The organism is Zoogloea sp., assembly GCF_030157465.1.
GTDB lineage: Bacteria > Pseudomonadota > Gammaproteobacteria > Burkholderiales > Rhodocyclaceae > Zoogloea.
In genome coordinates this window covers 1-162,703 of sequence record NZ_JAOAUU010000054.1, presented here as the reverse complement: position 1 = coordinate 162,703, position 162,703 = coordinate 1, and the positions used below count along the sequence as shown (strand labels likewise).

The 162,703-nt window shown below is 62.9% G+C and carries 118 protein-coding genes, 2 tRNA genes, 2 pseudogenes and 1 riboswitch; of the genes and pseudogenes, 57 read left to right on the top strand and 65 right to left on the bottom strand.

What is annotated here, in order from left to right:
* Window positions 1–374, top strand: a pseudogene (locus Q1W26_RS06275) (OsmC domain/YcaO domain-containing protein); the annotation flags it as partial.
* Window positions 375–602: 228 nt separating this feature from the next.
* On the opposite strand, the gene glmS reads toward Q1W26_RS06275, so the two are convergent.
* Complete coding sequence (gene glmS / locus Q1W26_RS06270) at window positions 603–2,441, bottom strand: glutamine--fructose-6-phosphate transaminase (isomerizing) (protein WP_300437300.1); 1,839 nt, start codon at window positions 2,439–2,441, stop codon at window positions 603–605.
* A gap of 90 nt (window positions 2,442–2,531) precedes the next feature.
* Entirely contained in the window at window positions 2,532–3,896 is a 1,365-nt protein-coding gene (gene glmU, locus Q1W26_RS06265) for a bifunctional UDP-N-acetylglucosamine diphosphorylase/glucosamine-1-phosphate N-acetyltransferase GlmU (protein WP_300437298.1), read from the bottom strand.
* A 193-nt stretch (window positions 3,897–4,089) separates the two neighbouring features.
* Here glmU and Q1W26_RS06260 point away from each other — a divergent pair, with 193 nt between their 5' ends.
* From Q1W26_RS06260 to Q1W26_RS06250, 3 genes are all read left to right on the top strand, one after another.
* On the top strand, window positions 4,090–5,502 hold the full coding sequence (locus tag Q1W26_RS06260) for a bifunctional enoyl-CoA hydratase/phosphate acetyltransferase (protein ID WP_300437295.1): 1,413 nt from the start codon (window positions 4,090–4,092) through the stop codon (window positions 5,500–5,502).
* Entirely contained in the window at window positions 5,499–6,698 is a 1,200-nt protein-coding gene (locus Q1W26_RS06255) for an acetate/propionate family kinase (protein WP_300437293.1), read from the top strand. Before Q1W26_RS06260 ends, Q1W26_RS06255 begins: the two co-directional genes overlap by 4 nt.
* 114 nt (window positions 6,699–6,812) lie before the next feature.
* A complete protein-coding gene (locus Q1W26_RS06250; protein WP_300437291.1) occupies window positions 6,813–7,925 on the top strand; it encodes a molecular chaperone DnaJ in 1,113 nt (370 codons plus the stop codon).
* Between the two features lie 146 nt (window positions 7,926–8,071).
* Here the strand turns inward: Q1W26_RS06250 and Q1W26_RS06245 are convergent, their stop codons facing one another.
* From Q1W26_RS06245 to Q1W26_RS06195, 11 genes are all read right to left on the bottom strand, one after another.
* Complete coding sequence (locus Q1W26_RS06245; protein WP_300437288.1) at window positions 8,072–9,535, bottom strand: glutamate synthase subunit beta; 1,464 nt, start codon at window positions 9,533–9,535, stop codon at window positions 8,072–8,074.
* 1 nt (window position 9,536) lies between these two features.
* A complete protein-coding gene (locus Q1W26_RS06240; protein WP_300437286.1) occupies window positions 9,537–14,213 on the bottom strand; it encodes a glutamate synthase-related protein in 4,677 nt (1,558 codons plus the stop codon).
* Between the two features lie 234 nt (window positions 14,214–14,447).
* Window positions 14,448–15,572, bottom strand: coding sequence for a deoxyguanosinetriphosphate triphosphohydrolase (locus Q1W26_RS06235; protein ID WP_300437284.1), 1,125 nt, complete (start codon window positions 15,570–15,572; stop codon window positions 14,448–14,450).
* A 4-nt stretch (window positions 15,573–15,576) separates the two neighbouring features.
* Window positions 15,577–16,656, bottom strand: a complete 1,080-nt coding sequence (gene aroB, locus Q1W26_RS06230; RefSeq protein WP_300437280.1) for a 3-dehydroquinate synthase — start codon at window positions 16,654–16,656, stop codon at window positions 15,577–15,579.
* Window positions 16,644–17,186: a shikimate kinase gene (locus Q1W26_RS06225; protein ID WP_300437312.1), complete on the bottom strand. Its 543-nt coding sequence runs from the start codon at window positions 17,184–17,186 to the stop codon at window positions 16,644–16,646. The genes aroB and Q1W26_RS06225 overlap by 13 nt, the downstream gene beginning before the upstream one ends.
* 59 nt (window positions 17,187–17,245) lie before the next feature.
* Window positions 17,246–19,228: an Ig-like domain-containing protein gene (locus Q1W26_RS06220; RefSeq protein ID WP_300437277.1), complete on the bottom strand. Its 1,983-nt coding sequence runs from the start codon at window positions 19,226–19,228 to the stop codon at window positions 17,246–17,248.
* 26 nt (window positions 19,229–19,254) lie between these two features.
* Complete coding sequence (pilQ, locus tag Q1W26_RS06215) at window positions 19,255–21,441, bottom strand: type IV pilus secretin PilQ (protein WP_300437274.1); 2,187 nt, start codon at window positions 21,439–21,441, stop codon at window positions 19,255–19,257.
* Window positions 21,438–21,959, bottom strand: coding sequence for a pilus assembly protein PilP (locus tag Q1W26_RS06210; RefSeq protein ID WP_300437271.1), 522 nt, complete (start codon window positions 21,957–21,959; stop codon window positions 21,438–21,440). The genes pilQ and Q1W26_RS06210 overlap by 4 nt, the downstream gene beginning before the upstream one ends.
* A 19-nt stretch (window positions 21,960–21,978) precedes the next feature.
* Window positions 21,979–22,653 carry a type 4a pilus biogenesis protein PilO gene (locus Q1W26_RS06205; RefSeq protein ID WP_300437268.1) on the bottom strand — a complete coding sequence of 225 codons (675 nt, stop codon included), beginning with the start codon at window positions 22,651–22,653 and terminating at the stop codon, window positions 21,979–21,981.
* The gene (locus Q1W26_RS06200; protein ID WP_300437266.1) at window positions 22,653–23,255 is read right to left on the bottom strand and encodes a PilN domain-containing protein; all 603 of its coding nucleotides are present in this window, start codon (window positions 23,253–23,255) and stop codon (window positions 22,653–22,655) included. The genes Q1W26_RS06205 and Q1W26_RS06200 overlap by 1 nt, the downstream gene beginning before the upstream one ends.
* Window positions 23,252–24,328: a pilus assembly protein PilM gene (locus tag Q1W26_RS06195; RefSeq protein WP_300437264.1), complete on the bottom strand. Its 1,077-nt coding sequence runs from the start codon at window positions 24,326–24,328 to the stop codon at window positions 23,252–23,254. The genes Q1W26_RS06200 and Q1W26_RS06195 overlap by 4 nt, the downstream gene beginning before the upstream one ends.
* A gap of 174 nt (window positions 24,329–24,502) precedes the next feature.
* Here Q1W26_RS06195 and Q1W26_RS06190 point away from each other — a divergent pair, with 174 nt between their 5' ends.
* Window positions 24,503–26,824, top strand: coding sequence for a penicillin-binding protein 1A (locus tag Q1W26_RS06190; RefSeq protein WP_300437309.1), 2,322 nt, complete (start codon window positions 24,503–24,505; stop codon window positions 26,822–26,824).
* A gap of 71 nt (window positions 26,825–26,895) precedes the next feature.
* Here the strand turns inward: Q1W26_RS06190 and cyaY are convergent, their stop codons facing one another.
* The gene (cyaY, locus tag Q1W26_RS06185; protein WP_300437261.1) at window positions 26,896–27,216 is read right to left on the bottom strand and encodes an iron donor protein CyaY; all 321 of its coding nucleotides are present in this window, start codon (window positions 27,214–27,216) and stop codon (window positions 26,896–26,898) included.
* A 241-nt stretch (window positions 27,217–27,457) separates the two neighbouring features.
* On the opposite strand from cyaY, the gene lysA reads away from it, so the two are divergent.
* From lysA to Q1W26_RS06170, 3 genes are read left to right on the top strand one after another with little or no spacing between them, the layout of a single operon-like run.
* Window positions 27,458–28,720 (top strand): diaminopimelate decarboxylase, encoded by a 1,263-nt coding sequence (gene lysA, locus Q1W26_RS06180; protein WP_300437259.1) that lies wholly within the window; start codon window positions 27,458–27,460, stop codon window positions 28,718–28,720.
* 34 nt (window positions 28,721–28,754) lie between these two features.
* Window positions 28,755–29,870 (top strand): efflux RND transporter periplasmic adaptor subunit, encoded by a 1,116-nt coding sequence (locus Q1W26_RS06175; RefSeq protein WP_300437256.1) that lies wholly within the window; start codon window positions 28,755–28,757, stop codon window positions 29,868–29,870.
* A complete protein-coding gene (locus Q1W26_RS06170) occupies window positions 29,867–32,920 on the top strand; it encodes an efflux RND transporter permease subunit (protein ID WP_300437253.1) in 3,054 nt (1,017 codons plus the stop codon). Before Q1W26_RS06175 ends, Q1W26_RS06170 begins: the two co-directional genes overlap by 4 nt.
* Window positions 32,921–33,014: 94 nt before the next feature.
* Here the strand turns inward: Q1W26_RS06170 and Q1W26_RS06165 are convergent, their stop codons facing one another.
* Genes Q1W26_RS06165 through Q1W26_RS06140 form a run of 6 tightly spaced genes read right to left on the bottom strand, consistent with a single transcriptional unit; the run spans window position 33,015 to window position 38,618 of the window.
* A complete protein-coding gene (locus Q1W26_RS06165) occupies window positions 33,015–34,415 on the bottom strand; it encodes an exonuclease domain-containing protein (RefSeq protein WP_300437250.1) in 1,401 nt (466 codons plus the stop codon).
* Between the two features lie 8 nt (window positions 34,416–34,423).
* On the bottom strand, window positions 34,424–34,612 hold the full coding sequence (locus Q1W26_RS06160; protein WP_300437247.1) for a DUF3460 family protein: 189 nt from the start codon (window positions 34,610–34,612) through the stop codon (window positions 34,424–34,426).
* Window positions 34,613–34,671: 59 nt separating this feature from the next.
* Window positions 34,672–36,882, bottom strand: coding sequence for a bifunctional (p)ppGpp synthetase/guanosine-3',5'-bis(diphosphate) 3'-pyrophosphohydrolase (locus Q1W26_RS06155; protein WP_300437245.1), 2,211 nt, complete (start codon window positions 36,880–36,882; stop codon window positions 34,672–34,674).
* A gap of 26 nt (window positions 36,883–36,908) precedes the next feature.
* A complete protein-coding gene (rpoZ, locus tag Q1W26_RS06150; RefSeq protein WP_300437243.1) occupies window positions 36,909–37,124 on the bottom strand; it encodes a DNA-directed RNA polymerase subunit omega in 216 nt (71 codons plus the stop codon).
* Window positions 37,125–37,127: 3 nt separating this feature from the next.
* Window positions 37,128–37,742, bottom strand: coding sequence for a guanylate kinase (gene gmk / locus Q1W26_RS06145; RefSeq protein ID WP_300437241.1), 615 nt, complete (start codon window positions 37,740–37,742; stop codon window positions 37,128–37,130).
* 9 nt (window positions 37,743–37,751) lie between these two features.
* Window positions 37,752–38,618 carry a YicC/YloC family endoribonuclease gene (locus Q1W26_RS06140; protein WP_300437238.1) on the bottom strand — a complete coding sequence of 289 codons (867 nt, stop codon included), beginning with the start codon at window positions 38,616–38,618 and terminating at the stop codon, window positions 37,752–37,754.
* Between the two features lie 87 nt (window positions 38,619–38,705).
* On the opposite strand from Q1W26_RS06140, the gene Q1W26_RS06135 reads away from it, so the two are divergent.
* Window positions 38,706–39,656 carry a serine/threonine-protein kinase gene (locus Q1W26_RS06135; RefSeq protein WP_300437235.1) on the top strand — a complete coding sequence of 317 codons (951 nt, stop codon included), beginning with the start codon at window positions 38,706–38,708 and terminating at the stop codon, window positions 39,654–39,656.
* Complete coding sequence (locus Q1W26_RS06130) at window positions 39,653–40,561, top strand: serine/threonine-protein phosphatase (RefSeq protein ID WP_300437232.1); 909 nt, start codon at window positions 39,653–39,655, stop codon at window positions 40,559–40,561. The genes Q1W26_RS06135 and Q1W26_RS06130 overlap by 4 nt, the downstream gene beginning before the upstream one ends.
* A gap of 81 nt (window positions 40,562–40,642) precedes the next feature.
* On the opposite strand, the gene Q1W26_RS06125 is transcribed toward Q1W26_RS06130, so the two are convergent.
* Window positions 40,643–42,682, bottom strand: coding sequence for a methyl-accepting chemotaxis protein (locus tag Q1W26_RS06125; protein WP_300437230.1), 2,040 nt, complete (start codon window positions 42,680–42,682; stop codon window positions 40,643–40,645).
* Between the two features lie 464 nt (window positions 42,683–43,146).
* On the opposite strand from Q1W26_RS06125, the gene rph reads away from it, so the two are divergent.
* Genes rph through hemW form a run of 3 tightly spaced genes read left to right on the top strand, consistent with a single transcriptional unit; the run spans window position 43,147 to window position 45,770 of the window.
* Window positions 43,147–43,896, top strand: a complete 750-nt coding sequence (gene rph / locus Q1W26_RS06120; protein ID WP_300437227.1) for a ribonuclease PH — start codon at window positions 43,147–43,149, stop codon at window positions 43,894–43,896.
* 20 nt (window positions 43,897–43,916) lie between these two features.
* Entirely contained in the window at window positions 43,917–44,510 is a 594-nt protein-coding gene (gene rdgB / locus Q1W26_RS06115) for an RdgB/HAM1 family non-canonical purine NTP pyrophosphatase (RefSeq protein WP_300437224.1), read from the top strand.
* A 33-nt stretch (window positions 44,511–44,543) separates the two neighbouring features.
* Window positions 44,544–45,770, top strand: a complete 1,227-nt coding sequence (hemW, locus tag Q1W26_RS06110) for a radical SAM family heme chaperone HemW (protein WP_300437221.1) — start codon at window positions 44,544–44,546, stop codon at window positions 45,768–45,770.
* Window positions 45,771–45,786: 16 nt separating this feature from the next.
* Here the strand turns inward: hemW and Q1W26_RS06105 are convergent, their stop codons facing one another.
* Entirely contained in the window at window positions 45,787–46,707 is a 921-nt protein-coding gene (locus tag Q1W26_RS06105) for a GNAT family N-acetyltransferase (protein WP_300437219.1), read from the bottom strand.
* A gap of 277 nt (window positions 46,708–46,984) precedes the next feature.
* On the opposite strand from Q1W26_RS06105, the gene Q1W26_RS06100 reads away from it, so the two are divergent.
* The 8 genes from Q1W26_RS06100 (at window position 46,985) to metW (ending at window position 54,684) form a co-directional block, all read left to right on the top strand.
* A complete protein-coding gene (locus tag Q1W26_RS06100) occupies window positions 46,985–48,238 on the top strand; it encodes a class I SAM-dependent methyltransferase (protein ID WP_300437216.1) in 1,254 nt (417 codons plus the stop codon).
* 14 nt (window positions 48,239–48,252) lie between these two features.
* Window positions 48,253–49,194, top strand: coding sequence for a glutathione synthase (gshB, locus tag Q1W26_RS06095; RefSeq protein ID WP_300437213.1), 942 nt, complete (start codon window positions 48,253–48,255; stop codon window positions 49,192–49,194).
* 32 nt (window positions 49,195–49,226) lie between these two features.
* The gene (locus tag Q1W26_RS06090; protein ID WP_300437306.1) at window positions 49,227–50,261 is read left to right on the top strand and encodes an FAD:protein FMN transferase; all 1,035 of its coding nucleotides are present in this window, start codon (window positions 49,227–49,229) and stop codon (window positions 50,259–50,261) included.
* 87 nt (window positions 50,262–50,348) lie between these two features.
* A complete protein-coding gene (locus tag Q1W26_RS06085; protein WP_300437211.1) occupies window positions 50,349–50,732 on the top strand; it encodes a PTS fructose transporter subunit IIA in 384 nt (127 codons plus the stop codon).
* Window positions 50,733–50,778: 46 nt separating this feature from the next.
* Window positions 50,779–51,048: an HPr family phosphocarrier protein gene (locus Q1W26_RS06080; protein ID WP_300437208.1), complete on the top strand. Its 270-nt coding sequence runs from the start codon at window positions 50,779–50,781 to the stop codon at window positions 51,046–51,048.
* Window positions 51,049–51,076: 28 nt separating this feature from the next.
* The gene (gene ptsP / locus Q1W26_RS06075) at window positions 51,077–52,798 is read left to right on the top strand and encodes a phosphoenolpyruvate--protein phosphotransferase (protein ID WP_300437206.1); all 1,722 of its coding nucleotides are present in this window, start codon (window positions 51,077–51,079) and stop codon (window positions 52,796–52,798) included.
* 36 nt (window positions 52,799–52,834) lie between these two features.
* Window positions 52,835–52,914, top strand: a riboswitch (SAM riboswitch).
* Between the two features lie 44 nt (window positions 52,915–52,958).
* Window positions 52,959–54,083 carry a homoserine O-acetyltransferase gene (locus Q1W26_RS06070; protein ID WP_300437204.1) on the top strand — a complete coding sequence of 375 codons (1,125 nt, stop codon included), beginning with the start codon at window positions 52,959–52,961 and terminating at the stop codon, window positions 54,081–54,083.
* A 10-nt stretch (window positions 54,084–54,093) separates the two neighbouring features.
* The gene (gene metW, locus Q1W26_RS06065; RefSeq protein WP_300437201.1) at window positions 54,094–54,684 is read left to right on the top strand and encodes a methionine biosynthesis protein MetW; all 591 of its coding nucleotides are present in this window, start codon (window positions 54,094–54,096) and stop codon (window positions 54,682–54,684) included.
* A gap of 567 nt (window positions 54,685–55,251) precedes the next feature.
* On the opposite strand, the gene Q1W26_RS06060 is transcribed toward metW, so the two are convergent.
* On the bottom strand, window positions 55,252–58,236 hold the full coding sequence (locus Q1W26_RS06060) for an SUMF1/EgtB/PvdO family nonheme iron enzyme (protein ID WP_300437199.1): 2,985 nt from the start codon (window positions 58,234–58,236) through the stop codon (window positions 55,252–55,254).
* A 147-nt stretch (window positions 58,237–58,383) separates the two neighbouring features.
* Between Q1W26_RS06060 and Q1W26_RS06055 the strand changes: the two genes are divergently transcribed.
* The 5 genes from Q1W26_RS06055 (at window position 58,384) to Q1W26_RS06035 (ending at window position 63,635) form a co-directional block, all read left to right on the top strand.
* Window positions 58,384–59,016: a toll/interleukin-1 receptor domain-containing protein gene (locus Q1W26_RS06055; protein ID WP_300437197.1), complete on the top strand. Its 633-nt coding sequence runs from the start codon at window positions 58,384–58,386 to the stop codon at window positions 59,014–59,016.
* Between the two features lie 176 nt (window positions 59,017–59,192).
* A complete protein-coding gene (locus Q1W26_RS06050; RefSeq protein WP_300437195.1) occupies window positions 59,193–59,636 on the top strand; it encodes a hypothetical protein in 444 nt (147 codons plus the stop codon).
* 104 nt (window positions 59,637–59,740) lie between these two features.
* A complete protein-coding gene (locus Q1W26_RS06045; protein ID WP_300437193.1) occupies window positions 59,741–61,279 on the top strand; it encodes a DUF2235 domain-containing protein in 1,539 nt (512 codons plus the stop codon).
* Between the two features lie 2 nt (window positions 61,280–61,281).
* A complete protein-coding gene (locus Q1W26_RS06040) occupies window positions 61,282–62,571 on the top strand; it encodes a toll/interleukin-1 receptor domain-containing protein (RefSeq protein ID WP_300437191.1) in 1,290 nt (429 codons plus the stop codon).
* On the top strand, window positions 62,568–63,635 hold the full coding sequence (locus tag Q1W26_RS06035) for a hypothetical protein (protein ID WP_300437188.1): 1,068 nt from the start codon (window positions 62,568–62,570) through the stop codon (window positions 63,633–63,635). Before Q1W26_RS06040 ends, Q1W26_RS06035 begins: the two co-directional genes overlap by 4 nt.
* 49 nt (window positions 63,636–63,684) lie before the next feature.
* Here the strand turns inward: Q1W26_RS06035 and Q1W26_RS06030 are convergent, their stop codons facing one another.
* Window positions 63,685–64,491, bottom strand: coding sequence for an alpha/beta hydrolase (locus Q1W26_RS06030; protein ID WP_300437185.1), 807 nt, complete (start codon window positions 64,489–64,491; stop codon window positions 63,685–63,687).
* 233 nt (window positions 64,492–64,724) lie between these two features.
* Here Q1W26_RS06030 and Q1W26_RS06025 point away from each other — a divergent pair, with 233 nt between their 5' ends.
* From Q1W26_RS06025 to Q1W26_RS06005, 6 genes are all read left to right on the top strand, one after another.
* Window positions 64,725–66,104, top strand: coding sequence for a toll/interleukin-1 receptor domain-containing protein (locus Q1W26_RS06025; protein ID WP_300437182.1), 1,380 nt, complete (start codon window positions 64,725–64,727; stop codon window positions 66,102–66,104).
* Window positions 66,105–66,201: 97 nt separating this feature from the next.
* Window positions 66,202–67,110: a MoxR family ATPase gene (locus Q1W26_RS06020; protein WP_300437179.1), complete on the top strand. Its 909-nt coding sequence runs from the start codon at window positions 66,202–66,204 to the stop codon at window positions 67,108–67,110.
* Between the two features lie 2 nt (window positions 67,111–67,112).
* The gene (locus tag Q1W26_RS06015) at window positions 67,113–70,172 is read left to right on the top strand and encodes a formylglycine-generating enzyme family protein (protein ID WP_300437177.1); all 3,060 of its coding nucleotides are present in this window, start codon (window positions 67,113–67,115) and stop codon (window positions 70,170–70,172) included.
* The gene (locus Q1W26_RS21490) at window positions 70,105–70,512 is read left to right on the top strand and encodes an SUMF1/EgtB/PvdO family nonheme iron enzyme (RefSeq protein ID WP_366143642.1); all 408 of its coding nucleotides are present in this window, start codon (window positions 70,105–70,107) and stop codon (window positions 70,510–70,512) included. Before Q1W26_RS06015 ends, Q1W26_RS21490 begins: the two co-directional genes overlap by 68 nt.
* Before the next feature lie 127 nt (window positions 70,513–70,639).
* Window positions 70,640–71,554 (top strand): formylglycine-generating enzyme family protein, encoded by a 915-nt coding sequence (locus Q1W26_RS06010; RefSeq protein ID WP_300437175.1) that lies wholly within the window; start codon window positions 70,640–70,642, stop codon window positions 71,552–71,554.
* Window positions 71,555–71,888: 334 nt separating this feature from the next.
* Window positions 71,889–73,259, top strand: a complete 1,371-nt coding sequence (locus tag Q1W26_RS06005) for a S8/S53 family peptidase (RefSeq protein WP_300437172.1) — start codon at window positions 71,889–71,891, stop codon at window positions 73,257–73,259.
* 96 nt (window positions 73,260–73,355) lie between these two features.
* On the opposite strand, the gene Q1W26_RS06000 is transcribed toward Q1W26_RS06005, so the two are convergent.
* Both Q1W26_RS06000 and Q1W26_RS05995 read right to left on the bottom strand, forming a co-directional pair.
* On the bottom strand, window positions 73,356–74,309 hold the full coding sequence (locus tag Q1W26_RS06000; RefSeq protein ID WP_300437169.1) for a hypothetical protein: 954 nt from the start codon (window positions 74,307–74,309) through the stop codon (window positions 73,356–73,358).
* Window positions 74,296–79,248, bottom strand: coding sequence for a hypothetical protein (locus tag Q1W26_RS05995; RefSeq protein ID WP_300437166.1), 4,953 nt, complete (start codon window positions 79,246–79,248; stop codon window positions 74,296–74,298). Before Q1W26_RS05995 ends, Q1W26_RS06000 begins: the two co-directional genes overlap by 14 nt.
* Before the next feature lie 258 nt (window positions 79,249–79,506).
* Here Q1W26_RS05995 and Q1W26_RS05990 point away from each other — a divergent pair, with 258 nt between their 5' ends.
* From Q1W26_RS05990 to istA (Q1W26_RS05975), 5 genes and pseudogenes are all read left to right on the top strand, one after another.
* Entirely contained in the window at window positions 79,507–79,701 is a 195-nt protein-coding gene (locus tag Q1W26_RS05990; protein ID WP_300437164.1) for a hypothetical protein, read from the top strand.
* A gap of 515 nt (window positions 79,702–80,216) precedes the next feature.
* Complete coding sequence (locus Q1W26_RS05985; RefSeq protein WP_300437161.1) at window positions 80,217–80,543, top strand: hypothetical protein; 327 nt, start codon at window positions 80,217–80,219, stop codon at window positions 80,541–80,543.
* Between the two features lie 482 nt (window positions 80,544–81,025).
* Window positions 81,026–81,877, top strand: coding sequence for a glycosyltransferase family A protein (locus tag Q1W26_RS05980; protein WP_300437158.1), 852 nt, complete (start codon window positions 81,026–81,028; stop codon window positions 81,875–81,877).
* A pseudogene (locus tag Q1W26_RS21485) lies at window positions 81,777–82,367 on the top strand (glycosyltransferase family A protein); the annotation flags it as partial. The gene Q1W26_RS05980 and the pseudogene Q1W26_RS21485, both read left to right, overlap by 101 nt.
* A gap of 280 nt (window positions 82,368–82,647) precedes the next feature.
* Window positions 82,648–83,637: an IS21 family transposase gene (gene istA, locus Q1W26_RS05975; protein ID WP_300437155.1), complete on the top strand. Its 990-nt coding sequence runs from the start codon at window positions 82,648–82,650 to the stop codon at window positions 83,635–83,637.
* Between the two features lie 17 nt (window positions 83,638–83,654).
* Here istA (Q1W26_RS05975) and istB (Q1W26_RS05970) read toward each other — a convergent pair whose 3' ends face one another.
* A complete protein-coding gene (gene istB, locus Q1W26_RS05970) occupies window positions 83,655–84,443 on the bottom strand; it encodes an IS21-like element helper ATPase IstB (RefSeq protein WP_300437152.1) in 789 nt (262 codons plus the stop codon).
* Window positions 84,444–84,491: 48 nt separating this feature from the next.
* Window positions 84,492–86,021, bottom strand: a complete 1,530-nt coding sequence (gene istA / locus Q1W26_RS05965) for an IS21 family transposase (protein ID WP_300437303.1) — start codon at window positions 86,019–86,021, stop codon at window positions 84,492–84,494.
* A gap of 238 nt (window positions 86,022–86,259) precedes the next feature.
* Between istA (Q1W26_RS05965) and Q1W26_RS05960 the strand changes: the two genes are divergently transcribed.
* From Q1W26_RS05960 to Q1W26_RS05950, 3 genes are read left to right on the top strand one after another with little or no spacing between them, the layout of a single operon-like run.
* A complete protein-coding gene (locus tag Q1W26_RS05960) occupies window positions 86,260–86,676 on the top strand; it encodes a hypothetical protein (RefSeq protein ID WP_300437145.1) in 417 nt (138 codons plus the stop codon).
* Complete coding sequence (istB, locus tag Q1W26_RS05955) at window positions 86,676–87,467, top strand: IS21-like element helper ATPase IstB (protein WP_300437142.1); 792 nt, start codon at window positions 86,676–86,678, stop codon at window positions 87,465–87,467. Before Q1W26_RS05960 ends, istB (Q1W26_RS05955) begins: the two co-directional genes overlap by 1 nt.
* 46 nt (window positions 87,468–87,513) lie before the next feature.
* Window positions 87,514–89,847 (top strand): glycosyltransferase, encoded by a 2,334-nt coding sequence (locus Q1W26_RS05950; protein ID WP_300437140.1) that lies wholly within the window; start codon window positions 87,514–87,516, stop codon window positions 89,845–89,847.
* On the opposite strand, the gene Q1W26_RS05945 is transcribed toward Q1W26_RS05950, so the two are convergent.
* The 16 genes from Q1W26_RS05945 to Q1W26_RS05870 form a co-directional block, all read right to left on the bottom strand.
* The gene (locus Q1W26_RS05945) at window positions 89,813–90,583 is read right to left on the bottom strand and encodes a hypothetical protein (RefSeq protein WP_300437137.1); all 771 of its coding nucleotides are present in this window, start codon (window positions 90,581–90,583) and stop codon (window positions 89,813–89,815) included. The two genes, Q1W26_RS05950 and Q1W26_RS05945, sit on opposite strands and share 35 nt — an antisense overlap.
* Before the next feature lie 72 nt (window positions 90,584–90,655).
* Window positions 90,656–91,801 (bottom strand): hypothetical protein, encoded by a 1,146-nt coding sequence (locus Q1W26_RS05940; RefSeq protein WP_300437134.1) that lies wholly within the window; start codon window positions 91,799–91,801, stop codon window positions 90,656–90,658.
* A 12-nt stretch (window positions 91,802–91,813) separates the two neighbouring features.
* The gene (gene brxL / locus Q1W26_RS05935; protein WP_300437132.1) at window positions 91,814–93,859 is read right to left on the bottom strand and encodes a protease Lon-related BREX system protein BrxL; all 2,046 of its coding nucleotides are present in this window, start codon (window positions 93,857–93,859) and stop codon (window positions 91,814–91,816) included.
* 93 nt (window positions 93,860–93,952) lie between these two features.
* Window positions 93,953–96,277: a BREX-1 system phosphatase PglZ type B gene (pglZ, locus tag Q1W26_RS05930; RefSeq protein WP_300437129.1), complete on the bottom strand. Its 2,325-nt coding sequence runs from the start codon at window positions 96,275–96,277 to the stop codon at window positions 93,953–93,955.
* A 12-nt stretch (window positions 96,278–96,289) separates the two neighbouring features.
* Window positions 96,290–97,777, bottom strand: coding sequence for a hypothetical protein (locus Q1W26_RS05925; protein WP_300437126.1), 1,488 nt, complete (start codon window positions 97,775–97,777; stop codon window positions 96,290–96,292).
* On the bottom strand, window positions 97,774–102,702 hold the full coding sequence (locus tag Q1W26_RS05920) for an AAA domain-containing protein (RefSeq protein WP_300437124.1): 4,929 nt from the start codon (window positions 102,700–102,702) through the stop codon (window positions 97,774–97,776). Before Q1W26_RS05920 ends, Q1W26_RS05925 begins: the two co-directional genes overlap by 4 nt.
* Before the next feature lie 16 nt (window positions 102,703–102,718).
* On the bottom strand, window positions 102,719–104,101 hold the full coding sequence (locus tag Q1W26_RS05915; protein ID WP_300437121.1) for a DNA-processing protein DprA: 1,383 nt from the start codon (window positions 104,099–104,101) through the stop codon (window positions 102,719–102,721).
* Between the two features lie 27 nt (window positions 104,102–104,128).
* Window positions 104,129–106,228: a RecQ family ATP-dependent DNA helicase gene (locus tag Q1W26_RS05910; RefSeq protein WP_300437118.1), complete on the bottom strand. Its 2,100-nt coding sequence runs from the start codon at window positions 106,226–106,228 to the stop codon at window positions 104,129–104,131.
* A 26-nt stretch (window positions 106,229–106,254) separates the two neighbouring features.
* The gene (locus tag Q1W26_RS05905; RefSeq protein ID WP_300437116.1) at window positions 106,255–109,125 is read right to left on the bottom strand and encodes a TrlF family AAA-like ATPase; all 2,871 of its coding nucleotides are present in this window, start codon (window positions 109,123–109,125) and stop codon (window positions 106,255–106,257) included.
* Complete coding sequence (locus Q1W26_RS05900) at window positions 109,118–112,480, bottom strand: DNA methyltransferase (protein ID WP_300437113.1); 3,363 nt, start codon at window positions 112,478–112,480, stop codon at window positions 109,118–109,120. Before Q1W26_RS05900 ends, Q1W26_RS05905 begins: the two co-directional genes overlap by 8 nt.
* Before the next feature lie 5 nt (window positions 112,481–112,485).
* Window positions 112,486–113,412 carry an Abi family protein gene (locus Q1W26_RS05895; protein WP_300437110.1) on the bottom strand — a complete coding sequence of 309 codons (927 nt, stop codon included), beginning with the start codon at window positions 113,410–113,412 and terminating at the stop codon, window positions 112,486–112,488.
* Between the two features lie 159 nt (window positions 113,413–113,571).
* The gene (brxC, locus tag Q1W26_RS05890) at window positions 113,572–117,033 is read right to left on the bottom strand and encodes a BREX system P-loop protein BrxC (protein ID WP_300437108.1); all 3,462 of its coding nucleotides are present in this window, start codon (window positions 117,031–117,033) and stop codon (window positions 113,572–113,574) included.
* 36 nt (window positions 117,034–117,069) lie between these two features.
* Window positions 117,070–117,633 (bottom strand): BREX protein BrxB domain-containing protein, encoded by a 564-nt coding sequence (locus tag Q1W26_RS05885; protein ID WP_276659966.1) that lies wholly within the window; start codon window positions 117,631–117,633, stop codon window positions 117,070–117,072.
* Window positions 117,623–118,417 carry a hypothetical protein gene (locus tag Q1W26_RS05880; RefSeq protein WP_300437106.1) on the bottom strand — a complete coding sequence of 265 codons (795 nt, stop codon included), beginning with the start codon at window positions 118,415–118,417 and terminating at the stop codon, window positions 117,623–117,625. Before Q1W26_RS05880 ends, Q1W26_RS05885 begins: the two co-directional genes overlap by 11 nt.
* 11 nt (window positions 118,418–118,428) lie before the next feature.
* Window positions 118,429–118,860, bottom strand: coding sequence for a type II toxin-antitoxin system VapC family toxin (locus tag Q1W26_RS05875; RefSeq protein ID WP_300437103.1), 432 nt, complete (start codon window positions 118,858–118,860; stop codon window positions 118,429–118,431).
* Between the two features lies 1 nt (window position 118,861).
* Window positions 118,862–119,116, bottom strand: a complete 255-nt coding sequence (locus Q1W26_RS05870; RefSeq protein WP_276659956.1) for a type II toxin-antitoxin system prevent-host-death family antitoxin — start codon at window positions 119,114–119,116, stop codon at window positions 118,862–118,864.
* 110 nt (window positions 119,117–119,226) lie between these two features.
* On the opposite strand from Q1W26_RS05870, the gene Q1W26_RS05865 reads away from it, so the two are divergent.
* A complete protein-coding gene (locus Q1W26_RS05865) occupies window positions 119,227–120,390 on the top strand; it encodes an IS4 family transposase (RefSeq protein ID WP_300437101.1) in 1,164 nt (387 codons plus the stop codon).
* Between the two features lie 72 nt (window positions 120,391–120,462).
* On the opposite strand, the gene Q1W26_RS05860 is transcribed toward Q1W26_RS05865, so the two are convergent.
* Genes Q1W26_RS05860 through Q1W26_RS05845 form a run of 4 tightly spaced genes read right to left on the bottom strand, consistent with a single transcriptional unit; the run spans window position 120,463 to window position 127,032 of the window.
* Window positions 120,463–121,473, bottom strand: a complete 1,011-nt coding sequence (locus Q1W26_RS05860; protein WP_300437099.1) for a hypothetical protein — start codon at window positions 121,471–121,473, stop codon at window positions 120,463–120,465.
* 1 nt (window position 121,474) lies between these two features.
* Complete coding sequence (locus Q1W26_RS05855) at window positions 121,475–121,960, bottom strand: hypothetical protein (protein ID WP_300437096.1); 486 nt, start codon at window positions 121,958–121,960, stop codon at window positions 121,475–121,477.
* Window positions 121,961–121,975: 15 nt separating this feature from the next.
* Complete coding sequence (locus Q1W26_RS05850) at window positions 121,976–124,657, bottom strand: hypothetical protein (RefSeq protein WP_300437094.1); 2,682 nt, start codon at window positions 124,655–124,657, stop codon at window positions 121,976–121,978.
* 2 nt (window positions 124,658–124,659) lie between these two features.
* The gene (locus Q1W26_RS05845; RefSeq protein WP_300437091.1) at window positions 124,660–127,032 is read right to left on the bottom strand and encodes an ATP-binding protein; all 2,373 of its coding nucleotides are present in this window, start codon (window positions 127,030–127,032) and stop codon (window positions 124,660–124,662) included.
* Window positions 127,033–127,388: 356 nt separating this feature from the next.
* Here Q1W26_RS05845 and Q1W26_RS05840 point away from each other — a divergent pair, with 356 nt between their 5' ends.
* Both Q1W26_RS05840 and Q1W26_RS05835 read left to right on the top strand, forming a co-directional pair.
* Window positions 127,389–128,000, top strand: a complete 612-nt coding sequence (locus Q1W26_RS05840) for a hypothetical protein (protein WP_300437087.1) — start codon at window positions 127,389–127,391, stop codon at window positions 127,998–128,000.
* 224 nt (window positions 128,001–128,224) lie between these two features.
* Window positions 128,225–128,374, top strand: coding sequence for a hypothetical protein (locus tag Q1W26_RS05835; RefSeq protein WP_300437085.1), 150 nt, complete (start codon window positions 128,225–128,227; stop codon window positions 128,372–128,374).
* Between the two features lie 471 nt (window positions 128,375–128,845).
* Here Q1W26_RS05835 and Q1W26_RS05830 read toward each other — a convergent pair whose 3' ends face one another.
* Window positions 128,846–129,208 (bottom strand): hypothetical protein, encoded by a 363-nt coding sequence (locus Q1W26_RS05830; RefSeq protein ID WP_300437082.1) that lies wholly within the window; start codon window positions 129,206–129,208, stop codon window positions 128,846–128,848.
* Between the two features lie 22 nt (window positions 129,209–129,230).
* Complete coding sequence (locus Q1W26_RS05825) at window positions 129,231–129,884, bottom strand: hypothetical protein (protein ID WP_300437080.1); 654 nt, start codon at window positions 129,882–129,884, stop codon at window positions 129,231–129,233.
* 165 nt (window positions 129,885–130,049) lie between these two features.
* On the opposite strand from Q1W26_RS05825, the gene Q1W26_RS05820 reads away from it, so the two are divergent.
* Entirely contained in the window at window positions 130,050–130,364 is a 315-nt protein-coding gene (locus tag Q1W26_RS05820) for a helix-turn-helix transcriptional regulator (protein WP_300437077.1), read from the top strand.
* A gap of 17 nt (window positions 130,365–130,381) precedes the next feature.
* Here the strand turns inward: Q1W26_RS05820 and Q1W26_RS05815 are convergent, their stop codons facing one another.
* The 4 genes from Q1W26_RS05815 to Q1W26_RS05800 all read right to left on the bottom strand — a co-directional run bounded on the left by Q1W26_RS05815 (window position 130,382) and on the right by Q1W26_RS05800 (window position 133,715).
* Window positions 130,382–130,960 (bottom strand): hypothetical protein, encoded by a 579-nt coding sequence (locus Q1W26_RS05815; protein WP_300437075.1) that lies wholly within the window; start codon window positions 130,958–130,960, stop codon window positions 130,382–130,384.
* 131 nt (window positions 130,961–131,091) lie between these two features.
* Window positions 131,092–132,066, bottom strand: a complete 975-nt coding sequence (locus tag Q1W26_RS05810) for an HD domain-containing protein (RefSeq protein WP_300437073.1) — start codon at window positions 132,064–132,066, stop codon at window positions 131,092–131,094.
* On the bottom strand, window positions 132,059–133,354 hold the full coding sequence (locus tag Q1W26_RS05805) for a site-specific integrase (protein ID WP_300437071.1): 1,296 nt from the start codon (window positions 133,352–133,354) through the stop codon (window positions 132,059–132,061). The genes Q1W26_RS05810 and Q1W26_RS05805 overlap by 8 nt, the downstream gene beginning before the upstream one ends.
* Window positions 133,347–133,715, bottom strand: coding sequence for a hypothetical protein (locus Q1W26_RS05800; RefSeq protein WP_300437068.1), 369 nt, complete (start codon window positions 133,713–133,715; stop codon window positions 133,347–133,349). Before Q1W26_RS05800 ends, Q1W26_RS05805 begins: the two co-directional genes overlap by 8 nt.
* A gap of 152 nt (window positions 133,716–133,867) precedes the next feature.
* Between Q1W26_RS05800 and Q1W26_RS05795 the strand changes: the two genes are divergently transcribed.
* Window positions 133,868–134,098, top strand: coding sequence for a helix-turn-helix transcriptional regulator (locus Q1W26_RS05795; RefSeq protein WP_141355181.1), 231 nt, complete (start codon window positions 133,868–133,870; stop codon window positions 134,096–134,098).
* A 221-nt stretch (window positions 134,099–134,319) separates the two neighbouring features.
* On the opposite strand, the gene Q1W26_RS05790 is transcribed toward Q1W26_RS05795, so the two are convergent.
* From Q1W26_RS05790 to Q1W26_RS05780, 3 genes are all read right to left on the bottom strand, one after another.
* Window positions 134,320–134,396: transfer RNA gene (locus Q1W26_RS05790), tRNA-Met, on the bottom strand.
* 176 nt (window positions 134,397–134,572) lie between these two features.
* Complete coding sequence (locus Q1W26_RS05785) at window positions 134,573–134,686, bottom strand: PEP-CTERM sorting domain-containing protein (protein WP_300437066.1); 114 nt, start codon at window positions 134,684–134,686, stop codon at window positions 134,573–134,575.
* A gap of 230 nt (window positions 134,687–134,916) precedes the next feature.
* Window positions 134,917–135,001: transfer RNA gene (locus tag Q1W26_RS05780), tRNA-Leu, on the bottom strand.
* Between the two features lie 243 nt (window positions 135,002–135,244).
* Between Q1W26_RS05780 and xdhA the strand changes: the two genes are divergently transcribed.
* The 4 genes from xdhA to guaD are packed head-to-tail and all read left to right on the top strand — an operon-like array spanning window position 135,245 to window position 141,358.
* A complete protein-coding gene (gene xdhA / locus Q1W26_RS05775; RefSeq protein ID WP_300437063.1) occupies window positions 135,245–136,702 on the top strand; it encodes a xanthine dehydrogenase small subunit in 1,458 nt (485 codons plus the stop codon).
* Window positions 136,699–138,996 carry a xanthine dehydrogenase molybdopterin binding subunit gene (gene xdhB, locus Q1W26_RS05770; protein ID WP_300437061.1) on the top strand — a complete coding sequence of 766 codons (2,298 nt, stop codon included), beginning with the start codon at window positions 136,699–136,701 and terminating at the stop codon, window positions 138,994–138,996. Before xdhA ends, xdhB begins: the two co-directional genes overlap by 4 nt.
* Window positions 138,993–140,006, top strand: coding sequence for a xanthine dehydrogenase accessory protein XdhC (gene xdhC / locus Q1W26_RS05765; RefSeq protein ID WP_300437058.1), 1,014 nt, complete (start codon window positions 138,993–138,995; stop codon window positions 140,004–140,006). Before xdhB ends, xdhC begins: the two co-directional genes overlap by 4 nt.
* On the top strand, window positions 140,003–141,358 hold the full coding sequence (gene guaD, locus Q1W26_RS05760) for a guanine deaminase (protein ID WP_300437055.1): 1,356 nt from the start codon (window positions 140,003–140,005) through the stop codon (window positions 141,356–141,358). The genes xdhC and guaD overlap by 4 nt, the downstream gene beginning before the upstream one ends.
* A 182-nt stretch (window positions 141,359–141,540) precedes the next feature.
* Here guaD and Q1W26_RS05755 read toward each other — a convergent pair whose 3' ends face one another.
* On the bottom strand, window positions 141,541–141,903 hold the full coding sequence (locus Q1W26_RS05755; protein ID WP_300437052.1) for a DUF805 domain-containing protein: 363 nt from the start codon (window positions 141,901–141,903) through the stop codon (window positions 141,541–141,543).
* A 191-nt stretch (window positions 141,904–142,094) separates the two neighbouring features.
* A complete protein-coding gene (locus Q1W26_RS05750; RefSeq protein ID WP_300437050.1) occupies window positions 142,095–143,318 on the bottom strand; it encodes a Fic family protein in 1,224 nt (407 codons plus the stop codon).
* A 132-nt stretch (window positions 143,319–143,450) separates the two neighbouring features.
* Here Q1W26_RS05750 and Q1W26_RS05745 point away from each other — a divergent pair, with 132 nt between their 5' ends.
* From Q1W26_RS05745 to Q1W26_RS05715, 7 genes are all read left to right on the top strand, one after another.
* Window positions 143,451–144,653: an MFS transporter gene (locus tag Q1W26_RS05745; RefSeq protein ID WP_300437047.1), complete on the top strand. Its 1,203-nt coding sequence runs from the start codon at window positions 143,451–143,453 to the stop codon at window positions 144,651–144,653.
* Window positions 144,654–144,701: 48 nt separating this feature from the next.
* Window positions 144,702–146,615 (top strand): radical SAM protein, encoded by a 1,914-nt coding sequence (locus Q1W26_RS05740; protein WP_300437044.1) that lies wholly within the window; start codon window positions 144,702–144,704, stop codon window positions 146,613–146,615.
* 18 nt (window positions 146,616–146,633) lie between these two features.
* On the top strand, window positions 146,634–146,942 hold the full coding sequence (locus Q1W26_RS05735) for a hypothetical protein (protein WP_300437041.1): 309 nt from the start codon (window positions 146,634–146,636) through the stop codon (window positions 146,940–146,942).
* A gap of 174 nt (window positions 146,943–147,116) precedes the next feature.
* Window positions 147,117–150,515 carry an ATP-binding protein gene (locus Q1W26_RS05730; RefSeq protein WP_300437038.1) on the top strand — a complete coding sequence of 1,133 codons (3,399 nt, stop codon included), beginning with the start codon at window positions 147,117–147,119 and terminating at the stop codon, window positions 150,513–150,515.
* Window positions 150,490–151,428 carry a response regulator transcription factor gene (locus tag Q1W26_RS05725; protein ID WP_300437036.1) on the top strand — a complete coding sequence of 313 codons (939 nt, stop codon included), beginning with the start codon at window positions 150,490–150,492 and terminating at the stop codon, window positions 151,426–151,428. The genes Q1W26_RS05730 and Q1W26_RS05725 overlap by 26 nt, the downstream gene beginning before the upstream one ends.
* 113 nt (window positions 151,429–151,541) lie before the next feature.
* A complete protein-coding gene (locus Q1W26_RS05720) occupies window positions 151,542–153,608 on the top strand; it encodes a carbon starvation CstA family protein (protein ID WP_300437034.1) in 2,067 nt (688 codons plus the stop codon).
* A gap of 10 nt (window positions 153,609–153,618) precedes the next feature.
* Complete coding sequence (locus tag Q1W26_RS05715; protein ID WP_300437032.1) at window positions 153,619–153,822, top strand: YbdD/YjiX family protein; 204 nt, start codon at window positions 153,619–153,621, stop codon at window positions 153,820–153,822.
* A gap of 697 nt (window positions 153,823–154,519) precedes the next feature.
* Here Q1W26_RS05715 and Q1W26_RS05710 read toward each other — a convergent pair.
* The 5 genes from Q1W26_RS05710 to Q1W26_RS05690 form a co-directional block, all read right to left on the bottom strand.
* Window positions 154,520–155,452 (bottom strand): DMT family transporter, encoded by a 933-nt coding sequence (locus Q1W26_RS05710; protein WP_300437030.1) that lies wholly within the window; start codon window positions 155,450–155,452, stop codon window positions 154,520–154,522.
* Between the two features lie 98 nt (window positions 155,453–155,550).
* The gene (locus tag Q1W26_RS05705; protein ID WP_300437028.1) at window positions 155,551–156,015 is read right to left on the bottom strand and encodes a DUF934 domain-containing protein; all 465 of its coding nucleotides are present in this window, start codon (window positions 156,013–156,015) and stop codon (window positions 155,551–155,553) included.
* Window positions 156,012–157,670 carry a nitrite/sulfite reductase gene (locus Q1W26_RS05700; RefSeq protein ID WP_300437026.1) on the bottom strand — a complete coding sequence of 553 codons (1,659 nt, stop codon included), beginning with the start codon at window positions 157,668–157,670 and terminating at the stop codon, window positions 156,012–156,014. Before Q1W26_RS05700 ends, Q1W26_RS05705 begins: the two co-directional genes overlap by 4 nt.
* A gap of 54 nt (window positions 157,671–157,724) precedes the next feature.
* Window positions 157,725–159,083, bottom strand: a complete 1,359-nt coding sequence (ccoG, locus tag Q1W26_RS05695; RefSeq protein WP_300437024.1) for a cytochrome c oxidase accessory protein CcoG — start codon at window positions 159,081–159,083, stop codon at window positions 157,725–157,727.
* A 176-nt stretch (window positions 159,084–159,259) separates the two neighbouring features.
* Entirely contained in the window at window positions 159,260–160,681 is a 1,422-nt protein-coding gene (locus Q1W26_RS05690) for a PLP-dependent aminotransferase family protein (protein WP_300437022.1), read from the bottom strand.
* A 101-nt stretch (window positions 160,682–160,782) separates the two neighbouring features.
* On the opposite strand from Q1W26_RS05690, the gene Q1W26_RS05685 reads away from it, so the two are divergent.
* A complete protein-coding gene (locus Q1W26_RS05685) occupies window positions 160,783–161,787 on the top strand; it encodes an MliC family protein (protein WP_300437020.1) in 1,005 nt (334 codons plus the stop codon).
* A 28-nt stretch (window positions 161,788–161,815) separates the two neighbouring features.
* On the opposite strand, the gene Q1W26_RS05680 is transcribed toward Q1W26_RS05685, so the two are convergent.
* Window positions 161,816–162,316, bottom strand: a complete 501-nt coding sequence (locus Q1W26_RS05680) for a hypothetical protein (RefSeq protein WP_300437018.1) — start codon at window positions 162,314–162,316, stop codon at window positions 161,816–161,818.
* Window positions 162,317–162,703 lie beyond the last annotated feature (387 nt).

The following is a 162,703-nucleotide window of genomic DNA, read 5'->3' as shown; positions in this document are numbered from 1 at the left end:
CGATTCTGGAATTGAAGCTGCTGATCAATCTCGCCTTGAAGCAATTTGAAGCGGCAAAGGAACAGGTGGAAGCCTTCCTGCAATACAACGAAAACACGGTCGAGCGCGGATTGTTTTATCAGGCCTTGAATGTGGTGCTGGAGGTGCTGCTGGACGACGAGCTGGAACTGGACAATTACGAGGCCAATTTCCGCCGCATGTTTGGCAACCCGCGGATGGACGCGGTGAGGGGGTCGGTGGACGGCAGCGTGCGCTTCTTCGGCCTGACGCCGACGAGCATGAAACTGGAAGGGCTCGACCGGCACCAGCGCCTGATCGATAGTTATAAAAAACTGCACGTGGCGCGGGCCAAGGTGGCGGCTTCATCCAGTTAGGCTGGATTAGCCCCAAGGGTGACCGGGTGGCTCCCAGCGCGCTTCGGCAACTGAACGGCGGCTAATCGGTGAATTGCAGGCCGAGCAGCCGACAGTCCATCCTGATTGATTTCAAGCACGTGCCAAGCCTGTAAAAACAAATGCGCCCGGGGATACCGGGCGCATCAAGGGGATTTGGAGTTTTCGACTTTAATTAATCAGAGCAAAAACCCCTGACCCCATACCCGCTTATTCCACAGTCACGGATTTTGCGAGGTTGCGGGGCTTGTCTACGTCGGTGCCCTTGACCAGCGCGGCGTGGTAGCTGAGCAGTTGCAGGGGGATGACGTGGAGGATGGGCGAGAGCATGCCGTAGTGCTCGGGCAGGTGCAGGATGTGCACGCCTTCGGATTCCGGCATTTCGCTGCCGGCGTCGGCAAAAACGTAGAGTTCGCCGCCGCGGGCCTTCACTTCCTGCAGGTTGGACTTGAGCTTTTCGAGCAGGGAGTCGGCCGGGGCCACGGCGATGACGGGCATCTCCTTGTCCACCAGCGCCAGCGGGCCGTGCTTGAGTTCGCCGGCTGGGTAGGCTTCGGCGTGGATGTAGGAGATTTCCTTGAGCTTGAGCGCGCCTTCGAGCGCGATCGGGTAGTGCTCGCCGCGGCCGAGGAAGAGGGCGTGGTGCTTGCCGGCGAAGCGCTGGGCCCAGCGTTCGATCTCGGGCTCGAGTTCGACGACCTTGGCGACGGCCACCGGCAGGTGGCGCAGGGCGGTGAGGTGGGCGGCTTCTTCGGCTTCGCTGAGGTGGCCGTTGATCTTGGCGAGGGTCAGCGTGAGCAGGGCCAGCGCGGCGAGCTGGGTGGTGAAGGCCTTGGTGGAGGCGACACCGATCTCGGGACCGGCGCGGGTTACGAAACGCAGCGCGGTTTCGCGCACGATGGCGGACTCGGGCACGTTGCAGATTGCCAGGGTCTTGGTCATGCCCAGGCTCTTGGCAAACTTGAGCGCGGCCAGGGTGTCGGCGGTTTCACCGGACTGGGAGATCACGACGACCAGGGTTTCGGGGTCGGGCACCGATTCGCGGTAGCGGTATTCGCTGGCGATTTCGACCGAGCACGGCAGCTTGGCGACGGCTTCGATCCAGTAGCGGGCGACGAGGCCGGCGTGGTAGCTGGTGCCGCAGGCGAGAATCAGCACGCGACGGGTGGCGCCAAAGACTTCCAGCGCCGGCGCGCCGAACAGCTGCGGGGAAATGCCGCCGCCGCCGGCGATCATTTCGAGGGTGTTGGCAAGGGCCTGGGGCTGCTCGAAGATTTCCTTCTGCATGTAGTGGCGATACTTGCCCAGCTCGACGGCATCGGCCGACAGGCTGGAGATGTTCACCGGGCGCTCGACCGGGGTGCCGTCCAGCAGCGTGACGCGGTAGCCGTCGAGGGTGAGTTCGGCCACGTCGCCGTCTTCGAGATAGACCACCTTGCGGGTCACCTGCAGCAGCGCCGCGGTGTCGGAAGCGGCGTAGTGGCCGTCTTCGCCGATGCCGAGGAGCAGCGGCGAGCCCTTGCGGGCAACGATGGCGCGGTTCGGGTCGGTTTCGCTGAGCACGCCGATGGCGTAGGCGCCGATCAGTTCGGCGATGGTGGCACGCACCGCGTCGAAGAGGTCGGGGATGGTCTTGAGCTTGTCGTGAAGCAGGTGGGCAATGGCTTCGGTGTCGGTTTCGGACGTAAACACGTAGCCCTTGGCCTGCAGGCTGCTGCGCAGCTCTTCGAAGTTTTCGATGATGCCGTTGTGCACCACTGCCAGACCGTCGGAGATGTGCGGGTGGGCGTTGCGCTCGGAGGGCACCCCGTGGGTGGCCCAGCGGGTGTGGGCGATGCCGATGCTGGCGGTGAGGCCGGTTGCATCGGCTTGGGCAGCCAGCGCGTCGACGCGGCCTACGGCGCGCAGGCGCTGCAGCTGCGGGGCGCCTTCGGTCTTGAGAACGGCGAGACCGGCGGAGTCGTAGCCGCGGTATTCAAGCTTGCGCAGCCCTTCAATAAGCACAGGAACGATGTTGCGACGGGCAATGGCGGTGACGATGCCACACATGATGGGGAGCCTTTCAGGAGAATCCGGCCGTCAGGCCGGATCGAAAACTGGAAATCGGAATGGGCGACGAAGTGGGCGGCGAAATGGAGATCAGGCCTTTTTGGCCTTGACCGGGCGCTTCCAGCCCGCCACGGAAACCTGTTTGGCACGGGACACGGTGAGCTGGTCGGCCGGCGCATCCTTGGAGAGGGTGGTGCCGGCACCCAGCGTGGCACCGCGGCCGACCCGCACCGGAGCGACAAGCTGCGTATCGGAGCCGATGAACACGTCGTCCTCGATGATGGTGCGGAACTTGTTGGCGCCATCGTAATTGCAGGTGATGGTACCGGCGCCAACGTTGACCCGCTGGCCGATGTCGGCGTCGCCCACGTAGGCCAGGTGATTGGCCTTGGAGTGATCGGCGATCACGCTGTTCTTCACCTCGACGAAGTTGCCCAGGTGCACATCCTTGCCCAGCACGGTGCCCGGGCGGGTACGGGCGTAGGGGCCGATGACGCAGACTTCGCCCATCACCGTGTCCTCGATCTGCGAGAAGGCGGCGATTTTGCTGCCGGCGCCGATGCGGGAGTTTTTCACCACGCAGTTGGCGCCGATGCGCACGCCGTCGCCGAGTTCGACACAGCCTTCGAAGATGCAGTTGATGTCGATTTCCACGTCGCGACCGCAGATGAGCGAACCGCGCACGTCGATGCGGGCCGGGTCGATGACGGTGACGCCGGCGTCGGTGAGGCCACGGGCGATGTTGCGCTGGTAGATGCGCTCCAGCTCGGCGAGCTGGGTCTTGTTATTGACGCCGAGGGTTTCCTCGAAGGCGTCGGGCTGGGTGGTGATCACCTCCAGCCCGTCGGCCACGGCCATCGCGATGATGTCGGTGAGGTAATACTCGCCCTGGGCGTTGTCGTTTTTAAGCTTGGCCAGCCAGTGGCGCAGGCGCTCGACGGGCGCGGCGAGGATGCCGGTGTTCACTTCGCACACCCGGCGCTCTTCAGGCGTGGCGTCCTTCTCTTCGACGATGCGCGTCACCTTGCCGGCGGCATCACGGAGGATGCGGCCGTAGCCGGTGGGATCGGTCATGTGGACCGTGAGCAGGGCCAGCCGCTTTTCGCCGGCGGCCGCCATCAGGCGCTGCAGGGTCGGCACGCCGATCAGCGGCACGTCGCCGTACAGGATCAGGGCCGTGTCGCCGTCCTCGACCAGCGGCATGGCCTGCTGCACTGCATGGCCGGTGCCCTGGGGCGGATCCTGGCGGGCCCAGGCGAGATCGGGTGCATCAAGGGCTTCGCGCACCACTTCGCCCCCGTGGCCATAAACTACGACGATGCGCCGGGCCTCCAGCGTACGGGCCGTATCGAGTACATGGCCCAGCATTGGCTTGGCAGCCAGCGGCTGGAGAACCTTGGGCAGCACCGAGCGCATGCGTTTGCCTTGGCCGGCGGCGAGAACGATCACTTCCATGGACATCCCTTAATGCGGTTTGAATGTATTTTCGCGGATTTTAGCACGTCGATATTTCAGGCCTTTGCGACACAGTTCTCGCTTTGAGGCCAGGCCACTGATGCAATGCAACACTCTTTTGATCTAGTGCTAAAGTTCCCTGCACGCCTTTCCGTAGAATCGTCATGCTGCATCGCAAAATCCAGGAAATGTCATGAACCATCAAAACCGCGACTTCATCCAGAACCGGACTTTCGACGAGATCGCAGTCGGCGACTCCGCCCAACTCGTCCGCACCCTTCTGCCCGAGGACATCCACCTCTTCGCCGTGATGTCGGGCGACGTGAACCCGACCCACGTGGACCCTGAATTCGCCCGCTCCAGCCAGTTCCGCGAAGTGGTTGGCCACTCGATGTGGGGCAGCGTGCTGATTTCGTCCATCCTCGGCACCGAATTTCCCGGCCCCGGCACCGTTTATGTCGGCCAGACCCTGAAATTCTGGCGTCCGATCACCATCGGCGACACCCTTACCGTCACGATCACCTGTATCCAGCGCTTCGAGCACAACCATCATCTGCTGCTCGAATGCCAGTGCGTCAACCAGGATGGCCTGAAAGTCATCGACGGCACCGCCGAGGTGATGGCGCCCACCGAAAAGATCAAGCGGCCGCGCATGGCCATGCCGGAAATCACCATTTCCGACCGCCAGCAACGCTATCTCCATGTGCTGGAAATGACCAAGGGCATGGAGCCGATCCCGATGGCGGTCGCCCATCCCTGCGACACGGAATCCCTGCGCGGCCCGATCCAGGCCCGCGACGCCGGCCTGATCATTCCGGTGCTGGTCGGCCCCGAGAGCAAGATCCGCGAAGTGGCCGAGCGCGAAGGGCTGGATCTGCACGGCGTGCGCATCATCGACGTGGCCCACAGCCACGCCTCGGCCGAAACCGCCGTGCGACTCGCCCGCACAGGCGAAGTCGAAGCCCTGATGAAGGGCTCGCTGCACACCGACGAGCTGATGAGCGAAGTCGTCAACAAGGAAACCGGCCTGCGCACCGCGCGCCGCATTTCCCACGTCTTCATGGCCGACGTGCCGACCTACCCGCATCCGCTCCTGATCACCGACGCGGCCATCAACATTGCGCCAAGCCTCGAAGACAAGATGCACATCGTCCAGAACGCCATCGAGCTGGCCATCATGATGGGCGTGCCCGAACCCAAGGTGGCGATCCTGTCGGCGGTCGAAACGGTCAACGTCAAGATCCGCTCCACGCTCGACGCCGCCGCGCTGTGCAAGATGGCCGACCGCGGCCAGATCCGGGGCGGCCTCCTCGACGGCCCGCTCGCGTTCGACAACGCGGTGTCCCTCGTTGCCGCCAAGACCAAGGGCATCCGCTCCGCCGTCGCCGGCCAGGCCGACATCCTCGTCGTGCCCGACCTCGAATCCGGCAACATGGTCGCCAAGCAGCTCGAATACCTGGCCGATGCGCTGATGGCTGGCGTGGTGCTGGGCACCCGCGTCCCCATCGTGCTCACCAGCCGTGCCGATACCGCCGAAACCCGCACTGCATCCTGCGCCATTGCGCAGCTGATGGCCCACAAACGTCGCCAGGGAGTCCGCCTGTGAAAGCTGTTCTCATCCTCAACGCTGGTTCGTCCAGCCTCAAGTTCGCGCTTTTCCCGATGACCCCGAAGCTGGCCGACATGCCGCGCCTGTCGGGTCAGGTGGAAGGCATCGGTGCCGAACCGCTGATGCACGCCAAGGACAACAGCTCCGGCGAGCGCTTTACCGAAGCCCTCGCGGTTCCGCCCGACACCGACCAGAACGGCCAACACCGCCTGGCACTGGAATTCATCTTCAACTGGATCAACCGCCATAGCCCCGGCGTCGAAATCGTCGCTGCCGGCCACCGCATCGTGCACGGCGGCGACCACTACGGCGCGCCCGTGGTCCTGACGCCGGAAGTCGTGGCCGAGCTCGAAACCCTGATTCCGCTCGCCCCGCTCCACCAGCCCCACAACCTGCGAGCCATCAAGTCGCTGTTCTCGCTGATGCCGGACGTCAGGCAGGTCGGCTGTTTCGACACCGCCTTCCACCGCACCCGCCTGCCCGTGGCCGAGCGTTTCCCGGTGCCCCGCGCCCTCTTCAACGAAGGCGTCAAGCGCTACGGCTTCCATGGCCTGTCCTACGAATTCGTGGCACGTCAGCTGCCGGATCTGCTCGGCGAGGAAAAGGCCCGCGGCGCCATCGTCATCGCCCACCTGGGCAACGGCGCCAGCATGTGCGCGCTGCGCGACGGCCTCTCCCGCGACACCAGCATGGGCTTCACCGCGGTAGACGGCCTGATGATGGGCACCCGCACCGGCAGCCTCGACCCCGGCGTGATCCTGCACCTGGTTGAACAAAAGGGCATGGACGCCAAGGCGCTTTCAAACCTCATCTACAAGCAATCCGGCCTGCTCGGCGTGTCCGGCATCAGCCAGGACATGCGCGTGCTGCTCGAATCCGACGAGGATTCGGCCAGGGAAGCGGTCGAGCTTTTCTGCTACCGCGCCGCCTGCATGGTCGGCCAGCTGTCGATGGCCTCCGGCGGCCTTGAGGCGCTGGTGTTCACCGGCGGCATCGGCGAGCACGCCGCCCCGATCCGCGCCCGCATCGCCGAATGGCTGGCCTGGACCGGCCTGCACCTCTACCCGGCCGCCAACCAGCGCCACGCCACCCGCATCCATACCAAGGACAGCAAGGTCGAAGTGCTCGTCGTGCCGACCAACGAGGAATGGATGATCGGCCACCACGCGGTAAATCTTCTCGGACTTGGCTGAACCTCAGCCGCCCGACCCGAAACTCAACATACCGGCGGTAACTGGATTCGTCCTCCTTCAAAGACGGCGCCAGTTGCCGCACCACCTCGGCGATCCGCCCGAGCGCACCTGAACATGCCCCTTCTCTCTCGTAAAGCCCTCCTGCCCCCCAGTCTGGTCCTCACAAGCGCAGCACCGCTCAACAAGGACCAGAAAGCCTTCAATACCCTGATCAAGAAAATCGACGCCCGGCGCGCCGAGCTGGCCGCCTGGGGCGAAGCAATCCCCCTGTTCAAGCAGCGCTACGTCAGCGACCTGCTGCCGCTACAGGACAGGGAAACCGAGCTGCACATCCAGCTTGCCCGCAGCCTGGACCTGGCCCACGGGCAAAAAGGGGTGACAAAGGGCGAAAAACGCAAGCTGTCGGTCATGATCAGCGAGCTTGCCCAGAGCGTTCTTGCACGCCAGGACGATGACGAGATCAAGGCCTTGTACAACACGCACAGCCAATCCGATTTCGACGCCGAAGAGGCGGCCCGACAGGAGGACATGAAATCCATGCTGGAAGAGATGCTCGGCATGGATCTGGGCGACGATATTGACCTGAGCTCGCCCGAAGAGCTGATGCAGCGGGTGGAAAGCCAGTTCCAGGCCCAGCACGAAGCCGGACACACCCAAGCGGCGCCGCGCAAGAAAACCGCCAAGCAACTGGCCCGCGACGCCCAGCGCGAAGCGGAGGAAAAACAAATGAGCCAGTCGATCCGCGAGGTCTATCGCAAGCTGGCCAGTGCCCTGCACCCCGACCGGGAACCGGACCCCGCCGAGCGGCAGCGCAAGACCGAGCTGATGCAGCGCGTCAATGAAGCCTACGAAAAAGGCAATTTGTTGCAACTACTGGAGCTGCAACTGCAGCTCGAACACATTGATCAGGCCCACCTGGCATCGCTCGGCGGAGAGCGGCTCAAGCACTACATCAAGATTCTGAAAGGCCAGCTGGGAGAGCTGGATATGGAAATCCAGCACGTCGAGCACGGATTTGCCGCCGAGTTTGGCCTGTCGCCCTTCGAGAGACTCCGCCCCCACGACCTGATGCCCATGCTGCAGGCCGACATGGCCCACTGTGAGATCAATATTCAGCGCGTGCAGGCAGACCTGGAAAACGTCGCTGATCCGAAGCAACTCAAAGCCTGGCTGAAGACCATCAACTTGCGCCGCCAACGCTCCACTGACCTGGATTTCCCCTTCTGACCCATCTGACTCCACGCATCGCGCGTGCTCATGATGGCCTCCTGAAAAACAAAATCCCCACCCGGCGAAGTCCGCTGGGTGGGGATTGAATGAGCATCTGCTTGAAGCCCGGAAAATTCCGGGCTTTTTAGTTGAACGCTCAGCGATCAGCGCGGCAGAACCGACGATCCCATCAGGAAGGTGTCGACCTCGCGGGCAGCCTGACGGCCTTCGCGAATCGCCCACACCACCAGCGACTGACCGCGACGCACGTCGCCGGCGGCGAACACCTTGGCCACGTTGGTGGCGTAGCAGCCGTCGCCGTCGGTCGTGGCTCTGGCATTACCGCGACCGTCCTTGTCGACGCCGAAAGCTTCGAGCAGGGACGCCACCGGATTGGTAAAGCCCATCGCGAACAGCACCAGATCAGCCGGCAGCTCGCGCTCGGAACCCGGAACTTCGGACGGCTTGCCGTTCTTCCATTCGAGTTCCACGGTACGCAGGGCCTTGACCTTGCCGTTTTCGCCGATGAATTCCTTGGTCGACACGGCAAACTCGCGCTGGCAGCCTTCTTCGTGGGACGAAGACGTACGCAGCTTGATCGGCCAGTACGGCCAGGTCAGCGGACGGTTTTCTTCCTTCGGCGGCTCCGGCATCACCTCGAACTGGGTGACCGACGCAGCGCCGTGACGGTTGGAGGTGCCCACGCAGTCGGAACCCGTGTCGCCACCACCGATCACGATGACGTGCTTGCCGGCAGCCGAGATCGGGTTCTTGTCGTCGCCCGCCACTTCCTTGTTTTGCGGCACCAGCAGTTCCAACGCGAAATGCACGCCGGCCAGCTCACGGCCCGGCACCGGCAAATCGCGCGGCACTTCGGAACCGGCAGCCAGAATCACCGCATCGAACTCGGATTTGAGCTGCTCGGCGCTGATCACCTCGACGGCGTCATCGTTGATGCCGGTGGCCGCCGGCTTGGCGCCGATGCACACCTGGGTGCGGAAAGTCACGCCTTCCGCTTCCATCTGCGCAACGCGACGGTCGATGTGGGACTTCTCCATCTTGAAGTCGGGGATGCCGTAGCGCAGCAGACCGCCAAGGCGGTTGCTCTTTTCGAACACCGTGACGTCATGACCGACGCGGGCGAGCTGCTGGGCAGCAGCCAGGCCGGCCGGGCCGGAACCGACGACCGCAACCTTCTTGCCGGTCTTGGTCTTCGGCGGCTGGGGCAGAACCCAGCCGTTGGCCCATGCCGTGTCGATGATCGCGTGCTCGATCGACTTGATGCCCACGGCCTCGATGTTGATGTTCAGCGTGCAGGCCGCCTCGCACGGAGCGGGGCAGATCCGGCCGGTGAAATCGGGGAAGTTATTGGTCGAGTGCAGAACCTCGATCGCCTCCTTCCAGTTGCCACGGAAAACGAGATCATTCCAGTCGGGAATGATGTTGTTCACCGGGCAGCCGCTGTTGCAGAACGGAACGCCGCAGTCCATGCAGCGCGCGGCCTGCTTGGACGCATCGTCGCTGCTCAGCGTGACGACGAACTCCTTGTAATTCTTGAGGCGCTCATCGACGGGTGCATAGGCCTCGGAGAGGCGCTGAAACTCGAGGAATCCAGTTGGCTTGCCCATGTTACGCGGCCTCCAGTTCGTTCTGTTTTTGCGCGGCCATTTCGGCCAGCGCGCGACGGTATTCGTGCGGCATCACCTTGACGAACTTGCAGCGGTAGGCTGCCCAGTCAGCCAGGATGGTCTTGGCGGTTTCGCTACCGGTGTAGGTGGCATGACGTTCGATGAGCATCTTGAGCAGGGCTTCGTCAGCCATGCCCAGGTGGCGCACGTCGACACGGCCATGGCCTTCGAGATCGTCGCCGGCCTCGCTACCCTGGCGGGCAGCAAACTCTTCCTCGACCGGCTCCAGGGCCACCTGGGCCATGTTGCAGCGACCTTCGAAGGTGCCGTCTTCATCGAACACGTAGGCGACGCCGCCGGACATGCCCGCCGCAAAGTTGCGGCCGGTCATGCCGAGGACCACCACGGTGCCGCCCGTCATGTATTCGCAGCCGTGGTCGCCCACGCCTTCCACGACGGTGGTGGCACCGGAGTTGCGCACCGCGAAACGCTCGCCGCCAACACCGGCGAAATAGGCCTCACCTTCGGTGGCGCCGTAGAGCACGGTGTTGCCGATGATGATGTTGCGCGACGTATCGCACTTGAAGCCAGGCGCCGGGCGCACGACGATACGGCCGCCGGAGAGGCCCTTGCCGACGTAGTCGTTGCCTTCACCCACGAGTTCGAGGGTCAGACCGCGGGACAGGAAGGCGCCGAAGCTCTGGCCGGCCGTGCCGTTGAGCTTGATATGCACGGTGTCGTCGGGCAGACCGGCGTGGCCGTACTTGGCCGCAAACTTGCCGGACAGCATGGCGCCGACCGTACGGTTGATGTTGCGCACCGGGACTTCGAAGGAAACCTTCTCGCCCTTTTCGAGCGCCGGCCTGGCCAGCTCGATGAGCTGGTTGTCCAGCGCCTTGCCCAGGTTGTGGTCCTGGGTTTCAGTGTGGATGCGTGGCACGTCGGCAGGCACGTTGGGCAGGTGGAAAATGCGGCTGTAATCAAGGCCGCGGGCCTTCCAGTGCTCGATGCCGGCCTTCATGTCGAGCAGGTCAGCACGGCCGATCAGCTCGTCGAACTTGCGAACACCAAGCTGAGCCATCAGTTCACGCACTTCCTCGGCAACGAAGAAGAAGTAATTGACGACGTGCTCGGGCTGGCCGGAGAAGCGCTTGCGCAGGGCCGGATCCTGGGTGGCAACGCCAACCGGACAGGTGTTGAGGTGACACTTGCGCATCATGATGCAGCCTTCGACGACCAACGGCGCAGTGGCGAAACCGAATTCGTCGGCGCCCAGCAGCGCACCGATGACGACGTCGCGACCGGTCTTGATCTGGCCATCGACCTGCACGCGGATACGGCTGCGCAGGCGGTTGAGCACCAGGGTTTGCTGGGTTTCGGCCAGGCCGAGTTCCCACGGCGAACCGGCGTACTTGATCGACGACAGGGGCGAGGCGCCCGTGCCGCCGTCGTGACCGGCGATCACCACGTGGTCGGCCTTGGCCTTGGCCACGCCGGCCGCCACGGTACCGACACCCACCTCGGACACCAGCTTGACGGAGATATCCGCCACCGGGTTGGTGTTCTTCAGATCGTGGATAAGCTGGGCCAGATCCTCGATCGAGTAGATGTCGTGGTGCGGCGGGGGCGAAATCAGACCGACGCCCGGCACCGAGTGACGCAGGAAGCCGATGTATTCGGACACCTTGTGGCCGGGCAGCTGGCCGCCTTCGCCGGGCTTGGCGCCCTGGGCCATCTTGATCTGGATCTGGTCGGCGTTCACCAGGTATTCGGTGGTGACACCGAAGCGGCCGGAAGCCACCTGCTTGATCGACGAACGCAGGCTGTCGCCGGCCTGCAACTGCAGATCACGCTCGATGCGGCTGGCGCCGATGATCTCGGACAGCTTGGTCGGCTGGTTGATCGGGATGAATCGCTTCGGATCTTCGCCGCCTTCACCGGTGTTCGAACGACCGCCGATGCGGTTCATCGCCACGGCCAGCGTGGTGTGCGCCTCGGTGGAAATGGAGCCGAGGGACATGGCGCCGGTAGCGAAACGCTTGACGATTTCCTTCGCGGATTCGACCTCTTCCAGCGGCACAGGCGCGCCGACGGGCTTGAGTTCGAACAGGCCGCGCAAGGTCATGTGGCGCTTGCCCTGATCGTTGATGATCTTGGCGTATTCCTTGTAGGTGTCGAACTGGTTGGAACGGGTCGCGTGCTGCAGCTTGGCAATGGCGTCCGGAGTCCACATGTGCTCGTCACCACGGACGCGGTAGGCGTATTCACCGCCGGCATCCAGCATGTTGGCGAGCACCGGGTCGGCGCTGAAGGCCTGCTGGTGCAGACGGATGGTTTCTTCCATCACTTCAAACACGCTGATGCCTTCAACCTGCGACGAAGTACCGGTGAAGTACTTTTCGATCAGGGACTTCTGAAGACCGATGGCTTCGAAGATCTGCGCGCCGGTGTAGGACATGAAGGTCGAGATGCCCATCTTGGACATGACCTTCATAAGGCCCTTGCCGACGCCCTTGATGAAGTGCTTGATGTACTTGTCGGCGGTTGCGGCATCGCCCTTGGCCAGCTCGGTGAGGGTTTCGAGCGCCAGGTAGGGGTGCACCGCTTCGGCGCCGTAGCCGGCGAGCACCGCGAAATGGTGGGTTTCGCGGGCAGAACCGGTTTCGACAACCAGGCCGGTACGGGTGCGCAGCCCCTTGGTGACCAGGTGCTGGTGAACCGCCGAGGTGGCGAGCAGCGCCGGGATGGCCACGTTGAGCGCATCGACCTTGCGGTCGGAGACGATAAGGATGTTGGAGCCGTTGAGCACCGCATTTTCGGCTTCAGCACACAGCGAGGCCAGGCGGGCTTCGACGCCCTCCTTGCCCCAGGCGAGCGGATAGCAGATGTCGAGCTCGGCCGAGCGGAACTTGTTTTCGGTGTAGCGGGCGATCTCGCGCAGCTTCGCCATGTCGGCGAAGGTCAGCACCGGCTGGGTGACTTCCAGGCGGTACGGCGGATTGATCTCGTTGATGCCGAGCAGGTTGGGGCGCGGGCCGACGAAGGACACCAGCGACATGACCAGTTGTTCGCGGATCGGATCGATCGGCGGGTTGGTCACCTGGGCAAAAAGCTGGCGGAAGTAGTTGTAGATCGGCTTGTTCTTGGCCGACAGGACGGCCAGCGGGCTGTCGTTGCCCATCGAGCCGGTGGCTTCCTCGCCGCTCTTGGCCATCGGTTCAAGGATGAACTTGATGTCTTCCTGCGTGTAACCGAAAGCTTGCTGGCGATCGAGCACCGACGCAGCGCACTCGGGCGCGGCAACCGATGCAGGTTCGGTACAGGCGTCGAGCTTGATGTTGATGCGCGACAGCCAGTCCTGGTAGGGCTTTGCGGCAGCGAGGGACTCCTTGAGTTCCTTGTCGTCGATGATGCGGCCCTGCTCCATGTCGATCAGGAACATCTTGCCGGGCTGCAGGCGCCACTTCTTGACGATCTTGGCGTCGGGAATCGGCAGCACACCGGATTCGGAGGCCATGACCACACAATCGTCGTCGGTAACGAGGTAACGGGCCGGACGCAGGCCGTTACGGTCGAGGGTGGCGCCGATCTGGCGGCCGTCGGTGAAGGCCACCGCAGCGGGGCCGTCCCACGGCTCCATCATCGCCGCGTGGTATTCGTAGAAGGCGCGACGCTTCGGGTCCATCAGCGTGTGGGATTCCCAGGCTTCGGGAATCATCATCATCATCGCGTGGGCCAGCGAGTAGCCGCCCATGACGAGCAGCTCGAGGGCGTTGTCGAACGAAGCCGAATCGGACTGGCCCGGGTAGATCAGCGGCCACAGCTTTTGCAGATCGTCGCCGAGCAGCGGGGACGAGGTGCCCTTTTCGCGAGCGCGCATCCAGTTGTAATTGCCGCGAACGGTGTTGATTTCACCGTTGTGGGCAATGTAGCGGAACGGATGGGCGAGATGCCAGGTCGGGAAGGTGTTGGTCGAGAAGCGCTGGTGCACCAGCGACAGCGCGGACACGCAGCGCGGATCCAGCAGGTCGGTGTAGTACTGGCCGACCTGGTCGGCGAGCAGCAGACCCTTGTAGTTGATGGTCCGCGCCGACATCGACGGCGTGTAGAACTCCTTGCTGTGCTTGAGCTTGAGGCTGCCGATGGCATTGGCAGCCCGGCGGCGGATCACGTACAGCTTGCGCTCAAGGGCGTCGGTGACCATCACGTCAGGGCCGCGACCGATGAAGACCTGACGGATCACCGGCTCCTTGGCCTTGACGGTGGGCGACATCGGCATGGCCGGATCGGTGGGCACGTCGCGCCATCCGAGCACAACCTGGCCTTCGGCGCGCGCAGCACGCTCGATCTCTTCTTCACAGGCGAGGCGGGAGGCATGCTCCTTCGGCAGGAAAACCATGCCGACGCCGTAGTCGCCGGCAGGCGGCAGGCTGACGCCCTGCTTGGCCATTTCCTCGCGAAACAGGGTATCCGGAATCTGGATCAGGATGCCTGCGCCGTCGCCCTGCAGCGGGTCGGCACCAACGGCACCCCGGTGGTCCAGATTCTTCAGGATCTCGAGACCTTGCAGAACGATCTCGTGAGTTTTGTTGCCCTTGATATGTGCGATGAAGCCGACACCACAGGCGTCATGTTCGTTGGCGGGGTCGTAAAGACCCTGCTCCAGGGGAAGATCCATCTTGTTTTTCCTCGACACAACACACACCGGCGCTAACACTCCTGTAGCACCGGACCTTCAAACTGCGGGAGAGTCGCCCCGTCCGAACCGTTAAAAAGCCGGCAGAAACGGCCGGCCGGCTACGGGTGATCCCGACGAGGAGACCGTTCAAACACATTGGGCGAGGCTTGAATATACCGCCGCAAGCGTCCGTCCTTCAAGGATTTTTTGCGCTGCGGCATTGCTGGCGGCCGATCAGTAGATTTCACCGACAGCGTACAGACGCCGATGCTCCTTCATGGCGTATCGATCGGTCATTCCGGCGATATAGTCGGCAATGGCCCGCGGCTTGTCGCTTCTGGCCATCTGCTGGTACTGCGGCGGCAGCAGACGCGGGTCGTTCATGAAGGCGGCGAACAGATCCTGGATGATGCGCCGGGCCTTGTCGGTCATGCGCAGAACCTGATAGTGGTGATAGAGGCTTTCGCGCAGAAAGCCCTTGAGAACGCGCAACTCGGGCAAAAGCTCTGCGCTGTAGGCAACCAGTCGCGGCGCGCGCCGAACATCGTCGAGGGAGGCGACCTGCGCCTCCAGGATGTTCGCGCGGGTTCTGTCGATGAGATCAACCGCCATCAGGTTGATCATGCGCCGGATGGTTTCGTGGATCAGTCGGCGCCCGGCCAGCCCCGGATAGGCGCGCTCCACGATCTGCCGGTTGCGGGCAAAGATCGGCACGGCATCGAGCTGTTCGAGGGTAATCAGCCCCGAGCGTAGGCCGTCATCAATATCGTGATTGTTGTAGGCGATTTCGTCGGCCAGGTTGGCCAGCTGCGCTTCGAGAGAGGGCTGGCGGCCTTCGAGGAAACGGCGTCCGATTTCGCCGAGTCCTTCGGCGTTTTTGTGCGAGCAATGCTTGAGAATGCCCTCCCGCGTTTCGTGCAGGAGATTGAGTCCGTTGAACTCGGCATAGCTTTCTTCAAGAACGTCGACCGTGCGCAGCGACTGCAGATTGTGCTCGAAACCGCCGAAATCCTTCATGCAGGTATTGAGCGCCTCCTGCCCCGCGTGGCCAAAGGGCGTGTGACCGAGATCGTGGGAAAGGGCCACGGCTTCGGCGAGGTCTTCGTTGAGGTGCAGCGCGCGGGCGATCGAGCGAGTGATCTGGGCCACCTCGATGCTGTGGGTCAGCCGCGTACGAAACAGGTCGCCCTCGTGATTGACGAAAACCTGAGTCTTGTATTCAAGCCGCCGGAAGGCCGTGCAATGAACGATGCGGTCGCGGTCGCGCTGAAATTCGCAGCGTGCCAGCGGCGCTGGCTCGGCGATCTGCCGGCCTCGGGAGTTGGCTTCGCAGACCGCGTAGGGCGCCAGTTGGGTCATGGGGTCAGCAGCACGCTTCGATGCTGGCGCGGATGTCGGCGCTTGCGGCTTCGGAAGTGATCACCGCGCGTCCGATCTGGCGGAGCAGCACAAGACGCAGGGTACCGTCGGTCACCTTTTTATCGTGGGCCATCAGTTCGAGGTAGCGGTCGGCGCCCAGCGGCGCACCTTTTACCGGCAGCCCGGCACGCACGTGGATGGCCCGAACCCGCTCCACATCCGCATCGGACAACCATCCCAGTCGGCGCGACAGGTCGGCCGCCATCACAACTCCGGCCGCAACGGCCTCACCATGCAACCACTGGCCATAGCCCATGCCGGTTTCGATCGCGTGGCCAAAAGTGTGCCCGAGATTGAGCGTGGCCCGCTCACCCTGCTCGGTTTCGTCGGCCGCGACGACTTCGGCCTTGTTGCGGCAGGAGCGCTCGACGGCCTCGGCCAGTGCATCCGGATCGCGTGCCAGCAGGCGCGCGATATTGGCCTCGATCCAGTCGAGGAAAGGCAGGTCACGGATCAGGCCGTACTTGATGACTTCCGCAAGACCCGCCTTGAGTTCGCGGTCCGGCAGGGTATTGAGCACGCTCGTGTCGGCAAGGACGAGTTTCGGCTGGTAGAAGGCGCCGATCATGTTCTTGCCGAGGGGATGGTTGATGGCCGTCTTGCCGCCGACCGACGAATCCACCTGCGACAACAGCGTGGTCGGCACCTGGATGAAGGGCACGCCACGCTGGTAGGTGGCCGCCGCAAAGCCGACCATGTCACCGACCACTCCGCCGCCGAGGGCAATAAGGGTTGTGCTGCGGTCGCAGCGCTCGCCCAGCAAGCCATCGAAGATCAGGTTGAGGGTCGGCCAGTCCTTGTGAGACTCGCCGTCCGGCAGCACGATCTGGGTAACCTGCAGCCCTTTCGCCTCCAGGCCGGCAACAAAGGGGGCCAGATAAAGGGGCCCGACCACATCGTTGGTCACCACCGCGACGCGCCGGGTCTTCAGATGGGGAACGATAAGGCCGGGATCCGAGAGCACCCCCGCGCCAATATGGATTGGATAACTGCGTTCGTCGAGTTCGACGTTCAAAGTGCGCATATGGCCTGCAATTCCTTTTCGACCAGCCGGACCATTGCATGAGGCGTGCCGCGCCCGCCTTCGACGACGATGTGCGCCACATCGCGGTAAAACGCGTCGCGAGCAAGGTACAACTCCTGCAAGCGCCCTTTTGGATCCGGCACCTGCAGCAGCGGTCGGCTGCGGTCATGACGGGTTCGCTCCCACAAAATCTGGGGCGGAACATTCAGATAGACAACCACGCCCCGCTCGGAGAGCAGGGCACGGTTCTCGGGACGAATAACGGCCCCACCCCCGGTGGCAATCACAAGATCGGGCTCGAGGGTGAGCGCGTCCAGGGTCTGGGTTTCACGACGGCGAAAACCGTCTTCGCCCTCGATTTCGAAAATTATTGGAATCTTGACGCCGGTGCGTGCCTCGATTTCGTGGTCACTGTCGACAAAACGCCGGCCGAGGCGCTTTGCGAGCTCTCGGCCGACTGTGGTTTTTCCTGAGCCGGGCATGCCGACCAGGACGATGCAGCGAGTTTTTTCGCTGGAGACTATAGGCATGAAGAAAGTCAGGATGTCACATGGAACTGGCGGCCCTCCGGGACCGCCAGCCAACGAAGCTAATTTTTGTCAATACAAGAAGGCCGAGTGCCAAACGGCGAAAACTGGAAGGACGGAGAAACAGCCAAATCGCTCACCTCACTCGCTAGGTAGGGCAGATAAAAACTGCGGGTTGCCGTATTGTTCTGCCCCGCGACGGCGGCCGTAACCTTTAACTCTATCTTGGTCCAGGCAGCATACGCGGGCGGATAGACAACCCAGAACGCCGCAGCACCCGAATTATCGGTGGTCACCGTAACGCTGGTCGCAGCCGTTGCGCTAGTAACGGGCGGCATAACAAGCGCCGCGCCATTCGGCTCGAGAACACCGTCACCGTCTTGATCCCCCAATTCTCCACTCTGGAAGAAACCATCATTATTGGCATCTTCTGAGAAACAAGTCGCCTTGGAAGCTATCACCCACTTACCCGCATTAGTGCCCGTACCCTCTTCAAAGATGCCCTTTTGGAATTCAACACCTCTCAGCGCAATCGTCACAGCCTGATTGCGAACCGGATTGCCGGCAGTATCCGTCACGAAAACACCCCATACAGATGTGTAACGTGGAGGGCTATCCATTTTCTGAATGAGATTGTCGGTACCAATTACGATGTTCACCCCCTGCCCAGCAACAGTCAGCTGCGTCGCCCGAGTTACGGAGGTGCCAAGGACTGTTGCCACGACAGTCACTGCATCCTTGCCCGTCAGGTTGGGATCTGCCTTGAAGGTGGTCGAAGCGACGCCGGACGCGTCGGTGTCGGCAATCGACGGATTCGCCTGGCCACCACCGGAGGGCGCGGTAAAGATGACCTTGCTACCCGCAACAGGGTTGCCGCTGTCGTCCCGCACGATCGCGTAAATGTTGCCGGTACTATTCGGGGACAGAGTAGTGGGATCGGCCTGCACCACGATCTGGGTCGGCGTCAGGGAAACAAAGGAAATCTCACGCTTGGCCGTCGTACCAGAGCCCGAAGATGCTGCCAGAATCGCGGACACCGTTGCGGCTCCCGCACTCGGCGAAGTTACGTAGGCCTTTGCCGTAGTGCCACTGAAAGCAACGGTTGCCGCAGCACTCGTCCGCTTGCTGGGGTTAGACTGGTTGTAAAGTACGTCGGCATCACATGCGGCCAGCGTCGTGTAGGCGGAACCTCGCGAGGATGTAAAGGTCGCTGATGTTCCGCTCACGCCGCCTACAAGCTGGACCTCCACCTCTCGACAAGTGTTGATCGCAACCGTCGCATTACTTGCGGGGCTCGTGAAGGCAAAGTTAATAGCCGAGATCGGAAGATCCTTGACTGCACTGGCCCCCAAGGCACTAATGGTGATCACGTCGGCACCACTGATCGTCGGCTTAAAAGTCAGCGTCGCCAGCCCGCTGGCGTTGGTGGTAACAGTGGCCGGAACCGGGTTGCCGAGCGAGGACTTCACCGCAACACTCTGATTCGCAATTGCCTTGCCCGCACCGTCGAGCAAGGTCACGGTCATCGCGACATTTTCACCAATGACACCTGAGGAATCGCCACCGAAACCGAGCCTGGAGCCAAGCACGGTAATGGTCGTTTCCTTCACGAGAGACTGGTACGTTGCCTTTACCTTGACTTCCCGGTTCGCCTTGTTGTCATTCGAATCGAAGGTCACGGTTGCTACACCGGTCGTCTCGTCTGTTTTCACAGAACTCTCGGACAAGGAGCCGGAGTCGACCGAGAAATTGACCGTCTCACCCTTCACGATACCGTTCGATTTGTCCTTCAACGTTGCCTTGACCGTGACCACCGAAGCGCCGTCCGTCTGCAAAGTCGGCGAATCAACGGTGAGCGAAAGTTGAGTCACAATGGTCGAGGACGAATTGCTCGCGCAGGTCGGATCGGTGGTGTAGGGCAGGCAAGTAGAGGTAGCACTAGAGCCACCACCCCCACCTCCGCAACCAACCACTACCACCGCAGCAAGCATGGACAGGATCAAACCCGACCGGCGCAAGCAGTCGGCAATGTTGGAGTTATGCATTTTAAGTTCCATTCAGACCTGGGTTTTCAACGTAACCCAAGCTGATCGTTGATGATGCGGGGCGTGATGAAGACGAGCAGCTCGGTCTTGTTGTCCTTGCGCTCGTTGTTCCGGAACAGGTAGCCCAGAACCGGAATATCTCCGAGCAAAGGAACCTTGGTCGTGTTGTTGCCGACTTCCTGAATATAAATACCGCCGATGACGATCGTGCCGCCGTTCTCGACAACGACTTCGGTCTTGACGTGCTTGGTGTCGATCGGGACGTTGCCGCCGGCAACCGGCTGGTCGTAACGGGCCTGGTCCTTGTTCACCTCGATGGCCATCATGACCTTGCCGTCAGGCGTGATCTGCGGCTTCACCTTCAGCGCAAGATTGGCTTTCTTGAAGCTGACGGTGGAAGCCTGCAATCCGCTGGCCGTGGTTTGATAGGGGATTTCGGAGCCCTGCTCGATGATCGCCTCAGCCTTGTCCGCCGTCATGACGCGCGGGCGGGACACCACTTTGCCGCGGCCGTCGGCTTCGAGTGCAGAGACCTCGAGATCGATGTAGCGTGTTGCTGCGCTGTTCCATAGCGCAAAGGACAGGGCGCCCGCCTGCTTGGCATTTATATTGCTGGCCGGCAGGTTAAGGGCCAGCGCGTCCCTGAAAAAGTCTGGCTTGGTCTCGATCTGCCCGGCCTGATAGCCCGTGCCGGCCAGTCCACCGCCGAAGTTATTGCGGAAGACGGATACGCCGTCAGACGTTGTGCCGAGCTGCCCGCCCGTTTTGGCGCCAAAGCCCAGCCTCACACCGAGGTTGCGCGCAAAAGTGTCGGTTGCCTCAACAATCTGGGCCTCAATCAGCACCTGACGCTGCTCCACATCGACTTCGGCGATCAGGCGGCGCATTTCCTCGAGCCGCGAGGGAATGTCGTTGACGAAAATCTTGTTGCTACGCTCGTCGGGAACAACGCTGCCCCGTTTGGAGAGGACGGTCTGGTCCTTGTTCTTCAGGAACTCGGCGACGCTCTTGGCCTTGTGATAGTTGATCTGGAAGCTCTCGGTACGCAGGGGCTCCAGATCCCCGATCTGCGCCTTCGCCTCAAGATCGAGCTTTTCACGGGCGGCCAGCTCATCCCGCGGCGCGATCCAGATGACGTTGCCGTTCTTGCGCATGTCGAGGCCACGGGCCTGCAGGATGATGTCGAGAGCCTGATCCCAGGGCACATCCTTCAGGCGCAGGGTAAGGTTGCCCTGCACGGAGTCGCTGGTAATGATGTTGAAGTTGGTGAAATCCGCAATCACCTGCAGCACGGATCGCACGTCGATATTCTGGAAGTTCAATGAAAGCTTTTCACCACCGAAGCGGTTCTTGCCGATCCCCTGGGTGAGCTTGTTGGGATCTTCCTTGACCGGCTTCACCTCAAGAACAAACTGGTTGTCGCTCTGGTAGGCGTTGTGCTCCCACAAACCCTTTGGCGTGATCGTCATGCGAACGTTGCCACCCTGCGTCTGGGTCAGGACGCTCGAAACCGGAGTACCGAAATCGACCACGTCGAGCTTGCGACGGAATTGCTCGGGCGCATCGGTCTTCAGGAAATCCACGATCAGGCTGGAACCCTGCTGCCGGATGTCGATGCCGGCATTCGGGTCGGAAAGATCGACAACCAGCCGGCCTTCGCCATCTTTCCCGCGCCGGAAATTGACGTCGCGAATGGTATGTCGCTCGCCCTGCGACAGGGTCGGCGGTGCAGCGAACTGTGTGGACTGGGACACGCCCACTCCCGCGGCCTCCTTGAACTGGGCTGCGGACAGGGTGATCAGGAGATCCCGGTCCTCAATGCGGGCATCGTACGGAAATACGCGGGTCAGATTCAGCACGAGACGCGTACGGTCGCCAACCTGGACGATATTCACGCTACGCAGCTCTCCCGTGTTGAGCACCTGGCTGTTGCGACCGAGAGCGTTGGCGGTGTCTGGAAAATCGAAGGCGATTCGAGCCGGATTGGCAACGCTGAAACTGCCCGGAACAGCCGCGAGGGGCTGGGCCATGGTCAGCTTGAGAATGATATTGCCGCCTTGTTCCGCAGCAACGATCTTCTCGATACGGTTGCCGGTCTGCACGGTCGCAGCCGGCGGCGTTTGCGCCAGCACGGAAACGGTCGGGACAAGACTTCCGAAACTGGCAGCCAAAAGCAACGCGCCAAGCCTGACACCACAACTTCTTGTTTTCATTTCTTCCCCTCCTGGGGCGCCTGCTCCTGCAGTTGCAGCGTACTGATGCGTTCAGCCCATTCACCGCCGGAGTCTTCGACGAGCTCCTTCAAAGTGACCTCTGTCTCCGTGATAGCGGTGATCTGCCCGTAGTTCTGCCCGAGATAGTTTCCGACCTTGACCTGGTGCAGCGTCTTGTCAGCAGCGACGATGGCGTGGGACTGCCCCCGCTTGATCAGCACCCCGACCATTTTCAGCGACTCAAGTGGATAGGACTCAAGGGGCTCGCGCCGACGATTTGCGTCGGGCACAAACAAGCCGGATTTTTTGTCCGGCTCGAGCTTTGCCGGCTTGAACGGGTCAATGAGCGCAGCCCCCTGGTAACTCACCGGCACAACCTGCTGAATGGGTGGCAGCGGCTTGAGGTTCGGCTTCAGATCCCTGGAGGCTTCCTCCATCCACTTTCGCAGGTCGTCCTGCTGGTCGCTGCATCCGCAAAGCAGCAGCGCGGCAGCCAGCGGCAGCACAGTCAGTCGCATGATTCTCACTTGCCCGCCCTCACTTGCCGGCCTTTTCCTTGGCCTTTTCCTTGCGCAGCTTGGCCACCTCATCGTCGTCCAGATAGCGGTAAGTCACCGCTGTCGCGTCAAACTTGAGACCACCGTCCTTCTGCGCCTCGATTGCGATGTCATTCAGCGTCACAATTCGGGGCATCTGTGCGACATCGCCGACGAATTCACCGAGATCGTGGTAGCCACCGGTAACACGCACAGCAATCGGCAACTCGGCATAGAAATCCTTCATGGCTTCCGAACCCGGCTTGAACAATTCAAACTGCAGGCCACGCCCCAGGCCAGCCTGGTTGATGTCGGCAAGCAGCGACTCGATCTCTGAACGATTAGGCAACTGTTTAAGCAGAGCGCCGAACTGGCGGTCAATCTCGCTGAGCTGACGCTTGTATTCCGGCAGATTGACCGCCTGGCGTTTCTTGGCGACCCAGTCATCCTTGAGGGTGAGTTCTTCCTGCTGCTTGGTATCGAGTTGGGTCAGTTGATCGCTCCAGTCGAACCACCATCCGCCCACCACAATCAGCAGGAAAACCCCCACCAGAGCAGCCACTCGGGGCAGCAACGGCCATTGTCCGGGATCGTTGGGATCCAGCCCCCTGAAGTCACGCAGCAGGGTTTGCGCATCCAGGCTTCGAAGATTCTCGATCGACTCCTTGAAACCCATTACGGTTTACCCCCTGCACTCACGGGAAGTTTTCCCTTGCCTTTGTCGGCATCTTCAGTCTTCGGACGCTCAATGGCTACATTAAGGTTGAACTCACTGACCCGCCGGTTGTTGAGCGTTGCGGCCTTGACTTCGACCAGGTCGGCACGCTCGAGATAAGGAGATGCCTCGAGATTGCGCATCAGATTGGACACCCTGGCATTCGACTGGGCGTAGCCAGTCAAATTGATCTTCGAGCCGGACTGCTTGAGCGCCTTGAGATAAACGCCTTCCGGCATCTGTTTTGCCAGCTCGTTGAAAACCTGCACGGTTTCGGTACGGTTGGTCTGAAGCGACTCGATGACCTGCTTGCGCGACAACAGGGCTTCTGCCTGCTCACGCAGGCCCTTGATTTCGGAGATTTCCTTGTCGAGCACCGCGATAGCCTGTTTCAGGAAGGCGTTTTTCTCCTCCTGACCATCCACATAGCCGGCGATGATCGTGTGCCCGACAAACCAGACCGCCAGCCCGGCAAGCGCCACAACTGCAGCAAACAGAGCGAACTGCTGGCGCCTGGTTTTGCGCTTTTCCTCCCGGTGAGGGAGCAGGTTGATGCGAATCACGAATCGAACCTCCGCAGCGCCAGTCCGCAAGCCACCAACAGGGCCGGCGCATCCGCAGCCAGATTTTTCGGACGGATTTTTGAACTCAGGCTCATGTTCGCGAACGGGTTGGCGACCTGGGTCTCGACCTGGGTGCGGCCGGCAACCGTCTCGGCAAGGCCGGGAATCACGGCACAACCGCCAGCGAGCACGATGTGATCCACCTGGTTGAACTGGGTCGAGGTGAAGAAGAACTGCAGCGCCCGCGACACCTCCAGCGCCAGCGCATCCATGAAGGGGCGCAGCAGATCCGCTTCATAGCTTTCCGGCAGGGAACCGGTGCGCTTTGCGCCCTCGGCTTCTTCGAGGGACATGCCGAAATGCCGCATGATGTCCTGGGTGAGCAGAAACCCGCCAAAGGCCTGCTCACGAGCATAAACCTGCACGCCGTTACGCAGCACCGAGACGTTCATCACGTTGGCGCCGGCATCGACGAGGGCAATGATCTTGTCCTCGCCATGGCCGGGCAGTTGAGCCTGAACGAGTTCGAAGGCGGAGAGTGCGGCGTAGGATTCGACGTCCATGACCAGCGCCTTGAGTCCCGCCGCTTCCGCCGCGGCAACCCGGTCTTCAACCTTTTCCTTGCGTGACGCGGCGATCAGCACCTCGTCTTCGTCGGTACCCGAAGCAGCCGGGCCGATGACCTGGAAATCGAGGTTCACCTCGTCGAGAGCAAAGGGAATGTACTGGTTGGCTTCGGATTCGACCTGGACTTCCAGTTCCTGATCACGCAAACCGGCGGGCAGGATGATCTTCTTGGTGATCACCGCCGAGGCCGGCAGAGCCAGCGCGACGAAGCGGGTGCTGGTGTTGAGCCTGCGCCAGCCGCGCCGGATCGCTTCGGCGACCGCTTCGAGGTTGGCGATGTTGCCGTCCGTCACGGCCTCGCGGGGCAGCGCTTCGACCGCGTAACGCTCGACCCGATATCCCCCTCCGGAAACGGCGGACAACTCGACCATTTTGACCGACGACGACGAGATGTCGACGCCGATCAAAGGACGCGCCCTAGGGCTGAAAAAGGATAGGTCGATCACAAAAAATCCTGAAAATTCTTTATGTTAGGCGCAATAACAACAATCTACATGAAATCCTAACAACAACCATGACAGGTGTAAAGCAAGCGCCTGCAAAACACGGTTTCGCATTCCGGGCGCCAAACGGGGCGTCCTCGTATAATGCCGCACTTTACTATGCTTCCCGCTCCTGCCATGCGCTGGGTACTCTATCCCCTTGCCATTCTCCTCGGCCTGATCGCCATCGGCGCCGCGATTCTCGCTCTCGCCGTCGCCTTTGCGTGGCCGACGCTACCGTCGCTGGAGGCGCTGACCGACTACCACCCGAAGATCCCGCTGCGCGTTTACACCGCGGACGGCGCCCTTATCGGGGAGTACGGCGAAGAGCGCCGGGCCTTCATCCGCATCCAGGACGTTCCGCCGGTGCTCAAGCACGCGATCCTGGCGGCCGAGGACGATCGCTTCTACCAGCACTCGGGCGTCGACTTCCTCGGCATCCTCCGTGCGGCAAGCGCTAACCTGGCCACCGGCGGCAAACGCCAGGGCGCCTCGACGATCACGATGCAGGTGGCACGTAACTTCTTCCTGACCCGCGAGAAAACCATTTCCCGCAAGCTCTACGAAATCCTTCTGGCCTTCAAGATCGAGCAAAACCTCAGCAAGGACCAGATTCTCGAGGTCTACATCAACCAGATATTCCTCGGCCGGCGCGCCTACGGTTTCGCCGTTGCATCCCAGACCTACTTCGGCAAGTCGATCAAGGATCTGAACATTCCCGAGGCCGCCATGCTGGCCGGCCTGCCCAAGGCACCTTCCGCCTACAACCCGGTGGTCAACCCGAAACGCGCCACCCAGCGCCAGCAATACGTGCTGCGCCGCATGGCCGAACTCGGCTTCATCTCGGCCGCCGAACAGCAAGCCGCCATCGACGCTCCGCTGAAGGTTGTCAGCGGCACCTCCGACTTTGGCGGCAGCGCCGATTACGTCGCTGAAATGGCACGTCAGATCGCCTTCGAGCAATATAGGGAAGAGGCCTACACGCGCGGCATCAAGGTCATCACCACGATCGTCAAGGCCGAACAGGACGCCGCCTACCGGGCCCTGCGGCGCGGGATCATGGACTACGACCGCCGCCATGGCTACCGCGGCGCCGAGAGCTACGTGGACCCGGCCCGCATGAACACCGAACAAACCGAATCGATGGACGAGATCCTCGCCGAAACCCCGGACTACGACGATCTTCTGGCCGCCATCGTCACCAAGGCCGGCGGCGGCTCGGTCACGGCCTACCGTTATGGCGAGACAATAAAAATCAGCGGCGACGGCCTGCGTTTTGCATCCAGCATGGTCGGCGACAAGGCCCCCGCCAACAAGCGTATCCGCCCCGGCGCCGTGATCCGCATCACGCGCACTGAAAACAGCCACTGGGAAATCAGCCAGTTGCCCGAAGTCGAAGGCGCCCTCGCCGCAGCAGACCCACGCACGGGCGCCATCCGCGCGCTGGCCGGCGGCTTCGACTTCAACCGCAACAAGTTCAACCACGTAACCCAGGCCTGGCGGCAGCCGGGCTCCAGCTTCAAGCCGTTCATCTATTCGGCCGCCTTTGAAAAAGGCTATGGCCCGAACAGCGTGGTGGATGATTCCCCCCTGTCCTTCCCCGCCGGAGAAACCGGCAGCCAGGCCTGGGAACCAAGGAACTACGACGGCAAGTACGACGGCCCGATTTCCATCCGTACGGCCCTCGCCCGCTCCAAGAACATGGTTTCGATCCGCCTGCTCAAGTCGGTCGGCACGCGCTACGCACAGGACTACATCACCAAGTTCGGCTTCGATGCCGAGCGCCATCCGCCCTACCTGACCATGGCACTCGGCGCCGGCTCGGTCACCCCGTGGCAAATGCTCCGTGGCTACTCGGTATTTGCCAACGGCGGCTATCGCATCGAGCCTTACCTGGTGAAGGAAATCCGCGACGAGGCCGGCAACGTGCTGGCCCGCGTCGACCCGCCGGTTGCCGGCGAAACAGCCGAGCGCGCCATCGACGAGCGCAACGCCTACCTGATGGATTCGGTCATGAAGGACGTGGTCCGCCGCGGCACGGCCACCAAGGCCCTCGTGCTCAAGCGTGGCGACCTTGCAGGCAAGACCGGCACCACCAACGAATACGTGGACGCCTGGTTCTGCGGCTACCAGCCCACCGTGGTTGCGGTGGCGTGGATCGGGTTCGACCAGCCGAAGAAGCTCGGCAGCGGCGAAACCGGCGGCGCAGCGGCACTACCCATGTGGATCAACTACATGCGCAAGGCCCTGGACGGCGTCCCCGAAACCTATCCGACCGCACCGCCGGGCCTGATCCGCGTCCAGCCGGCCGGTGCCACCACCGAGGAAATGATCTACCAGGAAAATCTCCCGGCGGTGCCACCTGAAGCCCCCAACGAGCCCGCCAGCACCACCCCGGCGGACGAAGCCCCTGCACCGGCTCCGCCGGCGGCTGCGGCAATACCGACTTCGCCCCAGTAGCCACCGGCGGCAACGCGCAGTGCGCCCCCGAATCGCCAGACCGGGAAGCACTGCGCGTTTCCTGCAGGCAGTCAGTCCTTCAGGCTGACCGACTCTCCCGACTGCTCGGACATGCAGCGAGACAGCACAACATAAAAATCGGCCCCGTCCCGCGTGCCAAGCCAGCGCCCGCTCACCGGACGGAAATGAAAGCCGCCAGACTTGGCCGCCAGCCAGATCTCTCGGGCGGCCGTGTGGCGGTTGACGATGATCTTGGTGCCGTTGTCGAACTCCAGCTCCAGCACGCCGCCAGGCTTCACCTCGTAGTCAAAATCGGCCCCGCATTGCTCCAGCAGGTTTTCCAGGCGCTCCAGTTCGGCATCCGCCAATGCATTGAAATCCGCTTCATCCATCGCCTTACCCCTTGATCTGTTAACATTCCCGCTTTTGCGCGGAACTCATGCGAACCATCGCCATTGCCGCCGCGGCATGCGGCCTGATTGTGCTGGGCGGCTGCGGCATCAAGGGGCCGCTCTACATCGCGCAGCCACCCAAACCGGCAGCCCGACCCGCTCCCCAGCCGACACCCGTCCCGGCGCCCACCCGGACACCGGGCGCCGATCATAACAAACCCGTCCCTCAGGATTCCGCCCAATGACGACCGCCCTGCCCGTACCGACGCTCAAAGCCGGCCCCGCCGGCCTGACCCTCGAAGGGGTCGCCCTCGCCGACATCGCCGAACGCTTCGGCACCCCCACCTACGTTTACTCGCGCGCCGCACTCACCCAGGCCTACGAGGCCTACCAGCGCGCGCTCGGCCTGCGCAAGTCGCTCGTCTGCTACGCGGTGAAGGCTAACTCCAGCCTCGGCATCCTGTCAGTTTTCGCCAAGCTCGGCGCCGGCTTTGACATCGTCTCCCGCGGCGAACTGGCCCGCGTGCTGGCCGCTGGCGGCGACGCCGGCAAGGTGATCTTCTCGGGTGTCGGCAAGAGCGCCGACGAAATGCGCTACGCGCTGGAATCCGGCATTGGCTGCTTCAACGTCGAATCCGCCGCCGAACTCGACCGCCTTAACGAAGTGGCCGGCAGCATGGGCAAGCGCGCGCCGATCGCCTTCCGGGTCAACCCGGACGTCAACCCGAACACCCACCCCTACATTTCCACGGGCCTGCGCAGCAACAAGTTCGGCGTCGCCTTCACCGAGGCGCTCGACCTGTACCGCAAGGCCGCCACGCTTCCGAACATCGAGATCAGCGGCATCGACTGTCACATCGGCTCCCAGTTGCTCGATCCGGCGCCCATGGCCGAAGCCGCCGACAAGATCCTCGGCCTTGTGGACCAGCTCGCCCGCGAAGGGATCACGCTCGACCACATCGACCTGGGGGGCGGTCTCGGCATTCGCTACCGCGACGAAGAACCTCCCACGCCCACCGAATACCTCAAGCCGCTGCTCGAACGTTTCGCCGGCCGCGACGAAGCACTGTGCTTCGAGCCGGGCCGCTCGCTGGTCGGCAACGCCGGTCTGCTGCTCACGCGCATCGAATACCTCAAGCCCGGCGTTGAAAAAAGCTTCGCGATCATCGACGCCGCCATGAACGACCTGGCCCGCCCGGCGCTGTACGATGCCTACCACGAGATCGTCGCAGTGGCTCCGCGCGCGGTGCCCGCCACCCGCTACGAGGTGGTCGGCCCGATCTGCGAGAGCGGCGACTTCCTCGGCCACGACCGCGATCTGTCGGTTGAAACCGGCGATCTGTTGGCGATTCTTTCGGCCGGCGCCTACGGCATGACGATGAGCTCCAACTACAACACCCGCCCGCGCGCCGCCGAGGTGCTGGTGGATGGCGACACCGTTCACGTCATTCGCGACCGCGAAACCCTCGAACACCTGCTGAAGGGCGAACGCCCGCTTCCGTAACTCCTGCTCCGCCGCCAGCCCGAAGGCCTCGACCATGCGTTTCGCCACCTGCGCTTCACTGCTCATCGCCTTCGGGCTCGCCGGCTGCAACAACAAGCCCGACAACTCCGCCACCAAGCCTGGCGGCCCGCCGGCCACGCTGATCACCACCGCCAAAGCATCGGTTCTTGCACTGGATGTCACCGAGGACACCCTCGGCAGCCTCGAAGCGCTGATCGACCCGAAGATCGGTGCCGAAGTGGCCGGTCGCGTCATCGCCGTCTCGGCCCACAGCGGCGATCGCGTCAAGAAGGGCCAGCTCCTGGCCGAGCTGGATGCCAGCGATTTCCAGATCCAGGGCCAGTCCGACGCCGCCGAAATCAGCCGCCTCGAGGCCCTGTCCAGCCAGGCCGAACGCTTCGCCGAACGCCAGCAAAACCTCGTCGCCAAGGGCTTCATCTCGCAAAACGGTGCCGACGACAGCCTCGCCCAGCGCAACGCCTTGCGGGCCCAGCTGGCCACCGCCAGGGCCCGTAGCGGCGCCACCCGCAACAACCTCGGCCGCACCAAGGTGGTCGCGCCGGTGGATGGCATCATCGAAACCCAGATCGTCTCGCCAGGCGACTACGTCAAGGTCGGCGATCCGCTGTTCCGCCTGGTTTCCAACCGCGTGCTGCGCGCCCACCTGCCCTTCCCCGAATCCGCCGCCGCCCGCATCCGTGCCGGCCAGACCGTACGCCTCGGCCTGCCGCACCTGCCCGGCAAAGTCATCACCGGTCACGTCGAGGACGTGAAGCCGACCGTCAATGAAGCCAGCCGCGCCCTCGACGTGCTGGTGCGCGTCGACAACGACGGCAGCCTGCTCTCGGGCGGCACCGTCAATGCCTCCATCGTCACCGGCAGCAAGTCGGCCGCCGTGGTGGTGGCCGAACAAAGCGTCGTGCTGCGCCCCGCCGGCAAGGTGGTTTATGTCATCGCCGACGGCAAGGCCAGCCAGCGGATTGTCGAGGCCGGCGTCAAGCAAGGCGGCCGCATCGAGATCGTCAAGGGCCTCGCGGCCGGTGAAATCGTGGCCGAAGACGGTGCCGGGTTCCTCACCGACGGCGCCGCCGTCAATGTCAAGCCCGCCCAGCCTGCTGCACGCGCCATCCCGGCTGCCGCCAAGCCATGACGCTGCCCGAACTTTCCATCAAGCGCCACGTTCTGGCGTGGATGATGAGCGCCGTGCTGGTGCTGGTCGGCGTCATCGGCTACCAGCGGGTCGGCATGGACCGCTTTCCCCAGATCGAATTTCCGGTCATCTCGATCACCACCACGCTGAAGGGCGCCAACCCCGACATCGTCGATTCGAGCATCACCAACGTCATCGAATCGGCCGTCAACAGCGTGCCGGGCATCGAGCACGTGCAGTCCAGCTCGTCACCGGGCGTCTCGACGGTGAACATCACCTTCTCTCTAGAGAAGAAGGTGGACGTGGCCTTCAACGAGATCCAGTCCAAGGTCAACCAGGTCCTCCGCCGCCTGCCCAAGGACGTGGACCCGCCGGTCGTCGCAAAGGTCGAAACCAACGCCCAGCCCATCATGTGGCTGGCCCTGCAGGGCGACCGCACCCAGCAGCAGCTCAACCAGTACGCCATCAACGTCCTCAAGAAGCGCCTCGAAACCATCGACGGCGTCGGCGAGGTGCGCCTCGGCGGGCGCCGCGACCGCACCATCCGGGTCAATCTGCTGCCCGACCGCATGGCGGCCCACAAGATCACCGCCCAGGACATCTCCGACGCCTTCGCCAAGGAACACGTCCAGCTCGCCGGCGGCTTCGTGGTCGGCCAGACGACCGAAAGCCTGGTCAAGCTGGATCTCGAATTCCACCAGGTCGATGATCTGCGCGGCCTCATCGTGGCCTTCCGCGAAAAATCCCCGGTGCGTCTCAGCGACGTGGCCGAGATCGAGGACGGTCTCACCGACAACCGCCAGCTGGCCCGCTTCAACGGCAGAACCACAGTAGGCCTGGGCCTCGTCAAGATCGCCAACGCCAACACGGTGGCCATCACCGAACGCATCCTGGCCCGCGTGGACAACGAACTGCGCCCGGCGCTGCCGCCCGGCATGAGCCTGTCGGTGGTGTCCAACGATGCGGTGTTCATCCTCGAAATCGTCGACTCCCTCAAGGAGCACCTGATCGAGGGCACTTTGCTTGCCGCGCTGGTGGTGTGGTTCTTCCTGCGCTCGGTGCGCTCCACGCTGATCATCTCGCTGGCCATCCCGGTGTCGCTGATGGGCGCCATCGCGGTGATCTACTTCGCCGGCTTCACGCTCAATTCGCTCACCTTGCTGGCCCTTTTGCTGCTCATCGGCGTGGTGGTGGACGACGCCATCGTGGTGCTCGAAAACATCTTCCGCCACCGGGAAGAACTCGACCCCGACCCGGTTTCCGCCGCCATCAACGGCAGCAACGAAGTGGTTTTCGCGGTCATGGCGGCCACCCTGTCGCTGGTCTGCATCTTTGCGCCGGTGGCCTTCATCTCGGGAATCATCGGACAGTTCTTCCGCAGCTTCGCGCTGGTGGTGACCTTTGGCGTGGTGGTGTCGCTGTTCGTCTCGCTGACCCTCACGCCCATGCTGTGCGCCCGTTACCTCAAGGTCGAAAAGCAGCACGGCCCCATCTACCGGGCCTTCGACCGCCTGTTCGAGGGCATGGACGCACTTTACGTGCGCCTGCTCGAAGGCGCGCTCACCCACCGCCTGTGGGTGCTGCTGGCAACCGTCGCAGTCGTCGCGTCGAGCGCCTTCTTCTTCGCCAACGTCGGCAAGGCCTTCTCCCCGGAACAGGATGAAGGCCGCTTCCTGGTGTCGGTGCGCACGCCGCTCGGCTCCAGCATCGACTACACCGACGCACGGCTGCGCGAGGTCGAGGCCATTCTCGACCGCCATCCGGAAGTCCGCTCCGAATTCGTCCTGATCGGCCTCGGTGCCGCCGGGCAGGTAAACCAGGGCACCGTGGTGGTACGCATGGCGCCGCGGGAAGAGCGCACCGTCAAGCAGCAGGACATCATCGCGCTGCTCCGCAAGGAGTTTGCCCAGATTGCCGGCGCGCGGGTTTTTGCCGCGCCCTACCCGATGGTCCAGGGCCAGCGCGGCGAGCCACTGCAGTTCGTGCTCACCGGCGAAAACCTGCAGGAACTCGGTCGCCACGCCGTTGCGCTGCAGCGCAAGCTCGCCACCGTCAGCGGCCTCGGCCGCATCGACACCGACCTGCAGCTCGACCTGCCCCAGCTGATCTTCGCCCCCGACCGCCTGCGCATCGCCGATGCGGCCTTGTCCACCCAGGACGTGGCGCTGGCCATCAACATGCTGACCGGTGGCGTCGATATCGCCAAATACAACGACGAGCCTGGCGACGGCCAGCGCTACGACATCCGCGTCAAGGCGAAGGAAGGCACCTTCACCCAGCCGGCCGACCTGTCGAAGATCTTCCTGCGCAACAAGAGCGGCGAGCTGGTGCGCCTCGACAGCGTGGCGACTTTCCGCGAAGCGCTCGGCCCGGCCATCGTCGGGCGCTTCGACCTGCAGTACGCCGCCACGTATTTCGCCTCCCCGACAATGCCGCTGGGCGAGGCGGTCGAGATCGTCAAACAGACCGCCGCCGAAATGCTGCCCACCGGCTACCAGGTCAAGCTGATCGGCCAGGCCGAGGAGTTCGGCAAGACGCAGAAGTACATGACCTTCACCTTCGCGCTGGCCATGACCCTGCTCTACATGGTGCTGGCCAGCCAGTTCAACAGCTTCCTGCAACCCGCCATCGTCATGCTGGCCCAGCCGCTGGCGATCGTCGGCGGCGTGGCGGCCCTGTGGCTCACCGGGCAGACCCTCAACATCTACTCAATGATCGGCCTCGTGCTCTTGATCGGCCTGGTGGCGAAAAACTCCATCCTGCTGGTCGACCTCACCAACCAGCGCCGCGCCGAAGGCCTCCGGGTGGACGCGGCGCTGCGCAACGCCTGCCCGATCCGGATGCGCCCGGTGCTGATGACCTCGATGACGGTGATTCTGGCCCTTGCCCCGGCAGCGGCCGGCCTTGGCGCCGGCAACGAAACCAACCAGCCGCTGGCCATCGCGGTGATCGGCGGCATGGTCAGCTCGACCCTGCTGACGCTGGTGGTGGTGCCGGCGGTGTATTCGCTGCTGGAAGGCTGGCGCGAACGGCGCCGGGCGGCGATGTAACTGCCGATCCAAACCCTGCCAAACAAAAAGCCGATCGTTGCACATCAAGCAACAATCGGCTTTTATCCTTCGGGCAGCAGCCCGCCCAAAAAATCTACAGCGGCGTAACGACGCTGCGTCCGGCCGGCGTATCGAGCCAGCGCAACAGGATCCGGTAGGTGTCCAGCTCGAAAACCCGGGCAGGCGGCGCCTCGAGCAGGCCAGCCAGTTCGGACTCGTCCGTCACGCTGCCCAGCAGGCACCAGCGATCCACCAGATGCACCGCGCTGCGGCCGCTCTCGGCGTGATGTTCGCGGATCGCCACCGGGCCGGCCCACGGCCAGCGGCGGATGCGCAGGCTTTCGAGCACCTTCAGCAAACGCTCGTCGTGGGCGGCGTGATCTTCCTTGCCGGCACACACGCCGGCGCAGCGCTTCATCTGGTGGGCCAGGCACGCGCCATCACCCCACGGCTCGATGCCGATGCGGCGCGGGCACAGCTTGTAGAGAATAGCCAGTTCGCGCAGGGCGTTGTCGGCCTCCTTTTTGGTGCGAAAGGAACCGTAGACGACCTCCCAGCTACCCGGATCACTGCCGTTGAGCAACTCTCGGACAAGCACCGGGCCACGCTTCCTGGCCGGGTCGTAGCGCAGCCCGAAAACAGCGTCGGTTTCGCGCAACTGGCGGTTCTCGGTGGGCTTTTTCTCCTTGACGAGGCGCGCTTCCAGCAACAGTGCGCCAAGCTCGCCGGCAGTCTGCTGCCACTCGACGCGGCGCACCTGCTGGGCCAGCTTGGCCTCCTTGCCGCTGCGGTGATCGGACGCAAAATGGCCCATCACGCGCGAACGCAGGCTGACGCTCTTGCCGATGTAGATCGGCAGATCATTCTCGCCGTAGAACAGATAGACGCCCGGCCCTTCCGGCAGACCTTCGAGCACGCCTTCAGGCAGGCCGGCCGGGCGGCTTGGCGCCTTCATGGCCTTGACGATGGCGGTCTCGAGCACGTCACGCTCGAACTGGCCGGCAATCAGGCCTGCAAACTGGTGGAGCGCCTCGGTGTCGCCCATCGCGCGGTGGCGGGCAGTGCACACGAGGCCATGGCGTTCGATCAGCGCATCAAGCCCGTGACGGTGGTGCTGCGGAAACAGCGCCCGCGAGAGCTTGACGGTGCACAGCACCGGCGCGTCGAATTTCTCGCCGATGCGGCTGAATTCGTTCTTGATGAATCCGTAATCGAAGCGCGCGTTATGGGCGACGAAAACGCAATCGTCAAAAAGCGCCCGGATGCCGTCGGCCAGCTCGGAAAAAGCCGGCGCGTCGGCAACCATCGCGTCGGAAATGCCGACCAGGGACTGGATATTCGGTGGAATCGGCCGGCCCGGATTGACCAGGCTGGACCAGCGTTCGACAAGCTCACCGTCTTCGACCCGCAGGATCGCAATTTCGGTGATCCGATCGACCACCGGGTTGGCGCCGGTGGTTTCAACGTCGACAAAGGCGAGTTTCGGGGCTAGCAATCCGCGTGTCAGCTTTCAGTGGCGTACGGGTAGGCCTTGTTCGGCACCTTGCCGGCGGCAAACTCGCGCTGGGTTTCCTGCGTCTGGGGCCTGTCCCACCAGAGGGCGCGGCCTTTTTTCTGCTCTTCGAGCTCTTCAGGATGCTTGGCCATCCATTCGCGCATGAACTTGGTGTGCTCGGATTCGTAAATTGCCATCTGTGTTCTCCCTTTTTAGCGGCGTAAATTCTGGCAGCCCGGCGTTTCCCGGCTGTCTCTCAGCTTGCTTTCTGGTCACCCTTGACGCGGGTGATGCGCACCACTTCGGGAATGCTGCGCATGCCCCGGATAACCTTGGCCAGGTGCAGCCTGTGGGTGACCTGCACGGTGATGTACAGCGTTGAATATGTGCCCTGCTCACCGTCGGTGCTGACATTCTGAATGTTGCATTCCTCGCCGGCGATGGCGTTGGCCACCTTGCCCAGCACGCCCCGCACGTTTTGCGTGAGCAGGCGCAGGTTGACGTCGAACAGGCGATCGGTGGTCGTCTCCCATTCGACATCGATCCAGCGGTCGCGCTCGCTGCGCAGCTTGCGGGCCAGCGGGCAGTCATGCATGTGCACTTCGAGGCCCTGGCCCTTGCGGATGATGCCGACGATCGGATCACCGGGTATCGGCCGGCAGCAGCGCGCCAACTGGACGGCTACGCCTTCGGTACCACGGATCAGGATGGCGCCGGCGGGCTTGGGCTTGACCACGTCGGCACGTCCGGATTCCGTGTCCTGGATTTCGGCCAGCCGCCGCGCAACGATGGCCGGCAGGCGGCGCCCGAGGCCGATATCGGTCATCAGCTCCTTGCGGGTGGGCAGCGTGAATTCCCTCAGGAAGCGGTCCCACGCGAAGGTGCTGACCTGGCCGAGCGTAAGGCCATGGGGCCGCAGGGCCTGGTTGAGCAGGCGCTCGCCAAGGGTCGAGGCTTCTTCCTGCTGGGCATTCTTGAGGAAATGACGGATCTGCGCCCGCGCCTTGCCGGTGCGCACATAGCTCAGCCAGGCCGGATTGGGGCTGGCGTGGGCGGCGGTGATGATCTCGATCTGGTCGCCGTTGTGCAGCTCGGTGCGCAGCGGCATGAGCTCGCCGTTGATGCGTCCGGCCACGCAGCGGTTGCCCACATCGGTATGCACGGCGTAGGAGAAATCGACCACCGTGGCGCCCCGCGGCAGCGCGAAGATCTTGCCCTTGGGCGTAAAGGCATAGACCTCGCCGGGAAACAGATCGACCTTGACGTGCTCGAGGAATTCGCTGGAATCACCCGACGTGGATTGCAGTTCGAGCAGCGACTGCAGCCAGCTGTGAGTTTTGTGCTGCAGATCGGTGAGGGTTTTCTCGTCTTCCTTGTAGAGCCAGTGCGAAGCCACGCCGCTTTCGGCCACGTGGTTCATCTCAGAGGTGCGGATCTGCACCTCGACCGGCGTGCCGAAGGGGCCGATCAGCGTGGTGTGCAGCGACTGGTAGCCGTTGCCCTTGGGAATCGCGATGTAGTCCTTGAACTTGCCCGGCACCGGCTTGTAGAGGCCGTGCAGCGCACCGAGGGCGCGGTAGCAGGTCTGCACATCGGGCACGATGACGCGAAAACCGTAGATATCGAGCACCTGCGAGAAGGACAGACGCTTCTCGGCCATCTTGCGGTAGATGCTGTAGAGGTGCTTTTCGCGGCCCCGGACTTCGGCCTCGATGTTCCACTGGGGCAGGCGCTCCTCGATCGCGACGAGAATCTTGCCGACCACCTCGCGGCGGTTGCCCCGCGCGGCAAGGATGGCCCGCGACAGCACCCGGAAACGCATCGGGTAACGGTGCTTGAAAGCCAGTTCCTGCAACTCGCGGTACAGGCTGTTGAGGCCCAGCCGGTTGGCGATGGGAGCGTGGATTTCCTGGGTTTCGCGGGCGATCCGGCGCCGCTTGTCGGGGCGCATGTGGTCGAGCGTGCGCATGTTGTGCAGACGATCGGCCAGCTTGATCAGGATGACCCGCAGGTCGCTGGCCATGGCCAGCAGCATCTTGCGGAAATTTTCGGCCTGGGCTTCCTCGTGGGACTGGAACTCGATCTTGTCGAGCTTGGACACGCCATCGACCAGCTCTGCCGTGATGCGCCCGAAGCGTTCGGCGATCTCGGCCTTGGTGATGTGGGTGTCCTCCATCACATCATGGAGGAGTGCGGCACACAAAGCCTGCGCATCCAGGTGCCAGCCGGCGAGAATCTCGGCGACGGCTACCGGGTGCGAAATGTAGGGCTCGCCGCTTTGCCGCATCTGCCCCTGGTGGGCATCGGCGGAAAAGTGGTAGGCGGCCTCGACCCTGCCTACGTCCTCGGGACGGAGATAGGTAGCCACCTGCGTCCGCAGCCGGCCGAAATCAAGCGGCACGACACTGGACGCGGGGGGCTGGAAAACGCTGCCGCCACTGACTGAAACGGGGGTGGCGTTTTCCATGACACGGCTCTTCCTGCGACGGGCGCTCAGGCCTGACCGCGGTTGAGCACTTCGGCGCCGACCTTGCCGGCGGCGATTTCACGCAGGGCAACCACGGTGGGCTTGTCCTTGTCGTGGCGGTCGAGGTCTACCAGCGGGGTGGCGCCATTGGTCAGCTGACGGGCACGGTAGGTCGCGGCCAGGGTGAGCTGGAAGCGGTTGGGGATTCTTTTCAGACAGTCGTCAACGGTAATACGGGCCATGGATCAATCCTGTTCCAGATAATGGAAAAACTCCGGCTTGCGCGCCTCCTGGTTGGCGTAGCGCAGCCGTGATGCTCGCACCACAGCCACCAGATCTTCCAGGGCGGCGGGCAAGTCCTCATTGATTATAACGTAGTCGAACTCGGCCACATGGCGCATCTCGCCACGGGCGCCCAGCACCCGGCGGGCGATCACGTCCTCGCTGTCGGTGCCGCGGCCGCGCAGGCGGCGCTCCAGCTCCTCGAGCGAAGGCGGCATGATGAACACGCCCACCGCCTTCGGAAACACCTTGCGCACCTGCTGCGCGCCCTGCCAGTCGATCTCGAGGAGGATGTCCTTGCCCGAGCGCGTCTGCGCTTCGAGCCAGGCCTTCGACGTACCGTAATAATTGTTGTGGACCTCGGCCCACTCGAGGAATTCCCCCTTGTCACGCAGCGCGCGGAAGGTGGAAACATCGACGAAATGATAGTGCCGGCCATCCACCTCACCCTCCCGCGGGGCGCGGGTGGTGTAGGAAACGGACAACCGGACCATCGGATCGCGGTCGAGCAGGCCGCTGACCAGGGTGGTCTTGCCGGCGCCCGAAGGCGCAGTGACGATGAACAGGGTGCCGGGCATGGAGCCTCCTTATTCGATGTTCTGCACTTGCTCGCGCATCTGCTCGATGGCGAGTTTGAGTTCGACGGCAATGGCAGTCATGTCGGCAGCCATGGCCTTGGAGCCGAGGGTGTTGGCCTCCCGGTTGAGTTCCTGCATCAGGAAATCCAGCCGTTTGCCGGCGGCACCGCCCACCTTGAGGATGCGCTCCACCTCGTCGAGATGGGTGGACAGGCGCGACAGCTCCTCGGCCACATCGACACGCTGGGCAAACAACCCGACTTCCAGGCGGATGCGATCGTCGTCGAGGGTGGCGGCCGCGTCGCGCAGGCGGGTGGCGAGTTTTTCCTGGTATTCGGCGACGAGGGCCGGCACCCGCGGCTGAACGGTGGCGACCAGTTCGCGCATGCGCTGGATACGGCCGCGGATCATCTCGGCAAGCCGCTCGCCCTCGCGGCCACGGGTGGCGACGAGTTCATCGAGCGCAGCGGCCACAAGGCTGGCAATTTCCGGCTGCAGGGCATCGAAGGCGGGGCTGTCGTCGGCCAGCATTCCAGGCCAGCGCAGCACTTCGCCCACGCTGAGCGCCGCGGCCTGGGGCAACTGGGCGAGCACGGCGGCCTGGGCGGTTTTCAGCTGCCCCAACAGCATGTCGTTGATCGCCAGATCGCGAGGTGCGCTATCCTTCGCCTGCAGGTTGAAACGGCACTCGACCTTGCCCCGGCGCAGTTTGGCGGTGATGGCTTCGCGCAGCGCGGGTTCCGCCTGGCGCAGATCATCGTTGATGCGGAAGGCGAGATCGAGGTAGCGGGAGTTTACGCTCCGCAGTTCGAGGTGCAGAGCGACGCGGCCCAGGTCGCGAACCTGGACGGCGTAGCCGGTCATGCTGTGAATCATCCTGTTTTTCCCGAGATAGCGCGGCGATCCAAAGCTAAACTAGCAAGCCCGAACGCCACCAAAAGACGAAGTGTAGCGCCCCGCCCGATGGCCACTCAACAGAACTGCGCCCTGCCGTCTGGATTCCAGCTCGACCACTACCGGGTCGAACGTCAGCTTTCGCTGGGCGGGTTCTCGATCGTCTACCTCGCCTACGACCAGGACGGCACGCCCGTCGCCATCAAGGAATACCTGCCCAACTCGCTGGCGCTGCGTGCCGACGGCGAAGTGACGCCCCACGTCACCGAAGCCCACCAGGGCGCCTTTCGCTACGGCATGAAGTGTTTTTTCGAGGAAGGCCGGGCCCTCGCCAAGCTGGTGCACCCCAATGTCGTGCGCGTGCTCAACTTCTTCCGCGCCAACGGCACCGTGTACATGGTGATGCAGTTCGAACGAGGCCGGACGCTTCACGACTACGTCCAGAAAAACAAGGGCAACGTCCGCGAACGCTTCATCCGCGGCGTGTTTACCCGCATGCTCAACGGCCTGCGCGAAGTCCACGCCCACAAGCTGCTGCACCTGGACATCAAACCGTCCAACATTTACCTGCGCGCCGACGGCACCCCGGTGCTGCTCGATTTCGGCGCCGCACGCCAGACGCTGATGTCCGACACACCCATCCTCAAACCGATGTACACCCCCGGTTTCGCCTCGCCCGAGCAGTTCGCCAGCCGCGAGGCGCTGGGGCCCTGGAGCGACATCTACAGCGTGGGCGCCAGCATGTACGCCTGCCTGGCAGGCAACTCGCCACAGCGTTCCGACGAGCGGATCAAGCACGACACCGTCGTCCCGGCCACCAAGGCCTGGGCCGGCCAGTATTCGCCGCATTTTCTGGCCACCATCGACTGGTGCCTGCAACTTGATCCACTGAAACGCCCTCAGAGCTGTTTTGCGCTGCAAAAGGTGCTCGCCCAGCGTCATCGCGAAGCGCCACCACAGCAAAAAACCTGGCTCGAAGGGCTCGGCTCCCGACTAAAAACAATGATAGGCCGTTCATGAGATTCACCATTTTTCAGGAAAGCCGGATCGGCAAACGACGCACCAACCAGGATCGTGTTGCCTATTCCTACACCCGCGACGCCTTGTTGATGGTGCTCGCCGACGGCATGGGCGGCCACCTGTACGGCGAAATCGCCGCGCAGATTTCGGTGCAGTTCATCGCCCAGTCGTTCCAGCAGGAGGCACGTCCGAAAGTCTCCGACCCGGTGCTGTTCCTGTCGCGCGTGCTCAGCAACGCCCACCACGCAATCCTCGATTACGCCTTCGACAAGCATCTCACCGACATCCCCCGCACCACCGTCGTCGCCTGCCTGATCCAGGACGGCGTGGCCCACTGGGCCCACGCCGGGGACTCCCGCCTGTACATGATCAGGAAGGGCCGCCTGCTCTATCAAACCCGCGATCACTCGCGCGTGCAGCTGATGCTCGACCAGGGCCTGCTCGACGCCGAGGCTGCCGCGGTGCACCCCGGCCGCAACCGCATCTTCAGCTGCCTGGGCGGCAATCACCCGCCGCAGATCGAATTCTCCCGCGGCGTCTCGCTGGCCAATGGCGACGTCGTCGCGATCTGCTCCGACGGCGTGTGGGGCCCGCTCGAGCCGGGCAGCCTCGTCAACACCCTGTCCGACGGCCGCGTCATGGAAAGCGTGCCCCGCCTGATGAACGAGGCCGAAGAACTCGGCGGCCACCAGTGCGACAACATGACGCTGATCGCCATGACCTGGCACGACGACCACCAGGAAGACATCCCCGACACCGTATCCACCCGCACCATGCCCGCCGACGCCTACACCACCCAGATGGAAGGCTTCGGGCGCGGCAAGCGCGAACAGGAAGATCTCAGCGAAGACGAGATCGAAAAAGCCATCCGCGAAATCAACGCCGCCATCCACAAGTTCAAATGAATTCAGGCGACCCCATGCGGTCGCCTGAATTCATTGTTTTCAAGCATTTGCCCGACCCAAGTCGGGCAGCAGCCTGGATGATCAAGTCCTGAATCGGGAAATGCTCGTCCGGATCTGCCTCGTCAGCACCTCCATTTCACGCGCGGCGTCGGAGGTCGAGCGGGCCTGGGCGTGGTTCTGCACTGCTTGCTCGGCGATGGTTTCCACGTTTCTGGCGATCTCCCGGTTGGCGGCACTCTGTTCGCGCAGGGAGTTCGAAATCCCGATCACCGCATCGCTGACCTGCGTCGCACCAATCTTGATATCCGCAATGCGGCCGCCGGCCTCACCGGCAAGGGAAACGCCCTCCTGAACCTGCCCTTCGCCCATGGTCATGCTTTGAACGGCCTTCGCCGCGCCGGCCTGGATATCATCGACCATCCGCGTAATCTCTTTTGTCGACAAGCTGGTTCGCTCCGCGAGCTTGCGCACCTCGTCCGCCACGACGGCGAACCCGCGGCCTGCCTCACCCGCACGCGCAGCTTCGATAGCCGCATTCAAGGCCAGCAGGTTGGTCTGGTCAGCGATTTCCCGAATCACATTCACGATCTGTGAGATGGCCTTGGACTCGTCGCCCAGATGCAGCACCGCCTCGGCCGACTTCTTGACCGTGTCGGCGATCATGGACATGCTCGATATCGCCTGATTGATCACCTCGATCCCGGAATCCGAGACATCGCCCGAGCTTTCTGCAAGCCCCCTGCAGGATTGCGCGTGCTCAGCCACCTGCTGGATGCTCTCCGTCATCTGCTCCACCGCGCCAGCCATCACCACGGCCGACTGGCTTTGCGTCCCCGAGCTCGAGGCAACGGCGTCGGAGGCCAGCGATAGCGTGTGGGCGCTTTCCGCCAGGCCCTGGATGCCGGCATCGATTTCTCCGATCATGCTCCGGAGGTGCGTGCTCATGCCGTCGACGGACCGGAGCAATTCCCCGACCTCATCGGCGGAATCGGCCTGGATGTGCTGGGTCAGGTCACCGTCGGCCACGCGCTGAGTCACGGCAAGTGCCTGGCGCAGCGGGTGAGTGATCCAGTGTCTTGTCGCGATCACCATGGTTCCCACCAGGATCAGCGTCACAACGATTGCAGCAACCGCGATCTGGATCTGGAGGGCACGCACCTCGTGGACAAACTCGTCCGAGTCAGCACCGGCGGCCACCAGCCAGCCCCATTTCTCAAAGGGCTGAACCGCGACGAGCTTTTCCCGTGCCTCCTTCTCGCCGGCGTTCTGCCACCAGTAGCGCGTGACACCAGTGCCTTTCTCGATCAGGGTGCGCGCAACGGACACCCCTTGACTGTCCTTCACGTCCATCAGGTTCTGGCCTTCGGCAGCGGGGTGAATCACCGCCATGCCAGGCACAATCGAGGCATCCAGCACAAACACATAGCCGGTGTCGCCCACCTTCACGGACTTCACCTTGTCCTTCAGCGCCTTGATGCTCTCGGTAAGATCCAGGCCCACGAAGGCGATCCCGATCACCTTGTCCGCCTCGTCCTTGATGGGCAGGTAGCGGGTCATGTAGTCCTTGCCGAACAGCGTGGCCTTGCCCACGTAGGGCTTACCTTCGAGCAGCAGTCGGTAGGCTGGATGCTTTGCATCCAGAGCGGTGCCGGTTACGCGCGCACCGCCCTTGTTCTTTACCGACGTGGTGACACGGAAGAAGTTGTCTCCGTCCCGCACGAAGAGGGTCGCGACGCCCCCCGTGAGGCGGGAAAACTCATCCACCTGGGCAAAGTTGTTGTTGAAGACGACATCCCCCCCTTTAAGGGCCGGAAGGGTTTTCTCACCCGAGGCCACGGAGTGGGCCGGATCAACACTCATCCTCTTTGGCAGGCTGGCCGCAAACGTGGCGCCCAGCAAGCGTGCGCTCTCCTCCAGCGAACTGGAATAAGCGCCCATCATGTCCACAACCTGCTGGTTGGTGAGTTGCAGCTCTTTAACCGCGCGCCGCTCCAGGCTATCGCCGAGCCAGTAGGTCAGCAAGCTGCCCACCACAAGGAAAACGATGGAGATGATCACCGTGAGGGCAGCATTGAGCTTGCCCGCAATGCTGGATCCGAACCAGTGACGAAGTGCATTCATATTTTTCTTTCTGTTTTTGTAATGGGCAGACAGTTTCTAAACGGCGCCCCAGTGCCCGTCTTGAGTACAGGCTTGATGGCCATGGGCGGCAGCACGGCCTATGTTTGATCTCTGTCAGACGGAATCGCCATCACCGATCGCCGACAACCCGCGTTGGCGGCATCTGATGGACGCGCTGTTGTCGGCAGGAATTGCCTGGACTTGACGCAAGGGTTTGCTGCCGAGCACCTGGCGCGATCAAATATGGCATTTGTATTTTCAAGCCCGACAGGGGCCAGCCCGAAAGCCTGAGCCCTGACCGGGTGAACTATGCGCAGCCCACACATCAGCTGTGACCACTGGCTACAATGGAAGCTGACCACAGCAATCCGTGCAGCCAGACGCATAGCCCGCAAATGGCGAAACACCTGAAAGCCTTGCAGCAAAAGGATTTCAGCTACCCATAAAAATCCATGCAAATTCAAATGACCGCACCTTCCCTGCCCGAAAACTTTGCCCGTCCCAGCGGCCGCGCGCCCTCCGAGCTGCGGCCGATCCGCATCACCCGCGGCTTCACCCGCCACGCCGAAGGCTCGGTACTCATCGAATTTGGCGACACCCGTGTGCTGTGCACCGCCAGCGTCGAGGAATCGGTGCCGCCCTTCCTGCGCGGCAAGGGCCAGGGCTGGCTGACGGCCGAATACGGCATGCTGCCCCGAGCCACCCACACGCGCAGCCCGCGTGAAGCCGCCAAGGGCAAACAGAGCGGCCGTACCCAGGAAATCCAGCGCCTGATCGGCCGCAGCCTGCGCGCGGTGGTCGACATGAACGCCCTGGGCGAGCGCCAGATCACCATCGACTGCGACGTGCTGCAGGCCGACGGCGGCACCCGCACCGCCGCCATCACCGGCGCCTGCGTTGCAGTGCATGACGCCCTCCAGGGCCTCGTCAGCGCCGGCAAGCTGGCGGCCAACCCGATGCGCGATTTCGTCGCCGCCGTGTCGGTGGGCGTTTACAAGGGCGTGCCGGTGCTCGACCTGGACTACCCGGAAGACTCCGACTGCGAAACCGACATGAACGTCGTGATGACCGGCTCCGGCGGCTTTGTCGAAGTGCAGGGCACCGCCGAAGGCTCGCCGTTCTCCCGCACCGAACTCGACGCCCTGCTGGAACTTGCCGGTGACGGCATCGCCCGGCTCGTCAGCGAACAGAAAAAAGCGCTCGGCATCGCCTGAGCCCCAACCGGAGCCGCGCCATGAAACAGCTCGTCCTCGCCAGCGGTAACGCCGGCAAGCTCAAGGAACTCGCCGCCCTGCTCGCCCCGCTGGGCATCGAAGTGCTGCCCCAGTCGGCCTTCAATGTCTCCGAGGCCGAAGAGCCGCACCCCAGCTTCATTGAAAACGCCATCGCCAAGGCCCGCCACGCCGCGCGCGCCACCGGCCTGCCGGCGCTGGCCGACGATTCCGGGCTGTGCGTCGACGTGCTTGGCGGCGCCCCCGGCGTACTGTCGGCCCGCTTTGCCGGCGAGCCCAAGTCCGACCAGCGCAACAACGCCCTGCTCCTCGAACGCCTGGCCGGCGAAACCAACCGGCGCGCCCGCTTCTACTGCGCCCTCGCGCTGGTCCGCCACGCCGACGACCCGCAGCCGCTCATCGCCTGCGGCGAATGGCACGGCCAGATCCTCGACACCCCGCGCGGCCAGGAAGGCTTTGGCTACGACCCGCTGTTCCTCGTCACCGAGCTTGAGCAGACCGCCGCCGAAATCCCTTCCGAACTGAAGAACATGCTGTCCCACCGCGGCAACGCCTTCCGCCAGCTGCTCGACAAGCTGCGCGCCGAAGCCGCCTGACCTTCAGCCCCGTCTCACCGCTCAAATCCATTCATGGCCGAACCCAGGATCATTCCGATCACCCCAAAAGCTGCGCCGAAGCCTGCCGTCGGCGCCAGCCCCTGGGAAGCACAGCTCACCGCCTCACCGCCGCTGTCGCTTTACGTGCACTACCCGTGGTGCGTCAAGAAGTGCCCTTACTGCGACTTCAACTCCCACGCCGTGCGCGACGAAGGCATCCCCGAGGCGGCCTACATCGAAGCCCTGGTGGCTGATCTCGAAAGCGCCCTGCCGCAGATCTGGGGCAGGCGCGTGCACAGCATCTTCATCGGAGGCGGCACCCCCAGCCTGATCAGCCCCGACGGCCTGGATGAACTTCTCACCGCCATCCGCATGCGCGTGCAGCTGGATCCGCTGGCCGAAATCACCCTCGAAGCCAACCCCGGCACCGTTGATTCGGGGCGCTTCAGGGCCTTTCGCCAGGCCGGCGTCAATCGCCTGTCGGTGGGCATCCAGAGTTTCAACGAAGGCCACCTGCAGGCTCTCGGGCGCATCCACGGCCGTGCCGACGCGATCGCCGCCGCCGAAGCCGCGCTCACCCACTTCGAGGCGGTCAACCTCGACCTGATGTATGCGCTGCCCGGCCAGAGCCTCGCCGAGGCCGAGGCCGACCTGGCCACCGCACTGGCCCTCGGCCCCACGCACCTGTCGTGCTACCACCTCACGCTGGAACCCAACACCGCCTTCGCCGCCAATCCGCCGGTGGTGCCCGACCCGGACGCCTCGGCCGACATGCAGGACCACATCGAGGCGCGCCTCGGCGAAGCCGGCTACGGCCACTACGAAACCTCGGCATTCGCCAAGCCGAATCGCGAGTGCCGGCACAACCTCAACTACTGGACTTTCGGTGATTACCTGGGGATTGGCGCCGGCGCCCACGGCAAGCTCTCGTCCCACGCCGGCATCGTGCGCGAAACCCGCCCCAAGAGCCCGGCGGCCTACCTGGCCGCCCGACAAACGGGCGAATTCGTGCAGGAACGGCGCGACATCACCGCCGCCGAGTTGCCTTTCGAATTCATGATGAACGCCCTGCGCCTCAACCAGGGCTTTCCCCGGCGGCTGTTTGCCGAGCGCACCGGCCTGCCCTTCGAGGCCGCCGAGGAAGGGCTGCTCAAGGCCCGCCAGCAGGGCTTCATCACGGTCGATGGCGACACCGTCCGTCCGACAACCCGCGGCCGCCACTTTCTCAACGAACTGCTGATGCTGTTTCTCGCTGCCTGAAGCGCCCTGCCCGGAATCAGTCCAGCAACGCCAGCTGGGCGCGGATCAAATCCGACGCCGGGCTGGCGCCACCGGCACCCGACGAGCGCGAGGACAGGCCATAGGCCGCGAGCAACAGCCGGTTGCGCAAGGTGGGGCGGAGATTCAGCACCACCGCGCTGCGTAATGCGCCATTGGCAAACTGGCGCTTCAGTTCGCTCTCGCCGGGGCGAAAATCCACGTAGCGGTAGCGCGGATCGGCAAACAGGCGCTGAAAGGCCTGCAAGTGAGTGATGGTACCGGCCGACCACTGGCGAAAATCGTCCCGCTCGCCGGAGCAGACATACTGCAGCGTCTCGCCCGACGCCAGCAGGCACACGCAGGCCACCGGCATCGAATCGGCAAACAGCACAAAACCCTTCAACTCGCCCCGCTCGGCCGCCGGGCCGGGTTCGATGTCCGCCCCCGGAATGCCGGAGACGCCACCCGTGGCGCCAATCGCTGCGGCGTGCCGGCGAAACTCGGCGATCTCCCCGGGCCTGCTGTATTCCCGCAGGTCAAGCCGGCCGGCTCCCGCACCGTCACGGCCGAACTGGTCGATGAAGCGCGCCTCGTCCCGCTCGAAGGACTCGCGGGTCTTGGCCGAAAAACGGCCCTCCAGAAAGCGGTCGTAGCAGCCTGCCCAGGCCAGGTAATGCCACACGTCGCGAGTCAGCACGTAGGCGATGCGATTGTCGTGGACGGTGTGGGTACGCCACCCCGGATCGGCGACGCAGCGCTGAAGCATGCCATCGACACCTGACGGGAGGCTCTGCTCAGCCAGCTCGCGGGCGGCCCGTCCGCCAAGCACGTCGGGGAGCGACGCCTCACTCACGGCCAGGCGCAACGGAACGGAAAAAAGATGCTTGCCGCGAACAATGAAGGGAAGCGAAAAAATCCTGTGCGGAAGGTGAGTCATGCAGCACTTTCGATAAACATCGGGGTCACCGCCAGATCTGCCCAACGGGACACCCGGCACGCCTCGCTGAATAGTTATTTAACATTCCGGCGAATAGTACAGAGGCATCCATCGGCAAACCAAACCCGGAAACATATTTGCGCAAATTCGTTAATTACTTGGCGGCCCGCACGACAAACCTGTGAGTTTGTACCCACGACGGGCAACACTGGCCTGCCTGCCCCGCTTCCTGCACAATTCGCCAGCCCTCGCATTTGCCGCCCCGATGCAACCCCTGATGCAATCCTCCCCGTCACCCGCCCCGATTCCGGACATCTCGACCCTTGGCCAGGTGTTCACGCCCGAGCCGGTCGTCCGCTGCATGCTGCGCCTGCGCCAGAACGCCGGACGCGCGCTGGAGCCTTCCTGCGGCGACGGCGCCTTCCTGAAGCACCTGCACAACGCGGTCGGCATCGAACTCGATGCCCGCCAGGCTCCGCCGGGCGCCCTCACCATGGATTTCTTCGCCTACCCCGAAAGCGAAAAATTCGACTCGGTGATCGGCAACCCGCCCTATGTGCGCTACCAGGACATCTCGCCGGCCACCCGCGCCCTGCTGCGCCAGGACGGCTTCGACGGGCGCAGCAACCTGTACCTGTTCTTCATCGAAAAGTGCGTGCTCCACCTCGCGCCGGGCGGCGAGCTGATCTTCATCACCCCGCGGGATTTCCTCAAATCCACCAGCGCCCGCCAGCTCAATCGCTGGCTGCACGAACGCGGCACCATCACCCACGCCATCGAACTGGGCGACGCCCGCGTGTTTGCCGGAGCCCTGCCCAATTGCCTGATCTGGCGCTACGAACTGGGCAACCTCAGCCACAACACCGCCTGGGCACGCATCGGCCAGGGCGACGACCTCGCCGCCAGCCTCGAATCCCCGCCCTGGCAGTACCGGCATTTCTCCGAGTGCGCCGGCCACCTGCTGTTCTGCCACGGCGAATACAGCCTCAGCCTGGCCGACGTGGCCAGCGTGAGGGTTGGCGCGGTATCCGGCCTCGACGCCATCTACGCCAACGAAACCAGCGGCAACCGGGATTTCGTCACCTCATCCACCGCAGGCAGCGGTCAGACCCGCCGCATGATCTGGTGCGAACCAGGCGAACCCCCACCGGAAGTGCTGCTCCCCCACCACGACACCCTGATCGCCCGGCGTATCCGCGCCTTCGACGAGAACAACTGGTGGCAGTGGGGCCGCGGATACCCGCAAACCGACGCGCCGCGGGTTTACGTCAACACCAAAACCCGCCGGCCGAACCCCTTCTTCCTGCACGCCTGCCCCCACTTCGACGGCGCGGTGATGGGCGTCTTCCCCCATCGCCGGGATGTGAATCTCGATGCCTTCCGCGACGCCCTCAACGCCGTGGATTGGGCTGACCTGGGTTTCGTGTGCGACAAGCGCTACCTCTTCACCCAGCGCAGCCTCGAAAACGCGCCGCTGCCCGACAGCTTCCGCGCCTTCCTGCCCGCCATTACAGCCGAACCCACCGCCTGACCCCGGAGCTACCGATGAAATTTGCCTTCATCCTCGACCCCCTCGATCAACTCAAGGCCTACAAGGATTCGAGCATCGCCATGATGCGTGCCGCCGCCCGCCGCGGCCACGAAGTCTTCGCCATTCAGCGCGACGCCCTGGTGTGGGACGGCGGCACCGTGTCCGCCCAGGCCCTGGCCATCACGCCCACCGACGGGGACGACGCCTGGTACGTACCCGGCGCCATGTCCAACCCGCCGCTCACCGCCTTCGACGCCGTGCTGATGCGCCAGGATCCGCCCTTCGACTTCGAGTACATCACCGCCACCTGGCTGCTCGAGAGGGCCGCCCAGGCCGGTGCGCGCATCTTCAACCAGCCCCGCTCGATCCGCGATCACTCCGAAAAAATCGCCATCACCGAGTTTCCGCAGTTCATCCCGCCCACCCGGGTGGCACGCGCCGCGGACGACATCAACGCCTTCATCGACGCCCACGGCGACACCATCCTCAAGCCCCTCGACGGCATGGGCGGCAGCCAGATCTTCCGCGTGCGCGCCGACGACCCCAACCGCAACGTGATCATCGAAACCCTCACCCACGAGGGCAGCCGGACGATCATGGCCCAGGCCTACCTGCCCGCCATCTCGGGCGGCGACAAGCGGGTGCTGATCATCGGCGGGCAGGTCGTCCCCTACTCGCTGGCGCGCATTCCCAAGGCCGGCGAAACCCGCGGCAACCTCGCTGCCGGCGGCCGCGGCGTAGCCATGCCGCTCACCGAGGGCGAACGCGCCATCGCCGAATACCTCGCCCCCATCCTGTGGGCGCGGGGCCTGCTCATCGTCGGCCTCGACGTGATCGGCGACCGGCTCACCGAAATCAACGTCACCAGCCCCACCTGCATGGTCGAGATCACCGCGCAAACCGGCTTCGACGTACCCGGCGCAGTCATCGACGCCCTCGAGAAAGCGTGCGCCTGACCCTGCGTCCAAAGCTTCGCGCCGGCAGCAGGCTGGCCGCGCTCCTCTGCGCGGCCAGCCTGCTGGCCGGCCTGCTCGGCGGCTGCGCCCGCGAACGCCTCCAACAGCAGGAAGCCTACGTCTTCGGCACCCGGGTCGAAGTGCTCACCTGGGATGCATCCGAAGACACATCCCGGGCCGCCGTAGCCGAAGTGCTGCGCGAATTCGACCGCCTGCACCGGGCCTATCACGCCTGGGAGCCCTCCGAGCTTACCGCCCTCAACAGCGCTATCGCCGCCGGACAGACGAGCATTCCGGTGTCACCCGAGCTGGCCACCATGCTCACCGACGCCAAGGCCATCGCCGCCACCGGCGACGAACTCTTCAACCCGGCCCTCGGCCATCTCATCGCCCTGTGGGGCTTCCACTCCGACACCTTCAAGCCGCTCAGGCCCGACCCGGCCGAGCTTGCCGCGACCATTTCCGCCCACCCGCAAATGGCCGATCTCAGCATCGCCGACAACCGGGTCACCAGCCGCAACCCGGCGGTGCAGCTCGACCTCGGCGGCTACGGCAAGGGCTACGCGCTCGACCGCGCCGCCACCATTCTCAAGGCCCGCGGCGTGAGCAACGCCCTGATCAACATCGGCGGCAACGTGCTGGCGCTGGGCAGCAAGGGCGATACGCCCTGGCGGGTGGGTATCCAGCACCCCCGCGAACCACGCCCGCTGGCCACCCTGCCGCTGCGCGACGGCGAAGCGATCGGCACCTCGGGCGATTACCAGCGCTTCTTCGAGCTCGATGGCGAGCGCTACTGCCACCTCCTTGACCCGCGCACCGGCCACCCCGCGAAGGGAACCCAGGCCGTCACCCTGCTCATCACGCCGCGCGCCCTCGCCGGCACCCTGTCGGATGCCGCCAGCAAACCGGCCTACCTCGGCGGCGAACGCTGGCGCGACTACGCAAAACGCTTCGGCATCGACCACGCCCTGCGGGTCGACGCCACCGGCCGCATCGAAGTCACCCGCGCCCTCAACGACCGCCTGCAGTACGGCGAAGGCCTCAAGCCGGCCGCCATCCTCGACTGAACCCGGCGGCCCTTTCCGCTTGACGCACCGCAAGCGTCCGGGTTATTCCGACTTGCCGGCCGGGCCCCTTCGGATAGAATTGAGCGAATGATCGGGATCCTCCTCATAACCCACGGCGCCCTCGGCGAAGCGCTCATCCAGTGCGCCTGCCACGTGATGAACCGTCGCCCGCTGCAGCTGATGCAACTGGGCATGGCCGGGCAGGACGATCCCCTCGACGCACTCCCCCTCGCCCGTCGCCTGCTCGAAATCACCGACACCGGCGACGGCGTGCTGATCCTCACCGACATCCTCGGCGCCACCCCTGCCAACACCGCGGCCAAGCTCCTCGAGCCCGGCCGGATCGAAGGCGTGGCGGGCGTCAATCTGCCGATGCTGCTGCGCGTGATCACCTACCGGGAACGCAGCATGGACGTGCTGGTCAAGAAAGCAGTGGCCGGCGCCTGCGAAGGCGTCGCGCACATGAAGTAAAAACAAAAAACCCGATACCACATCGAGGACGACAGGAAAGACACCGATGCCACGCCAGGACGCAAACATCATCAACAAGCTGGGCCTTCACGCCCGCGCCTCCGCCAAGCTCACCCAGACCGCCAGCGCCTACGCCTGCGACGTGTGGCTGGAGCGCAATGGCCGGCGAGTCAACGCCAAGAGCATCATGGGCGTCATGATGCTGGCCGCCGCCAAGGGCAGCACCATCGTCATCGACACCGAGGGCAGCGACGCCGACCAGGCCATGGCCGCCCTCCAGGCCCTCATCGCCGACAAGTTCGGGGAAGGCGAATGAGCATCCGCCTGGCACAGGGGGCGCGCCGATGAGTTTCACCGTCCACGGCCTCGCCGTCTCCCAGGGCATCGCCATCGGCCATGCCCATCTGGTTTCGCACGCCCTGCTCGAAGTCGCCCACTTCACGGTGGCCCCCAAGCACGTCGAAGCAGAAGTCCTGCGCCTGCAAAAGGCCGTCGCCGCCGTCAAGACCGAGCTGGCCGGCCTCAAGGCCGCGTCGGGCGCCGGCTCGGCACCGTCCGAAGTGGATGCCTTTCTCGGCATGCACATCATGTTCCTCGAAGACCCGATGCTGGTCGACGCGGCCGAAGCCCTGATCCGCACCCGCCGCGCCAACGCCGAATGGGCGCTGGTGCAGCAGATGGAGCAACTGGTCGAACAGTTCGAGGCCATCGAGGACGCCTACCTGCGCGAGCGCAAGGCCGACGTGGTGCAGGTCGTCGAGCGCATCGTCAAGGTGCTGCTCGGCCACCCCGGCCACCTGCCGCCCAAGCGCAAGGACGGGCTGGGCACCATCGTCGTCGCCCACGACCTTTCGCCCACCGACACCATCGGCTTCAAGGAACACGCCGTCGCCGGCTTCATCACCGACGTCGGCGGCCCCACCGGGCACACCGCCATCGTCGCCCGCAGCCTGTCGATTCCGGCCGTGGTGGCGTTGCGCCACATCCGCCATGTGATCAAGGACGACGAGCTGATCATCATCGACGGCACCCGCGGCGTCGTCATCGTGGCCCCCGACGAACGGGTGCTCGAGGAATATCGCCTGCGCAAGGCCGCGGTCGAACTCGAACGCTCCAAGCTCAAGCGCCTCAAGTCGATGCGCGCCGCCACCCTCGACGGCGAAGAGGTGCAGATCCTCGCCAACATCGAACTCCCCCCCGACGCCGTGCAGGCCAAGGCGGTCGAGGCCGATGGCGTCGGCCTGTTCCGCACCGAGTTCCTGTTCATGAGCCGCGACACCTGGCCGGACGAAGACGAACAGTTCGAGGCCTACAAGTCCGTCGTCAAGACCATGGCCGGCAAGCCGGTTACCGTGCGCACCCTCGACGTGGGCGCCGACAAGGAACTCGAAGGCGCCACCCGCACCGAGGACAACCCGGCCCTCGGTCTCAGGGCCATCCGCTTCTGCCTGTCCGAGCCGAAGATGTTCCTGATCCAGCTGCGCGCGCTGCTCCGGGCCAGCCACTTCGGGAAGCTGAAAATCCTGATCCCGATGCTGGCAAGCAGCCACGAGATCGACCAGACCCTGATCCTGCTCGACAAGGCCAGGGCCCAGCTGCGCGAACGCAAGATCAAGTTCGACGAAGCCGTGCAGGTGGGCGGCATGATCGAGGTGCCCGCCGCGGCCCTGTGCCTGGGCGCGTTCACCCGCAAGCTCGACTTCCTGTCGATCGGCACCAACGACCTGATCCAATACACGCTGGCCATCGACCGGGGCAACGAGGCCGTCGCCCACATGTACAACCCGCTCCACCCGGCCGTGCTGCGGCTCATCCACATGACGATCCAGGCCGGCGCCAAAGCCGGCATCCCGGTGTCGGTGTGCGGCGAAATGGCCGGCGACCCCGACTGCGCGCGGCTCCTGATCGGCATGGGCCTGCGCCAGTTCTCGATGCATCCGGCACAAATCCTGGAAGTCAAACAGGAGATCCTGCGCGCCGATGCCGTCGATCTCACCCCCAAGGTGCAGCGCCTGCTCAAGCTTGACGAGCCCGACCGGGTGCGCGAAGCAGTCGAGAAATTGTAGGGCGGGTTTGACTCGGGGCTGCGCCGCGCGCTAATCTTCACCTCCAGCGCCGATTTGAACCCTCCAGCTTGCGGGCGCTTTAAAAATACGGCTAAAGCGACGGCAGCCCAGTCCGCGACCGTTCGCAGACTGGGTTTTCGTTTTTTGGGACGAAACAGGAATGCAAGCACAATCCGTCGGAAACGTCGTGCCCCAGCGGGCACATTTCAGCACCGCGCTCCCCCTTAAAAGCGGTGGCGTACTGCCTGAATACGACCTGGTTTATGAAACCTACGGCACCCTCAACGCCGCCCGCAGCAACGCGGTGCTGGTGTGCCACGCCCTCTCGGGCTCCCACCACGTGGCCGGCACCTACGCCGGCAAGCCCGGCTCCGAAGGCTGGTGGGACAACCTCGTCGGCCCCGGCAAACCCCTCGACACCGGCAAGTTCTTCGTCATCGGCGTGAACAACCTGGGCGGCTGCTACGGCAGCTCCGGCCCCAACGCCATCAACCCGGCCACCGGCAAGCCGTGGGGCGCCGACTTTCCCTTCGTCACCGTCGAAGACTGGGTCGACGCCCAAGCCAGGCTGGCCGACCGGCTCGGCATCGAACGCTTTGCCGCGGTGGTCGGCGGCAGCCTTGGCGGCATGCAGGCCCTGTCGTGGACGCTGCAATACCCCGACCGGGTTGCCCACGCACTGGTCATCGCCTCGGCGCCCAAGCTCACCGCCCAGAACATCGCCTTCAATGAAGTCGCCCGCCAGGCGATTCTCAAGGATCCGGAATTCCACGGCGGCCACTATTACGAGCACGGCGTGGTGCCCACCCGCGGCCTCGCGCTGGCGCGCATGATCGGCCACATCACCTACCTGTCGGACGACGCCATGGGCCAGAAATTCGGCCGCAACCTGCGCCACGACAAGCCGGTGTTCAGCTACGACGTGGAATTCGAGATCGAATCCTACCTGCGCTACCAGGGCGACAAGTTCGCCGGCTTCTTCGACGCCAACACCTACCTGCTCACCACCAAGGCCCTCGACTACTACGATCCGGCCTTCGACTACGAAGGCGACCTGGTGGCCGCGCTGGGCCGCGCCAAGGCCGACTACCTCGTGGTGTCATTCAGCACCGACTGGCGCTTCGCCCCGTCCCGCAGCCGCGAGATCGTCTATGCGCTGATGCACAGCGACCGCCGCGTCAGCTACGCCGAAATCGACTGCGCCGCCGGCCACGACTCCTTCCTGCTCGACGAGCCCCAGTACCACGCGGTGCTGCAGGCCTACATCGACAACATCCGGGTGTGAGGACCGCGCCATGAGTTTCCAACGCTACGACTACGACGTGATCGCCAACTGGATCGAACCCGGCGAACGGGTGCTCGACCTCGGCTGCGGCGACGGCAGCCTGCTGCGCTATCTCAGCGACGTGCGCCAGGTGCGCGGCTACGGCGTCGAGAACGACCCCGAGCGCCTGGTGGCCTGCGCCAAAAACGGCATCAACGTCATCCAGATCGACATGGAACAGGGCCTCGCCGGCTTCGACGACGGCTTCTTCGACCACGTCATCATGAGCCTCTCGCTGCAGGCCATGCGCAACACCCAGGGCATCCTCGCCGAAATGCTGCGCGTCGGCCGCGAAGCCGTCGTCAGCTTTCCCAACTTTGCCTACTGGCGCCATCGCCAGGCCATCCTCAACGGCCACATGCCGGTGTCGAAGAACCTGCCGTACCAGTGGTACAACACCCCCAACGTACGCTTTTTCACCATCGCCGATTTCGACGAGCTGTGCGCCACGGAAGGCATCATCATCCGCGAGCGGCTGGCCTTCGACGAAGGTAAGGTGATCGTCGAGGAACCCAACTTCCTCGCCAGCGTGGCCCTCTACCGCCTCGCCCGGCCAAGCTGAACAACCGGGCCGCCGCCGGCTCCAGCAATGGGCCGGCGCGCGCGGGTCAAACCCCCGAAGAAAATTCAGGGTTTTGCTGTCGGCACGCGCCCACTCCGCCGAGTAAACAGCAAAAAGACCCAATCACCTGAATGATTGAGCCTAGAAGCTTGAAACTGGTTGCGGGGGCAGGATTTGAACCTGCGACCTTCGGGTTATGAGGCTGATGATTAACATCAATGTTAATCGTAGCCAGGTGTCACAAGACCGGCCTTAAACGTCAATCAGATCATAATCTGTTGATTTATAAGAAATCTTTTAACGCCGCTCTTGTGACGGTCTTCCCCGATTTCGGGAGCAGCATCCACAAAAGTTGTCACAACTACCGTTTCAACCAACTGCAGAGGGCGCGACTATACCTTGACCGTCGGGTTAACGCAAATCACTCGTCGTGTTCTGCTTGGTGTGCGGCCCGGGAGGGCTGTACCCACCCCCGCGGCCTGTCTGCCAAGGCCTGCCGAATGCCCGGGTTGCGGCAGGACTCGGCTGAAAAACGGCCAGCGGCGGGCGCTACGCGCCGCCCAGTGGTCAGCGGCTCGGCGTTTCAGCGCCCAGCGAATCGGCGTCCCGCGGATCGATGGGGGAACCACGACACACCCGAAAGCCGAAGCTGTAGTAACGGTTGCCGGGCGAGTTGACGCCGCGGGAGGCAGCGCGGCAGTAATCCTGACCGCGGTTCCAGGCCCCGCCGCGCAGCACACGGAACAGCTGGTCTTCATTGCCACGTCTAACAGGGTCTGTCTGCGAGGCCGAATCGAAGGGCGCAGGAGCATCCTCAGCCCACTCCACCACATTGCCGAGCATGTTGTGCAGCCCAAACGGCGGCTCCCTGTCTTGCTTCTCTCCACGTTGGGTGACAGGCCATGGACCTTCTTTTCCATCACAATTGACATACCCTTCCTCGTAGCGTCCTCCCCACCAAAAGGCTGTGCGGGTGTCGCCACGCGCCGCGTACTCCCACTCGGCTTCCGTCGGCAGGCGCCATCTCTTCTCCGGATCGGGGTAGCGGGCATTGAGCCACTCGATGTAGGCATTCGCGTCACACCAACTGACTTCGATTGCCGGCAGCTTGAGATCCTCCAATGAAGTGATTGGCGGATATTCCGGGGCGGGGACAGTTCTGCATTCGGCCCGTTGGCTACCCTTTTCGCCCGAGTCCCGCAGGAAGAAGATGTACTCCAGCCGGGAGATTTCATACTTGCCGAGGCTGTAGGGCTTGGTCAGGGTCACGTCGTGAACCGCGTTCGACTGATCACATTTGAACCTGCTCAGTCCGGAATCCTCTTCCTCGCCATCGAGGACCTTATCTGCGTCCCGCTTCGGGTCGCACCCCATCTCAAACGTCACCGGACGGTCCGTGACGATATCCACGAGCTCGGGTGGGGGTGGAGTGTCTATGCCCAGGCTCCACTTGATATCCAGCCAGATCATCTCCTTCGGCAAGCGATGGCGGTCCGCCCAGCGTTCCACCTCCCGATAGTACAGCCCGAACACAACACCCAGCACGGCCAACACCCATAGCCCGGCATGCACTCGGCCCACCCGCCTGCTCCACCGCAGGAAACGCGCCTCCACGCAGTCCGGATCAACCACCACCAGCGGGCGATAGGCCAGCAAATCTGGCCAGCCGGCCAGATGCCACCAGCGCCCCAGCCACCGACTTTTGCTCCAGGCCAGTGCCTGCTTCTTCAGGCGGCGTAGCTGATCGCCACGGTCGGGATGAGCGGCGATGTAGTCAAAGAGCGTTGGCCAGTAGCCAACCGGCTTGCCTTTGTCGTCCTTGCCCCGGGCGCGGATCAGGGTTTCGTGAATCAGGTCCACATGCCCAAGTTGTCTGCCGTTCTCGTCTTTGACGGGCTTGCCGTCGGCACTCTGTTCGGCGGCCACCACGATCAGGCGGAGGCCTTGATGGACCATGGCGGGGGCGTTCTCATCGGGATGACCGGACAGGCGGCGCACGATGTGCTCGCCGACGTCGTCGCGCCCGGCACCCGCGGTGAGGATGGCATCGCGCCGGCTGATGCGCTGGCGGGTGTTGCGCCCGTCGTCATTGACGCAGGTGAGGCGCAACAGCAGCTCCAGGGCACCTTGACGCCCCCGACCTGCAGCACTGACCTTCAACTTGATCTCGGCATCGATGCGGGTGAGCAGGCGGTCGGCCTGGCTGGCCAGGATGCCGGCCAGTTTGCCCAGGCTGCGATACTTCTCGCCACTGAGGCGTTTGCCTTCGGGGCCCTCCCGTTTTTCCCACAGCACGCTCAGGGCGTTTTCCACCAGCGGCAGGGCGCCGGCCATCTCCTCGCGGGCGTCTTCGAGGATGGCGGTGCGCACCTCGCTCACATCCAGCCCGGCCAGGGTGGCGGGGCCGTCGATGACTTTACGCAAGCCCTGCTCGGAGATACTCGGCAGGAAGTATTGCCGACACGTGGTGTTGTACGGCCCACCCAGCCTGGGCAGTTGATCGAAGCGGTCGAGAAAGTCGGCACGAACGGTGGTGATCAGGAAAAATGGGCACCCCGGGTCTTGCAGGGCATGGGCCAGCAGGGCCTCGAAGGTGTTTCGCCCGGCCTCGTCGGCAAAGGTGAACAGCTCTTCAAACTGGTCGATGACCAGCAGGAAGGCCCGTCGCTGATCCGACCCGTAGGCGCGCAGGGCATAGGCCAGCTCGCGCTCGCCCCGCTCCAGTTGCGCCCGGCGCTTGCCGATGTCGCGTCGCTCCGGCGCGTCGATCAGGCCCCGCTCAAGTACTTCGGCGAGCATTTCAACCGGCTCCTGGCCGGGCACCATGGGGCCGAGAAGCGTCCACTGCTCAACGCCGGTGCGGGCCCACAGGGCGCCGCTGCGGATCATGGGCATGAGGCCGGCCTGCACCAGGGACGACTTGCCCGCGCCGCTGTTGCCCGTCACCTGCAGCCAGCGGGTGTACTGGGATCGGCCATATCCGGCGAGCTGGGTGGGGTCGGACTCGGTGGCGTCGCCCAGCAGGGCCAGGGCCGCCAGGGTCTCGCTGCGGCGGCCGAAGAACTGCTGCGTGTGGTCCTGGGTGAACACGCCCAGGCCGCGGAAGGGATTGCCCTGGAAGGTCGGCCGGGTGTCCTGAAGACTCTGGCGCTTACGCAGCGCCTCGATCAGTGATGAGGGGAGTTCGGAGATACCATCCCAGCGGGTTGCCTGAAATAGGGCAAGGAAGGACGGGAGGCTTTCGGGTGTAGCGTCGGGGAGCAGAATGGGGAAGATGGGCAGGCGCTTGGCGTCGTCATCGGGCTGATGATGTCGGATCAGCGCCACCTCGACCTCGGCGCCGATCCAGCGCTGCACACCATCCCGCCCTACCTGGACGACAAAGGCGTCGCAGCAACTAACGGCCGTCTGCAGGCGGCTGAGCCAGCGGTCACCTGAACGCAGGGAGGCGTCGTCCTTGAAGACCTGCAGGCCGGCCCGCTCAAGGGCTGCTCTCAGTGCGCTGGCCGCCGTGTTGTCGTTGCGACTGTAGCTGAGGAAAATCTCGCTCATGGGCATGTCCCGGTCGACGCTGGCAGCTGTGTTGAAAACTCATTTTTCCACAAAGTATGCCATCCACTATGCACCAGCGCCCGGCGGGCCGGAGCACAATCCAGGCAGGGGTGACCCCGTCAGAAACCCGAGAATGGAGCTTGCGCCATGGAGTACGACGTCTTTCTCTCCCATTCCAGCAAGGACAGGGCCGACGTGGACCGGGTTCGGGATGAACTCGAGGCACTGGGCTACCGTGTCTGCGTAGACTACGAGGTGCTCCCGACGATCACGCCAGATGAGGTGACACGAGACACCGCCGACGCACTGCTTGAAAAAATGCGGGAATGTTCGTCGCTGGTCTATGTGCTGTCGCCAGGGTCGGCTTCATCCCAGTGGATGCCCTGGGAGATGGGTTTCTTCGACGGCGCCAATGGAGCGGTCTTCATCTGGCCGGTAGACGAAGAGGCTGAGGCTTACGCGAAGGAGCGTCGCTATGTCGATCTGTATCAAAAGGTGCCGGCCACGGGGCGCAAGGCCTACCTCGAGAAGCACCTGCCTCGGGAGCCTCGCCCTAAAGTGATGGAGTGCCCGCCGGTGGCCCCGGTCGATTTCCACCCGCCTCCTCCACCCCTCTTCGGCCTTGGCCAGGAGAGGGCTACCGAAGGGTTCGGGCAGCGTCTTCCGGCAATGATGCTTGACCCCACGCAGGCCATGCAGGCTGCAACCGAGATCCTCTATGCCTGGTGGCGCCTGTGGGGGCTGATGCCGCCATCGCAAAGACCGAGGGACGAGGACTGAGGGTGAGACCTTCTTGCCCGCGTTGTGTGAGCGGTTCGATAACAAGCGAGCAGCCATGTGAGTTTGTAGCGACCTTTACCCAGAATCGGACTGGCGACCGATGGCAGCGATAGCTTCTGGGGGCGCAGGCCGCAGGCCGATCACCAGAGAAAGCTCATATCAAGAGGGATGACGACATGAAATGGAGAGATCTGCTAACGAACTGGGGGCTGACCAAGCTGCAGTTGAAAGCCGGCTTCGTGGAGGCGGAGTTCACGCCGCAGGATGCCGACCGCAATGCTGCGTGGGAGTTGTACATTGAACTCGCTACCCGCGTCAGCACCCAGCCGTTACCACCTGATGAGGGTGTGGAGAAAACTGCACTTGCCAGCCTGCATTCTCTGTTCGCGTCGACACGGGACATTCTGAAGCGGCATGGCCCCGGCGCCAGCAAGTTTGCGCCGGTGGCGATCGCGGTGCTCAACGACATCCTGAGGCCTTTCCTGACGCGCTGGCATGCCGATTTCGAGGCAGCCTGCTCGCTCGATAAAGCCGAACAGGATCTTTTTCGTAAGCAACTGGAGGCGCTACGACAGGACATGCTTGCATATGCTGAGCTTCTTGCGCGGATTGCAGAGTAGCGCGGGTTCTGTCTGCATCAAGAGCGGTGTCTTGCCTGTTTGTCATTGAAACCGATCGGTTCGTGTGCTTAGCTGAAAGCCCGACAACCTGAGAGGCATCCATCATGGCCAAGAATCTGATCGTCTGCTGCGACGGAACCTGGAATACGCCGGAGCAGCGGGAGGGCGGGCTGCCGTGCCCGACCAATGTGGTTAAGCTCCACAACCTCAGCGTTGAGGACGAAAGCCAGCGCCGGTATTACCACCCAGGTGTCGGGACGAACGGTGGGGTGTTCGACAAGGCGCTGGGTGGTGGTGTGGGCGTGGGGATCAGCCAAAACATCAAGAGTGCCTACGAGTGGCTGTGCCGCAACTACGCGACGGGGGATCGCATCTTCCTTTTCGGCTTTAGTCGTGGGGCGTTCACGGCGCGTAGTCTGGGAGGGTTTGTTGCCCGCTGTGGCCTGCTTGATCTGTCGTCACTCACCGACGCGGAGGCCTGGAGTCACGTCGCTTATGTGTACGACAAGGGTTACCGCCCCCCGAAGCCCCCGACTAAATGGCCGAAGGACTACAGTTTCATCCCCGGCCCGCTGGTTGGCGGCAAGGTGGATATCCACATGATCGGTGTCTGGGACACGGTGGGCGCCCTCGGGGTACCGGATGATCTGGTCTTGCTGGATCAGTTGTTCGATGATGCCCGGAAATACCGCTTTCACGACACGCGTCTCAGCCCGGTGGTACGCCATGCCCGCCACGCCGTGGCGATGGATGAGGTGCGAGCGAGCTTTGCCCCCACCTTGTGGGACGAGGGCACCGAACGGCCGGCGGACGGCAGTTTCAAGCAGCAATGGTTTGCCGGTGTCCATAGCGATGTGGGGGGCGGTTATGCCGAAACGGGGCTCTCCGATGGTGCGTTGAAATGGATGGTCGATGAGGCGATTGCCGTGGGGCTCAAGGTTAATCCGGCCCTGCTCGCGCAAGTGCAGCCCAACCCGCGTGGTGTGCTCCACGATTCAGCTTCGGGCGTCTGGGAGCTTCTGCGCACCCTGCCGCGGGCGACGCCGCCACTCTTGCCGTCTCTGGCAGGGTCGGTTCTCTCGGCTCAGGTCATCGAGCGACACACGGCTCCCCCTCTTAGCCAGGCGCCGTACTGGCCTACCCGCACGTTGTCGGTAGGCGACGAAGTGACGCTGGACGTTTTTGCCCGCCCGCACTGGAACCCTACAGGCATTTATCTTGAGGCCGGCGCGACCTACGGCTTTTCAGCAAGCGGCGAGTGGCTGGATGCAGACATCGCTTGTGGCCCCGATGGGCCGAAGAAGGGCGTTTTTCAGTTGGGGCGGATCGCCCAGGTGTTTGGCAATGTCCTTGGCGAACTGGAGGAAAAGTACAAGGACTTCACCGAAAAGGCCGGGTCGGACTGGTGGGGCACCAAGCGGGTCGAGTCGGCTGACTGGTTTCAGCTCGTAGGCATGGTCGCCAATCAGCCCAATGCGGACGCGAGCGGCACGCCGACCGAAGGCGAGTTCATCCTGATTGGACGTCAAGCCATCCACACACCTTCGGCCTCTGGTTATCTGTACGGATTTGCGAATGACGCCTGGAAGTTTTACGGCAATAATCGGGGCAAGGTGTCCCTGACCATAAAACGCGTGAAGTAAAGATGATCCACCAAGGCAATGAAGTGGTTCCCGAGGTCTATGTGCTCTGGCACCCCGGCTTTTCCGAGGGCGAAGCACTCGCCCGGACGATTTACGGATGGGTGAGACCCAACGGCCTCGGGCCACAGGTGTTTTACCGTAGCCTACCCGCGCCCGAAGCACCCAAGCCGCCGGAATCCCTCCCGCACGTGCTGCCACCCTGCATTCCGAGGGAACGGCGCAAAGAGTCCGGCGAGTTCCCGCGTTATCCGGAGTCCAGCGACAACAACCTTCAGGTGGTGATCCTGCTGATCGATGCGAATCTCATCGCTGACGCTACATGGCGGCACTGGATCAATGAACTGGCGGAGTCCGCTGTGGCCTCCAGGCGGGTGCTCTTGCCTGTTGCCCTCGACGGTACGGCGTATAACGTCCCGCCTGCCATGCATGCCTGCAACTTCCTCCGTCCAGCGGGCGTTGCGGCTACTGGGCCAGATGGCAGGTGGTCCCTCGAACAGCGGGAAGTGGTAATCCGCTCGTTGCTAAAGCAACTCACCGAAGCCCTTTGTGACCTGATGCTGCAATTCGACGAGTTCCGCGGTGGCGGTGCGCCGCTCGAAGTGAGCCGTTCAAAGGTGAAGATATTTCTGAGCCACGCCAAGGCCGACGGCACTGAGCCCGCCAAGCGCATTCGCGACTATATCTACAGCCAGACCCAGATCGCTGCTTTTTTTGACGAGAATGACATTCCGTTTGGTTCCCTGTTCGACAAGGTTCTGGATGGCAACGTCGCTGGCAGCGCTCGTGCGGCGGCTTTGATTGCGGTACGCAGTGCCGTCTATGCCGATCGCCCCTGGTGCCGTCGGGAACTCTCCCTGTTCCGGCAGCCTCGCCAGGAGAGGGTGCGAGGGCGTCGCAACCAGTTCTGGATGCTCAATCCAGTGCTTGTTGTGGATGCCCTGAGTGACGGTGATGAGACCGTATGTATCCCGGAGTTTGGCAATGTGCCTACGATCCGTTGGTCCTCGGCCATCCCCCTTCAGGAGGAAAAGATCGTGACGTCGGTGCTGCGCAATGTGCTGCTCGGTGCTCACAACCAGGCGCTGGGGCGGAGTATGCCCGACGAGTCAGACTGCATTGTGCTCAACTGGCGGCCTGACATCGCGACCTTGATGCAGATTCCGCGAGTCAGAAACAACACGAAATGCCGGGTCTTCTATCCGGGGCGCGATCTTTCGGGCCCGGAACTCCGCTATCTTGGGGACTTCTTTTCCAGGGTACGGTTCATCAGCTTCGACCGGATCGCCCCATGAGCTCGAATTCCATCTCCGCGCCCAACAGCACCCCCCCTCTTGTTGCCATCTCCGTCTCCTTTGAACGGGAGAACCTGCTGGCGCGTGGTTTGGGGCTCGACCACCTCAGGGAGCTGCTGATCCGTGTCTCCAGGCCCTTGCTGCGGGCCGGCGTAAGCCTTGCATACGGAGGCCACTGGGCAGATACAGAAGATAATTTCACATACGACTTACTCCGTCTCGTCAGCGCAGAAAAAGCTGTGGAGTCCGAACGGCGCACCGCCGAGCGTCCGCCTGGTGGCGTGGAGTCCGCTGCCGCGTCAGCGCAGACTGGTCGGCTGATCAATCACAGCGCATGGCCCTATTATCAAAAGATCACCCCTGCCATCGAGGCTCAATGGATCAACGTGTGTCGCATCGTGAGGGTGACACCCTCGATGGCTGGGCTGTCGGCTTTGCCGGAAGCGCTTCCGCAGGCTGCCTCGCCGGACGATGAGGCCCGCAAGCGACAGGATTTGTGGTGTGAGGCCGTCTGCCTCAGCACGATGCGTAGATTCGCGCTGGACGGGATTGAGCTTTTCATCCCCGATGTACCTCAGGCTGAAACCATACCGCCCATTGCGGCGCGTATCGTGCTTGGCGGCAAGGTTGAAGGGTATCGTGGTTTTGCGCCCGGGATCTTTGAGGAAGTGCTGCTCAATCTGGAGGTTAGGCGCCCGCTCTTCCTGCTCGGTGGCTTCGGCGGTGCTTCAGAGGTCCTCGCCAAGGCATTGCTGGGCGAACCCTCCGGCAGTATGCCGCATGAACTGACCGAGTCCGGGCAGAGGGAAAAGACGCCTGCGCTCGCCAACCTCGCTGATGTCGGCCACATTTTGCCTTTACCCGCAAGCGTCCGCGACACTTCTAGCTTGCTGTCAGACCTGCAGACGGCGATCATGAAGGCGCGGATTGATCTGCCGGCGGCGCTCAACTGCGGGCTTGACGACGCGGAGGTTCGACAACTCCTGACAACTCGCAACATGCGCGAGGCGCTCAAATTGGTTCAGCGAGGCCTCACGCACTTGGGTGTGATGCCAGCGGTTTGATTTGTGCGACTTCGCTGGCCACCCGCCGTGCGCGGCTCGCTCGCATTGCTCAATCCATCAGTCGCTGCACCCCAATTCCGTTCAAGTCCCCAGGCTTGGCTATCCCGGAAAAATCAACGGCCGAGCCGGTGACCAGTTGTCGATACAGGGTAGCCAGGCTGGCCTTCTTTTCCTGCCCCTGGGGCACGAAATAGCGGTGATTCACCCTGCACGCGCTCACGTCAACATAGCTCACGCGGGCAGACGTTGCGCCGGGTGCTCGGAGATCGCAGCCAAGCATGTTGGGGCGAAACGCAAAGCCGGCGGCGCTCAACACCAAGTCGTGCTCATTGATGCTCACGTAAATGCGTTCTGCGGCGCCGATGTTGTCCAGCCAGCGAGCATGTCGTTTTGTCTTGACCGCGGCCGAGGTGAGCACGAGATTGCTGAAGAGGAGGCCCGCATCCGCCGTCAGCAGGTCGTCTTTGGCTGACTCGGCAACGATGATGTTACCCATGCTGTGCGCCAGCAGTGCGGGGCGAGCCACGTTATGGGTGTCAAGATAGCCCCGCAGGGCGTTGAGCAGCTTGGCGAAGTCGTCGCAGGATGCGATCGGGCGGTTTTCATCGTATCCCCCGTCGTCGGCATCCCAGGTGAAGCCCAGCACGGCCACCCCGTAGGCAGCGAGCTCCCGGTAGATGCCGGATTCCACGCTTTTCTTCGGCTCTCCAACGCCCTTGGCCCGCCCGTGGAGGTAGATCAGCACCGGCATTTTAGTCTGGTAGCACTGGTCCAGCGCCTGGCTTGCCTGATCGATGCTCAGGCGTGCTTCCGGCGCGATGAAGAGCGGACGTGCTGCATCGTATTTGAGCGACATCTTCGCATTCCCCCCTGTTGAGGCCGAGACAGATTGCACCGGCACCATTCTGGTTTAGGTGATGATGCTGATGGCGTCAATGTGAGTCGTTCTCGATGTTTTTGTAGCTGTTGGATCGAGCTTGGCGGGCGACCATCCAGGCCCTCGGCGCACGATGGACAGCGGGCAGTCTCATGCCATATGCTGAGTCCGGAACAGCGTGCTCTTGGGTTTGCAGGGTTTGGGGAAAAGCAATGGCTCAGCAGGGCGATTTTCGGGGTGGGGTTTTCATCAGTTATCGGCGAGATCCGGCGCTCGAGGATGCCAGGAGATTGCATGGTTTTCTGGAGGCGCGTCTGGGAGAGAACCGGGTCTTCTTGGATCAGCGTGTCATCCCAGTCGGCGCAGCATTCCCCGAAGAGATCGACACGGCGTTGAGGCTGGCGCATCTGGTTCTGTTCGTCATCTCGCCGGGCTGGGCGGACGAGTTTCACAGGCGCGAAAAGCTTGAAGGCGTGGACTGGGTGCGGCGAGAGGCACAGATCACCAAAGAACGTCGTGGAGACGGCATGGCCAATCCACCGAATGTGCGCGTGGTGCTCGTAGGTGGGGGGAAAATGCCCGCAGCCCACGAGTTGCCCGATGAGCTTTGCTGGCTTGCAAGTATCAATGCGTACCCTGCCTGCAATGGCGACCACTGGCACTCAGACCAGCAGTGGCTTGACGATTTTCTGGCGGACGTCAATGCCGCGGTGCCACGCGCGACAGACCCACTCAATGACCACTGTCTTGAAAAGTTGGCAGCGGAATGCGCCCAAAGCATCTTCGAACGACTGGCCAAGTGGACCGAGCTGAAGACGCTGAAAGACCTCAAAGACGACTGGGACAGGAAGTTCAGCCCCACCAAAGCAATCGATTCGGCGAAGGCGCTGAACGAACTCCGATCTACTCTCGAGTCCCTCAACAAGAATGACCGGACAGCGCTGGCTAATCTTGGAGCCGAGAAGCGTAAAGAGCTGCGGAATGATTGCGTCGCAATCGTTGCGGAGCTATTGCGCTTGGGCGCGTGTCGGTTGGCTGCCCAGCTTCCGGCACTAGGAGACCATACGACTCCGATTGCAGCAAAGTGGCTGGCAACCCAAGCCTTCGCCGCGGCCCATAGCCAGGGTGGGCGCAAGGCGCGTATCTCGGTTGAGGCGGGAACGTTAGGAGCGCTGAACCAGTTTGGTCTGGAGCGGACGATGGACCAAGGAACAGTCACTGCCGGCATTCTGAAGGACCAAAGCTCAATAATTCTCGATCAACTCTGGAGCATGGTGCCAGAGTTCGAGGGCTATCAGCCCACCTTTCCGCCCAATCCCAGAAGCCCGGACGACATTGCCGATCTGACCGAGGCGCTCAATTCGATGAGTAGTGATGATCGCGAGGCCCGAGTGACGATTGCGTTGCTGGGCGACTCCCCCGAGGCCGCCGGAGCGCGCATTCTGCGACGCTGGCTCGTCGATATGGGGCTGGAGATCGACGTGCTGGTTCGAACCGGGAAAGAGGCCAATGATTTTGGCACCAAAGAACGGGAACTCATCGGCCCCTCATGGCGCTGTCTCATACAAATCGAGAAAATCTCAAATGACTAAGATCGCCCTTGGTAAAGCATCAGGTGAGTCATCCCTGCCCGACTATCCTGCGACTGAGCCTATCCCCATCCCCCCCGATGGCACTTGGCCCAAGTCCGTGCATGTCTTTGACGAAGACACCGTCGCCGCCCTGCATGCCGCCGAGGTCACTGGCCGGCCACTGCTGCTGCGGGGCGATCCGGGAACCGGCAAGAGCGAGACCGCGCGGGCTGCCGCGGCTGCGGCCAAGCGGCCGTTCGTGTCGGTGGTGATCGACGGTCGCACCGAGCCCACCGATCTCAAATGGCGTTTCGATGCGGTAGCGCGCCTTGCCGATGCACAGGTGGCCAAAGCGGATCAGCCCTTGAAGAACGAGCGCGCCTACCTTCTGCCCGGGGCATTGTGGTGGGCCTACAACTGGAAAAGTGCGCGTGAGCGGCTTGACGAGGTCAACAGCGACCGTAATCACAAGCTCGCCGCGCCAGGAACGCCGCCTGAAAAGTGGAGCCCTGAAACCGGCCGCGCCGTGCTGCTGATCGACGAAATCGACAAGGCCGATCCCGATCTCCCCAATGCGCTGCTCGAAGTTCTCGCCAACCTGGGTTTTCGGGAGCCCTATGGCGGAACAGAGGTCGCATGCACCGAAGCCACCCGGCCCCTTGTCATCATCACCACCAACGAGGAGCGGGAGCTGCCCCACGCCTTCCTGCGCCGCTGCCTGGTTCATCGGCTGGAACTGCCCGATGATCGGGAAGCTCTCATCGGCTGGCTTGTCAATGTGGGTTCCCGTCATCAGGCTGCCCTCAAGTGGCCGGCCAAGTGTTCGAAAAAGCTCATGCTACAGGCCGCCGCTTATGTAGCCGACGCCCGTGACAGCCTGGCCAAGACAGGGCGCTACCTGCCCGGCACTTCCGAGTTCCTCGACATGATCAAGGTGCTCGCCACGACACCGGCTGACATGCACGAACGGCGATTGGCGCAGCTCCAGAAACTGGCGCTTCACAAAGGCGGCGCCAGGCATCGCTGAACATGAACAAGCCCCGCGTCTTTGCCGCCGACATCCTCCGGATTCTCGACGCACTGCCCGAGTCTGAGCAGATTGCGGCCTGCCGCGCCGTGGGTTTCGAGCCGATTGAAACGGCGGCAGAAACGCCGCCCTCCAATAAGCTCGACCCCCAGCAGCGTCCGCCGGATGGGGGGGGCGATGCGCCCCAGCCCAAACTCCCGCCAGACACCGCCACCGGCTTCGGCCCGATCTTCTGGCGAGTCGCCCAGGATCTGCTCATTCCGGCGGCGCCCCGGCAGCAGCAGCCCCCCGCCTGGCTGACCAGCGAGCCAGCCAGCTTTGACACGACGCGCTATGTCTCGTCCAGGCCCGGCGCGGAACGTTTGCCCGCCGTGCCCCTCGTCAGCGCCGAGCACTTTGCCAGTTTTGTGAGCGCCTACCTGCGCCCCTACCAGGCAGGGCAGGCGCCCGATCTACCCCGCGCGGTCGATCGCATCGCCAGTGGGCGCAGCGTGCAGCCCTTGCCGCGCCTCGCCCGACGCAAATGGCCGGGGTGCGTGCAGGTGGTGCTGGACTGGAGCGGCGTGCTCACCCCGTTCCGCGACGATCTGCTCTCCCTGCTCAATCAGCTTCGCCGCCTGCTCGACCGGCGTATCGAAGTGCTGGTGACCAAGAACGGGGAGACCGGCGAGTGGCTTCAGGCATCTGGCCTGGCCAGCAGCCTGCGCTTCGATGGCAGCCCCGTCGTGGTGCTGGGCGATGCTGGCAGCTATCGCTCGGGCTCCGGGCTTCAGCGCCGCTGGGCAGCCCTCGCCCGTCAGCTCGGTGCGGTTGGCGTTCGTCCGCTGCTGCTGGCCCCGGTGCCATTGCGCCTGCTGCCAGATGAACTGCGGGAAGTGTTCGATGTGGCGCTGCTCGGCGAGGGCCGTGGCCTGAGCCTTCTCGGGGGGCACGCAACGGACGATCATCAAGGCGAACAGGCGCGGGGCCGCTACCAGCGAGGGCTGGATCATCTTCGTGCCGCGCTGTTCGGCAACAGCCACGTGTCGTGGCGCTTGGTGCGACAGCTGCGCCTTGCCTTGCAGGACTCGCCCGACGACCTCGCCGTCGACATCGGTACCGAAGCCGAGCTGTGGCAGGACGGCGACGTCTGTGCGGTGGCGACTGGCTGCGCGCTGGCGGTGGGCGCAGTGGAGCCCGCGCTTGGCGTGCTCAGGCAACTCCGCGCCAGCCAACCGGAGGTACTGTCGCGACTCGTCGCCCATCATCTGGCCGAACTCACGCACGCCTCCCCGCTGCTCCACGCAATCTTCATGAGCGAAGTGCGCCGCTCGGGGATCGTCGCGGACGACAACGATTTGCAGGCCCACGGCCAGGCCGCCGACGCCCTACTCACAGACCTCGCCCGCTGTCTCTACGCCCGTCCACCAGGGCGCGATGCGAGAGAGCTGGCGGGGGTGCTGGGCGATTTCATCGGCGGTCTCAGTATGCGGGCGCCCGGCGCCGTAGGGCGAGGCGGCGACGCATTGCAGACCGCCTGGGCGTTGGTGAGGGCTGAGGACATCCGGGAAGGGCGTGTCGGCTTGCCTGAAGGTTTGCGGCTGGATCAGCTGGACTGGCTGATTCCGCCCGATCGTATTTCGTCCGGCCCGCTCCATCTGGTCGCTGCAACGGAAGTCAGCCAGAACGGCGGGAAAGGCATGGGCCTGCGGCTGGAACTGGTGGAGGCGTCACCCTCGTCAACAGTGCCCTCGGCGCTCATCTGCAACCTGGAGGATGAACTGCCGGTGACCATCGCGCCGGTCGTTGCGCGTGATGTGGATGCTCGTCATGTGCTGGTGCCGGGTCGGGTGCTGAATCTGCCGGGTGGGCAGGCGTACCGGATCGTTACGCGGCGTAGGGACGTGGTGATCGAACCGTTTGAGCGGCCGGTGTGGGCGAAATCCGTTGGTTTCGTGGATGGGTACGTTCGTGCTGTTCGGCAAGCTGGAAGCGAGTTGGCTTGGGTGCCAAGGCAAAAGATGCATGTCCTGGCCCATGAGCCACTGCCGATTGAAGGAAATTCCTCAGCGCTGTCGGCCTCCGTCGCCGGAGAAATCACACTCCCTCAAGCGGGCTGGTGGGATATCGGTGGTCCAGAGAACCCGCTTGATGTCTTGCTGCGCCCGCCTGCGTGGGCTGTGCGCCACGGAGCCGATGAATTCGGCCTCTGGGCCGAATTCGACGTCCCCGGACGATCCACCACCGTCACCCAGCGCTGCCGCTGGATCGCCCCCGGCAGCTTCCCGATGGGCTCGCCGGAGGGCGAGGTGGGTCGGCGCGACAACGAAACCCAGCACGAAGTCACCCTCACCCGGGGCTACTGGCTGGCGGATACCGCGTGCACCCAGGCCCTGTGGCAGGCGGTGACGGGCGACAACCCGAGCGACTTCAAGGACGACCCGGCCAACCCGGTGGAGCAGGTGAGCTGGGACGACGTTCAGACCTTCATCGCCCGCCTCAACGAGCTGGTGCCCGGCCTGGCCGCCGGCCTGCCCACCGAGGCTCAGTGGGAAAATGCCTGCCGGGCGGGCACGACCACCCCCTTCTCCTTCGGCAAGAACATCACGCCGGAGCAGGTGAACTACGACGGCAACAACCCCTATGCCGACGGAAAGAAAGGCCTGTACCGGAAGCGCACCGTCCCGGTCAAATCCCTGCCGCCCAACCCGTGGGGGCTGTACGAGATGCACGGCAACGTCGACGAATGGTGCGCCGACTGGTACGGCGACTATCCGCAAGGCCCGCAGATCGACCCGTCCGGCCCGTCGGAGGGCGTCTTCCGCGTGCTGCGCGGCGGGTCGTGGTTCTACAACGGCCAGTTCTGCCGCGCTGCCTACCGCATCTGGGGCGAGCCAGGCAGCCGCCTCTACACCATTGGCTTCCGCCTTGCCCCAGGTCAAAGGCCAGGCCCGGTAGGGCAGGAGGCGACGCGGCGCGCGGACGGGCAGGCGCAAGCGGAGCGCGCCGGCCAGGCTGCGGGCAGCGACGCCGGCGGGCGAGGCTCAAAGACTCACAGCAGGAAGGGAAGCAAAAAACCATGAGATTCCGCTTCTTCACCATCCCCGCCTTCGACCCCGACGCCGCGCAAGACGCCCTCAACGCCTTCTGCGCCCAGCACCGCGTCGTGGCATCAAGCCAGCATTTCGTGGACCGGGGCGTCGACAGCTTCTGGGCGGTGTGCGTGGGTGGGTGGAGGGTTCCGTCTTCCCGCCCCAGAGCAAGCGGGAGTGGGTGGATTACCCCATGCTGCGCGGCGGGTCGTGGAACAACAACGGCCGCAACTGCCGCGCTGCCAACCGCAACAGGAACGAGCCAGGCAACCGCAACAACAACATTGGCTTCCGCCTTCCCCAGCTCAAAAGCAGGAGACTCCGCCTTTGACCAGACGATCATCCAGTCTGCGGCGCCCCCACGGGTCGTGGCAAAAACCCAAGGCCACCCGGCGCGTGAGTAGGCCGTGCAGCAGCACCGCCGAAAGCCCGTCGGGCCGGCGCTATCGGGAGGCGGCATGAGCTTCGTGCTACCCGATCCGTTCCCGCCGCCCTGGGCCAGCGAGTGGGAAGAAGACGCCGAGTGGGGGCTGGCGGCGACGCTGAACCTGAACGGGGTGAAGCAGACTTTCCGCTGGATTCAGCCGGGGACTTTCCTGATGGGCTCGCCGGAGGGCGAGGTGGATCGGTACGACGACGAAACCCCGCATCTAGTCACTCTCACCTGCGGCTACTGGCTGGCGGATACCGCCTGCACCCAGGCTCTGTGGCAGGCGGTGACGGGCGACAACCCGAGCGAGTTCAAGGACGACCCGGCCAACCCGGTGGAGCAGGTGAGCTGGGACGACGTTCAGACCTTCATCGCCCGCCTCAACGAGCTGGTGCCCGGCCTGGCCGCCGGCCTGCCCACCGAGGCTCAGTGGGAAAATGCCTGCCGGGCGGGCACGACCACCCCCTTCTCCTTCGGCAAGAACATCACGCCGGAGCAGGTGAACTACGACGGCAACAACCCCTATGCCGACGGAAAGAAAGGCCTGTACCGGAAGCGCACCGTCCCGGTCAAATCCCTGCCGCCCAACCCGTGGGGGCTGTACGAGATGCACGGCAACGTCGACGAATGGTGCGCCGACTGGTACGGCGACTATCCGCAAGGCCCGCAGATCGACCCGTCCGGCCCGTCGGAGGGCGTCTTCCGCGTGCTGCGCGGCGGGTCGTGGTTCTACAACGGCCAGTTCTGCCGCGCTGCCTACCGCATCTGGGGCGAGCCAGGCAGCCGCCTCTACACCATTGGCTTCCGCCTTGCCCCAGGTCAAAGGCCAGGCCCGGTAGGGCAGGAGGCGACGCGGCGCGCGGACGGGCAGGCGCAAGCGGAGCGCGCCGGCCAGGCTGCGGGCAGCGACGCCGGCGGGGGTGAAAAGTGGGGCAGAGAATGACTGTGCTGCTCGTGGGCGAAGAAAGGCCCCGTCGTACGTGCCGTCTCCCCCCGTCTTGACGTTTCAGGCCTTCAGCCTCTCCAGGCGCTGAGCGGCCACAGACAGACTCCCGCCCCCCCAGTGCCATCTTGAACTGGATGCGCCACTCGGAACGGAGCGGATCGCCCCGGTCGAACTCCGGATCAGGGATGCCGTAGCGCTCGCCGACGGTCTCGAGTTCGTGCAGATGACCATCGTGCCAACCCATCATGGACGACAAACCACACGCCATGTACTAAAAATCCCATAGAGATCAGCGCTCGCCTGATCCGGCACCCAACAGGAGGAGATCACCATGGCCCAGCCTTACTACCTCGTCACCGGAGACCCCAAGAAGCTGGCGAAGATCGCCAGATATGCCCGCAAGCTGACCGGCAAGCAGCAAGGCGACCCGGTGCTGGCTGTCGGCAGCCACCGGATCGTGCTGATGCCGGCGGCCGTGAGCCGGATGATAGAGAGTGCGCCGACGCAGCCCATCACCGGCTTTCCGCCCAGCTTCGCCGAGATCATGGAAGGCATGAAGGCCGAGGGTGCAACCCCGATCAACCAGGGCCGGCTGGCGGAGCTGCTCGCCACGCGGGAGCCAGCCGAGCTGGCGGGCATCCCGCGCGCCGAGCTGGATGAGTCGGACCTCGTGATCGATGGCTGGGACTGGCATCTGAAGCGTACCCGGCTGGTGGACGCCTGGGGCCTGGTGGGCTCGGCGGAGCGGATCGACTGGAAAGGCCTGCGGGTCGGTCAGATCGACACAGGGTTTCGGGAGATCCCCTGCCTGGGCTTCAAGGGCGGCCAGCCTTCCAGCTTCGTGCTGACCGACTTCGACCGCAATTTCTTCCCGGGCGACTTCACGCGGGACCCGTTCCAGTACGTGGGAAACCCCTTTGCCAGCGAATTCTCTGCCCTCGACCCGATGCTTGGCGGCGCCAATGACGGCCACGGCACCCGCACCGCCAGCGTACTGGCTGGCTTCGACCCGAGCGTCGACAGGCCCTATTTCGGTGCCGCGCCGCAGCTGCCGTTCATCCCCGTCCGCATCTGTGACAGCGTGATCATCAACCACGTGCAGGGAGCCCTGGCCCTCGCCATCGAACATCTGGTGCGGCATGGCTGCAGCGTCATCACCCTGAGCATGGGGATGGCGCTGACCCTCATCGACGACAGGCTCAGGAAGGCCATCGACTACGCTTATGAGAATGGCGTCATTTTGGTTGCCGCCGCAGGCAACGTGTGGGACCTGGTGGTGGCACCGGCCCGCCTCAACCGGACCCTCGCCGTCGGCGGCTGCACGCCGGCCCTGATCCCCTGGATCGGCAGCAGCTTCGGGCCCGAGGTGGATCTCTGCGCACCAGCCTGGCCGATCCGCCGCGCCTCGGCCGATCGCAAGGGGCGGCAAACTTACGGCTACGGCGACGGAACATCCTTCGCCACACCCCAGGTGGCTGCAACCGCAGCCCTGTGGCTGCTTTACCGCGGCGAGGAGATCCGCGCGCGCTACCCCCAGAAATGGCAACGGGTCGAAGCCTTCAAGACCCTCGTGAAAGACACGGCATCGGCTGGGGGCGACTGGAATCGCGAGCAGTATGGTGAAGGGATCCTGGACGCCTACGCTGCGCTGCGGGCCGACCTTCCCCCTGCCGACGCGCTTCGGGAGGACAAGCCAGCCTGACGGCACTGCCGCCACTCGAAAGATCGATTTCACCGCGCATCGTTGCTGTGCCTGGGGTTCGAGGGTATGGCTAGGACAAACGGGTGGTCGGAATGTTCAATCACCCTGCCAACTCTCGAACTGAATTTCAATTTGTTTACTGATCTCAGTGATAAATGGTTTGAGGGCGTCCTTGTTCAGAATCCGGATCAGGGTCAGCCTGTCGATAGCTCCCGTCAAAATGTTAAGAGTTAATGTCACCTCTGCTTTCAATTCATCGCAAAGTGATACCCCTGGATGCCGAATGAGAAGAGCGTCATGACTCGTTCCAATATATACCTTGAGTTTCTTGTTGCTTTTGAAAAAATCAGAATAAGGCTTGCGCATGCCTGAATTTACAGAAATCAATCGAGCAGAAACCGTGTGCTGATTAACATCTTCTATATTGTCCAGAGTTACTTCAAACCGCTCTGCTGACTCGAGCTGCTTAGGAAAATCGGTGTGACCTCCAGACGTCAAGGTAAAATCCGGAGCACTAACATCAAATTTGTATTTTTCCTGAGGAGAAAGGCAGCGCCGTGTCAAATTGGGGTCGGGGCTCGTCGAAAGAACCTTGAGGACATCCTCCATGTTTGCAACACCCCCGCTTTGATAAGATCTAATCAGCTCCTGAGCGATTTCAATCGCACGTTGGCTTCCTCTTTTTGTGGCCTCGCTACCCAGCGGCTTGCTGTTATCGAGAAAGTTTGACTCGGCATCACCTACATCCGAAGGCTCCTGTGATTCATCTGCGCCGCAGTCCTCAATCTCTTGTTGCGGGCCTTTAATACGGACTAGCGCAACCATTGTCATGTCACGGGAAATGACGACTTTTAAATTAGCCATCCCAGTCGGGCGAAGGTCAAAAAGTTGCTTTTTCGCGGCTTCGAGAAGCCGAATCAAATCGTCCATCTCCACCCAATCTCCGGGTGGGGATAGCCGGCTTCGTGCCTCTTTAAGAGAAATAATGGGCAGGGTCAGAACATACTGAATCGCAGCCTGATTGAAAAGGTTTTTATCACTTTTGGTCATTATTTTTCTCGTGTAAAAGAATTGAAATTTGCGAACGGAGAAGAGCTCTGAAAAGTCTTGTGTACCGGCCCTGCGGTCGAGGTCCTTGTCTGGACTTGTCGCGGGGAACAATCTGAATTCGATACCGCATAGTCTTGACCAGAGACTGTGGCTTAATCTCGATCGCGCTATCCATATTGTTTAGAGCCGATCGGAGTTGAGCCTGCTCTTGATCCATTTCTGGGAGAACTGTAAGTGTCAAGCGAGGCGGAATGAGACTGAGCAATATCCGTGCAGCCTCTATCACATGAGTGAGAGGCGACGCTGAGTTTCGTTTTTCCGAAGACGTTGCCAGAAAACCGAGTTTCAGTCGGTCGAGGTCAGTGCACCCCGCAATGGCTGCACTCATTTCCGGACATTCTTCCCTCGCGAATTTAATTGAAATGCCGCGCTGGCTTGAATCTTTTGAAAAGACATCTACATCAGGGATTGCCTGATCAAGCCATTTTGAGTCAGCAGCAGACAGTCCGAAGGTGTCAGCACTTAATTCACGTGACCATCCGTTAAAACGAAGTGCAAGGTAGCTGATCTTCAAGGCCTGCCTTGCAGGCTGCAGTTCCTCCGGCGCAACCTCGGTCCGTGACCTGGACGTGGGCTGCATAAGATCCTCAATTGATTTGATATCGCTGGAGAAGTGGGATCGACAGAGGAGCTCCTGCCAAACGTCCTTTCTTTCCAATTTGTCATAGTCACTATTTGAGACTTCAGCTCTCTTTAGTCTTACAGCTGAACGCGAAAGAACCTGGCGAATGTTTTCCTCCTTTATTCCGGGAAGGAATCGGGAGAAACCAGATCTTGGCCTAAAATCTAAGTTGCACTGGTAGTTAGCCGCATAGAAAAATATAGGCCACATTGAGAGGTAATACTTGATCGCGGAGAGTGGGTGGTGCCCGGCAGATACTGCGGCTAGCCCCACATCGTTCCAGCGTTTCTCCGGAGCACGATCCATTTTCGGAGGCGGATTACAGTTTTGCATCGACTGAATGGCTTGTTCAAATTCAGGCCATACCAGTCGGCACTCAGCAGAGCCACGCAGGGAGTGCTGTTTAACCAGTGCCTCTCCTGTAATGAATCGAAGGGCGTAGTGCATCGCGCTTCTAATGTCGGCGATATGCGTGTGATCCGACTCGGGGGCGGTCGAGAGAAAATACCCCCTCGATTTAGGGTGTGCAGAAAGGATTCTTTTTTTAAGTGAGGCAAGTACCTCACATATGGAACGTGGAACTGAAATACGACGCCGGCTTGATTTTGGATGTTTTAGATGGCTGTACCCAGAAGTTGTTACCTCTAACGCATCCAGATCGGGAAATGTATGCTGAAAATGAATAAGCCCGACTTCAGCTGGGCGAAATGCGATTGAGGTATTTAATTGTGCGTAGAGTGCGGCGCGTGCTTCATCGAGAGAACCCGCCTCGAACGATCTGGTCATTACCCCGACGATAGCTTCTGCCTCTCGCGTCGTCACATACGTGCTGGAGGCATTGTGGCAGCGGCCGATTCTTTCTTGGTTTTGAGGGTCCCAAAGAATGTCGTTAGATATTGCGATACATCCCCTGCTTCGCCAGAAGCGCGCAAAGTGTCGATAAATGGACGAGGCTTGCTTCTGGGAGTCGCCAGTGGAATCCCCCAAAACGAGTCGACGCCCTTCTTCCCATTGCGTACCGTCCAGGTCTTCCAGCTCTTCATTTAACTCGACCTTCTCAAGGAACGGACGCAGCCTCGATAAATAGGTCGACATCGAAGAGACCTCAAGATGTGATTTTTCACTTTTCTTTTTTTTGCATTCGGCGACAACCCAATCCGCTACATCGACGGCGATGCCAATGGAAATGCCGCAGTTTGCTTTCCATTTTCGAAGATTATCGGTAAGTGTAGTCTTGCGCGCACCATCTTCACCGTAGTGCTTGGTGTTGTCTCCCATGTGATTCACGATGCGGATTACTTGAGAAAGAAGATCGCGATCACTCCTATTAGGAGATTTTCGTGGAACTCTTCGTTCAGGTGCATCAAAGAGTCCCGGACGTCCATAGGCTATACGGGCAATAGATGAAATTGATATCGCGGCAGCCTCCATTTCGGTGCTTCCGGCCGTCACCAACCAAGGCGGAAGTCGAATCACATGGTACGCGCGAGCGATTTCTGAGTACTGATCAAGAAAGGAGTCTGGCTCGGATGCCCAGATGGTGTTCAGTGTAAGCGACGAGATCCAGCTGCGTGTCATTGTCACGCACTCTGGGTAGCTCGGGATTGGGCTCTGCCAAGCGGCATTGACCATCATCGTGGTGATGGGGTGGAGAGGCATGCTTACCGGCTGTTCGCTAGGCCGTTCAATTCTGAGGATCAGAGTATTACCTAATCTCCAGATGTCTTTTTTTGAAATGCTTTCCCATGCTGAAGCGATGCGCGACGGCTGCCAAAGCAACTCAACAAACATTAGTGAATTAAAAACGACCACCCAAGTAGATAGCTCGCTGGCGCCGGAAAGAAGCTCCTTCACAATCAAGTCCCCCAACGAGGAGTAGGCGAGCGTTTGGTTGTGAAATGGCTCTTTGAGACGGATGGGCGGCGGATCAAAATCATCGGCGACTTCCAACTCGGAAATGGCTCCGCGCCGCTTGGTTTTTGGCAGGATCGTTACCCGAGGAAGAACGCTGGAGGGTAGGAGTAGCGATGGCCAACTTGCCTGTGCGACATCCGCGTAGACGTCTTCTAGCAACGGGCGCAGATATTCGCACGCCTCGGCGGGTGACAATCCTCCTGCCGGATTAAATGTGGCAGCCGCCTCCCGGGCATGCCCAGTGATCACCCTTATCAACGGCGCGTAGACTTTCCTTCTCACCAATTCAGAAACAATGAAGTGGCGTCCGCCGTTTTTTGCCATTCCAGTTTCAGCTCCATCAATGGATTGCTGCTCCAGCCTTACTGGACGAAGGGCTGCGACAGTGTCAATTTCGACAGTAAAGAAAACGGGTGAGAATGGCCTTTCTAGATTCGAGATCTTATTTATTTTATCCGCTGTCGCCGGATGTTCCTTGGCGAGCCTTTTTGCCAGAGACCGGAGCGCAGCAAGATGGCCGTTAAGCAAACTCTTCACGGACGATATCTTTGGGATGATTCGAGTGGAGTTGTTCTGCGTTAGCTTGTCATTCAGTTGCAAGTACTCCGTCGACGAATAGAGCGAAGTGAAATTGCTTCTTTCAAGCTTGCTCCCACGGTGGGCACTAAGAATGACAAAAGCTTTGGCGCTCAACTCTGAAAGTCGATTGAACTCTTTTACAAACCGACTGATTGGCATGCGCGGAGTAACCCTACCAACGATACTGCTCATTTCGTCGCGGATCTGCTGGAGAGAGTTTCTAACGATTTCAGGCTTCGGGCAGAGGGGAGAGCCCACATACCGTGGATCGGGTGTTTCAACGCACTCACCAAAGCCGAGATAACTGAAAGCTCCGCTTACTGCGTTCGAGATTGCATCCTCACGAATACACAGATAGTCAAGCTCAGCAGGAGCGCTCAAGCGAAGATCAAGGCTGGCGAGCGCGGCTAGAACTTTATTTCCGCTCACCTGATGTACAACTGCGCCGAAACTATAGGCGATGCGTGCCGAATAGCTGGAAGGTGTGTCTGAAGTGGCGCCGCCGGAGCGCAGGAATCGTCCGTACTCGTGTAAGACGTCCTCCGTCTGTGCATCGTCTCCAAATAGAAACGCCAGCAAATTGCCGGAAGATTCTCGATTTATATATTTTTTATTTAATGCGACGGCGGCCAGCTTCGGCAGCGGCAGTCGGACGATTTGGCTGGGCTGATGGCCCCCCGCCCAGATTTCTTCCGATGTCGCTGTTCTGGCCACCAGTTGTGCCAGATTCCAGCACACATGCGCGTTACGGATGTCTACCCAGATGTCGTCGTTTTGTGTGACGGGAAGCGTCAATGCCAAGCGGGCTGGCAGTGCAGAGACCAGCGATACCGCTGACAAGATTGCATACGCAGATACATCGTTATTTGTGAAGCTTCCCGGGATGTGAGCCAAAACTGCTTTTAGCAATGGCGGAGATAAAATATCCCAATTTTCCAGCCCCAGAACTTGCGGCCAGGGTGCGCGGGTCGCGCGCGAAGCCTGCCAGCGAATGATGGGACTGCCTTCCTCCAGCACGTCCTCTTCTGGCTCATTCGTTTCAGATTGCGAATATCGATCTTCCGATCTTTCACCGCTGGTCTGCGTATCAGAACCGAGGTCTTCATCTGATTTTTCCTCGGGATACCGAACTGCGGGGCTCACGGGGATGACACATGTGACGCCGTAGCCAGCTAAAGTCCGGAGTAGCTTTACGATCGGATCATGACGCACCTCCTTGGAAAGACCCTCGAGTACAGTGCTCTCGGGTTTAATGAGAGGAATGATATCCTTCCAAAATTGCGAGTGATGTCCGCGACGAGCACTACAGTCGACCAAGATCTTAAGGGCGTCAGAAATACTTTCCCCGATTTCTTCACCTTTGCCCATGTGCCATAGAAGTGTCAGCCCGAGAGCTTGACGGACTCTTCTCGCATCTGAGTTGGAGCGAGCCTTGTCCACTGATGAATGCCAGAGCGAATAACTTTTCGGCAATGGTTTTAAGTCGGGGAGGCTTCGCACGACCGAAGAGAGTGTTGTCGAAGCGATCAGACACGCACGAGCGTTTTTGACGGCCTGCACAACATGTGAAATATCGGTCGAGTTCTGCACCCATGCCTGTGACAGCGCCTCAAGTGAGTCGATAGCCAAGCCAAATGCCACTAGAAAGCCCTGTCCGGCAGCGGGGCAATGGATAGTCGATGCGACGAGCCTGGTGTAGAAAAGCTCGTCGCCGTTCAGCTCACTATCCAGCCACGAGAAGCCTGCATTAACAGAACTGCTCACGGCTGGTAGCTCCGCGCTTGATTTGGCTGATTGTCCGAATGACTGAACACCCTCGACCACGAGGTCGATTTGCGCTGGCATGCGACCCGTCTAGGCGGGGGTGTGAAGAAGTGGGCGCTGCTCTTCATTTCAGGTAAGGCTCATCGAAATTGATTTTGTGGACGTTATCACCGCTGCGCGCACGAAATAGTTCTGGGCACGGTTAGTTCGTAGGTGGCAAGAAAAAAATCGTGCAACGGAAAGAAGGAGTTCAAAAAAATGAAAATTTTTGAATGTCTCGACGATCAAAGTGTATCCGAATCAATTCGTTTTCAAAGCGATTTCTCATTTTCGGAGAATGAAAACGAAAATGCTTTCGAAGCGATTAAAATAGATTTTGTTTTCCAAGTCGGAGTTTCAATGGTGAAACTCTCGGGCGCCTCGAAAACCTCGTTTTTCGGAAAACCGGCATAGCTAAATCAATAACTTACAGCGGCGATCTCGGAAAAATTAGGGAATTCTCGAGGCGCCCTCTGATTTGTTTTAGTAAACGGAATTCGGCGCGTAGGGTCGATGGCGGAATCGGTTGCGCGCGTGGAGTCGGCCTGGGTTCTCCGCTGTCGGAGAGCGCAAGCATGGATGTCCAACCTCGGGTGCCCATTTCAGGCTGTATCGCCGGGAGCGACAGAGCCGCGCCCGCTCCACGCTAAAGGTTCTCAAGCGGCCTCACCGGCGTCGCGCCGTGGACGCGCTGCTCGGCAACCTGCAAGATTCATACTCGCGCGCTTGGGCGTTGAGGCCCGCCAAGTCGCGGAAGCGCCGGGTGGTGGGCAGGAAGCTGCCCTTCATGTACCGGCGCGCGTCAAGCTAGTTGCCACCTGAGTCATGCAGCCAAAGGCTGTTTATTCGTGTTGCCCATTGGCATGGCGACGACGAATTCCCGCTCTGCGACGGCTGGGTCCAAGCCAGCCTTGCGTTTTGGCCGAGGTGTGAAAGCGAGCCATCTTGAGCGCCAGATGCTGTTCGAGGCGCTGGACGAACTCGATGCCGGCCGCGACCTGCTGGTGCTCGACCGCAGCTATGTCGGCAACACGATGGTGGCGTCCCTGGCGCAGCGGGGGCTGGGCTGCTGCTTGCGTGCCGACACCCAGGGCTGGCGCTGCGTTGCCGATTTTCTGCGCTCGGGCGTGCGCGAAGCAGGTGGTGCCGCTGGCTGCGCCGCGCGCTGCCGAGACTTCGATCTACGAGATACGGCCCACACCGACCCCGGTGCGCCTGATTCACGACGCCCCCCAGCGGCAACATCCGCGTGCTGATGACCAACCTGCTCGACGCCCGGCGTTATCCGGCCGAACAGTTCGGGGCACTCAATCACCGCCGCTGGCGAATCGAGGGGCCTTCAAGCGGATCAAGCATCGTCTGCGTCTGTAGGCGCCCAGCGGGCTCACCTATCCCGCCTTTCAGCAGGGCTTCGGGGCTGCTGGGCTCAATCCAGCCCTGGGCCAGCGTGCGGAAACGGGCCGCCTTGGCCCGTCCCATCAAACCAGAGCGGGCAATCTCGCGCTCCGAATCGCCCTAACGCAAACGCATCAGGGTCTGGCGGCACTCATACATCTCGATGCTCCTGCAGGCCCCCAGCTCTCTCCTGCCAAACCAGGCAGGGGTTGCGGTGGGCGCCGCTGACAACGTATCGGCGAGGAGTTGAGTCAAAGGCTGGATTGCATAAACTGAGCGACTGAACGCCGATTCCATGAAAATGAGATAATCATCTCCTCCTTAAGCAATACATCCTGTTCGCATGCTGACTGGCCTCACAAACAACAAGAACATTTGCCTGACCATTGTCGGGTTGATCGCAGCCCTCCCAACGAGAGACACCTTGCTCAGGGTAGCCATTCCATCGATTGCGAGCCAAGTAAGGCAATTGAACGCGCTAGTCATTGTCACCGATAACTTCTCCATGTCGGCACGCGTAGTGGAAGCACTCAGAAGACAGCTGCCACGCACGGACGTCCATGTTCTGAGCAGCGAGAAGGCGGGCGGAGCAGCCAATACCTGGAATACAGGGATCGAGTACATCGCAGTTCACTGGCCGGAAGCCTATGTTGCGATTCTTGATGATGATGATCAGTGGGATCCCGAGCACTTGAGTATCTGCGAGGACGCAACGCGAAGTGCGGGTTCGCCAGATGTTGTAGTCTCGGGGCTTCGGATGCTCATCGATGGTGCAGAGGTGCCGCGTGATCCGCCGCTGTCGTTTTCCGTTGAGGATTTTCTGACCGGCAACCCCGGCTGGCAGGGTTCGAACACGTTTATCCGCCTGACAACGCTGCTTGCGGCGGGCTGTTTTACAGAAGGGCTCAAGAGTTGCAACGACAGAGATCTGGCAATCCGGGTCCTGTCGCTTCCCGATCCAAAGCTTGTCTTCACTGGTAGCCATACGGCTAGCTGGAACCTGGACACCGACAGATCCAGTCTCTCCTCTCGAAAGAGCGAGGCGAAACGCATAGGGCTGGCGCAGTTCCTAGCGCTACATGGCCACCGGATGAATGAAGCCGTCAGGCACCGTTTCTTCGAGCGTGCAGAGAATCTGTTCGGCTGGTCCGAAGAGGAGATTCAGGCAGAGGTCGGAGTCGCTGCGCATGCGTGACTCAGCTCCGCGGCGCCCTTGTCCCGTGCTCTCGGCCCGTGCGCTACATGCTCGCGGTACGCTCACAGCCAAGATCCTTTCCGCCGAAATCGTCATCGGGATTACCGTTTGTAACCAGGCCCAGCGGCTGCCACGAGCATTGAGGTCAGCGCTATCACAAACGGTCGTCGATAACGGCCAAGCGGTCGTTGTTCTGCTCGATGATCAGTCCACGGACGGCTGGCGAGAAAGTTGCGGCAAGCTGCTAGAGCATCCGAGCGTGTTGGTGACCGAAGGTGTCTGTGGCTCTGCATCCCGAGCCCGCAATGCGCTGCTCGACTTTGTCGATCAACACCTTCCTGGCGCTCGTTGGGTCGCAAGGCTCGATGCGGACGACGTCCTGGCTTCCACTGTGTCGGTCGCCGAGTTGTGCCGCGAAGGCGATGAGTCTGGGGCTCAATATGTGCTCGGCAGCAATCACCTTGCAGGTGATGATGAGCTACTAGATCGTTCAAACATCGCGGACCCTGCAGTTTTACTGGATCGCCAACGGTTGGTCCACTTTGTCGAAGGGTTCTGCCTGCACGGAGCGCATCAGGAACTGCCTTCCTGCAACCTCGTGCTGCGCAGTAATTCCGGAATCCGCTATCCAGATGTCCGAAGCGCCGAAGATCACTGGCTTGTGGCATCACTCCTGTGCCTCCATTCCGACAAGGGTGTCAGACGACACATTAAATTGACCCCCTGGCGACAGGAAGAATTGACCCCCTGGACGCATACCAGGAGGAGTCATGAAGGAAGCAAGAGAGCAGCATTCGGGCCTGCGAGTGAGCAGGAGAGAGCGGATGCAGGAGCCAGAAGCAGTAGCGCAGATGTTGGCGTTGGCGCGGTTAGGGTGGGGCACAAAGCGCATTGCGCAGGAGTTGGGGGTTGCGCGCAATACGGTCAAGCGCTACGTGGCCGCGGGACGGTATGTGCCGTATCGGTCGCCCGCCCGGGAAGGGAAGTTGGCAGGCCTGGGCGCGTGGCTACAGGCGCAGTTTGCACAGCACCGCGGCAACTGCGACGTGGTGCGCCAGGAACTGCAACGGCAGCAGGGCGTCCTGGTGAGCCTGCGCACGGTGGAACGGGCCTGCCGGGGCTACCGGGCGGAATGGGCGGCACAGGCGCGGGCGACGGTACGCTTCGAGACGGCGCCGGGGCAGCAACTGCAGATTGATTTTGGCTCGGCCACGGTAGAGATCGATGGGGCCCGGCAGAAGGTGCATGTGTTCGTGGCGACACTGGGCTATTCGCGGCTCGGATATGTGGCGGCCTTTGGCCACGAGCGACAGGCGGCCTGGCTGGCGGGCCTGGAAGGCGCCTTTGCCCACTTCGGCGGCATCCCGCGCGAGGTGTTGCTGGATAACGCCCGGGCGCTGGTTCTCGCGCATGACGTGCAGACGCGTGAAGTGACGTTCAACGAACGCTTGCTGGCCTTTGCCCGGCATTGGGGTTTCACGCCCAAGGCCTGCGCGCCCTTCCGGCCCCAGACCAAGGGCAAGGACGAGAACGGCGTGGGCTATGTGAAGAAGAACGCGCTGGCCGGCCACGTCTTCGCCAGTTGGGAGGCCCTGTCGGCCCACCTTGTGCGCTGGCAGCGAGAGGTGTCCGACGTGCGCTGCCACGGGACGACGGCAGAGGCGCCGCGGCTGCGCTTTGAGCGCGACGAGCGTGTCACTGACCGCCACAATAGAGCCACCTCTGACCGGCATATAGGAGCCAGTTTGAATCGTCTCTGAGGGACGTCTTCGGGGGTTCAAGAGTGGTTGTTTTTCGGGGTGCTGGCAAGCGTCGTTTTGGCCTTGTTCGGGCCCTGTCGCGGCGCGCGGTAGGACGCCCCGTCGAGGGTCAGGCAATAGGCGTTGTGGCGCAGCCGATCGACGGTGGCGGAGGCCAGCAGGCGGTTGCCCGGGAAGGCCTGGTCCCACTCGGTGAAGTCGAGGTTGCTGGTGACGACGGTGGCCGCCTGCTCATAGCGCTCGGCGATCAGATCGTGCAGATCCTCGTCGGCCGGGGCGCGCAGCGGCTTCAGGCCAAAGTCGTCGATGATCAGCAGCGGCACGCGGGCCAGCTGCTGGAGCTTTCGCTCGTAGTTGCCGATGGCCCGGGCCGCGTTGAGGCTCGCCAGCAGCTGCGCACAGGACGCAAAGACCACGTCCTGCCCCTGGCGCACCGCGCAGTGCCCGAGCGCCTGCGCCAGGTGGCTCTTGCCCGTGCCGCAGGGCCCGACGATGAGCACCGGGGCCTTCTCGTGGATGTAGCGGCCGGTGGCGAGGTCATGGACCAGCGCCCGGTTGGTCGAGGGCAGCCGGTCGAACTCGAAGCCCTCCAGCGTCTTGGTGGCGCGGAAGGCCGCCCGGCGCAGCCGGGTGGCGAACTTCTTCTGCTCGCGCCGGGCCACCTCGTCCTGGATCAAGAGGGCGAGGAACTCGGTGTAGGCGAGCTTGGCGTCGATCGCCTGGCGGTTGCGCGCATCGAGCGAGTCGAGGATGCCCGAGAGGCGCAGCTGCTTGAGCTGCGGGGCCAGTTCGGTGGCGGGATTCATGGTGAAACTCCTTGGGGATGGAAAGACGCCGGGAGGGCGTCTTGGGGGTCAGTGAATCGAAGGGGGTTCGTCGGCGAAGAGATCGGCGGCGCCGCGGACGAAGCGGGCCCCGCCGGCGTAGGGCGCGCTGCTGACCGGCCCCGCCGCGGGCGCCAGGTCGTGCCCCCCGGCGAGGATGGTCTTGACGGTGCGGTAGTGCGGGCTGTCGTGCGCCAGGGCCCGCTCGCAGGCCACCTCGAGCCGCTCGGCACCGTACCTGGCCTTCAGGTGCAGCACCCCCTGGGCCGCCCGCAGGCGCTCGGAGACGCGGTCCGAGAGGAGCCGCTCGATCAGCCGGGCACAGGCCGGCCCGACCCCGGCGGCCTGCTGCAGACACCAGGCCCGGTCATGGGCGAAGAAGGTCCGGGCCTCTGGCGGCAGATGGTCGGTGACGGTGCGCCGCTCGCCGGGCCGGCGGCTACGGGCGTGGACAGCCACCGGCTGGAAGTCCTGATACACCGTCACCACGCTGTCGGTGGCGCGCAGCCAGAGCCGTTTGCCGACGAGCGCGAAAGGCACCGAGTAGAGCGCGCGCTCGAAGCTCACGTGGCAGTCCCGATGCACCGCGACCTGGTGCCAGGTGCCCAGATCCGGCGGCACCGCCGGCAAGGGCAGGAGCAACGCGCGCTCCACCGCGAAGCTCTCCAGCGGCCTCACCCGCGTCGTGCCGTGGACGCGCTGCCCGGCCACCTGCAAGACCCACGCGCGCACCTGGGCGTTGAGATCCGCCAGATCGCGAAAGCGCCGGGTGGGCAGGAAGTTGCCCTTCACGTACTTCACCCCCGCCTCGACGATGCCCTTCTTCTGCGGGTCCCGCGGCGGGCAGGCATCGATCCGGAAGCCGTAGCCCTCCGCGCACTCGGCGTAGGCCCGCTGCACCTCGGGGTCGCGGGCGCAGGCGCGGGTGATGGCGCACTTGGCGTTGTCGATGATCAGCCGCGCCGGCACCGCGCCGAACCACTCGAAGGCCCGCTGGTGGCAGCCGAGCCAGGTGCGCACGCTCTGGTCCCACACGAACTCCACGTACTGGTGACGCGAGAAGGCGAGGGTCATCACGAAGGCCCAGGTGCGGCGAAGCTGCCCGGTGGCGGCATCGACCAGCTCGGGGCCGGCGCCGAAGTCCACCTGCGCCGCCTCGCCCGGCTCGAAGGTGAGGCGCACCGTGGTGTCGGGCGGCAGCTCGCGCCCGATGGCGCCGATCAGGCGGCGGACGCTGGAGTAATGGCCGGTGAAGCCGTGCTCGCGCACCAGCGCGGCGTGGATCGCCACGCCGGAGACGCCCTGGCCGAGCCAGCGCTCGACGAGGGGGCGGTAGGCGGCGAGGGCCGACTGGGCCGAGGCCGGCAGGCGCGGGGGCGCCAGCGCGGCGGCGATCTCGGCGTCCGGCGGCAAGGGGCGGCTGGGCTCAAGCCAGCCCTGGGCCTGGGCCAGCGTACGGAAGCGGGCCGCCTTGGCGCGGCCCATCAAACCGGAGCGGGCAATCTCGCGCTCCGAATCGCCCTGACGCAAACGCATCAGGGCCTGGCGGTACTCGTGCATCTCGATGCTCCTGCGGGCCACCGGCTCTCTCCTGCCAAACCCGGCAGGGTAGCGGTGGGCCGCGAAAGGTCGAGACGTCCGTCAGAGTGAAACTGGCTCCATTACGCCGATCCGGCGCTGGCGCCAATGTGCCGATCCGTGGGTGGCTCCATTACGCCGATCACGGGGTGGCTCCAATGTGCCGATCACGCCCTGGCTCCATTGTGCCGATCATCAAGTGGCTCCTATGTGCCGGTCGGTGACAGAGCGCACGGCCCTGCAGCCGCTTGCCGGCAAGCCGCCGTTTGCCCTGGCGCGAGAACTGCAGCGGGTGGTGAGCAGCGAAGCCTGTGTCGAGGTGGATACGAACCGCTACAGCGTGCCGTGGCGCCTGATCGGCGAGTCGGTGAGCGTGCTGGTGGAGGCCGACAGCGTCGTGGTGCGGCATGGCGGTCAGGCGGTGGCGCACCACGCGGTGCTGAGCGGACAGCGGCAACGGGCCATTGAGCCGGCCCACTTCGACGGCCTGGTGGGGCGGGCCTTTCAACCCAGAACGGAGGGTGAGGCGGCGCCTGCCGTGCCAGCGCCCCCGTCTGTGGCGCCTGCGGCGCCCCTGTCGGGGGCGCTGGCACGGCCCCTCGCCGATTATGAGGCGGTCGCGGGCGGGCGCTTCTGATGATCGCCCACGAACACCTCATGACCATGCTGACGCGGCTGCACCTGACCGCCATCCGCGATCAACTGGACAGCCTGCTCGACGAAGCCGCCCGTCAGGAGCTGACGCTCCGGGAGACCCTGGCCTTCCTGTGCCAGCGTGAGATTGCACGCAAGGACGAACGGCGCATCCAGATGGGCACGCGCATTGCACACTTCCCCTGCATCGCCACGCTGGCCGGCTTCGACTACGCGGCCCAGCCCAGCGTGGATGAACGGCAGATCCGCGAATTGGCGGCCTGCCGCTGGGTGGCCCACGGCGAGAACCTGCTGCTGCTGGGGCCACCCGGTGTCGGCAAGACTCACTTGGCCATCGCCCTCGGGCGCGAGGCCATCCTGAGTGGCTACAGCGTGCTGTTCGTCACCGCGCCGGCGCTGGTGGCGAGCCTCGCCCAAGCGCATGCCGCAGGCCGCCTGGACGAGAAGCTGGCGCACTACGCCAAGCCGAAGCTGCTGATCATCGATGAGCTCGGCTACCTACCGTTCGAGCCCAAGGCTGCCCACCTGTTCTTCCAGCTGGTGTCGCGGCGCTATGAGCGCGGCAGCTTCCTCATCACCAGCAACCGCACCGTATCCGAATGGGGCGTGGTCTTTGGCGACGCGATCGCCGCCACCGCCATCCTCGACCGCATGCTGCACCACAGCCACGTCATCACCATCCGCGGTGATAGCTACCGCCTCAAAGACAAGCGTCGCGCCGGGGCAGTGTTCCACCAGCCCGTGGCCCCATCAACCAGTCATCAACCCGCGTAGGGGGGTCAGTTCCTGATGTCGCCAGGGGGTCAATTCCTGGTGTCGCTTGACAAAGGGCATCGTCGTCCCCTCGCCGATCTATGCGGTGTACTCGCTCGGGGGCGCCACCACGCAACACAATCGGCGCTCCGCTCAATGGGCACTTCAGCGGGAACGCCTGGCCGTGGCAGTCCGCTGCTGGGTGGAGGCTCTAGAGAGCCAAGGATCAATTCTGGGCGTCGGGCAGGAAGGCATCGTATGGCGGGAGGGCAACCGAGTTCGCAAACGGTTCTATCCATGGGCTATGGACGCGGAAGCCGTGGAGAGGTTGAAACCTCTGTGCAATTCAGTGGGCGAGGATGGGCCGACTCCGGTGGTGGAATGGACCGTCGAGGCGGGAGGTGAAGTCCGGTGCCACTACCCTTGGGCGGTCTCAAGCGCGTTTCCAGCGACCCTGCCGGAGCGCACTGTCATCCACTTCTTGCGCCAACTTCATCGACACGGGTTGGTCACTTCCAACATCAAGCGATCCAATTTCAGGGTTCTGGAGGATGGCAGGCTGATTTATATCGATGTTGGCAAGGACATCGTTCCTTTCACGCCTTCGCGCTTTCTCGACGCAGCCGCCCGACTCTACAGCATCGCCATACTGGGTAATTCCGACCAAGAGCTCGCACGCCGGACGTCGACGCTGCGTCAACATGAGGCTCTTGACCAGTTGGCTGGTTTTCCCCGCTTTTATCGCTCGCTCGTTGAGAGTCTGTTTCCTCATGTGTCCCCGATGCAAGCCAACGTGGAGCCCTCGGAAGCAGACCGGGCTTGCAATGTAACCCTCCTGATCAAGGTATGCCCGCAAGATGCCGCGCTGATGGAAGACCAGGTGCGGCACATCATCACCCAGCTTTCCTACCCGAAGAAGCTTGGGGCAATTGTGCTGGCGATCGACCGGTACGAGGGCCCGTATCTGCGACAGTTTGCAACAGGCGACCTGGGGCGGGTCAGCGCGGCGGCCGCGGAGCTCAGATCGGTGGGCATGGTGGATGAAGTCTGGTTCTCGCCGACTGACCCTGCAGAAGTCCATTCCACATACGCACGCTGGTTCGGCAACCACTGGGTCCGGGAGACCCACACCAAAAGCGGCGCCCCCCTGTTCTCACAGCTCTGGGCATTCGACCAAGTCCGTACCCGTTATGTTCTGCAATGCGATGTGGACGTACTGATCGGACGCAAAGACCCCTGCCACGATTTCATCACGGATATGCTTGTGGCGGCGCAACCAGAGGACGTTCTAGGGGTGGGCTTCAACATTCCTCAACTGATAGATGGCTTCAAGCCATATCAAGCAGAGCCCGGCAGCTTCGTCCCCGAGATCAGATTTGGCCTCTTCGACTTGGAGCGACTGAAGGCTTTGCAGCCTATGGCAAACCCGGTTCGGGAAGGACGATTCGAATGGATGTGGCACCGGGCCGTTCAACATCGACAGCAGCAAACGGGGATGCGCTGCGTGCGCGGTGGGGATAGCCGCTCTTTCTACGTCCATCCGAGAAACGAAGACAAGGCCAACGGGAGCCTGCCGATCTGGCGAGACCTCATTGCACAGGGCATTGTCCCGCACGAGCAAGGGGAAAAGTGGGACTTGGTGCCCACGGCGAAGTGGTCTTATCCCGCCAGGACGGAGCCCTTGGTATTCTTGATGAAGGGACGTGACACGGGGTACGCCCAACTCAAGCGGAGCATCGACTCCTTGCGGATCCAGGAGGATCAGCGTTTCGGCATCATCATTATTGACGACGCCAGTGATTTTGAAGCGACCTGGTTCATTCCAGATTTGCTCGGTCCCTTGCAGGAGCGAACGACGCTCATTCGCCGGCGGAGCCGGAACGGGTACATCAGGAATTTCATCGAGGCGGTTGAGGTGATCTGCCAGAGCGACGATACCCTAGTCGTTACGCTGGACCTCGACGACGCCTTGATGTCGTCGAAAGTTTCGGCACGATTGCTGAGCGCCATCGAGGACGGCGCCGACCTGGTTCACGGCGTGATGTTTCGTCCCGACAAGCCGCTTCATCTCTACGAGCCGGATTACGACAATTCCAGAGAAAAGGGTGGTGGCAATGTCTGGACTCATCTGCGAGGATTCCGGAAGTCTCTATTTCAACGGATACCAAAGGACCATCTGCGCACCGACGGCCATTGGGTCGATGATGTGACGGACTACGCCATCATGATTCCGGCGACGGAACTCGCTCAGAAACCCGTCTTCATCAATGACGATTTCTGCTATTACCACGAGCGCGCCCCGTACTCGACCGAGCGTAAGCACGAGCAGCAGGGAATTCTGCGTAAACTGCTTGCCTATCCGCCTCTCAACTTTCCATCAGGTCAAACTGACAAACCATGAGCCGCTGCAGGACAGCATCCAAAGGAGCGGATAACCTGTTGTTGAAGAGCCACCAATTGGTAGTTACCGGGTGATGGCGGCTCAGGAAGAAGTATTGCTCTAAGGTCGTCAGCCTGGTCTCCTCAGCATTGCGGGCCCAGGCTCGTCGTTCAATGCCCGCTAGCCAGTCCAGCGTTTCGGCAAGCTCATCTTCTTGATCGGACTGCGCTTGACAAAAGAGATTCTCCAGTATCGCCAGTGGGGCGGAGTCTGTTGGCGCTCCGCTATCGGTCAGCGCTTCAGGGGCGAGTGAGTTCCAAAGGAGACGCTTTGGACCATACTCGCGCAGGAGGTAAAGGCCGAGCCGTCGCTCTCCCAGCCAATTGTGAAAAGCACAGGGCAAGGGTTTTCGAGGTGACATGCCTGCGGGTCGAATGAGGCTGGGTTTGAGAGGCATGCGGTAAACCTGAACCTGCTCCGCGAGCTGCAATGCAGCATGGACAGCGACGAGGCCCGACGATGGAAAACAACCAAGGACGGCCTCCAGTGCTATGGCTGAATTCTTGAGCAGATCCTCAAGCCGCTGACACCAAGCAGGCTCTAAGCAGGGGGCCGCGACGACAAAGGGCCGGCAATCAGTTTGTAAGCCTGCATGCTTCCAGTTGGAGATTTGAATCTCATCTCGCACTGAGAAGGGGCGTTCAGCTGGTGGGTTGAACGTAACTGTCGGCTGATTCGTGACTGTATTCTCGGCCACCCCTGGTCCATTTCCACAGAGACGTAAGCTGCTGAAGTACATATGAAACGCGGTGGCTCTAGGTCATCAAACCTACTCGCCGGGCCACTCTTCAAGCTTGTCCAACACCTCAGGCTTCAGATATTCCAAGTTCGGGTCTTCTGCCAGCTCCTGTACCTTCTCGTAAGGCAGGTAGCTGCATAGTTTGGAGAGCGGTCCTTGCTCGAACACCGAAAATGCCGGGCGTCGCAGTTCCTGAAAGACCTTCTTGCGACGCTCCTCCGGGGCGACGATGTGCAAGCGGGTGTGGAAGTTGGGCTGCAACGCCAGCAGGTCGGCCATGCGCAGGATGCCGGAGTACACTGCCGTCGTGTGCTCTACCTCAAAGGCGCGGACAATCGTCTTCTTCGAGAGCCATAGAACATCTATCTGTTCGATGGTCTTGAGGGTTGGCTCTGCATTGGAGAACTGGGTGAAAGGTAAGCTCTCGAGGAGGCTGTCGGTAAGCATCTCCGACAATACAGGCTCTCGGTCCGCCTTAGGAATCCACACTTGAAATCCCATGGCAAGGCCGATATCTGCGAGATGCGCCTGCATCTTGTGAGAGGTTCGGACAAGCGCAGCCGAGGCATTGCTATCGCCTACCTGATTGCCAGAGGGTGCAGTATCGGTAGTCTGAGCCGATTCCTCGTCGGTGATATCGGGTTCGGGAATTTCAACAGACACGGACTTCCCGTGAATCTCCACCTTGAAGCCTCGAAGCTTCTCCCAATCGTCGTCGGCAATGCCGTCAGCCAGGCCTTGCTGCTGCTGAGACGCCAGTCGTTGCTCAAGGAACTCTCCGTCGCTGGATGGCAGTCGTACGCCACTGCTACGCACGATGGCATTCCACCCGCCGGCTCCCGGAGCGATGTTCTTCGTGAAGGAAAGCGCGGCCCAGACGTCCTCGCGCTTGATGGGTAGTAGCTGACCTTTGCCCAGCCAGACCAAAGGCTTCACCGGGAACTTGAGGGAAAATTCGTCTGCCTCGTCCTCGCTTCCGTTATCGACCATCGGGCCGGTGACTTCGAGTACGCCTATCCAGCAGGAAACGCCCTTGAGATAGCACAGCAGCTTGTCGCCCGGCTTGATTTTCGTGACCCAAGCGCGACGCTTGGGGTGAAACCCCGCCTGTGCCTTGTCGGTGCAGGAGAACTCCTCGTAGGTGGCGACAGAAAACACATCGACAAAGTAGGTCATTGGGTAGGCCTTTTACTCTGTCAGCGCCTTCAGGAGCGCATCGCGCGCATCCTGGTAGAACTCGATATCGAGCTTCGTGGCCATGTCATCCGAGAGGTCGAAGAGCTGGCGCCGACAGGCAACCGGCAGCAGCAAGGACTTCGCCCCTTTCTCAACGGCCTGCTCGGCCAGGGTGACCGCGTTGTGTATCGGCTCGATGGTTCCACCGAGCGTGACTTCGCCCACTACGATGAGGCCGCCACGCACCGACTTTCTGAGGAGCGCACTGGCCAGCGCGATGAGGCACGCTACCGAAGTCTTGGCGCCGCTCTTGGCCGCATCGAAGCCGCGCAACTGCACCGAGAACTCATGGGCCCTGGGGTCACGGTCGCCCACCAGTTGCGGGGCCCGTGCGTACAGATTTTGCTCGGCGCAGCGGATTGACTCTTTGAACGCCGGCGGGACGGGGTTGTTCAGTACGCGGACACCGCTGCCCGGGCCTTCGGTCACTTCCAGCCGGAACAACCCGGCATGCTCATCCTGGCCCCCGGGGCTGAGCGTCCAAATCTGCCCGCACTCCAGGGGCTCGTCACCGATACCCGCCTGGCTCTGCAGCTCAGGGGTGGACACGAACTTCTCGACCCCTTCGGCCCCCAGGGTATAGCTGAAGTGCGTGTTGCGGAACTCAGCGGCACCGATGCGTTTCTGCTGCTCCTTGACGCGCCGGCGCACCTCGAGGGCCAAACGTACTGCCCATTCCAGGTCCTCGTCGCTGACGGGCGTTTCCGCATTGGGGTAAAGCAGCTTCAGCAGCCCGCTTACGGTCTTGTTCACGCCGTTCAGGTCTCGACCTGACAGGGCGCCTCCCCAGAAGACCCGTCCCTGCAACACCGAGACCCTGCTCTGATTGCGGAGCTGGGTGAAGCACTCCGACAGGAAGTCGCTGACCAGGCCGAAGTGATTGGTGAAGAGGCTGGGGTTGAGCTTGGGCACGTCCCAGCCAGGCAAGTAGCAGTGGATGCGGTCCATGAAGGCCGTGTCATCCCTCATCTCGGGGGGCAGGGGGCCGAACAGGTGGCTGACACGCTGCTGATGCTCGACATCCACATCAAAGTTGCCCACCAGGACAATGGAGCCGTCCGCACGGATGCTTTCCTTGCCGCGGGAGAACTCACCGCTCTCCATGTAGCCCTTCATGATGTTCACGCCATCCTTCTGGTCGAAGGACACGCCGGACACTTCGTCGAAGCACACCACGTCATACTGGCAGACTAGGCCCCGCTGACCGTTCGCGTTGTTCACGAACATGCGGGCCACCGTCGCCTTTCCCCCTGAAATCAGGTGGGCGTAGGGCGATACCTGCTGGAAGAGGTGCGACTTGCCAGTCCCGCGGGGGCCGAGCTCCACCATGTTGTAGTTGCGCTCGACAAAGGGGACCATTCGTAGGAGAAAGGCGTCCTTGGCACGGTCACTGAGCGTCTCTGGCTCGAGCCCCACACTGCGCAGCAGAAAATCCTTCCATTCGAGCGTGGTCAGCTTGTCCCGGCCCGCGCTCAGGTCTGCCAGCACATCCCGCTTGGACAGCTGGATAGCACGCAGGGACTGCACACCGAAGGGGCGACCGCTCTTTTCCTGGGCAATCGATGCATCGTAGGCTAGGGTGACCTCGGCGTAGAAGCCCCCCGTCAGGATGCGCTCGTGCTCCTTGATGAGGTCCGGGTCAATCCGGACATCCGTGAGGCGCAGACTGGGGAGCGAGGCGACGTACGAGTCGCTCTTGGCGTCAAGCCTGGCTGTGATGATGTCGATGATTTTGACCGAGCCAGATTCCCGGGCGCGCGCCTTGAAAAGCTCTTCCTCCCCCGCCTTCACAGTTCGTGACGAGAGCTGGCGCTGGACGATTTCCAGGCCCTCCTGGATTTCGGCCTCGTCGGTGGTGGCGCAGTAGCGGCCAAGCAGGAACTCCACGACGTAGGTGGGAACAGGAAACTGGCGACTGAACGTCCGCACCAGGTCCTTGCGGACCACATAGCCCTCAAAGGCTTCCGTGGCCTTCCTGTCCAAGTCATCGAGCTGCATCGTTCAATACCTTTCTCGGGCCACGCGCGGCCCTCATCGCTATCTGATTAGGCGTTCCAACAGGCCAAAGCTGCGGAGACGCACCGGGAGCCATCAGCCCCCCACGGTCGTCGGGCTCTTCTGAAGCACAGTCCCATCAGGCCCCAGTACGACAACCACGGCCGCCACACCCAGGTTGTCATCGTCCGCGACCGCAAGACTGGCCTTGCCATCCTGAATCGTCTTGACGCTGGCAGCCAGCGAACTCGATGCCAACGCAGGCTTGGTGCGAATATCCGCCTCCAGCCCCGCCATGGAGGGCTCCACCTCGACAACGCAGCGCAGCCCTCGCCACGTCACAGCCTTGATTGTGACATTGGCTGCTGGCGCAGCTGAAGCTGCGACATCCAGGGCGATAACGGGCACCAGGCACTCCTGGAGACTGAGGCCTCCATGGGCGTACTCTGTCCCCGCCACAAAGCATGAGACACCCGGGGCATAGGCAATCTGCACCTCCTTGCACCAGTCCCAACCGAAGGTCAGGGAGGTGCCAAAGGCAGAATCCTTCAGGATTGCACTGCGGCCCCAGCGGGTTTCGACTTGATGCATCGGAAGCTCGGTCTTGGGTAGCCCACCAGGCAACAGAAGCCAGCCATGGTCGGTCACAATGCGGAACCGCCGCCAACCTGCCTGGATAAGCTCTTCAACGCGCTCCATCACCTGATTCAGCTGGACGTCGAGGTCTCTGGCGAGCCTGATGCCGTGCTCGTGCCCATAATGGTCCAGGTCTCCTGATTCCGTCCAGGCGCGTCCCTGGGGGTCTCCAGACTCATGTTTGTCTAGAACTTGAACCCCCGTCTCAGCGAGGAGCTTGCGGAAGTTGTAGCCCGACAATGGTTTGCCATCCGCCGCTACTCTCGGCTGGAAGTCGGCGTCCTCCTTCGTGCCGGCGACCAAATCTCGCACCGGGGAGCACCACGGCTTACCTGACGCCGTCACCGAGGGCATGCTGGTCCAAGAGACGCTCAGCGCCGACTTACCCAGTTCGGCCAGCCGCTCCTTCAGCCGTACCGCCACGTCGTAGCGCAATCCGTCGACGAAAACGGTGCACACCCCGTCCTCTGCCTCACTGGAAGACGAAGGACTCAAAGGGGGGAGCCCGCCAACCGATTTTGCGGCCTCTTGCAGACGCACAGCGGATGCATCGAGCCAGGGACGGTACACCGAGCGCAGAGCAACCGATACGGCATCCACGTCAGCCTTTGCCTGAACGGCTGCGAGGGCATCCAGAGCGGCGGCATCCACTTGCCAGCCGTGCTGCTGATAACTTGCGGCAAGCTGCTCAGGCGAGCTGCCGGATGGAAGGTTGGTGCTCAGCTCAACCAAACGAGACAGGTGCCCCAGAGCGACAGCAAGGGGGGATTGCCCCATGCGCCGCCACAGCCAACCGCGACGGCCCCCATGCTCCTGCTCGGCTTTGTGGATGGCTGCACGAGCCTGTGCCGAATCCATCGAATCACAGGCGGCCAGCGCATAGCGCAAATTGGCTTCCCGCTCTTCGTTGGCCTGAGGAAAGCCTGCCAGCTGGTCGAGTTCGTCGAACAGTCCCAATTGAGGTGGCTGGACCTTGAGGAGCAGGTCATAGACCTTGGGAAAGCTCGTGTAGGAGTCTCGGTAGAGCTCGGAGACTGCTGCCCACTTCCCCTTTCCCTTGGCAAGCAGCTCTGCCGCGACCAGCAGGCCATCAGCCACAGGGTCAAACCCAAAGTCCGCTTTGCAGCGCTTGCTGAAGACATCCCAGCGCACCCCTGCCCACTGCGCACGGGCACTATCGGCGTCGTTCATCCAGAGCAACAGGTCCCGCGTGGGGTTCGGCGCCAAGAGGCTGTGCAGCCACTCTGCATTGATTTGCCGACCGTGCAGGTTTTCAAGGCTACTTTCTAACAGGACACCAGCTTCGAGAGCCTGGCCTAGAGCCTCCTGCGTAGCTTTATCTTGGGCAACGTCAAGCCCGAGCCCTCCGTTCTTCGAGGTTAAGAACGCATTGACGGTCCAGTCCTTCCCGTTTGCTTGGCACCAGAAGTTGCCTCGATACTGGAGTTCAGCCAAGGGTTGAAGGTTGCGTGGGCAAGACTCGATTGCCCGAAGGTCTGTCTTTCCTACCCCCGGCAAATAGACCACGGGCACCACTCCAGGCTTCAGCGCATGCTCAGCTCCGCCGACCATCGTCTTTAGCCATATGCTCGGTCCCCGCTTGGCCTCGGGTTCATAGTCCCCCAGTGAAAGTAGGTTGGGAACGACGTCGGAAATAGCTGGTATGACCTTCTGCCATTGACGGTCAGGGTCGGGCCAAAGCACTGCAGCTGGTGCCGCCATCAAGGAGCGATTGACCTTCGCAGCCGACATAATCGCTTCAGCGAGTTTTCTCTTAAGGGTCATGGTCCATCCCCGTCACGGCAGAGACGGCGTCTGAATGTCGGAATATGCTAGGAACGGGCATGCATCGAATAGGGTCTGCGCGCGCGCTGCTCCGCCTTCTCGACTCGGGGACCAACGCCCGGCGTACCGATTGCCATTCGCGGCATCGAGTATTAACTGGTGAACAGTCCGTAGATGTCTGGGCTGAGTTGAAATGAACCCAAACGGCACCTTAGCGCCCGGAGCCGCTGGCAGCGGCGTATGAAGCATGGCCGCAGCAAATCGTCCCGGATAAAGCATCAACTCAACGGACGAATGCCAGTGAGTCGCTTTCGCGTCAGGACGAACCAAATGCAGCTCCGTTAAGCCGGTTCCAGCATACTTGCCTCGTACAATTGTCTCCTGACGCTCCTGGGCACGGTCATACACAAAGAGGTCGTCACCCTTTCCATTGCTCCGAATGGCTTTTCGGATGGCTTCAACCGATTTTCGAAAGTCATCCCCACGTCCCCAAAGCCCGTCTTCTGGTGCAAACCAGGCTAAAGAACTCAGGTGTCTTGGCTGTCCTTTGTGCCCGGCTCTGGCCTCATGAATCTGCGACAGTACTGCCTCCAGGTTCTTTTTCAGATACGCACTACCGAACATAGGTTGAAGCCCTGCAGGCGCAGCAAGGCCACGTTCAATTTCAGTAGCTAGTTTGTGCGCATTCAACTCTGTCCCTAAGGCGTAGGGGCGAAGAAAATCAAGCCCGAACAGGTCGAGGAATTCCTGAAGGCCGTTTTCGCCAGTGCTATTGCTCTCTTCCAGAGAAGTGGCGACACGCTCACGAAACTCTGTGAGTAGCTCCAAACTAGCGCCAGCTTCGAACTCGTTTGGCAACCTGGCAGTCACGGCGTTTCGGGCATCGACCTCCAGACTGACTGTCAGCGGAAAAAAGCCCGGTTTACGCGCTTCGATACTCTCAATCGAGTGCACTCCGTATGACCGTTCGCGTTCCTCGCCTCGCGAACGAGCAGTTTCCCGCTCAATTCGGGCAAAATTCTCTCTGTACCCACCTCGAGCACGTCCGAGGCTGTTGCCCACAATCTCAGCCGGCGGATTCAACTTTATCCAGTTTCCTGTCGCAAAGCTGAACTCTGCTCGACCGAGCATTGAAAAGGTCAGCAGGTCGAAAGGAACAATATCTGTACGTTTCTTAAGTTTTGTCACCCACGGGCAATCGTCAGGTGATACCTCGAAACGTTGCCGCATCTCTTCGCCGAGAGACAACTCGTCGTCGGACAGCACGAGGTAGCCTTGGCGGCTTAGCGACTCAATGACGGAGAGTGCTTCAGCCTCCGAAAATCCGAAGTAGTCACGAAATGCTGCGAGGGAAACCCGTTCGCATGTGTGCAGCAGCCGCAGGACGAATTCTGTGACTGCGGGGAGACGCTCTTGTGTGGAGATGAATGCAGTCACCTTAAATGGCTGGACCGGTAGCGCGAAGGTGACTCTGTTGAACGGGATATGGTCGATGCTCATTGCCGGAACTCCTGGGCTTTAACAATTGCGGCACAATCAGCTGCACACAATGTTTCAACCTTCTTCAGAACTTGCCCTAGCGGCGTTTGCTCATTCTTGCCTCGCCACATGGGGGTTGCACCAACGATTATGAGGCGCTCCATTGCCCGGGATATTGCAACGTTGATGCGGTTCGGGCTACGAAGAAATCCAGGGTTCAGCAGCGGGTTGTTTCGGACAGTAGAGAGGATGACGATGCGGTTCTCCTTACCCTGGTAACTGTCGACGGTATCGACCTTTATCAGCCTTCTCAGTTCGGCAGGTATCCACCGTGCCTCACTCTTCAGACGGTTTAGTACTTCGCGTTGTTTGGAGTACATGCAAATTACACCCACGATAGGGTCGCCGGGCTGAAGTCCTTCCTTCAAGGCTCTTATCAGCGCTTGGTTCTTGAGAAGCGTGCGCAATACTGTCATCACGACATTTGCTTCTGTGTCGTTCCAGCAGTCGATTCGGTCAGGTGACGTACTTTCGTGAGCGCTCTTTCCCAACGTGCTTGTGTCAACCCAGCAAACCTCATGACGGAGTTGAGGTGGGAGCAGGCTGGTATCCAGCCACGAGGGGCTGCGTCCTGTAGCCAAGCGACCGCCGTAGAAAACGTCGGAGACAAGGTCGCCGATGGTCGGCGCCATGCGGTATTGCTCCTTCAGTGACGCACCTACAGTCACACCGTAGGGAGAATCGAAGACTCGCTCGAAATCGCTGGCAAACGCTCGCGAGTCCGAGGGATAGCCCAGCTTTCTGGTTACGGCATCGCGGACTTCCTGAGCAAATGTGGGGGGAAGTTGCTTGTGGTCGCCAACGAGAAGAATACGGCGGCCGGTCTGCATCGCCACGGCCAACTCGCTTGGGGCTGCCCGGCCTGCCTCGTCGATGACTACCCAGTCATACATGTTCTGAATAACCCCCGCTGCACGCCGACCGATGCCGACCAAGGTGCCTGCCACAATCGTGCGTGATTTAGCCAGGAACTCGACGAAGTTTGCTGCCGGCTCACCCAGAGTCTTAAGCCAGTCATCAGACATCTTTAGTAACCGACGAAGCCGGTCCAGCGCCTGGGGGGACTGGACCTCGTATTGGTCGGCCAGCTGTTCGTACAGGTCGTCCAAAACTTCGCCTAGCTGGATTTCGCCAACTACGTACTCGTAGTCGCGCTCGCAGATTTCGTGGAGGGTTGCAGTAAGTTGTCGAACGCGCAGTATTGATGGGTCCTCTGCTGCCGATTCGTCGTTGGGAGCACGGGAGTTGTGCGGCACCGGCTCGGGCATGTCCGCTGACAACCTCGCAATTTGCTCCACCAAACGACCAACATTGACGTGTAATCGCACCGCGGCTGCGGCAAAGGCAGCCGGAAGCCCCATCTCGGTAGCCAGTCGAACCACTCGTTCTTTATATTCGGCCTTAAATCGTTCGCGGTACGACTGTTCAATGGACGAAGAGTGAAGGTGTCGAATAGTTTCCGAGACCACCGACTCATGTCCAAGGCGAACGGCATCGAATGCCACGCCACGGGCCTCGAACAGTTCAAGCGCTTTTTCCAAGGCATTGTTGACGGCCTCATGGGCTTGACTCACAACCAGGATTCGGCGTGCCCCTTCTTTTGTTACCAGATAGTGAAGCAGTGAAGCGATGAACCACGTCTTGCCGGTCCCCGGCGGACCTTGAAGCAAGCTCAAGGGCCCAAACTGGAGAGCCTTGCGGAAGGCCTCTTTCTGACTGTCGTTCAGGCGCTTGCTACCCTGTGTATACACATCCAGGGCCTCCTCTGGCGGCCGCTGAAACTCCATTGGTGCTGGCTGTGTTCCCGAGGCTTGAAAGTACGCCATCAGGTCTGGAATGACGGAGCGGCCCTCAAGAATCCGCTCCACTGCTGTTGCACGCCGCGTCAGAGAAGCGCTCTCCATGTTGCTGCGCAGCCGGAGCTTGTCCCCCAACCTGGGTGGCTTGCCACCCCAGCGCTCGATAGCTAGCTCGGCGTTTGCACCAAGCGAGGTATCGCGCAGTTCCAGGTCCCCACATCGGCGCCACAGACCATCGGCGTTTTGCCTCTCAACCCAGGTTCTGTCATCGATGTCGGGGTCAAACCCAGTTCCGTCTAGCGCACAAGGCAATAGCATCTGGTGTTCGCGCTGCGGGTTTCGCCTGGCCTCGCCGACGACCGTGGCGATAGGTAGCGAATCCTCTTCCGCTGCTAAGAGTCCTCGCCAAAGCTCTTCGACGTCAATCGCTAGCTCGCGTTGGGATGGTGCTGCAATGCCTTCATCTTCCGCACTACTGGCAAGCGGTGACACGTCTGCTGTCGGAGAGGCTTCGGAAAGTTCGTTTTCCTCGCTAGGCGGCTCGCTGAACTGTTCGTTCCACAAGTCGAACGATGGCTCGAGGTCCGTGGCGTCGCTGCGCGGTCCGTCAGCAAGCATGAGCCTCGCACGTATCCGTCCCAGGCACTTATCCTGAACCCAAATAAGCTGTGTCAGGTCCACGGATTTGGCAGTTACCCATGCAACTCGACGCTCTGAGGGTTGCCATTCGACGGTTAATCTGGCCCCCGCGCCCGTCAGGTGTATCAGCCTGGAGCCGAGATTCCTTCGTGAGTTCTCCATCGTGAGATAGAAGTACCCGTTATCGCCCAACATCTCGCCTTGAGGGACTCCCGTGGCCCCAAGGTTACGAACTGTGATGTGATACGGTTCAAGGTCAGGCACCTCCGTGGACTGACCTTTACCATCTAGTGCGCTTTGCAAGGGTTCAAGAGCTGAGACTTGGCGCTCGTTAAGCAGACGATGAATTTCTTCACGGACCTGCTCCAAGCCGAGTAAGTCCCCGTCGCACTGGTCTTTCACCAGCAACTCGTCCAAGACGGCGGCTAACGCGTAGCGGTCTCGCGCTAGGGGTGACAGGGTCTTGTAGTCCGGAGGTAGGTATGCCGTCGAATAGCTATCGTTCGCCGAACGACGAAAATCAAGAATGTCCACGAAAACCGGGTGCTCATCTTCATTGATGACGATGTTGTCCGGTTTAATGTCGCCGTGTGGCCATTCAAAGTCGTGCAGTTGAGCCAGAGTGCTTGTCAACAAACGGGCAATGCGCAGCTTCGCGTCACGCTGCTGCGGTTTCTGCATCCACTCGGCTAGCGTCTCGCCTTCAACCCAGCGCTGCACCACCAGTAGGCTGCGGCGGCTGAGCCCGCTATCCAATACTACTGCTACCCCTGTAAGAGCTGCTGCTCGAAGGTTTCTCGCTCGTTCGAGGAACGATAGCAAACGGATGGCTTGGTCAGGTCTCTTCAAGTCTGGCTCGACACCGTGCCACTCCTTGACGAGCACTGGTTGTCCCTCGAATGAGCTACGAAAGGCTAGCAGGTCATCGTCATCGGTTAGAGGCTCATATTCTTCGGGATAATCTCGCACACGGGTCTTCGCGCGGTAAACGTCGAATGCCGCGAGGTCGATTACCTGCTCGTTCTCGCTCTTGGAAGCCTCGTTTAGGGCTTCCAGCATATCCCGTGCAGTCTCGTAGCGGTCTTTGGGCTCTCTTCTCAAAGCCTTGGCAAGTACTGAATCCAGTACTCCGCCAAATGCGTCTGATGCTCGGGGTTCCCACACGAAGATGCCATCCACGCGTGGGGGGCGCTCGCCGTGCAGTATCAAATGCGCCAGGACGCCAAGCATGTAAATGTCCCGCCTGAAAGGGGTTGCCCCTTCAACTACTCCAGCGTCTTCCGGCAGGTTGGACCGCTCTACCTGGATACGGTCTCGGAAAGCACCCACCGTAGCCATTGTTGGATAGTAGGCAGCCGGAAAGCCCGAGATGACCACCTTGGCAGGTCGCTCTACCCAGAGACAGTGAGCTCCGATGTCTCTATGGGCCACATTCAGGTCATGCAGGTCCGCAAAGCGTTGCAGCATGGCTTTCACCAGTACGACTCGTTCTGGCGGGGATAGCTTTGCGAGCCCAGAGTTTACGAACTCACTCAGTCGCGTGACCTTGGGTGGCAAAGCATAGAGCTCTGCAAAATCGCGCGTGACATCGGACTCTGACATCCTCGCGATGGGTCGAAGCAGGCTGCGCGACAACTCCTCGTTGCGCGGCTCTACGTGTTCGAAGACACGTTGCTCCCGGAGGCCGATGAAACCGCGCTCGCCCTCTCCAATGAGTTCGCTGCCTAAGGCTCCGAAGTCCCACTGCCTCAGTAGCGCAAGCTTGTCTGGGTCCTGCTTTTCTTTGGCGCGAAATTCCGAGTAGAGTTTTTTGGGGTGTTCCCAAAGCGGTTGAGCCTCTGGCCGGTACCCATGGATGTTGAAACCCGCTGGTCTTCCCTTCTGCCCTTCAAAGAACAGGTCGTAAGCCGTCAAATAGCCCAAGGGGTTAATGCGCGCAGCGCGTGTGACAAACTTGAGATAGCCTTGCTCCTCCGACCACTTAAGCAAATCATCCAAGACGAGCACAGACTCTGACTCTCTCGGCTCCTCCGAAAGGTCGAGTTCGGAGATGCTCCCAGTCAAGACGACAAAGGAAAGCACCAGTGGCGTCTTAGCCTGGCCAACACGAGTATTGAGCGTCGTTCCAAGGCGCTTCGCTTTGAGGTTGGCCAGAGGAACAGGGGAGCGGCCCCTCGGCTGACCATCCACGTACCAATTGCCGCCGCGTGCGATGAGCTTATTGCCTCGCCAGTTCTTCAGTTCAATGACGATGATGTGGGTGTGGGTGACGAGAACAAGGTCAAAGTCATCGTCGCCAGCGCCGGGGCCGCCTCGAGGTAACTTGAACGAAGCGTAGCCGCGCCACCCTTTGGCGAACGTCGTGGCATCGAAAGCCTTTTGAATCTTCTGATGGGCGTCGATTTCTGAAGCCGGGACGCCAGACTTCTCAATGAGGCGAATATCCATAATAAATAAAGCAGATTCAAGCTAGAAGGGAAGTCTGAACACCTAAGGCGTACCGAACGGGCTTCTTGAGCTTTTCGACTCGCCCTTCCTCATGCGCGCGCTTGAGCCAGACCTTCGCCTGGGATTTTTCCAATCCGAGCGTGTCAGCAATTTGCTCGTCAGTCAGCGCATCTGAGGTAAGAGCCAGCAGTAGCTTTTTCACAAACTCTGGGTAGATGTCTAATGAGACAGCCATAGCCAAAACTTGGGGTCCTTCAACCTCAGGGCCCTCAACTAGGTCCGTTGGTTCGACCGGAAGACTTGTTGTAGCTGTCGCGCCAAGGTCATTAGCAGTTACTTCGTTTGCTAGCAGCTCCTGCACAAGTTCTGGAGCCTGTTCTGGAGTCCGCTCCAGAGCAGGCGGCACCAGCTCGACTTCCAAAAGTGACGGCTGCGTGCCCTCAGGGAGGGATTCTTGAACTGAGCTCGCCTCTTCGATGCTGGAGAAAATTTCTGTCAAAGACTGGCTGTTCCCCGCTTGATAGGTGAACGGTATGCCACCCTTTTCAACCAAGGCCATATTGCCAGGCCCATGTCCTGGAGTACGGACATAGAGGGGTACCCACTTCTGCCTTAGAGTTTCCAGTGCGCCTTCCCAAGTGCCGCCACTACCCAAGGCTGAGTCAATAACCAACGCTCGGTCTGCAAGTGTATAGATATATTTGTTGCGTGCCATCGCATTACCGGCATTGAATCCCGCTTCCGGATAGAACGGGGAGACAAGCACCAAGCGGCCCTCTTGGAGCCCCATTCGGTTTTGACGATTGACGCTTGCCTTCAGCAAATCGTTGGCTAGCACACCTATCGTGTAACCACCGGATTCAGTTGCGCCCTGCATTGCTGCAGCATCAACACCACGGGCACCACCAGATACGACCCCAATGTGCTCGCGCGCGCATTGCGAAGCAATGTCTCTGGTGAAGTCCAGCGCCCCCGGAGTTGCATCACGAGACCCGATTATGGCCAACCCTCCCATGTCCAGAAGGTCCTTGTTTCCAGCCCCATACAGCAGTGGTGGCGTCATGTGCTTCAGTTGTCGCCTCAGGCGCTTCGGAAATTCTGCGTCACCTCGGGAAATGACCCAGACTCCGCCACGATTCCAGCGTTCAAGGGCAAGTGCCATCGCAGTGCCGCGTCCAAGCAAAAACTCCAAACGCGTTCGTTCCAACTTTGCCTGATGGACTTCAGACAACGCCTCCCTGCCTGAGTCCGTCAGCAAATCCGCTGGCCGCAAGCCCCTATCGTTTAGCCATTTGGCCAACTCGTTGTAGTCACGCGTAGGCAGTGGGGGGAAAGATTCTTGGCGTTCGCCACCAAATCGTCCGCACAGCAGCAGGACTACTTGGGTATCTGCACTCAAGACACAGTTACTCATAACGTTCTCAGATTACTTTGTCGCGGTTGTTGCCAGAGCAAAGGGGAACACGGTGGTAGTGCCCGATTGCAGCAGTAAAGCCGAAGCCAGGGTTAAGGTCCACGCGGAGTCCACGACGTCGTCGACCAGCAGAACAGGGGCCTCGGTGCCAGGCTGCACATGTACCTCGAACGCCCCGTCCAGGTTGTGACACTGGTGGAAGCGGTTCTCCATGTTCTTCTGTGGCTCAGTTTCTCGCGACTTCGCGATGACAGGCAGAAATGGGAGCCCCAAAGCGCAGGCCAAGCGGGCGGCGAAATCTGCGACCAAGGTTGGGTGGCGAGTTGAAGGGATGCAGGTTACCCAACGGACTGCTGAGACCTCGGGCCATCTGTTGCGAATCAGGTCGACCGCCGCTGCGACCAGTTCATCGTCGAAGTGTCTTTGCGCCTTACCCTGTGCAACGAGGTCGCCCCACACCGGCTCACCCCATCGAGAAAGAACACGGCCGTCTTCCCCTCGAAGGTGCTGTGGGATGTTTTGCTTCGCCCATCCGAAGGCCGCTCGATAGTTTGGGAGCGCATCCATATCCCACTGTTTTTTGAGCTCCAACAGCATTTCACTGTGCCGCACAAACCGTTGGGCCTCGATTAGTGTCGTTCGCTGTACGGCCGTTGAAAGCACTGGATGGCCAAGGCACACGGCACAACGCCCGCAGGCAGTTGGATTGGCGTCGTCCAGTGCATCGGCCAGGAAGGCCATAAGGCAGCGCTCGTTGGCCAAGTACTGCTTCATCTGCCCCCATTCGGACTCTCGTTGACGTGTGAGGTGTTCGATGCGCTGCAGGTCCAACTGGAACGGATTCGGGGTTCGGTACCACGCGCCCTCAATGCGCATCACAGGTGATTGCGGCTCAACCACCAGGAGTTTCAGAACCTTTTCAATCTGAGACTGCCGCAGGTTGACCGCACGCTCAATCTCTCGGACTTTCATGCCTTCGTCAGCAGCGTCCAAGGCTTCTAGGATTCGATTGACCTGCCATTCGGGTGGGAACGCCGAGTCTCGGAAGTACTCATTGATGTCATCTTCCTCCTCGCCAGACAGGAGAACTCCATAGGCATCAGGAATGGCCCGCCCGGCGCGCCCCACTTGCTGATAGTAGGCGACAACATTGCCAGGGGTTTGGTAGTGGACGACAAAGGTGAGGTCTGGCTTGTCGTAACCCATGCCAAGTGCTGTGGTCGCCACTAGGCACTTGATGCCATTTGTCAGCAAGGCTTGTTCAAGAGCCTGCCGTTCCTCGTCAGACTTGCCCGAGTGATAGGCATGTGCATCCACACCATTCCCGCGAAGCCATTCAGCGACCCGGTCCGCGTCGCGAGTGGTCAACGTATAAACGATGCCACTGCCTGGCAGAGCAGGAATATGGTCGGCAAGCCACGCAAGTCGTTCTGCTGGACCCGGCATCTGTACGCTCTGTAATGCGAGGCTCTCGCGGACGAGTGGGCCACGCTGAACGTTAACGCCCCCGCCCAACTGCGTAGCTACATCCCGCGCAACACGTTGATTGGCGGTAGCGGTGGTTGCCAGGACAGCGATGTTACTTGGAAGCCGTGCCAATACCTGTCCGATGCGTCGATAGTCTGGTCGGAAGTCATGCCCCCAATCCGAAATGCAGTGCGCTTCATCGATTACCAGCAGGCCCACGCGGGCCGCTATCGGCTGCAAGGTGTTTGCCACGAACTCATCGTTGGCCAGTCGTTCGGGAGATATCAGAAGCAAATCGACACTATCGGCAAGCAGTTCATCCCGAACTTGGTCCCAGTCCTGCCGGTTGGTTGAGTTCACCGTCCGGGCTCTGAGGCCTAGCCGTTGAGCAGCCTCTATCTGGTTGCGCATGAGAGCCAGCAGCGGTGAAATGATGACCGTGGCTCCCGCGCCTTCCCCCCGCATCAGCTTCGCCGATACAAAGTACACCATGCTCTTGCCCCAGCCCGTGCGCTGAACACACAGCACTTTGCCCCGCTGATTGACGATGTGGTCAATAGCCTCCCACTGTCCATCACGAAACTCTAATGTTGGTATGGCCATCGCCTGGCGGAGATGCTGCAATGCTTCGGCTCTGGTGGCCATGCGTTTGCTCCCTTGGTCTCTTCGCTTCAGAAGTGATACTTCTCGCTTCGTTTCTTGAAGGCCTGCTCTGAGCCTTCCATGATGTCCAGCACTGCCTCGGCCACACCCTTTTGGTCCAGTCCCCCCTGGGCGCGGCGCTTGCCACGCCCTTCCCGTGCTTCGAGGGCATAAATTTGCTCAGCATCCGCGTTGACCGGCAGGTTCGCGTTGTGCGTAGCGACTATTAGCTGCCGCTTGCTCTTCGCTGCCCTGAGGTCACGAACCAGGGTTTGGTAGATGAAGCTTGAGTCCAACTCATCCTCGGGCTGGTCAATGACGATGGGGCCTTCGCCGCGAGCGAGTATCAGATTCAGGAGAACCGTGTTTCGCTGGCCCTCTGACAGCGCGCCGCTCATCGAGCCGGCAACGCTTCGGTCTTCGCGCAAGAGCTCGACGTCGATACCATCACTCACCCGGGAGATGCGCACGTCCTCCCACAAGGGGCGGACGTTGTCACTGTCAAGGTGCACGAACAGAGACTGGTGGAGGCCTTCCAAGAGCACTGTCTCCAGCAGCGACGTATCGGTTCTTGCGGTTTCCAGCGTCTCCCAGACGGACGCATCGTCCCGCAGTTGCCAAGCCTTGAGGAGCTCATCACCGTAGTCGTCCCATCGGCGAGCAAGCTTGCCGCGCTTGTCCGCCGGAGCCAACCGCGCCCAGGCCGACTTGAACGATGCTTCGTCTGCCATGAGGGCGGTGGTCAGGCGGACGGTCTGGGAGGCCACGGCTGCCTGGATGGCTTCGGCCGTTGCCCGTCGGGCATCGAACTGCGAGCGCCAGACCGCGTGCAGCTCGCCGAGCACCTGCGGAAACTTGTCCGCTTCGGTTTGCACCTCGGTCAGTCGCTTCTGTCGGTCCTCGACCAGCTTTAGCTTCTCCTGGCGCTTTTCTTCCAGGCCTTGCATTCGGGCGATGTCGTCTTCACGGATACCGCTTGCTACGCAGGCCGCACGGAAGCGCTCCTGCACGGCAGCAATTTCTTGCTCGGTCACCTGGGTGGCGCCTTCCCCAAGGCAGGCGGCCATCGCCTGCTGGTAGCCGGTCATGGCGTTGGTGATGGCCGCGGCCAAGTCCGCCCGCGCCTGCTCCATGTGCGTCATCGAGGTCTCGAACCAATCCGCGCCCGGCCACTTGTCCGCGTTGGCGGAGAGCGGCTCCAGCGGCGTGCCCAACTGCAGCAGCAGCTGGTTCACCGCTTCCACCACGGGCGCATCCGCCGACTTCATGCGATTGAGATGTCGGCGGGCCTCCAGCGCCAACTGGTTCAGCTGCGAATCTTCTTGGACCGCCTCACGCGCCTTCAACTGCCGTTCCAGCTCGACGGCTTCTTGCTGAGCTTCGGCGACCTCGGCTCGCAAGCGGCCGGCATCCCGGGTGCTCTGGAAGAGTGACTTCAGCCGCGCCTTGAGGTCGCCCTCAGCTGCCTTGAGCTCCAGCAGCGAAGCACCGGCCGCCGTGTCAATCAGCGCCAAGACCTGCGCCTGGCCCTGCACGTCGTTGGTCATGCGACTGAGCTCGCCTTGGCTGAAGAACTGCAATTGGAGCTGTCGGAGCACGGTGTTCAGGTCTGCTACTTCGCGACCATCTAACCACCGTTGCTGGGCTGCCGGCTTCCCGGGTGCGTAAACTAACGTGTCCGACACCCCATTGCCCACTTCGAAGGTGACCCTCAGTTCCGCCTCAGGCGGCAGCGACTCCTTCAGCAGCCTGCGCTTGCGCTGCAGTGATGGGTCTTCCTCCTCGCCCTTGGCTGCGTGCTCCTCGTGGCCAATTGCAAACCGCACGTACTCCAGAAGGGAAGACTTGCCGCTGCCACGACCACCGATGACGCAGTTGAAGCCCTCCGAGAAGTGCACGTCCTGGTCTTCAAGAAACTTAGCCCCTCGAACTGAGACCGTGGTGATGCGCGGATGCACCAGCGCCTCGCTCGGGCGAGCGCCCTGCAGCTGGATGCGGGACAAAGGGTCCAGGAATGCCTGCCGCAGCCCCTCGATGGAGGGCTTGGACATCTTGAGCCAGGTGTGCCGGTAGCCCAGCGAGTTGGCGGCGGGCTGCCCCTGGCCGTCCGGCTTGAGCGACTTTGCGTCCGACGACATGACGCAGGCGGGGTGGCAGTCTTGCCTGGCCCAGGCGCGGTCGCGCCCCTCAATAACGTCAAGTACGCGTTGAGTGGGTGGGTTCGCCGTCACCTCTAGCGCCAACAGCTTCTTGTTCTTGTAGTCCTCGATGTGGCGGGGGTCACCCAGCAGGCCGTCGTTCTGGTCGGAGTGGGCCGCAATGACGATGCCCTGGTGCTGCTCTTGAACCAGCTCAATCAGCTCCTTAAGGCTGACGGTGGCGTTATTGCGTCGCAGCGGCATCGGACGCCCCTGTCGGAAGCGCTCGTTCTCGTCGAGACCCAGCTTGCACAGAAGACGATTCGCCCGCCAGACATGGCTGGCCTTCTTGGCCGGCTCGAACAGGCACAGCACGTGGTAACCGATGTCCACCTCGAAGCCGGGGAGGATGTGCAGCGGTTGGCGCCCCAAGTCCCTGGCGACCGACTTGTTCTGCTCCACCAGGTGCGTCAGAAACCAGTCCCGTGGGTCCGTCTTCTGCGAGAAGTTGTGGTCCGTGACGCCAATCAGCTCGAGCCCCACCTCGTGGCAGCGACGAAGGTAGGCCCGCGCAATCTCCTGGAGGCGGTTTTCATCGGGCTTTGCTGGTCCCACAACGCCGTTGGCATCCGGTGCCGGCACAACCATCGGTCGGCGCGGCTCCGGCAGCCGGGTGTCAGCATCGCCCCAGTGCGCGGCGTCTTCCGGCGTTTGGACCTGGAAGTCGCACTTGAACCATCGCATCCCTTCGTAGTCAGCCACAGCTTGCCTCCCGCGCTGCCTTTTTCTCCGCCACCGTCAGATGGTGGTCATTGATGCGGTCGCCCTTGAACTTGTGGAACCACGGGGCGCTTTCCACGTCCTTGCCGCGGTCCTTGTCCCAGGTGACGTTGAGTTTGGGCTTCTTGTTGTGGCGCAGGACCTCGGCGGTCATGAAGGGGCGGATGTTGAGGCGCACGCCGTCGTTGAGGTCGGGGTTCCAGCCGATGGGCTGTTCGGCCAGGGGCTTCCAGCGGACGAAGATGTCGTAGGGCGGCTCGCCTTCGAGGATGAGCTCGAGGCGGCGCTTCAGGTCCTGGGCGGCGGCCAGGCGGGTCTGGGCGCCGTCGATGCCATCGCGCACGCCGGCTTCCTGCTGGCGAATCCAGTCGCCCAGGTAGGTGTGGATGAGGCGCTCCAGGTTCTTGGCGTCGAGCTTGTGGTAATTGACCAGCGCGCCGAAGCCGTCCTTGAGGCCGTCCCACACGTGCCAGATGAAGGGGCGGTGGTGGAAGCGCTTGGCGTGCTGCTCGAAGAACTTCTCGCGCAGCCACACTTCCAGGCTCTTGCCGGCGCAGTCGGCCTCGGCCAGCAGGCGGTCGAGGGTGGAGGCTTTCCAGCTTCCCGGAGTGACGGTTTCCCAGGCGTCGATGAGCAGCGCGAGCAGGCGCTCATAGGCGGGCTTTTCACCGCGCACGGCGGGCAGGCAGACTATGCCGTCGTCGTCGGCATGGGCGGCGAGCTTGTCAGTCTGCGAAATCCACTGGCGGGCCTCGTCGGCGAGTTCCATGTCGGCGTCGGTCTCGGCCGGCCAGCGGTAGCCGAGCAAGCGGGTGACGGCGACCTGCAGCGAGTCTGTGGCGGGCTGCGGGTGACCGTGGAACAGCCACTGGGTGGGGTTGTCGGAATAGGGTTTGGGGAGGCCGTTGGGGTAGCGTTCGGCGGCAACGCGTTGCCAATGGGCGAGCTCAAAAGGGACTTTGAGAAAAGTCGCGTTTGTCACCTTCAGCGCTTGGTCGACCTGTCGAATCGACATGCGAAAATCGGGAGCCGAGCAGAAGCACCAAATTGCTGTCAGATTGGCTCCATCTCGTGGAACGATTACACCGGTGTTGTTGTCATAAAGTGACCCTGAGAACAAAGTCGCTGGAAATGCTCCCATCTGCCCAAGCGCAATACCGTCGCGACCATAGGCCTGATTCTCGGTTCCTGGGCGCAACATCCCTTCACCCTCACGTCGCCAGTCAATTACGTGCTCTTTACCAGCGAAGTAGCTGGTGATAGGTGGGACGCTCTGCTGATATCGCCAACCATCTCTTTCCGTCACAGGTTCCCAAAAGCACCTAATCCACCGCTCGCCGTCCCCAGAGACGATGCCTCGCATTGAAATTGCAAACTCACCGAGCAGGGAAACGTGACCTTGCTCTTCTGAGATGCTTATGCGCCCGTCAGGGTTACTTAACTGTCTTAACTGTCCGGAAAGGCATAGCGGCCCGTCGGATAGCGCAATTCGTTTTTCCAAAACGTCCGTTGCGCTGCTGGCGTCCAGCCCGACCAGCACAGAATCAGAGCTTGGAGGTCGCCGCGACTTGGTCGTCAAAATAACGTTAACAACCTCCCCACTTATCGTTTCGAAGGCACCAGCACCCAGCCGAGCTAACAACTTCCAGGAAACGGACTTCAGAAGGGTTTGCCTCTGATTCGCGTAGCGCCCGAGGAATAGCCAGTTTTGCGGCATGACAACTTGTACGACTCCAAAGTTGTCCTGACTCAGCTGCAGACAGCGCTCAAGAAATACATTCGCGAGGTCGCCCTTGGCGTCGCTGTAATGCTTCTCCACGAAATGCTTTAGCGTTGGCGCCTGTTTGTTTCGTGAGAGGTAGGGCACATTCGTCACAACCAACTGGTAACGCGCTTCCAGCAACCGCGCCGCATCAAGGAGGCCGCGAGCGGTCAGGGCGTTGTCCCACGCCTCGTCCTGCACCTCATTGCCCTCACCCCACAGCGTGGCGGGGCGCTCGGTGGATAGCGCCCGTTCCAGCAAGTTGCGCAAGGTGTCGAAGTCGGTGGTGACAAGGTCGTTCTTCAGGCTGCGCGCCGGGTCGAGCAGGCTGCCCAGCAGCGGCGCCTGGGAGAAGCTGTCGTGCAGCAGACGCAGTTCCTGGCGCAGGTAGGCGGCGTTCGGCACTTCGTCGGGAACCAGCGCCATCCAGTCCGCAGCCCGCGCGGCCACTTTCAACCCACAGCAGGCGATGTTGGGCGCAGGCATGTCCTCGCGCACGCCTAGCGGTTCGCCTGCATCGTCTGGAAAACGCCAGGCGGCGAGCGCCAGCGCGAACACCGCGATTTCCACGCAACGCGGGTCCAGTTCGAGGCCATGCAGGTTATCGCGCAACGCCGCATCCACCGCCTCACGGGCGGAGAGGTGTTCCGCTTCTATTCGCATCGGCACCAGCATCAGGAAGGCGGCCACTAGGAAGTGGCCCGAGCCGCAGCACGGGTCGAGCAGCTTGAACTCACTCAAGCGGTCGGGCCAGCCTTCGAACTTGCCTGCGGCGGGCGTGCCATCCTCCAGCGTGCGCAGGTAGGTCAGCGGTACCGGACAGGTCTCGCCAGGGTGGCGCGTCACCCACCAGGCGCCCAGCGAGTTGTGGAGCAGGAAGTCCACCATGTAGGGCTCGGTGAAGAGCTGGGTGACGGCGGGTAGCTCGTCGGCGCCAATCTTCACTTCCGAGGCGTTGACCTCGTCCTTCCGCTTGGCCTGCCAGAATTGGTAGACCCAGCCCAGGCTGTCGCTGGCCTGGAACACCTCGGTCGGCAGCGCGGCCAGCAGGCGTTCCAGCTCGCGTTGATGCTCGGGCGCGAAGGCCAGCTCGAACACCGGGCTCTGGGGCTTAAACACCTGCGGGAGCATGCGGGCGGCCAGCTTGCCGGCGAGCTCCCACTTGGTTTTGGCGCCCAGGTTCATCATCGGGTCGGTTTCCTGCACCAGCGCTTCGCAGTCGTCCAGCGACACGGCTGCGCCCGGCTCCCATAGCAGCAAGCCGTTCTCCGCCAGGAAGCGGGCGAAGAGCATGCGGTGCCAGTGCTCGTAGGCGACTTCCCAGACCAGGTGCTGCAGGCCCTGGGTGTCGTCGGCTGCTTTGTTATCGCCAAGGGCTCGGCCGTGGGCGCGAAGGCGGCGGCGCAGGGCCTTGAGCTCGTCGGTCAGGTAGTCTGGGGCCTTGGCTTCGCCTACGGCGAGTTGGCTCAGGGCTGCGCGAGCGCCCTTCTCGGCAGCCTCCCGGGCGGCTTTGACGGTGTTCTCGAGCTGGGTGCGCAGGGGCTTGGCCAGTGGCTGGTTGTGGTGGGTGCGCATGGAGGTCAGTTCCAAATCGGGTCAGCTTCCCAGTTGGCAGGGAAGCCCAGGTCTGCGGGAGCGATGGCGGGATGCGCCTTGAACAGGTCCATCAGCCGTATGGGCCATTCATCGTGGGTGTCCACGGGACGCGAAAACAGACGCATCACCACGGCCAGGCAGTAGTAGCTCTGCTGGTCGGTGAAGTGCTGGGGGGCCTGAGCATAGACCTCGGGCCGATAGGCAAAACGGCGGTTCCAGACGCGGCCGTGGTGGGCGCAAATGTTGCGCAGGATGGTCAGCGCATGCAGCCACGACTCAAGCAGGCTTACGGACAGGCCAAAAGCCTTGGCCACCACTTTTTTGGGGTTGGGATGCTTCGCGTCGGCCTTCTGCAGGTGCTTGTACAGCACCGACCATTTGCCGAAAGACAGGCACTCGACCATCAACCAACTTGGGGGGAGCAGGGGCTCGGTGTAGGTCTTGAAGTAGTGCTGGGCGAACAGGTCTCTGGAGCGGTGTGTCTCGCGCTCTACCTCGCTCAGGAAGCTGCCCAGCGGAAACGGCTCGGTTCCGCCTCGGCGGCTTGGTGCGTGCCCCAGAACCTGGTCGGGGTAGTTGAGATACCAGAAAGGCCCGTACTGCAGCGACATCTGATTGCTGATGACGGTGCGCACCGCGACTTCGATGCGCTCAAGCTGGCCGAGTGTGATGCGGCGCAGCTCGCGGTCCAGTTCGTAACGGGCGACGATGTCGTCAAACTTCACGCCGGCCTTGAACACCCGCCCAGCAGGTGTGGTGTTCATCAGCGGAAGTGCGTAGCCGCGCAGGCGGAAGTAGCCGATGAAGTTCAGGGCACGTTCAGCGTCTGCGGGACGGGGAACCGCCAAGCCCTTGGCTTGCCATCGAGCCAGCAGGTCGGCGTTTGACAGGGCAGGTTTGCTGTACTTCATCACAAACCGGCCGCAGAAATGAGAAACCCGCCATGGGAGCACTGTGCATGCGCTTTCGCGCAAACCTGAAGTGTGGCGGGTGTTGTTGCCACGATTATAGCAAGTAAACGGTTATCGGAAGACATGGATATCACAGCCAGGAGACGGGACAACGCGTGGTCACAGTGCAATCGGGCCTTGCTTTAGCTTGGTGCTGAGCAATGCTTCCACTTCTTCCAGCCAAGCCTTGAGCTCGGACTCGTCGTTCAAAGTGCGTTTGGGCAGCGGGACATAAACGACGTTCGGCTTCAGCAGCTGTACCGCGGCATGGCGGGCCGCCTCGAAGCGGCTGGGAAGTGCCTGGGTTTTGGCGACCCAGTGCTCCAGTTCGCAGTCGTCCAGTGCGTCCTGTAGTTGCTCAGGCGTTCCGAGCTGAACTGCTTCCGCTGCAGTCAGGTTGTGCTTGGCGCTGAGCTCGCCACGTTGCGCATCGCTGAGCCTGTTCCAGTCGGCGTCGGCCTGGAGTTGAGCTTGCTGATGTTCGAAGGTTTTCTGGAAGGCTTCCAGCTTGGCGTTCAAGGCCTGGCGCAACAGGTCCACCGTCTTGTCCAGCAGCGGGCGGACGGGGTCCGGGTCGGACAGCAAACTGCGTTGAGCCCCGATGGCATCAACATCGGCTTTTAGCGCAGCGTAGGGGCCCAATGCCTTGGCGTGGCGCAGCAACTCAATGAGCTTGCGCCAGACGGGCAGGCGCTTGGCGATGTCGTCAGCAGTTTGGGTCCAGGCCTTGGAGAGCCCGACGAGTTCGTCGTAACGGCTGAACAGCTCCAGCAGCTGGGCGTTGCCGGTCTGCCCCTCAATAGCTTCAAGGGCCGTGAGTTTGGGCGTCTCGGGCGTGGGGGCCTGGCCACCCGCCTTCGATGCCTGGTCCCGCAACTTGGCGAGTAGTGCCGGCAGCTTGATGAGCTCTTCCTTGGGTTGACATGGAACGCCCACCGCGTCGAACAGCTTGCGAATCTTGATGAGCTGAATCGGCGTGATGTTGACGCTCTCACGCTGGAAGCCGGTTTGGGTGAGTTTGGCCCGGTCCATACTCTTGGCATCCACGGGCTTGGACGTGGCATCGATAGCCTTGATGTGTCCGGCAGCCAGCAGGGCGTACAGCGCCCCATCAATGGCGTCGCGAGGCCAGCCGAAGGGGGGTGCCTCGAAGTTGTCGCGAATCTCGGCGCCTTTCTTTCCAGGGCCGATGTAGGCAAGCAGCTTCTGGCAGACCGGGTGCTTGTCGGCCTCCTGGGTGTGGCCTACGGCTTTAAGGGCTTCGAGGTTGCCCTTGCGCGCCTCGTCCAGCACCTTGCTCCACATGTCGTGGTCGGCGGCATCGAACTGGCTGTAGAGGCGGATGGCCGAGGAGCGGGTTGCACGGTTGATGCGGTCAGCCAGGTCGTTGCCGTCCAGGGCCTCCTGGCCGCCGGCCTGGAATACGCGAACGCCTGCAACGAGCAGCTCCAGCAGCTCGACCAACTCCCTCTCGGCGGTGCGCTGCCGGCTCTCCATGGAGCGCTGGGCGTCACGGCCTTCCTCAGTGGAAGGACTCCCCTTCTTCTGCAGCGTGGTGCGTGCGGCTTCCAGCGCCACGATGGCGTTGGTCAGCTCGGTCTTATGCTGGGCAGGGAGGAAAGCAAAGAGCGTAGGGTTGTCGGAGCTCTTGGCCTTGGCTTCAGCGATGACGGATTTTTCTTCAGTCTGCCAGCCGTCCTGAATCCATAGGTAGAGGGATTTGTCGTGGTCTTTGGGCAGGTTGTCGTCGTAGATGGGTGCGAGGCGGCGCTCGACGTTGTCCTTGCCCTGTACGACACGCACCTTCTTCAGGACGTCGCTGAAGCGGCCTTTCAGCAGGTCGGCGCGCTTTTGCTCCACCCGCTGGGGCGCTGCCTTGAGTTCGGCCTCTTGGGCGCGGAACTCGTCGTACCAGGCGCTCGACTCCCGGGTTTGCAGGCGGTACTCGGTGCCACTGCTCCCCGCCAGGGCCATCACGAGGCGGTCTTTGTTCTGAAGCTCACCCAGCAAGTCGGGCAGCTTCTTGCGAAGCTCGGAGGAGCCCGCGGAGAGGTCGGTGACTAAGAGGTCGGCCAGCGCTTCTTCGGTCGCCTTCAAGCCGATGTCCAGCGCAGCATCGGCCGGCAGCTTGTTGATGAGGTAGATGAGCTTGAGCAGCTTGGCCTTGAGCTGGGCGTCCGCATCCCCCGCCGAGAAGCGCTGGACGTTATCGAACACCTCCTTCGGCAACTGGGCGGTGGAGACGAGGTTGGCGGCAATCTGGTCATAGAGGAAGTCGCCGGAGACCACGTGCCCCAGCGGCGCATCGGCCGTGGCCAGCACGGCCTCGTGCACCACGCGCAACTGGCTACGCAGCTGGGAGACGGTGCCGGTGGTGTCGATGGTCCGCAGAACGCGTTCCCAGAACCGGCGACGTACCGGCAGGAGCGGGTAGTCTGAGGTCATCACGTCTTCGTCGTCGGTGACGTGCTCGAGCTTGGTGCCGCGCAGGTGGCGCGAGATTTCACCCAGGTTGGCACGCCAGACATGCTCGATGTCTGGCTGGGCTGACGGCTTCTTGGCCAGGATGATTTGTCGGGTGACGTTCTCGACGTCCCAGTCGCCCAGCATCACCTGTACAGGGAAGCGCCCCATTAGGCGCTGCAGGTTGGCCATGCCGGACAGCGCGGATTGCCCCGTGGCCACGAAGAGCAGCTTCCCATTGAAGTGCTTGGACAGGGTCTCCGTGACCTCCTGCACCTGGAAAGCCTTCTCCACGTCGTTTCCGACGAACTGCTGAACTTCGTCCAGCACCACCAAGGTCAGAGGGAACTTGCCGTCGACCGACAGGGCATCCGCGATGGCGGTGGTCATCTGTTCGCTGGTGACGTCGGTGACCTGCGGGAACTGCTCCTTCAGGAGCTTGCGGGCGTCGGCCTCGGTGTGGGCCAGGCCAGGCCGCGCCTGCAGCAGGGCTTTGGCGAGGTGGCTGGACACGTACATGTGCGGAAGCTCCTGCGCCAGCGAGCGCCCGGCCGACTTCAACTCCGCCTCCACCGTGGGCAGGATGCCTTCTCGCGTCATCCACAGGACAAACTGCGCCTGGTTGTACTGCTCGGGCAGCCCCTTCGATTTGAACACGATGCCCAGCAGCGCCAAACGAACCTTGTCTCCGGCACCGGCCCCAAGCTTGCCGGCAGCGGCGTGCAGGGTGCCGTGGCGCCTACCCTGCATGCTGAGTTCCTTCAGGTGCTCGAAGACGCCGGTGGGGAGCTTGGCAAGGCTGCGGGCCGTGGCACCGTCGGCGAACTGATAGTCGGTCCAGAGCGTGCGCAGCATCTTGGCCAGGTGCGACTTGCCACTGCCGTAGAAACCGGAAATCCAGACCCCAGGCTGCTCGGTCCCCGCATCCAGATTCAACAGGAACTTGTCCAGGATGGTTTCCAGGCCCTTCTCGTACTGCCCGTCGCAGACGAAGGATTCCAGCTCGTAGCGCAGGATGGCCTGGGCGGCATCGGAGTGGTCTTCGGATACCTCGGCCACGCCGTTGTTGACGAGGCGGTTCTCCTTGGGGGGCTTGTTGTAGATGTCCCGGTTCAGCATGGTGGTCTTGGCGGTGAAATGTTTGGAGGGCGGCGGTCAGTCTTTGGCCAGCAGCGGGACGGCCAGGTAGTTCCAGCCGTCGCGTGCGTCGAGGAGGCGATAGGTGTGATTCTCTGGATGATGCTCACCAGGGAAGAACACTAGCATACGACCTTGCACCGCTTCCTTGATACCTTCTACCACGGACGAAACACGAGCGAGCCCAAAGAGGGTACCAACACCGAGCAGGGCAACGACGGTGTCGGGGCCGGCTTCGGCGCTGATGCGCGTTTTGAGTTTGTCATTGAGGTTGGCGACGAACTCGGTCAGTTCGCCGTTCTGGTATCCAGCCAAATCCTCGGGGCATTCGAAGTAGGCGTCCCGGTACTCCTGGGCTGCCATCCACTCAGGGAAGGCGTTGGTAACATCAAGGAGGAGCCACTGCTTGCCTGCTTGCTGGGTCGCCAAGGCGAACTCCTCGACGTTGGCGCGCAGGCGTAGTTCATCCGTCTTGTCGTAGACGGCAAAGATGACGCGCTGAATCGCGGCCAAACCGGGTTGCCAGGGAACGGTGAGGTGCTGACGGTAAGCCGAAATCAGTTTGGCGACCTTAGACGACATGGGAAACCTCTTGGCGGATTTGCTCTTCTTCGGGAGTGAGGTAGCCAGGGAAGCGCACTTCCTTGACGCCCCCCGCGCTCATGAACACGATTTGCCCCCGGTGCGAGGCGGAGTTGGCTAGCCCTTCCAGCTCGTCCGGGGAGCCAGGGAGGAGCTTCATCCAGGCTGAAGTGAACAGGCTCTGACCAGTGAAACCCTCGAGATACCCGAGAAAAAGGGCGAAGGTGACGTTCGCGGGGGTGATGTGAGGAACCACCCGGGTCTTACGGGTACGCCCAGCCAGAAAGCCAGCCTGAGTCCAGGTGCCATTGATGTTCTGGGCGAAGGATTTGAGGGAGGCCGGACTGAAGCGACCTGGGTCGTCGCGGGAAAGCAGTGCCTCGAGTTCTTCACGGCGCACGGCTTCGCCTGGCTGTTTGGCGAGCATGAACTCCCATGAGCGGCGCAGCAGCGGGTCACGGACGAGCGCCAGGGTGAGCGCCAGAACTGGCTGTGCGTCTTCGTCCTGCGTCCAGAGCTTTCGGAAAGCGCGAAACGCTGCGAGTTCGGGCGCAAGGCCATACAGGTCTGCCAGGTGACCAAAGGCGAGCTCTCGTGCTTTGCGGGTAGGTTTGCCCAGTACGTTGGCCTCGACCACCTCTCGCCGGTAGTCCTCCTTGGTGGCAGTCTCGGGCTGGTGATTGAACAGCGTGCGGAGCTCACCGAGCATCATTGTTCGGGCCGCATGCGCGCCGTTACGGCCGAAGCGGAAGCCGAATTTGGTGAGGGTGGAGTCAGTCGTCACGAGGGGCTACTTCAGCGGATGCCGCGGCTGGCGGAGATTTTGAGGGACTTGGCGGCTTTCAGGAGCCCGTCATCCAGGGTCAGGATTTTGTCTGCTCCCTGATTCTTGGCAATCGCAAGATGGAGAGCCCCCCCTTCTCGGAGGCCGGACTCGAAGTGTGCCAACAAAGTCCGCGCCAAGTCGTAGTCGGCTGCGCTGGGGAGCCAGACCTGGAAGGATTCCTGAACGAGGGCCTCAAACTCTGCGAGGACTGAGGCCGCTGTCTGGGTAGAGAAGTGCTGAGCTTTCACCCCTTGAGCAACCAAGCAGGCGAATTCAACCCGGGTCCAGTGACTGACAGCCAAACTGCCGGCAGCTTGTTTGGCCAGATAGGACTCGACGAGGGGGCTCACCTCTTCGTTCAGCACGAGAGGTGCGACGAAACTGGTATCCAGGTAGAGCATGTCAGCGCTCATCCTCCCGCTGGCCCTGGATAAGCAGCGCGGAGGGCTTCTCCAGACGCGGGAGCTGGGCGCGAAACTGAGCGCGAGAGGCAAGCGGAGCTTTGGCCTTCTCCAGGCCACAGAGGCGAACGATGGGTTGCCCATGCCGGGTGATGACCACCTCTTCGCCAGCGGCTACTTGAGTAACGAGCTCGCTCAAATGGGCTTTGGCATCCGCCAGGCTGACTGTACGCACAGCTCGCTCCAGATTGGTCATGAAAGTAGTCAAATCATACCCTGGGAGATGACATCTTCAAAACCAAGCGAGGATGTACTTCCGAGGCTGCCTCGTGCGAATGGAGTGTCGGTTACGTTGAGCGGATTGTCTTGAATTTCGGTGATCTGCTGATTGGGGGCGGGGTAGATCGCCACCTGACCTTGCCGCGCATCGCGGCGATGATGATGTCCGGAATGTGCGCCAGCGTGCAGGCCGAGCTCGACACCTTGTTCGGCCAGTTGAAAGGCATGGCGGTCCGCAGTCGGGAGGTCAGCGCGCAGGCCTTCAGCAAGGCGCGAAAGGGGTTCTCGGCGGAGCTGTTCCGGCTGGCCGGCCGGCACCTGCTGGCGCTGGCTCAGCCGCGGATCGATGCGGCGCGCTGGAACGGCTTGCGCGTGGTGGCGGCCGACGCCTCCCGGCTGCGCGTCTCGACCCGCGCCAACGCCAAATTGTCCGCCGATCACTACGCCTTCGCGCTGTTTCTGCCCGGGGCCGAGCTGACGCTGCACGCGAGCCTGCACCCGGCTGATGGTTCGGAGCGCCAGATGTTGTTCGAGGCGCTGGACGAACTCGATGCCGGGCGTGACCTGCTGGTGCTCGACCGCGGCTATGTCGGCAACACGATGGTGGCGTCCCTGGCCCAGCGCGGGCTGGGCTTTTGCCTGCGGGCCGACACCCGGGGCTGGCGCTGTGTCGCGGATTTCCTGCGCTCAGGCGCCTCCGAGCAGGTGGTGACCCTGGCCGCGCCACGCGCCGCCGAGGCGTCGATCTACGAGATCCAGGCCATTCCGACCACGGTGCGGCTGATTCGCGACGTCACACCAAGCGGCAACATCCGCGTGCTGATGACCAACCTGCTCGACGCCCGGCGCTATCCGGCCGAGCAGTTCGGGGCGCTCTACCACCGCCGCTGGCGAGTGGAGGAGGCCTTCAAGCGGATCAAGCATCGCCTGCGCCTGGAGGCGCCCAGCGGGCTCACCTATCTCGCCTTTCAGCAGGACTTCGCCGCCAAGGTCCTGGCTGACAACCTCAGTCAGCTACTCAGCGCCGAAACGGAGACGCCCGACGCCCGACGCCGCGTCCCGCCCCAATCGAACCTACGCCCAGGGCCCCCTCAAGCCGATCTTCGCCGGTTGCCTTCTCGCGCTCGAACACGCCCGAAACCAGCTTCAGACCGTGCTCGACACCATCGCGTGCAATCACTGCCGCGTTCAACCCGAGCGAAGTTACCCCAGACCACGACGCGTCAAGCCGCACCACCATTTGGCATATAAGGGGGCTTAAGTTGGGAGCATTGCCCGCGACTGAACAACCGACCCCCTCAGCGTTCTCTGGTCACATCAACCTCAGACCAACACCGTTAAACTCAGGTCCAATTTTCGCATCGCCTCGCGCAACTCGCGCTGGTGTCCCGGGTTCATCTGCCCTCGATCCACCTCACTGAATTCGATGCCCTTGCGCAGCAGGCGGCGCAGCGGCGCCACGAAAAGGCGCGTCTGTTCGCGCAGCAGCTCATGGGCGGCGGCATCGGACTGGTTGCGATGAGAGACGTCGAGGTCCTTCGCCATGATGCCGATCCGGCTACACTGTTGCGCGAGCTTATCGGCCTCCCCGCTATCGACGGCGTGCAGAAGCTCCACCAGAAATCTGGAAATAGCGCCGTGGAGTTCGGACCACTTGCGATGCAGGGTGGCCAAGTCGAAGTCGATCGCTTCGTAGGTTTCAAACAGCTCGATCTGCTTCCTGCCGCTCTCACGGAGACGTTGGCTTTCCAGGGCGAGGCGCACCCAAATCTCAATCCGGTGGATCTCCGACCGCCTGCCAGCGATCATTTCCTGCGCTTTTTCCGCTTCGCTGCGCGCCTCGCTGGCGCTCTTCTGGGCGACCAGAGTCAGCACCGCCAAAGCCACAGCGAGCACCGCAGCGAACGCACTGAGGTCATCGAGGGGGCTCTTGGCTTTGGGGTCGTCGGGTAGCTGCTGTTGCGGTAGCGAAGCCTCGCAGGAGCGGGCTGGCATATGGGTGAGGACGGTCGTGCAGGGCTGCGGCCGGTTATAGTCGGTATACAGTTTCGCAGATAATGTGACTGCAATGCCCAGCGCCGCCGCCACGCCAATCTGGGTCCAGACCGGCCAAGCCTCCTTACGCCGACCGAAGGCAACGAACCCCGCTATGCTAATCAGATAAGCTGCCATGCCGGCGTGCACGGCGCTCCTGTGCAGAATATTCAGGCCGGCACCCGCTTCAGCGACTTTGGCGATTCCGACCGCAAGCACAAGCAGGGCCAGGGCCAGCAGAGACGGATAAGCGCGCAGAAAGCGCCAGAGCGCTTGAGTCAATCGAGTATAGCGCTCCATCTCACCAGCCCTTATTTCGCCAAAGGGCAACCACGTCACAAAGCTTCTCACTCAATTCAGTTGAGCGCAGCCGGTCCTTCTGCATAAGCAACACAGCCAATTCGGCATCCGAAGCCCCGTTGAACTCCTGATCCACTCCGGCAACCCGTAGCTGGGGATGGGCACTCAGGTAACAATAAGCCTGCCGCGGACGAGTGTTCCACAACCTCAGGCCCAGGGCCTGCCCGCTGGGAATATTGGGCTGCTGTTTCTGGGCCAGCGCCTGGGCAAGCTTTTTTTGCTCACCGTCAAATTCGGGTTCGAAGCGGTTGAGCATCAAGTCGATCACCAACAGATCGAAGGGGGTGTTAGCTTTGGCCTGCCGTTGCGCCGTACGCAGGGCACCTGTCATGTCGGGCAGCATCAAGACCTGATGACCCTCGTTTTCGAGGCGGGCAGCATACACCCTCATGACGTCAGGCAGATCGTCAACAAATAGTATTCTCATGCCATCACCTCCTTTCTAAACCTGTTGAACCGCCAGGGGCCAGCACAGTTCGGCCTTTACTTGCACCAGATCATCCTCGGATTTCCCCACGAATGGTTCATGCTCAATCCGCAACGTGCCCTTGACGGCCTGTGTCAGGCGGATGGCATTGGCCAGCCCGACGCGGGCGCGAGCCTGAGGCACTGGGCCGATTTGTGCCGTCACCGCACGGGTGCCTACCTGGGTACCGGCCGCCACGTCGGCGTAGGCACAGTTGGTAATGGTTAGTTGCATATAAGACCCTTCATCGGCCAGGGCCAGCTTAAGCACGATCTCATCTTTGCCATGGCGAAAGGCATTTTGGAGTAGTACCCGTGCCACCCGCCGTAGCATCATCGGTGCCGGCAGCTGCAAAAGCCGCTCGCCAATTGTATCGATCACGCTTACTTGCCGCCGCTCGCCGTACAGCCAACGCCATGGCCTCAGCAGGTTTTCCAGCCAGTCACTCGCGATCACTTGCTGACTCTGGCCTAGCTCGTAATCCAGGTCCTCCTGGAAGCGAGTGCTGGCCCTACCATCGGGTCGCAACACGTCGAGAAAATCGCGCCCCAACTCGGACAGCCCTTCGAGATAGTGGCGCAACATGTTCAGGCGCTGGGTCGTTTCGGCATTGACCAGCTCGGGGTGCGTCCTCCAATGTTCCTCCAGGGCTTCACAGTGCAGCAAGGCGGCAGCTGCATCGGTCTTGACCTCATGCATTACGGCCGCCGTGAACGCCCCACGTAGCTTGCTCTGCTGCACGGCAGCCGCCAGAGGCGGCAACAAGCGGCGTGCCGCATCGCTCATCAACTGGCAACGCAATTCGGTGAAGTGAAAGCGATAAGGCGAATGCACCACCATCAATGCGCGCCCAGAATCTTCCAACGGCATGGGCACCGCCAGCCAGGATCCAATGCCCTTCACTTCTTCAGAGAGGAAATGGTAAGGCTTCGGCAGCGCACCGAGCCTTGATGCATTGCCTCGGGCCAGCCAGGCTTGGAAATCCTGGATCGCCTGGGCCTGCCAGAACTCGTCGGAAAACGCCTGCCGATGCGGCGGCAACATGGGAAGCGGGCTGCCGTGCTCCTTGTATTTGCGATAGATCAGCCCCCCGCCTGCCACTGCCAACCACTGCTCATCGCCCTGAGCCAAGGCGAGATACCAGCCGGACAAGGGTTGCGGGCGAGGATCAGGCGCACATGCCTCCTCCTTGGGCAGCAAACCCCAGACCCCGCCGGCGATGGCCGGATCGCCCCATTGCTCCAATAGTCTTGTACAGATGCTGGATAAGGCTTCGAAGGGCTCGGCGTCACGGGCTCGGGGCTGTTCGATCAAGCTGTCCTGCAACGCTTCAGAAATCCGGTTGAGCCAAGCGCGTCTGCATTCTTCATCGCCTTCCCTGAGCCATCCTAGCAATCGGGTTCCCAGATCCTGCAACAGCCCCTTCATGGCATCAACTTCTTCGCGGACCAACGGCCCATCGAACACCCCCGCAATACGCAGGGCGACTTCCGCCAATTCTTTGTCTTCCGCATTCAAGGATTTCAGATGATCCCAGCGTCGATCAAAGTCCAGCAGGACGCGCAACTTCCCATCAAGATGGACGGGAAACTGGGCGCGAGTACCAGCATCCCCGAATTCGATATTATTGCAACCTTCGTGCTTAACCACGTCTGTGACCGGCTCGGGGGTGCAGACGTAAGCAGGGTCTGAAACCTTCCTGGCCTCCGGGTTATCGTCAAGCAAAAAGCCCGTTTGCATCCAGTGCGCAGCGTCCGGTTTGAATCCCCCTCCCCGCTCAAACAAGGGCATTACCAAAGGCGAAGGCGGTATGGATTCAAGAGCAGGACTTGACGGCAAGTCCGCCACTTTGTAAATCCGCAACCGGGTGATGCCGTGGCGTTTAGCCAGATAAAGGGAGGCTGATCGTAATCTGCTATTGAAGTCGGGCATCGCCTCCAGATCGAACAGGTCGGCGTCGTGGATGGTCTCTTCCTCGCGCCAATCGCGGATAAGCCAGTAGTACTCGCCTACGGGGTATAGACGGGTGTAGCGAAAGACCTCCTTTTCGGCATCCCAATCCAGCCGCTGTGGAGATCTGGAGCCACCATCAGGTGAACAGAGCTCCTCTTCCAGCAGGCGCAACAGCTTGCGGTCGTGCCGGGTCAGTGGATTATCTTCACCGTGGTTGGACCACACCACGTCCAGGCTGGCCAGGTCGATGATGTCGATGGCAGGGTCCAACCGCTTGGCAAGCTGATCGAGAGGAAATGAGGACTCTCCAACTTCGGACAACGACGAGACCGGAGTGCCTTCTGACTGCTCAGCCAGTTTGGGAATCTGGCTGAGGTCGATGGGCTTGCGCAGGTAACCACGCAAGCCCCAATGCTCGACGAACTCGTGGCGATCCAGTCCAGAGCTGCCAGAAAGCAGCCAGGTCACGGACAATAACTTTGCTGCGTGGAGTGTCTCTGCCCAGGCTTCGAGCGCGCGAAAGCTGCCGCCATGCAGGCCAAAATCGAGGAGCACGATGTCAAGGTCATCTCCACTTGGCTGCCAGTCGGAGACATTTCGCCCGATCTCAACCTGCCAGCCTTGCATGGCAGCATAGATCTCCACGGTCTTGGTGAACTCGGCGTTATCGTCGATCAACAACAGCCGCAAGGGTGAGGAGGACATGGTCAGAGTTCGATGGGGAAGGACAGTCGGAAATGGGAGCCAAGGTAACGCCAGTCTTCAACGCATTCCAGCCGCCCCCCCGCCTCTGTCGCCAGGCGGCGTGACAACCAGAGGCCCATGCCATGACGTTGACTCGTATCGGCAGCAAAAGAATGACCGGCTTGCCAAAGGCGAGCACGAGCGGCAAGACTCAGGCCGGGGCCGTTGTCCCGCACGTCGGCATGCAGCCAAGCACGGCCAGGCCCGCGCTCAACATCTAGCAAAAGAGACACACGGCGGTTGTCTTTACGGTAATGGTGTTTTGCGGCATTGAGCAACAGGTTGACCAGAGGCAGGACAAAGGCCGCCGAGGGAATGGGCAAGGCGATGGGCGGGGCCGGGCCTAGGTCCAGGGCCAGATTCTTGGAGGCGCATTCCGCCTCGACGATGCCACGGATGGTGGCGAGGGCCGAGGGCAGGTAAACATGGGTCTGACGCTGGGTCAGCCCTTCCAGCAAGTGTTCGGCCAAGGCGAGCGTATCCAGATGAGTGCGCTTGAGCACGGCCAGCCAGCCTGGCAAAAATGAAGGGTTTCGCTCTGGCTGGTGCAACCACACCTCGCCACTGCTCAGCAGGGCATGCATCTCGTTACGCAGGTTGAAGACTTCATGACACAGGCCTTGATGCGCCATACCCAGCTCGACGAAACTGCTGGCCTGCTGCGCCCAGGCCAGCCAGGCACGGGCAGCAATTCGAGCGATTAGGGCCGTTCGCCACCACGGCCAAAGCGCAGCCGGCGCCCAGTTGCGCGCATGACCCACCCCCAATATCCAGCGCTCGCCATCCACGTCGAAGGCTTCCCACACAGCAGGGCCACCGTGACTTGCACGCAATTCGGCATTGCCTCCATCATCGGCCTGGAGATGCAAGTCTCGCACCCTGCCGCTGGCAAGCAGGTGCAATTCTGTTGAAGCAAGGACGTTCTTCAGATCGGCGCGGATGAAGGGCGCGTCGCCTGCCGCCAGAACATCACTGGCGGGCAAATCAGGGTCGATGCGTACCAGCATGGCAAAGCGCACTTCAGGCAGGGCCGCGATATCGGCGAGCAGGGCATCAACCGTCTGCTCGATATCCTCTGCGCTGGCGTTCGGAGCACTGGGGGCCGCTCGGACGACGCCCTCTTCCCAGATGGCTTCGCCATCGAGCAGTCGCATCAGGTGGTCGTGCGACAAGGGACGGTGGAGGGAGCCCGTAACACCCAGGCTTTGAAGCTTTTCCCGCCTGGCGAAGGTAGTTTGTACGTCGATCGGGTTGGCAGTAAGCAACAGGAAGCGAGGCAAGGGCTTGCCAGCGTGACGGCGTGCCACCACCTCGATCAGGCGCTCGCCCAAGCCCTGACCAGGCAGATTGTTGTCCACCATGACCAGATCAAACGCTGTTTCGCTCGTGAGGTCGGCCACACGGGAGCAGGCGATGGCGAAGTGGTTGAGTTCGACCAGAACCGTTTCGACTTCGGCGCCATTCAGACGATAAAGCTCTGCAGAGGCCAGCAATGCGCGCTCGTTGTCATCAACCAGCAACAGCCGGACACCTTTCAGGGGCGGGTGCTGCGGCACTTCGTCCGTGATCGTGTCCCGGCGCGAGCCCCAAAGCAGGCGGAAGCGCAGCCGCGCGGCTGTCTCCATGCGCTCCCAGATGCCCTTTCCGTGGGCATCCCGGTGATGAATGAGGCGGCTGATGCTGGCATGCGGGTTTTCCGGGGGCTGGCGAACGTCCAGCACTGCAGCCTGAACACGATCACCTTTCACCAGGCCCATCCGCCTCAGGCCTTGCCGTGCAGGAAGCCCTCCCACCGAACCGTCCTCCCAGGGTAACTCTTCCACTGAGATGAACACCTCGATGTCTGGCTGCAGGCATCCTTCGTCATGCTCTTCGCCGTCGATAGTGAGCAAAGGCCCCGTCTCATCCAGTTGCACCAGATAACCCGCCACCTCCCCGGTTCGCTTGGCCACGACCTCGTAACTGACGATGCCATATACAAGATCGTCCTCTTTTAAGGGTAGCGCGTCCCAGGGGCTGTTGGCACCCCAGCGCTCATTGACGAACCATAGTCTGCCCTGCCATTCTCCTCTGGCGTGCTTGACAAAGACCGCCGGCAGTTCCGTTCCCTGGCTATAGCCCGGTAGCTCGCCAAGTAAGGCGGGCGCCCTCCGGGCCAGACTCTCATGTTGATAAAGGCGCCCGGGTATCGGGTATTCCTCCCCCGTATCCGGATCGATCAGGGCAACATCGGAGTGATCCAGCGACGTTCTGAGGACACGGGCGCGAAGGATACGACCGGTAAGATCTGGTTCGTTGCCAGACGGCACGGGACTGCCCGGGTATCGAGGATTCATGACTGGCAGGATCGGTTCGTTGGGTTAAATCAATTGGAGCGCGTGTAGGCGACATCCTACATCCTCGGGCTACCCATTACGGGACTCCGCGCGCCTTCCCGCTGGAGTAAGGGCAATCGCACCTTCGCATCATGAAGCATGAGTAATCCTGTGGACGGCAGTTGATCGCTCCCCGTCGCCTTAACAGGGCGTCGAAAAAGTCAGCGTTCCTCACACTCGAGTTGGACAGTTCCAAGGCACATTTCCGCCCCACCCCCAGCAACGGCGCGGGTTTCAGGGCGATGGGGCGCCAAGAGCCTAGATACACGGGTTGTTGATTTTTCGCACTCAATCCCACTACTGTGCTGTGCATGTTCTTGAGACAGAGCAAACAGAAGCGGGCTGACGGCCGGGAGATCACCTACCTGCAGCTGGCCGAGAACGTGTGGGATGCGACGAAGGGGCGTTCGCAGGCACAGATCGTGTTCAACTGCGGCCGTGCCGACGATCCGGGCTGGCGCCTGGTGTGTGCGTGGCCCTACGACGATGTGCACGCACTTCAGGCGGTGTGGCAGCAGCTCTGGATCGATGCCATCGTGCGTGCGCAAGCGCACGGCTGGCGCTTCGGCTTTGAGATGGAGCGGGCGCTCTGCTTCCAGGTCGCCGACCTATTGAGTCTGGACGTGGAGATCGTTTTCTACGACACCACCTCGCTGCACTTCGAGATCGACGACGAGGACAAAGGCGATGAGGCCGGCCAGATGCGTGGCAGCGATACCGCCGGTGCCAAGCTCTACGTGGCGCCCAGAAAGCGCGGCTACGGCAAGAACGGTCGGGGCGATGCACCGCAGATCGTGGTCGGCCTGGCGGTCACCCGCTGTCTGTTCGTCGGGGATGCCGGCATGGTCTCGCAGGCCAATTTCCAGGCGCTCGCCAAGGGCGGCGGAAAGTACCTGATGGCGATCCGATTCGCCGTGGCGACGAGGTGACCGAAGCGGTGCTCTCGCGCCCGAGCCGCTACCGCAAGATCGCCGACAAGCTTGAGGTCAAGGAGGTCGTGGTCGGCGACGGCGAGCGCTGCCGCCGCTACGCGGTGTGCTTCAACCCGTAGGAGGCCCGCCGTCAGCGCGCCCATCGCGACGAGCGCCTCCGCGAACTCGAGGCCGAGCTTGCATGTCTGGCCGATCAGGACGAGGGCGGGCACAGCAAGCGCGTGTGCGCGCTGCGCAGCAGTGCCCGCTACGGGCGCTTCCTGAAGGAGACCCAGCGGGGCCTGGCCATCGACTGGCAGGCCATCGCCGAACTCGAACGCTTCGACGGCAAGTTCGTCGTCCACAGCAAGGATGACACCCTCACCGCATAGGACATGGCACTCGGCTACAAGCAGCGCGTCGAAGAAGCCTGGCGCACGATGAAGGGACGGCATGCGTCCGGTGTTCCACTGGGCGCCCCACCGCATCCACGCCCACATCGCGATCACCGTGCTGTCGCTGCTACTGGAACGCGTGATCCAGCACGCCTGCCAGGAAACTTGGCGCAACGTGCGCGATGACCTCAAGCGCATTCAGCTCGCGCAATTGTCCAGCCCCAACGGCACCGTCTGGCAGGTCACCGAGCCCACGGCGGAAGCGGCCAACCGACCTTTAAGATCAAGCCGCCGCCGGCCATCCCCCGGCTCGACTGAGCCCGACTCCCGCATAGATACACGGCCGTTTCCGGTGCCTCGCCGGACGCCTTGCGGCCGGACGTGTTACTTGGTGGTGTCAAAGTCGGGTGAAAAGAGGGGGCTCCAGGACGAGGTCTCCATGCCCCCTCGTCCCGCCCCGATGCAGAACTACTCGGCCCGCGGCTCCATCTTCCGCTCCGCGCTATTCCTCTCGATCGCCTGCAGCAGGCTGAAGCCGCTCACCGTACACAGCCAGACCAGCCCCCACGCAGCCTCCTCCCCCGCGTTCAGCCAGAAGAACCCGCTGAGCAGCGTCGACAGCGCCGCCACGATGATGCGCGGCACAGGCTGGGGTACCCAAGACAGGATCGCAGAGGCCAGCGAGCTCATCAGCAGGACGTAGGCGATCCCGCCAATGTGACTTCCGGTTTGGTGGAATTCCATCTCCCCCATCGAGAACGCCATCCAGGGCATGAACCACAACAGCACGCCGGCGATCCCCAGCAGTGTTCCAACGACACGTTTGTCCATTTGAGGTGCCTCCTTTCTGGCCTTACTTGCCGGCACGCTCGGCCTGGTTCACAAATGCCCCTTTGAAATCCTCAGGGATGTAGCTGTCGACCACCGTCACCTTGCCGCCGACCGACTCAGCCGCGGCGCGGACGTTGTTCATCGTCCGCGGAATGAACTGGCTCGAGTCCCCGATCAGCGAGCGCCCGACCGCGGCGCTGATTCCCTGCGGAGTCAAGCCACTGTTCGCCCGCACGAAGGTCGCGTGGATATCGATGTGGTAGCCGTCCTTGTAAGGCAGGACACACAGGAAGAAGGTCGTCTGCTCGCCGTACTGCGCCATGCTGGTGTTTTCGGTGGAGACCGTCATCAGCGCGTTCTTGCAGACCGGGACGCGGATGCTCTGGGCCTGGGACGCCAGCAGCGCCCCCATCTTCGAATTCGCAAACGGATCCTGGAGCTCGAAGCGTCCCGGCGTCGCCGGCAGCTCCGCGGGGGGAATCTCCCGATTCACCCGCAGCTTGCTGGCACTCGTCTGCACGGCGTCGAGCACCGCCTTCAGAAACTGGTTCCGATCCAGCGTGGCGGGCTTGACGTCATAGATCACGAAGGTCGACTCGGTGTGAACCGAGGGTTTCATCGAGGCACAGCCGGTCAGCGCCAGGCCGAGTGCCAGTGCAGTAGTCATCTTGTACATGGTTTTTTCCTTATTCGTATTCGCTATGTGGGCCGTCTGCGCAGCGCTTGAGACACCGCGGCGGCCCGGGTTCGGTGGGTCTTGCGACCATAAAGCTAAGGATTCCTTAGTATGCCATAGCTGTCCTTCCTAAGAATCTCTTAGTCCTCAGCACGGAGGACGGGGATGGAAGAGAAGTCGGTGTTTGCCAGGCGGCTACGGGCAGCCCGGGAGGCGAGAGGCGTATCGCAAAAGCAGCTCGGCATCCTGGCCGGGATCGACCAGTTCGTCGCCAGTGCGCGGATCAACCAGTACGAGCGGGGCAAGCATGTGCCAGACCTGCAGACCGCACAGCGGCTGGCCACGGAACTGAATGTCCCGGTCTCCTACCTGTATGAACCGGATGACGACCTGGCGGAATTGATCCGGCTGCTGGGAGGCTGCTCCCGGGACCAGCTCCACCAGTTGATCACCCAGCTTCAGACCCTCCCAAGCGCCTGAGCCTGGCGACACCCCGCCTATTGCGGCCCTGCATCGCGTTGTCGATACAGCGCCTCGATACGCTCCCGGCACCGCGCATACGCCCGCTGGATCCCGCCCAGGACACTGAGCGGTGCGCGGCGCATCGCCCCGGTCCGCTCCGCGTGGCCAGCGTCGGTCAACTCACCCTGCAACCACAGGGCGTCCAGCAGCTGGATAGCGAGATCGGCGCGGAGGAAGAGGTCCACGTACGCGCTCGCCAGCGGCGTGCGGATGTCGGCGCTCAAGGGCTCGACCCGGCCCGGCTCGCCCGAATTGAGGCCGGCGGCGTCGAGCTGGGCTCGCGTCCAGTCGATCATCTTCTCGACCTTGTGCGCCTGCTGTGCGACGCAGTCCTTCAGATGCTGCAGCTCCTCCAGGGGATAGGCATCCCGCAGGACATTCGGCGCATAGACGCACACCGCGTACAGGCGCCGACTGGCCTCTTCGAAGTTCCACTTCCAGACGCCGATCAGGCGCGGATTGGCCAGATCGACGGTTCGGGTGATGCAGGTGCCACGCAGGGTCCGATCTTGAGGACTTATTTCAGGACGAGCGAAGCCATCATGTTGATCCATGAGAATCTCCAAGCAATTTCGAGGATGGGAATGACGGGACGTCCGCTGTCAGAAACAGCATACCGAAACGTCCCGACTTTCAAAGCGAGCGACCGGCGCCACCGCGGGGGATCGCGGCGGCCCGGCCAGCCTCACTCCCGCACGACGTAAGGCCGTCCGCCCAGGTGGCGGTGATAGGCACCGAAGCCCCCGTCCCGCGCCGCGTGGCGGCTGACGAGGTCGGCCTGACCCGAGAGGCGATCCACCGTCGACAGGATGTGGGCGTCCAGGCTCAGGGGCTCCCGCAGCCCCAGCCAGTCGGGCGCCCCCTTGGCGGCGGTGATGGCATGAAGGAGCGCCAGATAATGAGCCTCCGGCACGATCACCCGGTGCTGGGCCCGGGCGGCCGCGATCCACTCGAGGACCGTATGCTTGTGGCCCAAGAGCGCCCCGCGCTCCGTCATCTCGTAGCGTCCGCGCACCGGATTGAACTGGTACTCCTCCGCCTTGCCCGCGTCGTGCAGCAGGCTCCCGGCGATCAACACCGGCAGATGCACCTCCGCGTGATGGCAACCCAGGGTCCGGGCCCGCTCCGCGACCTCCAGCGCATGGCGGAAGTTACCGTTGCGGCCGTTGTGATGCCCCTGCAGCGAACTCGGCCCCTCGAGATAACGCTGGAAGCGGCGAGGATCCCAGAACACCGCGTTGAAGAGATGCTGCAGCGGCCGGCCCAGGCCCTCCCAGAAACGTCCCGCCCGCGCGACGAGCGCCCGATCCCGGACCCAGGCGTGGGGCACCGTGTCGAAGGGATTCAAGCTCGCCTCGGGCCGTTCGAGCTTCACCAGCCGCGCGATGCGGATCGCCCCCAGGGTGCTGGTCGGCCGGCCGAGCCAGCGGATCGACACCAGGCTGCCCGCGGTCAGCCGGCTGTCCGGATGCCGGCACAGCCACTCCACCCGCAGCACCGCCTGCTCATGGAAGACGACCGCCACGTTGAGCAGGTTGCGTGCGTCGAAGGGCAGACGCTCGATCGACTGGATCCGGAAGACCGGCGGCAGGCGGTCGATGACGTGATCCGGCTGCGGCAGTCGGCTTACTGAAAACACAGTTTGACGGGCATCAGACATGGTGATGAGCTCCTTCAACAACGACGTTTTGTGCGGAGGACGCAAAGCGCTCACTCAGCAAGCGCTCGAAAGCAGATCCATCTTTGCGGGTCAGGTTGGGCACGTAACGGGAATACACTTTGAACAGCATCTCGGTGCTCGTGTGCCCCATCTGTCGGGCGATCCACTCGGGGTTTTCCCCGGCGGCGAGCCACAACGTCGCGGCCGTATGGCGGGTCTGATATGGCCGTCGCTGCTTGAGCCCGAGGTGCCGTAGCAAGGGGTACCAGATGCGCTTGGTGATGTTGTTGTGGTCCAGCGCGTGACCCGTGCTGTTGCAGAAGACGAAACCCTTCAAGCGCCCGGAGCGAGCCAGTTGGCGCTTGAGCGCGTCGTACACCACCTGGGACATCTGGATGTCGCGCACGGACTCGATGGTCTTGGCGTCTTCCTCCACCACGCCGAGGACAATCGTTTCCCGCACGAGGATCAGCTGGCGTTCGAAATCCACGTACTTCCACTTGAGCCCATCCACCTCGCCGGTTCGCATCCCGGTGAAGAAGCGCACCGTGTAGTAATCGCGGAAGTCCTCCCTTACGGTGTCGAGAATGCGTTGCACCTCGGCGAGCGTGAAGGGTTCGACATCGCTCTTGGGGATACGCAGTGGTTTGATGTTGTAGTAAGGGCTGGTAAATTTGTACCGGTCGGAGGCTTCTGCAAGGATCAGGCTCATCACATTCATGATGGCGTTGATCCGGCGGGGCGACAGCGTTTCCTTCTTCCGACCTTTGACTTTGGCGAGTTCGGACCGGAATTGGAGGAGTTCTTCCCGCAGGAGGCTTCCGACATCCCGCGCCCCAAAACGGGGCAGCAGATGCTTGGTGACGATGTCGCTGACGGTACGCTGGTAGGAGCGCCGCCAGGTCACTTGGTTTTCCAGCTGCCAGGTCTCGGCAAATGCGCCGATGGTCGGGCGAGCGGTGGAAGCCGCAAGAGAAGTGGGCGATGGAGGAGCAGAGATCACCGCAGGGCTGTCCACCTGAGGTGTTGGCTGATCGAGGTCGATCTCCCGAGTCACCTCACTTCCGGCGACCGCAAAAGTCGCGGCAAGCTTGCTGCCGGGGAAGAAGGCCGAGTAGTCGAAAACGCCTTGGTGAATCTCCAGCTCGATACGCTGCAAGACCTTTTCCAGCCGACGCCGGTTCGCGGGCGTGTCGTCCAACAGAGTTTGTTCTCTGCAACGCGTTCCTCGAAAGCGGAAGTCGAAGAACAGTTTTCCGGAGTCCGCCCGGGCTCTGATACTAGCCATGGCGAGCCTCCTTCTGTGCGGTCTGGGCCCGCAGGTGTTGTCCAGACTTCCGGGGTGACCCCGGAATCGTTGCAACCCGGCACGCCACCCCGCTGGCCATGGGAATCATGACTGCACGGGTGTGCTCTGGCTGGCCGCGAGCCGGCGCTGCAGCCTGGACAAGCCCCGCATCTAGCGATTCAAGAGCCATGTCTTTCTCGATCTGCTCCCATACGTAGAGGATCTTCCGACCCCCGAATGGACGGATGTAATGCACACCCTCAAGCAGAACCGAGTCCTTCAGACGTTCGCGGATGGTCCGGACGTCGTACTTGATCCGAGCAGCAAGCTCCTCGGTTGTTAGGTAGGTGTTAGCGGACATGATGACTTCTCCGTAGAATTGATCTCTCAGTAGGATTTTTTGCTGCTCAATGGCTTCAAAACGATCTACTGGAGACCATTCTACACAAAAAGAAGACCTGTCAAAGCCCTTTTTGATCTTTTGGAGATCATTTTTTATTTTTGGAGCGCAACGTGATCAAGTGCCACCTATCCCGCCTCCTTGGCGAGCGGAAGCTGAAGATCAGCGATGTCACACGGGACACGGGCATCAACCGGGGAACGCTGACCCGCCTGTATCACGAGACCGCCGAGCGCGTGGAGCTCGATGTCCTGGATGCCCTATGCACCTACCTGAACTGCGGGCTGCCCGACTTGCTGGAGTATCAAAAGAGTGAGCAGGCTTCTCCACCCCCAACTCCCTGACCCAACGGATAGGCTGAAGGAGGGTGTGACGCACGTATCGGGGGCTGTGCCCACCGGGCACGCTGCCTGAAGGTCAAACCAGCCATGGCTCGCAAAAAGCGGGGTTTTGTCCGGGCACAGGATGGGCACGGATTGGGCACTGGGTGGGCACAGGCTGCGACCCGGGCCCAAAAAGCAAAAAGGCCCAAGCACGTAAATGCTTGAGCCTTAAAGCTTTTGTTTGGTTGCGGGGGCAGGATTTGAACCTGCGACCTTCGGGTTATGAGCCCGACGAGCTGCCAGACTGCTCCACCCCGCGTCTGAAGAAATGAATTCTACCAGAATTCACGCATCTGTCAAATTTTTATTGCGTCGCACAATGCAGGTGGCGCCACGGAGCCGCGTGCAGGCCGGCTTTTGACCCGGCAAAAGCCGGCGCCCGATCACACAAGGGGCGTAAAAAAACCAGCCGGGAGCCAAGCCCGGGCAGATGCATCAGGCCTTGCGGCGACGTGCAGCGGCGAGGCCCACCAAGCCCAGGCCGACCAGCGCCATCGAGGCGGGTTCGGGAACCGAAGCGCGGGGAATCGTGATGTCAGCGCAAGCCACGTCATCGCACCTCCAGCTTGCGCGGCATGCGCGCGGGCTTGGCCACCTTGATCCGGGTGCCAGCGAGGGACGTCAGAGGGTATCGGCTTCAGAAAAGAAAACAGCGGATTCCCCACAGACCCTCCCCACCACTCTCGGCTTGCCCCAGAACCCTACAGACGCAAAAAAGGCCGGAACCCTTGATTTCTCGGGGCTGACCGGCCTTTATTGAACTACTTCGGAACTTCTTTTGGTGCCTTGGGCGAGACTCGAACTCGCACGGCTTGCGCCACTACCCCCTCAAGATAGCGTGTCTACCAATTTCACCACCAAGGCACTGCAACTGCATGGCTGAACCGACATTTGCATCGGCACAACTGCTTCACGGCGAGGTTTTTGCCTGAGAAGCTGAAGGGGCCGCAATATAGACGATGAATCCGGGGCCGTCAAGGAAGAAAAAATATTCTGCCCCGCTGCGGCCGGAAAGCGCCCGCGAAGACTTCACCAAAAGCGCACCGGGCCGCCATGTGTTAGCGTGAAAGTATCGGCGTTTCCGACGCACAGGAACGGGTGCGAACCATGAGCGAACGAGCCATCAGCTTCCATTTTCGCGGCGCCATCAGGCAGGTGGAGGGCCTTTCGCCGACGCGTACCGTCCTGCAGTATCTGCGCGAGGAGTGCCACGCCACCGGCACCAAGGAAGGCTGCGCAGAGGGCGATTGCGGGGCGTGCACGGTGGTGATCGGCGAGAAGCGGGGCGCCCGGCTGCAGTTGCGGGCCGTGAATGCCTGCCTCCAGTTTTTGCCCATGCTCGACGGCAAGGCGCTGTTCACCGTGGAAGATCTTGCACCGCTGGCCGGCACCGGCCAGTTGCACCCGCTACAGCAGGCGCTGGTGGATGGCCACGCATCGCAATGCGGTTTCTGCACGCCGGGCTTCGTGATGTCGCTGTTCGCGCTCTACGAAAACACGCCGGACTGCCCCACGCGGGACTCGGTGATGGAGGCGATTTCCGGCAACCTGTGCCGCTGCACCGGCTACCGGCCCATCATCGATGCCATGCCGGCCGCCTGGGCGTTGCCGCGGGTGGGCATCGAGCGCACCGCGGTGCTGGCCGCCCTCGATGAAATGGCCGCCCTCCCGACGCTGGAGTACCGCATCGGCGAGCAGTGCTTCATCGCTCCCCGCAGCCTCGCCGAACTCGCCGCCGCCCGGCTGGCCATGCCGGAGGCGCGCCTCGTGGCCGGCGCGACGGACGTGGGCCTGTGGGTGACCAAACAGCTGCGCCCTATCCGCGACATGCTCGGACTCGGCGCCGTGCCCGAACTCAAGGCCATCCACCGCGACGCCGGCACGCTCGTCATCGGCGCGAGCGCCAGCCTCACCGACGCCTTTGCGGCGCTTGTCGATTTCGAGCCGGGCTGGGCCGACATCGCCCGCCGCTTTGCCGCGCCACCGATCAGGAACGCCGGCACCCTGGGCGGCAACCTTGCCAACGCTTCGCCCATCGGCGATTCGATGCCCGGCCTGATTGCCCTCGACGCCCGGGTGCTGCTGCGTCGCGGCGAGCGCCTGCGCCGCGTGCCGCTCGAAGATTTTTATACCGGCTACCAGCAAACGGCCCTTGAACCCGGCGAATTCATTCAGGCGCTGGAGCTGCCCCCCGCTCCCGCCGGCCGCCTGTTCCGCTGCTGGAAAATCGCCAGGCGCTTCGATCAGGACATCTCCACCGTGTGCGGCGCCTTCGCGCTGACCCTGGCCGACGGGCACGTCGGCGACGCCCGCATCGCCTTCGGCGGCATGGCCGCCACACCCCGGCGCGCGCCCATCACAGAGGCGCTGCTCCTTGGCCAGCCGTGGAAGGCGGACACGGTCAGCGATGCCATGGCCGTTCTGGCCGAAGAATTCACGCCGCTCGATGACCTACGCGCCAGCGCGGCCTACCGCCGGCAAGTTGCCGCCAAGCTGCTGCAGCGCCTGTGGCTGGAGGCCAGCGGCGTGCCGGTAAGCCTCTGCGGGCTGGAGCCGCAAACATGAACACCACCCCGCCGCCCGTCGGGGCCGCCCTGCCCCACGAAAGTGCCCATCTGCACGTCACGGGCGAAGCCGCCTACACCGACGACCTGCCGGAGCCCGCCGGCACCCTGCACGCGGCCCCCGGCCTCTCCAGCGTCGCCCACGGGCGCATCGTGTCCCTCGACCTTTCGGCGGTGCGCGCGGCCCCCGGCGTGCGCGCGGTGATCGTTGCCGCCGACATTCCCGGCGACAACAACTGCGGGGCGGCCGTGCACGACGACCCCATCCTTGCCGATGGCGAAGTGAGCTTCCACGGCCAGCCGCTGTTTGCCGTCGCCGCCGACACCCGTGACCAGGCCCGCCACGCCGCCCGCCTGGCTCAAGTCGAAATCGAAGCATGGCCGGCCCTTCTTACCGTCGAAGACGCGCTGGCCGCCGACAGCCATGTGCTGCCACCGGTCGACATCAGCCGGGGCGACGTGGCCGCCGCCCTGGCCAGCGCGCCCCATCGCCTGGCCGGCACGCTGCACCTGGGCGGGCAGGAGCACTTCTATCTCGAAGGCCAGGTTTCGCTGGCGATCCCCCGGGAAGACGACAGCCTGCACCTCGTCAGCTCAACCCAGCACCCCACCGAAATCCAGCACATCGTCGCGCACGCCCTCGGCTGGCGCATGCATCAGGTGAGCTGCGAATGTCGGCGCATGGGCGGCGGCTTTGGCGGCAAGGAATCCCAGGCCGCCCAGTGGGCCTGCATCGCCGCGGTGCTGGCCCGGCGCACCGGCAAGCCGGTCAAGATGCGCCTCGATCGCGACGACGACATGCGCGCCACCGGCAAGCGCCACGACTTTCGCATCGAATACGAAGCCGGCTTCGACGCGGCCGGCCGCATCATCGGCCTCAAGCTGCTGCTCGCCTCGCGCTGCGGCTTCTCGGCGGATCTTTCCGGCCCGATCAACGACCGCGCGGTCTTTCACGCCGACAACGCCTATTACCTCGACACAGTCGCCATCCGCAGCCTGCGCTGCCGCACCCACACGGTGTCCAACACGGCCTTCCGCGGCTTTGGCGGGCCGCAGGGCATGTTCGCCATCGAATCGGTGATCGACGATATCACCCGCCACCTGCAGCTCGACCCGCTGGCCGTGCGCCGCGCCAACTTCTACGACGCCCCGCCTCGCAACACCACGCCCTACGGCATGACGGTCGAGGACAACGTGATCGCGCCGCTGGTTAGCCAGCTCGCCCTTGATGCCGGCTACGCCCCCCGCCGCGCCGCCATTGCCGCCTTCAACGCCGCCAGCCCGGTCATCAAGCGCGGCATCGCCCTCACCCCGGTCAAGTTCGGCATCTCCTTCACCGCCACCTTCTTCAACCAGGCCGGCGCGCTGGTGCACGTTTACAAGGATGGCACGGTTCAGGTCAGCCACGGCGGCACCGAAATGGGCCAGGGGCTGCACACCAAGATCCGCCAGATCGTCGCCGGTGAATTCGGCCTGCCGGTGGCCGACGTGCGCCTGTCCGCCACCGACACCCGCCAGGTGCCCAACACCTCGGCCACCGCCGCCTCCAGCGGCACCGACCTCAACGGCAAGGCCGCCCAGGCAGCCTGCCGGACGATCTGCCAACGCCTGGCCGCCTTCGTCGCCGGACGGCTCGGCAGCGACGCCGGGCAGGTCGGCTTTGCCGATGGCCAGGTGCGCGCGCCGGGCTTCAACCGCCCCTTCGCCCAGGTCGTCGCCGACGCCTACCGGGCCCGCGTGCAGCTGTGGGATGCCGGCTTCTACGCCACGCCCAAGATCCACTTCGACCCGACCACCCTGCGCGGCCGGCCCTTCTACTATTTCGCCTACGGCGCCGCGGTGAGCGAAGTGGCCATCGACACCCTCACCGGCGAACACCGCGTGCTGCGTGTCGATATCCTTCACGACGCCGGCCGCCCGATCAATCCGGCCATCGACATCGGCCAGATCGAAGGCGGCTTCATGCAGGGCCTCGGCTGGCTCACCTGCGAAGAACTGGTCTTTGGCGCCGATGGCCGCCTGCTGACCCACGCGCCCTCCACCTACAAGATTCCCGCCGTCTCCAACCTGCCACCGGTATTCAACGTGCGCCTGTTCGACAACGCCAATAGAGAAGACGCCATCCACCGCTCCAAGGCCGTTGGCGAACCCCCGCTGATGCTGGCCCTGTCGGTTTTCTTCGCGCTGCGCGACGCGGTGGCCGCCGCCCTGGAGCCGGGCGCCCGCCCGCAGCTCGACGCCCCCGCCACGCCGGAAGCCATCCTGCGCGCCCTCAACGGAGGCACCCTGACATGAACAGCTGGCTCCCGGCCCTCGCCGACACCCTCGCCCGCGGCCAGGCCGCGGTGCTCGTCACCGTGGTGCACACCGTCGGCTCCACGCCCCGCGAAGCCGGCGCCACCATGCTGATCGGGGCTGCCGCCAGCCTTGGCAGCGTTGGCGGCGGCCAGCTCGAATGGCTGGCCAGCGGCGCCGCGCGGGCCCTGCTTGAAGTGGGCGGCCCGCCGCGCCTCTTGCGTATCGCCCTCGGCCCGTCGCTGGGCCAGTGCTGCGGCGGCATCGTGTGGCTGGTCATCGAACGCATCGACCCGCCGGAGGCCGCCGCCTGGCAAGCCCGCGCCGCCACCCTTGCCGCCGGCCACGCCCTGCAACGCCGCATTGCCGAAGGCGACCCGGCCTCCGCGTGGCAGGCCATCGAACACTGCGGCGGCGACACAGCGCTCATGCAGGTGCGCGGCGCCCGCTGGACATTCACCCAGCAGATCGGTGCCGACACCTTTCCGGTACTGATCTTCGGCGCCGGCCACGTGGGCACCGCCACCGTCCACGCCCTTGCGCCTCTCGGCGCCCGCATCACCTGGGTGGATGGGCGCGACGACATTTTTCCGGCGAGCCTTCCGCCCGGCGTGGAGGCCGTTGCCACCGACACGCCCACCTCCGAAGTGCGCGCCGCGCCGCCGGGCAGCTACTTCCTGGTCATGACCCACAGCCACACGCTGGATTTCTCGATCTGCGAGGCCATCTTCGAGCGCCACGATTTTGCCTGGTTCGGCCTCATCGGCTCGGCCAGCAAGCGCGCCAGCTTCAACCGCCAGTTCACCGCCCGCGGCCTGCCGCCGCTGCGCCTCGCCGACCTCACCTGCCCCATCGGCATTGCCGGCATCCGCAGCAAGCACCCGGCAGCCATCGCCGCCTCGGTGGCCGCCCAGCTGCTGCAGATTCGCGAAGCCCGCACCGCCATCCGCCACGCCGCCCACCCCGGCCCCGACGCCCCGCCGCTGTCATCCATGCCGCGCCCGCAATGAACGCCGCCACCTCGCAACACGTCCTCGTCCGCGGCCAGGTTCTGCACTTTGTCGCCGACCCCGGCCCCGCCGACGCCCCCGCCGCCTGGCAGTATTTCGACGACGGCGCGCTGTGGATCAGCGACGGCCACATCCGCGCCGCCGGCCCCTGGAGCGACATCAGCGCCGCCATGCCGCCCGGCATCCGCCACGCCGCCACGCTCCACGACCACCGCGGCCGCCTCGTCCTGCCCGGCTTCGTCGACTGCCACATGCACTACCCGCAAGCCGGCGTCATCGCCTCCTTCGGCCGCCAGCTGCTCGACTGGCTCAACGACTACACCTTTCCTGCCGAGGCCCGCTTTGCCGATGTCCACGAAGCCGAACGCACCGCCGCCTTCGTCGTCGACCGCCTGCTCGCCCACGGCACCACCACCGCCTCGGTGTTCGCCACCGTGCACGCCCATTCGGTTGATGCATTCTTCAGCGCCGCCAGCGCCAGAAACCTGCGCATGCTGTGCGGCAAGGTACTGATGGATCGCAACTGCCCCGAAAACCTGCGCGACACGGCCACCCGCGGCGACCGCGACAGCCGCGCCCTCATCGAGCGCTGGCACGGCCAGGGCCGCCTGCGCTACAGCATCACCCCGCGCTTTGCCGCCAGCTCCACGCCACAACAACTGCAGCTCGCCGGCGAACTGTTCGCCTCCCGGCCCAACCTGCACCTGCAAAGCCACCTCGCCGAAAACCCGGCCGAAATCGCCTGGGTAAAGGCCCTCTTCCCCGAGCGACGCAGCTACCTGGATGTTTACGCCCATCACGGGCTGACCAGGCCGCGCGCCCTCTACGCCCACTGCATCCACCTCGACGCGCCGGATCGCCAGGCCCTGGCCGCCAGCGGCACCGCGGCAGCCTTCTGCCCCAGCTCCAACCTGTTCCTGGGCAGCGGCTTCTTCGATCATGCCGCCAGCACCCAGGCAGGCATGCGCGTGGGCCTTGCCACCGACGTGGGCGCCGGCACCGGCTTCAGCCTGCTGCGCACCCTGGGCGACGCCTATTCGGTCAGCCAGGCCCGCGCCGCGCCGCTATCCGGCCTGCGCGGCTTCTACCTCGCCACCCTCGGCGGCGCCCGGGCGCTTTATCTCGACGAATTCATCGGCAACTTCAGCCCCGGCCGGGAAGCCGATTTCGTCGTCCTCGACTGGGCCGCCACCCCCGAACTCGACTGGCGCATGGAGCGCACCCAATCCCTCGCCGAACGCCTGTTCGCCCTGATGATCCTGGGCGACGAACGCTGCGTGGTGGCCACCCACGTGATGGGCGAGCGCGTTTTTCAGCGCATCCGGCCAGGCTATTCACCCGGCCTCGCGTAGGGGCGACTTCAGTCGCCCGCGGACTCTGATCTGCGGCATGTCGATGATTCAACGCGCCGAGGGCGACTGAAGTCGCCCTCACACAAAATCATCCGTGCCCCTTTTTTGTCGCAGCCGCAAACGGAACAGCCTCCGTTAGAACTCATCAACCCGGTCATTGAATACCGACCACCCGCTCAGGATTAATAAGAGAGCACCAGCGCCTTCGGATTGGGCCCGTACTCGTTTGCCTCCGGCTGGCTGTCCTGCAGCGCAAACACCACCAGGATCAGGGCCCCCACCACGGGAACCACCATCAACAGCGCCCACCAGCCCGACCTGCCGATGTCGTGCAGTCGGCGAACCGTCACCGCAACACTCGGCAGCAACACCCCAAGGCTGTAGATGCCGGTCAGCAGCTCCGCCTGATCACCCAGCACGCTGCCAACGATAGAAAGCACAAAGAACGCCAGCAGGTTGAACAGCGTAAACATCCAGTATTCCTTGCGCTGGGAGCGCCCCTTGAAATCCGCGTACTTCTTCAAGGCCATCAAATACCAATCCATGAAAATCTCCTGAGCTTCGCGGCAAGCAACCGCAGCGACAAACGGTAGCACGGCCTGCAAACCATGCATCCCGTGGGTCGGATCTCGCCCCTGCGGCACTGGCTCGGCCGACACCGAACCCACCGGCTTGCGGCAGCATGCGACGGGGGCACCCCAAACCTGGGCCTCTGCTCCACCAACTTACGGCTGATCTACGCTTCGCGCTCGTTCAACTCGTACCCCGTGCTACGCCCGCCCGCAGCCATCTTCCGAAGCACCCCACGGGCAAGCAGATCGTTGATGTCACGCAGGGCCGTATCCGCCGAGCACCTGGCCATCGCCGCCCACTTGCTGCTGGTGAGTTTTCCCTCGAAGCCGTCCAGCAGCTGATTGAGCACCTTCACCTGCCGCTCGCTGAGCGGCGTGGCCGCCCAGCGCTGCCAGAAGCGCGTCCTGGCCAGTACGGCATCGAGCGTTTGACTGGCCTGATCGACGGCGTGGTGGAGGCTCTCCAGAAACCAGGCCAGCCAGCCCGTGACATCCATGCTGCCCTTCTGGGTTCGCTCGAGAATCCCGTAGTAGGCCTTCCGGTCGCGCTGGATCTGTGCAGACAGGCTGTAAAAGCGCTGCGGGCTGCCGTCGGCCCGGGCGAGCAACAGATCACCGACCGCCCTCGCAATCCGTCCATTGCCGTCGTTGAACGGGTGCAAGGTAACCAACCAGAGGTGACCCAGGCCGGCCTTGATGAGTGCAGCCTCGCCCGTGTCGGCATTCAGCCAGTCGAGGAATCGCGCGGTTTCCGCCGGAAGCCGCGCTGCCGGCGGAGCCTCGAAGTGGACCTTCTGCCGCCCCATCAGCCCGGAGATCACCTGCATCGGCCCGCTCGCATCATCGCGCCAGCCGGCAACCGTGATCCGCGTGATGCCCGAATAGCCTGTTGGAAACAGCGCCGCATGCCAGCCGAACAGGCGTTCCTCGGTCATCGGCCGGGCGCAGTTTGCCGTCGCATCCAGCACCATCTCCACCACGCCCTCCACATGGCGATCGACAGGCGCCAGCGCACCGATATCCACCCCCAGGCGACGGGCAATGCTCGAACGGACGGAGGCGACATTCAGGTGCTCGCCTTCAATCTCGCTGGTCTTGACGACATCATCGGTGAGCGCGAGCAGGCTCGCCTGAGCCCGCGTCGCCGCACCCACGTCAGCCAGCCGTCCGAGAAGCATGCCCTGGGCCCGGCTCACTTCGGCCAGCCGGCCGGCCAGGGCGGTGAGGTCATAGCGCCAGAGCGGCCAATCCGGTGCCTGCCAGATATAAAGATAATCACCGTAATTCATGCGGTGATTATGGGCACCCTTCACCGCAGGGGCAAGACAATCGCCGCAAAAAATGCGGCGATCAAGGCGCATATTGTCCGCAACAACCTGAACGATCAACGGCTCAGCCTCCCGGGCTTGTTCTGAACGATGCTCACGGCATCTACCAGGTGGGGACCCCGTCGCTGCCGACCCTTCCCCCGGCGGCCCGGCCGGGCTACCGTGACACACCCCGCCGCCGCAGCCCACCCCATGCCCGCCTATCTCCGCGCACTCGACTCCCGCAATTACCGCATCTACTTCGCCGGCCAGATCGTGTCGCTGGCCGGCACCTGGATGCAGCAGATCGCGATGGTGTGGCTGGCCTACCGGCTCACCGGATCGGCCCTGGTGCTGGGCACGGTGGCCTTTGCCAGCCAGATCCCCATCCTCGTCTTCAGCGCCTTCGGCGGCGTGATCACCGACCGCCTCGACCGCCGCCGCCTGCTGCTCGCCACCCAGGCCCTCTCGATGGTGCAGGCGCTGCTGCTGGCCGTACTGGCCTGGCTGGACATGGCCACGCCCGCCCATCTGATCGTGCTGGCCTTCGGCCTCGGCTGCATCAACGCCCTCGACGTGCCCGCCCGCCAGGCCATCGTGGTGCAGCTCATCGACGACAAGGCCGACCTGGCCAACGCCATCGCCCTCAACTCTTTCATGATGCACGCCACCCGCTTCGTCGGGCCGGCGCTGGCCGGCTGGATCGTCGCCACAACCGGCGAGGCGCTGTGCTTTTTGCTCAACGCGGGCTCTTACCTGGCCGTGCTGCTGGCCCTGCTGGCCATCCGCCTGCCCGCCGCCGCGCCGCGCAAACCGTCCAGCCCGCCGCTGCAGGCCCTGCGCGAAGGCCTCAGCTACGCCGCCGCCCACCGCCGCATCCGCGCCTCGCTGCTGCTCATCGCCAGCCTCAGCCTGCTCGCCACGCCCTACACGGTGCTGATGCCGCTGTTCGCCCGCGAAATCCTCGGTGGCGACGCGCGCCTGTTCGGCCTGCTGATGGGCAGTGCCGGCGCCGGGGCGCTGCTCGCCGCCGTGGTGCTGGCCCGGCGCACCGACACCGCCGGCCTGGCCGCGCTGGTCGGCCGCGCCGTGCCGCTGGTGGGCCTGGCCCTGGCCCTGTTCGCCCTTGCCGGCACGCTGTGGCAGGCCGTGCCCATCCTGGTCGGGCTGGGTTTTTGCCTCCTGCTGTGCGTGGCCGGCAGCAACACGCTGATCCAGACCGCCGTCGACAACGATTTCCGTGGCCGCGTCATGGCGCTGTTCACCATGGCCTTTCTCGGCCTTGCGCCCATCGGCAGCTTTGCGGTGGGCAGCCTCGCCCACGCCTTCGGGGTGCGCCCCACGCTCATCGCCTGCGGGCTGCTCACCGCGCTCGCCGGGCTGGTCTACCGGCGCAACCCCGGCGGCCGGCACTGATCCGCTATCATTCCCGCCCCGGCCTACCACCTCAAGCGAAACCCCGCCATGCAGACGAGCCCGCGCCGCGTGCTGTCGATCATCCCGCCGATGACGCAGCTCAACACGCCCTACCCGTCCACCGCCTATCTCACCGGCTTCCTGCACTCGCGGGGGGTGGATGCGGTGCAGGACGACCTGGCCCTCAAGCTGGTGCTCGAACTCTTCACCCCCGCCAGCCTCGCCGCCCTGCGCAACAAACTGCGCGCCCTGCCGGGCAAGAAGCGCCCGCCGGCACTGGCCTCTTTCGATGCGCAGTTTCAGCGCTACACCGCCACCATCGGCCCGGCCATCGCCTTCCTGCAGGGCCGCGACCCGACCATCGCCCACCGCATCGCCAGCCGCGCCTTCCTGCCCGAAGGGCCGCGCTTTGCCTCGCTCGACGTGTACATCGACCCGGACGGCGGCGACCCGCTGGCCTGGGCCTTCGGCGCCCTCGGCGTGCAGGACAAGGCCCGCCACCTGGCCACGCTCTACCTCAACGATCTGGCCGACGTGCTGCGCGAGGCCGCCGATTCGCGCTTCGAATTCGTCCGCTACGCCGAATCCCTGGCCATGGCCCAGCCGACCTTCACTCCGCTGGCCGCCGCCCTCGCCGCGCCGCCCACGCTGGTGGACGAAACCCTGCACCGGCTCACGCTGGAAACCCTCGCGCACCACCAGCCCCAGATCGTGCTGCTGTCGGTGCCCTTTCCCGGCTCGGTGTATGCCGCCTTCCGCATCGCCCAGACCATCAAGGCCCACCACCCGGAGATCGTCACCGTGCTGGGCGGCGGCTTCGTGAATACCGAGCTGCGCGAACTCACCGAACCGCGCGTCTTCGACTACTTCGACTACCTCACCCTCGACGACGGCGAGCGCCCGCTGCTGGCGCTCCTCGAGCACCTCGACGGCAAGCGCGGCCGCTCGCGGCTGGTGCGCACCTACGTGCGCGAGGGCGACGCAACAACCGGCCAAGTCCGCTACATCAACCTCGTCGAACCCGACGTGCCCTTCGCCGAAGTCGGCACGCCCACCTGGGACGGCCTGCCGCTGGATCGCTACCTGTCGATCCTCGACATGCTCAACCCCATGCACCGGCTGTGGTCGGACGGGCGCTGGAACAAACTCACCGTGGCCCACGGCTGCTACTGGAAAAAGTGCAGCTTCTGCGACGTCAGCCTCGACTACATCGGCCGCTACGACGGCGTTGCCGCCACCACGCTGGTAGACCGCATCGCGGCCATCGTCCAGGAAACCGGCCAGACCGGCTTTCACCTGGTGGACGAAGCCGCCCCGCCCAAGGCCCTCAAGGCCATGGCCGAAGAGCTGGCGCGACGCAACCTGTCCATCTCGTGGTGGGGCAACATCCGCTTCGAAAAGTCCTTCAGCCCCGAGCTGTGCCTGCAGCTGGCCGACAGTGGCTGCATCGCCATTTCCGGCGGCCTCGAAGTGGCCTCCGACCGCCTGCTCAAGCTGATGAAAAAGGGCGTCTCGGTGGATCAGGTGGCCCGCGTCACCCGCGGCTTCTCCGACGCCGGCATCCTGGTGCACGCCTACCTGATGTACGGCTTTCCCACGCAAACCGTGCAGGACACCGTCGACGCGCTGGAATACGTGCGCCAGCTGTTCGACGCCGGCTGCATCCAGTCGGGCTTCTTCCACCGCTTCGTGTGCACCGTGCATTCCCCGGTCGGCCAGAACCCCGAGGAATACGGCGTCAAGCTCAAGCCGCTGCCGCCGATCAGCTTCGCCAAGAACGACGTCGGCTTCATCGACCCCACCGGCGTCGATCACGACACCCTCGGCGTGGCGCTCAACAAGGCGCTCTACAACTACATGCACGGCCTCGGCCTCGACGACGACGTACGCAACTGGTTCAGCACCAAGGTGCCCAAGACCCGCGTCCCGCGCAACTTCATCGCCCGCGCGCTGGGCGGCTGATCACCCCGGAACCCCGCCATGAAACTCACCCAGCTCCCCCTCGGCGCCCGCTTCGAATACGACGGCGAAATCTTCACCAAAACCGGCCCGATGACCGCCGCCTCCGAAAAACACGGCCAGCGCATGATCCCCCGCTACGCCGTGCTCAAGCCTGTCGACGGCTTCACCCCGCCCGCCCTGCCCGCAGCCACCCGCACGCTCGACGAGGCCACCGTCCTGGCCGCCTTCGAGCGCTTCTTCGGCACCGCGCTGCGGCTGAGCGACGATTTCTCGAAAGCCGAACTCGAAGCCGCCCGGCAAAAGTTTCTGGCGGCGCTCAAGAACTAGACCTCTGTCGGGTTACGCTGCGCCAACCCAACCTACGCGCTGGTGAATTGCGTAGGTCGGGTTAGCCCACAGGGCGTAGCCCGACAAGAGCTTGCCAAGGTGCAGGATGTCGATGTCGGGTTACGCTGCGCTAACCCGACCTCCGAAACTGCGCCAGGCAGAGACATCGCGACCATGACTTCCGACCCCAGGCCCCCAGCACAAAAAGTCATCAAGATCCGCCGCGACTACAACATCTGGGTCGCCAACGAGACGATGGAAGACTACGCGCTGCGCTTTACCCCGCGCAGCTTTCGCAAGTGGTCCGAAATGCGCGTGGCCAACACGGCTTTCGGCGCGGCCTCGTTTCTGGTGCTGGAGGCCGTGGGCGCCACCATGCTGGTGGACGCCGGCTTCATCAACACCTTCTGGGCGATTCTCGCCACCGGGCTGATCATTTTCCTGCTCGGCCTGCCCATCAGCTACACCGCCGCCAAACACGGGCTGGACATGGACCTGCTGACCCGGGGCGCCGGCTTCGGCTACATCGGCTCGACGATCACGTCCCTGATCTACGCCTCCTTCACCTTCATATTCTTTGCGCTGGAAGCGGCCATCATGGCCTACGCGCTGGAGCTGGCCTTCGGCATTCCGCCCGCGTGGGGCTACCTGATCTGCGCGCTGGTGGTCATTCCGCTGGTCAGCCACGGCGTCACCGCCATCAGCAAACTGCAGGCCTGGACCCAGCCGCTGTGGCTCTTTCTGCTGGTGCTGCCCTACGCCTTCGTGCTGGCGGAAGAGCCCGGCGCGCTGGCCGGGCTGTGGCGCTACCCCGGCGCCCGGGGCGACGGTGCCCACTTCGACCCGCACCTGTTCGGCGCCGCGCTGACCGTGGGCATCGCGATGATCACGCAGATCGGCGAACAGGTGGATTACCTGCGCTTCATGCCCGAAAAAACGCCCGCCAACGCCCGCCGCTGGTGGCTGGGCGTGGTCATCGGCGGCCCCGGCTGGGTGCTGCCGGGCATCCTCAAGATGCTGGGCGGCGCGCTGCTGGCTTACCTCGCGCTGCGCAACCAGGTGCCGGTCGACAAGGCCATCGACCCGAACCAGATGTACCTGATCGGCTTCTCCCACGTCTTCGACAACACCCTGCTTGCGATTGCCGTCACGGCGCTCTTCGTCGTCGTCTCGCAGCTCAAGATCAACGTCACCAACGCCTACGCCGGCTCGCTGGCGTGGTCCAACTTTTTTGCCCGGCTCACCCACAGCCACCCCGGGCGCGTGGTGTGGGTGGTGTTCAATACGCTGATCGCGCTGCTGCTGATGGAGCTGGACGTTTTCCGGGCGCTCGGCCAGGTGCTCGGGCTGTATTCCAACATCGCCATTTCGTGGATGGCGGCGGTGGTGGCCGACCTGGTCATCAACAAGCCGCTGGGCCTGTCGCCACCGGGCATGGAGTTCAAGCGCGGCCACCTCTACGACATCAACCCGGTGGGCGTCGGGGCCATGCTGGTGGCCTCACTGCTGTCGATTGCCAGCTTTGTCGGCCTGTTTGGCGAGGGCGTGCAGCCTTATGCCTCGTTTGTCGCGCTGGGCGCGGCCTTCGTGGTGTCGCCGCTGCTGGCCTGGATCACCGGCGGCCGCTACTACCTGGCGCGCCAGCCCGAAGCCGTGGTGGGCAAAACCTGCGCCGTGTGCGAGCGCGACTACGAAGCCGAAGACATGGCCCACTGCCCCGCCTACCAGGGCCCGATCTGCTCGCTGTGCTGCTCGCTGGACGCCCGCTGCCACGACCTGTGCAAACCCGAGGCCAGCCTCACCGCCCAGTGGAACACCCTGTTGCGCCGCCTGTTGCCGGCGTCAGCGGTGCCCTACCTCGAAACCGGCCTGGGCCATTACCTGCTGCTCATGAGCGGCATCGTGCCCGTGCTGGCGCTGGTGCTGGGCGTGCTCTACACCCACGAAAACCTGACCCTCGGCAGCGGCCACGCCGAGGTCCACGCCGCGCTGCAGGACAGTTTCATCAAAAGCTTTGCCGCCCTGCTGATGCTCTCGGGCGTTGGCGCCTGGTGGATGGTGCTGACCCAGGAAAGCCGCCGCGTGGCGCAGGAAGAATCGAACCGGCAAACCCAGCTCCTGATGCAGGAAATCGAATCCCACCAGCGCACCGACGAAGCCCTGCAAAAGGCCCGCCACGTGGCCGAGCAGGCCAACCAGGCCAAAAGCCGCTACATCACCGCCATCAGCCACGAACTGCGCACCCCGCTCAACAGCATCCTCGGCTACGCGCAGATCCTGGATGCGGACGAGAACATTCCGCCCGCCCGCAGGCAAGCCGTGAGCGTCATCCGCAAGTCGGGCGACCACCTGCTGTCGGTGATCGAGGGCACGCTGGACATCGCGCGCATCGAAGGCGGCAAACTGACACTCGACGTGCGGGCGCTGGATTTTCCGGATTTCCTGCAGCAGATCGTCGGCATGTTCGAGCTGCAGGCCCGCAACAAGGGCTTGAGTTTCGAGTACCAGCCGGCCGGCGAGATTCCGCCCGTGGTGCGCGTGGACGAAAAGCGCCTGCGCCAGATCCTCATCAACGTGCTGGGCAACGCCGTCAAATTCACCGTGCGCGGCGGCGTCACCTTCAAGGTGGAATGCCGGCGCGAAATGGCCGTGTTCGACATTCGTGACAGCGGCCCCGGCATTCCGGCCGCCGACCTGGAACGCATCTTCGAGCCCTTCGAGCGCGGCAGCACCGCGCAGGCCGGCGGCAGCGGCGTCGGGCTCACCATCGCGCGCATGCTCACCGACCTGATGGGCGGCCAGATGCAGGTTTCCAGCACACCGGGCGAAGGCACGCTGTTCCGCATCCGCCTGTTTCTGCCGCAGGTGCATTCGGCCCAGGCCGCCCGCGAACTGCCGCGCAGCAACCGCATCGGCTACGTGGGCGTGCGCCGGCGCATCCTGGTGGTCGACAACGAAAAGGTGGATCGCGACATGCTGCAAAGCATGCTCGAACCCCTGGGTTTTGTGCTTGAACAGGCCGCCAGCGGCGAAGAGGCGCTCAAGGTGATCCCGCTCTTTGCGCCCCATCTCGTGTTCATGGACCTCGGCATGCCGGGCATCGACGGCTGGGAAACCCTGCGCCGCATCCGCCAGCAACAGCTCACCGACGCCCACCTCGCGGTGCTGTCCGCCAACGCCTTCGACAAGGGGCTGGACAACGACGCCGGCATTGCGCCGGACGATTTCATCGTCAAGCCCCTGCGCCTGCACCACCTGCTCGACTGGCTGGGCCGCAAGCTGCAGCTCGAATGGGTGAGCGCCGACAGCCCGCCGCCGTCGGCCGCCCCCGCCCCGCAGGCACCGCCGCCGATCCATGCGCCGGCCGAGGCCCACCTCGCCGCGCTGGATGAACTCATCGGCCTGGGCTACCTGCGCGGCATTCTCAACAAACTGGGCGAAATCGAACGCCTCGACACCGCGCACGCCGAATTCGTGCGCGTCCTGCGCGATCTGGCACGCCAGTTCCAGTTCGACGCGATGAAGGAAATCCTCCGGAAAGTACGCGATGCCAGCCCCGATACTCTCGAATGAACGCCTGATTTCGGACATCGTCCTGATCGTCGACGACATCCCGGAAAACCTCGCGCTGCTCCACGACGCCCTCGACGAGGCCGGCCACACCGTGCTGGTTGCCACCAACGGCGAATCGGCGCTGCAACGGGCCCGCCAGAGCCTGCCCGACGTCATCCTGCTCGACGCGCTGATGCCCGGCATGGACGGCTTCGAGGTGGCCCGCCGGCTCAAGGCCGACTTTGCGACCCAGCACATCCCCATCGTCTTCATGACCGGGCTGACCGAAACCGAGCACGTGGTGGCCGCCTTTGCCGCCGGCGGCGCCGATTACGTCACCAAGCCGATCCGCCCGCCGGAAGTGCTCGCCCGCATCGCCGCCCACGTGCAGAACGCCCGTCAGATGCGCCAGGCCCGTAGCGCCCTCGACGCCTTCGGCCAGGCCACCGTGGCCGTGCGCGCCGCCGACGGCAAGCTGGTGTGGCAAACGCCCCTCGCCCGCCGGCTGATGAACGACTACTTCGCCAACCCGGAACACATCGCCCCGGAAGAACTGATTGCCTGGATCGCCGCCGCCCACGCCGCCCGCCACGACGGCCGCGAACCGCAATCCCTGCTCATCGCCGACGGCGCCCGCCGCCTGCTCGCCTCCTTCCACGACCAGACCGGCGACGACGAATGGCTGGTCGTGCTGCGCGAGGAAAACGATGCCTCCGCGGTCGAATCCCTCATCGCCGCCTTCCGCCTCACCCAGCGCGAGGCCGAAGTCCTCTACTGGGTCGTGCAGGGCAAAACCAGCAAGGACATCGGCGACATCCTCGGCAGCAGCCCGCGCACGGTGAACAAGCACCTGGAGCACGTTTTCGAGAAGCTCGGCGTGGAAACCCGCACCGCCGCGGCCAACCTGGCAATGGGAAAGATGCGCGGCGGGTGACCGCCGGGGCCGCCCGCAACCGGTGATGTGTGCCGCGCTTTCCTAGGTGATAACCCGTAGGGACAACTTTTACGCCAGGCGTAAACTTCGGCTTTCACCTCAGGAAGATCAAAATGCAAAACATTCAACGCCACGCAGCCTGGGCGTTAGTGGCCATTCTTGGCGCATGCGCTCTCGGCGTCGTCGGGCTCAATCGCGGTGAAACCATCAATGCACTGTGGCTGGTCATTGCGGCCGTGTGCACCTACTTGATCGCTTACCGCTACTACAGCCTGTTCATCGCCGACCGGGTCATGGAACTCGACCCCACCCGGATGACCCCGGCGATCCGCCATAACGACGGCCTGGATTACGTTCCCACCAACAAGTACGTCCTGTTTGGCCACCACTTTGCCGCCATTGCCGGCGCGGGGCCGCTGGTAGGGCCCGTGCTGGCCGCCCAGATGGGCTACCTGCCCGGAATGCTGTGGATTCTGGCCGGCGTGGTCTTTGCCGGCGCGGTCCAGGATTTCATCGTGCTGTTCATTTCCACGCGGCGGGACGGCCGCTCGCTGGGCGATCTGGTCAAATCGGAACTGGGCGCGGTGCCCGGCGTCATCGCCCTGTTCGGCACCTTCATGATCATGGTGATCATCCTCGCGGTGCTCTCGCTGATTGTGGTCAAGGCGCTGACCGGCTCGCCGTGGGGCACGTTTACCGTCATGGCGACCATCCCGATTGCGCTGCTGATGGGCGTCTATAGCCGCTACCTGCGCCCGGGCCGGATCGGGGAAATGTCGGTGATCGGCTTCATCCTGCTGATGGCCTCCATCGTTTACGGCGGAGACATCGCCGCCAGTCCGGTGTGGGGCCCGTTCTTCACCTTCGACGGCAAGCAACTGACCTGGATGCTGGTCGGCTACGGTTTTGTCGCTTCGGTGTTGCCGGTGTGGCTGCTGCTGGCCCCGCGCGACTACCTGTCCACCTTCCTGAAGATCGGCACCATCCTCGGCCTGGCTGTCGGCATTGCGATTGTCGCCCCCGACCTGCAAATGCCGGCCCTCACCCGCTTCATCGACGGCAGCGGCCCCGTCTGGTCGGGCAGCCTGTTCCCCTTCCTGTTCATCACGATCGCCTGTGGCGCGGTGTCAGGCTTTCACGCCCTGATCTCCTCCGGCACCACGCCCAAAATGCTGGACAACGAAAAGAACGCCCGCCTGATCGGTTACGGCGGCATGCTCATGGAATCGTTTGTGGCGATGATGGCCCTGGTGGCGGCATCGGTCATCGATCCCGGCGTCTATTTCGCCATGAACAGTCCGGCGGCAATCATCGGCACCACCCCCGAGCAGGTGGCCCAGGTGATTTCCGGATGGGGCTTCGCGGTCACCCCGGAAATGCTGACCCAGACGGCCAAGGATGTCGGCGAGAACACGATCATCTCGCGTGCCGGCGGCGCGCCGACCCTGGCGGTCGGCATGGCGCACATCCTCTCCGGCTTCATAGGCGGCAAGACGATGATGGCCTTCTGGTACCACTTCGCCATTCTGTTCGAAGCCCTGTTCATCCTCACCGCCGTCGATGCGGGAACGCGCGCCGGGCGCTTCATGCTGCAAGACCTGATGGGCACCTTTGTGCCGTCCATGCGCCGGATGGATTCCATCGTGGCCAGCCTGGTCGCCACGGCCCTGTGCGTCGCCGCCTGGGGCTACTTCCTGTATCAGGGCGTCGTCGATCCGCTGGGTGGCATCAACACCCTGTGGCCGCTGTTCGGCATTGCCAACCAGATGCTGGCAGGCGTTGCCCTGATGCTGGCCACCGTGGTGCTGTTCAAGATGAAGCGGCAACGCTTTGCCTGGGTCACGATGGTGCCCACCGCATGGCTGCTGCTGTGCACGCTGACCGCGGGCTGGCAGAAGGTGTTTCACGACAACCCGAAAATCGGCTTCCTGGCCGCGGCCAACAAATATCAGGCCGCGCTGGATAAAGGCGAGTTGCTGGCGCCCGCCAAAAACATCGATCAGATGCACCAGATCATCCTGAACAACCAGATCGACGCCGGCATGGCGGCGCTCTTCCTGTTCCTGGTGGTCAGCATCCTGGCCTTTACCATTCCGGCCTGCCGCAAGGCCCTTGGCCAGAAGCAGCGCACCGACCAGGAAACGCCTTACCAGCCGATTCCGGCGAACTTCCACGTATAAGGGGCACCGCATGTTCTCGGACCTCGCCCGCATGGGCAAGTATCTTGGCCAGGCCGCCCGCCTGATGGTGGGCGTGCCGGACTACGACACGTATGTCCAGCACATGCGCCTGACGCACCCGGAACTGCCGGTCATGGATTACCCAACCTTCTTCCGGGAGCGCCAGGAAGCCCGCTACGGCGGCGGGGACGGGCGCCCCGGGCGGTGCTGCTGAACGCCGCGGCCTGAATCCATCAAACCGGCCGGCGAGACTTCCTGTCTCGCCGGCCGGTTTTTTGGCTCTGTCATTTAAGCCCTTGCTGGACGGCTTTCCCGTGTTTAGCGTCACATTGGCCGGGCCTCGCCCCGGCGGGCGACCTTCTTCTTTGTTGTACGACAAAGAAGAAGGCAAGAAAACGTACCCCGCTGCCGCGCCCCCTTCGGGGGTTCCCTCCTTCCGGCGATGCCGGGCGGGGTCTTCGCAAACTCGCCCTTCGGGCTCAGACATGCGAAGCCCTTTTTCCGCCCGTCATCACCTCCAGTCGGCACGTCAGAGGGGACCGGAAATGCAGGTGATCAACGGTCAGTAGCCCTATCAGCTTCCGGAGAGGCTCGGTGCTCCTCTGACAGCCCGTCTGAAACTTTGATCCGCGGAGCAACGGGCGGGGGAGTCATTCGCCCAAGCGAATGACCGGTGAAGCCGGGTCGCCTTCTTTGCCTCCTTTCTTGGCGAAGCAAGAAAGGAGGTCGCCCGCCGGGGGCGGAGGCGGGGTTTCGCGGAGCATCGCTCCGCGCCGCCGTAGCCGGCCGGGTGTGCAAACCCGGTCGTGGGAAACCCCGGCCAATGTGACGCCAAACACCGGAAAGCCTGACCTGTCGCGGGGAAAACGCTTTCCACACTCAACGCGAACATAGCCATTTTTGAAACGAGGCTACACACCCCGCGGGCGTTTGAGCAGCTTCATCACCCCGCCGGGCGGCATGGCGCCAAGAATCGCGCCCACCGACACCACCACAATCCCCACCACGACATAAACCGTCAGCGCCTCGTCAAGGATGAAAAACGCACCAATGGCCGAAACGCCCGGCACGAGCGCCAGCATCATCGATGCCTCGCACGAGCCGATCTTTTGATTGGCATAGCTGTACATGCCCCCCGCCAGCAGGGCCGCGACGACTCCCTGATAAACGGCCTGCAAGGCGATCTCGGCGGGTGAACTGGCGGAAATCGCCTGGGGCAGCCACAGCAGATAAACCGGCATGTAGATCAGCATTGAAAACGTCGCCACGCCGCTGATCGCCAGCTGCGGCCGCACCGCCCAGCGCCGCATCAGCAAGCCGAACACGGCCCAGGTCAGGGCGGCGAGCAGAAAAAGGATGTCGCCGATCCAGCGTGATCCCGCGTCAGGCTCAATCAGGCTTTCGTAGCCGATCAAAACCAGCCCCGCACTCGACAGCAACAGGGCCATGACAATGTGGCGTGCCAGCCTGAAGCCGGACATCAGCGCCACGATCACGATCGTCCAGAACGGAATGCCGCCGTTCACGAACACCCCGGCGTGGGCCGTCGGCGCAAAGGCAAAACCGGAATACACCAGCAGCCCGTAGCCCAGCCCGCCAAACAGGGCCAGCACCAGATAACGGGGCCAGTCCCGCGGCGCCACCCGGGCCATGAAATACGGCAGCGCAATCACCCCCGACACGCCGTAGCGCAGCGCGGCGATGTCAAAGGGCGTCATCACGCCCTTGCTCCCCAGGCGCGAAACGATATTGAAACCGGACCAGCACAGCACCACGACCAAGGCCGCCAGCACGCCCCGGGTGTGATCGGAAATACCGGCGCCGCTACGCACAGACATGTTCATCGGGACACCTCCAGGGTTGAGGGCAAGCGCCCGGCGCGACACGGACAGATGCGGACCCTGCAGCTTATCGACAAAGTCGGGCGAAAGCTCCGTCCGGGTCAGCGCCCGCCGAGCGGCGCCCACGAATAATCCTGAAAGGCCGCCAGCGCCTCCTCGGGGCTTTGATCGGCGCGCAACTGGAAGGCATCGAAGCCGCAGCGCTGCAGGAAATACAGCTGGTCGCGCAGCACGTCGCCCACCGCCCGCAATTCACCCGTGTAGCCATGGCGGCTGCGCAGCAGGCGGGCCAGGGAATAGCCCCGCCCGTCGGTGAACACCGGAAAGCGGATGGCGATCAGCGGAATGTCGGCCAGCCACGGCAGCACGGCTTCCGGCTCGTCATCCGGGCCCAGCCACACGCCGGCACAGGCGGGGTCGAGACTTGCCCGGTGAGTCAGCCACGCGGCCAGCGGCAGCACAAAACGCCCGCCGGCCTCCAGACGCGCGGCAAGCTGCGCTTCGCCTGCGTCGATCCACTGCCAGCCATCGTCGGCGATCTGACCGTTACGGATCAGGGTATTCATGCCGCACCTCCGTACACCCGCGCCTTGAAGGGCTCGAGGCCGATCCGCTCGACCGCGTCGATGAAAATCTCGCCCTCATGACGGGCCTCCAGATACACCTCCAGCAGGCGCTCGATCACGCCGGGAATCTGCCCGGCGGCAAAGGACGGGCCGATCACCTTGCCCAGCGCGGCAGCGGCGCCTTCGCGGCCGCCGATGGTCACCTGATACCACTCCTCGTTGTTCTTATCGACACCCAGGATGCCGATGTGGCCGATGTGGTGGTGGCCGCAGGCATTCACGCAGCCCGACATGTTGAGTTCCAGCGGGCCCAGGTCGAACTGGTAATCCAGATTGTCGAAGCGCTGCTGGATGGCCGCCGCCACCGGGATGGAGCGGGCATTGGCCAGGGAGCAGAAATCGCCGCCGGGGCAGCACACCAGATCGGTCAGCAGGCCGATGTTGGGCGTGGCGAGGCCGAGGGCGCGCGCCCCCTCCCACAGGGCCGGCAAATCCTTGCGGGCCACGTGGGGCAACACCAGGTTCTGCTCGTGGCTGACCCGGATTTCACCAGCGCTGAAGCGCTCGGCCAGATCGGCGACGCCGTCCATCTGCTCGGCGGTGGCATCCCCCGGCGGCGCGCCGGTCTTCTTGAGGGACAGGGTGACGATGGCGTAGCCGTCTTGCCGGTGGGGTGCCACATTGCGTTCGACCCACCGGGCAAAGGCGCGCGTGTCCTGCAGCGCCTGCCGGTAGCCTGGATCGTCGGCCGCGGCGGGGGCGTAATCCGCGCGGGTAAAAAAGGCCTCCATGTCCCGAAAGCTCTGTTCGGTGAGGGTGGCGGGGCCGCCCCGGCTCCACGCCCATTCGTCCTCCACCTCCTTCGCAAAGCCTTCGAGGGTCAGGTCTTTCACCAGGATCTTGATGCGCGCCTTGTACTTGTTGTCGCGCCGGCCATAGCGGTTGTAGACCCGCAGGATGGCCTCGAAATAGTTAAGCAGTTCCTCGCGGGGCAGAAAGTCCTTGATCGTCTTGCCGACCATCGGCGTCCGCCCCAGCCCGCCACCGACGAAAACTTCGAAGCCGATGCGGCCATCCAGCGCCACCCGCGCGCTGGCGCCGATGTCGTGAAAGCGCACCGCGGCCCGGTCTTCGGCGCCACCCGAAATGGCGATCTTGAACTTGCGCGGCAGGAACAGGAATTCCGGCGCCAGCGTGGACCACTGGCGGACGATCTCGCAGTAAGGGCGCGGGTCGAACAGCTCGTCGGCGGCCACCCCGGCAAACTGGTCGGTGGTGATGTTGCGGATGCAGTTGCCGGAGGTCTGGATGGCGTGCATCTGCACCGTGGCCAGTTCGGCCAGGATGTCCGGCGCCTCTTCGAGCCGCACCCAGTTGTACTGGATGTTGCTGCGGGTGGTGAAGTGTCCGTAGCCCCGGTCGTAGCGGCGGGCGATGTCGGCGAGCTTTCTCAGCTGATGGCTGGCCAGGGTGCCGTAGGGAATCGCCACCCGCAGCATGGGCGCGTGACGCTGCACGTAGAGGCCGTTCTGCAGGCGCAGCGGGCGGAAGTCGTCCTCGGACAGGCGCCCGTCGAGAAAGCGCGTCATCTGGTCGCGGAACTGCACGACCCGGTCGTTCACCAGGCGCTGGTCGGTTTGGTTGTAGAGGTACATGGCTGAATGGCCTTGGCGATAAGGTGGGGGCGACTCCAGCCGCCCGGGGAATGTTCAGGGCAGCACGAAGGTGCTTTTTTCGGTCACCCGGCTTGCCGGATCACCGGCCGCCTGGACGCTGAAGGCGATGGGGCTGGCGCCGGACTTGGCGGCATCGGGCGGGGCCACGACGGTCACGCGCACTTCCCGGATGCTCCCGGCGTCGCCGGCAAAGCGCTGCGCACCGAGCAGCTCGATGCCGGGCAGGCCGCTCACTGCCACCTCGAAGTCACGGGCGCCCTCGGCCATGTTGATCAGCTTGAGGGTGTAGGCGTTCTCGATGCGGCCATCCGCCGTTTCGCGGGACAAACTGCCCCGGTCGCGCAGCACATCCACCCGCAGCAGCGAACGCTGGGTCACCGTCCACGCGCCAAGGGCGACGAACACGCCGATCAGCCCGGCATACACCGCCAGGCGTGGCCGAGCGCTGGGCCGGGGCGCGCCGGCAAGCTCCTGCTCGGAGGCAAAGCGGATCAGGCCGACCGGCTTGGCGATGCGGGTCATCACCTCGTCGCAGGCATCCACGCACAGGCCGCAGTTGATGCACGGGTACTGGAGGCCGTCACGGATATCGATGCCGACGGGGCACACCTGCACACAGATGCCGCAGTCGATGCAGTCACCCCCGCCCTTGCCCTTGCGCGGCTCGCCGCGGGCCACGTCATAGCTGACGGTGCGCGTGGTGGAGTCGAACATCACGCCCTGGAAGCGCGAGTAAGGGCACATGTGCTGGCACACCGCTTCACGGGCAAAGCCGGCCTGCACATAGGTGAACACGGCGTAGAAGATCAGCCAGAAAGCCTCCCACGGCCCGAGATTCCAGCTCGCCACGGCGGGCAGCAGTTCGCGGATCGGCGTGAAGTAGCCAACGAAGCTGATCGCCGTCCAGGCCGCGATCAGGCCCCACAGGGCGTACTTGGTGCTGCGCAGGGCCAGCTTGCGCGGGGTCGGCGGGCTTTGGTCGAGCTTGAGGCGGGCCAGGTGATCGCCTTCCACCCTGGTTTCGACCCACATGAAGATCGAGGTGTAGACCGTCTGGGGGCAGGCAAAACCGCAGAACAGCCGCCCGGCCATCGCGGTCACGAGAAACAGGCCGGTCGCTGCGAGAATCAGCGCAATCGCGCCCAGCAAGGCATCCTGCGGCCACAGCACCAGGCCGAACAGGTAAAACTTTTCGTGCGGAATATCGAAGAGGATGGCCTGGCGGCCGCCCCACTGGAGCCAGCAGGCCCCGTAAAAAACGATCTGGGTGAGCCACACCATGGCCCAGCGGATCGTGTTGAACCGGCCGCGAACCTCGCGGGCGTGGATCTTCCCTTTCTTGCGATACAGCTCGAGTTTCGCTTCGCGGACTTTACTGACAGGCTTGTTCATTCGGGCATTCCTCCTGGATCAGGAGTAAATCACCCGCCGCCGAATGGAAACAGATTCAGCGCAACGAATTTATAACAGGCACAGATTTCGTAGGGGCGACTTCAGTCGCCCTCAGCCGGCAAAATCAGGCTCCAGGCTCAGCCTCCGCGGGCGACTGAAGTCGCCCCAACAGAAAATCATCCGCCCGATTGCGAGCTGCTGGCCAGTCTGCCCAGCGTGGCGACCGCCGCGCGGAGGCGCGCGTCGACCGGGTGGCCGAAGTTGAGGCGGATGCAGTGGCCGAACTCCCGCTTGGCCGAAAAGATGGGGCCCGGGGCGATGCTGATGCCCTGCTCCAGCGCCTGCCGGTGCAACAGCAGGGCGTCCACCGTGCGGGGCAACTCCAGCCACAGGAAATAGCCTCCCTGGGGCCGGGCCAGCCGGGTGCCTTCAGGAAAATGAGCCTCCACCGCTTCGACCAGCATGGCCTCCTGGGCAGCGAGGCTGCGGCGCAGGTGGCGCAGATGGTTTTCGTAGCCGCCCTGCTTGAGGTAATCGGCCATCGCAATCTGCACCGGAACCGTGGTGGCCAGGCTGGTGGACAGCTTCTGGCGCTGGATCAGCGTGGCGTAGCGCCCGGCCGCAATCCAGCCGATCCGGTAGCCCGGCGCCAGGCATTTGGAGAAGGACGACACGTGCATGACCCGCCCGTTCGGGTCCACCGCCTTGCTGCACAGGGGCGCGTGGGGGCCAAAGTGCAGCTCGGCGTACACGTCGTCCTCGATCAGCGGCACATCGTGGCGGTCGAGCAGTTCGACCAGCGCCTTCCTCCGCTCGTCCGGCACCAGGCTGCCGGTCGGGTTGGCAAAGTTGAGCATGAAGAGGCAGGCCTTGATCGGGTGATGGCGCAGCGCGTCTTCCAGCGCGGTCAGGCTGATGCCCTCCCGCGGGTGGGTCGGAATCTCGATCACCTTGAGGCCCAGCCGCTCGCTGGCCTGCAGCCCGGCGTAAAAGGTGGGCGACTCGATGGCGATCAGATCGCCCGGCCGGGTTACCGCCTGCAGGCACAGGTTGATCCCCTCCATCGCCCCCGAGGTGATGACGATCTCCGCCGGCGACACGCTGGCGCCGTGGGCCAGGTAGCGCAGGGACAGCTGGCGGCGCAGCTCGTCGTTGCCCGGCGGCAGATCGGTGATGGTGGACTGCGGGTCCAGGTGGCGCGCCGCCGCGGCGAGAAAGCGCCCGAGCTTGTCGAGGGGAAAAAGGTAGGGACTGGGAAAGCTCGAGCCCAGCGGAACAACGGCCGGATCCTTGACGCTGTCGAGGATCTCGAAGATGAAGTCGCTCACCGCCAGCTGCGTCGAATGCCCCACCGGGCGGGTCATTTCCGGCTCGGGCAGACTTTGGCCAAGCCGCGCCCGCACAAAATAGCCCGACTTGGGGCGGGCCTCGATCAGCCCCCGGCTTTCGAGCAGGTGATAGGCCTGGGTCACCGTCACCGGCGCAATCCCGTGGGTGCGGCAGGTCTGGCGGACGGAGGGCAGGCGGTCGCCGGGGCGCAGCACCCCCTCGGCGATCAGCGCCGCGGTTTTTTCGGCAAGGTCGTGGTAAAGCGTCATGGATCAATGGTAGCAGCGCGCTTCGGCGGAACCGTGCCGCATGTGCCGATCGGTCGGGCATACTCGGGCCGGCTTTCAACCCACTCCTTCCCGAGGTTTTCATGAGCACCCACTGGATCCCCACACTGGCCGTGGCCATGAGCTGCACATTTACGGCAGCGGCCGCACTGGCAGGCGCGCACGACATCAACTGCAAAAAAGCCGTCGCCGGCAGTACGGAAGCCCTGGTGTGCCAGGACCCCGGCCTGTCCGCGCTGGACCGCGTGATCGGACGTGTTTTTGCGGCGGCGAGCCGCAAGGCGGTCAATGAGCATCCACCGGTGCTCAAGGCGGAGCAGCGGGGCTGGATCAAGGGGCGCAACGACTGCTGGAAAAGCGACGACAGGCGCAGCTGCGTGGAGCAAGCCTACCGCCTGCGCATCGCCGAGCTGCAGGCACGCTACCGGCTCGTGCCGGCGGTGGCCGAGGCCCGCTACGTGTGTGACGACAGCCCCGGCAGCGAGCTGCTGGTCACGTTTTTCCAGACCGATCCCGCCAGCCTGATCGCCGAACGCGGCGACAGCAATTCGTTGATGTATCAGCAGATCAGCGCCAGCGGCACGCGCTACCAGGGGCGCAACGAAAGCTTCTGGGAGCACCAGGGCGAAGCGCGGGTCACCTGGGGCTTCGAGGCGCCGGAAATGCACTGCACAAAAGCCGCCGCCACCAGCACGCCGGCAAACCTGCAGGGCACCGCGTGGCAACTGCGCGCAATCCAGTCCATGGACGATGTCCAGGGCACCACCCGGATCAGCGAGCCGCAGCGCTACACGATCCGCTTCAACGCCGGCGGCCGGCTGGCCCTGCGGCTGGACTGCAACCGGGGCATGGGCACCTGGCAGGCCACGCCGGCGGCCGATCGATCGGGGGCGCTGGAACTCGGCGCGGTGGCCGGCACCCGCGCCCTGTGCGGCCCGGCGTCGCTGGACCAGAAGCTGGTGCGTGACCTTCCCCATGTCCGCTCGTATGTGCTCAAGGACGGCCGGCTGTTCATGTCCCTGATGGCCGACGGCGGAATCTACGAGTGGGAAGAGATTCGGGAAAGCATTCGCGACGACATGCGCTGAGCCGCCCGACGACGCGGCCCCGAAACGCTTAGTCCGGGGCCTCGTCCACCTCCAGCGCGCCGTCCGGATCGAGCCTGATCTTGCCTTCGGCCACATCCCGGAATTCCACCGCGCCCGCATCGACGCCCAGGTCGCGGCTCAGCACCTCGGTGAAGCGCGCCACGTTGCGGGTGATCATGTTGGGAAACATCAGGCGGTCCTGCTCCTGCCAGCTTTGCTCCTTGAACGACGGATCGGCCTTGCTCATGCCGCTCGCCAGCTCCTGCTGGGATTCCATCGTCGGCGTCCAGCAGGTTCCTGCGCCGGCGGCGATGACGCGGGCGATCTGCCGGTCGGCCGGCACCCGTTCTTTCAGCGCAAATAAAATCTGCGGCTGCACGCGCTTGAAGATGGCGTCGTGAGCCGCGATCTTGCTGCCGTCATCCAGAATGCAGCTGATCGTCATGCAGCTGTTGACGGCGCCAAAATCGATACCGTCGGCTGCGCTTGCCACGGCCACACGGCCTTCCGTACACGGAATCATTGTCATTGCATCGACCTCCCCTGAACCCGTCCGCCCAACGGGGCGGACGGCGCTACCTGTCATTTTTATAGGCCATGTTCGCGTTAAGTGTGGAAAGCGTTTTCCCCTCGATAGGTCAGTTTTCCAGGTCTCGCGGGCCTGCTGGCGCGAACCTGAGACCTTCCTGGGCGGCTTTCCCGTGTTTGGCGTCACATCGGCCGGGTCTCGCCCCGGCGGGCGACCTCCTTTCTTGCTTCGCCAAGAAAGAAGGCAAAGAAGGCGACCCGGCTTCACCGGTCGGCCTTCGGCCGACTCCCCTGCGCTGCTCACAACGGGCGGCCGGCGCAGAACTCGCCCTGCGGGCTCAAACAGCTGCGCCGGACTTCCCCGCCCGTTGCTGCGCTGCTCGGCGGT

Bases quoted from the DNA above. Each gene is read 5' to 3' on its own strand.
- xdhC (WP_300437058.1), top strand. From the start codon at position 138,993: ATGAACAGCTGGCTCCCGGCCCTCGCCGACACCCTCGCCCGCGGCCAG.
- Q1W26_RS06055 (WP_300437197.1), top strand. From the start codon at position 58,384: ATGGAGTACGACGTCTTTCTCTCCCATTCCAGCAAGGACAGGGCCGAC.
- Q1W26_RS05700 (WP_300437026.1), bottom strand. From the start codon at position 157,670: ATGTACCTCTACAACCAAACCGACCAGCGCCTGGTGAACGACCGGGTC.
- hemW (WP_300437221.1), top strand. From the start codon at position 44,544: ATGGCCGAACCCAGGATCATTCCGATCACCCCAAAAGCTGCGCCGAAG.
- Q1W26_RS05705 (WP_300437028.1), bottom strand. From the start codon at position 156,015: ATGAATACCCTGATCCGTAACGGTCAGATCGCCGACGATGGCTGGCAG.
- Q1W26_RS05910 (WP_300437118.1), bottom strand. From the start codon at position 106,228: ATGGCCACCAGAGCCGAAGCATTGCAGCATCTCCGCCAGGCGATGGCC.
- Q1W26_RS05860 (WP_300437099.1), bottom strand. From the start codon at position 121,473: ATGGAGCGCTATACTCGATTGACTCAAGCGCTCTGGCGCTTTCTGCGC.
- Q1W26_RS06250 (WP_300437291.1), top strand. From the start codon at position 6,813: ATGCCCCTTCTCTCTCGTAAAGCCCTCCTGCCCCCCAGTCTGGTCCTC.
- Q1W26_RS05855 (WP_300437096.1), bottom strand. From the start codon at position 121,960: ATGAGAATACTATTTGTTGACGATCTGCCTGACGTCATGAGGGTGTAT.
- Q1W26_RS06010 (WP_300437175.1), top strand. From the start codon at position 70,640: ATGAGCTTCGTGCTACCCGATCCGTTCCCGCCGCCCTGGGCCAGCGAG.
- glmS (WP_300437300.1), bottom strand. From the start codon at position 2,441: ATGTGTGGCATCGTCACCGCCATTGCCCGTCGCAACATCGTTCCTGTG.
- gshB (WP_300437213.1), top strand. From the start codon at position 48,253: ATGAAATTTGCCTTCATCCTCGACCCCCTCGATCAACTCAAGGCCTAC.
- istA (WP_300437303.1), bottom strand. From the start codon at position 86,021: ATGCACGAGTACCGCCAGGCCCTGATGCGTTTGCGTCAGGGCGATTCG.
- Q1W26_RS06135 (WP_300437235.1), top strand. From the start codon at position 38,706: ATGGCCACTCAACAGAACTGCGCCCTGCCGTCTGGATTCCAGCTCGAC.
- Q1W26_RS06205 (WP_300437268.1), bottom strand. From the start codon at position 22,653: ATGGGTTTCAAGGAGTCGATCGAGAATCTTCGAAGCCTGGATGCGCAA.
- Q1W26_RS05990 (WP_300437164.1), top strand. From the start codon at position 79,507: ATGAAAATTTTTGAATGTCTCGACGATCAAAGTGTATCCGAATCAATT.
- Q1W26_RS06225 (WP_300437312.1), bottom strand. From the start codon at position 17,186: ATGCCTATAGTCTCCAGCGAAAAAACTCGCTGCATCGTCCTGGTCGGC.
- Q1W26_RS06245 (WP_300437288.1), bottom strand. From the start codon at position 9,535: ATGGGCAAGCCAACTGGATTCCTCGAGTTTCAGCGCCTCTCCGAGGCC.
- Q1W26_RS05925 (WP_300437126.1), bottom strand. From the start codon at position 97,777: ATGAGCATCGACCATATCCCGTTCAACAGAGTCACCTTCGCGCTACCG.
- Q1W26_RS06025 (WP_300437182.1), top strand. From the start codon at position 64,725: ATGGCTCAGCAGGGCGATTTTCGGGGTGGGGTTTTCATCAGTTATCGG.
- Q1W26_RS05845 (WP_300437091.1), bottom strand. From the start codon at position 127,032: ATGAATCCTCGATACCCGGGCAGTCCCGTGCCGTCTGGCAACGAACCA.
- Q1W26_RS06240 (WP_300437286.1), bottom strand. From the start codon at position 14,213: ATGGATCTTCCCCTGGAGCAGGGTCTTTACGACCCCGCCAACGAACAT.
- Q1W26_RS06085 (WP_300437211.1), top strand. From the start codon at position 50,349: ATGATCGGGATCCTCCTCATAACCCACGGCGCCCTCGGCGAAGCGCTC.
- glmU (WP_300437298.1), bottom strand. From the start codon at position 3,896: ATGGAAGTGATCGTTCTCGCCGCCGGCCAAGGCAAACGCATGCGCTCG.
- Q1W26_RS06170 (WP_300437253.1), top strand. From the start codon at position 29,867: ATGACGCTGCCCGAACTTTCCATCAAGCGCCACGTTCTGGCGTGGATG.
- Q1W26_RS06160 (WP_300437247.1), bottom strand. From the start codon at position 34,612: ATGGCAATTTACGAATCCGAGCACACCAAGTTCATGCGCGAATGGATG.
- Q1W26_RS06070 (WP_300437204.1), top strand. From the start codon at position 52,959: ATGCAAGCACAATCCGTCGGAAACGTCGTGCCCCAGCGGGCACATTTC.
- ptsP (WP_300437206.1), top strand. From the start codon at position 51,077: ATGAGTTTCACCGTCCACGGCCTCGCCGTCTCCCAGGGCATCGCCATC.
- pilQ (WP_300437274.1), bottom strand. From the start codon at position 21,441: ATGAAAACAAGAAGTTGTGGTGTCAGGCTTGGCGCGTTGCTTTTGGCT.
- Q1W26_RS05940 (WP_300437134.1), bottom strand. From the start codon at position 91,801: ATGACCTACTTTGTCGATGTGTTTTCTGTCGCCACCTACGAGGAGTTC.
- Q1W26_RS05875 (WP_300437103.1), bottom strand. From the start codon at position 118,860: ATGCTCTACCTGGATACCAGTTTCGTCGCACCTCTCGTGCTGAACGAA.
- Q1W26_RS05735 (WP_300437041.1), top strand. From the start codon at position 146,634: ATGAAACTCACCCAGCTCCCCCTCGGCGCCCGCTTCGAATACGACGGC.
- Q1W26_RS06040 (WP_300437191.1), top strand. From the start codon at position 61,282: ATGATCCACCAAGGCAATGAAGTGGTTCCCGAGGTCTATGTGCTCTGG.
- Q1W26_RS06105 (WP_300437219.1), bottom strand. From the start codon at position 46,707: ATGACTCACCTTCCGCACAGGATTTTTTCGCTTCCCTTCATTGTTCGC.
- Q1W26_RS05900 (WP_300437113.1), bottom strand. From the start codon at position 112,480: ATGCGCACCCACCACAACCAGCCACTGGCCAAGCCCCTGCGCACCCAG.
- Q1W26_RS05805 (WP_300437071.1), bottom strand. From the start codon at position 133,354: ATGGCTAGTATCAGAGCCCGGGCGGACTCCGGAAAACTGTTCTTCGAC.
- Q1W26_RS05920 (WP_300437124.1), bottom strand. From the start codon at position 102,702: ATGGATATTCGCCTCATTGAGAAGTCTGGCGTCCCGGCTTCAGAAATC.
- Q1W26_RS05820 (WP_300437077.1), top strand. From the start codon at position 130,050: ATGGAAGAGAAGTCGGTGTTTGCCAGGCGGCTACGGGCAGCCCGGGAG.
- Q1W26_RS05980 (WP_300437158.1), top strand. From the start codon at position 81,026: ATGCTGACTGGCCTCACAAACAACAAGAACATTTGCCTGACCATTGTC.
- Q1W26_RS05895 (WP_300437110.1), bottom strand. From the start codon at position 113,412: ATGAAGTACAGCAAACCTGCCCTGTCAAACGCCGACCTGCTGGCTCGA.
- istB (WP_300437142.1), top strand. From the start codon at position 86,676: ATGATCGCCCACGAACACCTCATGACCATGCTGACGCGGCTGCACCTG.
- Q1W26_RS06035 (WP_300437188.1), top strand. From the start codon at position 62,568: ATGAGCTCGAATTCCATCTCCGCGCCCAACAGCACCCCCCCTCTTGTT.
- Q1W26_RS06140 (WP_300437238.1), bottom strand. From the start codon at position 38,618: ATGATTCACAGCATGACCGGCTACGCCGTCCAGGTTCGCGACCTGGGC.
- Q1W26_RS05830 (WP_300437082.1), bottom strand. From the start codon at position 129,208: ATGGACAAACGTGTCGTTGGAACACTGCTGGGGATCGCCGGCGTGCTG.
- Q1W26_RS05870 (WP_276659956.1), bottom strand. From the start codon at position 119,116: ATGACCAATCTGGAGCGAGCTGTGCGTACAGTCAGCCTGGCGGATGCC.
- Q1W26_RS06015 (WP_300437177.1), top strand. From the start codon at position 67,113: ATGAACAAGCCCCGCGTCTTTGCCGCCGACATCCTCCGGATTCTCGAC.
- Q1W26_RS05685 (WP_300437020.1), top strand. From the start codon at position 160,783: ATGAGCACCCACTGGATCCCCACACTGGCCGTGGCCATGAGCTGCACA.
- Q1W26_RS05810 (WP_300437073.1), bottom strand. From the start codon at position 132,066: ATGTCTGATGCCCGTCAAACTGTGTTTTCAGTAAGCCGACTGCCGCAG.
- Q1W26_RS05710 (WP_300437030.1), bottom strand. From the start codon at position 155,452: ATGAACATGTCTGTGCGTAGCGGCGCCGGTATTTCCGATCACACCCGG.
- Q1W26_RS06060 (WP_300437199.1), bottom strand. From the start codon at position 58,236: ATGAGCGAGATTTTCCTCAGCTACAGTCGCAACGACAACACGGCGGCC.
- Q1W26_RS06000 (WP_300437169.1), bottom strand. From the start codon at position 74,309: ATGACCAAAAGTGATAAAAACCTTTTCAATCAGGCTGCGATTCAGTAT.
- Q1W26_RS05885 (WP_276659966.1), bottom strand. From the start codon at position 117,633: ATGTCGTCTAAGGTCGCCAAACTGATTTCGGCTTACCGTCAGCACCTC.
- Q1W26_RS05815 (WP_300437075.1), bottom strand. From the start codon at position 130,960: ATGGATCAACATGATGGCTTCGCTCGTCCTGAAATAAGTCCTCAAGAT.
- Q1W26_RS06175 (WP_300437256.1), top strand. From the start codon at position 28,755: ATGCGTTTCGCCACCTGCGCTTCACTGCTCATCGCCTTCGGGCTCGCC.
- Q1W26_RS06210 (WP_300437271.1), bottom strand. From the start codon at position 21,959: ATGCGACTGACTGTGCTGCCGCTGGCTGCCGCGCTGCTGCTTTGCGGA.
- Q1W26_RS06125 (WP_300437230.1), bottom strand. From the start codon at position 42,682: ATGAATGCACTTCGTCACTGGTTCGGATCCAGCATTGCGGGCAAGCTC.
- Q1W26_RS06100 (WP_300437216.1), top strand. From the start codon at position 46,985: ATGCAATCCTCCCCGTCACCCGCCCCGATTCCGGACATCTCGACCCTT.
- pglZ (WP_300437129.1), bottom strand. From the start codon at position 96,277: ATGACCCTTAAGAGAAAACTCGCTGAAGCGATTATGTCGGCTGCGAAG.
- xdhA (WP_300437063.1), top strand. From the start codon at position 135,245: ATGAGCGAACGAGCCATCAGCTTCCATTTTCGCGGCGCCATCAGGCAG.
- guaD (WP_300437055.1), top strand. From the start codon at position 140,003: ATGAACGCCGCCACCTCGCAACACGTCCTCGTCCGCGGCCAGGTTCTG.
- Q1W26_RS06155 (WP_300437245.1), bottom strand. From the start codon at position 36,882: ATGGAAAACGCCACCCCCGTTTCAGTCAGTGGCGGCAGCGTTTTCCAG.
- Q1W26_RS05740 (WP_300437044.1), top strand. From the start codon at position 144,702: ATGCAGACGAGCCCGCGCCGCGTGCTGTCGATCATCCCGCCGATGACG.
- Q1W26_RS06130 (WP_300437232.1), top strand. From the start codon at position 39,653: ATGAGATTCACCATTTTTCAGGAAAGCCGGATCGGCAAACGACGCACC.
- Q1W26_RS05800 (WP_300437068.1), bottom strand. From the start codon at position 133,715: ATGTCCGCTAACACCTACCTAACAACCGAGGAGCTTGCTGCTCGGATC.
- Q1W26_RS06005 (WP_300437172.1), top strand. From the start codon at position 71,889: ATGGCCCAGCCTTACTACCTCGTCACCGGAGACCCCAAGAAGCTGGCG.
- Q1W26_RS05850 (WP_300437094.1), bottom strand. From the start codon at position 124,657: ATGTCCTCCTCACCCTTGCGGCTGTTGTTGATCGACGATAACGCCGAG.
- ccoG (WP_300437024.1), bottom strand. From the start codon at position 159,083: ATGAACAAGCCTGTCAGTAAAGTCCGCGAAGCGAAACTCGAGCTGTAT.
- rpoZ (WP_300437243.1), bottom strand. From the start codon at position 37,124: ATGGCCCGTATTACCGTTGACGACTGTCTGAAAAGAATCCCCAACCGC.
- Q1W26_RS05680 (WP_300437018.1), bottom strand. From the start codon at position 162,316: ATGACAATGATTCCGTGTACGGAAGGCCGTGTGGCCGTGGCAAGCGCA.
- istA (WP_300437155.1), top strand. From the start codon at position 82,648: ATGAAGGAAGCAAGAGAGCAGCATTCGGGCCTGCGAGTGAGCAGGAGA.
- metW (WP_300437201.1), top strand. From the start codon at position 54,094: ATGAGTTTCCAACGCTACGACTACGACGTGATCGCCAACTGGATCGAA.
- Q1W26_RS05730 (WP_300437038.1), top strand. From the start codon at position 147,117: ATGACTTCCGACCCCAGGCCCCCAGCACAAAAAGTCATCAAGATCCGC.
- Q1W26_RS06235 (WP_300437284.1), bottom strand. From the start codon at position 15,572: ATGACCCAACTGGCGCCCTACGCGGTCTGCGAAGCCAACTCCCGAGGC.
- xdhB (WP_300437061.1), top strand. From the start codon at position 136,699: ATGAACACCACCCCGCCGCCCGTCGGGGCCGCCCTGCCCCACGAAAGT.
- Q1W26_RS05715 (WP_300437032.1), top strand. From the start codon at position 153,619: ATGTTCTCGGACCTCGCCCGCATGGGCAAGTATCTTGGCCAGGCCGCC.
- Q1W26_RS06045 (WP_300437193.1), top strand. From the start codon at position 59,741: ATGGCCAAGAATCTGATCGTCTGCTGCGACGGAACCTGGAATACGCCG.
- Q1W26_RS05725 (WP_300437036.1), top strand. From the start codon at position 150,490: ATGCCAGCCCCGATACTCTCGAATGAACGCCTGATTTCGGACATCGTC.
- brxC (WP_300437108.1), bottom strand. From the start codon at position 117,033: ATGCTGAACCGGGACATCTACAACAAGCCCCCCAAGGAGAACCGCCTC.
- gmk (WP_300437241.1), bottom strand. From the start codon at position 37,742: ATGCCCGGCACCCTGTTCATCGTCACTGCGCCTTCGGGCGCCGGCAAG.
- brxL (WP_300437132.1), bottom strand. From the start codon at position 93,859: ATGCAGCTCGATGACTTGGACAGGAAGGCCACGGAAGCCTTTGAGGGC.
- Q1W26_RS05755 (WP_300437052.1), bottom strand. From the start codon at position 141,903: ATGGATTGGTATTTGATGGCCTTGAAGAAGTACGCGGATTTCAAGGGG.
- Q1W26_RS06080 (WP_300437208.1), top strand. From the start codon at position 50,779: ATGCCACGCCAGGACGCAAACATCATCAACAAGCTGGGCCTTCACGCC.
- Q1W26_RS05745 (WP_300437047.1), top strand. From the start codon at position 143,451: ATGCCCGCCTATCTCCGCGCACTCGACTCCCGCAATTACCGCATCTAC.
- istB (WP_300437152.1), bottom strand. From the start codon at position 84,443: ATGAATCCCGCCACCGAACTGGCCCCGCAGCTCAAGCAGCTGCGCCTC.
- Q1W26_RS05720 (WP_300437034.1), top strand. From the start codon at position 151,542: ATGCAAAACATTCAACGCCACGCAGCCTGGGCGTTAGTGGCCATTCTT.
- Q1W26_RS06030 (WP_300437185.1), bottom strand. From the start codon at position 64,491: ATGTCGCTCAAATACGATGCAGCACGTCCGCTCTTCATCGCGCCGGAA.
- Q1W26_RS06260 (WP_300437295.1), top strand. From the start codon at position 4,090: ATGAACCATCAAAACCGCGACTTCATCCAGAACCGGACTTTCGACGAG.
- rdgB (WP_300437224.1), top strand. From the start codon at position 43,917: ATGAAACAGCTCGTCCTCGCCAGCGGTAACGCCGGCAAGCTCAAGGAA.
- Q1W26_RS06050 (WP_300437195.1), top strand. From the start codon at position 59,193: ATGAAATGGAGAGATCTGCTAACGAACTGGGGGCTGACCAAGCTGCAG.
- rph (WP_300437227.1), top strand. From the start codon at position 43,147: ATGACCGCACCTTCCCTGCCCGAAAACTTTGCCCGTCCCAGCGGCCGC.
- Q1W26_RS06220 (WP_300437277.1), bottom strand. From the start codon at position 19,228: ATGCATAACTCCAACATTGCCGACTGCTTGCGCCGGTCGGGTTTGATC.
- cyaY (WP_300437261.1), bottom strand. From the start codon at position 27,216: ATGGATGAAGCGGATTTCAATGCATTGGCGGATGCCGAACTGGAGCGC.
- Q1W26_RS05690 (WP_300437022.1), bottom strand. From the start codon at position 160,681: ATGACGCTTTACCACGACCTTGCCGAAAAAACCGCGGCGCTGATCGCC.
- lysA (WP_300437259.1), top strand. From the start codon at position 27,458: ATGACGACCGCCCTGCCCGTACCGACGCTCAAAGCCGGCCCCGCCGGC.
- Q1W26_RS06190 (WP_300437309.1), top strand. From the start codon at position 24,503: ATGCGCTGGGTACTCTATCCCCTTGCCATTCTCCTCGGCCTGATCGCC.
- Q1W26_RS05825 (WP_300437080.1), bottom strand. From the start codon at position 129,884: ATGTACAAGATGACTACTGCACTGGCACTCGGCCTGGCGCTGACCGGC.
- aroB (WP_300437280.1), bottom strand. From the start codon at position 16,656: ATGCGCACTTTGAACGTCGAACTCGACGAACGCAGTTATCCAATCCAT.